This is a genomic window from Rhodococcus sp. PSi06 (assembly GCF_054960675.1).
This window is the reverse complement of sequence record NZ_JBHNYO010000015.1, coordinates 1-162,903: the sequence shown is the minus strand read 5'-3', so window position 1 is coordinate 162,903 and position 162,903 is coordinate 1. Positions and strand designations below refer to the sequence as shown.

The 162,903-nt window shown below is 64.5% G+C and carries 176 protein-coding genes and 1 pseudogene; 96 read left to right on the top strand and 81 right to left on the bottom strand.

Annotated features, from left to right (window positions below):
* Nucleotides 1–300: 300 nt before the first annotated feature.
* A complete protein-coding gene (locus tag ACFI9K_RS19920; RefSeq protein ID WP_462665103.1) occupies nucleotides 301–1,272 on the top strand; it encodes a hypothetical protein in 972 nt (323 codons plus the stop codon).
* A gap of 183 nt (nucleotides 1,273–1,455) precedes the next feature.
* Here the strand turns inward: ACFI9K_RS19920 and ACFI9K_RS19915 are convergent, their stop codons facing one another.
* The 16 genes from ACFI9K_RS19915 to cobM all read right to left on the bottom strand — a co-directional run bounded on the left by ACFI9K_RS19915 (nucleotide 1,456) and on the right by cobM (nucleotide 25,687).
* The gene (locus tag ACFI9K_RS19915) at nucleotides 1,456–3,000 is read right to left on the bottom strand and encodes an acyl-CoA carboxylase subunit beta (protein ID WP_462665102.1); all 1,545 of its coding nucleotides are present in this window, start codon (nucleotides 2,998–3,000) and stop codon (nucleotides 1,456–1,458) included.
* A 3-nt stretch (nucleotides 3,001–3,003) separates the two neighbouring features.
* Nucleotides 3,004–8,070: a polyketide synthase Pks13 gene (gene pks13, locus ACFI9K_RS19910; protein WP_462665101.1), complete on the bottom strand. Its 5,067-nt coding sequence runs from the start codon at nucleotides 8,068–8,070 to the stop codon at nucleotides 3,004–3,006.
* A 43-nt stretch (nucleotides 8,071–8,113) separates the two neighbouring features.
* A complete protein-coding gene (gene fadD32 / locus ACFI9K_RS19905; protein ID WP_462665100.1) occupies nucleotides 8,114–10,012 on the bottom strand; it encodes a long-chain-fatty-acid--AMP ligase FadD32 in 1,899 nt (632 codons plus the stop codon).
* A 180-nt stretch (nucleotides 10,013–10,192) separates the two neighbouring features.
* Nucleotides 10,193–11,191 carry an LLM class F420-dependent oxidoreductase gene (locus ACFI9K_RS19900; protein WP_462665099.1) on the bottom strand — a complete coding sequence of 333 codons (999 nt, stop codon included), beginning with the start codon at nucleotides 11,189–11,191 and terminating at the stop codon, nucleotides 10,193–10,195.
* Between the two features lie 218 nt (nucleotides 11,192–11,409).
* Nucleotides 11,410–12,366 (bottom strand): cutinase family protein, encoded by a 957-nt coding sequence (locus ACFI9K_RS19895; protein ID WP_462665098.1) that lies wholly within the window; start codon nucleotides 12,364–12,366, stop codon nucleotides 11,410–11,412.
* Nucleotides 12,367–12,376: 10 nt separating this feature from the next.
* The gene (locus ACFI9K_RS19890) at nucleotides 12,377–12,925 is read right to left on the bottom strand and encodes a DUF732 domain-containing protein (RefSeq protein WP_462665097.1); all 549 of its coding nucleotides are present in this window, start codon (nucleotides 12,923–12,925) and stop codon (nucleotides 12,377–12,379) included.
* Between the two features lie 96 nt (nucleotides 12,926–13,021).
* Complete coding sequence (locus tag ACFI9K_RS19885; RefSeq protein ID WP_462665096.1) at nucleotides 13,022–14,923, bottom strand: alpha/beta hydrolase-fold protein; 1,902 nt, start codon at nucleotides 14,921–14,923, stop codon at nucleotides 13,022–13,024.
* A gap of 218 nt (nucleotides 14,924–15,141) precedes the next feature.
* Nucleotides 15,142–16,155 carry an alpha/beta hydrolase gene (locus ACFI9K_RS19880; RefSeq protein ID WP_462665095.1) on the bottom strand — a complete coding sequence of 338 codons (1,014 nt, stop codon included), beginning with the start codon at nucleotides 16,153–16,155 and terminating at the stop codon, nucleotides 15,142–15,144.
* A gap of 346 nt (nucleotides 16,156–16,501) precedes the next feature.
* Nucleotides 16,502–17,527, bottom strand: a complete 1,026-nt coding sequence (locus ACFI9K_RS19875) for an alpha/beta hydrolase (RefSeq protein WP_462665094.1) — start codon at nucleotides 17,525–17,527, stop codon at nucleotides 16,502–16,504.
* A 219-nt stretch (nucleotides 17,528–17,746) separates the two neighbouring features.
* Nucleotides 17,747–19,612 (bottom strand): flagellar motor control protein ZomB, encoded by a 1,866-nt coding sequence (gene zomB, locus ACFI9K_RS19870; protein ID WP_462665093.1) that lies wholly within the window; start codon nucleotides 19,610–19,612, stop codon nucleotides 17,747–17,749.
* Entirely contained in the window at nucleotides 19,590–20,495 is a 906-nt protein-coding gene (locus ACFI9K_RS19865; RefSeq protein ID WP_462665092.1) for a decaprenyl-phosphate phosphoribosyltransferase, read from the bottom strand. Before ACFI9K_RS19865 ends, zomB begins: the two co-directional genes overlap by 23 nt.
* Complete coding sequence (locus tag ACFI9K_RS19860) at nucleotides 20,492–21,028, bottom strand: phosphatase PAP2 family protein (protein ID WP_462665091.1); 537 nt, start codon at nucleotides 21,026–21,028, stop codon at nucleotides 20,492–20,494. Before ACFI9K_RS19860 ends, ACFI9K_RS19865 begins: the two co-directional genes overlap by 4 nt.
* On the bottom strand, nucleotides 21,006–22,913 hold the full coding sequence (locus tag ACFI9K_RS19855) for a glycosyltransferase (protein WP_462665090.1): 1,908 nt from the start codon (nucleotides 22,911–22,913) through the stop codon (nucleotides 21,006–21,008). The genes ACFI9K_RS19860 and ACFI9K_RS19855 overlap by 23 nt, the downstream gene beginning before the upstream one ends.
* Complete coding sequence (gene glf, locus ACFI9K_RS19850; protein WP_462665089.1) at nucleotides 22,910–24,139, bottom strand: UDP-galactopyranose mutase; 1,230 nt, start codon at nucleotides 24,137–24,139, stop codon at nucleotides 22,910–22,912. The genes ACFI9K_RS19855 and glf overlap by 4 nt, the downstream gene beginning before the upstream one ends.
* A 58-nt stretch (nucleotides 24,140–24,197) precedes the next feature.
* Entirely contained in the window at nucleotides 24,198–24,947 is a 750-nt protein-coding gene (cobF, locus tag ACFI9K_RS19845) for a precorrin-6A synthase (deacetylating) (protein ID WP_462665088.1), read from the bottom strand.
* Nucleotides 24,944–25,687, bottom strand: coding sequence for a precorrin-4 C(11)-methyltransferase (gene cobM, locus ACFI9K_RS19840; protein ID WP_462665087.1), 744 nt, complete (start codon nucleotides 25,685–25,687; stop codon nucleotides 24,944–24,946). The genes cobF and cobM overlap by 4 nt, the downstream gene beginning before the upstream one ends.
* Nucleotides 25,688–25,900: 213 nt before the next feature.
* Between cobM and ACFI9K_RS19835 the strand changes: the two genes are divergently transcribed.
* Together ACFI9K_RS19835 and ACFI9K_RS19830 are read left to right on the top strand one after the other, a co-directional pair.
* On the top strand, nucleotides 25,901–28,111 hold the full coding sequence (locus ACFI9K_RS19835) for an N-acetylmuramoyl-L-alanine amidase (RefSeq protein WP_462665086.1): 2,211 nt from the start codon (nucleotides 25,901–25,903) through the stop codon (nucleotides 28,109–28,111).
* A 73-nt stretch (nucleotides 28,112–28,184) separates the two neighbouring features.
* Entirely contained in the window at nucleotides 28,185–29,081 is an 897-nt protein-coding gene (locus ACFI9K_RS19830; protein ID WP_462665085.1) for a M23 family metallopeptidase, read from the top strand.
* A gap of 15 nt (nucleotides 29,082–29,096) precedes the next feature.
* On the opposite strand, the gene ACFI9K_RS19825 is transcribed toward ACFI9K_RS19830, so the two are convergent.
* Nucleotides 29,097–29,933, bottom strand: coding sequence for an HAD family hydrolase (locus ACFI9K_RS19825; RefSeq protein WP_462665084.1), 837 nt, complete (start codon nucleotides 29,931–29,933; stop codon nucleotides 29,097–29,099).
* A 75-nt stretch (nucleotides 29,934–30,008) separates the two neighbouring features.
* Here ACFI9K_RS19825 and ACFI9K_RS19820 point away from each other — a divergent pair, with 75 nt between their 5' ends.
* Nucleotides 30,009–31,040, top strand: coding sequence for an NADP-dependent oxidoreductase (locus tag ACFI9K_RS19820; RefSeq protein ID WP_462665083.1), 1,032 nt, complete (start codon nucleotides 30,009–30,011; stop codon nucleotides 31,038–31,040).
* A gap of 55 nt (nucleotides 31,041–31,095) precedes the next feature.
* Entirely contained in the window at nucleotides 31,096–31,608 is a 513-nt protein-coding gene (gene msrA / locus ACFI9K_RS19815; RefSeq protein WP_283316441.1) for a peptide-methionine (S)-S-oxide reductase MsrA, read from the top strand.
* Nucleotides 31,609–31,669: 61 nt separating this feature from the next.
* Here the strand turns inward: msrA and ACFI9K_RS19810 are convergent, their stop codons facing one another.
* On the bottom strand, nucleotides 31,670–32,707 hold the full coding sequence (locus ACFI9K_RS19810; protein WP_462665082.1) for an NAD(P)-dependent alcohol dehydrogenase: 1,038 nt from the start codon (nucleotides 32,705–32,707) through the stop codon (nucleotides 31,670–31,672).
* 94 nt (nucleotides 32,708–32,801) lie between these two features.
* Here ACFI9K_RS19810 and ACFI9K_RS19805 point away from each other — a divergent pair, with 94 nt between their 5' ends.
* The 6 genes and pseudogenes from ACFI9K_RS19805 (at nucleotide 32,802) to ACFI9K_RS19780 (ending at nucleotide 37,771) form a co-directional block, all read left to right on the top strand.
* A complete protein-coding gene (locus tag ACFI9K_RS19805; protein WP_462665081.1) occupies nucleotides 32,802–33,377 on the top strand; it encodes a TetR family transcriptional regulator in 576 nt (191 codons plus the stop codon).
* An 86-nt stretch (nucleotides 33,378–33,463) separates the two neighbouring features.
* Nucleotides 33,464–34,735 (top strand): YhgE/Pip domain-containing protein, encoded by a 1,272-nt coding sequence (locus ACFI9K_RS19800; RefSeq protein ID WP_462665112.1) that lies wholly within the window; start codon nucleotides 33,464–33,466, stop codon nucleotides 34,733–34,735.
* A gap of 19 nt (nucleotides 34,736–34,754) precedes the next feature.
* Nucleotides 34,755–35,498, top strand: a complete 744-nt coding sequence (locus tag ACFI9K_RS19795) for a type II CAAX endopeptidase family protein (RefSeq protein WP_222095630.1) — start codon at nucleotides 34,755–34,757, stop codon at nucleotides 35,496–35,498.
* A pseudogene (locus tag ACFI9K_RS19790) lies at nucleotides 35,495–36,097 on the top strand (DinB family protein). Before ACFI9K_RS19795 ends, ACFI9K_RS19790 begins: the two are co-directional and overlap by 4 nt.
* The gene (locus ACFI9K_RS19785) at nucleotides 36,075–36,341 is read left to right on the top strand and encodes a hypothetical protein (RefSeq protein ID WP_462665080.1); all 267 of its coding nucleotides are present in this window, start codon (nucleotides 36,075–36,077) and stop codon (nucleotides 36,339–36,341) included. The pseudogene ACFI9K_RS19790 and the gene ACFI9K_RS19785 overlap by 23 nt, the downstream one beginning before the upstream one ends.
* Nucleotides 36,342–36,448: 107 nt before the next feature.
* Nucleotides 36,449–37,771, top strand: coding sequence for an HNH endonuclease signature motif containing protein (locus ACFI9K_RS19780; RefSeq protein ID WP_462665079.1), 1,323 nt, complete (start codon nucleotides 36,449–36,451; stop codon nucleotides 37,769–37,771).
* A gap of 63 nt (nucleotides 37,772–37,834) precedes the next feature.
* On the opposite strand, the gene ACFI9K_RS19775 is transcribed toward ACFI9K_RS19780, so the two are convergent.
* Nucleotides 37,835–38,515: a hypothetical protein gene (locus tag ACFI9K_RS19775; protein WP_462665078.1), complete on the bottom strand. Its 681-nt coding sequence runs from the start codon at nucleotides 38,513–38,515 to the stop codon at nucleotides 37,835–37,837.
* A 127-nt stretch (nucleotides 38,516–38,642) separates the two neighbouring features.
* On the opposite strand from ACFI9K_RS19775, the gene ACFI9K_RS19770 reads away from it, so the two are divergent.
* Nucleotides 38,643–39,326 (top strand): response regulator transcription factor, encoded by a 684-nt coding sequence (locus tag ACFI9K_RS19770; protein WP_462665077.1) that lies wholly within the window; start codon nucleotides 38,643–38,645, stop codon nucleotides 39,324–39,326.
* Entirely contained in the window at nucleotides 39,323–40,729 is a 1,407-nt protein-coding gene (locus ACFI9K_RS19765; RefSeq protein ID WP_462665076.1) for a HAMP domain-containing sensor histidine kinase, read from the top strand. The genes ACFI9K_RS19770 and ACFI9K_RS19765 overlap by 4 nt, the downstream gene beginning before the upstream one ends.
* A gap of 17 nt (nucleotides 40,730–40,746) precedes the next feature.
* On the opposite strand, the gene ACFI9K_RS19760 is transcribed toward ACFI9K_RS19765, so the two are convergent.
* Together ACFI9K_RS19760 and ACFI9K_RS19755 are read right to left on the bottom strand one after the other, a co-directional pair.
* Nucleotides 40,747–41,232, bottom strand: coding sequence for a GNAT family N-acetyltransferase (locus ACFI9K_RS19760; RefSeq protein ID WP_462665075.1), 486 nt, complete (start codon nucleotides 41,230–41,232; stop codon nucleotides 40,747–40,749).
* A 9-nt stretch (nucleotides 41,233–41,241) separates the two neighbouring features.
* Nucleotides 41,242–41,982 carry a lysophospholipid acyltransferase family protein gene (locus ACFI9K_RS19755; RefSeq protein WP_462665074.1) on the bottom strand — a complete coding sequence of 247 codons (741 nt, stop codon included), beginning with the start codon at nucleotides 41,980–41,982 and terminating at the stop codon, nucleotides 41,242–41,244.
* Between the two features lie 104 nt (nucleotides 41,983–42,086).
* On the opposite strand from ACFI9K_RS19755, the gene ACFI9K_RS19750 reads away from it, so the two are divergent.
* Nucleotides 42,087–42,971 (top strand): hypothetical protein, encoded by an 885-nt coding sequence (locus ACFI9K_RS19750; protein WP_462665073.1) that lies wholly within the window; start codon nucleotides 42,087–42,089, stop codon nucleotides 42,969–42,971.
* Nucleotides 42,972–43,014: 43 nt separating this feature from the next.
* Here the strand turns inward: ACFI9K_RS19750 and serS are convergent, their stop codons facing one another.
* Nucleotides 43,015–44,268 carry a serine--tRNA ligase gene (serS, locus tag ACFI9K_RS19745; protein WP_462665072.1) on the bottom strand — a complete coding sequence of 418 codons (1,254 nt, stop codon included), beginning with the start codon at nucleotides 44,266–44,268 and terminating at the stop codon, nucleotides 43,015–43,017.
* 11 nt (nucleotides 44,269–44,279) lie between these two features.
* Nucleotides 44,280–44,672: an ankyrin repeat domain-containing protein gene (locus ACFI9K_RS19740; protein WP_462665071.1), complete on the bottom strand. Its 393-nt coding sequence runs from the start codon at nucleotides 44,670–44,672 to the stop codon at nucleotides 44,280–44,282.
* A gap of 33 nt (nucleotides 44,673–44,705) precedes the next feature.
* Here ACFI9K_RS19740 and ACFI9K_RS19735 point away from each other — a divergent pair, with 33 nt between their 5' ends.
* Nucleotides 44,706–45,788, top strand: a complete 1,083-nt coding sequence (locus tag ACFI9K_RS19735; protein ID WP_462665070.1) for a septum formation family protein — start codon at nucleotides 44,706–44,708, stop codon at nucleotides 45,786–45,788.
* A gap of 2 nt (nucleotides 45,789–45,790) precedes the next feature.
* Nucleotides 45,791–46,135 carry a metallopeptidase family protein gene (locus tag ACFI9K_RS19730; RefSeq protein WP_462665111.1) on the top strand — a complete coding sequence of 115 codons (345 nt, stop codon included), beginning with the start codon at nucleotides 45,791–45,793 and terminating at the stop codon, nucleotides 46,133–46,135.
* A 108-nt stretch (nucleotides 46,136–46,243) separates the two neighbouring features.
* Here the strand turns inward: ACFI9K_RS19730 and ACFI9K_RS19725 are convergent, their stop codons facing one another.
* Nucleotides 46,244–47,041, bottom strand: a complete 798-nt coding sequence (locus tag ACFI9K_RS19725; protein ID WP_462665069.1) for a CbtA family protein — start codon at nucleotides 47,039–47,041, stop codon at nucleotides 46,244–46,246.
* Nucleotides 47,032–47,226: a CbtB domain-containing protein gene (locus tag ACFI9K_RS19720; protein ID WP_032381168.1), complete on the bottom strand. Its 195-nt coding sequence runs from the start codon at nucleotides 47,224–47,226 to the stop codon at nucleotides 47,032–47,034. The genes ACFI9K_RS19725 and ACFI9K_RS19720 overlap by 10 nt, the downstream gene beginning before the upstream one ends.
* A 245-nt stretch (nucleotides 47,227–47,471) precedes the next feature.
* Between ACFI9K_RS19720 and ACFI9K_RS19715 the strand changes: the two genes are divergently transcribed.
* The 4 genes from ACFI9K_RS19715 to ACFI9K_RS19700 all read left to right on the top strand — a co-directional run bounded on the left by ACFI9K_RS19715 (nucleotide 47,472) and on the right by ACFI9K_RS19700 (nucleotide 50,506).
* The gene (locus ACFI9K_RS19715) at nucleotides 47,472–48,038 is read left to right on the top strand and encodes a histidine phosphatase family protein (RefSeq protein WP_462665068.1); all 567 of its coding nucleotides are present in this window, start codon (nucleotides 47,472–47,474) and stop codon (nucleotides 48,036–48,038) included.
* An 87-nt stretch (nucleotides 48,039–48,125) separates the two neighbouring features.
* Nucleotides 48,126–48,428, top strand: a complete 303-nt coding sequence (locus ACFI9K_RS19710; protein ID WP_222095617.1) for a PE family protein — start codon at nucleotides 48,126–48,128, stop codon at nucleotides 48,426–48,428.
* A gap of 66 nt (nucleotides 48,429–48,494) precedes the next feature.
* Nucleotides 48,495–49,691 carry a PPE domain-containing protein gene (locus ACFI9K_RS19705; protein WP_462665067.1) on the top strand — a complete coding sequence of 399 codons (1,197 nt, stop codon included), beginning with the start codon at nucleotides 48,495–48,497 and terminating at the stop codon, nucleotides 49,689–49,691.
* Entirely contained in the window at nucleotides 49,688–50,506 is an 819-nt protein-coding gene (locus ACFI9K_RS19700; protein WP_462665066.1) for an ESX secretion-associated protein EspG, read from the top strand. The genes ACFI9K_RS19705 and ACFI9K_RS19700 overlap by 4 nt, the downstream gene beginning before the upstream one ends.
* 36 nt (nucleotides 50,507–50,542) lie before the next feature.
* Here ACFI9K_RS19700 and ACFI9K_RS19695 read toward each other — a convergent pair whose 3' ends face one another.
* The 3 genes from ACFI9K_RS19695 to ACFI9K_RS19685 are packed head-to-tail and all read right to left on the bottom strand — an operon-like array spanning nucleotide 50,543 to nucleotide 52,887.
* Nucleotides 50,543–51,208: a histidine phosphatase family protein gene (locus ACFI9K_RS19695; protein WP_462665110.1), complete on the bottom strand. Its 666-nt coding sequence runs from the start codon at nucleotides 51,206–51,208 to the stop codon at nucleotides 50,543–50,545.
* Complete coding sequence (gene pheA, locus ACFI9K_RS19690; RefSeq protein WP_462665065.1) at nucleotides 51,205–52,155, bottom strand: prephenate dehydratase; 951 nt, start codon at nucleotides 52,153–52,155, stop codon at nucleotides 51,205–51,207. Before pheA ends, ACFI9K_RS19695 begins: the two co-directional genes overlap by 4 nt.
* A gap of 9 nt (nucleotides 52,156–52,164) precedes the next feature.
* On the bottom strand, nucleotides 52,165–52,887 hold the full coding sequence (locus ACFI9K_RS19685; RefSeq protein ID WP_462665064.1) for a hypothetical protein: 723 nt from the start codon (nucleotides 52,885–52,887) through the stop codon (nucleotides 52,165–52,167).
* Nucleotides 52,888–53,001: 114 nt separating this feature from the next.
* Here ACFI9K_RS19685 and ACFI9K_RS19680 point away from each other — a divergent pair, with 114 nt between their 5' ends.
* The 5 genes from ACFI9K_RS19680 to ACFI9K_RS19660 all read left to right on the top strand — a co-directional run bounded on the left by ACFI9K_RS19680 (nucleotide 53,002) and on the right by ACFI9K_RS19660 (nucleotide 57,619).
* Nucleotides 53,002–53,769: a DUF2470 domain-containing protein gene (locus tag ACFI9K_RS19680; RefSeq protein ID WP_462665063.1), complete on the top strand. Its 768-nt coding sequence runs from the start codon at nucleotides 53,002–53,004 to the stop codon at nucleotides 53,767–53,769.
* A gap of 32 nt (nucleotides 53,770–53,801) precedes the next feature.
* Nucleotides 53,802–54,611, top strand: coding sequence for a CPBP family intramembrane glutamic endopeptidase (locus ACFI9K_RS19675; RefSeq protein ID WP_462665062.1), 810 nt, complete (start codon nucleotides 53,802–53,804; stop codon nucleotides 54,609–54,611).
* A gap of 506 nt (nucleotides 54,612–55,117) precedes the next feature.
* Nucleotides 55,118–56,374, top strand: coding sequence for an LCP family protein (locus ACFI9K_RS19670; RefSeq protein ID WP_462665109.1), 1,257 nt, complete (start codon nucleotides 55,118–55,120; stop codon nucleotides 56,372–56,374).
* 29 nt (nucleotides 56,375–56,403) lie between these two features.
* Nucleotides 56,404–56,952: a ferritin gene (locus tag ACFI9K_RS19665; RefSeq protein ID WP_462665061.1), complete on the top strand. Its 549-nt coding sequence runs from the start codon at nucleotides 56,404–56,406 to the stop codon at nucleotides 56,950–56,952.
* Between the two features lie 112 nt (nucleotides 56,953–57,064).
* On the top strand, nucleotides 57,065–57,619 hold the full coding sequence (locus tag ACFI9K_RS19660) for a ferritin (RefSeq protein WP_462665060.1): 555 nt from the start codon (nucleotides 57,065–57,067) through the stop codon (nucleotides 57,617–57,619).
* A 132-nt stretch (nucleotides 57,620–57,751) separates the two neighbouring features.
* On the opposite strand, the gene ACFI9K_RS19655 is transcribed toward ACFI9K_RS19660, so the two are convergent.
* Genes ACFI9K_RS19655 through ACFI9K_RS19640 form a run of 4 tightly spaced genes read right to left on the bottom strand, consistent with a single transcriptional unit; the run spans nucleotide 57,752 to nucleotide 60,862 of the window.
* A complete protein-coding gene (locus tag ACFI9K_RS19655) occupies nucleotides 57,752–58,663 on the bottom strand; it encodes a DUF5926 family protein (RefSeq protein WP_462665059.1) in 912 nt (303 codons plus the stop codon).
* A gap of 10 nt (nucleotides 58,664–58,673) precedes the next feature.
* Complete coding sequence (locus ACFI9K_RS19650; RefSeq protein ID WP_462665058.1) at nucleotides 58,674–59,447, bottom strand: glycerophosphodiester phosphodiesterase; 774 nt, start codon at nucleotides 59,445–59,447, stop codon at nucleotides 58,674–58,676.
* The gene (locus tag ACFI9K_RS19645) at nucleotides 59,444–60,511 is read right to left on the bottom strand and encodes a DUF4328 domain-containing protein (protein ID WP_462665057.1); all 1,068 of its coding nucleotides are present in this window, start codon (nucleotides 60,509–60,511) and stop codon (nucleotides 59,444–59,446) included. Before ACFI9K_RS19645 ends, ACFI9K_RS19650 begins: the two co-directional genes overlap by 4 nt.
* Nucleotides 60,512–60,862, bottom strand: a complete 351-nt coding sequence (locus ACFI9K_RS19640) for a rhodanese-like domain-containing protein (RefSeq protein WP_462665056.1) — start codon at nucleotides 60,860–60,862, stop codon at nucleotides 60,512–60,514. It abuts the gene before it with no gap.
* Nucleotides 60,863–61,139: 277 nt separating this feature from the next.
* On the opposite strand from ACFI9K_RS19640, the gene ACFI9K_RS19635 reads away from it, so the two are divergent.
* The gene (locus ACFI9K_RS19635; protein WP_462665055.1) at nucleotides 61,140–62,111 is read left to right on the top strand and encodes an LLM class F420-dependent oxidoreductase; all 972 of its coding nucleotides are present in this window, start codon (nucleotides 61,140–61,142) and stop codon (nucleotides 62,109–62,111) included.
* A 94-nt stretch (nucleotides 62,112–62,205) separates the two neighbouring features.
* Here the strand turns inward: ACFI9K_RS19635 and ACFI9K_RS19630 are convergent, their stop codons facing one another.
* The gene (locus tag ACFI9K_RS19630) at nucleotides 62,206–63,267 is read right to left on the bottom strand and encodes an acyltransferase family protein (protein WP_462665108.1); all 1,062 of its coding nucleotides are present in this window, start codon (nucleotides 63,265–63,267) and stop codon (nucleotides 62,206–62,208) included.
* 337 nt (nucleotides 63,268–63,604) lie between these two features.
* On the opposite strand from ACFI9K_RS19630, the gene ACFI9K_RS19625 reads away from it, so the two are divergent.
* From ACFI9K_RS19625 to ACFI9K_RS19585, 9 genes are all read left to right on the top strand, one after another.
* Nucleotides 63,605–64,228, top strand: coding sequence for a superoxide dismutase (locus tag ACFI9K_RS19625; RefSeq protein ID WP_222095605.1), 624 nt, complete (start codon nucleotides 63,605–63,607; stop codon nucleotides 64,226–64,228).
* Nucleotides 64,229–64,570: 342 nt separating this feature from the next.
* A complete protein-coding gene (locus ACFI9K_RS19620) occupies nucleotides 64,571–65,098 on the top strand; it encodes a peptidase (protein ID WP_222095604.1) in 528 nt (175 codons plus the stop codon).
* Between the two features lie 206 nt (nucleotides 65,099–65,304).
* Nucleotides 65,305–66,012 (top strand): TMEM165/GDT1 family protein, encoded by a 708-nt coding sequence (locus tag ACFI9K_RS19615; protein WP_462665054.1) that lies wholly within the window; start codon nucleotides 65,305–65,307, stop codon nucleotides 66,010–66,012.
* Between the two features lie 32 nt (nucleotides 66,013–66,044).
* Nucleotides 66,045–67,229, top strand: coding sequence for a sensor histidine kinase (locus ACFI9K_RS19610; protein WP_462665053.1), 1,185 nt, complete (start codon nucleotides 66,045–66,047; stop codon nucleotides 67,227–67,229).
* Complete coding sequence (locus ACFI9K_RS19605) at nucleotides 67,226–68,242, top strand: hypothetical protein (protein ID WP_462665052.1); 1,017 nt, start codon at nucleotides 67,226–67,228, stop codon at nucleotides 68,240–68,242. The genes ACFI9K_RS19610 and ACFI9K_RS19605 overlap by 4 nt, the downstream gene beginning before the upstream one ends.
* Before the next feature lie 94 nt (nucleotides 68,243–68,336).
* Nucleotides 68,337–69,632, top strand: coding sequence for an ABC transporter substrate-binding protein (locus tag ACFI9K_RS19600; protein ID WP_462665051.1), 1,296 nt, complete (start codon nucleotides 68,337–68,339; stop codon nucleotides 69,630–69,632).
* Entirely contained in the window at nucleotides 69,629–70,570 is a 942-nt protein-coding gene (locus ACFI9K_RS19595; protein ID WP_462665050.1) for a carbohydrate ABC transporter permease, read from the top strand. Before ACFI9K_RS19600 ends, ACFI9K_RS19595 begins: the two co-directional genes overlap by 4 nt.
* Nucleotides 70,567–71,406 (top strand): carbohydrate ABC transporter permease, encoded by an 840-nt coding sequence (locus ACFI9K_RS19590; protein ID WP_462665049.1) that lies wholly within the window; start codon nucleotides 70,567–70,569, stop codon nucleotides 71,404–71,406. The genes ACFI9K_RS19595 and ACFI9K_RS19590 overlap by 4 nt, the downstream gene beginning before the upstream one ends.
* Before the next feature lie 119 nt (nucleotides 71,407–71,525).
* A complete protein-coding gene (locus ACFI9K_RS19585) occupies nucleotides 71,526–72,293 on the top strand; it encodes an SDR family NAD(P)-dependent oxidoreductase (protein ID WP_222095597.1) in 768 nt (255 codons plus the stop codon).
* Between the two features lie 39 nt (nucleotides 72,294–72,332).
* On the opposite strand, the gene ACFI9K_RS19580 is transcribed toward ACFI9K_RS19585, so the two are convergent.
* On the bottom strand, nucleotides 72,333–73,940 hold the full coding sequence (locus ACFI9K_RS19580) for a TM0106 family RecB-like putative nuclease (protein WP_462665048.1): 1,608 nt from the start codon (nucleotides 73,938–73,940) through the stop codon (nucleotides 72,333–72,335).
* Nucleotides 73,941–74,048: 108 nt separating this feature from the next.
* Between ACFI9K_RS19580 and ACFI9K_RS19575 the strand changes: the two genes are divergently transcribed.
* From ACFI9K_RS19575 to ACFI9K_RS19535, 9 genes are all read left to right on the top strand, one after another.
* On the top strand, nucleotides 74,049–74,699 hold the full coding sequence (locus ACFI9K_RS19575; RefSeq protein WP_462665047.1) for a DUF6474 family protein: 651 nt from the start codon (nucleotides 74,049–74,051) through the stop codon (nucleotides 74,697–74,699).
* Nucleotides 74,700–74,715: 16 nt separating this feature from the next.
* Nucleotides 74,716–75,240, top strand: a complete 525-nt coding sequence (locus tag ACFI9K_RS19570) for a hypothetical protein (protein ID WP_462665046.1) — start codon at nucleotides 74,716–74,718, stop codon at nucleotides 75,238–75,240.
* A gap of 46 nt (nucleotides 75,241–75,286) precedes the next feature.
* Nucleotides 75,287–75,988, top strand: coding sequence for a YcnI family copper-binding membrane protein (locus ACFI9K_RS19565; protein WP_462665045.1), 702 nt, complete (start codon nucleotides 75,287–75,289; stop codon nucleotides 75,986–75,988).
* Nucleotides 75,985–76,548, top strand: a complete 564-nt coding sequence (locus tag ACFI9K_RS19560) for a copper resistance CopC family protein (RefSeq protein WP_462665044.1) — start codon at nucleotides 75,985–75,987, stop codon at nucleotides 76,546–76,548. The genes ACFI9K_RS19565 and ACFI9K_RS19560 overlap by 4 nt, the downstream gene beginning before the upstream one ends.
* A gap of 7 nt (nucleotides 76,549–76,555) precedes the next feature.
* Complete coding sequence (locus tag ACFI9K_RS19555) at nucleotides 76,556–77,509, top strand: CopD family protein (protein WP_462665043.1); 954 nt, start codon at nucleotides 76,556–76,558, stop codon at nucleotides 77,507–77,509.
* Between the two features lie 69 nt (nucleotides 77,510–77,578).
* Entirely contained in the window at nucleotides 77,579–78,763 is a 1,185-nt protein-coding gene (locus ACFI9K_RS19550) for a DNA cytosine methyltransferase (protein ID WP_462665042.1), read from the top strand.
* Nucleotides 78,747–79,604 (top strand): GIY-YIG nuclease family protein, encoded by an 858-nt coding sequence (locus ACFI9K_RS19545; protein WP_462665041.1) that lies wholly within the window; start codon nucleotides 78,747–78,749, stop codon nucleotides 79,602–79,604. Before ACFI9K_RS19550 ends, ACFI9K_RS19545 begins: the two co-directional genes overlap by 17 nt.
* 24 nt (nucleotides 79,605–79,628) lie before the next feature.
* Nucleotides 79,629–80,537, top strand: a complete 909-nt coding sequence (locus tag ACFI9K_RS19540) for a LysR family transcriptional regulator (protein WP_462665040.1) — start codon at nucleotides 79,629–79,631, stop codon at nucleotides 80,535–80,537.
* A gap of 68 nt (nucleotides 80,538–80,605) precedes the next feature.
* Nucleotides 80,606–81,736: a TDT family transporter gene (locus ACFI9K_RS19535; protein ID WP_462665039.1), complete on the top strand. Its 1,131-nt coding sequence runs from the start codon at nucleotides 80,606–80,608 to the stop codon at nucleotides 81,734–81,736.
* A 2-nt stretch (nucleotides 81,737–81,738) separates the two neighbouring features.
* On the opposite strand, the gene ACFI9K_RS19530 is transcribed toward ACFI9K_RS19535, so the two are convergent.
* Complete coding sequence (locus ACFI9K_RS19530) at nucleotides 81,739–82,089, bottom strand: VOC family protein (RefSeq protein WP_462665038.1); 351 nt, start codon at nucleotides 82,087–82,089, stop codon at nucleotides 81,739–81,741.
* A 296-nt stretch (nucleotides 82,090–82,385) separates the two neighbouring features.
* Between ACFI9K_RS19530 and ACFI9K_RS19525 the strand changes: the two genes are divergently transcribed.
* The 8 genes from ACFI9K_RS19525 (at nucleotide 82,386) to ACFI9K_RS19490 (ending at nucleotide 90,975) form a co-directional block, all read left to right on the top strand.
* Nucleotides 82,386–82,523: a hypothetical protein gene (locus ACFI9K_RS19525; protein ID WP_462665114.1), complete on the top strand. Its 138-nt coding sequence runs from the start codon at nucleotides 82,386–82,388 to the stop codon at nucleotides 82,521–82,523.
* Nucleotides 82,511–82,933 carry a PIN domain-containing protein gene (locus ACFI9K_RS19520; RefSeq protein ID WP_462665037.1) on the top strand — a complete coding sequence of 141 codons (423 nt, stop codon included), beginning with the start codon at nucleotides 82,511–82,513 and terminating at the stop codon, nucleotides 82,931–82,933. The genes ACFI9K_RS19525 and ACFI9K_RS19520 overlap by 13 nt, the downstream gene beginning before the upstream one ends.
* 125 nt (nucleotides 82,934–83,058) lie before the next feature.
* On the top strand, nucleotides 83,059–84,072 hold the full coding sequence (locus ACFI9K_RS19515; RefSeq protein WP_462665107.1) for an ABC transporter substrate-binding protein: 1,014 nt from the start codon (nucleotides 83,059–83,061) through the stop codon (nucleotides 84,070–84,072).
* Nucleotides 84,038–85,678, top strand: coding sequence for an ABC transporter permease (locus tag ACFI9K_RS19510; RefSeq protein ID WP_462665036.1), 1,641 nt, complete (start codon nucleotides 84,038–84,040; stop codon nucleotides 85,676–85,678). Before ACFI9K_RS19515 ends, ACFI9K_RS19510 begins: the two co-directional genes overlap by 35 nt.
* A 13-nt stretch (nucleotides 85,679–85,691) precedes the next feature.
* Nucleotides 85,692–86,726: an ABC transporter ATP-binding protein gene (locus ACFI9K_RS19505; protein WP_462665035.1), complete on the top strand. Its 1,035-nt coding sequence runs from the start codon at nucleotides 85,692–85,694 to the stop codon at nucleotides 86,724–86,726.
* Nucleotides 86,727–86,864: 138 nt separating this feature from the next.
* Nucleotides 86,865–87,350 (top strand): MarR family transcriptional regulator, encoded by a 486-nt coding sequence (locus tag ACFI9K_RS19500; RefSeq protein ID WP_222095585.1) that lies wholly within the window; start codon nucleotides 86,865–86,867, stop codon nucleotides 87,348–87,350.
* A gap of 4 nt (nucleotides 87,351–87,354) precedes the next feature.
* Nucleotides 87,355–89,436, top strand: a complete 2,082-nt coding sequence (locus ACFI9K_RS19495; RefSeq protein WP_462665034.1) for an MDR family MFS transporter — start codon at nucleotides 87,355–87,357, stop codon at nucleotides 89,434–89,436.
* A 105-nt stretch (nucleotides 89,437–89,541) separates the two neighbouring features.
* Nucleotides 89,542–90,975, top strand: a complete 1,434-nt coding sequence (locus ACFI9K_RS19490) for an outer membrane protein assembly factor BamB family protein (protein WP_462665033.1) — start codon at nucleotides 89,542–89,544, stop codon at nucleotides 90,973–90,975.
* A 31-nt stretch (nucleotides 90,976–91,006) separates the two neighbouring features.
* Here the strand turns inward: ACFI9K_RS19490 and ACFI9K_RS19485 are convergent, their stop codons facing one another.
* Entirely contained in the window at nucleotides 91,007–92,560 is a 1,554-nt protein-coding gene (locus ACFI9K_RS19485) for a succinic semialdehyde dehydrogenase (protein ID WP_462665032.1), read from the bottom strand.
* Between the two features lie 155 nt (nucleotides 92,561–92,715).
* Between ACFI9K_RS19485 and ACFI9K_RS19480 the strand changes: the two genes are divergently transcribed.
* Both ACFI9K_RS19480 and ACFI9K_RS19475 read left to right on the top strand, forming a co-directional pair.
* Nucleotides 92,716–93,921 (top strand): lipase family protein, encoded by a 1,206-nt coding sequence (locus tag ACFI9K_RS19480; RefSeq protein ID WP_462665031.1) that lies wholly within the window; start codon nucleotides 92,716–92,718, stop codon nucleotides 93,919–93,921.
* Between the two features lie 57 nt (nucleotides 93,922–93,978).
* Complete coding sequence (locus ACFI9K_RS19475) at nucleotides 93,979–94,785, top strand: MerR family transcriptional regulator (protein WP_462665030.1); 807 nt, start codon at nucleotides 93,979–93,981, stop codon at nucleotides 94,783–94,785.
* Here the strand turns inward: ACFI9K_RS19475 and ACFI9K_RS19470 are convergent.
* Nucleotides 94,754–94,999, bottom strand: a complete 246-nt coding sequence (locus tag ACFI9K_RS19470; RefSeq protein WP_462665106.1) for a WhiB family transcriptional regulator — start codon at nucleotides 94,997–94,999, stop codon at nucleotides 94,754–94,756. The genes ACFI9K_RS19475 and ACFI9K_RS19470 overlap by 32 nt on opposite strands.
* 71 nt (nucleotides 95,000–95,070) lie before the next feature.
* Nucleotides 95,071–96,111, bottom strand: coding sequence for an amidohydrolase family protein (locus ACFI9K_RS19465; RefSeq protein ID WP_462665029.1), 1,041 nt, complete (start codon nucleotides 96,109–96,111; stop codon nucleotides 95,071–95,073).
* A 107-nt stretch (nucleotides 96,112–96,218) separates the two neighbouring features.
* Here ACFI9K_RS19465 and ACFI9K_RS19460 point away from each other — a divergent pair, with 107 nt between their 5' ends.
* Nucleotides 96,219–96,602, top strand: coding sequence for a DUF5313 family protein (locus tag ACFI9K_RS19460; RefSeq protein WP_462665028.1), 384 nt, complete (start codon nucleotides 96,219–96,221; stop codon nucleotides 96,600–96,602).
* Nucleotides 96,603–96,626: 24 nt separating this feature from the next.
* Complete coding sequence (gene rraA, locus ACFI9K_RS19455; protein WP_462665027.1) at nucleotides 96,627–97,112, top strand: ribonuclease E activity regulator RraA; 486 nt, start codon at nucleotides 96,627–96,629, stop codon at nucleotides 97,110–97,112.
* 40 nt (nucleotides 97,113–97,152) lie between these two features.
* On the opposite strand, the gene ACFI9K_RS19450 is transcribed toward rraA, so the two are convergent.
* Entirely contained in the window at nucleotides 97,153–97,992 is an 840-nt protein-coding gene (locus ACFI9K_RS19450) for an alpha/beta fold hydrolase (protein ID WP_462665026.1), read from the bottom strand.
* A gap of 103 nt (nucleotides 97,993–98,095) precedes the next feature.
* Between ACFI9K_RS19450 and ACFI9K_RS19445 the strand changes: the two genes are divergently transcribed.
* From ACFI9K_RS19445 to ACFI9K_RS19430, 4 genes are all read left to right on the top strand, one after another.
* Nucleotides 98,096–98,659, top strand: a complete 564-nt coding sequence (locus ACFI9K_RS19445) for a TetR/AcrR family transcriptional regulator (protein WP_462665025.1) — start codon at nucleotides 98,096–98,098, stop codon at nucleotides 98,657–98,659.
* On the top strand, nucleotides 98,656–99,027 hold the full coding sequence (locus ACFI9K_RS19440; RefSeq protein WP_462665024.1) for a glyoxalase superfamily protein: 372 nt from the start codon (nucleotides 98,656–98,658) through the stop codon (nucleotides 99,025–99,027). The genes ACFI9K_RS19445 and ACFI9K_RS19440 overlap by 4 nt, the downstream gene beginning before the upstream one ends.
* 198 nt (nucleotides 99,028–99,225) lie before the next feature.
* Nucleotides 99,226–100,443: a threonine--tRNA ligase gene (gene thrS / locus ACFI9K_RS19435; RefSeq protein ID WP_462665023.1), complete on the top strand. Its 1,218-nt coding sequence runs from the start codon at nucleotides 99,226–99,228 to the stop codon at nucleotides 100,441–100,443.
* A gap of 46 nt (nucleotides 100,444–100,489) precedes the next feature.
* The gene (locus ACFI9K_RS19430; RefSeq protein ID WP_462665022.1) at nucleotides 100,490–101,638 is read left to right on the top strand and encodes a serine hydrolase domain-containing protein; all 1,149 of its coding nucleotides are present in this window, start codon (nucleotides 100,490–100,492) and stop codon (nucleotides 101,636–101,638) included.
* On the opposite strand, the gene ACFI9K_RS19425 is transcribed toward ACFI9K_RS19430, so the two are convergent.
* Entirely contained in the window at nucleotides 101,639–102,550 is a 912-nt protein-coding gene (locus ACFI9K_RS19425; RefSeq protein WP_462665021.1) for an aminotransferase class IV, read from the bottom strand.
* 64 nt (nucleotides 102,551–102,614) lie between these two features.
* On the opposite strand from ACFI9K_RS19425, the gene ACFI9K_RS19420 reads away from it, so the two are divergent.
* Entirely contained in the window at nucleotides 102,615–103,589 is a 975-nt protein-coding gene (locus ACFI9K_RS19420; RefSeq protein WP_462665020.1) for an aldo/keto reductase, read from the top strand.
* Between the two features lie 55 nt (nucleotides 103,590–103,644).
* Entirely contained in the window at nucleotides 103,645–104,028 is a 384-nt protein-coding gene (locus ACFI9K_RS19415) for a GNAT family N-acetyltransferase (protein ID WP_462665019.1), read from the top strand.
* Here ACFI9K_RS19415 and ACFI9K_RS19410 read toward each other — a convergent pair.
* From ACFI9K_RS19410 to ACFI9K_RS19395, 4 genes are all read right to left on the bottom strand, one after another.
* The gene (locus ACFI9K_RS19410) at nucleotides 104,010–104,249 is read right to left on the bottom strand and encodes a PLDc N-terminal domain-containing protein (RefSeq protein WP_462665018.1); all 240 of its coding nucleotides are present in this window, start codon (nucleotides 104,247–104,249) and stop codon (nucleotides 104,010–104,012) included. The genes ACFI9K_RS19415 and ACFI9K_RS19410 overlap by 19 nt on opposite strands.
* 302 nt (nucleotides 104,250–104,551) lie before the next feature.
* The gene (locus ACFI9K_RS19405; protein WP_462665017.1) at nucleotides 104,552–104,722 is read right to left on the bottom strand and encodes a hypothetical protein; all 171 of its coding nucleotides are present in this window, start codon (nucleotides 104,720–104,722) and stop codon (nucleotides 104,552–104,554) included.
* Nucleotides 104,719–105,051, bottom strand: a complete 333-nt coding sequence (locus tag ACFI9K_RS19400) for a hypothetical protein (protein ID WP_462665016.1) — start codon at nucleotides 105,049–105,051, stop codon at nucleotides 104,719–104,721. Before ACFI9K_RS19400 ends, ACFI9K_RS19405 begins: the two co-directional genes overlap by 4 nt.
* Nucleotides 105,052–105,211: 160 nt before the next feature.
* Nucleotides 105,212–107,218, bottom strand: a complete 2,007-nt coding sequence (locus ACFI9K_RS19395; protein ID WP_462665015.1) for an HNH endonuclease signature motif containing protein — start codon at nucleotides 107,216–107,218, stop codon at nucleotides 105,212–105,214.
* Between the two features lie 213 nt (nucleotides 107,219–107,431).
* On the opposite strand from ACFI9K_RS19395, the gene ACFI9K_RS19390 reads away from it, so the two are divergent.
* Entirely contained in the window at nucleotides 107,432–108,016 is a 585-nt protein-coding gene (locus ACFI9K_RS19390; RefSeq protein WP_462665014.1) for a hypothetical protein, read from the top strand.
* Nucleotides 108,013–108,585, top strand: coding sequence for a hypothetical protein (locus ACFI9K_RS19385; protein ID WP_462665013.1), 573 nt, complete (start codon nucleotides 108,013–108,015; stop codon nucleotides 108,583–108,585). Before ACFI9K_RS19390 ends, ACFI9K_RS19385 begins: the two co-directional genes overlap by 4 nt.
* Before the next feature lie 2 nt (nucleotides 108,586–108,587).
* On the opposite strand, the gene ACFI9K_RS19380 is transcribed toward ACFI9K_RS19385, so the two are convergent.
* Both ACFI9K_RS19380 and fmdA read right to left on the bottom strand, forming a co-directional pair.
* Nucleotides 108,588–109,058: a hypothetical protein gene (locus ACFI9K_RS19380; protein ID WP_462665012.1), complete on the bottom strand. Its 471-nt coding sequence runs from the start codon at nucleotides 109,056–109,058 to the stop codon at nucleotides 108,588–108,590.
* 42 nt (nucleotides 109,059–109,100) lie between these two features.
* Nucleotides 109,101–110,354, bottom strand: coding sequence for a formamidase (fmdA, locus tag ACFI9K_RS19375; RefSeq protein ID WP_462665011.1), 1,254 nt, complete (start codon nucleotides 110,352–110,354; stop codon nucleotides 109,101–109,103).
* 140 nt (nucleotides 110,355–110,494) lie between these two features.
* Between fmdA and ACFI9K_RS19370 the strand changes: the two genes are divergently transcribed.
* Both ACFI9K_RS19370 and ACFI9K_RS19365 read left to right on the top strand, forming a co-directional pair.
* Nucleotides 110,495–110,782: an FmdB family zinc ribbon protein gene (locus ACFI9K_RS19370; protein ID WP_462665010.1), complete on the top strand. Its 288-nt coding sequence runs from the start codon at nucleotides 110,495–110,497 to the stop codon at nucleotides 110,780–110,782.
* A gap of 42 nt (nucleotides 110,783–110,824) precedes the next feature.
* Entirely contained in the window at nucleotides 110,825–112,045 is a 1,221-nt protein-coding gene (locus tag ACFI9K_RS19365; protein ID WP_462665009.1) for an FAD-binding domain-containing protein, read from the top strand.
* Between the two features lie 4 nt (nucleotides 112,046–112,049).
* Here ACFI9K_RS19365 and ACFI9K_RS19360 read toward each other — a convergent pair whose 3' ends face one another.
* Genes ACFI9K_RS19360 through ACFI9K_RS19350 form a run of 3 tightly spaced genes read right to left on the bottom strand, consistent with a single transcriptional unit; the run spans nucleotide 112,050 to nucleotide 114,744 of the window.
* Complete coding sequence (locus ACFI9K_RS19360; protein WP_462665008.1) at nucleotides 112,050–112,826, bottom strand: DUF4097 family beta strand repeat-containing protein; 777 nt, start codon at nucleotides 112,824–112,826, stop codon at nucleotides 112,050–112,052.
* A complete protein-coding gene (locus ACFI9K_RS19355; RefSeq protein WP_462665007.1) occupies nucleotides 112,823–113,479 on the bottom strand; it encodes a response regulator transcription factor in 657 nt (218 codons plus the stop codon). Before ACFI9K_RS19355 ends, ACFI9K_RS19360 begins: the two co-directional genes overlap by 4 nt.
* Entirely contained in the window at nucleotides 113,470–114,744 is a 1,275-nt protein-coding gene (locus ACFI9K_RS19350) for a sensor histidine kinase (RefSeq protein WP_462665006.1), read from the bottom strand. The genes ACFI9K_RS19355 and ACFI9K_RS19350 overlap by 10 nt, the downstream gene beginning before the upstream one ends.
* A 187-nt stretch (nucleotides 114,745–114,931) precedes the next feature.
* On the opposite strand from ACFI9K_RS19350, the gene ACFI9K_RS19345 reads away from it, so the two are divergent.
* The gene (locus ACFI9K_RS19345; RefSeq protein ID WP_462665005.1) at nucleotides 114,932–115,114 is read left to right on the top strand and encodes a hypothetical protein; all 183 of its coding nucleotides are present in this window, start codon (nucleotides 114,932–114,934) and stop codon (nucleotides 115,112–115,114) included.
* On the opposite strand, the gene ACFI9K_RS19340 is transcribed toward ACFI9K_RS19345, so the two are convergent.
* The 4 genes from ACFI9K_RS19340 to ACFI9K_RS19325 form a co-directional block, all read right to left on the bottom strand.
* A complete protein-coding gene (locus ACFI9K_RS19340; protein ID WP_462665004.1) occupies nucleotides 115,102–115,935 on the bottom strand; it encodes a MerR family transcriptional regulator in 834 nt (277 codons plus the stop codon). The two genes, ACFI9K_RS19345 and ACFI9K_RS19340, sit on opposite strands and share 13 nt — an antisense overlap.
* A gap of 81 nt (nucleotides 115,936–116,016) precedes the next feature.
* Nucleotides 116,017–116,502 carry a GNAT family N-acetyltransferase gene (locus tag ACFI9K_RS19335; RefSeq protein WP_462665003.1) on the bottom strand — a complete coding sequence of 162 codons (486 nt, stop codon included), beginning with the start codon at nucleotides 116,500–116,502 and terminating at the stop codon, nucleotides 116,017–116,019.
* A gap of 21 nt (nucleotides 116,503–116,523) precedes the next feature.
* Nucleotides 116,524–117,615, bottom strand: coding sequence for an SMP-30/gluconolactonase/LRE family protein (locus ACFI9K_RS19330; protein WP_462665002.1), 1,092 nt, complete (start codon nucleotides 117,613–117,615; stop codon nucleotides 116,524–116,526).
* A complete protein-coding gene (locus ACFI9K_RS19325) occupies nucleotides 117,612–118,730 on the bottom strand; it encodes a hypothetical protein (protein WP_462665001.1) in 1,119 nt (372 codons plus the stop codon). The genes ACFI9K_RS19330 and ACFI9K_RS19325 overlap by 4 nt, the downstream gene beginning before the upstream one ends.
* A gap of 252 nt (nucleotides 118,731–118,982) precedes the next feature.
* Here ACFI9K_RS19325 and ACFI9K_RS19320 point away from each other — a divergent pair, with 252 nt between their 5' ends.
* Nucleotides 118,983–119,633 (top strand): cutinase family protein, encoded by a 651-nt coding sequence (locus tag ACFI9K_RS19320; protein ID WP_462665000.1) that lies wholly within the window; start codon nucleotides 118,983–118,985, stop codon nucleotides 119,631–119,633.
* Nucleotides 119,634–119,639: 6 nt separating this feature from the next.
* On the opposite strand, the gene galK is transcribed toward ACFI9K_RS19320, so the two are convergent.
* The 6 genes from galK to ACFI9K_RS19290 all read right to left on the bottom strand — a co-directional run bounded on the left by galK (nucleotide 119,640) and on the right by ACFI9K_RS19290 (nucleotide 125,270).
* Nucleotides 119,640–120,806 carry a galactokinase gene (galK, locus tag ACFI9K_RS19315; RefSeq protein WP_462664999.1) on the bottom strand — a complete coding sequence of 389 codons (1,167 nt, stop codon included), beginning with the start codon at nucleotides 120,804–120,806 and terminating at the stop codon, nucleotides 119,640–119,642.
* On the bottom strand, nucleotides 120,803–121,918 hold the full coding sequence (gene galT, locus ACFI9K_RS19310) for a galactose-1-phosphate uridylyltransferase (protein WP_462664998.1): 1,116 nt from the start codon (nucleotides 121,916–121,918) through the stop codon (nucleotides 120,803–120,805). The genes galK and galT overlap by 4 nt, the downstream gene beginning before the upstream one ends.
* A 23-nt stretch (nucleotides 121,919–121,941) precedes the next feature.
* Nucleotides 121,942–122,748 carry a DeoR/GlpR family DNA-binding transcription regulator gene (locus ACFI9K_RS19305; protein WP_462664997.1) on the bottom strand — a complete coding sequence of 269 codons (807 nt, stop codon included), beginning with the start codon at nucleotides 122,746–122,748 and terminating at the stop codon, nucleotides 121,942–121,944.
* A 107-nt stretch (nucleotides 122,749–122,855) separates the two neighbouring features.
* On the bottom strand, nucleotides 122,856–123,131 hold the full coding sequence (locus ACFI9K_RS19300; protein WP_462664996.1) for a YrhK family protein: 276 nt from the start codon (nucleotides 123,129–123,131) through the stop codon (nucleotides 122,856–122,858).
* Between the two features lie 49 nt (nucleotides 123,132–123,180).
* The gene (locus ACFI9K_RS19295) at nucleotides 123,181–124,443 is read right to left on the bottom strand and encodes a reverse transcriptase family protein (protein WP_462664995.1); all 1,263 of its coding nucleotides are present in this window, start codon (nucleotides 124,441–124,443) and stop codon (nucleotides 123,181–123,183) included.
* A 248-nt stretch (nucleotides 124,444–124,691) separates the two neighbouring features.
* On the bottom strand, nucleotides 124,692–125,270 hold the full coding sequence (locus ACFI9K_RS19290) for a hypothetical protein (RefSeq protein WP_462664994.1): 579 nt from the start codon (nucleotides 125,268–125,270) through the stop codon (nucleotides 124,692–124,694).
* Nucleotides 125,271–125,381: 111 nt separating this feature from the next.
* Here ACFI9K_RS19290 and ACFI9K_RS19285 point away from each other — a divergent pair, with 111 nt between their 5' ends.
* The gene (locus tag ACFI9K_RS19285; protein WP_462664993.1) at nucleotides 125,382–125,948 is read left to right on the top strand and encodes a DUF3558 domain-containing protein; all 567 of its coding nucleotides are present in this window, start codon (nucleotides 125,382–125,384) and stop codon (nucleotides 125,946–125,948) included.
* Between the two features lie 26 nt (nucleotides 125,949–125,974).
* Nucleotides 125,975–126,361 (top strand): hypothetical protein, encoded by a 387-nt coding sequence (locus ACFI9K_RS19280; protein WP_462664992.1) that lies wholly within the window; start codon nucleotides 125,975–125,977, stop codon nucleotides 126,359–126,361.
* Here the strand turns inward: ACFI9K_RS19280 and ACFI9K_RS19275 are convergent.
* Entirely contained in the window at nucleotides 126,336–126,875 is a 540-nt protein-coding gene (locus ACFI9K_RS19275; RefSeq protein ID WP_462664991.1) for a hypothetical protein, read from the bottom strand. The genes ACFI9K_RS19280 and ACFI9K_RS19275 overlap by 26 nt on opposite strands.
* Nucleotides 126,876–127,098: 223 nt before the next feature.
* On the opposite strand from ACFI9K_RS19275, the gene ACFI9K_RS19270 reads away from it, so the two are divergent.
* From ACFI9K_RS19270 to ACFI9K_RS19255, 4 genes are all read left to right on the top strand, one after another.
* Nucleotides 127,099–128,046: an ABC transporter ATP-binding protein gene (locus tag ACFI9K_RS19270; RefSeq protein ID WP_462664990.1), complete on the top strand. Its 948-nt coding sequence runs from the start codon at nucleotides 127,099–127,101 to the stop codon at nucleotides 128,044–128,046.
* A gap of 9 nt (nucleotides 128,047–128,055) precedes the next feature.
* A complete protein-coding gene (locus ACFI9K_RS19265) occupies nucleotides 128,056–128,838 on the top strand; it encodes an ABC transporter permease (RefSeq protein ID WP_462664989.1) in 783 nt (260 codons plus the stop codon).
* 72 nt (nucleotides 128,839–128,910) lie between these two features.
* Complete coding sequence (locus ACFI9K_RS19260) at nucleotides 128,911–130,056, top strand: sensor histidine kinase (RefSeq protein WP_462664988.1); 1,146 nt, start codon at nucleotides 128,911–128,913, stop codon at nucleotides 130,054–130,056.
* A complete protein-coding gene (locus tag ACFI9K_RS19255; protein WP_462664987.1) occupies nucleotides 130,053–130,661 on the top strand; it encodes a response regulator in 609 nt (202 codons plus the stop codon). Before ACFI9K_RS19260 ends, ACFI9K_RS19255 begins: the two co-directional genes overlap by 4 nt.
* A 74-nt stretch (nucleotides 130,662–130,735) precedes the next feature.
* On the opposite strand, the gene ACFI9K_RS19250 is transcribed toward ACFI9K_RS19255, so the two are convergent.
* Entirely contained in the window at nucleotides 130,736–131,563 is an 828-nt protein-coding gene (locus tag ACFI9K_RS19250) for an SDR family oxidoreductase (RefSeq protein ID WP_462664986.1), read from the bottom strand.
* Between the two features lie 205 nt (nucleotides 131,564–131,768).
* The gene (locus tag ACFI9K_RS19245; RefSeq protein ID WP_462664985.1) at nucleotides 131,769–132,326 is read right to left on the bottom strand and encodes a helix-turn-helix domain-containing protein; all 558 of its coding nucleotides are present in this window, start codon (nucleotides 132,324–132,326) and stop codon (nucleotides 131,769–131,771) included.
* A gap of 66 nt (nucleotides 132,327–132,392) precedes the next feature.
* On the opposite strand from ACFI9K_RS19245, the gene ACFI9K_RS19240 reads away from it, so the two are divergent.
* From ACFI9K_RS19240 to ACFI9K_RS19230, 3 genes are all read left to right on the top strand, one after another.
* Nucleotides 132,393–133,091: an AzlC family ABC transporter permease gene (locus ACFI9K_RS19240; protein ID WP_462664984.1), complete on the top strand. Its 699-nt coding sequence runs from the start codon at nucleotides 132,393–132,395 to the stop codon at nucleotides 133,089–133,091.
* A complete protein-coding gene (locus ACFI9K_RS19235; RefSeq protein ID WP_462664983.1) occupies nucleotides 133,088–133,399 on the top strand; it encodes an AzlD domain-containing protein in 312 nt (103 codons plus the stop codon). The genes ACFI9K_RS19240 and ACFI9K_RS19235 overlap by 4 nt, the downstream gene beginning before the upstream one ends.
* A 437-nt stretch (nucleotides 133,400–133,836) precedes the next feature.
* A complete protein-coding gene (locus ACFI9K_RS19230; RefSeq protein WP_462664982.1) occupies nucleotides 133,837–134,856 on the top strand; it encodes a DUF5914 domain-containing protein in 1,020 nt (339 codons plus the stop codon).
* Here the strand turns inward: ACFI9K_RS19230 and ACFI9K_RS19225 are convergent.
* On the bottom strand, nucleotides 134,826–135,320 hold the full coding sequence (locus ACFI9K_RS19225; RefSeq protein ID WP_462664981.1) for an SRPBCC family protein: 495 nt from the start codon (nucleotides 135,318–135,320) through the stop codon (nucleotides 134,826–134,828). The genes ACFI9K_RS19230 and ACFI9K_RS19225 overlap by 31 nt on opposite strands.
* Nucleotides 135,317–135,655 carry an ArsR/SmtB family transcription factor gene (locus ACFI9K_RS19220; protein ID WP_462664980.1) on the bottom strand — a complete coding sequence of 113 codons (339 nt, stop codon included), beginning with the start codon at nucleotides 135,653–135,655 and terminating at the stop codon, nucleotides 135,317–135,319. The genes ACFI9K_RS19225 and ACFI9K_RS19220 overlap by 4 nt, the downstream gene beginning before the upstream one ends.
* Nucleotides 135,656–135,881: 226 nt before the next feature.
* On the opposite strand from ACFI9K_RS19220, the gene ACFI9K_RS19215 reads away from it, so the two are divergent.
* Nucleotides 135,882–136,331, top strand: coding sequence for an Hsp20/alpha crystallin family protein (locus ACFI9K_RS19215; protein WP_462664979.1), 450 nt, complete (start codon nucleotides 135,882–135,884; stop codon nucleotides 136,329–136,331).
* 39 nt (nucleotides 136,332–136,370) lie between these two features.
* A complete protein-coding gene (locus ACFI9K_RS19210; protein ID WP_222091363.1) occupies nucleotides 136,371–136,553 on the top strand; it encodes a hypothetical protein in 183 nt (60 codons plus the stop codon).
* A 61-nt stretch (nucleotides 136,554–136,614) separates the two neighbouring features.
* Here the strand turns inward: ACFI9K_RS19210 and ACFI9K_RS19205 are convergent, their stop codons facing one another.
* From ACFI9K_RS19205 to ACFI9K_RS19180, 6 genes are read right to left on the bottom strand one after another with little or no spacing between them, the layout of a single operon-like run.
* Nucleotides 136,615–137,088, bottom strand: a complete 474-nt coding sequence (locus ACFI9K_RS19205) for a GNAT family N-acetyltransferase (RefSeq protein ID WP_462664978.1) — start codon at nucleotides 137,086–137,088, stop codon at nucleotides 136,615–136,617.
* Nucleotides 137,085–138,602, bottom strand: a complete 1,518-nt coding sequence (locus ACFI9K_RS19200; RefSeq protein WP_462664977.1) for an FAD-dependent oxidoreductase — start codon at nucleotides 138,600–138,602, stop codon at nucleotides 137,085–137,087. Before ACFI9K_RS19200 ends, ACFI9K_RS19205 begins: the two co-directional genes overlap by 4 nt.
* Nucleotides 138,599–139,336 carry a class I SAM-dependent methyltransferase gene (locus ACFI9K_RS19195; protein WP_222091365.1) on the bottom strand — a complete coding sequence of 246 codons (738 nt, stop codon included), beginning with the start codon at nucleotides 139,334–139,336 and terminating at the stop codon, nucleotides 138,599–138,601. Before ACFI9K_RS19195 ends, ACFI9K_RS19200 begins: the two co-directional genes overlap by 4 nt.
* Nucleotides 139,333–139,566: an RNA-binding S4 domain-containing protein gene (locus ACFI9K_RS19190; RefSeq protein ID WP_032401604.1), complete on the bottom strand. Its 234-nt coding sequence runs from the start codon at nucleotides 139,564–139,566 to the stop codon at nucleotides 139,333–139,335. The genes ACFI9K_RS19195 and ACFI9K_RS19190 overlap by 4 nt, the downstream gene beginning before the upstream one ends.
* A gap of 43 nt (nucleotides 139,567–139,609) precedes the next feature.
* Nucleotides 139,610–141,796 carry a heavy metal translocating P-type ATPase gene (locus tag ACFI9K_RS19185; protein WP_462664976.1) on the bottom strand — a complete coding sequence of 729 codons (2,187 nt, stop codon included), beginning with the start codon at nucleotides 141,794–141,796 and terminating at the stop codon, nucleotides 139,610–139,612.
* Nucleotides 141,793–142,680 (bottom strand): hypothetical protein, encoded by an 888-nt coding sequence (locus ACFI9K_RS19180; RefSeq protein WP_462664975.1) that lies wholly within the window; start codon nucleotides 142,678–142,680, stop codon nucleotides 141,793–141,795. Before ACFI9K_RS19180 ends, ACFI9K_RS19185 begins: the two co-directional genes overlap by 4 nt.
* Nucleotides 142,681–142,912: 232 nt before the next feature.
* Between ACFI9K_RS19180 and ACFI9K_RS19175 the strand changes: the two genes are divergently transcribed.
* The gene (locus tag ACFI9K_RS19175; RefSeq protein WP_462664974.1) at nucleotides 142,913–144,604 is read left to right on the top strand and encodes a cutinase family protein; all 1,692 of its coding nucleotides are present in this window, start codon (nucleotides 142,913–142,915) and stop codon (nucleotides 144,602–144,604) included.
* 109 nt (nucleotides 144,605–144,713) lie between these two features.
* Here ACFI9K_RS19175 and ACFI9K_RS19170 read toward each other — a convergent pair whose 3' ends face one another.
* Together ACFI9K_RS19170 and amaB are read right to left on the bottom strand one after the other, a co-directional pair.
* Nucleotides 144,714–146,012 carry a hypothetical protein gene (locus tag ACFI9K_RS19170; protein ID WP_462664973.1) on the bottom strand — a complete coding sequence of 433 codons (1,299 nt, stop codon included), beginning with the start codon at nucleotides 146,010–146,012 and terminating at the stop codon, nucleotides 144,714–144,716.
* Between the two features lie 16 nt (nucleotides 146,013–146,028).
* Nucleotides 146,029–147,564 carry an L-piperidine-6-carboxylate dehydrogenase gene (amaB, locus tag ACFI9K_RS19165; RefSeq protein WP_462664972.1) on the bottom strand — a complete coding sequence of 512 codons (1,536 nt, stop codon included), beginning with the start codon at nucleotides 147,562–147,564 and terminating at the stop codon, nucleotides 146,029–146,031.
* Nucleotides 147,565–147,688: 124 nt separating this feature from the next.
* Here amaB and lat point away from each other — a divergent pair, with 124 nt between their 5' ends.
* Complete coding sequence (gene lat, locus ACFI9K_RS19160; RefSeq protein ID WP_462664971.1) at nucleotides 147,689–149,032, top strand: L-lysine 6-transaminase; 1,344 nt, start codon at nucleotides 147,689–147,691, stop codon at nucleotides 149,030–149,032.
* Nucleotides 149,033–149,082: 50 nt separating this feature from the next.
* A complete protein-coding gene (locus ACFI9K_RS19155; RefSeq protein WP_462664970.1) occupies nucleotides 149,083–149,487 on the top strand; it encodes a hypothetical protein in 405 nt (134 codons plus the stop codon).
* Nucleotide 149,488: 1 nt separating this feature from the next.
* Here ACFI9K_RS19155 and ACFI9K_RS19150 read toward each other — a convergent pair whose 3' ends face one another.
* Nucleotides 149,489–150,358 (bottom strand): LysR family transcriptional regulator ArgP, encoded by an 870-nt coding sequence (locus ACFI9K_RS19150; protein ID WP_462664969.1) that lies wholly within the window; start codon nucleotides 150,356–150,358, stop codon nucleotides 149,489–149,491.
* Between the two features lie 60 nt (nucleotides 150,359–150,418).
* On the opposite strand from ACFI9K_RS19150, the gene ACFI9K_RS19145 reads away from it, so the two are divergent.
* The 3 genes from ACFI9K_RS19145 to ACFI9K_RS19135 all read left to right on the top strand — a co-directional run bounded on the left by ACFI9K_RS19145 (nucleotide 150,419) and on the right by ACFI9K_RS19135 (nucleotide 152,033).
* On the top strand, nucleotides 150,419–151,036 hold the full coding sequence (locus tag ACFI9K_RS19145) for a LysE/ArgO family amino acid transporter (protein ID WP_462664968.1): 618 nt from the start codon (nucleotides 150,419–150,421) through the stop codon (nucleotides 151,034–151,036).
* Nucleotides 151,037–151,122: 86 nt separating this feature from the next.
* A complete protein-coding gene (locus ACFI9K_RS19140; RefSeq protein ID WP_462664967.1) occupies nucleotides 151,123–151,644 on the top strand; it encodes a mycothiol transferase in 522 nt (173 codons plus the stop codon).
* Nucleotides 151,641–152,033 carry a VOC family protein gene (locus tag ACFI9K_RS19135; protein WP_462664966.1) on the top strand — a complete coding sequence of 131 codons (393 nt, stop codon included), beginning with the start codon at nucleotides 151,641–151,643 and terminating at the stop codon, nucleotides 152,031–152,033. The genes ACFI9K_RS19140 and ACFI9K_RS19135 overlap by 4 nt, the downstream gene beginning before the upstream one ends.
* Before the next feature lie 4 nt (nucleotides 152,034–152,037).
* Here ACFI9K_RS19135 and ACFI9K_RS19130 read toward each other — a convergent pair whose 3' ends face one another.
* A complete protein-coding gene (locus ACFI9K_RS19130; RefSeq protein WP_462664965.1) occupies nucleotides 152,038–152,424 on the bottom strand; it encodes a VOC family protein in 387 nt (128 codons plus the stop codon).
* Between the two features lie 20 nt (nucleotides 152,425–152,444).
* Nucleotides 152,445–152,822 (bottom strand): VOC family protein, encoded by a 378-nt coding sequence (locus tag ACFI9K_RS19125; RefSeq protein WP_462664964.1) that lies wholly within the window; start codon nucleotides 152,820–152,822, stop codon nucleotides 152,445–152,447.
* A gap of 66 nt (nucleotides 152,823–152,888) precedes the next feature.
* Here ACFI9K_RS19125 and ACFI9K_RS19120 point away from each other — a divergent pair, with 66 nt between their 5' ends.
* The 4 genes from ACFI9K_RS19120 to ACFI9K_RS19105 all read left to right on the top strand — a co-directional run bounded on the left by ACFI9K_RS19120 (nucleotide 152,889) and on the right by ACFI9K_RS19105 (nucleotide 155,627).
* Complete coding sequence (locus tag ACFI9K_RS19120) at nucleotides 152,889–153,713, top strand: DUF6597 domain-containing transcriptional factor (protein WP_462664963.1); 825 nt, start codon at nucleotides 152,889–152,891, stop codon at nucleotides 153,711–153,713.
* Between the two features lie 115 nt (nucleotides 153,714–153,828).
* The gene (gene mraY, locus ACFI9K_RS19115) at nucleotides 153,829–154,899 is read left to right on the top strand and encodes a phospho-N-acetylmuramoyl-pentapeptide-transferase (RefSeq protein ID WP_462664962.1); all 1,071 of its coding nucleotides are present in this window, start codon (nucleotides 153,829–153,831) and stop codon (nucleotides 154,897–154,899) included.
* 17 nt (nucleotides 154,900–154,916) lie between these two features.
* Complete coding sequence (locus ACFI9K_RS19110) at nucleotides 154,917–155,129, top strand: oxidoreductase (protein ID WP_222091378.1); 213 nt, start codon at nucleotides 154,917–154,919, stop codon at nucleotides 155,127–155,129.
* A gap of 48 nt (nucleotides 155,130–155,177) precedes the next feature.
* A complete protein-coding gene (locus ACFI9K_RS19105; RefSeq protein ID WP_462664961.1) occupies nucleotides 155,178–155,627 on the top strand; it encodes a MarR family winged helix-turn-helix transcriptional regulator in 450 nt (149 codons plus the stop codon).
* A gap of 16 nt (nucleotides 155,628–155,643) precedes the next feature.
* Here the strand turns inward: ACFI9K_RS19105 and ACFI9K_RS19100 are convergent, their stop codons facing one another.
* On the bottom strand, nucleotides 155,644–156,369 hold the full coding sequence (locus tag ACFI9K_RS19100) for a haloacid dehalogenase type II (RefSeq protein ID WP_462664960.1): 726 nt from the start codon (nucleotides 156,367–156,369) through the stop codon (nucleotides 155,644–155,646).
* A gap of 242 nt (nucleotides 156,370–156,611) precedes the next feature.
* On the opposite strand from ACFI9K_RS19100, the gene ACFI9K_RS19095 reads away from it, so the two are divergent.
* Nucleotides 156,612–157,091, top strand: coding sequence for a GNAT family N-acetyltransferase (locus ACFI9K_RS19095; protein WP_462664959.1), 480 nt, complete (start codon nucleotides 156,612–156,614; stop codon nucleotides 157,089–157,091).
* Nucleotides 157,092–157,148: 57 nt separating this feature from the next.
* Here the strand turns inward: ACFI9K_RS19095 and ACFI9K_RS19090 are convergent, their stop codons facing one another.
* Together ACFI9K_RS19090 and ACFI9K_RS19085 are read right to left on the bottom strand one after the other, a co-directional pair.
* Nucleotides 157,149–157,814 carry an aldo/keto reductase gene (locus ACFI9K_RS19090; RefSeq protein WP_462665105.1) on the bottom strand — a complete coding sequence of 222 codons (666 nt, stop codon included), beginning with the start codon at nucleotides 157,812–157,814 and terminating at the stop codon, nucleotides 157,149–157,151.
* A complete protein-coding gene (locus tag ACFI9K_RS19085) occupies nucleotides 157,720–158,154 on the bottom strand; it encodes an aldo/keto reductase (RefSeq protein ID WP_462664958.1) in 435 nt (144 codons plus the stop codon). Before ACFI9K_RS19085 ends, ACFI9K_RS19090 begins: the two co-directional genes overlap by 95 nt.
* 126 nt (nucleotides 158,155–158,280) lie before the next feature.
* Between ACFI9K_RS19085 and ACFI9K_RS19080 the strand changes: the two genes are divergently transcribed.
* The 4 genes from ACFI9K_RS19080 to ACFI9K_RS19065 all read left to right on the top strand — a co-directional run bounded on the left by ACFI9K_RS19080 (nucleotide 158,281) and on the right by ACFI9K_RS19065 (nucleotide 160,699).
* Entirely contained in the window at nucleotides 158,281–158,595 is a 315-nt protein-coding gene (locus ACFI9K_RS19080) for a helix-turn-helix domain-containing protein (RefSeq protein WP_462664957.1), read from the top strand.
* Nucleotides 158,568–159,140, top strand: a complete 573-nt coding sequence (locus tag ACFI9K_RS19075; protein ID WP_462664956.1) for an MmyB family transcriptional regulator — start codon at nucleotides 158,568–158,570, stop codon at nucleotides 159,138–159,140. Before ACFI9K_RS19080 ends, ACFI9K_RS19075 begins: the two co-directional genes overlap by 28 nt.
* An 89-nt stretch (nucleotides 159,141–159,229) precedes the next feature.
* Nucleotides 159,230–160,099: an AraC family transcriptional regulator gene (locus tag ACFI9K_RS19070; RefSeq protein WP_462664955.1), complete on the top strand. Its 870-nt coding sequence runs from the start codon at nucleotides 159,230–159,232 to the stop codon at nucleotides 160,097–160,099.
* Between the two features lie 108 nt (nucleotides 160,100–160,207).
* Nucleotides 160,208–160,699, top strand: coding sequence for a hypothetical protein (locus tag ACFI9K_RS19065; protein ID WP_462664954.1), 492 nt, complete (start codon nucleotides 160,208–160,210; stop codon nucleotides 160,697–160,699).
* Between the two features lie 92 nt (nucleotides 160,700–160,791).
* Here the strand turns inward: ACFI9K_RS19065 and ACFI9K_RS19060 are convergent, their stop codons facing one another.
* Both ACFI9K_RS19060 and ACFI9K_RS19055 read right to left on the bottom strand, forming a co-directional pair.
* Nucleotides 160,792–161,223 carry a PPOX class F420-dependent oxidoreductase gene (locus ACFI9K_RS19060; RefSeq protein ID WP_462664953.1) on the bottom strand — a complete coding sequence of 144 codons (432 nt, stop codon included), beginning with the start codon at nucleotides 161,221–161,223 and terminating at the stop codon, nucleotides 160,792–160,794.
* On the bottom strand, nucleotides 161,220–161,588 hold the full coding sequence (locus tag ACFI9K_RS19055; RefSeq protein ID WP_462665104.1) for a tetratricopeptide repeat protein: 369 nt from the start codon (nucleotides 161,586–161,588) through the stop codon (nucleotides 161,220–161,222). The genes ACFI9K_RS19060 and ACFI9K_RS19055 overlap by 4 nt, the downstream gene beginning before the upstream one ends.
* Between ACFI9K_RS19055 and ACFI9K_RS19050 the strand changes: the two genes are divergently transcribed.
* Nucleotides 161,469–161,879 (top strand): hypothetical protein, encoded by a 411-nt coding sequence (locus ACFI9K_RS19050; protein ID WP_462665113.1) that lies wholly within the window; start codon nucleotides 161,469–161,471, stop codon nucleotides 161,877–161,879. The two genes, ACFI9K_RS19055 and ACFI9K_RS19050, sit on opposite strands and share 120 nt — an antisense overlap.
* A gap of 75 nt (nucleotides 161,880–161,954) precedes the next feature.
* Here ACFI9K_RS19050 and ACFI9K_RS19045 read toward each other — a convergent pair whose 3' ends face one another.
* Nucleotides 161,955–162,299, bottom strand: coding sequence for a VOC family protein (locus tag ACFI9K_RS19045; RefSeq protein ID WP_462664952.1), 345 nt, complete (start codon nucleotides 162,297–162,299; stop codon nucleotides 161,955–161,957).
* A gap of 60 nt (nucleotides 162,300–162,359) precedes the next feature.
* On the opposite strand from ACFI9K_RS19045, the gene ACFI9K_RS19040 reads away from it, so the two are divergent.
* Complete coding sequence (locus tag ACFI9K_RS19040; protein WP_462664951.1) at nucleotides 162,360–162,830, top strand: nuclear transport factor 2 family protein; 471 nt, start codon at nucleotides 162,360–162,362, stop codon at nucleotides 162,828–162,830.
* Nucleotides 162,831–162,903 lie beyond the last annotated feature (73 nt).

The window sequence follows — 162,903 nt, the reverse complement described above, 5'->3', positions numbered from 1 at the left end:
CATCTCGCTACGCCTCGACGGCCTGAGCCCGGTGCGATACCGAGCCCAGGCCCTCGCGGCCTAGGATTTCCATTAACCAGTCCAACCCACGGGGTCCAGTGCAACTGAATGCCACATTCATTCGGAAGGGGGTGGGTGTGGTGCCCGCAGAATGGATGCCTAGCACTCATCCCCGACGATGTCCGGCGTGGACGCCACCGGTCGATGCACTTGTGCACAACTTCGGCGGTGATCCACAGGGCACCCGTGAACGACTCTTTCGGACGTCGGAGTGTCGGTGTCGCGTTCGACAGTCGAGGCATGAAACGGGGAGCTTGGGCCACAGACCTATCGATACTCGAGGACGTCGCCGATCACGGCGTCGTGACAAGGGCACAGCTACGCGCAGCTGGTGTCGCGGACGGAACTGTTACGGGCAGATGTGCGAACGGTGGGCCCTGGCAGCATTTGTTGCCGGGGGTGGTGCTGTTGTACAACGGCTATCCGTCTCACCAGCAGCGAATTGCTGCGGCATTGGCGTACGGCGGGCCACACAGCATCCTCACCGGGAATGCGGCGTTGAGCGTCCACGGCTTGGGCCCGAATCCACCCTCGAACGAAGTTCACATCCTTGTGCCGAACGAGATGCAACGGGCATCCCTGAAGTTCGTGCGATGCGAACGCACGTGGCGGATGCCCGAGGCCGCATTCGAGCACGGGCCACGATGCGCTCCCGTAACCCGGAGCGTCGTCGACGCCACTCGGGCGCTCCGCAAGCGGTCCCAGTGCACAGCCTTGATCGCCGAGATTCTCCGACGGGGCGCGGCGTCACTGGAAGATCTGGCTGCCGAGTTGGCGGAGGGACCAAGACGATACAGCGCATCGACACGGCTGGCGATCAGGGATTTGGGCGCAAACGCTCACTCCGTCGCCGAGGCGGACGCTCAACGCCTCTACCTGTCGAGCGGACTGCCACCGATGATTCACAACGCTCGCCTCTTCGCCGCCGACGGAACGTTTCTCGGCAGTCCCGACGGATTCGTGGACGCAATCTGCTTCGGGTGGGAGATAGACTCGCTCGCCCATCACCTCTCCCCGATCGACCATGCGAAAACCATGGCGCGCCGAGCTCTCATGCAGCGTCACGGTGCGATCGTGGTGTCACACCTGCCGCAGGACATCCGGGACAACCCTCAGCGCGTGCTCGCGGATCTTCGCGCCGGTTACCAACAGGCTCTGGCCCGACCCCGTCCGAACCTTGTTCTTCGCCTGAATGCGACGTCCATCGGATGAATGTCCCTTACAGGCGCTTCGACTGCAACAAAGTCACATTCATTCGCTTCTGGGTCATACAGCCCGATGAATGAATGCGACTTTGTTGCAATCTGAGCGACTGGGAGCCACATTGATCCCAAAAGGGAGCGGAGCGACCCCGACCACCGGCAGCCGGAGCTACCCGAGCCCATCTGGATCGGACTAGATCGGCAACAACGAGTGCTTGCGCGGACTCTTGATCACTTCTTTGTCCTTGAGAATGTGCAACGCCTTGCGGATTTCGAGGCGGGTCTGCGACGGCTCGATGACGGCGTCGATGTAACCACGCTCGGCCGCGATCCAGGGTGTTGCCACATGCTCGTTGTAGAAGTTGATCAGCTGCTTGCGCAGGGCCGGTGCGTTCTCGCCTGCCTCGGCGAGTTGCTTGCGACTCATGATGTTGATGGCACCCTCGGCGCCCATGACGGCGATGCGGGCCGTCGGCCAGGCGAGGTTGATGTCGGATCCGAGCTGCTTCGAGCCCATTACCGCGTATCCGCCGCCGTACGACTTACGAATCACCACAGTCAGTTTCGGCACCGTCGCTTCGACGAACGAGAAGATGAAGCGGCCACCGCGATGGATGACGCCGAGCGTTTCCTGGTCCACGCCGGGCAGGAATCCGGGTGTGTCGACGAGGAAGATGATCGGGATGTTGTACGCATCGCTGAGTCGAATGAATCGTGCAGCCTTGTCCGCTGCCTTGGCGTCGAGCGCTCCGGACAAGTGCATCGGCTGATTACCGACAATTCCCACCGGACGACCGTCGACGCGAGCGAAGCCGGTGATCACGTTCGGTGCAGTCTGACCCGAGAGTTCGTGAAATTCACCATCGTCGAAGATGCGCATGATGATGTCGCGCATGTCGTAACCGGCGTTGTCTGCGTCGGGCATGAACGAGTCGAGCTTGCGATCGGAGTCGGTGATCTCCGGCTCGAGTCCCGGATTGATCACCGGCGACTCTTCCTGGCAGCTCGACGGCATGTAGCTCAGGTAGTTGCGGATCCAGTCGAACGCGGCCTTCTCGTCCGCAGCCACATGGTGCACGTTGCCGTTGATGGCTTGGACGCGGGCGCTACCGAGGTCGTCGAGGCTGACATCCTCGCCGGTGACGGACTTGATGACGTCCGGACCGGTGACGAACATGTACGCCTCTTCGGTGGCGACGACGATGTCGGTGTTGATGGGCGCATAGACCGCCCCGCCGGCGCATTTACCGAGGATCAGCGAGATCTGCGGGCACAGACCGGAGAGTGCTTCGTGGCGTCGGCCCAGTTCGGCGTACCAGGCGAGCGAGGTGACGGCGTCCTGCACGCGAGCTCCACCGGAGTCGTTGATGCCGACGACCGGGCAACCCATCTTGATCGCGAAATCCATGATGCCGGCGACCTTACGGCCGAACATCTCGCCGACGGTTCCGCCGAACACGGTCTGATCATGCGAGAACACTGCGATGGGGCGGCCGTCGACGGTCCCGTGGCCGGTGACGACGCCGTCGCTGTAGAGAGCACCGGGATCGTTGGGGGCCTTCACCAATGCGCCGATCTCGACGAAGCTACCGGGATCGAGCAACGAGTTGACGCGGTCGCGGGCACTGGGGATGCCCTTCTTCGCGCGCTTCGCTATCCCGATCTCGCCGGCCGGTTCCTTGGCCAGTTCGAGCCTCGCTCGTAGTTCGGCCAGCTTCTCCGCAGTGGTACCACTCAAGATCTACGCTCCGGTTCTTGCAGACTCGATGTTCTCGAGCGTCTTCGACAGATGGGCCGCAATTTTTCCAATGTACGGCTCGTCGACGACCGCCAGGTGATCGCCTCCGACGTAGACGATCTCCAGGTCCTTCACCACTGGTCCCCAACCACCGTGCTCTTCGCGGGTGGCGTACGCGGGCTCGAGAGCGATCGCGTCGTCGTGGTACTTGTCGGCCAGGTACAGCGTCACGTGACCGCCGTACTCCTTCAGCTCGGCCGTCTGGATCGCACGATTGTCGAGCCAGGAGGTGCGCTGATGCTCGATGATTCCGCCGGGAATCTTTGCGCCACTGAGCTTGACCAGGTCGGTGATGATGCGAATCTGACCCTCGTCGTCGGAATCGACCAACTTGTCGTAGGGAATCGGGTAGTCGACGTTGTACGTCTTCTTCGCGAATGCGGCGTACCGCTCCCAGCGCTTGCGCACCTCGTCCTTGGTGTCCGGGATCGCGGTGCCCGGCATGACGGTGTCGAGCAGCCCGACGTAGGCGACCTCGATACCCTCCTCCTCCATCTGACGCGCGACCTCGTAGGCGAGGATGCCGCCGAGCGACCAACCGACGAACACGTACGGCCCCTCGGGCTGGATCGCCTTGATCAACGGCACGTACTCGGCCGCACGCGTGGCGATGGGTCCTTCGACGCGCTCGAGGCCGTACATCGGCGTGCCCGCAGGCAACTTCCGCAGCAGCGGCTCGTAGGCGACGGTGGAGCTACCGGCCGAGTGGAACGCGAACACCGGTGTGGCAGTGGAGCCTTGGGGGCGAGCACGCAGGTTGCGCACCACTCCGTCGATCTCACCGTCTTCGAGGTGCGGGCGAACCTTGTCTGCGAGCTGCTCGATGGTTTCGGAATCGAGGACGTCGTCGAAAGTGATCTCGCCGCCGGCCCGCTCGGTCAGACGCGCAGCCAACTTCTCGGCCGTCTCGTCGTCGAGAATCGGCAGCGTGTTGAAGATGCCCTTGGCCGATTCCTTGGTCACCACTGCCCAAGTCGCGAACGTCATCCGTTCGGCGTTGTCGCGCGGGGGCACGTCGGATCCGGCGGCTTCGGCGAACGCTTCCTTGCCACCGAGGTCGGTCTGCGCCGCAACCACCGGCGCGGGTTGGTATTCCGCACTCGGCACCGCGGTCTCCGGTGCGGCGACGGCCGTTTCCAGGGCTTCTTCGCGTGCAGTCGCGCCACTTTCGGCGGCCTGCTCGGCAGCCTTTTCGGCCGCCTGCTTGTCTGCCAGCGCCTGCACCTCGTCGCGGTTCTCGATCGCGTAGCGCAGGTACTTCTCCACCTCGCGCAGGTTCGCATCACGCACGGCCTGCAATTGCACTGTGGGAATGTCGAATTCGTACTCGACGCGGTTCTTGATGCGAACGGCGCTGAGCGAATCCAGACCGAGCTCGATCAGCGGAACCTCGGGCGGCAGATCCTCGGGCGCGTAGCCCATGGACTCTGCGACGATGATCGCCAATCGGTCTTCGAGCTTCTGGTTGCCGTTGGGATCCCAGCGATCACCGAACGTCTCGACGACCTCGGGCAGCTCTTCCATCGGAGAAGACGACGACGGCTGCTCCACCGCGACAACAGGTTCCGGACGCACATCACCGGAGGTGACGACGGCCTCGTGCAGCAACGTGAACGCCGAACCCTCATGGGCGTGCACCTGAACCGATGCGCCGCCGAGGTGCGAGGTCAACGTGGTGACGACCGTGCCCACCTTCGGCACCGCGGCATGGGACACCGAAACACCCAGGGCCACATCGGAGAACACCTGCGTCGCAGCAGCCGTGACGAGCGCGTCGAAGCCGGTGACGGCCGAGGCCTGAACTTCCCAGACGTGGCGGCCGTCGGGCAGCGCGACGCGTGCGCCCGGCACCCGCGCGTTGCCGCTGGAGCTGACCTGCGAGTTGAGCCAGAATTCCTTGCGCAGGTACGCAGTACGCGGGATGGCGGCGTAAGGACCGGACTCGAACAGTGTCGCCAATTCCAGCGCGTGTCCGTGCACGTAGAGCTGCGCGAGCGCGGCCAGGAACGTGTCGGCTTCGTCTTCCTTGCGCTTGAGTGTGGGGATCAGAGTCGAGTCCGCGACACCCGCAGCCCATGCCGTGGCCGCCACCGACATCAGCGCCACCGGATTGGGCGCGAGCTCGACGAACGTCGTGTGCCCGTCTCCCACAGCGACATTGACGGCCTGGGTGAACCAGACCGGGTGACGCATTCCCTTGGTCCAGTATTCGACGCCGTGGATCGCCGCATGCCCGACGCGATAGTGCGCCTCACGATCGACCGAGGAGTAGACCCCGGCGGTGAGCTTGGTCGGTTCGATTCCGGCGAGTTCTGCAGCCAGCTCGCCGAGCAGTACGTCGACTGCCGCTGTGTGGCCGGCACCCTTGACGTCGAGTAGGCGGGCCATCTTGCCTGCGGCCTCGGCCTTGGCGACGAGGGCTTCGACCTCGGCGCGTGGTCCACCGACGGTGGTGTGCGTCGGTGCGGCGTAGACGCAGGGCTCCACGTGCGGGAACTGATCGGTGAGGGTCTTGACCTCGTCGGGGGTGTACTCGACGAGCGCCATGGCACCCTGCGACGCTGCTCCGAGGCCGTCCTGGCCCTCGGCCAGCAGCCGTGAGCGGGCGTAGATGATGCGGACGGCGTCTTCGAGGTTCAGGCCGCCGGCGACGTATGCGGCCGCGACCTCACCCATCGAGTGGCCGATGACGGCGGCCGGCTCGGCACCGTGCGCGCGAAGTGTTGCGGCCAAGGCGATTTGGATGACGAAGATAGCGACCTGAGAGTTCTCGAACTCGTAGGTCTGCGAGTCGTCGAGGATGATCTCGCGGATGGAGTAGCCGGCCTCGTCGACGAGAAGCTCGTCCACCTTGTCCACCTCGGCGGCGAACACGGCGTTGGTCCGGTACAGCCGCGAGGCCATCTTGCGGTGCTGCGAGCCGAAGCCGGAGAACACCCACACCGCGCCGTTGGACGCGGGGGAATCGGCGGAGAACACGCCGGGGCCCGGCTTGCCTGCGGCGATGGCACGCAATCCGGCGATGGCCTCGGCGGTGGTGGATGCGAGAACCACTGCGCGCGAACGTCCGTGGTTGCGGCGAGCCAACGTGCGGCCCACGTCGACGAGAGGCGTCGTGCTGCCCACTTCGGTCTCGAGCCAGTCCGCCAGTTCGGATGCGGCCCGCTTACGGCGCGACGGCAACGCGGCAGAGACGGCGAGAATCACTGTCTCCGGGCCCGTTTCGGTATCGGGAGTACCGGATTCAGCAACAGGACCGACAGCAGCTACAGGCTCGGGATCCGCAACGATCGGCAGTTCCTCACCGGCCGAATCGGTGACACCCTCGACGAGAGCGGCCTCCGGATCCACGGCAGCAGGATCGAATTCGGCGGAGGCCTCACCCGGCACGTATTCGCGCACGACGACATGCGCATTGGTGCCGCCGAAGCCGAAGCCGGAGACGCCTGCGACGGCCTTGCCGGTGTAGCGCGGCCAGTCGGTCGCCTCCGGGATGACCTTCAGGTGCGCCTTGTCGAAGTCGATGTACGGGTTGGGGCCCACATAGTTCAGCGACGCGGGCAGCTTGTTCGCCTGCATCGCGAGGACGACCTTGATCAATCCTGCTGCGCCTGCGGCAGATTCGAGGTGTCCGAAGTTGGTCTTCGCCGAACCCAGCAGGGCCGGCTTGTCTGCGTCGCGCCCTCGGCCGACCACTCGTCCGAGTGCGTCCGCCTCGATGGGATCACCCAGGATGGTGCCGGTGCCGTGCGCTTCGATGTAGTCCACGCCCGACGGGTTGATGCCGGCGTCGCGGTATGCGAAACGCAGGGCGTCGGCCTGCGCGTCCGGGTTCGGGGCCAGCAGGCCGTTGGAGCGACCGTCCTGGTTGATGGCGGATCCAGCGATGACGGCGAGGACCTGATCACCGTCGCGCTCGGCGTCTTCGAGTCGCTTGAGCACCACCAGTCCGCCACCTTCGGAGCGGATCATGCCGTTCGCGTCGGAGGAGAAGGCCTTGATCCTGCCATCGGGTGCCAGCACGCCCGTCTGGCCGAATCCGACGGTGATCGGCGGCGCGAGCAGCATGTTGACGCCACCCGCCACGGCGAGATCGGATTCGCCGGTACGCAGGCTGCGCACCGCCTGGTGCACGGCAACCAGCGAGGACGAGCAGGCGGTGTCGACAGCGATCGACGGCCCGCGGAAGTCGTAGAAGTACGACACGCGGTTGGCGACGATGGCAGTGGACGTGCCGGTGAGCGCGTAGGGATGCACGGCCGGATCGCTGACGGCGATGAGCTGGTAGTCGTTGGACGAGCTACCGATGAAGACGCCCACCTGGCTGCCCTTGACCGAGCTGGCCGGAATGTGCGCGTGCTCCAACGCTTCCCACGTCAGTTCCAGCGCGAGCCGCTGCTGCGGGTCGACGTTGACGACCTCGTTGGGCGACATCGCGAAGAACTCGGCGTCGAAGGTCTTGACGTCGTCGAGGTAGCCACCCTTGGTGACCGTCGCGTCGACGGCTGCGGCGATGACGGGATCGGAGGTGAATTCCTTCCACCGCCCCTCGGGTAGATCGGTGATGCCGTCGCGGCCCTCGATGAGCAGAGACCACATCTCTTCCGGAGTGTGTCCGGTCCCGGGGAAGCGTGACGACAGGCCGACGATTGCGATGTCGTGGGCATCTCCCGACTGGACTCCGCTGGTGTAGAAGGCGTCGTCGACGGTGCCGACCGGCTCATCGGGTTCGCCTTCGATGATGATCTTGGCGAGCGAGGCGATGGTGGGGTGCTGATAGACGACGGTGGCGGTCAGCGTGACCCCCACCAGCTCTTCGATCTCCCCGCTCAGCGCGACGGCATCGCGGGAGGACAGACCGAATTCCTCCATCGGACGGTCGTCGGAGATGGCCGACGCCGGCTGCCCGGTCGCGTCCGCAACCCAGTTGCGTAGCCAATCCCGCAGCTGGGCGACCGTGAGGTCCGTCCCGTCCGCACTCTGGATCTTGTCTGTCTCTTGTTCAGCCATCACTCACCAAGCTATGTATCGAAGGAAACGGGAGGCCCAGAGATCAGTCGGGCAGTTCGGCGTCCGGGAACGCAGTCTGCTGGTAGCCACCGCGGAGCGTGCCCTCGATGTAGGCCGCCTTGCAGGCTCGACGGGCGATCTTGCCGCTCGACGTACGTGGGATGGAACCCGCGGGCACGAGAAGGACGTCGCGCACCGTGACGCCGTGACGCGCGGACACCGCTGCCCGTACCTCGTCGGCGATCGGTTGCGGGTCTGCCTTGCCGGAGCCGGGTGCGCGCTCGGCGACGATGACGAGCTGTTCGGAGCTGTCGTCGGAGTCCTTGGTCAGGGCGGCGCCGCTGAACTCGAACACGATGTCGGGGAGCTGGTTGAGCGGGACGGCGAACGCCGCGACGAATCCCGGACGCAGTGCCTTGCTGGCTTCCTGGGCCGAGAATTCGATGTCCTGCGGGTAGTGATTGCGGCCGTCGACGATGACGAGATCCTTGACGCGACCGGTGATGTAGAGCTCGCCGTCGTGGTAGACCCCGAAGTCGCCGGTGCGCATCCAGTTGCCACCCTCGGGAGCACCGTCCGCGTGCGAGCCCTCGGGGTTGCGATGAACGAGCTTGTTGTGGAAGGTCTCGGAGGTCTCGGTCTCACGACCCCAGTAGCCCTGACCGATGTTCTCGCCGTGCAGCCAGATCTCGCCGACGTGCTCGTCGGCGACCTCGGTGGCGGTGTCGGAATCGACGATCGCGGCCCACTGGCTGCGGGCGACGGTGCCGGTGGACACCTGCGGGATGGCGCCGGGCGCGTCGGGGGCGACCACCACGAAGTTGCCTGCATTGAGCTCGACGCGATCGACGTAGACGACCTTGGCCTCGTCGGCGTGGTTACTGGTCGAGACGAACAGTGTGGCCTCGGCCATGCCGTAGGACGGCTTGATGGCGGACTTCGGCAGGCCGTAGGGGCCGAAGGCGTCGTTGAACTTCTTCATCGACGACGTCGTCACGGGCTCACTGCCGTTGATCAGGCCGATGACGTTCGACAGGTCCAGGCTCTCGCCGTTCTTCGGCAGGCCACGTTGGGCGGCATGCTCGAATGCGAAGTTCGGTGCAGCCGCGAACGTGCCGGCACCGTCGGACACAGCAGCGAGTTCCTTGATCCAGCGCCATGGGCGCTGCACGAACGCGCGCGGGCTCATGATCGTGATGTATTTGCCGCCGAGCGCCGGGAGGATGACCGTCAGCAGACCCATGTCGTGGAACATCGGCAGCCAGGTGACGCCGCGCGAATCGTGGTTGATCTCCATGCTGTCGACCATCTGCAGCGCGTTGACGCCGACCGCGCGGTGGGTGATCTCGACGCCGGCCGGGGTTCGGGTGGAGCCGGAGGTGTACTGCAGATAGGCGATGTCGTCGAGCGTGGCCGTGGGCTCGACCCACGTCTCGCCCACGCTGTCCGGAACAGCGTCGACGGCGATGATCCGGGGACGCTCTGCGGCGGGCAGGGCACGGAAGAACGCACGCACTCCGGCCGCCGAGTTGCTCGCCGTGAGGATGGCGCTGGGCTTGCAGTCACCGAGGACTGCATGCAGGCGGTCGGTGTGGCCGGGCTCGTCCGGGTCGAACAGCGGCACAGCGATGGTGCCGGCGTAGATCGCACCGAAGAAGGCGATGACGTACTCGAGCCCCTGGGGGGCGAGGATCGCTACTCGATCACCGGGCTGGGTGACCTGCTGCAGGCGAGCCGCAACGGCCTTGAGGCGAATTCCGAATTCGGACCAGGTCAATTCGTGAGCTTCGCCGTCGCGCTCACGGGAGTAGTCGACGAACCGGTACGCGAGCGTGTCGGCGTTCTCTTGGACGTTCACCTCGACATGGCGGACGAGGGTCTGCCCTTCACCGATGGTGATGTGGCCGTTCTCATCGATGAAATCATCGAAACTATGGCTCATTACTTCAATCTCCTCCGACACGAATCCGCTGCCGTACAGCCTGCGTGACCTGGTCCAACACGCTCGGCTGAAAGAAAACAGACACCGAACAGCGATCAATGTTACTTAGTGGTAGCTCTGGCGGTGTCGGTTCGGCACCTGGCATCGAAACCAGCTACATGGTACCGACACGCACCAGCGTCACTCGCCTTTCAGCAAGTCGACAACCGGCGCGAATGCCTCCATTTGGGTGGGGAAAACCCCGACATAAGACATCGTCGTTCGCGCACGAACGTTACGGATCTGATCGGCGATCTCCTCGTATGTCCCGAATGCGAGGTATGGAGACGACAGAATGTCCTCGACAGTCAACTTGACGTCGACGTCCACATTCGGCGGGTAGCCGTTGTCGAGAGCGGCCAGAGCCATCTCGGCCATCTGCTCGCGATCGTCGGTCACGACGATGGTCGTGATCGCCCAGTTGAGTTCGATGTCGTCGAACCGGTCCCCGGCCGCGGCGCGAATCAGCTCGACCCGTTCGAGGGTCTTCTCGATGGTCATGCCCGACAGCAGCAGCTTGCCTTCCTTCGAGGTGCTCGGCACCACGGAGATGATGTCTGCGTACTTGGCCGCCAACGCGAGCATCTTCGGTCCGCCGCCACCGATACAGATCGGCGGACGTGGCCCCTGCCGCGGACGAGGGCTGCCCTTGAGACCGGTGATCGTGTAGTGCTTGCCCTCGAAATTGCACTCCTGCCCGCGCAGCAGAACGTCGAGTATTTCGAGGGTTTCCTCGAGCTTCTCGATACGTACTCCAGGACGGTCGTACGTGATGCCGGCCTTGTCGTACTCCTCGCGCATCCAGCCGGCACCGAGACCGAGTTCGAGTCGCCCACCCGAGAGCACATCGATGGTGGCCGCGTCCTTGGCGAGCACCGCGGGATGCCTGAAGCCGTTCGCCAACACTGCCGTGCCGAGCCGGATCTTGTCGGTGGCGACGGCGAGCGCACCGAGAGCTGCGATGGGACCGACCTGATTGCCGAGGTGGTCGGGAATCATGAAACTGTCGTAGCCCAGTTCCTCGGCCTGCTGCGCCAGCTTGATGAACTTCCGAGCCCCGCCCTCCTCGGCGTTTCCCTCTCCGCCTGCTGCGAATCGGAATTTACGCGGCCCGGCGATCGCGGCCTCGGCGGAACTCATCTAATGCTCTCCTCGGGGGTCTTCGAGCGTTCGGCTGTGTCGACAGCAACTGGTCGGTGGGCAGCCGGCCGGAGCCGATCTGCGCTGGTCCAAGGCGTCACTCTAGCCGCTCACCGGAATGGATCCCACCGGCTGGGGGTTGCCGGGCTCAGGTTTGTGGGCAGCAATAGTCAGCGACACGCCGTATTGTGATGTGTCCGTTATAAACCGACCGGCACTTACGAATGTGCGGGCGTCGGGGCACTCTCGATCAGCCCGGCAGCCCACGCAGCTGTCCACGCCGTTGCCGTCGTTCCGGAGCCGTCGACGACGAAGCTGTTGTACGACGCGTGCACGGGGTTACCGGCGGCACCGATCAGGATCTGGATGCTCTGCGGAATGTTGCGCAGCGACAACCCGTCCGACGGGGAAGCGCAGATCAAGTCTCCGGGTGCGCAGATCTGATTGGTCCGATCGTCGAGCGCACCGAACCCGCCGTCCCGACGCCCCGTCATGGTGATACCCGGTAGGTCGAGTCCCCCGAGGGCCACCTCGGCACCGACGCCGTCGAGCGGGGCCGGAACGTCGGTACCCGACACTCCGTCGCGTCGACCGTCGGCGATGAGAGTCACGCCGAGAACACGATCGGCGGAGATGGGGCCGTTGCCCGCACCGATGTCGGACGCGATATCGCCGGAGATGACGGCACCCTGGGAGAAGCCCGCGAGAACGAAATTGGTGAGCGGGCACCGCGCACTCACATCGGTGATCTTCTGCACGGCAACAGCTTTCCCCTCGGTGCGGCTGTTGTTGTAGGACTGCTGGCCGTCCGGTGGCAGAGCGATGGGATTCGAGAACTGAGCCACGTACGGCACGGTGTAGACGTCGGCGCGTGACCCGGGGAACTGCTCCTGCAGCGGACGCGTGACGTTCAGCATCAGCGACAGGGGGTTCGCCGTCGGGTTGTACGGATCGTCGGTGGACGAGGACTCCCACGTACCGGGAATCGCGATCACCTGCACGTCGGGACAATCCGCGGGCTGCGACGTGGGCTCTTCCGGCCCCGGCGGAGGCACCGGACTGTCCGGCCCCTTCGGCAACCGTCCGGCGAGCAGGTACCACAGTGCGACGATGATCAACCCGACGATCACCGCAGCGGCGATCACCGGGAGGATTCTGCGCTTACTTTTGGCCATCACCGTCGGACTACGGCTTGCAGTACGTCGCCTGCGCGGCGGCGATGTAGGTCTGGGCGGCCTGCTGGGCCTGCGTCTCGTTCATCTGTGTCCCGGCCGCACTGGCCTCGACGCCGACATTGGCGGTGACGAAGGTGGAGATTTCGTCCGCCGCCACACCCTGAGCCTGCGCCGCGCAGATGTAGTTGGCCGTCGACACCGCAATGTCGCCGTTGCCCGCCGGCGTGATGCCCTTGCTCTTCAGCTCGTTGAGGAAGCTCTCACCGCGATCGTCGATCTGGCTCTCGGTCGGGCCCGGGAAATCGTCCGGGACAGGTTGCGGCTGCTCCGGCGGCGCAGTGGCCGCCTCACCCGGGCTCGTGGTCGGAGCCGCGGTGGTGCTTTCGGCCGCCGATGTCGTCGAACTCGCCTCGGTCGTCGTCTCGGCAGCAGAGGTGGTGGTTGTGGTCGGGGCTCCGGTGGCCGTCGAGTCGTCACTTCCACAGGCCACCAGCATCGCGCTCGCCGCAGCGGCCATCACACCGAGAGACAGAGTTCTGGCCAGAGAGTTACGCGTCATCGATCGAAATCCTTCGGTCGTCGGGTCGCAGGCGAGCGTACAGCCACGCTCTGAGAGAACTCTGAAGCCGTGATCGGCTCCAGAGCACTCCCTCGGTCACGGAGCGATCGTGGCCACGCCGTCCTTGACGGTGATGATGCCGAACTGGAAGTTCTGCTGCTTGCCGCCACCGTCGATGTCGAACTGATCGCTGGTGGGGTAGCCCAGACGGCCTCCCTCGTAGCCGACCGATCCCCAGGCGTCGAAGATCGGACCGTACGGAGTGGACCAGGCACCGGTGACCGGGCTCCAGTAGATGTTGCCTGTCTCGAACTGGTTGAAGCGTCCGCCGTCCCGGATGGGGCCGATTTCGTTGGACTTGGGGAACCCGAGAGGTCCACTCTCCCAACCCAATTCACCGTACTTGCCGAGAATCATGCCCTGCACGGAATGCACTCCGGCGTCGGCCGAGGTGTAGATGGCACCGATCTCGAATCCCTGAACCGAGCCGGGCTTGTTCGGTGTGACGATCTCGTCGAGCACCGGGTAACCCAGCGGCCCGCCCTCGTAGCCCTGGGCTGCCCACTCGTCGAGCACAGGTCCCTTGACGACATGTGCGCCGGTCTGCGGCGTGAAGTAGACCATGCCGTTCTGGAAGGCGTTGAACCGTCCACGACCGTCGGGGGTACCGATCTCTCCGGTCTTCGGGAATCCGAGCGCGCCCTCGGGGCCCTTGTTGCCCTGGTAGATACCGCCGATTGCGCCGGCAACCACCTGCGCGCCGGTGTCCGGGGTGAAGAAGACGCGGCCGAACGTGAAGTCCTGAGCGCGTCCGCCTGCGACGTTGTACTCCTCGGTGAGGCAGGGGCCGAGCCACGAGTTGGCACCGCTCGCATTTCCGATCGCTCCGGCGACGGTGCATGCGGGCTTGTCGACCTCGACACCGAGGGCGGTGGCGAGCTGCGGCCACAGCTGGTGCAGCTCGAACTGCCAGTACGGCCACGAGTGCGTGCCCGACGGCCGGTAGTTGACCTGAGCCGGGATACCGAGCTGGTTGAGCTTGGTGGCGAAGGTCTGCGAGGTCAACCGCGAGAGGATCTCGAGGCCCATGCCGGCGTAGTTGGTGCTCACGCCCGGGATGGGCGACGGCTGATCGTAGGGCCCGGTGGAGCCGTTGCCGCTGGAGATGTAGAGGCTGACGCCCTTCAGCTTGTCGGCGAGCAGGTACGGATCATGCTGTGCCCACAGTGAATTGGACGGTGATCCCCACATCGCGCTGGAGTTGTACCCGCCGGCGTCGGTCATCGCGTACTGAATCGCCTGTGGCATGCCGAGCGAGGTGGTGGTCAGGATGCCCGAGAGCGAGCCGGCGAACGTGAAGAAGCCGGGGTTGCGCGCGGCGAGGAACATGGCCGAGGTGCCGCCCATCGACAGTCCGACGACTCCGCGGGTGTCGGTGCTGCGCCAGTCCTTGGCGAGGATGGGCGGGAGTTCCTTGGTCAGGAACGTCTCCCACTGGTAGTTCTTGCCGTTGTCCTGATCGACCCAGTCGGAGTAGAAGCTGGACTGGCCACCGATGGGGAGAACCACGTTGACGTTCTTGTCGGCGAAGTACGACTCGGCGTCGGTCTCGGCCGTCCAGCCGTTCTCCTGATCGGTCGCACGCAGGCCATCGAGCATGTACACCTGCGGGAACGTGGCCTGCGGGTTGATGTTCCAGTCACGCGCGAGGAGCAGCTGAACCTGGATGGGAGTGCCCATCGACGGCGACTGGATCCACAGTGCGACGCGACGATCGGACAGCCAGTCCACCGAGGTGACGGTCGCTCCACCGGTCTGGGTGTACGCGGGGCCGGTTTGCGCCACCGGGGCTGCGTGGGCAACCGGGGCTGCAGCGGCCACCGTGGTCGTCGCCAGAGGGATCGTCAGCGCGGATACGACGGCCACTACTGCTGCCGCTCGCCCGGCCCGTGAGCCGGCCGATGTGATCCGACCGAATCGAACAAGCCCAGTGCGCATGATGGTGACTCTCTTTCGACGTGAACTCTCGAAGGTCTCGTGAGGAGACATGCTTCGTATGTCTTTCTACACGTGCCGGGTGGCGACGGACAGCAGACGCGCTGTGACGGATGGTGCAATTGTGAACAGAGGTGGAGAAACCGATCGTACCGAAACCGGAAAATGCCGCCCGGCGCGTGAACGCAGGGCGGCATTTTCCGAGCATCGACTACCTGAGATCAGGCGTTGAGCGCGTCCAGGATCTGGGTGCGCGCCTTCCACAGCTCGGCTCCCCAGTACGGCCAGGCGTGGATGCCGTTGGCCGGGAAGCTGTAGGTGGCGGGGATACCCAGCGCGCCCATGCGGATCTGGAATGCACGGGTGTTGGCGAGGGAGATCGCTTCGAGCGCCATGCCGTTGGCCGTGTTGTAGAAATCGATCGGTGCGGCCGGGTGATCGAACTGGCCGGGCAGGCCACTGGCTGCGGAGATGTACAGCGACAGACCCTGCAGACGCGGAGCGAAGACGAACGGGTCGTTGCGCAGCCACGCCGGGTTCCACGGCGGTCCCCACATGGAGTCGACGTTGAAGCGGCCCGCATCGAGCATCGCAACGCGGATGGCCTCACGCATGCCGGGCGCGGAGATGTTGAGGTAGCCCGAGAGCGAGCCGGCGAACTTGAACTGATCGCGGTGGTACGCGGCGAGCGTCAGAGCGGCCGAACCACCCATCGACAGTCCGAGAACACCGTTGTTGCTGCGCGAGACACCGTAGTTCTCGAGGAACGCCGGGAGCTCCTCGGTCAGGAACGTCTCCCACTTGTAGGTGACTTCCTGGCCGTTGAAGTTCGACGAGGTGTACCAGTCGCTGTAGAAGCTGGACTGTCCACCGACAGGCATGACGAGGGTCACGTCGTCGTTGGCGAACTGGTCCTGCGCGTTGGTCTCGAACGTCCACGCGTTGCGGTCGTCACGGGCACGCAGGCCGTCGAGCAAGTAGAGAGCAGCGTTGCCGCCGCGCGCCGCCCACTGCACCTGAACCTTGATGGGTCCCATCTCGGACGGAACGATCAGGTCTTCGCGGCCACCGGCAGGAGTCTGGTGCACGACGGGCGCAGGTGCCGCGACTGCGACAGCCCCGCCGACGACACCGGCCGCGATGGGCAGAACGAGCGCTGCTGCGCCGACGCCGAGCAGGCGCTGACGCCAGCGTGACGAGGCCTTCGGTGTACTGCTGAGGCCGGCAAATCGCATGCGGTGGTGCTCTCTTTCATCTACGCGGTCTCCGCTGCGGTAGCGGCCCCCGGCAATCGAACAGGGCGAACTGGTGGCCCCGTGAGGCCGAGGTGAAGCTCTGAGTCGGACAGGACCTGAGCCCCGAGAAACTGAGGTTCTGCTGAGAACAGGAGAACCGCTCGATGGAGGTTATTCCATCGAGCGGTTCCAAGGCAAAACTGTGATCACCGTCGCAGTTTCATCTCGCCGTTTCCCCGAAACAGGAGACTATCCTGCGTCGTCCCTGCTGAACAGCCCTGAAAAGTCGTGAGTTATCACTAAGGGCAGAAAAACGGGCGAAACGACCGAAATGTTCTGCGGACGGTCAATTACCGATGTTGGCGCTGAGATCCGGTGCCATGACGCGAATCTGCTCGCCCCAGTAGCCCCACTGGTGGGTACCGACGGCCGGGAACGCATAGGTGACGTTGTTGGCACCGATGCTCGCCATGCGGATCTGGAAGGCGCGACTGTTCGCCAAAGCGATGGCCTCGAGGCCCATGCCGTTGGCGGTGTTGTAGTAGTCGATGAAGCTCTGCGGGCGATCGAGACCGCCGGGCAGACCGCTACCCGCGAAGACCCACACCCGCGTGCCGTTGTCGCGCAGGCGGGGCGCGAAGACGAACGGGTCGTTACGCAGCCACGCCGGATCCCACGGCGGTCCCCACATCGCGTCGATGTTGTAGCGACCGGAGTCCAGCAGCGCCAGACGCATCGCTTCGCGCATGCCCGGAGCAGAGATGTTCAGGTAGCCGGACAGCGAGCCCGCGTAGCTGAACTGATCGGGGTGGTAAGCAGCGAGCGTCAGAGCAGCGGAACCGCCCATGGAGATGCCGATGACACCGTTGCGGTTGGGATTGAAGCCCAGCTGTGCGGCCAGGTTCTGGCGAAGATTCTGCGTCAGGAAGGTTTCCCACTTGTAGGTGGTCTTCTGACCGTTGAAGTTCGACGGTGCGTACCAGTCGGAGTAGAAGCTCGACTGTCCGCCGACCGGCTCGACGACGTTGATGTTGTAGGCGGCCAGCACTGCTCCGGCGTCGGTCTCGTGCTCCCAGCCCGAGATGTCGGTCGTCGCGCGGAGGCCGTCGAGCAGGTAGACGACGCGGTTGGTGTTGCCGTCCGCTGCCTTCCACACCCGGCTCTTGATCGGGCCCATGCTCGAGTCCGTCCAGAAATCCATGGCGTTTTGGTCGAATGCTGCGTTGGCAGTTGCGCCACCGCCGGCGACAGCCAATCCCAGTGGGAGGACCACCGCCATCAGCATGGACGTGGCGGCGCGGCGTCCCCATGACCCCGTTCGCTCGTCGCCCCCACGCTTACCCGCGGACCGGCTCTTCCATCTACCCAGCATGCACTCGACCTCTCAGCTGCTTCATCGTCTCATCGGTTACGCAATCAACGCGTGATCTCGCATGTTCATCATGTCTGTCGATCGGCCCTACAGGTCGTTCGCATACATATCCTTCGCACATGTCGCGCGAAGTACGTCCTCCGTTACACAATTGAGATAGCTCATCTTGGCGTCGAGACCAACTCGGCGCAACCCGGTGACTCTTTCGTGTCCGGACATCTAATTATCGGCTTTCAGAATCGGAGCCGGAAGATCACATCTCTGTATTTCGTATTTCGGCACTCGGTCGAATCGATATCCGGCGTAGAAGAACGAGCGTTTGAGGTTGCGCACGAACAGATCTTTTGTCAACGGCGCTCGGTACGACGTCATCAATTCCTCGGTATCGGGGCAGGTCAGTGCCACCTGAGCCTCGGTGACCCAATCCTCGTCCATGTACCAGGGCAGGAACGGGTGAACCGCGACCAGTCCCAGATCTGCGACGACCCAGTCCGGATAGAGGTTCTTGTCGTGCCCGATCCGGCCGTTCTCGAGCCGCTCGGTGTGCGACGCCAGCGGGTACGCCAGCCCCATCTGGTCGATGACCCGCACGTCGAGGCCGACGTTCATGCTGGTCATTCCGAGGTTGAGGAAGTACACGGTGTGACCGAACCCACCCTCGGGGATGGGTAGCGGCGGCGGCACGACGTCCCAGTAGGTGAATTGCGCCGACGGCAACAGCAGGCCGCCGTCGGGGGTGTCGTCGATCGCCTCGACCATCGCACGCATCCGCGGGTAGTCGAGGTAGTCCGTGGCCAGGATCGGGTGAGCGTGCCCGGTGTTGAGCGAGTAGAAGGCTCGTTCGTCGACGATGCCGCTCCGGCCGACGATCGAGCCCGTCGGCATTCCCGTCGTGTTCGCGGCCGCGAAGGCCCACACGACGATGCCGACCCAGATGACCAGATCGGCGATGAATACCGCCGACGCGCGGTCTGCGGACCAGCGTTTCGGCAGGGCGACGGGCAACACCGATATCGGTAACAACAGCGTGAACAATGCCGGGAGCAGCGTCCGCCCGTGCATGAAATCGCCGCCCACTCGAATGGCGTACACGGCGAGAACGAATCCACTGATCAGAGCGAACACGACGACGGCAGTGGGCGTCCGCAGTGCTGCGAACCAGCCGCCGAGCGAGCGGGGTAACGACAGTCGAATTCGCGATAGCGACAGCACCGCTCCGACGACGAGAAGTGCGAGCGGCAACCACAGTAGGTACGGCCCCACCAGATTGGACAGGTACGTGAACCCCTGCGCCCACTTGGCTCCGCCGGCATCCTTCGACACCGCGGTGTTGGGGTACGGCAGACCGTAGTACCCCATGCGCCAGATCTGGTAAAGCACCGGAACCGCACCGGCGACGGCGAAGACTCGGAACCTGGACAACCAGCTCTGCGGAGCCAGAAAGATCATCGCCAGTGCGAACACGGCCACGATCGACAGTTCCGGACGCACCAGCGGGCCGAGACCGGCGAAGAAAGCCAGGAACAGCAGTTCGACGCCACCGCCGCGGCGCTGGCCCCAGCGGACCATCAGCAACCACAGCGTTGCCAACCAGAAGATGACCAGGCAGGTCTCGAGCCCCGACGTCGCGAAATCGCGGGCGGGCGGAACCGCGATGTAGACCAGGACGCCTGCGGGAAGGAACAGAGTCCGCTTCGCGGTGCGGCCGCGAAGAGAGAACGTGCCGATCATCGCGATGACGACGGCAGCGGTGGACAGTACGAGCGCGATCGTCAGCACCACGTACTCGAGGCGTCCCTCGCTCAGCCAGCTGCCTGCGTACACGAGGTAGGTCCAGATGGTGCTGGTGTTGGTCTCGACCCGCTCGCCCGCGTTGAACACGGGACCGTTTCCGGCCAGCAGGTTGCGGACGGTACGCAGGACGATCAGGCCGTCGTCGGCGATCCAGCGTCGCTCCCACGCACCCCACAGGAACAACACTCCGGTGACCGCGGCCCCGACCCAGAAGACCGGCCTGGTCAGCGAGCCCCTAGCGAGGGCTTCTTCCCGTGTATCTCGCTGGTCAGGCGAGGTAGACAGCGACACCAACCACTCCGATCCACGCTATGGCGAGTAGCTGCAGAACCCTGTCTCCCAACGCGATCTCTTCGGGTTCGCCTGCCTCGCCGCCGTCTACGTCCACTGCGTATCGCAGGATTGCGATGGTAAACGGAATCATCGAGATGGCGAACCAGTTGGAGTCCGTTTCGGCGTCCTGTTGGAAAGCCCACAATCCGTAGCAGATGACGACGGCCGTGGCGGACAGCGTCCACACGAAGCGCAGGTACGTCGTGGTGTAGTTCTCGAGCGACTTACGGATCTTGGCCCCGGTGCGTTCGGCCAGTTGCAGCTCGGCGTAGCGCTTGCCGGCCGCCATGAACAGCGATCCGAACGCCATGATCAGCAGGAACCACTGCGAGAGCGGGATGGAGGCTGCGACACCGCCGGCGATGGCACGCAGCAGGAATCCGGACGAGACGATGCAGATGTCGAGCACGGCCTGATGCTTGAGGCCGAAGCAGTACGCCAGCTGAATGGCGATGTAGACGCCGATGACCAGCGCCAGCTTCCAGTTCGCCAGGAACGACAGGCCGATGGCGAGACCGAGGGAGACCACAGCCATCGCGTAGGCGAGGTTGACGGGCAGCACACCCGCGGCGATCGGTCGGAACCGCTTGGTGGGATGCGCGCGGTCGGCCTCGACGTCCATGGCGTCGTTGACGAGGTAGACGCCGGACGCGGCGAAGCAGAACACGACGAACGCCAGCGCGACGGACAGCAGGACGTCCTGCTCGGTGACCGAGCCGGCCGCGAGTGGCGCGGCGAGGACGAGAACGTTCTTCACCCACTGACGCGGGCGCAGCGCCTTGACGATGCCGTCCGCCAGATTCTTCGGCGGTGCGCCTACGGGTGCGGCATCCTCGCTCATTTGTCTCCTTCGAACTTCACGACGGCCGCAGCCGTCAACGCGCCTAGTGCCGATCCGGCCAGCACATCGGTGGGGTAATGGACTCCGAGCACCAAGCGCGAGAGCAGCATGGGTGGGACGAGGACCGCCGGTAACGGTAGCCCGGTCACACGGCCGAGGAGAACCGCGGCCGCTGTGGTGGATGTCGCGTGCGACGACGGGAAGCTCAGCTTGCTGGGCGTCGAGACGTTGATGCGCACGGCCGGGTCGTGGGGACGGGGCCGTCGCACGATGCGCTTGATGACGATCGACGCCGCATGGGAGCCGACGGCACCCACGGCGACCGATGCCCACTGCCGTCGCCGCGGTGCGTCGAGTGCAGCGCCGACGCCGGCGACCGCAACCCAGCCGAGAGCGTGTTCACCGAAGTGCGACATCCCGCGCGCGACCGAGATCGCGCCGGGCGCGCTGCCTACGGTGCTCTGAACCTTTTCGAGGATCCGCACTTCGGTCGGCGACTCGGCCTGGCCTTTACGCCTGGTAACGAAAGACACGTTCCCACGTTTCCTTACTGGTCAGGTGTGGCACGGCGTCGCGGTAGCGGGCCTTGAGTGCAGGGAATTCCGCTGCCAACTGCTTGCGCAACGACAGTGCTTCCTTGAGCAACGCCGCGGCCTGCGCGCGGTCTCGCTTGCGGTAGACGACGCCCCGGCCGTCGGCAGTGGTGACGGTGACGCCGTCCACCTGAGAGAGCAGAAACCAGCGGGCGTCGAGCGTCGGAACGTTGAGCTGCGGTCGGTCGTGGTGCTGCTCGTGTGCGGGTTTGACGTTGTGCAGCAAGCCTTTTGCCAGGCGGCGAACCTTCGAGATCGGGTTGGTCGGCTCGCCGACGGCTCCCACTTCTTCGCCCGAGGCCAGGGGCAGTTCCGTGGAGCTGCCGACGACGACGGCGTCGGGGAATTCCTTGCGCAGTGCGTGCACCGTCGGCAACGCCGTGGGGAGGATCTCGAGAATGTGCTCGGGGCCGGCCAGGAAGTCTCGGATAGCGAGGTTCTGAATCGCCACCGTCGAGTACTCGAGGCACAGCAGGTGCTTGACGGTGGCCTTGATCGTGTCCAGTACCAGGCCTTTGCCGTCACCGGGCATGTGCAGTGATGCGACCACGAGGCGGTTGCGGAGGTGGAAGTACGCCTGCCAGTCGATGGCGTCGTCCTTGTCGCTCCACGCCATGTGCCAGATCGCGGCACCGGGCAGGGTCACCGTCGGGTAGCCCGCTTCCCGTGCCCGCAGGCCGTATTCGGCGTCGTCCCATTTGATGAACAGCGGCAGTGGCTGCCCCAGTTCCTCCGCGACGACCCGCGGGATCATGCACATCCACCAGCCGTTGTAGTCCACGTCGATGCGTCGGTGCAGCAGTTTGCTGGTGCGCAGCGGGTCCTCGGAGAAGTCGTGGTCGTACTCGACGTTCTGCGCGCCCGTCCACATGAAGTTGCTGCGGTCGATCACTTCGCCCATGACGTGCAGGTGACTGCGCGCCTGCAGGTTCAGCATCTGGCCGCCGACGAGCGTGGGAACCTTGGCGAAACGCGACATCGCCAGCGCCCGCAGGATCGAGTCGGGTTCGATCTCGATGTCGTCGTCCATGAACAGAATGTGTTGGCAGGCAGTGTTGTTCAGCGCCTCGTACATGATGCGGCTGTAGCCGCCGGATCCGCCGAGGTTGGCCTGATCGTGGATGGCGAGACGACCACCGAGGGCGGCTGCGGCCTCGTCGAAACCGGGCTCGTCCTTGGCCTTGCGAGTGCCCTGATCCGGCATGATGACGGCCTGGATCACGTCGAGAACCAGCGGGTCCGAGCCGAGCGCCACAAGCGCTTTGACGGCATCCGTCGGACGGTTGAACGTGGGGATGCCGACGGCGACGGTCGCCTCACCCGGGGCGTCGATGGGCGCGTACCACCCTGCGCTCTCGAGGACCACCTCGGAATCGGAGGTGATGTCGAACCAGATCCAGCCGCCGTCCTCGAAGGGACCGAGGTCGATCAGAAACTCTTGTGCCGCATCGCCGTCCACGGCCTCGCGGCCTTCGACGTGGATGCGGGAGCTGTCGGCCTTGGAGCGGTACACGTCGATTCGACAGTGCCCGGACACCTCGACGCGCAGCACCACGGACGTCAGGATGCTGTAGCGACGCCAGTAGCTCGCCGGGAATCCGTTGAAGTAGGTGCAGAACGACACCTCGGACTCGGCACCGATATTGAGCGAGGTACGCGAAAGCGAATGTGCGCGTTTGGCGTTGGTCGTCGCTTCTTCGAGGTACAACGTGCGCACGTCGAGCGGCTCACCCGAACGGGGTAGCAGCACACGCTGCAGCAGCGACTTCCCGAGCACCGGTGCCACGTCCGCCACTCCATCCTCGAGCAGGTGCTTGGCGGTCACTTGTCGCCTGCCAGCGGTGCGCCGGTCTCGAAGTGCGGAACCAGGGTGTTGTCGTACATGTTCAGCGCGCTTGCGATGGCCATGTGCATGTCGAGGTACTGGTAGGTGCCGAGCCTGCCACCGAACAGCACTCCGCTCGAGGCCGCTTCGGCTTTGGCTCGGTCGCGGTAGGCCTCGAGCTTGGCGCGGTCGTCGGGGGTGTTGATCGGGTAGTACGGCTCGTCGCCGCTCTTCGCGAACCGGGAGAACTCGCGCATGATGACGGTCTTGTCGGTCGGGTAGTCGCGTTCGGGGTGGAAGTGCCGGAACTCGTGGATACGGATGAACGGGACGTCGTCGTCGTTGTAGTTCATCACCGGCGTGCCCTGGAAATCACCGACCGGAAGCACCTCGGTCTCGAAATCGATCGTGCGCCAACCCAGTTCGCCTTCGGAGTAGTCGAAGTAGCGGTCCAGCGGCCCGGTGTAGACGATCGGGGCGTTCGGGCTCTCCGCGACCAGCTCGTCGCGAACATCGAACCAGTCGGTGTTCAGGCGGACGTCGATCTTTTCGTCGCGCGTCATGTTCTCGAGCCACGCGGTGTAACCGTCGACCGGCAGACCCTCGTAGGTGTCGTTGAAGTAGCGGTTGTCGAAGGTGTAGCGCACCGGCAACCGGGTGATGTTGCCCGCGGGCAGCGTCTTCGGATCGGTCTGCCACTGCTTGGCCGTGTAGTCCCGGATGAACGCCTCGTACAACGGACGGCCGATCAGCGAGATCGCCTTCTCCTCGAAGTTCTGCGCGTCCTTGGAGTCGAACTCACTGGACTGGTCCTCGATCAGCGCCCGCGCCTCGTCCGGGGAGAAGAACTTTCCGAAGAACTGTGAGATCAGCCCCAGGCCCATCGGGAACTGGTACGACTGACCCTTGTGCAGCGCGAAGACGCGGTGCTGGTAGCTCGTGAAGTCGGTGAACTGGTTGACGTAGTCCCACACCCGCTTGTTGGAGGTGTGGAACAGGTGCGCACCGTACTTGTGGATCTCGATACCCGTCTCGGGCTCGGCCTCGGAGTACGCGTTGCCGCCCAGGTGGTGCCGCCGGTCGAGAACCAGAACACGCTTACCCAGCTGGGACGCCGCCCGTTCAGCCACGGTCAGTCCGAAGAACCCGGATCCGACGACGATCAAGTCGTAGCGGCCGGTCGCGGAGGCGTCGGAAGAGGTGGTCTCGGAGCTCACAGCAGTCACGGGCAACCAGGGTATCCGACGATCGTGACGGCTCCACCCCACCAGGCACCGCCCGGCGTCATTCGGCCAGGCGTCGAAGCAGGTACGTGTCCATCACCCAGCCGTGCGCCGCCTTGACCTCGTCGCGGGCTCGGCGGATGTCGGCGAGCACGTCGTCGAGTGGTCCCGCCACCAGCCTCTCGTCGACTGTGCCGAGGTTGGCACCCCAGTGGATTCCCCACCCCGCGCCGGTCAGCGCACTGCAGGCCAGGTTGCCGTCGAGCATGACCACGAGGTTGTCCAGCCCGGCGGCGACGTCGGCCGCCAAGTTTCTGCCGGTGGTGATGACGATCGGGCCGCCGATGCGGTTGAGCACGAGGCGGTGACTCGCAGCCAGCATGGACACGCTGGAGATGCCCGGTGTGACATCGAACTCGATGTCGCCGCGCAGCTCGGCTACGCGCTCGACGACGCGGATCGTGCTGTCGTAGAGCGCCGGGTCGCCCCAGACGAGGAAACCGACGACGCTGCCCTCGTCCAGGCCGTCGAGTACCTCGGCGTAGGCACGGGCCCGGGCGTCGTGCCAATCGAGAACCGCGTTCTCGTACTGCCGGGGTGACCGGTCACGCGGGGGGTCGGGTACCTCGATCACCCGGTAGCTGCCGCCGTGGTGTCGCGCGAGCAACGCCTGCCTGGCGGCGCCCAGATCGCCGACGGACGCGCCCTTGTCGGCCACGATGAAGACGTCCACGGACCGCAATGTGTCAACGGCCTGGACCGTGACCTGGTCCGGGTGTCCACCGCCGATGCCGATCAGATGGATCTTCACGAGCGGTCCCGGCAGGCGTCGTACAGATGCGATTCGACGACGACGCGACGAGCCAGAGCGGGCCCGACGAGGATTACTGCGGCCTGCCGCAGACCGGCGGCCTCCACCTGGTCGGCGATGTCGGCCAGGGTGCCGCGCAGCACGATCTCGTCGGGCTTGCTGGCATGGAAGACGACGGCGGCCGGGCAGTCCGAACCGTAGAACTGCGCCAGCTCGTCGGCAATGATTCGAGTGCGAGTGATGGCCAGATGCAGCGCCAACGTCGCACGCGTGGCGGCGAAGTTGGCCAGCGCCTCGGTGTCCGGCATGGCCGTCGAGCGGGCCTGCGCGCGAGTGAGCACCACCGATTGCGTCACCTCGGGAACGGTCAGTTCGACGCCCAACGTGGCGGCAGCGGCCGCGTAGGCGGGCACTCCCGGGGTGATGTCCCAGGGCACGCCGACGGCGTCGAGCCGCGCGGACTGTTCGGCGATCGCGGAGTACAGGGATGGATCGCCCGAGCACAGGCGCGCAACATCTTCCCCGCGTTCATCAGCCGCGACGAGTTCGGCGGTGATGGCATCGAGATCGAGCGTCGCGGTGTCGACCAGACGGGTGCCGGGCGAGCAGTGCTCGAGGATGGCGTCGTCGATGTAGGTGCCGGCGTAGACGCACACCGGGCTGGATCGCAGGAACTCGACGGCCCGCAGTGTGAGCAGGTCTGCCGCTCCGGGTCCGGCTCCGATGAAGTGCACAGTCACGGCGTGAAGCCTAGGTGGGCAGGAGTGGAGCCTGCGTAATGACCTGGGTGACATGTCCGACGCGCCGCGTCACCGGAACTACCGGCGATGGCTAACTGTCAAGCTAAGGTTTAGCCTTGTGTCTGATGGGACTCATGTTGCTGATGTGATTGTTGTTGCTCAGCAGTGGGAGATCCTACGACGCGTACCTACCACCAACCAGGGAGTACCGCCTTGCCGAACCGTCGAACGAAGCCGTCGATCGTTCTCGGTGCTGTCGCATTGCTCGCCGTCGCGACCCCGTTTGCGGTCGCAGGGCTGACCGACAGCACGACCACCGGAGTTCGACCGGCCAACGAGACAACCCCGGTCACCGTGCCGACGAAGATCGTCGAGACCGCGCTCAGCGCGGCCCCGGACATCGTGATTCCGCTGCAGGAGCTCACCGGCCTGCCGTTGCCCGATCTTCGGCTCTCCGATCTGAAATACCTGCCGTTGCCGGATTCCATCGTGATTCCGCCGATCCAGATCCCGGACATCCCCGGCCTGACGACGCCGGCACCGGGCGGTGCCACCGCGCAGGCACCGATTCCCCGGGTCGACGCCTCGGCGCCGGTCAATCCTGAAGCTGCCGACCCCACCGGACCTCCGCTCGGTGCGGCAGTCAAGGAGATCTCGCAGGACACCCCGTTCAGCATGGTCGCGCTGACTTCCGAGCAGTTGGGCGGCGCGAGCGCGCAGGTTCGTCGTCAGCTCGAGGACGGATCCTGGGGTCCGTGGCTGCAGACCGCGCCGGTGGACAGCACTGCCGACGACTCCGCTCCCGCCCCGGGCAAGCAGGGCACCGAACCGATCTTCGTCGGCCTGACCAAGGCCGTGCAGGTACTGCTGACGCCGCTCACGAGCAGCGCCGCGCCCGAAAGCTTTGCCACGCCCCCGGTTCCGGAGGTTCCGGTAGTTCCACTGCCGTCCGATGCGCCTGCTCCCGCCGTCGCGGAGCAGCCTCTCGGTTACACCCCGGCATCGTCGAGCAAGCCACTGCGCCAGCAGGATCCGGCTCCGCTCGATCCGGCCGCAATGGATCCGGCTGCGGCCGAGCCTGCACCGGCAGATCCAGCAGCGGATCCGAACCAGGCGAATTCTGCCGAGCAGTTGGCGGCGGCGTTGAACGACATCAGTGCCGTCCTCATCACGCCCGGCACGTCCCCGGCCGACTCGGCCCTCAGTGACCTCGCCACGCCGGTAGCCGGCGACGCCGGCCCCAACGTGATCACTCGCGCCCAGTGGGGTGCCGACGAGTCGATTCGTTGCGCCACACCGACGATCGACGACTTCATCGGCGGTGCCACCGTGCACCACACCGCGGGAAGCAACGACTACTCCAAGTCCGAATCGGCCGAGATCGTTCGCGCCATCTACGCGTACCACGCGCAGACGCTCGGCTGGTGCGACATCGGCTACAACGCCCTCGTCGACAAGTACGGTCAGATCTTCGAGGGCCGCGCCGGCGGCTTGGACAAGCCGGTCCAGGGTGCCCACGCAGGTGGCTTCAACGAGAACACCGTCGGCGTGGCCATGATGGGCGACTACTCCACCCAGGATCCGTCGCAGGAGACCATCGATTCGGTGGGCAAGTTCCTCGGCTGGCGACTCGGCAAAGCGGGTCTCGATCCAGAGGGAAGGACGACGATGACCTCCGAGGGAACGGATTTCACGTTCATCGGTAAGGGCAAGACCGTCGACCTGCCGGTGATCTTCGGCCATCGCGATGTCGGAAACACCGAATGCCCCGGCGATGCGGGTTATGCCCGTCTCGGCGAGATCCGCGACATCGCAGCAGCCAACCTCGGCGGAGGCGGAGACGCTACGCCCGCAGCACCGGATGCGACCGACACCACCCCCGATACCGCGGTGACCGATCCGGCACCGTCACGTCCGGGAACGGATGTCAGTTCGACTCTGGGAGAGAACATCCCGGCCTTGGTTGCCGAGTTGCAGCGTCTGGCCTCGACGAGCCCCGTCGCGCAGAAGTGGTTGTCCTCGGGCGGCGAGACCGGTGCGCTCGGCGCACCGATCAGCGGTCTGGTTCAGGTCAGTGGTGGCCGCGAGAAGGCACAGTTCGCGAACGGCGAGATCATCACCAACATGGCAGGCCAGGCTGTGGCCGTCATCGGCAAGATCTTTCAGCAATACCTGCAGCAGGGTGGCGTCGACGGCGTGCTGGGTCTTCCGCTCACCGACGAGTTCAAGGTGCCGGAGGGCTTCCGGACGGACTTCGAGAACGGTTCGCTCATCTTCAACGAGCTCACCGGCATCGTGACCACGGTGATCAAGACGTACAACGACACGTACAACGCAGAAATGCAGAAGCCGGTCGCTGCGCCGGTGGAACCAGCACCTGTTGTCGAGCCGGCACCCGCGCCGGAGCCTGCACCGGCAGGCTGAGCGTTTCCTACGAAAGGGCCGAGTCACCACGGTGACTCGGCTTTTTCGCGTTTGTCGTGGGTAGCGTGAGTGCATGTCTACGCGGACGCGCCTGGTGTTGTTGTCCTCGATTCCCGCCGTGATGTGGCTCGTGGTCACCGTCGTGACCGTTGCCGGATGTTGGACAGCTCGGACCGGTGGTCAGTGGGCCGGATCGCTGCTGCTCATGTTCGCGACGTTGCTGTTCGTGTACGCCTTCGCGCTACCGTCCGCGACGACATTCGGCGTTCCCTACGTTCCGATCAGCGCGGTGCTGCTGGCGGTGGGTGCGGCGGCGGCGGCAGTGCGAATCGACGATTGGACCGGCGGATTCGACTTGCAGGAATTCTCGTACGGGGTGGTGCTCGCCGTCTGCGCAGTAGCGGCGTCGCTGGCGAGCCGCGTTCTCGCGGTGCGTGATTCGACGGCTCTGCGCTTGCGTTTTCCGGTAGGCGGCGGTCGGTGGGAGGCGGCCGCAGGCGAGGGCAGGTTCTTCAACCATCATTGGGTGGCACCACTGCAGCGCGCGGCGCTCGATTTCGTCGTGGTCGATCGCCGTGGGTCCTCACATCGCGGGATTGTTGCCCGATGCGACGAGGACTACTACGCGTTCGGCTCGCCGGTGCACTCCCCCGTCGACGCCGAGGTGGTCCGATGCGGCGACGGCCTGAACGACGGCGCACTCGACCCGGCGAAACCGGCGGGGAATCACGTGGTGCTGGGTGCCGGTTCGGAGGAGATTCTGATCGCGCACCTGAAGAAGGGCAGCGTCGCAGTCACCGCGGGGCAGACCGTGACGGCCGGCCAACTGCTGGGAATCGTCGGGAATTCCGGCAACTCCACCGAGCCACATCTACACATTCACGCGCAACGCGACGGCCGTCCGCTGCGGCTGGTGTTCAGCGACGTTCCCGGCCGGATGTGGCCGGGGCGACGCGTCAGCCGCCCATGATCCGGGCGCGACGCGTCACCACCAGCGCTCGAGGACCTGCGCCACTCCGTCTTCGGCGTTGGTGACGGTCACTTCGTTCGCCGCTGCCACGGCAGCCGGATGCGCGTTACCCATCGCGACCCCGAGGCCGACCATCGACAGCATCGGGACGTCATTGGGCATGTCGCCGAACGCAACGATGTCCGATGCGTCCACCGACAGCGTCTCGGCAACCTTGGCCAGGCCCGATGCCTTGGTGACCCCCGGTGCCGACAGCTCGATGAGCCCGTTGTCGGTGGAGAACGTCAGGTCGGCGCGTTCGGAGATCAGCGGCGAGAGAATGTTGGCCATGTGGCCGCTGGTGGATCCGGACAGCCGGATCAGCAACTTCACCGCGGGCACGTCGACTACGTCCTCCTCGGACATCTCGACGTTGTCGGGATTGAGCCACGCGTGCTCGTATCCGGGCGAGCTGACGAACTGCGGCGTGGCCGAGTCGTGCGCGGATCGGCCGACGCGCTCGGCCGCGAGACCACAACCGGGCAGGGCGCGGTAGGCGACGTCGGCCAGCCACTGCAGCGTCTCGACATCGAGGGTCTCGGCGCTGAGCACGCGATCGGTGGCTGCGTCGTAGATGACCGCACCGTTGGCGCACACCGACATCGGCGCATATCCGAGGCCGTCGACGACGGGGTGAATCCACCGCGGCGGCCTGCCGGTGGACAGCACGAACGGCACTCCGTCCGCGACGACGGCTGCGACCGCACGCTTGGTGCGTGCGCTGACTCGTTCGTGCTGGTCGAGCAGGGTCCCATCGACATCGCTGGCGACGAGTCGAGGGGCGAGGCGGGTGGTGTTCGGCGCGTTGGTCATTGTGAGGTCATTCTGCCCTAGTGTCGAAGCACCCTGTTTTCGACATGCACGTCTTCGATGTGGAAGGAACGGTAGATGACACCCGTGAACCGTCAGATCCGATTGGCTCAGCGCCCGGTGGGGCGGCCCGACGAGTCGACGTGGGATCTCACCGAGGAGCCGATTCCCACCCCGGGCGACGGCGAGTTCGTCGTCACCGTCGATTACGTCTCTCTCGATCCCGCCATGCGCGGCTGGCTCAACGATGCGCGCTCGTACGTGCCTCCCGTCGGTATCGGTGAGGTGATGCGTGCTCATGCCGTCGGCCGCGTCCTCGAGTCTCGGCATCCCGATTATGCTGTGGGCGAGGTCGTTTCGGGCTCGTTCGGCGTTACGGAGCATGCGGTCTCGGACGGGTCGGGTGTGCAGAGGGTCGACGAATCGATCGCGCCGGCACCCACGTGGCTCGGAGCCCTCGGTTTCCCGGGATTGACGGCGTATTTCGGCCTGATGGACGTCGGCAAGCTCACCGAGGGCGACACCGTCGTCATCTCGGGAGCCGCCGGAGCCGTCGGCAGCATTGCCGGCCAGATCGCGAAGGCCAAGGGGGCCAGGGTGATCGGGATCGCCGGTGGTCCGGAGAAGTGCGCATGGCTCACCGAGGAGCTGGGCTTCGACGCGGCGATCGACTACAAGAACGAGTCTGTCTACCAGGGGCTCAAGGCAGCCGCACCGAAGGGCATCGACGTCTATTTCGACAACGTCGGCGGTGAGATTCTCGACGCGGCGCTCTCGCGACTACGCAAGGGTGCGCGAGTGGTGTTGTGCGGGGCCATCTCCGGCTACAACGCCACCGAACCGCAGCCCGGCCCCGCGCACTACCTGTCGCTGCTGATCAATCGCGCGTCGATGACCGGGTTCATCATCTTCGATTACCTCGATCGCTTTCCGGAGGGCGTCGAGGCGCTGTCCGAGCTGCTCACCAGCGGCAAGATGACCGCGCGCGAGCAGATCGAGATCGGCGGGATCAGCGCCTTCGGATCCACGCTGAACCTGTTGTTCGACGGAGCCAACACCGGCAAACTCGTCCTCGAGGTCGGCGAACGCACCCACGATTCGGAATTATGAGGACGCCTCGTTCGTTGGACTCCACGTATCGACCGATAGAGAACTAGGAGAGCACATGTCTGCAGCCACCGAAACCGCCATTCTCGCCGGAGGATGCTTCTGGGGAGCCGAAGAGCTCGTCCGCAAGCTTCCGGGAGTGGTCTCCACCCGCGTCGGCTACACCGGCGGCGAGGTTCCCAACGCCACGTACCGCAACCACGGCAACCACGCCGAGGGGCTCGAGGTGGTCTACGACCCGACCAAGACGTCGTACCGCGATCTGCTGGAGTTCTTCTTCCAGATCCACGATCCGTCCACCAAGAACCGCCAGGGAAACGACATCGGTGCCAGCTACCGATCGGCGATCTTCTACCTGAACGACGAGCAGAAGCGCATCGCCGAGGACACCATCGCCGACGTCGACGCATCGGGCCTGTGGCCCGGCAAGGTCGTTACAGAGGTCACCCCGGCGGGCGACTTCTGGGAGGCCGAGCCCGAGCACCAGGACTACTTGCAGAAGTACCCCGAGGGCTACACCTGCCACTGGGTACGCCCGGACTGGAAGCTGCCGCGTCGCGCAACTGCTTGAGCGGCTCCGCCGCATGTGAGTGAGGAGCCTGCGGTCGTTCCGCAGGCTCCACTCACATAGGTCAGCCCGGCAAGTCCGACATGTCGAGTACGAATCTGTATCGAACATCGTTGGCCGCCAACCGGTCGAAGGCCTCGTTGACCTGAGCGGACGGCATCGTCTCCACCTCGGCGACGATGCCGTGCTCGCCGCAGAAGTCCAATAGTTCCTGGGTGTAGCGGCGTCCACCACTGCCCGCCGACGCCAGACTTTTCCGGCCTATCAGCAGGTCCAGGAAGTCGACGGTCGTGGAGCCGAGATAGCCCACGGTGCACAGGGTTCCATCGAGCGCGAGGGTGTTCAGGTAGGGCGCGAGATCGTGCTCGACGGGCACACAATCGATGATCAGATCCAGCGCGCCTCTCTGCTGAGCCATCTCGGCTTCGTCAGTGGACACGACGACGTGATGCGCTCCCAACGTCTTCGCATCGGCGGCTTTGGCTGCGCTGGTGGTGAATACGGTGACCTCGGCCCCGAGTGCGCGACCGAGCTTCACCGCCAGATGGCCGAGTCCGCCGATTCCGGCGACACCCAGCCGCACGCCCGGCCCGACCTTCCACCGGCGCAACGGTTCCCACACGGTGATGCCTGCACACATCAGGGGTGCAACAGCGGCGGGATCCAGGTTTTCGGGGCGATGGTAGACGAAGCGATCGCGTACCACGTATTCATCGGAATACGCACCGCGAGTGACAGTTCCATCGTGCCGGTCGTGTCCGCCGTAGGTCAGCGTCGGGAACTTTCGGCAGAAATTCTCCTGCCCGGCATTGCACATGTCGCATGTGCCGCACGAATCGACGATGTTTCCCACGGCCACCGCGTCGCCGACGGCGAATTCCGTGACACCGGATCCGACCTCGGTCACCTCACCGACGAACTCGTGCCCGGGCATCACCGGGAAGTCTCCCGGATTCCGCGTCGAGTGCAGATCTGTGTGGCACACCCCGCAGTACGTCACTCGCACGGCGACATCGTCGTCGCGCAGATCCCGTCGATCGAATGTCCACTGTTCGAGCGGCGAGGACTCGTCGACAGCCCGGTACCCAATAGTTGTTCGCACGTTCGCATCCCTTCAGAAGTAACCAACTGGTTGGAAACAGTAGCGGTTCATGAGACGCTTTTCAACCAACCAGTTGGAAATGTAGGGTTCTCGTATGGGAAATTCGACCGCCACCCGCGCACGGTTGCTGGCCGCAGCCACCGAGGAATTTGCGACGCACGGTATCGCCGGGGCACGGGTGGACCGAATCGCGGCGGCGGCCGCGTCGAACAAATCGTTGATCTACAGCTACTTCGGCAACAAGGACGCCCTGTTCGACATCGCCTTCGACACTCGAGTCGATGCCGACATCGCGAACATCGCGTTCACGCCCGAGGACCTGCCCGGCTACGCGGTCAAGCTGTACGACATGTACCTCGGCGACCCCATGCTGGTGCGCCTGTTGACGTGGGCCCGGCTGGAACGGACACCGGTCGGGCCACTGTTCGACCGCAGGCCCGACCACGACGACGTGAAATTCGCCGCGATCGCCGACGCCCAACGCGGCGGCCTGCTGGTCGACGACGTGGATGCCGCCGACATCTGGTCCATGCTCATCGCGCTGGCCGGAACGTGGGCTCAGGCGGCGATCATTCACACCGCCGACACCAGCGAACCCGTCGCCGATCACGACCGGCGGAGAGCGGCCCTTGCAGCCACCGTCCGGCGGGCGTTCTGCCGGCTCCACTGAATTCGTCACCGGGGTCGAACTACCGCGCAGATAGTGACGCAACTTGCGACACTGATTCGGTGATCTCCGACAGAACCCCTCGGTCGATGGCCGATGTCCTTCGTTCACCGCGTTTCTGGCTCGCGCCGATCCTCGTCGTCTCGGCTCTGATGTCGTTTCTCGCGGCCCTGTATCTGGGCGGTGTTCTCGATCCGCGGGGCAACCTGCACGATCTGCCCATCGCGATCGTCAATCAGGACGAGGGCGACACGCTCGCGGGCGAGCAGCGCAACATCGGCAACGACATCGTCGACGGACTGATCCAGAATGTGGACTCCGAGAAGGTCGACTTTCGCGAGGTCGGGCCCGCTCAGGCCGACTCGCTGTTGTCCACGGCCGAGGTCTACGGCTCCATCGTGATCCCCAGTGATTTCACCAAGAGAATGGGAATCCTGGCCGAGGGCAGCATCATTCCCGGCGACATCGAGAAGCCGATCATCACCGTCTACACCAACCCACGCGCAGGCAGTTTCGGCATGTCGCTGGTCACAGGAGTGGCCACTCCGGCCTTCGAGTCCGTCAACCAGACTGTGGGACAACAGATCTCCGACCAAGTTCGTCAACAACTCGGCGACACTCCCCTGGCCGGCGCGAGCGCACTGACGTTGGCACAGCCGATCAATGTGATTGTTGCCCAATACGATCCACTGCCCGACGGTACCGGCGGGGGCCTGTCCGCGTTCTACTACGCGCTACTGCTCGTCTTGGCAGGATTCACCGGCGCCACCATTGTCAGCACCCTCGTCGACGGCCTGTTGGGATTCACCCCCACCGAAATCGGACCGAAGTACATCCACCGCGGCCCCACCCGGATCAGCCGCTTCCAGACTTTGCTCGTCAAGTGGCTCGTGATGTTCGTTCTGGCCATGCTGGTGTCCGGCCTCTATCTGCTGATCAGCCATCTGCTCGGCATGCCCATCACGCACGCGTGGACACTGTGGCTGTACGGCGCTTTCGCGATTACCGCCGTCGGCATTACCGCTGTGGCGGTGATGTCCGCGTTCGGCACAGCCGGATTACTGATCAACCTGATCGTCTTCATCATTCTGGCGCTGCCGTCGTCCGGTGGCACGATTCCGCTCGAGGCCAGCCCGCCGGTCTTCACCTGGCTGGCGCAGTTCGAGCCGATGCATCAGATTTTCCTCGGCACCCGATCGATCCTGTATTTCAACGCCTCGCCCGACGCCGGCCTGCTGCATTCGGCGGGTATGACGTTGCTCGGGCTGGTCATCGGCCTGGTGTTCGGACTGGTGTTCACCCTTCTCTACGACCGCAAGGGCTTCGACAGAAGCCTCGATTCACCAGGTGCTATCAGCTGACGTCGGTACAGTGGGTCCAATGCTTGCTGTTGATCCGGCCGGGAGCGTGGCACCCCGACGTGCCTTCCACGCTTACCTCGACGTCGCCACCGTCGTCCTTGTGCTCGTGGGCACCAATCTCATCGCGCACTTCACCACGGCGTGGGCCAGTATCGCGACGGTTCCCATCGCGGCGGTACTGCTGGTGGTTCTCTCGAATCGACGTGGCTTGGGCTGGGCAGAACTGGGTCTGTCACCGAAGCAGTGGAAGACGGGCTCGCTGTACGCGCTGGGTGCGGTCGGAATAGTCCTGACGGTCGTGGCCATCGGCGCGTTGCTCCCGATGACTCGGCCGTTCTTCATGGCCGATCGGTATGCGACCGTCTCGGCCGCGGTGATCGCGTCGATGATCGTGATTCCACTGCAAACCGTCATTCCGGAGGAGCTCGCCTTCCGCGGGGTTCTGCACGGAACGCTCGGGCGCATCTACGGAGCACGAGGTGTCTTCGCCGCGGGATCGCTGCTCTTCGGACTGTGGCACATCGCGTCCTCGCTCGGTCTGACCGCCGGCAATGTCGGCCTCAGTGGGTTCCTCGGGGGCGGGCTGTTCGGACAGATCGTCGGCATCGGACTGGCCGTCATCGCCACCGCCGCGGCCGGGGTGGTCTTCACCTGGCTCCGCAGCCGCAGCGGAAGTCTCATCGCCCCCATTGCGCTGCACTGGTCGTTGAACGGACTCGGTGCATTGGCCGCCGCCCTGGTGTGGCACGCATCGATGAGCTGATCCAGGTGAAAGCGGATTTGCACGAGTATCTCCGCATCGCCCGCAAGAACATGCTGTGGAAACTCGACGGCCTCACCGAATACCAGAAGCGTCGGCCGATGACGCCGACCGGAACGAATCTCCTGGGTCTCGTAAAGCACTTGGCCCTCGTCGAGTACGGCTACTTCGGAATCACTTTCGGTCGTGAGTTTCCCGCTCGTTTCGCCGAGCTGGAGGCATCGGCCATAGCCCGGCTGAATTCCGACATGTGGGCCGCCGCTGAAGAATCGTCGGAATCGATTGTCGCCCTCTACCGGGAGGCATGGGAACATTAGGACAAGACCATCGCAGCCAACGAACTGGACACAGTAGGACGCGTCCTGCACTGGCCGGTGGAGAAGCAAGAAGTGACGTTGCATCGCGTGCTGGTGCACCTGTGCATCGAAACGAATCGACATGCCGGACACGCAGACATCCTGCGAGAACTGATCGACAGTTCCGTCGGGCTGCGCCTCGGCAACGAAAATATGGCCGACGGCGACGCAGCGTGGTGGGCACAGTACCGCGCCGAGCTGGAAACCGTTGCGCGAGAAGCTGATGAAGTTCATCCGACGACATGATGGATTGACCTACCAGTTCGTACGAGACGGATTCTGCTACGGATTCCAGTCGTACCGAAGAATCGACGCGGACATCTTCTGCCGACGGCTCCCCAGCTACGGCTGGGTGGTCTGTGATGCAGCAGAGTCAGAGATCTCGAGCAGACCGTTCGACGACGCAGGCTTCGGCGATCGACCGCCGGAAGGCGTGTGGGTGAGCCGCAAGGGCGATACGTCGCACGTATACGACTGCGTGGCGGATTGATGCCACAGGCCACCGACAGGTTTGTATTCACGAATCCTTATGCAGGACAATAGTTTTCAATTCGACTATCATTGCGTATCGAACTCATGTTCGATACACTTCTTCCTATGGCGACGGAGATCTGGCAACTGAGCGAGGCGCAACTCCTCGCCGACGCTGCCGCGGTCTCCCACCAGATTCAGTTGTTGGAAGCCCGGCGCATCGCCCTCGTCGCCGAGATCGACACCCGCGTTTCGCGGGAGAAACTCGGCTTTCCAGGACCCGCCGGCTGGCTGACCTCCACCACACTGCTCTCCCCGAGCAAGGCGAACAAGATCGTGGCCCTCGCCCGCGGACTGAAGAACTTCCCCGACATCGCCGACGCCGTGAACACCGGCAGCATCTCCATCGACCACGCCGCCCTGATCCTCGACTTCGCCGAAACACCACCGAAGGGTCTTGTGCAGGAAGGCCAGGACGACGCGAGAGCGGCACTGCTCACATCCGCGACCGGACCCGACGCCAGAACCGGACCACTGCGCGCAGCGATCACCCGCCTCCACGACAGCTTCGGCGGAAAGACCCCGCCGCCCGAAGACACCGACCGCAACGAACTCTTCGCCTCCACAACGTTGAACGGGCGCATGGTCCTCAAAGGGGACTTCGACGCCATCACCGGCGAAAAACTCCTCACGGCCCTCTCGCCGTTGACCGAACCTCGACCCGCAGTCGACGGCACCCAAGATGAACGCAGTCCCGCACGGCGACGAGCCGACGCCTTCGGGCACATCCTCGACCGCTACCTCGCCTCCAGTAACCGCCCCACCGAAGGCGGAGAGAAACCGCATGTCAACCTGCACATCAACCTGCGCGACCTCACTGACCTCCGCAACGCTGCCGCAGGCGCAAACAACGCAGACATCACCGACGACGAGAACACCCGCGCCGCAACCGAACCCGACAGCAAGATCGGCAGCGACCGTGGCGCATATCGCGATCTGTTCGGCGACGGCACCACCGTCGGCTGGCTGCCCTGGATGGGACCACTGTCCCGCAACAGCTCGCGTCAACTGGCCTGCGACTGCCTTCTCACGGCCATCGTCATGGATGAGAACGGCAACCCGCTCAACCTCGCGCGCACTGTTCGCACCGTCACCGCCAAACAGAAACGAGCGTTGACCGCCCGCGATCACGGGTGCGCGTTTCCCGGTTGCGGCAAACCCGCCGCCTGGACCGAAGGCCACCACATCTGGCACTGGACCGACGGCGGCCCCACCGACATGAACAACCTGGTCCTGCTCTGCGGATTCCACCACCGACTCATCCACCACTCAGACTGGGAAGTGTTCATCGCAGCCGATCAGCACCCCTGGTTCGTACCCCCGGCCACTGTCGACCCCACCCGACAACCGCGACGATCACACGCCCGAGCCGGCCCCCACATCGCCTGAGCTCCGGCAAAAACACTCCAGCCCCGCACCGAGAACACGGTGCGGGGCTGGAAGAGATTGGTCTCAGGAACCCGAGGGAGCTGCGGGAGCTGCGGGCGGTGCGGGAGGAGTCGCACCATCAGCCGGAGCGGGCGGTGCAGGCGGCGTGGCACCGTCACCCTCGGCACCCGGAGTCGGCGGTGCGGGAGGCGTCGCACCATCGGCAGGAGCCGGCGGTGCGGGAGGCGTAGCGCCATCACCCTCGGCGGGCGGTGCAGGCGGCGTCGCGCCGTCGCCCGGTGCACACACAGCACCACCAGGGCCACCTGCGCCCGGTCCACCCTTACCGGGACCACCATCGGCCGGTCCGCCCTTACCCGGACCACCAGCGGGCGGAGCAGGCGGCGTCGCACCGTCACCCGGTGCCGGTGGGGTAGGAACCGCGGGAACCGTCGATCCGTCGCCGGAATCCGGTGCCGCAGGAGCCGCCGGCACCTCGGACGCATCCGTTCCCCCACCACCGTCGGTTCGCTGACCGAGTGCGGACGACGACGCGACCGTGGACACGCCGGGAGACACATCGGGTCCGGTGGCGGCGAACACCGCGCCGGTCACCAGGGCTCCAACTGCCAGACCGGCTGCAGCGGTCGCCGCCAGCGGTATCCGTCCTCTCCACCGCTTGGGCTTGTTCTCCCGAGTCGCCGGGGCACTCGGGGTGGGCTCGGGGTTGGATGCGGCTGGGATCGGTTGAGTCTGATCGTTCACGTTCACTCCTTGTTGGGACTGTGTCGTTCGTTTCGGTCTGTCACCGACACTGCCGTCGCTAGCTGAAGTCACCCTGAAGCTGGGCGCATCTTCAGGATCACTTCAGGTGGTGGGTGACAATCGAGGCATGACATACAGTTCCGCTCCCCGGGTGATGGTGGTGGAGGACTCGCTGCCGATCCGGGAAGCGCTGATGGCCGCATTCGAGGACGCAGGTTTCACTGCCGCGTCCCTGCCCGACGGCGACGACTTCGAGACGACGATGGCAGGCTTCCGGCCCGACGTGGTGATCCTCGATGTCATGCTGCCCGGTGCGCGAGACGGTTTCGCTCTCATCGACGTCGTCCGGCAGAGCAGCGATGCCGGCATCATCATGGTCACCGCAAAAGATCAGTTGGCCGACCGACTGCGCGGACTGAGCGACGGTGCCGACGACTACGTGGTCAAACCATTTCAGCTCGACGAGGTGGTCGCCCGCGCAAAATCTGTGTTGCGCCGTCGCGGTCGGTCGTCCGACGCGGTCCAAGTAGGCGATCTACTGGTCGACGAGTCCGCCGGAGTGGTCACTCGCGCCGGTCAGGTTCTCGATCTGACTGCGACGGAACTCCGCCTGGCAACGTTCCTCGTTGCGCAGCGCGGACGCACCGTCTCCAAAACCTCTATCCTCGAGTCGGTCTGGGGCTACGGAGCGTATGACGGCAACCTGGTGGAAGTGCACATCAGTGCGTTGCGTCGCAAGATGGAAGCCCATGGGCCGCGGTTGATCCATACCGTCCGGGGCCTCGGTTATGCATTGCGGGCTCCGCAGTGAAGCGCACGCCCACGCCCTCGCTGCGAATGCGGGTGGTCGCCACCGTCGTCGTGTTGTTCGCTGTGCTACTGGTGATCGTCGGCTCGTCGGTGGATGTGGTTCTCGGTCAACAGCTTCGGCGTGATCTGGAAGCGAGGCTCTCGGATAGATCCACCCGCGCGGTCGAGCTGGTGGACAGTGGCGTCGGCAGCGAGGATCTGGTGCAGTCACTCCAGGGCGACGCCATCCGAGTTCGTATCACCGCAGCGGACGGAACCGTGTACGGCGCGCCTGCCAGCGGGCCGCCCGGGCCGAACGTCCGGCCGGCTACCCCAGCTCCGCCTGCCGGCCAGTCCAAGGCCCCTGGTCCCCCCGAACCTCCAGCGCCTCCGTCGGATTCACTCGCGATCACCGAGCCCTTGCCTGATGGTTCGACGCTCTCGCTCCTCGGCGATACCACCGCGATCGCCGATGTCCGGCGTCAACTTCGCATCCTGATGCTGGGGGCGGGTGCCGTCACTTTGTTGTTGGCGGCTGCTGCGCTGACCTTCGCTGTGCGACGAGCACTGTCCCCGCTGGACTCGATGACCACGGTGGCACGTCGAATTACCAACGGCGACAGGGGTAGACGGCTCTTGCCCACCAAACCGAACACGGACCTCGGCCGGACTGCCTCGGCTGTGGACGAGATGCTCGACGCCCTCGAAGACGCCGAGCGTCGGGAGGCAGCGGCCGCTCGCACGGCCCGCCTTGCCGAGGAGGACATGCGACGCTTCCTGGCCGATGCCGCGCACGAGCTCCGCACTCCGGTCGCCGGTATCTCGGCGCTCGCACAGTCGCTTCAGCGCGACGCAGAGCATCGCCCCGATCGGGTGTCCAGGTGGAGCGAGCTGTTGGTCGGCGAATCGGGCAGGGCGTCACGATTGGTGGGCGACATGCTCGATTCCGTTCGGGCAGACAACACATCGGATCTCGAGCTGGTCGACGCAGACCTCGCTGACGTCACCCGACGCACCGTCGAGCGCGCAGCCCTGCTGTCACCGCACATAGACTTCGACGTCGATGCGGCACAATCGGTTTCGGTTCGAGTGGACGTCGGTCGCATCGAGCAGATCTTGTCGAACGTACTCGACAATGCTGTTCGATTCACCCCGTCCGGCGGGACGATTCGGATAGCGGTCGGCGTGCATTCGCAGGCGATCGTCACCGTCGACGACGACGGGCCCGGGGTCGCAGAGGCGGACCGTGAGCGCATCTTCGAGCGGCTCGTCAGGCTGAATTCTGCCCGCGACCGCTCGTCCGGTGGCGTCGGACTCGGGCTCTCGATCGCCCGGACACTGGCGCGCGCACATGGCGGCGAACTCACCTGCCTCGCAGGGCCTACCGGCGCGAGATTCCGCCTGACCCTTCCCCTCGAACTCTGAAACCCTGAATACGCCTGCTACTCGACGATCAAATCCATCAGCAGGCTGTCGTGCCACCCGCTCGGGCCCTTCTCGTACTTGCGCATGATTCCCACCGGCTCGAAACCGACTGCGCTGTAACAGGCTATCGCTACTGCGTTGTCTGCGGCCGGGTCGATGACCAGGCGATGGTGACCCAGATCCACAGTCAGGTAGCGCACGAGTGTTCGCACGGCATCCTGTCCGACTCCGTGGCCGTGGACGGCCGGGTCGAGAAAGATGTCGATCGACGCGTGCCGGTACATCGGATCGGTCTCTTCGCCGTACTGAATCAAACCGACTGTTGCACTGTTCAATTCGACAATCAGACGGGTCTCGTCGGTGTTGTCGAACGGCCAGTTCTCGTCGGCGTCCTCGTCACCCCACCGGGCGTACACCTCGGGGGTGTGCAGTATTCGGCGTAGCTCCGGTACATCCTTCGCGGTGATGGGCCGCAACACGACCCGTTCCCCGTGAAGGTTCATACCGCCCGACTACTCGGCGCGCTTGGCCGCGCGTGCCGCGAGATCCTGGGCGTCGAGCTTGTCGGCTTCTTCCAGCGTCGGGGCACTGCCGCCGAGTCGGGCCGGAACCCAGTAGGCACCCGGCTCGTGGTGGTAGCCCTCCTGCAGCTCGAGCAGCATCTTCTGCATCACCGCGCGGAGCTTGTCGGTGAGCTCGTTCGGCGGTCCGACGGGTGCTATCGGCTCACCCACGGCGATGGAAATGGGAGTGTTGGTGCGGCCCAACCGCTTCGGGTAGCCCTTGGTCCACACTCGCTGCGCGCCCCAGATGACCGTCGGGATGATGGGGACGCCGGCCTCGATGGCCATGCGCGCTGCACCCGACTTGAATTCCTTGATCTCGAAGCTGCGACTGATGGTGGCCTCGGGATACACGCCCACCAGTTCGCCGTTGCGCAGACTCTGCACGGCCGACTTGTAGGACTCCGCACCTGCCCCACGATCGACGGGGATGTGCTTGAGCGCGCGCATGATGGGTCCGGAGATCTTGTTGTCGAAGACTTCCTTCTTGGCCATGAAGCGGATGTATCGCTTCACTCGTCGCGGCGGAAGCCCCGCGTAGGTGAAGTCCATGTATCCGGTGTGGTTGACGGCGACCACCGCTCCACCGGTGGCAGGGATGTGTTCCTCGCCCTCGACCTCGAACTTCAGGCCCTCGAACGCGAACACCGCACGAGCGATGCCGATGACTGATCGGTAGACGGGTTCCACAGTCGGTTAGCGTAGTCGGTGAACGAGGCCGGAGAAAAGGTCCGACGACGGTGTGGTCGGGTCTCGAGCGGTTCGGTCGAGAAGCTATGGGGGAGAGAAAACACGTGAAGAACAGAGCGGCACCACTGCGGCGCAGCCGAGTCGGCCGAACCGCGCTGCCGCTGATCGCGACGATTGCACTGGTCGGTGCCTGCGATTCCGCGGTCGGAATCCCTTCCGAGCAATCCGCCTCGTCGAGCAGCACGGTCGAGACCACAACGGCCCAGTCCCCTGCCGCCGGGTCGACCGCCCAGGAACCCTCGACCACGGCCCCGACGCCGCCGCCCATCCCACCGGGTCCACCCGTCGGCGAGGCACCCGGTAATCCGGCGGCAGCCGCGGCGCTGCGGCCGTTCGTCAACGATCTCACCAGCGGCGGCATAGGTGTCGTCACGGCCAAGTGCTGGACGGTCCCGCCCACCGACATCCCGACGATGTACTTCGACACCGACGCCGTACTCGCTGCAGTGGCTGCTCCGGCCGTCGACGGCCAGTACGCCGTGACGTGGACCGGGCCTACCGTGACGGTCGGTATCAAACGCAGCGAGATCGCGTCGGGCTACGCCTGCCCCACCGTCTACCCCACCGGCACCGCCCCCGTGTTCGACGCGGCAGATGCGGCCTACACCGTCGATCGCTATCTGGGCCGCATTGCCGGTATCCCGGTCAACCGGGACGACGTGGAGGAGCGCTACCCACTGGTGTGCGACGCCCGGCAAACATGGGATCCCAACGGCACCGGGTCACCCACGGCGCCGCCGCTGTCGCAGAACCCGGCAATTCTGCCGAGCATCACCTCGTTCGATCCCGACAGCGTGTTCGTCACGGCGCAGAACGGCCTCTACACGCAGGTCAATGCCGACATCATCGATGCCTCGGGGGCGTACCAGAACCGCACGTTCCTGTTGGCAATCGGCGGCGAGGGCTACTGCATCGGCGACATCGCCTGAGCATCAGTCCCTCAGGAATGGAGCCTGCGGAACGACCCGATCATTACCGCAGAACGTCGGTTCCGACGAAGGGCACGAGGGCTTCCGGGACCCGGACGGTGCCGTCGGCCTGCTGGTGGTTCTCCAGGATTGCGACGATCCACCGGGTGGTGGCGAGGGTGCCGTTGAGGGTGGCGGCGATCTGAGGCTTGCCGTTCTCGTCGCGGTACCGCACGCCGAGGCGTCGGGCCTGGAAGGTGGTGCAGTTCGAGGTCGAGGTCAGTTCGCGGTATGCCTTCTGGGTGGGGACCCATGCTTCGCAGTCGAACTTGCGTGCGGCAGACGAGCCGAGGTCTCCGCCGGCGGTGTCGATGACGCGGTACGGCAGCTCGACCGCGGCGAGCATGTCCTTCTCGTACTCGAGCAGCTTCTGATGCTCGGCGGCCGCGTCCTCGGGCTTGATGTACGAGAACATCTCGATCTTGTCGAACTGGTGGACGCGAATGATGCCGCGGGTGTCCTTGCCATAGCTGCCCGCTTCCCGGCGGAAGCACGAGGACCAGCCTGCGTAGCGCTTGGGGCCGTCGGCAAGGTCGATGATTTCGCCCGAGTGGTATCCCGCAAGAGCGACTTCCGACGTCCCGACGAGATAGAGGTCGTCGGCTTCGAGACGGTAGATTTCGTCGGCGTGCGCACCGAGGAAGCCGGTTCCCGCCATGATCTCCGGGCGCACCAGCACCGGGGGGATCATCATGGTGAAGCCGTTCTTGACGGCCTTCTGCGCCGCCAGCTGCAGCAGACCCTGCTGGAGCAGCGCGCCGTAGCCGGTCATGAAGTAGAAGCGTGAGCCCGAGACCTTCGCTCCGCGTTCCATGTCGATCAAGTTCAGCGATTCACCGAGCTCGAGGTGGTCCTTGGGCTCGAAATCGAACTCCGGGATGTCGCCGACCGTCTCGAGCAGCACGAAGTCGTCTTCGCCACCCGCCGGTGTGCCGTCCTGAACGATGTTGGAGATCGCTCGGTGCGCCGTGTCGAGGGCTGCGTCGGCCTCGGCTTCGGCGGCCTGGGCGGCCTTGACCTTCGCGGCCAGTTCCGACGCCCCGGCGAGCAGTGCTGGACGATCCTCGGCCGAGGCCTTACCGACCTGCTTGCCCAATGCCTTCTGCTCGGCACGCAGCTGATCGCCCGCCAACACCGCGGCTCGGCGGGACGCGTCGGCTTCCAGAAGTGCATCGACGAGAGCAGGGTCCTCGCCTCGGGTTCGCTGCGAGGCGCGTACGGCGTCGGGGTTTTCGCGAAGGAATTTCAGGTCGATCACGAGAGGGAACCTTACTTGCCGAGCAACCCCAGGTAGTCCTCGCGTCCGAACATCGTGGCGGCGTCGATGGCCGACGGGTGGCCCCCGTGCGGATCGGCTCCCCCGTCGACGAGAACCCGCACCACGTCGTCCTCCCCTTTGAAGACAGCGCCCGCGAGCGGTGTCTGCCCCTTGTCGTTGGGCTTGTTCACGTCGGCACCGCGCTCGACCAGCACCCGCACCGCATCGGCATGACCGTGGTAGGCCGCCAACATGACCAAGGTGTCCCCGGACTCGTTGTGCAGATTCACCGGAACACCCGCGTCCACATAGCTCGCCAGACCGGCCGAATCACCGGTGCGCGCCATCGTGAACAGTCGGCCGGCCAGCTCGCTGAGGTCGTCGTCACCTGTCGGGTCGCTCATGAGGACCGAACATACTCGGGCATGATGGAGGTGATGTCCGAGAACGAAACAGACCCCCCGGCGAGCCCGAACAGGCGAACTCTCTCCGCAACCACCGCCCGACGTGGGCTTGCCATGGTTGCGGTCGGTGCAGTGCTGGCCGCGGGTGCGACGGCGTTCTTGGCAGACGGTTTCTCGGCACCCGAGAAGATCACCACACACTCTGCGACCAGCGGTCCGGCCACCGACGGACCCGTGTCTGCGTCCTCCTTCGGTGCGGCCGATCCCGGTACGTGCCTGCAATGGACGCCCACCGACGATCCGGAGACGGACCGGCAGGATCTCGCCGAGGTGTCGTGCGCCGATCCACACCGCTTCGAGGTCGCTCGCGACATCGACATGAGCGTCTACCCCGGCGTCGAGTTCGGCCCCGGCTCGCAATATCCCGGATCCATTCGGTTCGGTCAGCTGCGTGACGAGCACTGCACGGCCGCCGTCGACGATTACGTCGGTGCCAAGTTCGATCCCCACGGTCTCTTCGGCGTCGGACTGATGTTCCCCAGCCAAGCCGGATGGGCCAAGGGCGAGCGGACCCTGCGCTGCGGCGTGCAGATGCCGTCGAACACCGGAGCGCTGCTGGAGATGACCGGTTCGATCCTCGACCAGGATCAGTCCAAGGTCTGGCCGACGGGCACCTGCATCGGCATCAATCAGAACGTGCCTGCCGATCCGGTGGACTGCTCGGCACCACACGCCTTCGAGGTGGCGTCGGTGATCAACCTGACGCAACAGTTCCCCGGCGGGCATCCGTCCGAGGGAGATCAGGACGCCTACCTGGAAGGCACCTGCACCGACGCCGTCAACGGGTACCTCGGCTCGGACACTGCGTTGCGCGACAAGACGCTGACCCTGTTCTGGGACACCATCGACGTCGCGAGCTGGCTCGCCGGAAGCCGTCAGGTGACGTGTTCGGTGGGCAAGGAACTCGAGTCCGGCGGCTTCGCGACCATCGTCGGCAGCGCCAAGGGCGACATCCTCATCAACGGCGCGGCGCCCGTCCCGCCGCCCTCGGCTCCCGACGGCCGCGCGCTGCCGACGCCGCTGCCGGGTGCCGCCCCGATCACCACCGGAGGGTAGACATCCCCGTCCACATGACGCGCGTCGACTTCGAGGAAGCCGTGTCCGACGCCCTCGACACCCTGCCGCGTGAGCTCACCGACTTCATGAACAACGTGGTCGTCCTCGTCGAGGAAGAGCACCCCACCGAGGACATCCTCGGGTTGTACGAGGGCATCGCACTCACCGAACGCTACGAATACAGCGGACACCTGCCCGACGTCATCACCATCTACCGCAAGCCGATCCTCGACATGGTCGACGACGAAACCGAAGCTCGACGTCAAATCGCCATCACCGTGGCACACGAAATCGGACATCACTTCGGCATCGACGACGAGCGCCTGCATCAACTCGGATTCGGCTGATCGCGCTCGCCCCGCCCGAACACCCACCCCAGGTTGGGATCAATGTGGGTTTCAGTCGGTCAGACTGCAACAAAGGCGCATTGATCCCAACAGGGGCGGACGCGGGGTTTACGCCGACACTGCCTCTCGGCGGACAGGTCGGACTGCGCGATCGGTGAGGAACGCGAAGCCCAATCCCAGGGCCAGCCACAGCGTGGCCTGGGTGGCCAACGACGACAGGCGGAATTCCCAGAGCAGGGTTGCGGGGAAGTCCGAGCCCACCTCGTTCACACCCGGGAGCAGTGCGTACCCGATGCCGACGATCACCAGGAACGCCACTGTCGGTGCGCCGACGCGGACTGCCACCGACTGCTGCGACGCGACGACCTTCGCCACGTAGATCGCAACTCCGACGGCCAACAGACCCAGAATCACCGACGCCAGCCACAGCCAGGTGCGCTGGGTGATGGTGTCCGGATCTCCGACGGCCGGCGGGTTCGCCGGGTACTTGAAGAACGGCACGGCTTCGATGGCCAACCAGCCGCCGACTGCCCCGACGAGCGCGAGGATCGAGCCCGGGAGGGTGCTGAAGCGTCGGGCATAGTGCAGTACCGACGCGAAGATCGCGCCGAGTGCCAGGCCGGCCAGTCCGGTGGCGAGAAACAGTCCGACGCGTTGGCCGTCCCGACTGACGAGAGCTTCCTCGTCGCCGTGGGAGTGCGCAGCGGGCGCGTCGGAGTCGACGTGATGTGCCTCGCCTGCCGACTCCTCGATGGAGATGGCCGAGTCGATGTGGGGTTCACCGACGACGAATGCGACGGCTCCGGCGAGCAGGCCGGCAACGAGTCCGGCGAGCAGACCTCGTAGCAACAACTGAACGAAGGTCCCCTGGAGCGTGGGACCGGATGCGGTGTCGGTCAGTGGCATGGCAGTCCCAGCAGGTGGCGGCCGTCGTGCATCAGTTCGTGCATGTACATGCCACTGCGGGAGATAGCGCCCTGATCGAATCCGACGAGATAGAGCACGACGAAGGCGAGCAGAATCGTTGCGGCGACGATGACGGCAAGCGCAGCCGACTCCGTCGTATTACTGGGGGAATGGGTAATTGCCATGGGTGTCCTCCTGGGATATGCGTCCCGTAGTCCCTTCCGAAAAGAAGAGACGGCCATGCGATGTACGAGTTTTCTGGCTTTCGAATTCGGACATATGCCCGACGTCGATCACAGTGGCGCAACCGTTCCGGATTTTCACCGGATTACCTGCATACATCGCGTCCAACCTGCGAACTGTGGCACCGAACGCGACGTTGTGTCAATCGCTGTCCGGCCCGACCCCAGCTCGATGCCAGAATGATCGAGTGCCTGCGCCCGTGACCCGCTTGATCCTGGTGAGTCACGGCAGAACCGCCGCGATGCGCACCGGCCGGTTTCCCGGCGACGAACCACTGGATGACGCTGGACTTCGAGACCTCGCCGCGGTGACCGACATTCCCCGAGCCGACCGCGTTCTGTCCGGCCCGGAATCACGATCGTCGGCCACGGCGCAGACCTTCGGCACCGACATCTCGATCGAACCCGCGTTGGCCGACATCGACTACGGCAGGTGGTCCGGCCTCGAGATGACCGATCTGCCCGACGCCGACGCGATGGCGTGGCTGACCGATCCGGCGTTCGTGCCGCCGGGCGGCGAATCTCTGGAGTCGTTGTTCTCTCGCGTACGGACGTGGCTCGACGATGTCGGTTCGACGCCCGGTCGCACGCTGGCGGTGACCTCCCCCGCAGTGATCCGGGCGGTGGTGGTGTCGGTGTTGGAGGCTCCGGTTCGGTCGTTCTGGCGGGTCGACGTGTCGCCGCTGAGCCGTACGTCCGTCAGTCGTCGCGGTGGCGCGTGGACGATCGGCGCGGTGGCCGAGAAGGCGATCTGAACAATTTTCGCGTCGGTGGAACCAAACCGAGCACGGTGGCGTCCTACCTACCGACAGTGGAAGTTCTTCGATCGGGGGGCGTGGCTGATGACGGTCATCAAGGTGGATCCGGTGGCATTGCAGCTCGCTGCGTCGGAGCTCGATGCGGTTGCCGCCAGGTTGCAGGCCGCCGTCGCCGCAACGGCGATCCCGGTTCGGCCACTTCCGCCGGGCACCGACGAGGTCTCCCTGCTCAACGAACGATTCTTCGGTACCGCGGCCGATACCTTCGGACCTGCTGCCGCACAGGGTATTTCAGAGCTACATCGCGCCGCCGAGGAACTCCGGAAGCAGGCCGCGGACTACGTGGCCACCGACGACGACACGGCAGGCGGCCTTCCCGGCTTCTGACGCTCGAACCGAATCGATCGCACCACAGCAAACGACGCAGTGCTCGAACATCATGGGGGCTAGAGGATGACGCTCGGAGTGACAGGTGTGGTGTGGCTACCACGCACGGCAACGGGAAATTCGGCGCGATTGCTCGGGCCGGGTCCGGTGCCGCTGCACGTGGCGGGCGGCGCGTGGGGTTCGCTCGCGGCGGCGTTCACGGAGGCGTCGGCGAGTATCGCCGCTGTCACTGCGGCGTTGACCGCCGGCTGGGAGGGCGAATCGGCTCTCCTCGCGCAGGCCGCGCTGGCACGTTTCGCAACCTGGACCGGTGCCACGGCACTGAAAGCGGCCGCACTGTCGGTCGAGGCCCCGGCCGCCGGGACCACTTACGGCGTCGCCCTCGCGACCATGCCGTCGCTGGTCGAAATCGGTGCCGTGCAGGCAGCGAAGGTCACCGCGGCCTCGACGGGCGGCGCGCTGAACGGCAGCTACGAGGCAGCCGAGGTCGCAGATCGATTGCTCGACATTCGCGCAGCCATGGTGATGGAGGGTTTCGAGCTGGTCTCCTCGCACCGCATCGTCAAGACCACGTTCGACCATCCCCCCGCGATCGTGTCCGATACCGGCAGTGGACTCGGCAAGTTCGCCAACGGTGCCCTGATGACCTCACCCGTTCAGGCTGCTCTCGGCGGCGTGATGGCGGCTGCACAGAACCCGGGCGTCGCCGCGGCGGCCGGCCAGATCGGTAGCGCTGCCACCTCCATCGCCAGTACCGGTGTTTCCACCGTGGCCACGGCCGCGTCCGGAATCGGGTCGACGGCACTGTCCGGCGGATCCGGAATGGGCGGCGGTGGTCACGCATTCGCACCCGGCGGTTCGGCATCTCCGGCGGTCGGCCCGGCCTCCACGCGTCCGGTCTCGTTCGGAGCCGGCGGCGGACTCGGGATCGTCGGCAGCGGCGGACTCTCCGGCTCGGCCTTGGGCCCGGCCGGAGGTGGTTCGGTCGGCGGAGGTTCGGCGCTCTCCGGTGCCGGTCAGAGCGGCCCCGCCAACGCGTACGGCCCATCCGCCGCAGCCGACGGGGGCCTGGCTCAGCGTGGGGCCGGCGGTGCCGGCGCTCCGGCGTCGGGCGCGCGCGGGCAGGCCGAGGACGACGAGCACGAGACCCCGGACTACCTCAAGCAGTTCGAGCATTTCGCGGACGGCCGTACCGTCGCACCGTCCGTTATCGGTGCAGATCCGGCCCTGCCTGTGGCCGATACCAGCGGGAACGGCCGTTGATCGACTTGGGAACCGTGCCGGTGGGCTACACACTGCCGAACGCCACGCTCGGCACCGACGAGATGGATTTCCTGGTCGACGAGCTGTCGATAGCCGAACTACCCGTCGTCCTCGACGTGTTTCCTCGCTTCGACGACGTCGCGGACCGCGATCGCGCCCTCGGCCGTGGCCGCGCCGCACTGGATAGCGTCGGCCTGATCACCGGCGGCCGCGTGCACGAGGATCTCGAGCAGTGGCTGCGGGTCCTCGAACAACCGCACTGGTACGTCTCGGCACGCGTATTCGACATCGATGAACCCGCGCCCACCACCCGTATCTGTGTTGCGTCCGACAACCGGATCACTGTTTCCGCGGTACGGCGCGATGACGTCGTCACCCTCCGCGTCGTCCACGGCGACCCGGCCCGAGACATGACTGCCACTCTCGGCTCCGCCACGCCGTTCGACCCGGGCATCATCAACGCACCCACCGCTTTGTTGGCCGAGGCCCTCGATGCTGCACCGAGCGATGTCGGGGCAACCGCGTCCCGCCTGATGCGTATCGGAATCGCCGACGACCGCGCCGTAGCCCTCGCCTCGGCCATGGCCACGTGCGCCGGCAGAACCGAGATCACGGCCGTGGCCCCCAGGCACGGCACTCGGCACCGGGCCGGTGGACCCGTTGCCCTGTTCGACGTTCGAGCCGGACGCATGGTCGCCACCTCGACCATTGCCGCTGACGGCACGCCCTGGAGCTCGTTGACCGGTGCGACGGACCGCAAGGTGGCGGCGGCGCTGACCGAGCTGATCGAGGCGGCTCGAGAACACGCGGTGTAGCAAGCTCAGCACTGACCAGCTCTCGTCCGTGCTGACTCAGCTGATCGGGTTGTCGGCCTTCTCGCTGCCCTTGCCCTCGAACGGCGGCTCGAATGTGCCCCATCTGCCGCAGGCCCAGCCCCCGCCCGGCAGTGGCAGCAGCTCGACGGTCTGGGTGTTGTCCAGATGGTTGTCGGCTGCGAATGTGCCGTCCACGCCTGCCAGTACCGCCGCCACCAGTCTGATCGCGGCACCGTGGCTCACGACGACGACATCGCCGGCCGTGTCGTCACCGAGGTACTGCGCGCGCAGAGTCTCGAGCACCGGCACGTAGCGCTCCAGCACAGAGTGCCCACTGTCTCCGCCCGGCACCGCCGCGCTCAGATCCCCGGTGTGCCAGCGATGGAAGATCTCGGTGAACTCCCGGTGCGCATCGGGGTCGTCTCGGTCTTCCAGGTCTCCGGCGAAGGTCTCCTGAAGACCTTCGGTCACGACGAGAGGAACACCGGTCGCACGCTCGATGTAGCCGGCAGTTTGCTTGGCGCGCAACGCAACCGAAGACACCAGGACGGCGGGCGGGTGCCCCACCCAGGTGTGGGCGTAGCTCTCTGCCTGTCGGTGACCCAGCTCGGTCAACTCGGCTCCGGGTGGTGCGGTGTCCAACACTTTCGCGACGTTCGCGACGGTCTGACCGTGCCGCACGAGGATCAACTTGCCCATCAGAGGTCACCTCGTCCGGCGCGGATGTCGCTGAGCCACTGCACGTGTTCGTCGATCGGCGGGGGCACCGAACCATTGGCTCCCGTCGAGACCGGCCACGATCCGAGGAAACGCAGCGGCATCTTGCGATGGAACGCCGTGAGCGCCTCGGCGACGAGTGGGTCCTCGACATGGCCCGCGCAGTCCACGAAGAATCTGTAGGTGCCGAATTCCGAACGGGTAGGACGAGATTCGATGAAGGTGAGGTCGATGTTGCGTATCCCGAACTCGGCCAACGCCGCCGGCAGGGTACCGGGATCGTTCGGCGGCTCGAGCACCACGGCGGTGCGGTCGGCACCGGTGCGGGGAGCCACCGGCCGAGGCGGTGTCACCAGCACGAAGCGGGTTCGCGCGCCCTTGACGTCGATGATGCCGTCGGCCAGCGTCGGCAGCGACAGTCGCTCGCCGGCCAACCGCGTGGACACCGCCGCGTCGGCGATTCCGGCGGCAACGTCTTCTGCTGCACCGGCATTCGACGATGCGGACTGGATCTCCGCATCGGGCATCGTGGCCTGCAACCACTGACGCACCTGGTTCAGTGCGATGGGGTAGGCGCTGATGGTGCGGGCCGAGTCGAGGGTGACGCCGGGTCGACCGAGGATCGTGAAGGCCACTTCGATTTCGGTCTCGGCGACGATCTGCAGCCGTCGCCCCTCGGACAACGCGTCGAGGGTCGGGGGCACCGCACCCTCGATGGAACTCTCGATGGGGACGACGGCCGCATCCGCGGCACCCGAGCGCACGGCCTCGAGTGCCGCGGGCGGGCTTGCTGCCGTCACCCGCTCGACGGCACCGTCCCACTCGACGGCACCGTCCGGCCCGACGGCGGCGATGGTTCCGAGCTTTTCGAACTGCGCCAGCGCCATCTCCGTGAACGTTCCGGACGGGCCGAAATAAGCGATGCGAGGCACGCCTCGAGGTTACGTTGTCGACGTCCCCGAAGCGATCAAACCGACCTCGACGAGCCGCGAACGAGCCGCGACCGCGTCGGCGATCTCGACTCCGAGCAGCACCTCACGCACCGCCTCGGCAGCCTCGGGGATCAGGGCACGCAGCGCGGGCACGTTCGGAGAGGCCAGAGCAGCTCCGATGTCGTCGCCGCGCAGTGATGCCACCGTTGCAGCGAGGATCGCCAGCACGTCGTCGCCGGTCTCTGCGCGGGCGATCAGGCCCACATCCGAATGGGAGACCACGGCGAGCACGTCGGCGATGCGTCGCGGGGTGTCGGCGACGCTGATGCCCGGAGTGCGATGGGCGAAGACGACGGTCTCCGCGGTCTCGGCCACGTCGATGGCGTCGAACACCGGGAAGACGACCACCGGCGAAGGCAACCTCAGCGCGAGCGCGTCGGCGAGATGCTCGGCGGGGGCGTCCACGTCGAAGCGAACCACCTCGTAGCCGCCGGTCCGCTGAGCACGGAGTTCGTCCGGATCGACGTCGAGGTGCACCACGATGCGCCCGAGATCGTCCGCGCCCGTCGAGGCGATCAGAGTCGATGCTCGGACGACGGGCGGGCCGTATTCGGCCCCTCGGGGGGCGGCGTTCAACTCGGCGACGTCGGAGCAGATCGGCAGCAGCAACCCGTGTACGAGTGCGTTCGGGTCGGGGCGGTGTGGCACACCGAGGGTCAACGGAATCGGCACACCTTCACCGTAGCCCCGGGACGCTCTTGCGATCCCCGCCACACCCGTATAACTTAGGTAGACATTACTTAGGTATGCCTCACCTATAGCCACCCGATCGCATCGGAGGAGCCCATGCTCGGCGCAACCACCACCGGACCGTCCACCGCCGAACGCGTACGCAGTGCCTGCATGCGTGCCGAGGGTGCCGCCCTGGCCATCGACGGCAGCGACCCGGTGATCACGTCCCTGCACCATCTGCGCCTCAACGGCGAGATGATCCTGGCCGTTCCCGCCGACACCATCGACGACTCCGCCACCTGGCAGTCCTCCCGGGCCGGCATTCCTGCCGTCCTCGAACTCACCGATCACGCGCCTCTCGCACTGCGCGAACCGGTGCGCTCGCTGGTGTGGCTTCGCGGCGATCTGCGTCCGGTCCCGCCATCACTGATGCGTCCCATGGCCGGCGCGGTGGCTGCGGAGCATCCCCATCCGGCTCTGCTCGACGTCGGCCACACCACCTCGCTGATGCGGCTGATCGTCGGTTCCGCGGTGGTCGCAGACAGTACCGGTGCCGAACCCGTCGACGTCGAATCGCTGCTGGCAGCCGACCCGGATCCGTTCTGGGAGATGGAAACCAGCTGGCTCGAGCACCTCGATTCCGACCATCCCGATCTGCTCGCTCAACTGTCCCGACGCCTCCCACCGTCGTTGCGACAGGGGCGGGTCCGTCCCCTCGGCATAGATCGCTACGGAATTCGGCTGCGCATCGAGGGCGAACACGGCGACAACGACGTTCGCTTGGGATTCGCCGAGCCCGTCGACGACATCGTCTCGCTCAGCCGTGCACTGCGCGTGCTGGCCGGCTGCCCGTTCCTCAACGGCTTGCGCGCCCGCGGCTGACCTAGCCTTACGAAAAAGGGCAGACTCGTGCGGTGATCGACTTCAAGAGCTGGTTGACGCCACCGCCGCCGGAGCCCACAGCTCCCCTCCCCGACGCCCGCGAGCGCACCACCATCAAGGTCGAGATCGCGATCGTCCTACTGGTGACGTTCGGTCTGAGCGGGATGAGCAGCATTCTGTCTCTGGTCGAAGACGCTCTGCAGAGCGCCGCCCTGTCCGATCAGACGGTGGCACTGAATTCGTCGCGATCGAGTTTCAGCCTGATCGACCTGCTGTTTCAGCTGCTGAGCATTCTGCGCCTGTGCGCGTGGGGCGGTCTGGGCCTGTACCTGCTATGGCGAGCCGATCTGGCACCGCGGGCGATCGGACTGGGCAGACCGCGCCTGAAGATCGACCTCGGTCACGGTGTCGGACTCGCGGCGCTGATCGGATTGCCCGGGCTGGCGTTGTATCTCGTGGGCAACGCTCTCGGCTTCAATCTCAACGTCGTTCCCAGCGCACTGGACGACCACTGGTGGCGGGTGCCCGCCCTGATTCTGTACGCGCTGGCCAACTCCGGTGCCGAGGAGATCATCGTCGTGGCGTACCTGATCTCGCGGCTGCGCAGACTCGGGCTCGGTGAGAACGCGTCCCTGCTGTGGTCGTCGCTGCTGCGCGGGAGCTACCACCTCTATCAGGGTGTAGGCGGCGGCGTCGGAAACTTCCTGATGGGCCTGGTGTTCGGCCGGTACTGGCAGCGCACCGGCAGACTGTGGCCACTGCTGATCGCCCACGCTCTCATCGATATCGTCGCCTTCGTCGGCTACGCCCTTCTACGCGAACATCTGTCGTGGCTGCCCTGAATCCGACCTGATCCATGCGCGAGGAACCATGGTGTTCCCGCGCCGACAGCTACAGTCGACCCGTGAACGACGACGATCGCTACGGACGGCACGGCGCGCCGGACCGGCGAACGCCGCCCTCCGGTCACGGCCGACCCGACCCAGCACCTCGGCCCGGTTCGGCAGATCGACCCAATCGAGTGCCCCCGCCTCCTGGTGCCGGGGGCCGGCCCCCGCAGCAACCACCCCGCCGACAGCCAACCGACCAACAGCCGCCCAACCGGTACCAACCGGGCCGGCAACAGCCGGGGCCGCAGCAACCGGGCCGCCAACATCCGGGACCGCAACAATCGGACGCGCAGCAACCCGGCCAGCGGCCGTACCGACAGCCGTCCGGCCAGCAGCCGCCTCCTCGCGGGTATCGACCCGGTCAGCCGCTGCCCAACCGCGACCCACGTCGTTACACCCCGCCACCGCCGCACCGTCCGGGACCACCGCCTGGGCAGGTTCCGGAGGGCACCGAGTTCATCCGACGCGACGGGCGACCGATCCCCGGACCGGCCCCCTCGGCAGCAGCGCAGCAGGCGTGGTCGCAAGCACCGGACGCCGGTTCGCCTTCAACGCCCGGTCCCTCGAATTCGACGCGTCAGTACTCACGAACGTCGGACGAGCAACCGGGCCGCACCGGGTATGCCCCGCGCCAGCAACCGGAGCCGTTCACCGACGAGAGCAGGCAACCCGCAGCGCCTGCGCAACGCCGACCGGAGCCCGCGCGGCCGCAACCTGCCCGACCACAACGAGATTCGCGTCCACCCAAGGCTGCGAAGCCACGCAAGCGCAGACGCTGGGGTCGGCGCTTTCTGATCGTGTTGCTCGTCCTCGTGCTCGGTATAGGCGGTGCCGTCTACTACGTCGACAGCTCGTTGACGCGTGTGGACGCACTCACCTCGTACCCCGGTCGCGTCGGCGACACCCCCGGCACCAATTGGCTTCTCGTCGGATCGGATTCACGGGCGGGCCTGACGCCGGAGCAGGAGGCTGCGTTGGCCACCGGCGGCGAGGTGGGTCCGAGCCGCACCGACACGATCATTCTGATCCACATCCCCGAGGGTGGCGGCGCGACGACGATGGTCAGTCTGCCGCGAGATTCCTACGTTCCGATTCCTGGCAACGGCGAGGACAAGCTCAACGCGGCCTTCGCATTCGGTGGACCGTCACTGCTCGTGCAGACGGTCGAGGGCGCGACCGGGGTTCACATCGACCACTACGCGGAGATTGGCTTCGGCGGCTTCGCCGGGATAGTCGACGCGGTCGGCGGGGTGAACGTGTGCGTGCAGAATGCGATCGACGATCCGTTGGCGGGCATCAACATTCCCGCAGGCTGCCAGGATCTCACCGGGTCCGAGGCGCTCGGCTTCGTGCGGTCTCGTGCGACTGCGCTGGCCGATCTGGACCGAATGAACAATCAACGTGCGTTCATGTCGGCCCTGCTCGAAAAGGCCACCAGCGCATCCACTTTTCTGAATCCACTGCGATTGTGGCCCCTGATTTCCGACACCGCGTCGTCGTTGAGTGTCGACGACGGAGACCACATCTGGAACCTGGCCGCCTTGGCCTGGGCGATGCGCGGCGGTCCGGTGACGACAACCGTGCCGGTTGGCGGATTCCAGGACTCCGATGTCGGAAACGTGCTGCTGTGGGACGACACTCGCGCGCCGGCATTCTTCGACGCCATCGCCCAGGATCGCGAAATCCCACCGGACCTGCTGACCGGCGGACCCTGATCCCCGAGTGCATGGGTAGGTTGTGAACCATGACATCGCCGTCTGCTCAGCCCGCCGCGTCGTTTCACGATCTTCTGCGCGCCCAGGTGCGGCACGAGTTCACCGCATCGCAGCAGTACGTCGCGATCGCGGTGTGGTTCGACCGAAACGACCTTCCGCAACTGGCCACGCGCTTCTACACCCAGTCCGCCGAAGAGCGTCGGCACGCGATGATGATGATTCGATTCCTCATCGACAATCGGCTCGACGTCGACGCATCGAGCATCGACGACGTGGTGACGGCGTTCGCGTCGGTGGTGGAGCCGGTCGAAATGGCACTGGCACAGGAGTCGACCGTGACCGAGCAGATCACCGCGCTCGCACGCGCTGCCCGGGCCGAGGGTGACTACATCGGCGAGCAGTTCACCCACTGGTTCCTCACCGAGCAGGTCGAGGAGGTGGCGGCGATGCAGAGTCTGCTCAACATCGTTCGGCGGGCCGGATCCAATCTGTTCGACATCGAGCAGTACGTCGCCCGCGAGATCGGCGCATCGGTGATCCGCGCCACCAACGCGCCGAAGGAGGCCGGGAGCGCGTAGCGTGCGCCCTGCTCAGAGCGGACATTTAGGATCCACTGTATTAGGCAACGTTCGCCTCAATAAGGTTCGACTTGGATGACAAGGCGCTCTGACCAGGCATATTGTCCTCGCCATGAGCGTAGACATCAGAGAAACCAGCCACACCAAGTTCCATGCACTTCTTCGCGACCAGATTCGCAACGAGTTCAACGCCTCGCAGCAGTACATCGCCACCGCTGTCTACTTCGCGAATGTCGATCTGCCGCAGCTGGCCAAGCACTTCTACGCGCAGTCGGTCGAAGAGCGCAACCACGCGATGATGATCGTGCAGTACTTCCTCGATCGCGACATCACCGTCGAGCTGACCGGCGTCGACGCGTCGAAGTCCGTCTTCACCGATCCTCGTGAGGCCATCGCCCTGGCGCTGGCGCAGGAAGAGACCGTCACCGAGCAGATCATCGCTCTGGCGAGCACCGCCCGCGAAGAAGGCGACTACCTCGGCGAGCAGTTCATGCAGTGGTTCCTCAAGGAGCAGGTCGAGGAGGTTGCCAGCATGAAGACGCTGCTGAACATCGCAGACCGCGCCGGCCACAACTTGTTCGATCTCGAGCAGTTCGTTGCCCGCGAGATGAACACCAGCGTGGTCGCAGACGCAGGCGCACCCACCGTCGCCGGCGGATCGCTGTAGATCCCGCTGTAACCGGGGGCGAATAGCACGCTCATACGGGTGGCCGAGTGAACAAGATTTCTTGTTCGCCCGGCCACCCGTTCTGCGTTGTCCGTACACATCTTTCCGGCCGTATGTCCCGCCCGGGATAGGTCAGCGCAGTGTGACCTGACGACCGCGCAGACCATCACGCGAGCGCAGCTGCGATCCGGTGAGCGGAGCGTCCACCGCCAGTGCGTCGTTGAGCTTGTCGCCGAATTCCTTTGTCGGCGCAGCCCATTCGGTGGGATGCATGTCGGGATCGAGATCGAATACCGGCACCAGCAACCCATGAGTGCGGAACGAACCCGCGTAACGCGATCCCTCGCCCAGGTTCAGATCGCCCGCTGCGTGCAGCCGAGCGAGAGCGAGCATCACGTCGTCCTCGCTCTCCGGCCGAACCCATCGGATATGCGCCTTGTCGCCGGCATCGACCCACCAGGCCGCAACGACCCCGTCCGCTTCGATCCGTGCCGACGGCATGATCGCCTGGTTCGCACGTTCCACGGTGGCGGCGACATCGGCTGCAGGAGTGGCACTTTCGGGAATCCACCAGTTGAAGTCCTGGTGGACGGTGATCTCGAGTAACGCGGACGCGTCGAGCACATCGGTCAACGCGGGAGTGTTCTCGTCCACCTTCGCGGCTTCCAGAGACTCACCCGCCGATGCAGTCGAAACCCAGCCCAGAGCGCTACTGATATCTGCTGCAACATCTTTCGACTGCGTCTGAACCTGCAGGCCGACGAATCCCTCGACGTTGCCCGCTTCTTCACGCACCAGGCCTGCCACTGCTCCGGGGAGCACGGTCGCCAACGTGATGGTCCGTCCATCCACGGTGATCGGCGCGGTGGCCGTCGCGGACGGGACGAACTCACGCAGTGCTACCAGATCGCATTCAGCGGCCAGGCCCTCGAACGGGCGAGTCGACGCCGAGTCGATGCTCGCGCGCTCGGCCTCACGCTGCGCCAGCTTCGCCGCTCGGTTGCTGTCCTGCTTCGGTCCGCTGTTTCTTTTGCTCTTACCCACGCTCGAAAACCTACACGTTCTTCGATTCGAGCCAGGCTCGCGTTCGGCCGGGGTGATTGGTGGCTATCCATCCGACACCGAGTTCGCGGCACAGGTCCACGTCCTCTTTCTCGTCGACGGTCCACACGTAGCTGGCCCGGCCGGACGCGGCAGCGCGGTCGATGATGCTCGGGTGCTCGCGCAGCGCACGGATGGACGGTCCGACCGCGGTGGCACCGACGGTCGTCGCCGCCCCTCCGCCGAGGTAGTGGGAGCTGTCGCCCAACAACACCGTCGGGAGCATCGGGGCAGAGCGCCGCACGCGCCAGACCGCCGAGGGCGCGAACGACATGATGACCGCACGCGAATGGTCGGCCGATGCAGGCGCACCGATACCGAACGTGTGCAGCTCCTCGAGCACTGCGCTCTCGATGGACGAGCCGAAGCGCACCGGATGCTTGGTCTCGATGAACAGCTTGACCGGCTTGCTGTTCCAGTCCAGCACGAGGGCGATGAGATCGTGCAGGGTCAGAAGTTCCGCTGGTTCGTCGGCATCGCCGTAGTCGAGCGCGGCGAGGTCGGCGAAATTCATCTCGCTGACGATTCCGGTGCCGTTCGAGGTTCGGTCGACGCGGCGGTCGTGCACGCACACGATCCGACCGTCCTTGGTCAGTCGGACATCGCACTCGACGCCGTCGGCTCCCTCCCGCAGTGCGAGGTCGTAGGCCGCGAGGGTGTGTTCCTTCTTCGCTGCCGATGCTCCTCGGTGCGCGACGACCAGAGGACCGCGGCGATCGGGACTCACGACGCCGTCACAGCCTCGGGCTCACGCTTTACGGGCTCGACCGGCGCGTCCTCGGGGCGCTCGGTGCCGTTGGGTTTGCTGTCGGCGGCCTTGCTGTCGGGAGCCTTGCCGGTCGCGATCACCCAGCGGGTCGGGCGCGCCAGAGCCGATCCACGCAGCGTGCGACCCTCGAACCGGCGCATCACCGCCAGGGTGAGCACCGCCGAACAGGTTGCCACCGCTGCGACGATTGCCGACAGGAGAACTCCGTCGGCCCTGGCTTGCAAGCTGCTCTGCAGATTCCACAGCAGTTGCACGACGACCAAGGCGTTGCTCGCGGCCCAGACACCCCACCAGATTCGTACCAGCAAAAGTTCGCGGTGCACGTCGGCCTCGGTGTCGCCTCGCAGGCGGGCCAGCTCGGTGAGGTAAACCCCAGGCAGGACGATGCGCACCAGCGGCAGCATCGACAACAGCAGCATCCATCGCACCGACCGCGGCTCGGTCGCACCTGCTGCAGTAAAAGCGAGTCGGCGTTGCCGGATCAGCCAGCACGACGAGCCGATGAGTGCGAACAGGCCGACGACGAGTGCACCCACCTGAGCGAAATACACCAACGCGTCGGATGTGGCCAGGGTGATCGGCGAGACCAACCGGGTGCGGTTGTACACCAGAATCGCGTACCGGAACGCTTCGGCGAACGCGGCGAGAGCGAGCAGCAGCGCGGTGACGACGACGAGCATCTGCGCGTTCGCGGAGTACTGCTCGACGCGGCCCACCGGTCGATTCGCAGCCGGGTCGCGCGGGATGTCACGCAAGCCCCAGGTAGGCGTCGAATCGTAGTGCGGCGTCGGGGTGGGGGCAGCGGCGACAGCCGGGCGGACGGCCTTGGAACTTCTGGTAGCAGGGCGAGCAACCCAACGGAAGTTTCGACGGCCTTGCGCGGGTGCCCTGGTCGATACCGGCGAGAGCAGGACGCCATGGCAGCGAGGGCACCAGGTGCCCGGCCGTGCACCCACCGTCCAGCGAGTGCTGCAGCGGGCACAGACCTGGAAAGCCTGTGCACGGCCCTGCGGTGCCGTCATCTAGATGATTCTCGGTTCGTGGGTGTCGTCGTCGCGCTGGATCGGTCGACCTGAGGCCTGCCAGGCGAGCATTCCGCCGTCGACGTTGATCGCCTCGAAGCCCACTCGGTTCAGGTACTCGACAACGCGTGCCGACCGACCACCGGCTTTGCAGACGACGTAGACCTCGGACTGATTGTCGATCTCACCGGCGTGAGACGGGATGTCGCCCATCGGGATGTGGACTGCATCGGGCGCGTGCCCGGCCTGCCACTCGTCGTCTTCACGTACGTCCAGCAGGATTGCCGTCTCGGGAAACGGCGACGGGAGTCGGTCGAGGGTGACGGCGGGCGGCTGCTCGGGGTGAGACACACCTCGATCTTGTCACGGCTTCGCGCGGGGCTGCCACCCGTGTCCCGGCCACCGGAGTCGCATCGAGCTATGACCTACGTCACTCACGTCACAGAAGTTATCCACAGTATCCACAGGTTGATGCACAGAATCGGGGCCCGTGCCGGTTTCTATCCACAGGTCAGGGCGTCGAGTTCGTCTCGCGGTGTACCGAGTACCAACGCGGGTTGTGGATCGATGGTGATTTGACACAGCGACCGTCTGCGGTCCTGTGGACCCACTGTTTACGCTGGCGAATATGACTCACCCACCGCAGGTCGCTCCGCAGGCTCCTATCCCGTCCGTAGAGTTACGCGTCTTCACCGAACCGCAACAGGGTGCCACGTACGACGATCTACTCCGCGTCGCGAAGGCAGCCGAGGAGTTCGGCTACGGCGCGTTCTTCCGATCCGACCACTACCTCGCGATGAGCGGCGACGGCGGTCCCGGACCCACGGACGCGTGGATCACGCTGGCCGGCTTGGCCCGTGAGACGTCGACCATCCGTCTGGGCACACTCGTCACCTCGGCCACATTCCGGTACCCGGGTCCGCTCGCCATCAGCGTCGCCCAGGTGGATGCCATGAGCGGTGGACGCGTCGACCTGGGCCTCGGAGCCGGCTGGTTCGAGGACGAGCACAAGGCCTACGGAATTCCGTTCCCGCCGCTCGGTGAGCGCTTCGACCGGCTCGAAGAACAGCTGGCCGTCATCACCGGACTCTGGGACACCCCCGTCGGCAGCACGTTCTCGTACGACGGCACGCACTACCCCGTCACGAACTCCCCTGCTCTCCCCAAGCCGGTGCAGACCCCGCATCCGCCCATCGTCATCGGCGGTGGCGGAAAGAAGCGCACTCCGGCACTCGCCGCGAAGTACGCCGACGAGTTCAACATCCCCTTCGCTTCGCTGGCCGACACCGAGACGCAGTTCGGTCGTGTCCGCGACGCCTGCACCGCCGCCGATCGCGACCCCGATTCCCTCGTCTACTCCAACGCCCTCGTCCTGTGCTGCGGCCGTACCGAAGAAGAGATCGCTCGACGCGCCGCCGCTATCGGCCGTGAGGTATCGGAGCTCCGGGAGAACGGCGCTGCGGGCAGCCCAGCCGAACTGGTCGACAAAATCGGCAGCTTCGGAGCCGTCGGGGCCACTCGGGTCTACCTGCAGACCATGGACCTCACCGATCTCGATCACCTCGAGCTCGTCGCCTCCGAGGTCCTCCCGCAGCTCTGACGCTCGCCGAGCCCACCCACCGAAGTGCACTAGATGTGACATCGACCGCCGAAAAGGCCACCGAATGTCACATTGAGTACCCAGGGGGTCTCGCTCAGGCGGCGGAGCGAGTGCGTAGGCGGGCGTATGTCGCGCTGATGTGTCGGGCCGCGGGCAGTTCGATCCAGCGGTAGATGATTTCGGCGAGTGCTGCCGTTCCGGCGAGGAAGGCCAGCACGGCGGCGCTGGGGCCCAGGTGCGGTTCGACGGTGGCGTAGATGCGGTAGAGCACCAGGGTGTGGATCAGGTAGATGGCGTAGCTGCGGGTGCCGATCCAGTGGACGACGGGCAAGCGGGTGATCGGTCCGTCGTATCGGGCGAGGGTCAGGACGCCGCCGGTGACGACGAGCAGGGTCCACAGGTAGGTGTCGCCCATCCAGAAGGTGTGGACGTCGATGGCGAGTCGGATCACTTCGATCTGCGCGATGACGCCGAGGACCACCCATCGCCAGTCGACCAGTTTCGCCCAGCCGAGGTAGATGATCTGGCCGAGGAACAGTGTCGGCAGTACGCCGGCGACCTTTGTCAGGAACGGGATCGTGTACGGCTGTGGCAGGTAGAGGTTGTAGGCGATGACCATTGCGCACAGTGCCGCTCCGACCAGCGGCACCACGATGGGCCTGGTCCGCAGCGCACCGCGCATGGTCACGCAGTAGAGGTAGAACACGATTTGTACGACGAGCGTCCAGGTGACGCCGAGGACGGCGACTTCGGGTGTCAGAAAGAAGCCGCCGAGGAAGAAGCTGAGCACGGCCTCGCCGTTGGTGATTCCGGGTTGTCCGCTGAACATTCCGTTGAGGCCGAGCTTGACGAGGACGACGGCCAGCGCAATGGCGAACCAGAGTGCGGGGACGAGGCGTGCGAGACGCGCGACCATGAAGTCTCGACGCGAGTGCCGCATCGCGGATCGGGTGATCAGCAGGCCGGTGAGCAGCATGAACATACTGACGCCGACGAAGGACAGATGCAGGTTGAGGCCCGCGTCCTGGATGAGGACCGTGTCCACCACGTCGATCACCCACCAGCCACCGCCGATGTCGTCGATCAGATAGAACGAAATATGTGAGTACAGGACGGCACACACGGCGATGACGCGGAGTAGGTCCGCACCGTTCATCTGAACTCGGGGTGCGACAACACGCTCTGCGACGGCGGAGTTCTCGACCGAATTTCGGCTCGGTCGGTCCCCTTCCACACCCTGGAGTTTAGGTTCCGTTCAACTTCAAGACCAATTCAGAGCCGGTCCGCAACTGTTTCGTGATATTCGGAGCGAATTCACAGCACGGGGTCCCACTGTCTTGTTCACGTGAATTTATTCCGAGAAAAGCATCTCGGTTACAACGGTTGCACAAGGGGTACGAATGAGATTGGGTTGAACCCTACGAAAGATCCGCAGTAGGACGAACGTGCCCGCATCACGCGATGGGTACGGCGTCGTTAGAGAAGGGAACCACGTGTCCGAGTACACCTTGCCCGACCTTGATTTCGATTACTCCGCCCTCGAGCCGCACATCTCGGGCGAGATCAACGAGTTGCACCACTCCAAGCACCACGCCACCTACGTCGCAGGCGCGAACACCGCCCTCGAAAAGCTCGCCGCAGCGCGCGAGAACGACGACCATGCATCCATCTTCTTGCACGAGAAGAACCTGGCGTTCCACCTCGGTGGCCACGTCAACCACTCCATCTGGTGGAAGAACCTTTCTCCCAACGGTGGCGACAAGCCCGAGGGTGACCTCGGTGCCGCGATCGACGACCAGTTCGGTTCGTTCGACAAGTTCCGCGCACAGTTCACCGCAGCCGCCAACGGCCTGCAGGGCTCGGGCTGGGCAGTGCTCGGCTACGACTCGCTGGGCAAGAAGCTGCTCACCTTCCAGCTCTACGATCAGCAGGCCAACGTGCCGCTGGGCATCATTCCGCTGCTGCAGGTCGACATGTGGGAGCACGCCTTCTACCTGCAGTACAAGAACGTCAAGGCCGACTACGTCAAGGCGTTCTGGAACGTCGTCAACTGGGCCGACGTCCAGGCTCGTTTCGAGGCCGCCACGTCGAAGACCCCGGGCCTGATCTTCCCGTAGGTTTCGAGATTGCCGCACGACGCGCAATCGCAGACAGGGCCACCGCGTTCGACGCGGTGGCCCTGTCTCGTTTCTCTCGGTCATAGCCTCCCGGCTGCGGGCACCGACCGGATCGACGTCACACCGTGGTCGGGCGTCGCGAGCTCCTCGGAGCGGCACGTCGTCCTGCGCGGGGTCTCGGGCTCCGATATCACGTGGACCTGTCTCGGTACACCGTGGGTGAGCCACGTTTTCGGCTGGCACTCTCCCTCTCTTGTGTGCCAGCCACTTTCGCGTCATCCTTCTCTTTACCCAACGTCGTGTACCCGGCTTCTGCCTCGTACCTGTCTGGGAGGATGCGCAATGGACGATCGAGATCTCATCGGTGTCTCGCCTTTTCACGCCGCCGGTCTGCTCCGCGGCTTCGTGATCTCGGGCCGCTGGCCGGACACCACGAAAGAATGGGCTCAATTTCTCGCCCTGGCCGTGCGGGTTGCCTCGATGCCAGGACTGTTGGCGACGTCGACGGTGTTCGGCGTGCGTGAGGAGTTGCCCGAGGATCCGGAGCCGGGAACGATCGGGCTGGTTGTCGCCGAGGGTCCGGTGATCGGCGATTTCGCGTTGTCTCCCGGTCGCTTCGCAGATCGTCAACCTGCTGCTCTGCTGATGCTGCATCCGCCGTCGGAGACGACGCCCTCGCTTCCGGAATGTGCCGGTGCGGCGTCCGGTTGCGTGCTACTGCCCGGCCTGCCCCACCTCGGCCTCGACCATCGCGCGGCATGGGTCGAAGCAGAATCCGACGGCACGGTGACCTCGATGGTCAGTCGGGTCGGCCTCGATCCGATCAGCGATCCCGACACCGCAGTTTTGGCCATGCTTCTCGCGTCCTGACCGCTGCCCGTACAGAATTTTTCGGGTTCCCAAACTTATTGCCGCATTGGACAATTCGCGACGCGGTACCTAAAGTTGCTGCAGCGAAGGGGAGTAGCCCCCAATCATCGTGTCGACATACTGGTCGCTTCAGTGCGACCCGGCACCTGAACCGGTTCTTCCGGTGGGCGAGACCTTCGGTCCGTTCGACGACCGAGGAGTCTGCTGTGCTGTCCGCATTGTTGCTGAGTTTCGCTGTGATCTTCGTGGCCGAGTTGGGTGACAAATCCCAGCTCATGGCCATGACATTCGCACTGCGCTACAAGTGGTACGTCGTCATCGGCGGTATCACGGTCGCCACCACGGTGGTCCACCTCGTGTCGGTCGCCGTCGGTCACTTCCTCGGCGTATCGATCCCCACCGAGGCGATTTCGATCGTCGGTGGCATCGCATTCGTCGTGTTCGGACTCTGGACGCTGCGTGGCGATTCCCTGTCCGACGACGAAGGCGCAAAGGCCTCTCGCGTCACCAAATCTGCCTTCCTGGCCATCGCGTCCGCGTTCTTCCTCGCCGAGCTGGGCGACAAGACGATGCTGGCGACCGTCACTCTCGCGGCCGACAACGACTGGGTCGGCGTGTGGATCGGCTCGACGATCGGCATGGTCGCGGCCGATGCGCTCGCCATCGTGGTCGGTGCCGTTCTCGGAAAACATCTGCCGGAGCGCACGATTCAGTACGGCGCAGCAATCCTGTTCTTCGTCTTCGGTGCCGTCCTGTTCTTCGAGGGCCTGATGCCCGGAACGTCGGCGCCGTACATCGCGGCCGCAGTGGTCGTCGTGCTCTCCGCCCTCGTCGTGGGTTCCGTGTTCCTTCGACGAACCCGCCGCAGCGCACCGCAGGAATTGGAAAAGCACAGCACCACCGAAACCGCCTGACCTTGGTTTACACTCCTGCATCGGAGGGGTGAATGGACGACGAGCAGCTGGTGGCCGGTGCTGATGCAGCCCACCGTTCCACGGATCGACTCATCAGGATTTTCGGCCGCTTCGTCGGTACCGGCTATCTCATCTATCTGCTGCTGTTGATACCGGACATCGGACGCAGTAGCGAAACAGTTCCCGGTTGGTGGACTCCGGTGACCGTGGTGGTCGTCTTCGGCAGCGGTATCGCTTTCGGAGTGTCCACCTTCCATCCGAGCATCACTGCCATCCGGATCGCCGGTTCGATTGCGGCGTCGGCATTCCCGATCATGGCTCTCCTGTGGTGGGTGGCCTGGGACGGCTCCGTCTTCGATCAGGCCGGGATATTTCTCGCGGCGTTTCCCGGCCTTGCCGCGCTCGCGGCTGCGACGGTATGGAACCCCGTCCCGGCGTTCGTCCATATGACCGTCAGTGTTGTTATCGTCCAGTACGCCAATCAGGCTGTGCGCGAACCATTTCCCCGCAGCAACATCGTCGCGGAGATCTTCTTCGCACTGATGTTCTGCACGGTATTCGTGGCCGCCACGCTCGCCGCGGTGCGTACCGGGCGCATCCTCGACGCCACCATCTCCTCAGCTCATGACGACGCCGCCAGAGCCGCGGCAGCATCCGCGCGCGAGGTCGAGCGTGAGCGGTTCGACGCGTTGATCCACGACGAGGTCATGTCCTCGCTCCTCGCAGTGGCGCGCCATGGGCGCACCCCGAGTCTGGCGCGGCAGGCCAGGTCGGCGCTCGCGCACCTCGACGATCTGACCACCGGTACCGTCTCGGACCGGTTTTCGGCGGATGAAGCTCTCGCTCAGCTTCGTTCGGCCGCAATGACAGTCGACGAGTCGATCGAATTCACCGTGAACGACGGCGCGCTCGAACTCACGGAGGCCTATCCCGCCGATACGGTACGAGCCATCGCTGGTGCACTGGCAGAAGCGCTTCGCAACAGTCTGATTCATGCCAGAGCAACGCAGCGGTCGGTCACCGCCGTACTGGCTCCATCGACGGTGCAGATCACCGTGCGCGACGACGGTATCGGCTTCGATCGGCGTTCGGTGCCTCCCCACCGACTCGGCCTCGCCGTCAGCATCGAAGGCAGGATGCGTCAGCTCGACGGCGGATCAGCCGAGATCGATTCCTCCGGCACCGGCACCATCGTGACATTGGGATGGAAACGATGAACGGCCAGGACATCCGCGACCTGCTGTCGATGAAGTCGACCGCCGCGTATGCCGTCGCGGTGTTCTACGTTCTGGCGTGTGCGGTGTGCGCGAGCGCGACGCTCGACGGGGTATCAGCAGTATGGCCACCGTATGCGGCGGTCCTCGTGTTCTCCGCAGCCGTCACCGTGTTGCTCGGCGCACCGGGCGATCCGCTGGGGTCACTTTCGACGGCCTTTCTGACGGCGTCGGGTCCAGTTGCCGCGGCCCTCGTCTTCGCCGTGCTGCCTGTGCCCCTCAACGGAAGCCTGCAGACCTGGCCCCTGGGGATGTCCGTGGTGATCTACACCTTCATGTGTGTACGCGGGCGCACCCTGGCCGCGTGGCTCGGGCTGGCGCTCACGATGTCGGTGGCCATCGGGTGGGCGGTCGCGACGGGCCAGGGTTTCCTCTACGGATTGTCCTTCAGCGCCATCAACATCGCGCCCCTGTTGATGGCGACGTTCTTCGCATTCACCATTCGACCCCTGGCCGCAGCCATCTTCGAGTTGCGAACGCAGTCCACGGTGCGCATCGCCTCCCAGGCCGGAGCCGCCGCCGTCCTCGAAGAACGAGACGCGCGTCTGGCCAGTCTCGACGCGTTGGCCCGCCCGTTACTTCAGCGCATAGCCGACGGCCCCGATCCCACCGACGAGGAAGTCCTCGCGTGTGTGTTGCTCGAAGCGGAGCTGCGCGATTCCCTCCGCGCTCGCGGTCTCGTGAGACCGGAACTCGCTCGGGCAGCGAGATCGGCCCGAGCCCGCGGGGTCGAGGTCATGATGCTCGACGACCGCGCCCCGGCTGTGCTCGACGACGCCGCACGCGATCGCATCGTGGCTGCCGCGTCGAACAGCCTCGATGCGGCCGAGGCCGGGTCGGTGACGGTCCGGCTCCTGCCTCCCGGACGCGATGTCGCGGCGACCCTTCTGCTCGACGACCTCGGCGACAACGCGCAGCGCATCGAGTACGACGACACCGGTCGCATCAGGCTCTGACTGCCGGGTTTGGGCTGGTGTCGTCGTGGTTACCCTTCGCCGGACCACTAAGGACCAGTAGGTCTGTACTGCCGCCGGTGAATGGAGCCACGCCATGCCTCTCGATCGTCGATCGTTTCTGATCGGATCCGGTGCCGCCGCGGTGCCCCTGTTGTTGGCCGGATGCGGCTTCGTCAAGTCCAGCCCGTCGCAGCAGGCCGAAGGCACACTGACATTCACCACGTGGGGCACCGACGCCGAGCTGGCCGGCTTCCGCGACTCCATCAGCGCCTTCGAGGCAGCCAATCCCGGGTCGACGATCACCCTCAACGCGGTGCCGTACGAGCAGATGTTCACCAACATCGACGCTCAGCTCCAGGCGGGCAATCCACCCGACATCTTCCGCGTTCCGTATTACACGTTCGGCGCATATGCCGGCCGCGGACAGCTACTGGATCTGTCGCCGCTGTTGGCGTCGGACACCCGGGATCAATTCACGCCGACGGCGTGGGCCGCGGTGCAGAACGGCGGAATCCCGTACGGCCTGCCGCACCACACCGATACGTCCGCGATTCTGGTGAACCGAAACCTGTTGTCGCAGGCCGGTATCGACTCCGTCCCGACAACCCTGGAGGACGCCTGGACGTGGGAGGAGCTGACGTCGATCGGCGATCGACTGCGTTCCTCGCTTCCGGCCGACAAGTATCCGTGGGCCTACAACTGGCAGGGCAACGGTGTCACTCGCTGGCTCAGCCTGCTGTTCCAGGCCGGCGGATCCTTCCTGGCCGAGGACCAGAAGACTCCGCTGATCGACTCCGACGAGGCTCGCCGGGCCGTCGAATTCTCGTCGTCCTTCTTCTCCAAGGGTTACGGGCCGGCCAACAACACCATCGCCTCGTCGAGCTACGCCAGCGAGGCGTGGTTCTCGCAGTCGGTGGCCATGGTGTGGTCGGGTGCATTCCAGTTGCCCGACGCCGATGCGACGGCCAGTTTCGACTGGACGGCCACCTACGCACCGCGCGATCGCCGGGGCGGCGGCGATTTCGGCGGCAACGCACTGGTGGCGACGTCGCAGACCTCGCAGCCGGAGTTGGCGGCGTCGTTCCTCGAATTCGTCACCCAACAGGAACAGATGCGTAATTTCTGCAGAGCCGCGTCGTTGCTGCCCACGCGCACGGACCTGCTCAATTCGGACCTCGAATTCGACATCCGCTCGGAACTGGCTCCGATCTTTGCCGCCCAGGCAACCACAGTGCAGCCGCAGGACGCAGCCCAGGTGGCGTCGCCGTCGATGTCGGGGATCATCCCGGTTCTCAAGGAGCAGCTCGATCTCGCGTTCGCGGGTTCGCAGGACGCCGCTGCCACCGTGTCGGCACTGCAGAGTGGAATCGCCGGGGTCACCGGAGCATGACGGCCACACCGAGCACCGAGGCCCAGCAGAAGCCCGTGGCCGAGCAGAAGACCGTCACCAAGCGCGCCGGAGCCAGGAAAGAAGCGTTCGCGGCCGCCGGATTCCTCGCTCCCAGTTACGCCCTGTTGGCCGTATTCGTCCTCGTTCCTCTGGTCGCCGCGTTCGTCGTCAGCCTGCAGCAGACGGACGGATTCGGTGCCGGCGAATTCGTCGGAGCGGCCAATTACGCACGCCTGGTGGAGGATCCGCTGTTCTGGCGGGCGCTGATCAACACCCTGGTGTTCACTGCGTTGGTCACTCCGCTGTCGATGCTGTTCGGTCTGATCGCTGCGGTGCTGCTCAACTCTGCGTTGCCCGCGCGGCCGTTGTGGCGCTCGCTGGTGATCCTGCCGATGGCCGTCTCGGGCGTGGCTACCGGTCTGATCGGCATTCTCGTGTTCGACCAGAACTCGGGCGTGCTCAACAACCTGATGAGCTTCCTCGGACTGCCTGCCATCGATTGGCAGTCCTCCCCCGGACCGGCGTTCGCATCGATCGTGATCGCCACGGTGTGGTGGCGCACCGGGTTGAACATGCTGATCTATCTGGCCGGGCTCCAAGGCCTCGGTCCCGATCTGTACGAGGCAGCGCGACTCGACGGCGCGAACGCATTTCAACGCTTCCGCAACGTGACGGTTCCGCTGCTGGGCCCCACCTCGTTCTTCCTGCTGGTGCTCAACGTCATCTACTCGTTCCAAGTATTCGATCTGGTCTTCGTACTCACCGGTGGAGGACCGGGCGGTGCCACATCCGTGCTGGTCACGTACGCCTACGAGACGGGCTTCGTCACCCGCGATCAGGGTTACGCCGCGTCGATCGGCATGGTGCTGTTCCTGTTCGCCCTCACCTTCGCCGCAGCGCAGTGGCGCGCGAGCCGAACGAAGGATCTGGTCGAATGAGCGGGCCGAGAAACGCGTCCGCGCGCCGAGCCCTGGTGCTGCGCACCGTCATCATCGCCGTCATCGGGCTGGTCACCATAGCGCCGCTGTATTGGATGCTCGCCGTGGCATTTTCGACTCGCGGCGAGTTGTTGGGCGGCGGCGAGCTGCGACTGTGGCCGCGTCAGGTGACGTGGGAGAACGTCACCCGCGTGTTCGATTCGTTCCCGGTCGCGACGTGGCTCGGCAACTCGATCGCCATTGCCGTCGTCGTCACGATCATCACCGTGGTGACGAGTCTGCTCGCGGGATACGCGTTCGCGCACTTGAAGTTCCGCTTCTCCACACCGCTGTTCTTCATCGCCCTGGCCACGCTGGTGCTGCCCGTGCAGGTGATCATGGTGGCCCTGTTCCGGATTGTCGTCGGGCTCGGCCTGTACGGCACCTACTGGGCGGTGATTTTGCCGAGTTCCGCGTCGGCGTTCGGGCTGTTCCTCGCACGCCAGTTCATGCTCGGCATACCTCGTGAGCTGCTCGAGGCGGCTCGACTCGACGGCGCCGGGCACTGGCAGATCTTTCGTCGCGTCGTGCTGCCCCTGTCCGGTCCCCTGATCGCCGTCCTCGCCTTCATGAGCCTGCTGCAATCGTGGAACGATTTCGCGTGGCCGCTGATCGCTTTGCGGGAGAACGAGCTGTTCACGCTGCCGATCGGCCTGCTGTACCTGCAGGGCCAGGCGAACAGCGACTACGGCGCAACCATGGCGTTCGCGCTGATCAACGTGGTACCGATGGCGCTGCTGTTCCTGTTCTTCCAGAAGTACTTCATCGCCGGATTCGCGCGCAGCGGAATCAAGTAGGCCTGCGCTCCGGGGTGCCTGAGGGGTCGGTGAGGTGTCCCGCCGGTTATGGTGCAAGCGACTACGAGGTCGCAGCCTGTACCGCGGCCCGCCACCGTGAGCGAAGGGGATCGTACGACGTGGAGATTTCAGGAACAGCAGCACTTGTCACCGGTGGGGCGTCGGGCCTCGGTGCCGCAACGGCCGCACGTCTGGCCGCAGCAGGCGTCACCGTCTTCGGCCTCGACCTGCCCCAGTCCATCGAGCGGGCCGGCGACAGCGTCCCGGACGGAGTGACACTGCTGCCCGCAGACGTCACCAGTGAGGCCGAGGTCGAGGCGGCACTGGACACCATCGTCGAATCCGGTGTGCCTCTGCGCATCGTCGTCAACTGCGCGGGCGTCGGCTGGGCAGGGCGCATCCTGTCCAAGAAGGGACCGCACGATCTCGAGCTGTTCCGCACCGTCATCACCATCAACCTGCTCGGCACGTTCAACGTGATGCGGTTGGCCGCGAACCGAATGCAGTCGCAGTCGACCGTGGACGACGCAGGCCAGCGCGGCGTTGTCATCAACACCGCGTCGGTCGCGGCGTTCGAGGGCCAGATCGGCCAGATCGCCTACACCGCCTCCAAGGGCGGCGTGCACGCGATGACCATCACCGCCGCTCGTGACCTGGCTCAGGTGGGCATTCGCGTCAACACCATCGCCCCCGGCATCGTCGACACCCCGATGCTCGCTGGTGTCACCGAGGAATACCGCCAGGGTCTCGAGGCGTCGGTGCCGTTCCCGTCTCGTCTGGCTCAGCCCGGCGAATACGCCCAGTTGGTGCAGATGATCGCCGAGCACGACTACCTCAACGGCGAAACGATCCGCATGGACGGCGCGATCCGGATGGCACCGCGCTAGAGCTCCCCTCGCGCGTGACCCCGGCTTCTCGACGCGGGGTCACGCCCGAGCGCGCAAGTCCGCCACCGTTGGGATCTCATTCTCGGCGCGGTCGGTCATCCACTCGCGCAACACTTTCGTCGCCAGCACGTCGTCCTCGTTGTAGACCAGCAACCGTTCGCGCTGGGTGTGATCGGGCTCCGCGTCGTACCCGACGGCCTCGCGGTACCAGCCCATCGACGCCTCGCCGCCTGCCTCGTCGTCGCGCCAGGCGAAACCCGCGACGGGCGCAATCTTCTTGAGCCCCTTGCCGTTCGGGCAGATGAATTGATCGCTGACGGCCTGGTAGACGTCCACCCACTGCTCACTGTCGATGAATTCGCGTATCTGCGCCTCGGTGGGAACCCCGGGGACGTCCGCGAACCGGCGGGCCGAGTCCAGCAACCACTTGTCCTCGGCCTGACGCGAATAGCAGTATGCCGCAAAGGTTTTGCCGCGTGCTGCTGCATCGTCTCGGGTATCCATCAACCAGTTCCAGAACACTGCGAACGAACGCCCCTCGTCCACGGTGGGCAGTGGATCCCAGGTGACGAACCCCCGGTACGTCGGCGGCGGACCGCCTGCCTCGGTGAGCAGTGTGCCCCACAGGTATGCGCCGTGTTCCTGGTAGCTCTCCATGTCGACGTCCACTTCCACGTCGGCTCGGTGAACCGAGACGGTCTCCGAACGCCGCAAGAGGGGAACGTCGGCGCGCCAGGCCAGGGCCGCGGACACCGCGTCGTCGAAGTTTCCGAAAGGCCACTCATCCGGGGCCGGACCGGTCCATTGCGCCAACTCGTCGATGGTGCGCACACCCGCAGAGCGCAGCACGTCCGCCCGAGATCCGGACGCGACCAGCGAGACGTCACGGACGGCGACCAACTGCGGCTTGCAATCGAACCACCAAGCACACGAACGACATTCGCTCACCTGCGAGGGAACGGTGAACGCACTGCCGTCGGCTACGGCGAGCCGATCCGCAAAGCGTGTGTCGTATTCGCCGAGCACCGTCGTCAGATCATGGACCAGCATGCAGTCGCCGCGATAACCCACTGCGCCGCCGACGGGCGTGGTCGTTGCCAATCCCTCGTGGGCCAGCATGCGGTACAGGTGAGCGAGCCGAAGCTGGTCGCGTAACTGACTGCGCACCTTCCGAGTCTCGTCGACGGCCGGGGCCCACTGCGTCAGCGATGTGGTTCGAGCGCCGCGCCCCGGATCGGTGACCTTGTGGTTGACGACGATCACCGGGATGTATCCGCCCGACGCGTCGCGCACCAGAAGTTCGCTACGCCCGCGCCGGCCGGTATCGCGCTCGAGCGGCAGCACTGCGTTCCATATCCGCTCGACTCCGGCCCGGCAGGCCGCGACTGTGGCCGCGGCTGCGGCACGGGCGGTCGGCTCGTCGATTTCGGTCCACTTCATCGGATCGTCCACGGCCAACTGCAGGCGGATGTTCTCGCGATGCGCCTGCGCTGCTTCCCGGCGTTGACGAACTCCCGGATTCTCGGGTTCGCCGCGCAGCAACGATCCGTAGGCGGTATCGAGATAGAGCCGATGACGGCAGCGCGTCAACGATCCGGCGTCGAGCAGCACGGGAGATGAGCCTGGCGCACCTCGTTGACCGTTCACACTTCAAGACACTAGGTCAGCCCTCCGACAGCCTGCACGCGTCAGCGCCCGATAAGGTGTGAGAAACGCACCGTTTCCGCCGAGCAGTACATGTCAGGAGCCTTGTCGATGGGTTTGTTCCGTAAGCGTAAGGGCCGTGCCACTCGCAAGGCAGAGGCCAAGGCTCTCAAGCACAAGGCCACGCTGGAGGCGAAGCTCGGCGCGAAAAACGAGCGCAAGCAGCTGAAGTCGATCGCCAAGGCGCAGCGCAAGCTCAGTGCAGTGGAGGCGAAGTCGCAGAAGAACGTCGAAAAGGCGCAGGTCTCGGCTCTGCGGGCGCAGCAGAAGGCTGCCGCAGCGGGCACGCTCAACGTGGCGCAGATCCGCAAGTACCTCGGGATCGCGCGCTTGCTGCTGCCGGTGTTGGCACCCATCGCCTACCGCGCGGCCACGGTGGTTCGCGGGCAGCTGGACAGCCGCAAGGCGCAGCAGCTCGGTGTCGCACCGGATCAGCTCAGCGAGTACACCGGACACGGCGGCAAGCTCAGTGCCCGCATCGCCGGGGCCGAGAAGTCGTTGAGCACCATCGGTGCGCGCCACTCCGATCCCGAGACCAAGAGTTTCGGTGCCGCCATCAGCGAGCGCCTGGACGATCTCACCACCGCGGTGCGCGCGTCCGAGCAGATGCCGCCCACTCGTCGCAAGACCGCCCACGCAGCCATCTCCGCAGAACTCGACGGCATCGAAGCCGATCTGCTGGCCCGCCTCGGCGTGCGCTGATTGCACTGCTCCTACGATGACCGACGCCTCCGCCGCACCGCTGCGCGGCGGAGCTGTCGGCAGCGTCACTGCCGCGCTTGCGGTGGCCGCGCACGGTATTGCCGGCGGCGGCTATCCCGACGGTTCTGCGCTGGCTCTTCTGCTGGTCGTCAGCATCGGTATCGGTGCCATGACTGCCGTCCCGAGACGGTCGACACTCCTGCTGCCCGCCCTGATGGCCGGCCAACTTCTCGCCCACATCGCGCTGAGCATGGGCGGCATGGCCGACTCGATGCACGAGCACCACACGCTGCTGCCCAGCACAGCGATGATGGCCTTCCACGCCGCCGCGTCGGTGATCGCCGCACTGCTGATCGCCACCGCCGAACGCCTCTACGGCCCGATCACGTCGATCATCCGTGCCGTTCTCGCGCTCCTCACTCCCCTGCCCGACGGTTCCGCCGTCGGTCGCGTCCGGTTCTCCGTCGCGATGCCGTCGGTGCACGGTATCGCTGCGGACTGGGCCATTTCTCGTCGTGGACCACCGATGTCTCGGTACTGACCCGACATCCTGTTCCACATCTCTGCACAGAAATGACCCAACACTCATGAAGAGTTCTCTTTCCCGTGCCCTGTTCGTCTCCGGCGCCACCGTCGGCGCACTGCTGATCGGCGCAGGCGCTGCATCGGCACACGTCGTCGTCTCTGCTCCCGACGCCGAACAGGGTGGCTACTCGGTCCTGACGTTCCGCGTACCCACCGAATCCGACACCGCCTCGACCAGCTCGGTCAAGGTCACCCTGCCCGGCCTCAATTCTGCTCGCACACAGCCCATTCCGGGGTGGACGTCCACCGTCGAAAAGGACTCGTCCGATCTCGCAGTATCGGTGACGTGGACAGCGAATCCCGGATCCGAGGTCGGTCCCGGCCAGTTCCAGCAGTTCCTGCTCTCGGCGGGTCCGCTGCCCGCGGAGGAGACCGTCTCGTTCCCGGCGACGCAGACCTACACCGACGGTGAGGTCGTGAACTGGAACGAGCCGATGGCCGAAGACGGCAGCGAGCCCGAATTACCAGCTCCCACCTTGACTCTCGCCGCAGCAAGCGGTGAAGCGCACGGCGGAACGCACGGTGGAGTACCGACAGACTCGGCCGACGCGTCGGTGTCGAGCCAGTCGTCCTCCGACACCACTGCTTCGGACACCACGGCTTCGGACAACACTGCCCGCTGGATCGCTGGTGCCGGTCTCGTTCTCGGTGCCATCGGTGCCGGCCTCGGCATCGGGGCAACCGTCCGGAGCCGGCGCTCATGAGGGTGCTGGCTTCCACTACGAAGGCACTGGTCGTCGCGGCCGTAGCATTGCTGTCTCTGCTGATCGCAGCACCGATCGCGTCGGCGCACTCCCAGGTCACCGGCTACAGCCCGGCCGACGGCTCCTCGCTCGACGCGTCTCCGGGCACGGCCTCGGTGTCGTTCAACGAGGTGCCGCAGTCGCAGTTCGCCACCCTCAACGTCGTCGGGCCCGACGGCAACATCTGGTCGAAGGGCGATGCCCGCATCGAGGGCCAGAGCGTGGTCGTCGACGTCGGTGATCTAGGCCCTGTCGGCGATTACACCCTGGCGTACCGCATCACCTCGGCCGACGGTCATCCGGTGAGCGGCACAGCGACATTCACGCTCACTCAGGAAGGATCGGGCACGCCCGGGGCACCGGCCGATGCGTCGGGCACCTCGGAAGAATCAGGGGACGGGTTCCTCGGCGGCTACGGGCACATCGTGCTGATCGTGGTTGCGGTTCTGGCTTTCGCCGGCGCGTTAACTTTCGCGCTGCGGAAGCCAAAGGACCTGCGTAAGCCGAAGAGCCAGAAGTAGCACCGACGTGGCTGCAGTGAGCGAGAGAAGCGTTCGGCTCGTGCTCGCCGCTGCGGCCGCGTCGATGCTGGGGGTGGCGGCAGCGTTCGCTCTGGCGTACCCCACATTTCCCGGCGGGTCGTCGTGGTTGCGTGTGATCGCGGTGTCGGTGGGTTCGGTGGTGTTGGGATTCGGCGTGCTCGCCGTGATGGACGCCAGTTCCGATTCGCGACGGCCCGCCGTCGACCCGCAGGTGATGTGGCGCGCGATCGGATTTCTGTCGGGTCTGTGGGCGGTCGCCGAGTTCGTGTTGCTCGCAGCGGCCGCGGCGGACTCCGCCGGCCGATCACCGTTCACGCTGTCGCCCAGTGCATTCGCGACGTTCGCCGCAGACATCTCCGTCGGCCGGCTGGGGACGGCGACCGTTGTTCTGGCGCTCGCCCTGTGCGTCGTCGGAGTGTTCGGGTACCGACGCGAGTCGGACCTGTCTCCGGTTCCGGTGATCGTCCTCGCCTCGCTCGCCCTGGTCGCGCGGCCCATCACCGGCCACATGTCGCAGTTCATGTTCGGCTCCATCGCCGTTGCGGTGCATGTGGTCTGCGCGGCAGTGTGGCTCGGCGTTCTCGGTGCGATGGCGCTGAGCCTGCGCAGCAAGTCTGCGTGGGCGACGCTGCTGCCGGTCTACTCCACCGTGGCCTTCTGGTGCGTGATCGGAGTCGCCGGTACCGGGGTGTTGGACGCGGTGCTCAAGTTGGACAGCATCGCTGACGTGGCCGAGACCGGTTACGGCCGAATCGTTCTCGCCAAGGTTTTGATCACCGTGCTCCTGGTAGCAGCAGCCCACCGAATCCGTCGGACGTGGTTGCCCAGCGTCGTCGGGCATCGGTCCACCGCGGAGTACTCGCTGGGCCGCGCCGCGTCGCACGTCTGCCTGCTGGCGGTGGCATTCGGCCTGGCCGCGGCGCTGGCAACCACTGCCTGACCGCGGGAGTGGAGCCTGCGGAATGACCGGACAAGCGAGCCTGTCGGGGTTCTGTACTAGCCTGATTGCATGCCGAAGTTGACTGTGGTGCCAGGTGGTTCTTCGGCGTCCTCGGTGAACGGTATCCCCACGGTCGCGGAGTTCTTCGCCGGCATAGGCCTGGTGCGAATGGGCTTGGAGCAGGCCGGTTTCGAGGTGCGCTGGGCCAACGACATCGAGCGTGACAAGCATCAGATGTATCGCCAGCACTTCGGTGACGATGCCGGTCATTTTCAGCTCGGTGATGTCGCTTCTACTCGGGGTCATGATCTGCCCGAGGATTTGGCGCTGGCGTGGGCGTCGTTTCCGTGTACGGATCTGTCGTTGGCCGGCGGCCGAGCCGGTCTCGCGGGCAAGAATTCGTCGACGTTCCGGCATTTCACGCGGGTGCTGGGTGAGCTCGGAGCTGCACGCCCCGAGGTGGTCGCGCTCGAGAACGTCGTCGGCTTGGCCACCAGTCACGGCGGAGATGATCTGGCCGCAGCGGTCCGCGAGCTCAACGAGCTCGGCTACTCGGTGGATGTCCTCACCATCGATGCTCGACGCTTCGTTCCGCAGTCACGTCCCCGCCTGTTCTTGATCGGTGCGCAGAATCCCCCCGAGGATGCCCGCGATCCCAACAGTGAGCTTCGGCCCGATTGGTTGCAGGCGGTGTACGGCGATTCGACGTTGCTGACGCACCGGGCACCACTGCCGAGTCCACCGATTCCGTTGACCAGCGGCCTGGGCAACCTGGTCGAGCGTATGGACTACCGCGACGAGCGGTGGTGGGATGCGGCCCGTACCGCGGCGTTCGTGCAGTCGTTGTCGCCGATTCAGCTGCAGCGCATCGATATTCTGAAGAAGGCCCGCAAGGTCAGCTACCGCACCGCATACCGTCGCACTCGCAACGGTGTCGCCGTCTGGGAGGCTCGGCCCGACGACATTTCGGGCTGCTTGCGTACGGCGCGGGGCGGATCGTCGAAGCAGGCGGTCGTCAAGATGGGCAACGGTCGATTGCAGGTGCGGTGGATGACTCCGGTGGAGTACGCCCGCCTGATGGGTGCCGGCGACTACACCCTCGACGGCCTGCGAAACAATCAGGCGCTCTTCGGTTTCGGTGACGCCGTCTGCGTTCCCGTGGTCGCGTGGCTCGCCGAGCACTACCTGATGCCGCTCGTCACCGGGACACTGAGCGCAACGAATACAACCGCGGCACATGTCCAGTCACGGTAAGTCCTCGCTGCGGTCGTCGGCCGTCGCGCCGCGCAAGAGCACCCTGCCGGCGGACGACGTGCAGTCCTTTCGGTCCGCACTGCGAGAAGTGTTGAACGAGAAGGACGATCAGGGCCGGGTGTGGTCGGCAGCCAAGTGGGGCGTGTACGCGTTCTACGATTACGACGGCGAGCCGATCTATGTGGGACAGACCAAGGAAAAGCTCAGCGTCCGGGTGCAGCGACATCTGACCAACCAGCGGACCGACGCCGTGGCGATGCGAGTGCTCGATGTGTTCGAGGTCGCGGAGATCGAGATCTGGCCGCTGTGGAAGTACGAGGACCTCAAGAAGTCAGATGGGGCAGAGCATTTCCGCGCTGCCGAGCGAGACCTCAACGCCCACGAGTACACGGCCTACCTCGAAGCCATCGACAAGTCGCGACACAAGGCGATCCTCAACGAGAAGATCCCGCCGGTCTCGGAACCCATCGCGCTCCCCGCGTCGCTCCGTCGGTCGCTGATCTCCGAACAGACCCGCCGAGAGCGCGGCCACCCCGACATCCGCATCGCACGCCGAGCCGAAACCATCTCACGGCTCGCTGCAGTCACTCGCGAACGCGGCGAGGTGTCCGAGGGACTACGACGCGTCCTCGTGGTGCAAGCGGTGCGTCTGGCCTATCTGTCGGCCGAGCGACTCGCCTTCGTCGAGGGCCATCCGATCCCCGATCCCGCCGCCATCGACGTCACCGCGCTGGTCGGCTCGGTGCTGCACGAGCGCGCACCGGACTCGGATGACGAGACCGACGACATCGACGATGCCGCCGAACCCGAAGGCGAGTTGGACCTGTTCAGCGAGTACTGACTCGTCTCGCCGTAGGCTCGCATCGTGCCGCTTCCCCCTCACGTCGCCGATCTCACCAGCATGGACCTGCTGTTGTCGGTGGCGGAGCTCGGCAGTATCGGGCGAGCGGGCCGGGCGCACGGCATGTCGCAACCGGCGGCCAGTTCCCGCATTCGGGCACTCGAGCGTCGCGTGGGCGCTCCCCTGTTGAAGCGGGGTGCCCGCGGCACGGTGCTGACCGAGTTCGGTGAGCTAGTCGCCAGCTGGGCCGCCCCGGTTCTCCGATCGGCAGAAGGCTTGGCGACGGCGCTCGCCACTCTGCACGCCGAGCGCATCGGCCACCTGCAGATCTCTGCGAGTCAGACCGTCGCTGAATATCTTCTGCCGCGCTGGTTGGTCACGCTCCACACGAATGCCGCGCACATCGTGCCGACGTTGAGTTCGGGCAACTCAGCCGATGTCGCGGACAAGGTACTGGCTGGGGATTCCGATATCGGTTTCGTCGAAAGCCCCAGTGTGCCAGCATCTTTGGACCATCGAACCGTGGCCACCGACGAATTGGTACTCGTGGTGGCACCGGGGCACGAGTGGATCAGCGCTCCGCCGTCGGCCACCGACATCGTCGCCACCGCATTGGTCACCCGAGAGCCCGGTTCGGGGACGCGCTCGGCGTACGAAACCGCAGTGGCGGCAGCAGGTCTGGGGCAACCCGCGTCAGCCCTACTCGAAGTCTCGTCGACCACGGCGATCAAGTCCGCCGTCGGCGCGGGCATCGGCGGTGCGGTTCTGAGCTCGTTGGCCGTCGCCTCGGAGTTGGCTGCCGGCACTCTGATGCGGGTGCCGATCCCCGGACTGACCCTGCGCCGTGAACTGCGGGCGATCTGGCCGTCCGGACGTGTCCCGTCCGGACCGGCCGCAGAACTGCTGGCAGTAGCAGCGAGAACTCAGCCATAACCCAGGGTTATGAGTGAGCAATAATTCGCTACCTACCGGGGACGATCCACGACGCGCACGCTGAGGACATGACCGTGACCGCCGCCGCCACGACCTCGACGTCTACCGAGACCGAGACCGAGACGCACCGCCGCACCTTCGAGCACATCACTCCCAACTGGTTTGCCGCAGTGATGGGGACCGGCATCGTCGCCACAGCGGCGGCCACATTGCCCGTGCAGTTCCCCGCCCTCCACGTCTTTGCCGTGGCGGTGTGGGTCATCGCGGCTACAGCGCTGGTCGTGGTCGGTGGCGCGTTCGTTCAGCATTGGATCGGGCACCGCGACCGAGCCGTCGCCTATGCCCGGCACCCGGTGATGGTGCAGTTCTACGGAGCCCCGCCCATGGCCCTGCTCACCGTCGGTGCAGGTGCTGGCCTGGTTGGCGCGGACCTGATCGGACCCGCCGCGTCGACTGCGCTGTTCGCCATTCTGTGGATAGCGGGGACGCTCACAGGTCTGTTCACCAGCGTCGCCGTTCCGTATCGGATGATCACTACATCCGATCATGACGCGGTGACGGCACTGCCGGCGTGGCTGATGCCCGTCGTCCCGCCGATGGTGTCGGCGTCCACCGGAGCGTTGCTGCTCCCCCATGTACCCGACGGCCAGTGGCGGCTGGCCCTGTTGTGCGCGTGCTACGCGATGTTCGGTCTGTCGTTGATCGTCGGAATGCTCACCATGACGTTGATCTACGGACGCCTACTGCACGGCGGCATGCCACCCGTCGACGCAGCGCCCACCGTGTGGATCACACTGGGATTGATCGGTCAGTCGATCACCGCGGCGAACCTGCTCGGCACCGATGCGTCGATGGTGTTCACCGGTACACAGAGCTCGATCGCCGTCGGATTACACATCTTCGGCCTCGGTTACGGGTTGATCATGGGCGGCTTCGGCGCTCTGATGTTCACGCTCGCGACGGCTCTGACCGTGCATGCGGTGCGCCGGAACATGGGTTTCTCGCTGACGTGGTGGTCCTTCACGTTCCCCGTCGGCACCTGCGTCACCGGAGCAGCCGCACTGGGACGTGCGCTGGACTTCGGCGCAATACAGGCCCTGTCCGTTGCCCTCTACGTCCTACTCCTTACAGCATGGATCACCGTTGCCACCCGCACCGTTCGAGGTGTCCTCCGAGGGAACCTGCTGCACCCCAATTGAACTCACATGTGCGCGAGCACATTCACCACGTTGCCGCCCGCATCGCGGAAGAAGAAGCGACGCACGCCCCACTCCTCGTTGGTGATCTCGTAGACGATTTCGAGGTCGGCATCCACCGCAGCGCGATAGGCCGAGTCCACGTCGTCCACCTCGATCGACGCCGACGGGTTCACCGGCCCGGTGGGGTCGGTGGTGATCAGACTCAGCTGCGCCGAACTGTCACCCGCCGGAGCGAGTGTGGCAATCCAACCGTGGTTCATGACGACCTCCATGCCGGTGACCTGGACGTACGCGTCCAGCGTCGCATCGAGATCGGTCACCGTGAGCAGGGGCATCGCGCGCTCAACGTCCATGTTCGGACTGTATCGCTCCGAAAGCGTCCCCGCGGGGACGTTCTCGAACGAGCATCTCGCACATGGGGACGATGTTTCGATGCTGCTGTTCTCGATCCTCCAATCGGAGAATTGGAGTAGGACAGTCGGCCAGAAAAGGGCTTCCCTTTCACGCGGAGCCTGTACGTAGGACTCGCGACTGTTCTTTCTCCTGCGCGATCTGCGGTTGCTCATGATGTCCCCCCGGATGTGTGGTCGAGAGAGTAGGCGAGGGGTACGATAAACTGCTGATCACGGTCGCAGGACGACCGAGCGCGTTGTTGGGTCCGGCAGAGCGAAAGCAATGGAACACGTTCGACGACGTAGCCGATGTCTTCGACTCGGAACACGACCCGACCCTTGCGGGCGATCTGGTCGACATCGACGACTCGATGCAGGACCCATGGCAGCGATGAGGACGGTGCTCGACACCAGCGTCCTCATAGGAGACTCACTCGATCGCATCGAGGGAGAAGTTGCGATCAGTGCGATCAGCCTGGCGGAACTTCACTTCGGAGTGTTGGTTGCTCACACGTCCGAACAGCGAGCGATGAGACTTCAGCGATTGGTTGCGGTCGAGCGCCGTTTCGAACCACTTGCAGTGGATGCCAACGTTGCCCGAAGCTATGGTCGGCTGGCCGCAGCAGTTCGAGAAAGCGGCCGCCGCCCACAGGCGAGAGCTCTGCGCGCGTCCTGGGTCGTTCCGCAGGCTCCACTCCTGCTGATGATCGCGGCAACCGCACACGCCCACGGTGCTCGACTGATGACCCGCAATGCCGAGGATCTTCGAGGCATCGAAGAACTGGTCCAGATCGACACCCCCTGAAGTCATCGATTCGTTCACCCCTACGACACGTGCCATTCTCACAACACACGTCGGCGCGTCGGTTACGGTCGGAACCATGAGGAACTTCCGTGTTCGATATTTCTCAGGAGAACTCTGAAGTGAACATTGCTCGTCGCGCCATCACTGGTGGAATCGTCGGTCTCGCAGCCGCTCTGACCCTGGCCTCGTGCTCCGAACCAGCAGCCCCCGACAGCAGCGGCGGTACGAGCGGGACCCTGACGGTCTACACCTCGGAGCCGCAGGCCAAGATCGATGCGCTCAACGCAGAGTTCACCGCCGAGAACCCTGGCATAGACGTGCAGGTTTTCCGTGCAGGAACCGGCGATCTCAACGCCCGCATCGCCTCCGAGCGGCAGACCGGAGCAATCGGTGCCGACGTCCTCCTGGCCGCCGACGCGCCGACATTCGAGAAGTACAAGGCCGACGATCTGCTGCTGCAGTACACCCCGGCCGACGTCGACGCACTCGATCAGAACGTCGTCGATCCGGATGGTTACTACGTCGGCACCCGCATCATCCCGACGGTCATCGCGTACAACACCGGGACGATCTCGCAGCCTCCGACGTCGTGGAAGGATCTGGCCGATCCCCAGTACAAGGGCAAGATCACGCTGCCCAATCCCGATGTCTCCGGCGCGGCCGCCTTCAACACCGCGGTCTGGCTCGGCCAGCCGGACCTCGGACTGCCGTGGCTGACCAACCTCGTCGCCAACGAACCTGTGGTCGCCGAGAGCAACGGCCCCGTCGCCCAGGCCGTTGCCGCCGGCACGCAGCCGATCGGCATCGTCGTCGATTATCTGGTGCGCGAACTGGCCGACAAGGGCTCGCCCATCGCCGCGTCGTACCCCACCGACGGTGTCCCGTACATCTCCGAGCCGGCCGGCATCTTCAAGGACTCGGCCAACCAGGAGGCTGCGCAGAAGTACGTGGACTTCCTGGTCAGCAAGCGCGGTCAGGAAATCGCCGTCGAACAGCAGTACCTACCCGTTCGATCAGATGTGGGCACGCCTGAGGGTGCACCCGCTCTGAGCGACATTGCCCTGCTGAACCCGGATCTCGACACGATCACCTCGTCGCAGCCCGATGCCGTTGCCACGTTCAACGATCTTCTTGGCTGACCGCGTCACCTGGGTACGCGTCGGCCTGTGGCTGGCCGTCCTGGCCCTGATCGGTGCACCGCTGGCCGCTGTCGTCTCGATCGGGTTGGGCGGCAATCACATACAGGAACTGCTCGACGGCGGTATTGCGTCGGCAGCCGCCAACAGCGTCGTGTCCGCCGGCGCATCGGCCGTGGCAGCGGTGGCGCTCGCGACCATCATGGCGCTCGTTCTGGACCGCACCGACCTGCCGGGGCGGTCGGTGCTCAGGCTGATCCTGCTGAGCCCGTTGCTGATTCCACCGTTCGTCGGCGCGATCGCCTGGACGGGACTGCTGGGACCGAGCGGACTGCTCAACACGTATTGGAACGACGCGTTCGGTAGCGGACCTCTGTGGAACATCTACGGCGGAGACGGCGTGATCTTTCTGCTCACCGTGCACTCGTATCCGCTTGCCTACCTGATCATCTCGGCGGCGTTGCGGCGGGTTCCGGGCGATCTGGAGCAGGCGGCTCGGATCGCGGGGGCATCGGCCTGGCATGCCATGCGCGACGTGACGCTGCCGCTGCTCCGGCCGGCTCTGTTGGCGTCGCTCACGCTGACTGCGGTGTCCAATCTCGCCGACTTCGGCATCCCCGCGCTCATCGGGCTGCCGGAACGCTATGTCACCCTCTCCACCATGGTGTACCGATACATTCAGTCGGGCACCGTGGATCGACCGCTCGAGGTCGTCTCCACCATCGGCATCGGGCTCCTCGGCGTGGCCGTGGTCGCGGTCGCACTCGATCGCATACTCGGGCGTCGCTCTGTTCAGCTCGATGGCGCGGTCACTGCGCCGCAACTACTTCCGTTGGGACGCAGTCGGATTCCAGCGGGCATCGCCGCGTGGATCATCGGCCTCGCCCTCACCGTTCTGCCGATCCTGGCACTGGCAACGCAAGCACTGCTTCCGGCCCCCGGCGTTCCGCTCACGTGGGACAACCTCACCCTGCAGAGCATCGAGAATGCCGTCACTGCACCGGGAACCCTGGTGGGCATTCAGAATTCGGTGACCCTGGCGCTCGGAGCTGCGCTCGTGTGCGGATTCCTCGGCCTGGCCATCGGCGTGTTGACCACGCGCACCCGATCCCGCGACAACGTCGGCCTCGATCTGGCAGCAATGCTGCCGCAGGCGATCCCCGGTCTGGTCATCGCAGTCGGGTGGCTGATCATCGGCCGCTACACCGGTCTGTTCGATACGAAGTGGGTGATCCTGTGCGCGTACGTGATGGCGTTCCTGGCGATCGTCGTGCAAGCCGTGCGAGCACCATTGAGCTCCACCCCCGCAGCGTTGGAGGAAGTCGCCAGATCCTCCGGTGCCTCCCATCTTCGATCGTTGTGGGACGTGCCGTGGAAGATGGCAATACCCGCCGCCGTCACCGGCGCGGTGCTCGTCGCCCTCACTGCGGTGCGTGAGCTGACGATGTCGGTCCTGCTCGTCGCGCCTGGAACTCAAACCCTCGGCGTCTCGATCTTCAACCTGCAGCAGGCCGGCGACTACAACGCTGCCTCTGCCCTGTCCCTACTCGTCGCGCTCGTCGGATTCGCGGGCCTCGGCCTCGTGGCGTCCACCCGAGTCGGACGCTGAGAAAAGGTAATCGATGTCTGCCATCACGATCGAGCATCTCGGCCTCCGATATCCCGACGGCACAATCGGATTGGACGGTATAGACCTCGCCGTCGCCGACGGTGAGTTCGTCGCCCTCGTCGGTCCGTCGGGATCGGGTAAGACCACGCTGTTGCGGACCGTTGCCGGCTTCTTGACGCCTACTTCCGGGTCCATCGCACTCGGCTCCGATGTCGTTGCCAGCGAAAATCTTTCGACTCCACCCGAGTCACGCAAGCTCGGGATGGTGTTCCAACAACACGCGCTGTGGCCGCACCGCAGTGTCGGCCGCAACGTGTCGTACCCGCTGGAGTTGGCAGGGGTCGGGAAAGCCGAACGGGCGAAGAAGGTGGCCGAGGTACTCGAGCTCGTCGGCCTGCCCGGTCTCGAGAAACGTGATCCGGCCACATTGTCGGGCGGCCAGCGCCAACGCGTCGCACTCGCTCGTGCGCTCGTCTCCTCGCCGCGGGCGCTACTGCTCGACGAAGCACTGTCCGCGTTGGACGAGCCCTTGCGAGATCGCCTTCGCCTCGAGCTCCGGGCATTGACGCAGGCAGCGGGATTGACCGTCGTGCACGTCACGCACGACCGCACCGAGGCACTCGCCCTCGCAGACCGCGTGGTGGTCCTCGATCAGGGGACCATCGCGCAGATCGGTACCCCGGAAGACGTGGTGCGTGCTCCCGAGTCGGCGTTCGTCGCGCGTTTCCTGTCCGACGCCACCCTGGTCGACGGCACCGTCGCACACGGCACGTTCACCTCGGGCTCCCTCACCCTCGAGGCGGAGGGCTCCGGACCCGGGATGCTCGCGATACTGCCGACCGACATCGACATCGTGCCCGACGACGAGACGGGCACCGACGGGCACATCCGGGGAACCGTCACCTCGTCGCTGTTCGGCCGCGACGCCAGTGATGTCACGGTGCGTAGTAATGATGTCGACTTCCGCTGCTCGGTTCGGGGAACGCGTCCCCAGGTGGGCGATGCTGTCACCCTGACCGTGCGCCGGTCGTTCTTCTACGCGCACTAGCGTCACCAGCCCGAGGGATCAGGTCATCCCCCGCTACGACACTGTGACCCATGAGACAGGAATATTGTTTGCTTAGCGCATGTATGTATATATATGGTTGCAGACAGCAAGTAATCGAATCTCAGCGTTGGAGTACTCATGGCAGTTCGATCCACGACAGCGGAGTCGCTCGTCGAAGAGGTCTTCCTCTTCGGGCGCACGCTGAAGCGGGCCGTGACCACCGGAGTCGAGGATTCACCGCTACCGCAGGCACTGACCGGAGTTCTGGCCATCCTCGCTACCGAAGGTGAATGCAGACAGACCGACCTCGCCAGCAGGCTTTGCGTCAGCCAGTCCGCCCTCAGCCGGCAGATCGCGGACCTCGTCGACCTCGGCTACATCGATCGGCATCCCGATCCGGACGACAGAAGAGCGTCTCGGGTCTGTGTGTCGGACGAAGGCCAGGCTCGACTCAAACAGATTTGGGACAGGCGAGCACGACGCCTTGCAGAGATGTTGAGCGAATGGAGCGAGACGGAGGCACTCGATGCCCTCGATTCGATTCGCAAGCTCAACGACACGTTCACCGAAGACGCCCACGCCCAGCACCAGGACGTGGCCCGCATTGAATTGATTGCGAGATAAAGACATGACCGAAACTCCGCCGAATCAGGCAGTCGCAGATCCCGATGCGATGTCGCATCGTCAGATCCTCGAAGCCCTCACCGGACTGCTGGCCGCGCTGTTCACCGCGCTGCTGAGCACCACCATCGTCTCGACGGCCCTGCCGACCATCATCGGTGACCTGAAAGGCTCGCAGACCGCGTACGCCTGGGTCATCACCACCGCGCTGCTGGCCAACGCCGCGTCGACGCCCATCTGGGGCAAGCTCGCCGACCTGTTCAACAAGAAGGTCCTCGTTCAGAGCGCGATCGTCATCTTCGTCGCCGGCTCACTGATCGCCGGCTTCGCGCACAACGTTCCGCTGCTGCTCGCCGCACGTGTGGTGCAGGGCATCGGCATGGGTGGTCTGACGGCACTCGTCATCGCCATCATCGGCACCATCGTCTCCCCGCGTGATCGCGGTCGCTACTCCGGCTACACCGGCGCTGTCATGGCCGTGTCGATGTCCGGTGGCCCCATCCTGGGCGGCGTCATCGTGGACAGCCCCCTCGGCTGGCGCTGGTGCTTCTTCGTCTGCGTGCCGTTGGCAGTCATCGCCCTCGGCCTGCTGCAGAAGACGCTGCACATCAAGACCGTCCGCAAGGACAACGTTTCCATCGACTGGCTCGGCGCGCTTCTGCTCACCGCAGGCGTTTCCGTTCTCCTCGTGTGGGTTTCGTTCGCCGGCAAGGCCGACTACTACGACTGGATCTCCCGCGAAACCGCCTACCTCGTCGGCGGCGGCGTCGCTCTGCTCATCCTGACGGTCATCGTCGAGGCTCGGCACAAGTCGCCGATCATCCCGCTCAAGATCGTCACCGAGCGCACCACCGGCCTCGCCATCATCGCGTCCATCGCCGTCGGTGTCGGCCTCTTCGGAGCTACCACCTTCCTCGGCCAGTACTTCCAGACCGCTCGCGGCTACACCCCCACCGAAGCCGGATTGCTCTCCATCCCATTGGTGTTCGGCATGCTCGTCGCCTCCGTGGGCTCCGGTCAGCTCATCACCAAGTTCGGTAAGTGGAAGCCGTTCATCGTCACCGGTTCCGTTCTGCTGGTCGTCGGGTTCCTGCTCCTGGGCACCATCGATCACGCCACCAGCCTGGTCACGGTCGGCATCTTCATCACCATCGTCGGCCTCGGTACCGGCATGCTGATGCAGAACCTCGTTCTCGCAGTACAGAACACGGTCAGCGTTCAGAATGTCGGCGCGGCATCGTCCACCGTTGCCTTCTTCCGTACCTTCGGCGGCGCGATCGGCGTCTCTGTTCTCGGCTCGCTGCTCGCAACCCGGGTCGCCGAGAAGTCGGCATCGGGCTTGGCTCAGCTCGGAGTGGACAGCTCGGCCGGCGGCGGTGGATCGCTCGACCTCACCTCGTTGCCCGCACCGATCGTCAGCGTCATCCGCACCGCCTACGGTGACGCAACCGGACGCATCTTCATGATCGCCGGCTTCGTCGCGATCGTCACCCTGATCGCAGTGATCTTCATTCCCAATCGCCCTCTGCGCCAGACGATCGACATCGCCTCGACCCCCGCAACGGGTCCGGTGGACCAGTCGCACGATCAGCTCGCCGAGATCCCGTCCCTCGGTGCAACTCAGGAGTACGTCTCGGCGGACTACCACACCGACCGCGGCACCACCTCTGATCGCAGCCTCGCCAACGATCGCGGCATCGCCGACGATCTCAGCTTCGACAACGATCCCAGGGTCGACAGCAGCCGCATCGGTGGTCGGCACATCGAGGGTCGCCACGAGGCCCAGCCAGGGCAGCGACCCTTCGAGGGCCTGAGCACCGACGCACGTGATCGGCTGCTCACCCTGCTGCTGCCCGAGCCCAAGGACACGTTGGCCGCACTCGACGAGGCCGAGGCCATCCGCGCCGAAGTTGTCGAACTGCAGCAAGAACTCGATGCGAAGATGATCGACTTCGACGCAGTGTGCGAGCGGCTTCGCCGCCTCGGACTCAGCGAGGAGCAGGTCGCTCGGGTGCTGGGAGACAACCACATTCCCGACAGTCGCAATCACTACGCACCCGCCGGACTGAACGGCCACAGCGTCAACTGAGCGCAGCACGATGAAGATTCCCCGCACCCCATTCGGAGTGCGGGGAATTTTCGTTCTCTATGCTGACAGAACAGACCGCCCACCTCTTTCCCGGGAGCACCTTCCATGACACGTCGCTCCCGGTTGTCCGTCGCAGCGGTGGTCCTGGCAACGACCATCGCCTGCGGGGCGTGCGCAGCCGAGAAGCAGCCGCCTCCGGCCGGCACCCCGATCGACGGCGCCACGGGAGCGGCACCCGGTCTGGCATGGACTCTCGCGCCCTCGGACCTCGACGTCGAGGACGGGCAGTTCCGCGATCCGGTGCACGGCACCGATACCGACTCGGCGGAGTCGGGTTCCATCACCGACGGGTCGACGGTCGCCACCCTCGTCGGCCGTCCGGACGGGCGAGAGTTCGTCGATGCCACTCTGGTGGGTTTCGATATCGCCGACGGGTCGGTGCGCTGGCGAGTTCCCGCAGACGACATCGCCGGTTGCGGCGAGGAATTCGTCGACGGACAGATCGTCTGCTATCGCGGCAACAGTGGCTCGAGATCCGAAATCTTCACTGTCGACGGCGAATCCGGGGAGTCACGCACCCACGAAGCGGCATTTCCCATCGACAAGCTGACCACGTCCGACGGCCATGTGTTCAGCCTCAGGGCAACGGACGAAGGTGGTGAGCCGACGATAGCGCGCGGTACCGCAGACACCCTCGACGCAGACTGGTCGGTGCAGGTCGACTCTGTGCAGGTCAACTCAGCGCAGGTTCATTCGATGCAGTCTCGGTTCGCTCCCGAGCTACGCACGGAGAACGGGATCGGGCTGTTGAACGGCGATCAAGGTCTGTTCGCCTTCGACCTCGATACCGGCGACAACTTGTGGTCGAGAACAGCTCCCGACTGCGCACGCTCCGGCATTGCCGCACTCGACGGCTCGGTGCGAGTGATACGAACGGACTGCTCCGATCCCAGCGCGGTCACGGGTTCCGAGATCGTCGGCACCGATGGATCCGTGCTCGCGGCAACGGATTCCGTCACCGTGCAGCAGCCCTCGTTCGATTCACCGTCCGAAGCCGGACCCCGGCTGCTCGGTACCGGCGGCTACCGGCCGTCGAACCCAGATCCGGTGTGGACCAACGACAGTCTCCTGTGGACAGTCCCGGAGGGCATCTCGGATACTGCCGCGCGGTTCCTGTCGACCAACGGACTCGCCTATGCCGTCACCGGGTCGGTGGCTCTGCTCCGCAACAACGACACCGCCACCGAATCCGCCGTCGACCTCGACACCGGAGCTACGTTGTGGAGCCACGGGTCGGTCGCGTTCGCCGAGGTCGGCGCGCTGGACGGCGACGTCGCCACCTTGTTCGGCCCGGAGACCTTGCACGGTATCGACGTCAGGACCGGAAACACCGTGTGGGACATACCAACAACGGCATTCGACGACGAGAACATCGATGTTCGGTCGTGGCCGACGTTCGATCGAGTCGATGCCGATTCCATCGACACCGACTCGATCTACAGCAGGGCATCGAGCATCTCGGTCCTGCGAAAGACCTAGAACTCACTCGTCGACGCCGTCACACCCTGTTCTACCGGCCGGGGACGTACTTGAGCGCCTTGACGAAGGGGGGCATGATCTTTGCCCACAGCTTCGGCGGAAGTCCGCGCGGCCCACCGAGATTGAGCAGACGGGTCGTCGCGATGGTCTGCGGCTCGGTGTACTTGAGCAAGCCCTCGGTGCCGTGCCTGCGGCCCATACCCGACACGCCCATACCGCCCATCGGCGCACCTGTGGTGCCCCATGTCGGCGCGTAGCCCTCATCGACGTTCACAGTGCCGGCATGCAGCCGTGCTGCAATGGCCTCGCCCTGGGCCTTCGTCTTGGCCCACACACTGGCGTTCAATCCATAATCGGTGTCGTTCGCCTTCGCGATGGCCTCGTCCACATCGGCGACAGGGTAGATCGACACCAGCGGCCCGAAGGTCTCCGTCGCCGCGCACTCCATGTCCTCGGTAACGTTGGCCAACAGCGTCGGCTCGTAGAACAGCGGGCCGATGTCCGGGCGAGCCTTGCCGCCTGCGATCACGGTCGCACCCTTGACCTTCGCGTCGTCGACATGAGCCGAGACGGTCTTGATCTGGTCCTCGGAGATGAGGCTGCCCATCTCGATGCCGAATTCGTAGTCGGCTCCGAGGGTCATCTTGCGCACCCGCTCGCCGAATTTCTCGGTGAACTCTGCGGCAATCGACTTCTCGACGTAGATGCGTTCGATGGAGATGCAGAGCTGGCCGGAGTTCGAGAAGCAGGCCCGCACGGCCGCGTCGGACACTTCCCGCAGGTTGGCACCCTTGGCGACGATCATGGCGTTCTTGCCACCGAGCTCGGCGGAGAACCCGATGAGTCGACGCCCCGCCTGCTCCGCCAGGAGCTGGCCGGTGGCCGTGGAGCCGGTGAACATGACGTACTCGGTGTTCTCGACGATCGCCGTGCCCACCACCGAGCCGGGTCCGGGAACGACGGCGAAGATGTCTCGGGGCAAGCCTGCCTTGTAGAGCAGCTCGACACAGGCCAATGCGCAGTACGGCGTCTGGCTGTCCGGCTTGAGGACGACTCCGTTGCCGGCGAGCAGCGCCGGGATGGCGTCGGACACTGCGAGGGTCATCGGGTAGTTCCACGGCGAGATGATCCCGACGACGCCCTTGGGCTGGTACCGGACCCGGGTCTTGGTCAGCACGGGCAGCATGCCGGTGACCTTCTTGGGGGCCAACAGCTTCGCCGCGGTGCGCGCGTAGTGCCGAGCGGTCATCGAGATGTCGAGGACCTCCTCGAGGGCCGCGGCGCGCGACTTCCCGGTCTCGGCCTGGGCCATGTCCATCAGCTCCTCGCGGTGAGCGAGTACCAGGTCTCGGTAGCGGTGGAAGATTTCCGCACGCTCGGATACCGGACGCTTGGCCCAGGCGACCTGAGCGGTGCGGACGCGCGCGATGGCGGCCAGTGCATCTGCAGCCGTGCCGACCGGGATGGTCGCCAGCTCCTTACCGGTGAACACCTCGGTGATCGTCTTGGTCGGCCGCGATTCGGCGTCGGGAATGGCGATGAGATCAGCGAGCCGGTAGAAGGTCGCAGTGGACGGAGCAGGCATTTTGGCATCCCTACTGAAGAGTAATGTTTGAAGTAACAGACAACCTACCTGGTCTTGGGCTCACTTCACAGGGCCGAATTCGCCGGCCCCTGTGGCACGATGGACTGTGGTCTACCGGACGTCGGGGCGTACGGAGCTACTGGGGTGGGAAATACATGCGCAAGGCATTCGTTTTGGCCGGAGCTGCAGCGTTGATGCTGTCGTTCGCAGGGTCGGCCCAGGCCGATCCGCTACAGGATTTCGTCTCGCCGCCGAGCGATCCGGCTGCGTATCTCCCCACCTCACTCGGTGATCCTTGGTTCGATCCGCCCGCCGGATTCGAGAATCTGCAGCCGGGCACGGTCCTGAACCGTCGTGATGTCGCGGTGACGCCGGGGGCGTCGTCGGTGCAGTTGCTCTTCCGCTCGACCGACTCCAAGAACCAGCCCATCGCAGCGGCAACAACGGTTCTGACGCCCACCGCGCCGTGGACCGGCGGCGGCGATCGGCCCGTCATCGCCTACAACGAGGCGACGGACTCACTCGGCAACAAGTGCGCGCCGTCGTACACGCTTCCGCGGGGCAACAACAAGGAAATCGATCAGGTACGCATTCTGCTCGATCGCGGCTATGCCGTGGTCGTCACCGATTATCAGGGCCCTCGGCAGGCCTACTCGGCCGGGCTCGTTTCCGGACACACCGTGCTCGACGGTCTCCGCGCCTCTCGGAGCGCAGGCGTGAGTGCAGACGCGCCGATCGGCATCACCGGCTATTCCGGCGGTGCGATTGCCTCGGGCTGGGCCGCGCAATTGGCCCCCGCGTACGCACCCGAGCTGAATATCGCAGGCGTTGCATTCGGCGGCCCGCCGACCGACTACAAGATTCTGCAGACGTCGTTGAACGGCCAGATCGGCTCGGGCCTGTTCACTGCGGCGACGATCGGATTGTCTCGGGAGTACCCCGAGATGCGGCAGCTCGCCAACGACAACGGCAAGCGGCTCGCTCTCGCACAGAAGGATCAGTGCGTGGACGTGTTGTCCTACACCGGACTATTGCTGCTGGACCAGCGAAACCTCTCCAGCGTTCCCAATGTCTTCGAGCACCCGATCACCAAAGCCATCGTCGAGGAAAACCGGATGGGCCAGACCAAGCCGGAGGCACCGGTGTACATCTACCAGGGCCTGCAGGACTTCCTCATCCCCAAGGAAGGTGCCGAGGCCGTGCAGGATCAGTGGTGCGCCGCCGGCGCTTCGGTCCATCTCGAAGAGGTTCCCGGAGACCACACACTCGCTCAGTCCAACGGCCGTCCCGGAGCATACGATTGGCTCGCGCAGCGTCTCGCAGGAGTACCCACCTCGGGCTGCGAACGCGTGATTCGCTAGAGGTTCGGTAGCGAATCTCTTTTTCGCCTTGACCCTCACGCCACGGGAGGCAGCACAGTGTCCTTCGTGAGTGATTCGTCCGCGAGTAGTTCTGTCGACGTTCGGGCCGACCTACAGGTCGGCGCGGTCTCGAAGTTGGTCGGTGTCAGCGTCAGGACGTTGCATCATTACGACGAGATCGCGTTGGTGGTGCCGTCGGGCAGAACCCCGAAGGGCTATCGGACGTATTCGTCGGCCGATGTCGAGCGGCTGCATCAGGTGCTGACCTACCGCGAGCTCGGGTTCTCGCTGGACGCCATTGCTGCGTTGCTCGACGACCCGGCGGTCGACGCGATGGCGCATCTACGGCGGCAGCGAGAGTTGTTGAACGAGCGGATCGATCACTTGCACGCAATGGCTGCGGCCGTGGACAAGATGATGGAGGCGAAGAAGATGGGTATGCAACTGACCCCCGAGGAGCAGCGCGAGATTTTCGGCGACAACTGGCCCGGCGAGGAGTACGCCGAGGAAGCCGAGCAACGCTGGGGCGAGACCGACGCGTGGAAGCAATCGCAGCAGCGAACGGCGACGTTCACCAAGGACGACTGGAAGGCCGTCAAGGAAGAGACGGACCTGTTCGAGGCGGATCTGGCTGCCGCGATGCAGCGTGGCGTGTCGCCGGATTCCGCCGAGGCCGGGCTGTTGGCCGAACGTCATCGGGCATCGATCGAGCGGTACTACGACTGCGGTTACGAGATGCAGGTCAACCTGGCGGAGATGTACATCGCCGACGAGCGATTTGCCAAGCACTACAACGACATTGCCGACGGCTTGGCGCAGTACCTCCGTGACGTCATCGTTGCGAACGCTGCTCGTCAGCGCTGACGCGAGCCATCGCAGACCGCTCGTGTGCGGTCGATCCGCCCCAGACGCCGTGCCTTTCGTTCGTGTCGAGTGCGTGTTGCAGGCAGCGCATGATCACGGGGCATCGGCTGCACACGAGCTTGGCCTGTCGCTCGAGGCTTCTCAGCGAGTATCCCCGCAACCCCAGAGGTGGGTAGAACATCGAGACCGGCATCGAGCGGCAGGCCGCATCCATCTGCCAATCCCAGTGATCCGAGTGTGGTTGCAGCGCTTGCGCTTTCATTGTCATTGCTCGCTTCTTTCGGATCAGAGATCGAGCAGTCGGCGGGCATTGACGGAGGTGGCCGCGCGCCAGTTCTCGAGGCCACCGACACCGGCACCGGCGTCGAGTGATCGCAGTTGCTCTTGTACGCCGGTGATCGGCGTGAAGCAGTAGTCACTGCCGTACACCAATCGATCAGGGCCGACGGTGGACAGCAATGCAGGTAGTTGCCGCGGAACCGGGGTCCCGGCAAGGTCGAACCACAAGCGCTGCAGCACATCCGGAGTCGTCGGCGTTCCCAGACCCACCTGGGTCCGGAAGAAGTCGACACGATCCGCCAACAGTGGCAATACTCCGCCGCCGTGCGTGAACACCCAGCGAATGTTCGGGAATCGATCGACCACGCCCAACAGAATCAGGTCGACGACGGTTCGTGCTGTGTCGAAGAGGAATTCGATCATCGGAGCCGGCCGCCCGAGTGTGACGGCGGGCGCGTTCGGCGGCGAGGTGGGATGCACGAACACGACTGCCGAACGCGCATTCAAAGCTGCGAGCAGTGGCGTCAGTACGGCGTTGCCCAAGTACATTCCGCCCGCGTTGGACATCACCGTGACTCCGTCGGCACCGAGTTGATCGAGCGCGCGAATTGCCTCGACAGTCGAGTCGACGACGTTCGGCAGCGGGAGCGAGGCGAAGAAACCCAGGCGGGGCTGATCCCGAACCATCCCGGAAGCAAAGTCGTTGACGCGCCGGGCCAGATCGGCCGCCTTTCGGTCGTCGCCGAAATGCACGCCGGGTGACGAGACGGACAGGATCGCGGAGTCGATGCCACAGCCGTCCATCATCTGCAGGTGTTCGCCGACCGACCAACTCGGCCACTTCGGCATGCCGTCGGGAAACACGATGCCCGACGCGAGGGCCTCCCGAAGGTAGAAGTCCGGAACCATATGTGAATGAACGTCGATCACTCCGCCGGAGGCCGAGGTGGGCGTTGCCGATGCCCGTGCGGAGGTGGCCGCCGACAGCGCGGCACCGGAGATCGTCGCGGCACCGAGCGCGCCGAGCAGAGTTCTGCGATCGATCACAGTCGAAGTCCTTCAGTCGGCATCCGTAACTGACGCTATCGTCACATATGAGATAAACCGCAGTCAACGGTGACTTGTACCAACTCTCGTGGGACTAGCATTGCGCGATGACGACCGAACGTACGACGCCCACCCCGCTGCAGTTTCTGGGCTATTCGTTCGGACGAACCCTGCCCGAGTCGATGCAGGATTGGGTTCGTAAGGATCTCGTGGGCAACGGTGCCCAGGTCCGCTACATTGCCCGTTTCATCGTGCCGATCATTCCGCTACTGCTGTTGTTCCTGCTGATTCCGGGTCCGCTGTGGATGTCGCTCGCAATGATGTCGTTGTTGTTCATCCCGCTGGTGTACTTCTCGATTGCGCTGATGAACGTCTACCGGCGGCACCGCTTGCTGATTCACGGACTCGACCCACAACTGATCAATGCCAGGGCGCAGAGCCGAGCCGACCGCACTCGCGACGACTACGAACGGCGTCACGGCCGCGGTTGACGCTCGGACGATAGTCTTCTGCGCATGACTTCACCTGTGGAATTCAAGGCAACCGCTGATCTGGCCGACGAGATCGGTCCCGACATCCGCAGCTGCGATACCCAGTTCATCCAATTCGGCAAGAACACCGAATTCGCGGGCCCCATCACCACTATCCGTTGCTTCCAGGACAACCTGCTGGTCAAGCAGACGCTCAGCGAACCCGGCAACGGCGGCGTACTGGTGGTCGACGGCGATGCCAGCGTGCACACCGCATTGGTCGGCGACATCATCGCCGGACGAGGCGTCGACAACGGTTGGACCGGTGTCATCGTCAACGGCGCGGTGCGCGACTCGGCGATTCTGCGCACGCTCGACATCGGCGTCAAAGCACTGGGAACCAACCCGCGTAAGAGCACGCAGACCGGCTCAGGCGAGAAGAACGTGCCGGTCAGCTTCGGCGGCGTCACCTTCAACCCGGGAGAGATCGTCTACAGCGACCACGACGGAGTCGTCGCAGTCCAGCTGTGACAACTCGGGCGGCAGGCATGGTGCCTGCCGCCCGTGATCACTACTTCACGAACGCGAGCAGCGCGTCGTTGACTTCTTGGAAGTGCGTCCACAGCAGGCCGTGCGGTGCGCCCTCGACCTTGACGTACGTCGCCTCCGGGAACGCCTCGTGGAACGGACGGCCCGTCGAGTCGATCGGCAGGATGTTGTCTGCGGTTCCGTGCAGGATCAGCGTCGGCTTGCCGGATTCACGAACCTTCGCGACATCTCCGCGGAAGTCCTCGAGCCACGTCGGTACGACGGCATAGGCCGCAACCGGTGCGCTGGTGGTGGCGGTGTTCCAGCTCGCGCGGACCGTCGCCTCGCTGATGCGGGTGCCGAGATTCTCGTCGAGGTTGTAGAAGTCCTTGTAGAAGTTCTCGAACCAGGTGAACCTGTCTTCGCGGGCAGCGGTCTCGATGCCGTCGAACACCGACTGCGGGACACCGGTCGGGTTGTCGTCGGTCTGTAGCAGGAACGGCTCGAGGGAGGCGAGAAACGCGAACTTGGCGACGCGATCGGTGCCGTACTTCGCTGCATATCGCGCCAATTCGCCTGTGCCCATCGAGAATCCGACCAAGATGACGTCACGCAGGTCCAGCTCGGTGATCACCTTGTCCAGGTCTGCGGCGAAGGTGTCGTAGTCGTAGCCGACGGTGGGCTTGCTCGACTGCCCGAACCCGCGACGGTCGTAGGTGATGACGCGATACCCGGCGTCGAGCAGGGCGCGTGACTGGCGTTCCCAGGAGTTGCCGTCGAGCGGGTAGCCGTGGATGAGCACGACGGGTTGGCCGGTGCCGTGATCCTCGTAGTAGACCTCGACGGGGGTGGAGTTCTCGGTTCCGACGTTGATGTGCGCCATGATCCTGCCTTCCTGTGTCCTGGACATCGAGCGGGAGAACGGTCGTTCTCTCCGCGTATCGATTACCATAGAGAACGTTGGTTCTCTCGGCAAGGGGTGAGCGATGACCAGTACGGAAATCGGACGGGCACAGGTGGTGAACGCCGCGGACGAACTGTTCTATGCGCGCGGCATTCAGGCGGTGGGTATGGACGAATTGCGCGCCAAGGCCGGCATTTCCCTCAAACGCCTCTACACGCTCTTTCCCTCGAAAACCGCCATCGTCGCCGAGGTTCTTCGCGGTCGCACCCAGCAGTGGAACGACGGCATCCACGCCGAGGCCGACCTACACCAATCCCCTCGCGAGAAACTGCTGTCGATCTTCGATTTCCTGGACCACTGGTTTCGCCAGGACGACTTCCGCGGGTGCGCCTTCATCAACTCGTTCGGCGAACTGGGCGCAACCATGCCCGAGGTCGCCGACGCCGCACACCAACACAAGAAGAGTTTCATCGAGTACGTCACCGCACTGGCCGTCGAAGCCGGATGCCAGCCGTCCGTCGGGCTGCAGATCGCGCTGCTCGCCGAGGGCGCTCAAACCACCGCAGCCATCACCGAATTGGCCGAATCCGCTACTGCAGCAAAGACTGCAGCCGAGGTCCTGTTGAATTCGGACGCACGGCGATGAGCTCGACTTTCGGCCCGGCCGTCCCCATTCTGCGCATTTTCGACGACGCCGAAGCGCGTGCGTTCTACCTGGACTACCTCGGCTTCGCGGTCGAATGGGAACATCGATTCGAGCCGGATCTGCCGCTCTACATTCGCATTTCACGCGGAGAATGCATCCTCGATCTGTCCCAGCACTACGGCGACGGCACCCCGGGAACGTCGGTGTGGATACCTATTGCAGACGTAGTGTCCTTCAATGCCGAACTGCTGCAGAAGAACCACCCTCGCAGCCGGCCAGGCATCGATCGGAATGCACCGGGCGGGCCGACCATGACGGTGATCGACCCGTTCTCGAATCACCTTCGCTTCTGCCAGGTAGATCGCTGAAGGCTCTTGCCAACCTTCGATGACGCGTTGTACCGTCGTCGACATGATCCAATCGCAGTCTCTGACGACGACGCCGGCTTCCTTCCGGCGTCCGACCTAGGCCTGCACCGACCCAGATTCGACGAACCCCGGGAGTTGTTCCCGGGGTTTTTGCATTTCTGGGCACTTCTCCTGGACCACAGCAGAAGTGGAGTACCCATGAAGTCCGACCACAGCCAGCTCGGTCGCGAGTTGGAGTTGTTTGCAACCAGCCCGGCCATCGGTGCCGGCCTTCCCGTCTGGCTCCCCGACGGCGCAGTAATCCGCGGGGAATTGGAGAAGCTTGCTTCGGAGGAAGCCGCGCGCTCGGGTTGCCTCGGCGTGTACACCCCGGTACTGGCCAAACGTTCACTTTTCGAGAGATCTGGTCACTGGGACAAATTCTCGGCTGACATGTTCCCGCCGATGCGGATAGGTACCGAGGAATTCGTTCTGCGACCGGCCAATTGCCCACACCACACCCAGGTGTTCGGTGCCCGCGGACGCAGCATTCGCGACCTTCCGTTTCGCGTATCGGAGCTCGGTTCGATGTTCCGAAGCGAACTGTCCGGCGTGCTGGGCGGATTGACCCGAGTTCGGCAGATATCCCTCGACGACGCCCACGTGTTCTGCACCCCGGATCAAGTCGAAGAAGAAGTCCGACTGGCCCTCGTATCCATCGAAAGATGTTATGCAATATTGGGACTCGCACCGTCGTTCGCACTGTCGGTCCGGGGCGGGAGCGGTAGATACTTGGGTGACACCGCGCAGTGGAGTGCCGCCCAGAGTCGGCTACGCGCGGCACTGGGAGATCGTCAGTTCACAGTCGGCGAAGGAGATGCCGCCTTCTACGGACCGAAGATCGATGTGCAGGTCGCAGGCCATCCAGACACTGTGTCGACCGTGCAGATCGACTTCAATCAGCCGGAGCGGTTCGGCCTCGAGTACACCGGATCCGACGGTCAGAAGCACCGACCTGTGATGATTCACCGCGGCATACTCGGATCGATGGAACGCCTGACCGCCATGCTCATCGAACGCCACGGTGGTCGAATGCCGCCGTGGCTCGCTCCGCGGCAGGTGGCCGTCATCTCGGTGAGTAGTGCTCACGTGCAGGCGGCGCAGGCTTTGGTCGCCCGTCTGCGTGATGCATCGGTTCGCGCCCACGTGCTCGAGGAGGGTTCGCTAGGTGCACGTATTCGGTCTGCGCGACTTCACCGCGACCCGTACATCGCGGTCATCGGTGATCGCGAGCGAGATACCGATTCTGTTGCAGTGTCCTATCCTGCGCTGAACGCGAAGGCAGTGCTGGCCACTGATTTGTTCATCGAAGCGGTGCAACGCGACATACGCACCCGCGCTCTGCTTCCCGCTGTCCCCGACAGTGGAAATCACTGACATTTGACACTGAAATTCCCGGTTGCACGGCGATAGCGTCGAAGACATGAGCACGCTACGAGTCCTAGCCGCCCTCACTGTCTCGACGTCCCTGCTGGTCAGCGGATGCACGTCCTCCGACGAGCCGTCAGCCGTCGAACCGACCACCACGACGCCCTCTAGCGGGAACATCAAGACCGACGACGTCCAGGCAGCCTTGGACGCCCTGGTCGACGCCGGGTCCGTCGCCGCTGTCGCGCAGGTACGCGACGGCGAGGCTTCCTGGTCGGGGGCGGCCGGTCTGGTCGAGCGCAATGGCACCGAGCCTGCGTCCGCCGAGGACCCCGTCCGCATCGCCAGCGTCACCAAGGCGATGGTGGCCGCCGTGGTGCTGCAGCTCGTCGACGAGGGGAAGCTGCAGCTCGACCAGCAAGTCGGTGAGCTGCTTCCAGGTCTGGTTCCCAAGCCGGTCACCGTTCGTCAGCTGCTCGACCACACCAGTGGGATACCCGATTACCTCGTGGGGTTCGATACTGCCCAGCAGATCGTTTCCCGGGCAGGTGATTCCGTTACCGACGATGAGCTGATCTCTCAGGCCTTGGCTATGCCGTGGACAAGTGAACCCGGTCAGGAGTTCAGCTACTCGAACACCAATTACGTCCTGTTGGGAAAGATGGTGGCGGATCTCGATGAAAAGTCGATCGGACAGTCGTTGCAGGACAGGATTTTCCAGCCGTTGCAGATGACCGACACCATCTACCCCACCGATGCGTCCATCGCGGACGATGCACTGCACGGGTACGTGCTGGAGAACGGAACCTACACAGTTGTCACCGACTACGACGCCAGCATCTGGTCTTCGGGTGCCGCGGTGGTCTCCACCGTGGCCGATATGAACACGTTCTTCCGTGGCTTGTTCGACGGCACCTTGCTCCCGCAGAACCTGATCGACGAGATGCAGGTGGTCAGCCCCTCCGGTTACGGCCTCGGATTGCTACTCGGCGGTGACGCATGCAATCCAGGGTCGGGCGAGCTGGTGTTCGGCAACCGCGGCAACGGTTTCGGATACCGCACCTTCCAGTTCTCCAGCCCCGACGGAGGCCGTCAGGTATCGCTGGCCTGGACCACGGCCGCGCCGAATCCCGCCACCGACCCACTCGAGCAGCCGGCCACCGAGGCGCTGATCGCCGGCCTCGCGTCTACGTGCCCGGCGTAGCTAGAGGGTCGTCACCCAGCCGTGTACCTCGTCGCTGGCGAGCGCGGCCTGGTGACGCTTACGCAGTATAAGGGTCACCGGGCCGGTATCCTTCGATCCGATTGCACGACCATCGATTTCGTACACCGGGGCAACCCCGGCCGACGTCCCGCACACGAAGACCTCGTCGGCGATGTACAGCTCGGTGAGATCGACGGTGCGCTCGTGAACCGTCAGACCTTCCTCGCGCGCGAGCGTCAGGAGCGTTCGACGATTGATGCCGTCGAGAATGTCACTGGTGACGTCGGGCGTGACGAGCACTCCGTTGCGGACGAGGAAGATGTTCGCGGCGCTGAGCTCACAGACGTGGCCGTTGATGTCGAGGAAGATGCAGTCGTCGAACCCACTGTCGATCGCATCCTGTTTCGCCAGAACCGAATTGACGTAAGCACCGTTCACCTTTGCCCGGGACGGAATGGCGTTGTCCGGGATGCGCCGCCATACGCTCGTCTTCAGCCGCATGCCATTCTGCGGGACAATGGGATTCGCGTCGTACAGGAAGATCGACACCGTGGTGTGCAGACCGCGAACCCGCGTTCCGGGTATGGACTCGTCGACGTGCACCGTCGCTCGCACGTACACCTCGTCGGTAGGAGCATTGGCCGCGACAACATCGCGCGTCACCTGTACGAATCGGTCGAAGCTCCACTCCGTCGCGAAGGTGTCGATGCCGATGATCTTGCAGGACTCGACGAGTCGCCGGTAGTGATCGAGTAACCGAAATGCAGTACGCCGATCACCGTCCACCTGGACGGGAAACACGGTGTACACGCTCAGTCCGTACAGAACGGCCGAGGTCGCGACTCCGAGCGTCGCGTCCTGCGCGTCGACCAATCTGTCGCCGAAATACACCTTCGAGTGCGGGAGTGCCATGCGGCGATGCTAGCCGCACTGCAAGTCCGAGCGACAACGCATTTACTTCTCTAGGGTCGAGGGTATGAGCGCACCGACCACACCTACCCGCACCCTGTGGAACGACGGCCCCGAGGTGGGTGCCATCGGACTCGGTTGCATGGGAATGACCTGGGCATACAAGGACGACGGTCGGACCGAGGCCCCCGACCGCGTCATCGGACACGCCCTCGATATCGGCGTCAATTTCATCGATACGGCCGACGTGTACGGACCCTTCACCAACGAGGAGGTTGTCGGCAAGGCCATCGGTACCCGACGCGACGAGGTGATCCTCGCGACCAAAGGCGGTCTCCTTTCCCACGTCGGCGACGCCGGAGAAGCGGTCATTTCAGGCCCCAACGGCAAGCCCGAGCATCTGCGTTCGGCAATCGACGACTCGCTACGCCGCCTGGGCGTCGACCACATCGATCTGTACTACCTGCACCGTCCCGATCCCGAGGTGGACGTAGAAGACAGCATCGGCGCGATGGCCGAGGCCGTGCAGGCCGGAAAGGTTAGGGCGTTGGGTGTTTCGGAATTCACCGTTGAGCAGCTCGATCGGGCCCAGCAGGTGCATCCGATTTCTGCTGTGCAGTCGGAGCTGTCGTTGTGGACGCGGGATCATCTCGCCACGTCGCTGAAGTGGACTCGAGACAACGGCGCAGCGTTCGTGCCGTTCTCGCCGTTGGGCCGCGGTTTCTTGACCGGAAACTTTCGCGGAACAGCCCCTGCTGCAGATGATTTCCGAGCTCGGCTGCCGCGTTTCAACCAGGACAATCTCGATGCGAACCTCGTGATCGTCGACGCCATCGCAGCAGTCGCCGACGAGCTCGGTGCGACGCCGGCGCAGGTGGCTCTGGCGTGGGTTCTGGCGCAGGGTGAGCATGTGGTGCCGATTCCCGGCACTCGCCGCACTTCACGTTTGGACGAGAACGCGGGTGCAGCCTCGCTGACCTTGAGTTCCCAGCACCTCACCACACTCGATTCCCTGCCGGCACCCGCCGGGGGCCGGTATTGAGATCGTTCGCGTCGACCCCGGCGCAGACCGAGCCCTTGCGGAGCAGATTCTCGTAGTGCAGAAGCGGTCGTATGCAGTCGAAGCGAGACTGATCGGCGACGACCGTATCCCGCTACTTCACGAGTCGGTGAATGATCTGTGTGCTGCACAGGTCCACTGGATCGTTGCGCGTGATCGCGGCGAAATCCTGGGCGCTGCAGCGTGGTCCGGGTCCGAGATCGACCGGCTGGTGGTGTCGCCGGACGTTCATCGCCAGGGAATCGGGCGGGCGTTGGTCGAGGTTACGATCGATTCGTGTGTGGGACAACGTATACAGGTGGCCACCGGTCGAGACAACGCACCGGCGCGACGGCTGTACGAGTCGGTCGGCTTCGTTCACACAGAGAATCAGCAGGTCTTGCCGGGGCTGTGGCTGGCCTGCTACGAGCTCGTAGGCTGATCGATGTCGGAGTTACGCGGACGAGCGACGAACCAGATCAGCGCGCCGGTGAACGGCATGAGCAGTACGAGCAGACACCACCAGAATGCAGATCCCCGACGGGCCTGGTTGCTACGAAGAATCGACACCCAGGCGACGGCCACCAAGCTGAGCCACAGCACGATCACAGCCGCCCACGCGAGATCGAACCCGAGTGGCACTGTGGGATTACTGCCGTCCATGGTCGTGTGTCCCTTCGCCTCGAATAGCCAGCCTATCGATCGGGGTAGGTGTTGGGCTGCGGTCCTTGAATCCGATCTCGCTGCACTGACCGGACATGTCGCTAGCCTCAACTGCTTGCCTGATCTGATCGCTGCGATCAGCTACCGACGGGGTGCTGAGCAGCTGACTTGGATTCGGCGGGTGCCTACAGGTCGCCCGGTCCTACGCGTGCCGCTGGTCCACCCCTGGGCTACAGAAAAGACCCGCCCCGGTGTACCGGGATGCGGGCCTTGACGGGTTCTACGGACTGTGAGCCTTTGCGTCAGGTCAGCTCGGCCGGTGGAGAGGTTGGGCGTCCTTCGGCGGTGTCACGGAGCCATTGCGGTACCTCGCGGCCGCTGCGCTCGCGGAGAGCGATCGAGGCGCGGGCTGCTGCGGCGGCGACTCGGGGACGCTCGGCGGGGCGGTCGGTGCGCTTTTCGGTCGTGTTCATCGTGGGTCCTCCAGCTCGTTCTGGGTTTCAGTGTCCTCGGTTTGCTCCTGGTCCGCCAGCGCGCGTCGGGCTGCAGCTCGATCGGAAATTGCGACCAGGACATCCTGCTCGGTTCGGGTGATCAAGGCGGAGTCGGTGACAGTGGCGTAGATGTCCCATCCGAGTTCGGCTTCGGTGTCATTGTCACTGGTGGTGCGTTCCAAGCACCAGGTGATCCGTTGCCAGGCTTGGGCGCGTTTGTCGGCCACGGTGCGTTGGCGGACGGTCAGGGCGACGCCGACGACGGCGAGGACGCCGACGATCAGGGTGATCCATGCTTGCGCGGGCATCAGGAGCGTTCCTTCAGGTCGTAAGGGATGGTGTCTCGTCAGGGGTGTTGTACGAGTGCCGGTTCGGGACACTGGATCTGGTGGCTATCGGCATGAGGTGCGGAGCGGCCGCCCTGTACCGACAACAGGCAGAGCTGAGCCCTGACGCTGGTGTTGGTCGTCATGCGGGTTGTCGTGGTTCTTCGTCGCCGGTGTCGCCGGTGTCGTCTGTGTCGTGGTGGTGGTCGGGTGGGTAGAGGACTTCTTCGGGGTGGTGTGCGTGATTGATCAGGCCGCGCCTGCGTGGGTCCATTGCGGTGGGTGGGTGCCAGAGGGTGCGGCCTGGATATCTGTGTGTTGCTGCGGTTGTGGTGGTGGCCCACTTGCCGGGGCCGGTGCCGACGAGTGCGTGGTGCATGTCGCAGGCGAAGGTGAGTGAGTCGATGTCGGTGGGTCCGCCGTCGGTCCAGTCGTCGAGGTGGTGGGTTTGGCACCAGGTGGAGGGGCGGGTACAGGAGGGGAAGCTGCAGCCGCGGTCGCGGGCAATGAGGACGATGCGTTGGTCGGCGGAGGCGATGCGTTTGGATCGGCCGAGGTAGAGGGCTCTTCCGTTGTCGTCGAAGAGGGTGAGGTAGTGGTGGGCGTGGGAGGCCATGCGGATGGCGTCTCGGATGGAGACGCGGGATCCGGTGGCGGTCTTGGCGTATCCGCAGCCTGCTTCGAGGTCGTTGAGGGTCATGGTGACGATGGCGGTGACGGGTAGTCCGCGGTGGGTGCCGAGGGTTCCGGAGGCGAGGGTGTGACGGAGTGCCATCTTCAGCGCGTCGTGGTGGCGTTCGCGTTGACTGCGGGTATCGCGGGCGGCGGCAGCAGCCCTCACTGCGCTATCCGGGGCAGCGGGATCCGGTGACGCGGGATCCGGGGGAACGTCATCGGTTGTGTCGTCGGCGTCAGCACTGCGGTCGAGTCCTGTTGGGTCGTCGAGTCCGGCTGGGTCGTTGGGTGTTGTGCCGCAAGCACAGTCGGCACCGCACTGGCCGCAGTTGCCTGTACCGCATTCGCATTCGCGTTTGCCGGCCTCGTTGCTGTTGCTCCCACCGCTGGCGTCGTCACCGCACTTGCGGTCGCCGCAGTTGCAGTCGCCGCAGTCGTGGTCACTGTCGCAGTTACTGTCATGCCACAGTCCGGCAGCACTGGATTCGGCATCGCGCAGAGTGGGTTCCGGTTTCGGCACCCTGTCGCCGCCGTTCCCACGGCTCGTGCTTCCACGGCTCGTGCTCCCGTGGCTCTGATTCCCGGCCTCGTCGTCGCTGCTGGACTTGTCGCTGCGCGTCTTGTCGAGGCCGTCCTTGTTGTCGCGGCTGGCCTCGTTGTGGACCACCGACGTCGGGTCGGCAGGATTGTTCACTCCCGGCTTCGCAGCTTTGGAGAACAATGCTTCGAGGTAGGCCCGTAGTTCGGAGTCGACGCAGAAGTTGCCTTCCGACATCCCGTCGGCGCCCTGCTCACCGAGGTAGAAGAACGCATCCCGACGCTTCCGCGGCCTGGGCTTCCCGTCCTCGTCTTCGTCCTCGTCGAAGTCGCCGTCGGGGTTCAAGATCGCATCCAGGTTCGCCACCAACGGCGCGAAGTCGTCGGGCCGCCGGGTGCAGGCGTACCCGACCAACTGCTGCTCGGCGAGATCGCGGGTTTGCGGATCGACACTGGCCGGTAGATGCTTGAAGAATTCGCGGATCATTTGCACATGCTTGGTATCGAGCAATCCCGCCCGCACCGCGTCCGCGGTGTGCGGCAGCAACGGCGGCAGGTGTTCACCGGACAAGGCGGTGCGGTCCCCCAGCTCCGCCGCCAGACGCACCCGAGCACCGCCGGCGCGTGGGGTGATGCGCAGCATCCATGCCACCGAGCACGGCACCGAGCCCGGGTACACATCGAGACCGTGCTGAGCGATCAACTCGTTGAGCCAGGTGTGCGAGTGCGCCGGCAGCGACCGCGACACGGACTCCATGCGTTGGATGACTGCACGGCGATCGGCGTTGCTCCATGCCGCCGATGCCTGGCCGGCCAACGCGGCGACCGCAGACTCGACCGCATCGACCAACACCGCCAAGTCCGGATCGGACACGTCGGGGGCGGGCGGCACCGTCTCGATGCCGTCCACCCCTGATCCGCCGTCCCCCGAAAGCATGACCGAAATCTACCGCGACCCACCGACAAGTATTCGAACGTACGTTCCCGTCTAATCAACCCCGCCTTAGATCACAGACTCGATGAGCGCTCGCCTAATCCGCCAGAAAATAGGTAGTCGAATCGTCCTCGTGCCGAGGTAGCGTCAGCTTCGGAATCACATCGGTTGCAGGCGCAACGACTCGGTGCTGACCGAACCCAGGAAGGAGACGCCATGACCGTGCGACCGTCCGGCGATGCAACTGCCGCCGACTGGCTCGTCCACGCCGATCGTGATTGGTGGGACCTCGTCACCAGAGGTCCACTGGGGTTCGAGAGCTACGCGCGCCTCCGATTCATTCCGGATCCGACGCACACGGATCAGAGTGAAGGCGAGGCCGACGTTCCATATGACGAGCGTTCGGAGACAGACCAATTGGCGATAGTCGTCGCGACGCTGGCTCAACACACAACGACCCCGCAGGACTGTTACTTCTGCGTGTGGGAGGGATGGGGAGGCTTCGAGGCTCGAGGTGCCGCGCGCGTCAAGCTGCCGGAACGCGAAGCATTCCTGTTTCGAGGACCTGCCCTGGACCTGCTGAACTGGGAGCAGGCGCTCGATCCCCCAGGTCTCGAGGGATTGCCGATTCCGTCTTTCGTCTGGCCCGCCGACCGAGCCTGGTGCATCGCCAACGACATCGACCCCCACTTCGCCACCGTCGGTGCCAGTTCAGCGGCGATCGAGGACGTTCTCGCCGACCGCCGAGTCGACACGGTCATCGACGACCCTGCCAGCCCACAACCCTGGTACAGCCATTGAGTACCCGCAGCGCAGAATGGTCGAACGGCGATCTGCAACAAAACGTCTCGGAAGCAGGCTGGGTTGACGACAACCTGAAGGTCGTCCCCGAAACCACGGTGGGCTCGCTCGTTCCCATCGTGTTCGACGCCTATGCCCGCATCCAATATCCCACTGCCGGCACCACGTCGGCTCGTTCGAAGTCTGCGAAATCCGTTGCAGGCGTGGTCGATCTACTCGCTCGAAGCACGAACACACCGGACGAATGCTGGTTCGCCATCTGGGAAGGAAACACCGCACTCGACGACATCCGCGAATCGGCACCGACCGCGGACATCGCCGGCTACAACTATTTCCTGCTGCGGGGGTCGGTCTCACGAGCCGCAGACACATTGAACGGACTATCGCCGAATCTGTGGTGGCCCACCGACCATGCATGGTGCGTGGCTCAGCATTTCGACTTCCCTTGTGCATATCTCGGCGGCAGCACGAAAACCGTGGCGGACCTGCTCGCGCTCAGTGAGGTCGAATCACGCCCGGTACGCATCGACCAGATCGTCACCGCGAACTACGAGCGACACAATGACTGAGCTCAGCCGTCAGACGCAACAGTCTCGACGACTGATGCCCTCCAACGGATACCGAATTCGTCGGGCACCACAAGTTCTCGCCGAAATTCCACGGCACCGCTGTACGTCACACTGAACGCGCCAGGATGTCGCGTCGCGATCAATTCCCGGCGTTGCACCAGAAGGCCTGCCCGCTCGAGCACACGGACACTACCCTGCGGTTTGGCGCGAAAGTCCAACCACAGGTATCTGTCCCACACCAGGCAGCCGTTCAGAACCACATCACCGACCAGGCCACCGTCGCCCATCATCGTGGTGAAACCGTTCCCGAGGTGCGCTACCCACTCCGTTCGGCCGTCGGTGGTGGCAGCCTCGACGCGAGCCGGCACCTCGGAACACACCTCGGCGGGGAGGTCCATCCGGTCGGGTGACGCCCAGAAGGTCGTCGGCGCACACTCCGCACCTACGCCGGGTTCGTCAGGCCACGGTTCCATGTCCTCGAGCATCCACAGTGTCGACATATCAAGCGAAGTCGATCAGAATTGCGCTCTCGGAGCACCCATTCCCGGGTCGATCTGGAACGGTCCACTGGCCGACGGCGCTATCGGGAAATCGAAGATCGCAGTGGGGATGTAGACCGTGGCACAGGAGTTCGGGATGTCCACGACTCCGGACAGGCGTCCTTCGATCGGGGCCGACCCCAAGAGCAGGTAAGCCTGCTCGGGGCTGTAGCCGAACTTGGTCAGGTAGTCGATCGCGTGCATGCATGCGTTCTGGTAGGACAGGTCCGAGTCCAGATACTTCTGCTCACCGTCGGCAGTCACCGAAATACCCGAAAAGGCAATCCATTCCGAGTACTGCGGTGCGGTATTGCCGGGCATGAAGATCGCATTCTCGCTCACCCCGTACGTTTCCATGCCGCCCTTGATCAGGTCGACGTGGAGGTCCATGAATCCACCCATTTCGATGGCACCGCAGAACGTGATCTCCCCGTCACCCTGGGAAAAGTGCAAGTCTCCGAACGACAACTTCGCCCCCGGCACGAACACCGGATAGAACACACGCGTGCCCTTGGTGAGGTTCTTGATGTCCTGATTGCCGCCATTCTCCCGCGGCGGTGCCGTGCGTGCAGCTTCGCCCGCGACACGGGAGAATTCGTCGCCCTCCAGAGATCCGAGGATCGCACCGTCCAGCTCGGGTGCAAGAGCCAGTGGCGGAACGCTATTGGGATCCGTGGCGATCAGCGCGCCTTCTCGTGCGTTCCACTTGGACAGCAGAGCAGCCGACGGCGCGGTGCCCATCAGCCCCGGGTGGGTGATCCCGGTGTACTTCACGTGCGGCACGTGACGAGAAGTGGTGGTTTGCCCGGAGAAATCCCAGATGGCCTTGTACGCGTCGGGGAATCGATCGGTGAGGAACCCGCCGCCGTTCTGTTTGGCGAAGATGCCCGTGTAGCCCCAGCCCTGTCCGGCCAGAGGGCCCGAATCTTCCTGTGGGATGGGACCGACGTCGAGGATGTCGACGATCAGCAGATCACCGGGCTCGGCTCCTTCGATGTGGAACGGTCCGGACAGGGTGTGCACGTTGTTGAGCGGCGCATTCAGAATGTCCTCGGCCGAGTCGTCGTTACGGATGGCCCCGTCGAACCATTCGCGACAATGCGCCCGAAAGGACGTGCCTGGTTTGACCGTCACCGCCGCAGGGATATCAGGATGCCATCGGTTGTGGCCGACGATCTCCTGTTCGGTGAAACTCTTCGTCGAGTCGAGCGGAAACAGTAGTTCGGGCACTGAGCACCTCCGGTTGGGCGAATTCCCCGTCACCGATCATTGCACCGTCCTCGCGTATACGGGCCGGATCTGCGATGTAAATCTTGTATGACGTTGTGCCGGAACGTGGCTGATGACTGGCTGGGACTAGTCTCGGAAGCGTGCCTACTTACAGCTTCCGCTGCGCACAGCGTTGCGAGCCCGTCGAGCAGCGGTTTTCCATGGCCGACGTTCCCGGCGAGGTGTCGTGCCCGGAATGCGGGAGGCCCGCTGTACGACAGATCTCTTCTCCTGCCCTCGGCAGAGGAAACAGCGCCGCGATGAAGGCACACGACGCCTCCCGAGCGACTGCCGACACACCGACGGTGGTCTCTTCCATCCCAACGCAGGGTCGGGCCTCGAGCCCCACCACATCGAACCCACTCCACCGTCGCCTGCCCCGCCCCTGACAGTCGCGTTTCTCTTTTGTCCCGCCGGGGAAGTCCGACGGCATGCCCGAGCTACCCTCTCCCCCGTCCATTGCCGACGGCGCCGCCACCGATGATGTTGTCGCGTGGGTCGCCGAGCATCTGGGCGACCTGACGCGCGAGGGGCCGGGCGGCATCACCCCAGGCGGCATTCGCGGCGGGCAGTCGGCTGCCGACATGGCCCTGGCCGGGCTGGACATCACCGGTTACGCCCGCGACAGGAGCACCGTTCTCCCGGTGAATCGCCGCGGCGCAAGCCGCATGTCGCCCTACATTCGCCACGGATTGCTGACGCTACGAGAAGTCTGGGACGCGGTCTCCGACGCTCCCGCACGCGACCGTTCCCGATATCGCGACGAGCTGATGTGGCAGGAATACGCCCGACATCTCTACGCCCGAGTCGGCTCGGATCTCGGTCGCTCGCTGCGACGTGAACAACCACGACCACAGAACTGGACGACGCAGCCCTGGGCCGAGGACATGAACTGCATGTCTACCGTGACGAGCGAATTGCACGACGACGGTTGGCTGGTCAACCAGACTCGGATGTGGCTCGCCTCCCAGTGGGCGGTGCGTGCCGGCGCTACGTGGCGCGACGGCGAGGACGAGATGTTTGCGCACCTGCTCGACGGCTCCCGCGCCGCCAATCGTCTCGGTTGGCAGTGGACCGTCGGCACCGGGAGCGGGAAGGTCTACGGGTTCAGCCGATGGCAGGTGACCAAACGCGCGCCATCCCTGTGCCGAAACTGTGCCTTGAAAGACGCGTGCCCCATCGAGACTTGGCCGGATGACGATCTCGGACCGGCGGTCGACGGTCCGGACCTCAACAAAGGTGCGATTCCCGCCGGACCCGCCGACGTGGAAGGCACTGGTGCAGAACAGGTCTGGTTGACCGCCGAGTCCCTCGGCACGTCGGACCCCGCCCTGGCTGCCGATGCCGATCGGCCCGCAGTCTTCGTGTTCGACGAACCACTCCTGCGAAAATTGGCACTCTCCGGCAAGCGGTTGGTCTTTCTCGCCGAGGCGCTTGGCGAGATCGCGTCGACCCGCCCCTTGGAAGTGCGCCGAGGTCGAGTGGCCGATGAGCTCTCCGGTCGGTCGATGGCCGCCACGTGGGCACCCGTGCCCGGCTTTTCCCGCATCGCCGACGCCATCGCCCCGGTCGAGTTGCATCCGTGGCCTTGGCTGACGCGTCCCACGACGTCCTCGGTCCGTTCGTTCAGTGCGTGGCGGCGCAGTCACTGAAGTACTACCGAGCTCGCACCTCTACCTGTCCTTCCTCCGTGGCGGCGGACACCGACTTCGGTGATCGCGGGTCGTTGATCACGTCGACCATCACTTCGCCCTTCTCGGATGCGGCGTCGACGGCGTAGGACTCGGCCGGTGGAAGACCGATCGTGATGTCTCCGATCACGTTGCGCGCCTTCATCGATTCCGGCGCAGTTCGCGACTCGACGGAGATCTCGCCGAAGGTCGTGTTCACGTCGACCGCCGTCGCCGTAGCATCGCTGATCTCCACGTCTCCGAAACGCGTGTCGACGCGCAGAATGCCTGCCGACCCACGAGCGAACACCGACCCGGACGCTGTCGACACGGTCACGTTCGCGTCGACATCGGACAGGACCACATCTCCGTTCGCGCCGTCTACCGTGAGGGTCAGATCGGCCGGTATCTGCACTTCGACGTCGGCGTCGCACGATCCGTATGTGTCGTACGTGCATTCCACCGCCAGGGTCGATCCGTCTGCGCCGATATCGACTGTGGGACTGTCTCCTCGGTAGATACCGTGAGCTCGAACATGCAGAGAATCATCGGGACTGGGTACGAATGTCAGGTGGGCGAATCCGGTGGTCACGGCCAATTGCGGGCCGTCGATCACGTGGTCCACCGAATAGTCGTAGTTCTGCGTCTTGGGAACGGAGAAGCCGAGGGCGATCGCAGCAGTCGTACCGGCTCCGGCCGCACCGAGCACAACCACCGCCGTGGTGACCGCCAAAGAGTAGCGCAACAATGTAATTCGGTTCATCGAATAGCTCCCAGGTATCGTAGGACGGCCATGACTCGGCGGTGATCAGCACTGTCGCCGAGCAGACCGAGTTTGGCGAAGATGTTTCCGATGTGCTTCTCGACGGCCGCTTGGCCGACGACGAGAGCGGCTGCGATGCCGGCGTTGGACTTGCCTTCGGCCATGGCCGTCAACACTTCTCGCTCTCGCGGTGTCAGAGAATCCAGTGGATCCGATCGTGGTGCACGCGCCAAAATCTGTTGGACCACTTCGGGATCGATGACTGTTCCACCGTCGGCGACCGTCTTCACCGCGTCGGAAAACTCATCCACATCGGCAACCCGATCTTTCAGCAGATATCCGACGCCGTCCGTGCTCTGCCGGATCAGTTCGGCCGCATACCTTTCCTCCACGTACTGCGAGAGCACCAGTACTCCGACAGCGGGCCAGCGCTCGCGAATGACGAGTGCCGCTCGCAGGCCTTCGTCGAGAAAGGTCGGAGGCATCCGAACATCGATGACACAGACGTCGGGCAAGGGTTCGGTAGCCGACATCAGCGTAAGGAGCTGCGCCGCATCGCCTACTTTGCCGATCACGTCTGCTCCGGTGTCGACCAACAGTCGCGCAACTCCCTCGCGTAGCAGTACCGAGTCGTCCGCAATGATCACTCGCACGGGATGGTCACCTCCACTCGTGTGGGCCCACCGGACGGCGAGGTCAGCGTCAGGGTTCCGTCGATTCCGCTGAGCCTGTCCGCCAGTCCGGCCAGCCCGCCTCCGGGTTCGAGATGTGCACCGCCACAACCGTCGTCGAGGACTGTTACTACGATCGACGAGTCTCCGCGCACCACGTTCACCCGCACGGTGCTCGCGCCGGCGTGCTTGCCGACGTTCGTCAGGGCCTCGGATACCACGAAGTACACAGTCGATTCGGCGGTGGCATTGAGACGTCGTTCGCCGGTGAGAGCCGGGTCGATCTCGATGGTCACCGGAACCGTGGACAACGCCGCGACCGACGACAGTGCCGCGTCGAGCCCACGGTCGGTCAGGATCGGGGGATGCAGTCCGCGCGTCAAGGTCCGTATCTCCCCGATCGCGTTCTTCGCCTCCCGATGCGCATCGTCGAGCAGGCCCTTCAACACCACGTCATCGGTAGCTGCCACACGAGACTTGGCCTGGCCCAGTGACATTGCCACCGACACCAAGCGCTGCTGCGCTCCGTCGTGCAGGTTTCGTTCGATGCGTCGCCGCTCGGCATCGGCCGCATCGACGACGCGAGCGCGGCTCACCGTCAACTCGTCCACCCGCTTGCTCGACTCGGATTGACCGAGAAGCGCTGCGGCGCTCCACCAATCGAGCTTGGCAAGCAGAGTCGTCAAAGGAGGAACACCAGCCACGAACACCGACAGAGCTGCTACACCTACCAACGCAACCAGCGGGAAATCCACCCGTTCGGCGATCTCCAGTCCGGTGCCCTCCGGGTCGGTCACCAGCCACGCGACCGGGGCCGCAGCAAGAATGGGAAGGGCGAGGAACAACGCCGGCAGCAAGAACAGCAGAGCAGCCGAGATCGGGATGCGAGTGGCCCAGTAGAGAAGCGACTTCCACAACCCGATGTCGCGGACGCACCACACCAGCTTCTGCCAGTTGGTCGGATAGACGATGACTGCAGGCTTCGTGATCTCGAGGCCACTGGTGACGCCGATGCCCGCCCGCGCCGCGATGTCCAACCAGCGCAGGACCACGATCGTGAACACGAAGACGAGCACACCACTGAGAGCGAACGGCAATGCGAACACCGCGAAAGCGACCAGACCGACGATCAGCCAACCGCCGAGGCCGGCAAACGTCGTCGCCAACAGCGAAGCCATGGCCAGCCACCACTGTTGGGAAATCCAGGCTCTGAGCGGATTCAGGGGAATCGGTAAGGGCTGGTTCATGCGGATGAGCCTAAGTGGGGCGTTCACGGTCCGTCTGCACTGTGAACCCACGAGGCGAGGTAGGGCCAGCCCTACCGTGAAGGCCGGCTGACCCCAGCTCAGGCGTCGAACACGCTGGTCTTCTCCCTAACTTGTCGGAGCCCGGTGATATCAAGGAGAGAAGAGAAACGACAGAAAGGAAATGCGCGTGTCCACCAGCTTCGATACCTGCCAAGGAACACTCGTGATCCACGCAGTCGGTGATGCGGAGTGCACGGAGCCCGATTGCGTGGATCTCGAGTATGTTCGCCACTTCCTGGTCCTCGAGTGCGAGGAAATCACCGGCGGCTGCCAGTGCACGGCGCTGGTGGAGCTCGCTCAGGCGTCCTGACGCCGAACCACCGGCTGCTGAAGTTCGGTGACCCAGTTCTCCTGCGGCTGCGGCTCGGACACCAGGTAGTACTCACGGCAGACGCCCGAAAGCTCGTAGCCGTTCGTCTCGATCCACGACATGAACTGCCCCCAGGTTTCGCCGATCGTGACCACCGATCCGTGATGCACGGTCGTCACAGCCAAATCCACCGCTGGTAGCTCCCGAACCTCGTATCCCTCGGCCGATGTGACCGTCGGTCCCACCTCGAATGCGGCGTGCACGGTGATGCCGGTGCCCTCTGCGTCGTCGACGGCCTCGTACATCGCAATCGACGACGGTCCGAAATCGACCCCGTCGCGGGCCAGACACCCTGCCAGCCGGGCGTACATCGGGCCGATGATCGGCCCGATGTTCTCCGGACCGAAACCGGCCGCCTTCTCGGTGACGGCCGCAATGCGAGTGGGGGGCAACGACTTGGTATCCACGGTGATCATCGAACTATCTCCCTCGGTGTAGTGGAGGCGCGCATCGAGTCGGCGGAGACGGGCGGCGTCGAGATCGAGTCGACGGGCGACGTCATCGCGTTTGGCGGCAAGCATCTGGTGCAACCGATCTTCGCTGACCTGCGAATGCACGATCTGCTTCACCTCGTCGAGCCGAAAACCGAGGTCCTTGAACACCAGGATGCGGCCCAGAACCTCGAACTGTTGGCCGTCGTACGAGCGATACCCGGTGAACGGATCCACTCGTGCGGGCGTCAACAACCCGATCTCGTCGTAGTGCCGAAGCATACGAATCGAGACCCGGCCGATGGATGCGAACTCTCCGATACTGAACATGTTCGTTCGAGACTCCCGTCTCACACTGTGTGAGGGTCAAGCGTCGCGCGCAATGCGCTTCACCGCAGCCGATTCGGCGGTCTATGCCCGCCGCGCGACACTGATCCGGTACCTGGCAGTCTGCCCCCGGCGCTCGAGCAGCTCACCGCCCGCCCGTTCGATCGTTGCGATCGACGCTCTGTTGTCCACCTCGCACACTGCCGTGATGTCCGAGAGCCCCAACTCAGCGACAACGTCCAGCATCTCTGCGAGCGCCCGCGTGGCAACTCCTCGGCCACGGTCGGACGGTCTCACCCCATAACCGAGGTGACCCAACCGCTCGATCTCTGCACCGCCCCCATGCCGCACAGCGATCCCGCCGACGACTCGACGACCCTCCACCATCCACCGGTACGTGCACAGCCTGTCGTTCCGAAGCCGATCGACCCAATCCGAAAAACCCTGCTCGGAATCGACATCGTCGTCCGCGGTCAACCCGAAACCGTCCTCGTGAAACCCCGGACCCCACTCGGTGTGCGCATCGCGCCACGCGGCGGCGAGATCGACGGACGGAACGACGAGATCCACCGGCCGACGGTAACACTGACGTCAGGCAATTCCCGTCGGATAGTGCAGCGGCAATCCCGTCTCTCCGACACCGAGTTCGAGTAGTGCCCATTGACGTGGATCGATGGCGAGCAGACCGTGATTGGAGACGATCAACGAGGTTCCGCGGAATGCGACCGACGCGGGAGTCGAGTACGGAATGGAACGGGTCACCCGATCCACCAGGGTCGGCAGCTCGGCCACCATGGACCCGTTGTTCGGGTCGACCACCTGGATCGAATTGATGAACGGATTCGAGATGGGCAAATAGATGCGCCCGCTCGTTCCGATCGCGAGGCCATCGCCCTGCGCGATGACCGCCACCGTTTCCAGAGCGCCCGGCGCACCGCCGGCCGTCACGGGAAGTCGATAGACGACACCACGACCGAACGATTCGGCCCGCGGCACCAAGGACGCCGTGACGACAAAGTTCAGTCGGCCGGCAGCGTCGAACTGCATACCGTTGACGCTGTAGATCGACGCGAAATCTTGATTCTGATACCAGATCTCGGCAGCTCCACCGCCCGCAGGCACCTTCCAGATGGTGGCCTGGTTCAGGTCGCTGACGTACATGGTTCCGTCGGGGGCGAAGGTGGCCCAGTTAGGCCAGGCGGGCCGGTCGATGGGCGACGGTTCGCAGGGCTCACCCGCCGCCCCGGCGCAGGCCGGCAAATTCGCAAATGTCGCGTAGACCGATTGCGTACCGTTCGCCGGATCGATCCTCACTGCCCGTGCACCCGAGTAGTCGAGCGCGTACACCCGGCCGTCCCCGTCGAGAGTGATGCCGTTGACGCCGTGCTCGGCAGGTTCGTGATCCATCAAGGAGTACGTCTCGAGCAGATGGCCGTCCGCATCCCAATGCCACACGTCCGCAGCCGAATACGGTCGATTCGACCCCGACCAGATGCTGCCGTCGGCGGGATCGATTGCCATCCCCTCGGGCTGTCCGGGCAACGGCACGACGGCGATGTCCCTGGTCTGCCCGTACCCGAGGGGCTCCGGCGTGGGAGCAGGCTCGGCCACTGCTTCGGGTACGCCCACGATGCAGATCGCCAGCGCCGAGAGAACGACCGTCCAGGTTCGACGCAGATTCATCGCGGAGTGATGGAACCGAGGAAGGACGTGGTCCAGATTGCCGAATTGGCCGATCCCGCTGCATCCTTGGTGGGAACCAGGCCGTTCAGCGTCACCTGTCCACCGGTGAGGCCGCGATCGAACTGCGGTGGCAACGTGAAGCCGCAGGACTGCTGCACGGTATCTGCTCCGACAGCCAGATCGGTACGACGGCATTGCCCGGTCGAGGTTGCCGTGAGTGCGGGTGTGACGCCGAAACTCGTGATACTCAGCGACGCGCCGAAGTCCGGAGACGACGGGTTCTGATAGCAGATCGACGCGGTAGCGGCGACGTCCGCGGAGGGCTCGGTCGATGCAGCACCGGTGGCCGGATCGACCGAGACGGAATGGATCTCCGTAGTGCGCACTCCACCCGGACACGCAGGGGTAGAACCGGTCGAGACCGAATTCACCTCGCGGCCGACGCTGTACTTCACCGAACCCGTCGGCTGCGGAATACCTGGCACGGGCTCAGCCACTGGAGCCGTACCCTCGCCCAGGGTATACAGAGTCCACAGCGACCCGGTCCGACCGTCCGGCAACCGAAGCGGATTGGCGACCGAGTTGCTGGTCGCGACACCGTCGGTGACCCCGGAGTCGTTGGGCTGCACTCGCAGAACACAATCGACGGCAGCTCGCCCTGGCGAGCCGATCATGAACTCGAGTCCACAAGGCCCGTTCATCGACAACCTGCCCAGACCCGGAGCGGTCAACACGCCCCACTGGTCGAGGAATGCCTGGCCGTCGACGGTCGGGCCATCGCACACGTAGATCGGTCCGACGTTCTGGGCGGTCGGATCGAGCAGGAAACCCGTCGACGGATCGTTGGTGAAGGTGTACATCCGCGCGTCGAGCCGCTCGACCACGGTCAGCGAGCGCGGGGATCCGAAGTAGTCGTTGCACGCGGCATTGTCTGCTGCTGCGGGTCGTTGGCCGCTGTCGACGGTGCGAAATACGCTGAAAGTACCGGGGCCGTCCTCGATCGAGCCGAGGATCGTGGCCGGCGCTGGGCCGGGCGACGCGTTAGCCGACATCGTCGGACAGAGGGCCACCATTGTCGCCGCCACTACAGCGACCTGTACACCACGACTCTTCATGTCTTATCCCCCGAAAATTCGGACCAGGCCATTCGCCAGGTCTACTGCACCCCAGCGGTCACCGTAGTGCAACAGGCGTTGAGAAACCAGGCTCGGCATTGAATCATCGACCTTTCCCGAGACCCCCTCCCGTACGCGCCCTGGTAACCGGCTGCACGTAGGTAATCAACTTTTGAATGACCCTGTGAATACAACGTCGCAGCGGTTATTGTTCGTTTCGATACTCCTCCTCCGAACCCACAAGGACTCGCCATGAAGAGACGTCTCATCGCCTATTCCATTGCAGCACTGGCTATCTCCGCTACCGCGGTGGCCCTTCCCACCGGGGTGGCATCGGCCGCACCATGTTCGGACGTCGACGTCTCGTTCGCCCGCGGCACCGGAGAACTCCCCGGCCTCGGCATCACCGGGACTCCCTTCGTCAACAGCGTCAAAGCGCAACTCTCGGACCGTTCCGTCAGCACGTACGCCGTCAACTACGCCGCGGACTTCACCCAGGCCAGCGCGGGACCCGGATCTCGCGACCTCGTCGCGCACCTCAACTCCGTTGCTGCGTCCTGCCCGTCGACGAAATTCGTAATCGGCGGCTACTCACAAGGGGCCACCGTGGTGACCAATGCCGTCGGTCTGCGCACCCCGAGCAGCTTCACCGGTGCTGTCATTCCCGCCGCCCTGGCCTCCCGGGTCGAGGCCGTTGTGGTGTTCGGTAACCCACTCGGGCTGACCGGCAGGAAGATCGAAACAGCAAGCAGTACATACGGTTCACGCGCCAACAGCTTCTGCAACTTCGGCGACCCGGTGTGCCAGATCGGTGGCTTCAACGGCTTCGCCCACCTGACATACGGGACCAACGGTTCGACGACGCAGGGTGCCTCGTTCGCAGCAGCTCAGGTACGCAGCTGATTCGACTCACCGAAATCGGTGCGCGGACCCCGATGGTTCTGCGGTGAGAAAAGTCGGTTCCGGTAGCCCGGATCGCCCTGCGCTCGTGTAGATTTCCTGCGCGATTGCATCGACCTGCGCTGCCGGAACCAACGCAATCGCCGAGCCGCCGAAACCTCCACCCGTCATCCGTGCCCCGAACGCCCCGGCTCGCAGCGCAGCATCGACGGCGCTGTCCAGCTCGCGGGAACTAACCTCGTAGTCGTCTCGCAACGACAGATGCGACGCCGTCATCAACTCGCCGAGCTCAGCGCCTGCGGAACCGCGGTCGAGTAGCTCTGCCGCCTGCTCCACCCGACCGATCTCAGTGATGACGTGGCGAACTCGCGAGATCAGAATGTCGTCGTGCAGGCGCGAGAGGGTGTGCCCGAGATCCAGACCGCGCAGCGTCGTAACGCCCAATTCGGCGTACGCCGTGTCGAGCGCCTTTCGACGCGCTCCGTATTGGCCGTCCACCAGCCGATGCGGGGCGTTGGTGTCGATCACCAGCAGCCTGGCTCCCGACGCATCGAGGTCGAGCGGGATCTGACGCGTCGACCCGTCGAGGCAATCGAGCAACAGCGCATGTCCCGCCTCCGCCGACATTGCAATGTTCTGATCCATGCCGCCCGTCGACGCACCGGCGATCTCGTTCTCGGCTCGAATACTGGCGTCTATCAATACTTCACGATCGACCCGAAGGCCGAACAGATCGCTCGATGCCAGGGCGAACGAGCACTCGAGGGCTGCAGAGCTCGACAGGCCCGAGCCCACCGGTACCGAGGAGTGCACGGCCACATCGACTCCGCCGATCCCGTGCTCCTGCAGCGCCCACGCGACGCCCGCCACGTACGCCGACCAGCCTGCGGGTGCACCCGGGCCGATCTCGGCGAGTTCACCCGTCCACGTCTCGTCGGTGTGTGTGGACACTGCGTGCATCATCGCGTCGTCGCGACGACGTACAGCGACCGCCGTGGCGTACGGCAAAGCGAACGGCAGTACGAGACCGCCTGCGTAGTCGATGTGTTCACCGATCAGGTTGACTCGACCAGGAGCGATCCACACGCCGTCCGGTTCACCGTCGAACGTGCTGCGAAACAGCGCTGCGGCGCCGTCGGCGAGGTCTTCCTCGGCGACGACGTCGAGCCACTTCATCGGAGAACCTCGCGCAGTCGATCGGCGATTCGCTCCGGCGTGGTGTCGTTGACCCACGCACCCATCGCAGATTCGGATCCGGCCAAGAACTTCATTCGCCCCGGCGATCGCATCATCGAAAACAGTTGCAGGTGCAGCCTTCCCAGCTCGCGTCCCGCTCCAACGGGTGCCTGGTGCCACGCCGAGATGTACGGCACCTCGTCGACGCCGTCGAAAAACGCATCGACTGCGCGCAGCAGCTGTCGGTAGACCACGGCAAGTTCGTCGCGCTCGGCATCGTTCAACTCGGCGAGGTCCGCCACATCGCGGCGCGGGGCCAGGTGTACCTCGACCGGCCACCGCGAAGCCGCCGGAACGTAAGCAATCCAGTGCTCGGCGTCGACGACGATCCGTCGACCCGACCGCAGTTCGGCAGTGAGCACGTCGGCCAGGAGCACTCGTCCCGTGCTCTCGAAGTGCCTGCGAGACTGTCGCATCAGAGCGTCGGTGCGGGGCGGGAGGTAGGGGTAGGCGTAGATCTGACCGTGCGGGTGTGTCAGCGTGACACCGATTTCCTTGCCGCGGTTCTCGAAGCAGAACACCTGCTGCACGCCGGGGATTGCCGAGAGCGCTGCGGTGCGATCGGCCCAGACGTCGATGATGGTGCGCACACGCGGCAACTCCAAGGACACGAAGGACGTATCCGGATCACTGGCGAAGCAGATCACCTCGCAGCGTCCGGTGCCGGGCGCGAGCGGCCACAGTGGCTCACCGTCCACTTCTGCTGGAAGTGTCTGTTGGGCGGCAGTTTCGGACAGGGATGGGAATCGGTTCTCGAACACCACCACGTCGTAGTCCGCCGCCGGAATTTCTGTCGCCGGTCGATCGGGACGACTCGGTGCCAAGGGCGACGCGTCGGCCGGCGGCAAGAACGTCCGGTCCATCCGCTGCGCGGCGATGACGATCCATTCGCCGGTGAGAACGTCGAATCGCATCTGCGACTGCGACATCGACGGCGAGAGAGCCCGGGTATCGACCAGGTCGCGGGTGGCTCCACCCGAGACGTAAGGCTCGGTGTCGTCGTAGTAGATCAGTTCGCGGCCGTCGGCCAGAGTGGTCGAGGTCTTGCGCATAGCGTGGCTCGTATCGTGCATCGTCATCGCCTGTTCGCTTCCTGGGTGGACGGCCGGGATTCGGCTGCGACGACCACGTCGTCGACGATGTCGGGCAGCTCGTCGCGAATACGTTCGGGCACAGCGATATCGGTGACGATCACATCCACCGCCGACAGCCCAACGGTGGTTGCGAGGGCGCGAACACCCCACTTGGTGTGATCGGCGAGGACCACAACGCGACGAGCCGAGGTTACGAACGCCTGATTGGTCTGCGCTTCCAGCAGATTGGGGCACGTCAGACCCGCGTCGATGTCCACGCCATGCGTGCCGAGGAACAGTAGGTCGACGTGAAGCGTCTGCAGCGTGCCGACCGCCACCGGTCCGACGAGTGCGTACGACGGAGTGCGCTGGCCCCCGGTGAGCAACACGGTGCGGTCCGCTCTGCCGTCGGCATGAAGGACGTCGGCGACCGGCAAGGAGTTGGTGACCACGGTGATATCAGGTATTCGGAGCATTTCTCGCGCCAACGCGTGCGTCGTCGTACCGCCGGAAATGCCGATCGTCGTACCCGGGCGGATGTATCGCACGGCAGCTCGGGCAATGGCAGTCTTGGCGTCGCGACCCTGTTCGGACTTCACTGTGAAGCCCGGCTCGAATGCACTCGCGGAACTCGGCGCTGTGATGCCGCCATGCACTCGCTCGACCAGGCCCTGGGCGACCAGTTCGTTCACGTCACGTCGAATGGTCATGTCGGACACCGACAAGGCACTACCCAGCTCGGCCACCGTGACAGCCCCGTCGGACAGCACACGATTCAGGATTCTCTGCTGTCGTTGATGCGCGAGCATCACTGCGTCACCGACTGCTCTCTGCGACTGTACGTGGCTTTCACCTTCACAATATCGACCATGTAGCCACAATTGTCAACAAAAGCAAACAGGGCGCGGTGCTGTGTTCAGAAGTCGTCGTCGCTCTCGGAAGCCGTCGGCGCACGACCGATCCGCTGCAGATGCACACGTCGCGCCAGGCGGATCACGGGACGAATAAGCAGTTCGATACTGCCCAGCAGGAAGAACCACGTACCGATCACCGTCGTACTCTCCTGAAAGAACAGGATGCTGCCGGCGATGAACCAGACCGCGACGAAAATGTCGTTGATGATGCTGACGACTTCCCACCGCTGGCGAATCACCAGTTCCTCGTGTCCGATGGTGAAGGTCAGGTCGTTCATAGCGGCTCCTCGGAGGAATCAGTGGTTCAGGTCGCCTACCCCGATCGAGCTACTCGAACCATTCGACCCGGGACGCCATGGACAGTAGCTTTGCGCGACGCGTCTCGTTCGTCTCGCCTATCCGGGCGATACGCCCGTAGACGTGAGCTCGAAAATCGTTGTGGTTCTGCCGATTCTGCCCTACTGCGCCGGAGTTGATGCAGTTGTGCAGAAGCGCCCTGAGATTGTCGTACTCCTCCCGGGGCACAGCCGGCCAGGAGTTGACGACGAGGCCAGTGAGCTGTTGCCGCTGATGAGCGCGTCGCACCCGGGTCTTGTCGGGGTGAATCGTGAAGCCTTCGTCGTGGGCGATCTGGGAAATCAACCACAGCAGTCTGTCGACATCGATGTCTGCATCACCGGAGAACGCCAGATCGTCGGCGTATCGGGTGTAACGGGCACCCATGGATCGGGCCAGGCCGGCGGCGCGGATATCGATTTGTCGCGCAGCCAGATTCGCCAGGGCCGGTGATGTGGGCGCACCCTGCGGGAGATGTGTAGTGCGCAGCCGCGCCGCGGTCGGACGGTCCATCCCGACCAATTCGCCTGCCGGAGTGACCGTCGTGCACAGCGCGGCAAGGTTCGCCGCGACCTTCCTGGGGTAGCCGACCGCCTCGAAAATGGCGACCACTCGATCGAACCCGATAGACGGAAAGAAGCGCCGAAGATCGACCGAGATCACCACGTCGCGTTCGGAATGCGGCATCGCGAAGGTACGGGGACTGCGGGCCTTCCGAAAACCGTGTACGGCTGGGTGGGCTGGAATCCGATCGAGTATGCGGCGCAATATCTTTCGCTGAATCTCACGCAGGCGTGGTTTCGGTACCTCCAGCAAACGCATGCCTCGGCGCTTGTCGAGTCGTGCAGATCGATAGTGCTGCAGCGGGAACGGTGCCGTGTGCAGCCTGCCCTGAAGGTCGGCAAACCATTCGATTTCGGAGATTGTCAGGTCGAGCGATTGCGCGAGCCGGCCCGTCGTCTCATACCGTGGTACCTCGAATCGCCAGGACTTTCGGTCGACACTCGTCTCGGGCCGCTGCGAGGACGCCGAGGGCTCCGGGATGAACGGGAGATCGCGTAGCAGAACGAAAATGGATGCTTCGTCGAACGGCGGGCTCGGATACAAATTGATGATGCGGTCTGCGAGCCACGACGCTTTTTCCGGCATCAGCCGCTCGAACGCCACCTCGAGCCCCGAACGTGTCCACTCGGCATCGGCGGCCAACCGTGCCAGGGTCGCGGCGGCCCGTGGCGTCAATTCGCGTTCGGTCACAGGCGGCTACCGATGGAGGGCTGCGCTGTGAGATGCAGCGGCACGGGGCGACCGAAATCTTTCGTCCTCGGAGCAGGCAAGCACGCGTAGCGTGCGGAGCTGCTTCGGACGCAGTGATCGATTCTCGTGATGTACCCAGGGGTTGCCCCTGAGACCGGTCCCATGGACCAACTCTCGCCCACGTGCCGCTGCATCCCTCCACCTTGCCAAATCGACACCGATCTGTCAGCGCGTTCCCCGCGGGACCGTCAGGGAAGGATCGAGTCGAGTGCGCCCATCACGATCGTGGTCAACGACAGCCCGCCGGTCCCGAACGCCGCGGCCACGACGATGCCGACCAGAGCATCTTCACGGGACGGCGTCGGCGGTTCGATCGTTCTGTTCATCGCCGTGAACGGCAGCGACCACAACACCTCGACACCTCCACCGAAGACGCGAGTCAACACTCCGAATTCGTTGTCGCCCCGATCCGACGAACCATCGAGCAGCACACAGTCTTCCAAATTCTTCGCACGCAGCGACAGAGTGCGTTCCCCGTACTGAATGCCGACGCGGTAGGACCGTTTGACGAGCCTCGCACGGCCGGGAGTGAGAACGATCTCGCGACCGTCGATGCTCGCCCTCAGGTGTGCGGAAGTGCGCGTCCCGATCGGAACTGTCGCCGATGTGCGAGCTCCTATGCGAGCGATCGTGGCGGTCATCGGTGCGCCCTCGCGATACGAGCCGCAGATTTCGTCGTCCCGATAGATCAGATTCAGTTCCCCGTAAATGCCTGTCTCGACCAGCACGGTGGTGGAATCTCCGACACTGTCCGGGTCAACCTCCACGCTCGTCACCCTGTCATAGGTCTGCTACTCCCCTCTTACAGGCACGCGGGAACCGATGACTGTCGGGCTGCGTCCAAGGACTTAGGTGTTCTCGAGGAACGGACAAGACCAATGCGCAGGGCACGTCGATGGATCCCCGTTGTATCTGCTTTTGCGCTGCTCGCTGGCTGCTCCAGCGAGACCGAGGGTGCCGCGACGCCGGGTATCGAGACGGGGGCAATAGGGACCAGCACCACCGTCGCGCCACCCACTACGCCATGGGATCCCTGCACCATCCCCGACGAAGCCATCGAGCGAGCGGGATTGAACGTGGACACCAAGGAATCGGGGGTATTCGGGCGGGATCAATACGGATTCAAGATCTGTGGTTGGGAGAGCCAGGCATCGGATAGCAAGTACTACTTTACGATATTTGTCGGATTGGAAGGTATCGACTACATCGACGATCCGACCAAGTTCGACCGACTCCAGTCCATTCGAGTGGGAACACGCGACGCCACTCAATATCAGCAGGTCGGTGCCGATGCGTCACTCAATTGTGGCACTGCCTTCACTGCTGGGGCTCAACTGATCATGGCGACACTGAACACGAGCGCACTGGTCGATCTCCTACCGTACGACCCGTGCGCTGAACTCAGCAAACTCACCGCCGGCCTCGATTCCGAGCTACCCGACTAGACCTGCGATCCGAGGATGTTCAGACTATGACCGGCACCAATCCGAACCTCATTGCCCACTGGCAGGACCTCAACGCCCAAGCGGAAGCCGGCATGATCACCATTCCGGCCGATGTGGCCGCGAAATGCGACGCCGCTTGCGTCACCTACCTCGCACATCTCGACAAGATGAAGATCGACGCGACAAAGCTGGCCGTGGTCACTTCTTGGGGTGACTTGCCCTCCGCACAGGCGCTGCGCGACAAGTTCCTCGCGAAAGCCACCGGCACCGATCGGTCGCTCGACGTCATTCTGCAGCAGCACATCGAGGTAGTCGAATCCATGCGCATGCTCTTTCGTCGCTACTTCGACGAGACGGCCGCTACCGATGATGTAACGTCGTCGAACATCACTGCGCTCGCTCCGGAGAATTGATAGACCGCAGCGCTTTTCGATGAACCTCGACTTCGCGTTTGTCGTTGTCCAGTCGCCGCTCGATCGGTAGGTAACCGCGAGAACGCCACCATCCGATGCTCTCGACCATGCTCACCATCGGACCCACGAACACATGGGTCCACCCCTGCGCCGCAAGGATTCGCTCGATCTCCCCCAGCACCGGATTCGCCACTCGTTCATGCTCGAGTTTCCCGTCGACTATCAGACTCCCCACCCACGGCTGACCTTCGCGGGGATGCGGAACCAGCAGCGTCATCACGCCCACGATTCGGTCTGCCAACCGAATCACCAAGCAGTGCGAGTTCTCCATCACCGTGTTGTGCCAGAGAAATTTCTCGACATCCTCCCCGGTGAAGGCCGTAACTCCGGTGTGCAACGTACTTGCATCCACAAACTCTGGATTGCTGTTGAACACCGCCAAAAAGTCGTCAGGCCTGTCACTGCCGTCGACCTCACGGACCGCATACGAACCCGCGTCGAATCCGAATTCCATCCCGCCACGATAGGTGCACCGCTCGGTCCGCGACCCTGCATCCGGACGTTTTCGTGACACCTGGTCCGTACTTGCACATGACAGTTGTCAACAGTTCCTCATGACGGCGGAAACGACCTTCCAATTGGCGTTGACCTGCGCTTTCTCCGAGGTGGAGAGTCTGATGTGTCGCCGAGGAACACGGCCGAAGATGCACTGATGTACAGACCGAAGGGAATTGCAGATGATCACGCAGAGTTCAACTCGCACCGAGGCGGTGGGGACCGCCTCCGGCTTCGCGATCCACGCGACCGGTGTGCACAAGTCGTTCGGGGACTCGATTGGTGCGCAGGTTCGCGCCGTTCGCAATGTGAACCTCTCGATTCCGCGCGGACAGGTTGTGGCGTTTCTCGGTCCGAACGGTGCGGGCAAGAGCACGACGATCGACATGATCCTCGGACTCACCGAACCGGACGGCGGCACCATCGAGGTGCTCGGCACCGATCCGCTGACCGCCGCCTCGACCGGACGCAGCGCCGCAGTGCTGCAGTCGGGCGGTTTGCTGCCGGACGTCACCGTCGGCGCATTGGTTGCCATGATGGGCTCGCTGTACGTCGGATCCGATCCCGCCGCGGCGATCACCCGCGCCGGACTGGGCGATCTGGTGAATCGACGCGTATCGAAGTGCTCGGGCGGCGAACAGCAGAAGGTTCGGTTCGCCCTCGCGCTGCTGTCCGATCCCGAACTGCTGCTGCTCGACGAGCCGACCGCGGGCATGGATGTCACTGCGCGCAAGCACTTTTGGCAGGCTATGCGTGCACAGGCAGCCCACGGCACGACGGTCATGTTCGCCACCCACTACCTCGAAGAGGCTCAGGATTTCGCCGATCGAATCGTCGTCATCGTCGACGGCGTCATCGTCGCCGACGGCACCGTGGCCCAGATCAAGGCCACCGTCTCCAATCGGACGGTCGACGCCACCCTGCCGCGCCAGGAGGCCGAAGCAGTTGCAGCACAGACCGGCTCGCGATTGCAGGAACTCGCCAACGGCCGGTTCCGGTTCGTCTGCAGCGACACCGACCTTGTGGTGCGGGCACTGAGCACCTCGACCTCCGCAACCGATATCGCGATCGTGTCGGCCTCGCTCGACGAAGCATTCTCCGCGTTGACCGACCGCGCCAACCAGAACTGAGGACATCCGATGACCACCACAACCTCGCTGCGCCCCCGCCGCGGACTGCACCCCACATTCGTACTGCACGACATCCGCCGGCAGATCACCCCACAGAATCTGATCTTCACCGTCGCGCTACCCGCTGTGCTCTACCTCGCACTCTTTCGAGTCGTCGAGCCCAGCGCCGGAGTCGACCTGCCGCACGGTAACTTTGAGGCCTGGATGATGATCGGCATCGCCGTCTACGGTGCGTCGATCGGCACCATCTCTCGCGCCGCGGGCATCTCCAACGAGAAAGCCAACGGCTGGCTGCGGACAATTCGCCTGTCGCCCTTGGGTGCCGGCGGCTACGTCGCATCGCGCATCATCGCGTGCCAGGTGTACGCGGCCATCCCGGTGATCGTCGTCGGCATCCTGGGAGCATTCACCGGAGCCCGCGCCGACGCGATCGTCTGGATCACCGGGCTCGTCGTGGCCTGGATCGGCTCTGCGATCTTCTCGGCTCTCGGCCTCGTGCTGGGCATGCTGCTGCCACCCGAGGTGGTCACCCACGTTCCCGGCGTAGTCATGACCGGCCTCGCCTTCCTGGGCAACATCTTCATCCCGCTCTCGGGCGGCATGCTCGCGGTCGCACAGGTAACCCCGCTCTACGGTGTGGCTACGTTGGCCCGCTACGCGCTCACCGACGGCTACAACCTCGACGGATCTCACGCCTCGCTCGCGGGCGCGCTCATCAACGTCGCAGCCTGGTTCGTCGGATTCTCCTTCGCAGCCGTCCGCCGATTCGCTGGAGCAACCGGCCGGCAGTGACATACAGGTCACGGTTGCCCTGCGCGGAGGCGTCGTCGATAGTGTGGGTTCCTCACCGGAGAAAGTGGCGCAGTGACAACGCAAAAAACCGATGCCCGACGCGACGAGCGGTTCCCCAGCGCGTTGGTCGCGTTCGTTGCGAGTTGGTTCGTAGTCGCGCTGTTCACGTTCTTCGCTCTCACCACGGTGTTCGATCATCGGGATATCATCGGACACGGGCTTGCCGCACTGTCGGCTTTGATCGTCGTCTTCGTCGCTGGCGTCATGGTCCTGGCGCAGCGCATGTTCGTTCACGGACGCGTCGATCTGCGGCTGACTGTCGCGGCCTGGATCGCGATTCCGTTGGGCATGGTCGTGGTCCCGCTTTCCGAGGTGTGGGAAATGTGCGGCATGTCGGTGGCGATTTCGTCGACGCTGGTGCGTGGGCGCTGGGCGCCAGCGGTCGTCGGCGGAGTATTCGTTATCGCGACGGTCGTCACCGTCGACGTGGACCGGGCTGACCCTCTGGAAGCATTCATCATCACGCTGTTCACCCTCGGTGTGACCATTGTGCTGATCGCACTCACCGAACTTGCTCGCGCACTCGACGCGCTGCGTGCATCACGTGAACAGGTCGCCCGGCTGCTCGTAGATGCTGAGCGACACAGAATTTCGCGGGATCTGCATGACGTCATCGGCCGCACTCTGGTGACCGCGCAGCTACGCAATCAGGCTGCACTGCAGATGTTCGAGAATCAGCCGGAGAAGGCCCGCGAGCAGCTGGGGCATGTGCACGAGGTCCTCAATAGTGGTCAGGCCGATCTGCGGAGGATTACCAGCGGACCCATCCTCGACGACTTCGTGTCGGAGCTGGCAGCCGTCGAAGCGATGTGTGCTCGGCTGGGCATCGACTGCGTCACCTCCGTCGAAGCCCTGCCGGACGACGACGTGGATCGTGTCTTTGCCGCCGTCGTACGCGAGTCGTCCACCAATATGCTCAAGCACGCTCATCCCCGACGGTGCACCGTCCGCGTTTCCGTCGACGCAGAGTGCATTGCCTTGACGTTCGAGAACGACGGCGTTTCTCAGGGCAACACCGACGCCGGTACCGGCACCGGGGTCGCCTCGATGACTCGCCAGTTGGAGGAGGTCGGGGGGCACTTGAATGCAGGAGGAACATTAGGGGCCAACATGTTTCGCGTCGAGGCGACGGTCCCGCAGAAGGGAGCCGATGCATGACCATCACTGTGTTGCTGGCCGAGGACGTCTCTCTACTGGCAGAAGCATTCGAGGTGTTGCTCTCCACCGACCCGGAGATCGAGGTAGTCGGCCGAGTCTCCCGGGGCGACGAGGTGTGCGACGCCGCCGCTCGGCTCCGCCCCGACATCATTTTGATGGATATCGACATGCCCGGGATGACGGGTATTCAGGCGACAGCGGCCCTTCGTGCTGCGGACGACCGAACGCCGGTGTTGTTGCTGACCGCGTTACCCGGCAGCGGCCATGTGCACGACGCATTGGCCGCAGGAGCGAACGGATACCTGCTCAAGAGCTCAGACGCGGTGCACCTCTTCGCCGGCATCAAAGCCGTGCACTCCAAGCACACTGTCATCGACCCCGCACTTGCCGCCGAAGCACTACGCGCCGGACCGAATCCCTTGCGTGATCGCGAACTCGACGTCCTCAGGCTCGTCGATGAAGGGTTGTCCACCAAGCAGATCGGCGAACGCCTGTTCCTCAGCCCCGGAACTGTGCGCAATTATCTTTCGGGCATTATCACCAAGTTGGACGCAAGCAGCAGACTCGAAGCGATAAAGTCCGCCCGCCAAAACGGGTGGCTGTAGCGGCACCTGGTGGTTCACGCTCGTTTTTCTTGCGCGGGAACCTGCGATCGTGAACCCTCGAGTCCGGTGAAGACTCAGCCTCCGTGTGCCTCGACGGCAACGGGCTGCCATTCGCGCCAGTTGGCCAGGCGTGATTCGTAGTCCTTCGTCGCGATCTCCAGCGGAGCGTCGCCGAAAAAGACTCGCAGCGGCGGCTTTTCGGCGTCGACGACCTTCAGTAGCGCCGAACGTGTGGCTACCGGATCCCCTGGCGTCGCCTGCCGAGCACTTCGGAGCTTCGCGGCCTTCTCCCGAATCGGGTCGTACGCGGCGATGTCGGTGGACTTCTTTGCGGACGGACCGGACCAGTCGGTGGAGAACCCACCCGGCTCGATCAGCGTCACATGGATGCCGAAGTCCTCGACCTCCTGCGCGAGAGCCTGACTGAATCCTTCGAGGGCCCACTTGGACGCGTGGTACGCACCGACATTCGGGAACGCGGAAATGCCGCCGATCGACGACACCTGCAGAATGTGCCCGCTGCCCTGCTCACGCATGAACGGTAGCGCCGCCTGCGTCACCCACAGCGCTCCGAAGACGTTGGTCTCGATCTGCGCGCGGGCGTCCTCCTCTGACAGCTCCTCGATCATGCCGAACTGGCCGTAGCCTGCATTGTTGACGACGATGTCGAGGGAGCCGAAGGTCTTGTGTGCCAGAGCGACTGCCGCGAAGTCGGCAGCTCGATCGTTCACGTCCAGCTCGATCGGCAGAATTGCGTCGCCGTACCTTTTCACGAGGTCGTGCAAGGTTGCCGTGTTGCGAGCAGTGGCGGCGACACGATCGCCGCGTTCGAGGGCTGCAATCGCCCATTCACGTCCGAATCCCTTGGAGGTACCGGTGATGAACCACGTCTTTGCTGCCATCGATCTCGTCCCTTCGCTACACGGACAGAAGTGGGGACGACGTCCGCTGCAAACGCCTCTCGGCGAGTGGTCGCTCGTAGCGACAAATGGGGTGAGGCCCGGGGCTTGCCAAGCGAACGCCGTCGAAGAGTCCAACGAGGTGCCTGTGCGGACTATTCCCCGCCTTGGAATCGATTTTGCTGGGGTTCGGTTCGGCTGGGTTCGGTCAGCTGTGCTCGGTGATCATCACCGCCATGGTGTTCGCCTCCATTGCCTCGAAGATGTGCAGCACGTCGCCGGGGTAAGCGACGTAATCGCCGGGGAACAGTTCGACTGCTTCGCCCACCGGCCCCACCAGGGCTCGGCCGGCGCTGAGGACCACATGCTCGACCACACCGGGTGAGTGCGGATCCGAGCGCCTCGGTTCGCCGACGTCCGCGGCGACCAAATAGATGTCGCGTCGCGCGTTCGGCGGGGACGACGCCAGCAGCGTCGCGGAGTAGTCCGCCCTGTCCGATGCGAATCTCGGACCCTCTCCCGCACGGATGAGCCGGACCGATTGCTTCGCGGGCTCGACCAGTCTGGAAAACGGCACGTCCAGGGTGACGCTGAGTGCCCAGAGGGTCTCGAGACTCGGGTTCCCCGTTCCTGATTCCAGCTGTGACAGAGTCGACTTCGCGATTCCTGCGCGGCGCGATACTTCTGCGAGAGAGAGGCCGACACGTCGTCGCTCCTGCTGGAGAGCCGCAGCAATGGCCGCTATCGGTGGACCGGTATCCGCCATTCGTTCACTCCATCGGTACGTACGTTTGATTTGACGAACAGCTTAACATCGTCCACTATAACGACCATGCGTTCGACATGGCGAACCCTCCAGGGTGTGAACATCCGCGACATCGCGTTGGTCTGCTTGGCCGATGCCCTCGTAGGAGCCTCGTTCGGAGCAATCTCCGTGGCCGCCGACCTCCCGCTGTGGCTACCGGTGGTGATGTCGCTGGTGGTGTTCGCCGGGTCCTCGCAATTCGTTTTCGTGGGCATCCTGGCTGCGGGAGGCAATCCTGTCGCCGCTGTGGCGAGCGCGTTGCTCGCCAACACCCGTCTGATCCCGCTCGGCTTCTCCATCGGATCCGTGTTCGAGAACGTCTCTCCACTGAAGCGCCTTCTCGGCACCCACCTCATCACCGACGAAGCGGTCGCCTTCAGCGTCGCCGAGAAGGACGAAGGAAGCCGTCGAACGGCGTTCTGGCTGTGCGGAATCGGACTGTTCGTCACCTGGAACATCGGAGTCGTCATCGGCACCCTCGGTGGCGGCGCGATCACCGATACCGCCGCACTTGGACTCGACGCCGCATTCCCGGCCATCCTGCTGGGATTGATCATGCCTGCGCTTCGAGATCGGGGCACTCGCAATGCTGCCCTCGGGGGCGCAGCGATCGCCCTCACCGCGTCGATGTTCCTACCCAGTGGACTGCCGGTGCTTCTCTCGCTGATCGCCGTCGTGCCGGCTGTGTTCTCCACAGCTCCTGCGACAAGTAAGGAAGCGGCATGAACCTCACGATCCCGCTGATCGCATTGGTCGTCGGCACCTACGCACTGCGCATCACAGGGCCGGCATTGCGCTCGCGCATCACCATCTCGCCGCGCATCGACAGGATCATGAGTACCTCGGTCGCCGTTGTGTTCGTGGCCCTGATCGCAACCTCCACCCTGCTCGTGGGCAAGGACTTCGCAGGATTCGCTGCCCCCACCGGCGTCACCGTCGCCGGCATCCTCGCCTGGCGCAAAGCACCCTTCGTGGTCATCGTGATCGCGGCCGCCGCGACCACCGCTGCCCTCCGCTGGTTAGGTCTCCCCTGACCCTGCGCCGACATACAAGTGCACTAGATGTGACATTGACCGCCGAAAGGGCCACCGAATGTCACATCGAGTGCATCGGATGGGAACACCACCGACGGCCAGCAAACACTCGCGGACTGCTGACCCGGCTCAGCCGATTGGGAACCAGTCGAACTCGCCTATTGATCTGAGCGCCCACTATTTCCCTACAGCCACGGGAATCCGCTTTCCAAGCCGAATAGTGGGCGCTGACATCAGTTCACTGGCTGGCACAGCTGGAGACCACCGGCTCCCACTGAACCCACCTTGCCTCGCGCACCGATTTACTCCACGTTCACCGACGACCCACGTCCACTAGATGTGACATTGACCCACGAAAAGGCCACCAGATGTCACATCGAGTACCCAGGAACGGGAACAATGGACCAGGAACACGATTGTCGACTTTGGGAGCAGCAATGACCGCGCTGGATGCAGTACGACGACGGTGGCCGAAGACGATGCCTCTGCAGCCGTTGCCGTCGGAGTCGTGGGCCAAGCAGGAGCCCACGTGGAAGGGTGCGAATCCCCAGGTCATCGAGTCTGCTCTCAAGCGGGCGAAGACGCGGACCTCCGGCAACTGGTTCGTGTTCGCCGCCAGTCGCGACGTCAAGGCCGACAAGCCGTTCGGACGTTATGTGGGCACCACCGAGCTCGTTGCTTGGCGCGACTCGGCAGGCAAAGTACACATCGGTCCGGGCGCGTGTCCGCATCTCGGCGCTGCGCTGGACACCGCGAAGATCGAGTGCGACGCGCTGGTCTGTCGCTGGCACGGTCTGGCGCTCGGCCCGAAGGGCAAGGCGGGGTGGCGTCCGGTTCCCGCATTCGACGATGGAGTTCTGGTGTGGGTGCGGCTCGACGAGCTCGGCGGGGAGGAGCCGACGCCCGTCCCCGTGGTCCCGATCCGCCCGCCCGCCTCGACCGCAATCGCCGGCGTGGTCACCCTTGTCGGCAAGTGCGAGCCCGACGACATCATCGCCAATCGCCTCGACCCGTGGCACGGTGCGTGGTTCCACCCGTACTCGTTCGCGAGATTGAAGGTCGTCAGCGCACCCACCGAAATCGACGTGCCCGACGAGGACGATCGCTTCCTGGTCGACGTGACCTTCCGAGTCAGTCGGGGCGTCGGTGTTCCGGTGCGGGCCGAGTTCGTCTGCCCCGGCCCCCGCACCATCGTCATGCGCATCCTCGACGGTGAAGGTGCGGGCAGCGTCGTCGAAACGCATGCGACGCCACTGGCCCCAGCAGCCGACGGCACGCCGCGTACCGCAGTCATCGAGGCGACCATCGCCAGCTCGGATCGACCGGGATTTCAGATGGCCCGCAAGGCATCCGGGCTGCTGCGGCCAGCGATGAACTTCACGGCTGCACGGTTGTGGAAGGACGACCTCGACTACGCCGAACGCCGCTACGAATTGCGCTCGACGGGCCGTGCCTGATTCTCGACAAGATCGGCCAACTGGCCGATGACGGTGCCCCATCCGTCGTAGAAGCCGTAGTCCTCGTGCATCTTTCGATCCTCTTCGTTGCGGTGCATCACGTGGGCGCGGTAGTCCGTTCCGTCGGGGTGATCGGTGAACGTGATCACCGCGGTCATGAACAACTGCGGCGCGGGTCGCCATCCTTCGACGAGTGAGTTCGTGAAGACGATGCGCTCACCGTCGTCGACGGCGAGAAAACAACCGTCGATGTGCGGCTCGTAGGGGCCACCGGACTCACTCATCAGTGTGCGGAATGCGCCACCGGGCTTCGGATCCCAGGCGGCGACTCGGCATTGCGCCGGCGCGGGTATCCACCACTTCTCGAACTGAGCCGGATCGGTCCAGGCACTCCAGACTGCAGCACATGGTGCCCTGATGACGCGGGAGATGGTCAGGTCGAGAGCGGGATCGATCGATGTCATTGCGCTTCACTTTCTTTCGAGGTGACGAAACTTTCGAGCCGATCGGTGCGAGATTCCCAGATGGCCCGCTGTTGCTGCAGCCACTGCCCGGCCGCATCCAGGTTGGATCGTTCGATCGTGCATGCGCGCACTCGTCCGACCTTGCGCGTGCTTATCCAACCACTGCGTTCGAGCAGGCGGATGTGCTTCATGAACGACGGCAACGTCATGTCGAACGGTTCGGCGAGCTCGCCCACGGTTGCCGGGCCCGTTCCGAGCCGACCCAGGACTGCGCGTCGCGTCGGATCGGCCAAAGCTTGGAACACGTCGTCGAGGACTTCCGAATGCTGAGCCATAAGGCACACTATCCGCCAGGCCATACTTTACGCAAGGGCAAAGTATCAGCACATGGCCAAAAGCTCGACACCTTCTGCACCGCAGCATCATTGGTGCTGAAGTTCTCTGAGAAATTTAAAAAAACCTCTTGGCACTCGCCACATGAGAGTGCTAATTTTTGTTCTGCACAGTTGAGGAGCGACTCACCACAGGGGTGAGCGCATCTGAGTACAGGAGGTGGTTGCTGTGCTTCGATTCGATCCGTTCCGTGACGTCGATTCACTGGCCTCGGCAATGCTGGGTGTATCTTCCGGTTCGGACCGCGCCCCACGATTCATGCCGATGGATCTCTACAAGGTCGACGATCACTACGTACTCAGTGCCGATCTGCCGGGCATCGACCCCGGATCCATCGATGTCGATGTCGACCGCGGCACCTTGACACTCACAGCGCATCGCTCGGTTCCGGAAAGCTCGGGCGTGCAGTGGATCTCGTCGGAGCGCTTCGCCGGAACCTATCGTCGTCAGGTCTCGCTCGGGGACGGCGTCGACACCGAGCGCATCGCTGCGTCCTACGACAACGGCGTGCTCTCGGTGACGATTCCACTTGCAGAGCGTGCGAAACCTCGAAAGATCGATATCGCTCGCACCGAGTCGTCCCGCGAGCAGAAGTCCATCGAACAAGAGCCGGCCTGAACGGGACCGACTACGAGACGGCACTTGGGGTGATGCGCAATGGAATCCGATGCAGTGGTGTGGACGGAATCGAGTGACCGTGAGCATTGGTGGCGCACGGTGATCGGCGTGGAGACAGGCATGAGGGAATGCTCGACAGCGGACGCACTCGATCAAGATCGAGTCGTGCCCATCGACGACGACCTCTACCCGCACGCACAGCGAGAACCCGTCGCAGCCTGACGGCGACCACATCGAACATGACGAGACCGGCACCGAACACTCGGTGCCGGTCTGTCTGCGCCTAACCCCTGAGAGTCAGCGAATGGAACGTGCTCGACGGATCTGCCACATAGTCTCCGAACGGCGGGCACTCGACGAATCCGTGGCGCACGTACAACCTCCGGGCAGCGGCGAAGTAGTCCTGACTTCCTGTTTCCAGGCTCACTCGCCGATACCCCCGTCGACGAGCAGCGTCGAGTACGTGATCGAGCATGCTCGACGCCACCCCGCGGCCCCGTGCCGCGGTGGACGTGCGCATCGACTTCACTTCACCGTGGTCGGGTGAAAGCTCTTTCAGCGCAGCGGTACCCAACAGCGAGTCTGCTTCCCACGCAGTCCACACGCTGACATAGGGACCCCGCAGACCCGACAGATCGAGGGCATGCACACTCTCGGCAGGCGATGTTGCGTACATGTCGGCGAGATGCTCGGTGAGCAACGCCCGCACCGCGGGTCGAACCAGGTCGTCGATCTCGATCCGGATATCCGAACTCACCTGTTGACGAGTTTTTCGATCGCGTCGAACATCTTGAACCGACCGCTTGTCGGAACCGTTTCGATGTCATGTCCGGCAATGCCCCAGCTGGACAACAATATGTTCGCTGCCTGCAGGCCGGTGGTCGCCGCGCGTTCCATCAGGGCGACCGGCAGATCGATCCGGATGCCGTCGCCCGCGAGGACCAGACCGGGATCGGGCGTGCGCACCGTGGGCCGCTCGGCGAACGCGCCGAGTCCGAACATGGGGCAATCGTCTCGCCACTCGGACCGCTCCGCGATCACCTCTGCCGCAGCGGTTTCCGGATAGATCTCGTGCATCCGATCCATCAGTTGCGCACGGGTGACCTCCTCGGATTCCTCGGCGGCATAGGCGTGCAGTTCGACGACGGAGCCGCCGGTGCGGGCCGCCCACTCCGCAGCCTCGTCCTCGAAACGTTCGAGGACACTGATGTTGTCGATCGGCGGCATTCCGCCGGTGCCGATGAAGGCGGGTCGGTCCGCATTGACCGGCTTGCTCAGCCACACGCGGTGTACCAGGAACGGCGGTGTGTTCTGCAGCGCGGCAATCTGTTCGCGCCACGCAGACGTCCCCAGTTCTGGTGACTGCTCGAGTACGCGTTGCAGCCCGGCAATGTCGGTGGCGAGGACCACGGCGTCGGCATCGATGATTCCGCCGGCGTCCACGCGGAACTTGCGCAGGCCTCCGCGGGTGATCTCGCCGCACGGCGTGGAGGTTCTGATGTCCACACCGAGCTCGGTCAGGTACTCACCCAACGGATTCCACAGCGCCTGTGGGTACGCGTCGCGTGGGACATCGAAGATCAGCCCTTCGGACGAACCCAGGAAGTAGATGTGAAACATCATCGCCAGCTCCGCAGCCGACATCTTCTCGGGATCGGCGAAGAAGCTACGCGAGAACACACCGAACGCCAGATGGCGCGCAGCCTCGGGAAAGTTGATGTTGCGCAGGAACTCCGCGGCCGGGGTGGTGTCCAGCTCGTCGAAGGTCTTGGGCACACTCACCGTCATCAGCGGCAGTGCCGCGATGCCGTTGAGGTCGGTGAGGTCCTTCCACCGGAACGTGGGACTGCGCTTGACGAATGCGAACGCATTGAGCGGCGGAGTATCCGGCAGCCCTTTGAATCCGTCGATGCGGCCGTCGCCGTCGATCAGCGGGTAATCGTCGACCGGACGCAGGCGCGCCAAACCCGGATCCGTGCGGCGCAACAGGTTTCGCAAGTTGTAGTACTGCCGGAAGAACGCGTGGAAGCCGCGGCTCATGGTCGCGGGCGAGCCGTCCTCCAGCGTCGTGTCCCACCCACCGACGCGGCCACCGAGATAGCTCTCACGCTCGACCACGTGCACCTTGACGCCGCGCTCGGCCAGCGCGGTCGCGGCGCTCAGTCCGGCGATACCACCGCCGACCACCACTACGTGGGGAACATCAGCCAGCTGTCCGGCATCGGAGTATCCCTGCGGCGCAGCGTGGGTGACCTTCTTGGAGTCGGTCAACGCTCTTCCTCCGCGGGACGAGAGCCGAGGAACGTGTGCACCACGCCGTTCTGCCATCCGGTCATCGTCTCTCGGGCGACACCGGTGTAACCGGCGCGCTGCATACGACGCATGAAGGCAGAGGCACCGTCGAAGGTCACGACGCTGCGCCACAGGTGCCGGTACAGGGTGGCGTCGCGTGTCGCCAGCCAGCCGAGCGGAATGATGATGCCCCAGCTCACCACGTTCCAGGAGATCCTGGCCCGGAGCGAATCGTGTACCGAGTACTCGTGGAACGCGATCGTCGAGCCCGGACGGAGCAGCGCGAGAAGAGATTTCAGCTCGGTATCGGGTTCGTCGACATTTCTGATGAGATATGCGGCCAGGATTGCGTCGAACGGGCCGTCGACCCCGTTGACCGCCAAATCCTCGACACGCGAGTGCACGAACGTGACGTTCGACGGCCAGTCCTTGCTACGGGCCACCTCGAGCATTTCGGCAGACGCGTCGGCGGCGACGATCTCGGCGTGCGGTGCAGCTTCGAGCAATGCAGCAGTGGATGCACCCGTGCCGCAACCGATATCGAGCAGACGCAGACCGGCACCGAGGTCGGGGATGCGCAGGCGCTGAGCCGACTTGAGCAGATGATCGTGATAGCCGGGATTTGCACCGACGAGTCGGTCGTACGCCTTCGCGCCGACGTCGAATGCTCCGGGTACTTCGTTTCGCGGCAGTCCGCTCTTACCGACCTTCACAGTGCCTCTTCCTTGCTCACGCGGGCAGAGGGCCCACCCTGGACCGTAACGACATCACCGTGCTGCAACTGCCGTCCGCGCCGCACATCGACGTCCCCGTTGACGCTCACCAAACCGTCGGCGATGACGCCCTTCGCTTCCGCACCGGATTCGATGAGGTTGGCGAGCTTGAGGAATTGACCCAATCTGATCGATTCGTCTCGAATGGGGACATCATGTGCGTCGGACATGCCTCCATCCTGTACTAGCGCGCCGTTCGCTGCTACCAACGAGTCACATCGACGAACGAAACCTGCGTAGTCGCAGACTGTTGCTCACCACGAACACCGAGGACAGCGCCATAGCGGCACCGGCGAGCATGGGGTTGAGCAGGCCCGCAGCGGCCAGGGGAACGGCAGCGACGTTGTAGGCGAAGGCCCAGAACAGGTTGCCCTTGATGGTGCTCAGCGTGCGCCGCGAGAGCCGGATGGCGTCGCCGACGGCGCGCAGGTCTCCTCGCACCAACGTGAGGTCACTGGCCTCGATCGCCACGTCGGTGCCGGTCCCCATGGCAAGGCCCAGATCGGCCGTGGCCAGTGCGGCCGCGTCGTTGATACCGTCACCGACCATCGCCACGACCTTGCCCGATGCCTGCAGTTCGCGGACGGCATCGACCTTGCCCGACGGCAGCACCCCCGCGATGACCTGGTCGATTCCCACCTCATCGGCGATGGTCCTGGCAGCGGCCTCGTTGTCACCGGTCAACATCACCGGCGTCAATCCCAGCGCGCGCAATTCCGCGACGGCCTGCTTCGACGACGGCTTGACCGCGTCGGATACCACCAGCACCCCGCGTGCCCTGCCGTCCCACCCGATCGCGACGGCGGTGCGTCCCTGCCGTTCGGCAGCCTCGAAAGCGTCGGCCAACTCGGCCGGCAGGGGCATCGACCAATCGGCAAGCAGCGCGCGACGGCCGATGACCGCAGCGCGCCCTTCCACGACGCCCTGCACTCCGAGACCCTCGAGACTGGTGAACTCCTCGACCGGTAGCGACGACGCCTGCCCTGCGATGGCTCGGGCGATGGGATGCTCGGAACCCGATTCCAGGGCCGCCGCGACGTCGCGCACCGTGCTCTCACTCTCACCCTCGGCCACGTGCACCGAGTGCAGGGTCATCTCGCCGGTGGTGACGGTGCCGGTCTTGTCCAGTACGACGGTGTCCACGCGGCGGGTGGACTCGAGAATCTCGGGACCCTTGATCAAAATCCCGAGTTGTGCGGCCCGGCCGGTGCCGACCATCAGCGCGGTGGGAGTGGCCAATCCGAGTGCGCAGGGGCACGCAATGATGAGCACCGCCACCGCAGCGGTGAACGCGCCAGCTGCGGAACTGCCTGCACCGAGCCAGAACCCGAGCGTGGCGACGGAGATCGCGATGACGATGGGCACGAATATCCCGGAGATCCGATCGGCCAGGCGCTGAGCCTGTGCCTTGCCCGTCTGTGCGTCCTCGACCGCCTTCGCCATCTGTGCCAGCTGAGTATCGGATCCGATTCGGCTTGCTCGCACCACGATTCGGCCACCGACATTGACCGTCGCACCAACCACGGAGTCTCCGACGCCCACTTCCTCGGGCACGGATTCACCCGTCAGCATCGACCGGTCGACGGCCGAGGAGCCGCTCTCGACGGTGCCGTCCGTGGCGATCTTCTCACCGGGACGAACGACGAACAGATCGCCGACGGCCAATTGCTCGATCGGAATCTGCTGTTCTTCATCTCCTTTCAGTACGGCGACGGTCTTGGCACCGAGGTCCATCAGGGCGCGCAGTGCCGAGCCGGCCTGCCGCTTGGATCGACTCTCGAACCAGCGACCCGCAAGAATGAAAGTGGTCACGCCCGCCGCGGCCTCGAGGTAGATGTTGCTCGCCCCGTCCGTCCGCGCGATCGTGAACTCGAACGGATGCGTCATACCCGGCGTACCGGCGGTGCCGAAGAAGAGTGCGTACAGCGACCAACCCAGCGCTGCAAGGGTTCCCATGCTGACGAGAGTGTCCATGGTCGAGGTGCCGTGCCGCAGGTTGGTCCACGCAGCGCGGTGGAACGGTAGAGCTCCCCATACGACGACCGGAGCGGCGAGCGTCAGCGAGAGCCACTGCCAGTTGGTGAACTGCAGTGCCGGAATCATCGCCATCGCGATCACCGGAATGCTCAGCACCGCCGAGACGATCAACCGTTGTTTCAGCGGATCGGTGGGGAGCTCTTCCACGGGTTCGGCGGCAGGCAGCGTGGCGGTGTAGCCGGCAGCTTCGACGGCGGCAATCAGGTCCTCGGTGGCCACGCCGTCACTGGTGACGCGCGCTTTCTCGGTGGCGTAGTTGACCGTCGCGGACACTCCGTCGAGTTTGTTGAGTTTGCGTTCGATGCGGTTGGCGCACGAAGCGCAGGTCATGCCGCCCAGAATCAGTTCGGTGTTCGTTCTCATCCCTGATTCCCTTCTGCCTCGATGACGAATGTGGCCGTGTGGACGACGCCCTGGTGCTGGAAGTCCAAATAGAGCGCATATGTTCCCGGGGTCGGTGCGTCGACGACGAAGTTCACCGTGGGTCCAGCCGGACCGTCCTCGGGGTGGACGTGCAGGTAAGCGAGGTCGTCGGCTCTCAGCGCCACCAAGTGCCCGTAGGCACCGAGGTAGGGCTCGAGATCGGTGACCTCGCGACCGTCCTGCTCGATGGTCAGTGCAACCGTCGATTCCTCCCCTGCGGCCACGGCACCGGCGAGCGTCACGGTGTACCCGTCGACACTCGATGTCACATTCGGTGTACTCCGGGGCTGCGGGCGATAGTCGCCGGGAACGGTCAGCTCGGCTCCCAGGGTGATGTTCTCCCCACCGGCCGGGGTGAAATCCGCGAACAGACGGTACGGGCCGGGCGACGTGAGATCGAGAGCCGTCGACCACGTCCCTGGCGCGTCGCGCACCGGATGCACGTGTTGGAAGTCCGTCAGATCGCGCCGCACGGCGGCGAGGTGCAGTTCCTTGGTGTGCATGACGTCGTACCCCGCCAGCGGTGTCCCATCCGGTCCACTGATCGTGAACGCGACCGGTACGGCCGGGCCGGACTCGACGACGGATCGATCGAGCTCGAGCGTGTAGCCATCCTGGGTGGCTTGCAGCCCTGCCGGAATCGACGCCTCCGCGTCGTGCATGTCGTGCATGTCGTGAGTGCCGTGTGGCGCGGCCGCGGTGGCCGGGGCAGCTGGTCCGATCGTGTCGCCGACGAACAGTGCCGCGAGAAACAGAAACGCAATCCCCACGACGAATCCGACGAGCTTGGTGGGGGCGTCGAGTTCCGGTCGTCCTGAGCGCATGGCCCTACCCTACCCCCCCAGGGTATCCACCGGTAGTCCGAGGGCCCACGCGCGTCGAGTCGCGTTCCCGCACGAATTACACGGATGTGGTTCACGATCGAATGATCGCGGCACGACGCCGAACCGTCCGCTTTGTAACGCGAACGATCCTGAGGACGAAATGCCGGGTAACCCACTGGCAACTGCAGTCGGGAAAATCGGCGTCGGGCCGTGAGCGATGGGGACCTGAAACATGATTGTTGGAAAGTCGAAGCGAGTGCGCGTTGCGTTGAGCGCGTTCGCAATCGGAGCACTCGGTGCCGGAGTGGTCATTGCCGCACCGTGGTCCACGTCGCCGACGGATACCGAAGCGTCCATCGAACTGGTTTCGACGGCAACCTGCTACGACATGGTCAGCATCGCGATCGGCGGCCGCAGCGACACACCCCGCGATGGCGTCAAATGGCTCACCAAGCCCGATGGCACTCGGTTGCCCGCAGCGATGTCCGGGGACTACACCAGCGACTGGATCGACCAGGCTGTCCGCGCGCCGATCGGAAAGGTGGACGCCGATTCCTACGCGGCGGTCTACGTGGAGTACCCCGCCAACATGGCGAGCTACGAGAACGCCGTACAGACGGGCGTCACCAACTCGCAGACCATCATGAAAGAGATCACCGCGTCCTGCCCCCAGACTCGCTTCGCCATCGTCGGCTACAGCGAGGGTGCAGACGTTGCGCGACGCACCGCAATGGAGATCGGTAACCAGACAGTTCCAGAGGATGGCAAGTACGGCATCATCGACCCCTCGCAGGTCGTCGGGGTCGTCATCCTTGCCGATGCCGGCCGCGAAGCGGGAGACGGCCCGTTCCCCGGCTCCGACAACCCGTTCAGCAACCCCGACGGTTTCGACACCAAGTACCAGAACGGCAACACCGCAATTCCCGGACAGGGTGCACTGCCCGGCACCTCCGGCGGCTTCGGTGCACTCGATGGCCGCGTCGCATCCTTCTGCTCCGACGGCGACCTCACCTGCGCTCTGCCGAAGAACACGTCGCTGATCCACCTCGCTGCGAACGTCGGTCGCCAGGTCAACGCCGACGCGCTGCAGAATGAGCAGCTCACCCCCGCCACCGGTGCAGATCTGGCATTGGCCATGGGCCGCATCGCCATCAATGCCTTCAACGACATTGCTTCGCAGCCCAACTGGATGCAGAGCGACGAGACATTCCTCGACGTGCTGATCAAGGTATCCGAGCCGGACTACAAGCCCGGTAAGGCGACCACGCCCGTCTCGGCCAAGGTGGACGGCGAACAAGAGCCGATCGAGACCGGTCAGATGATCGATTTGGTGTACCTGCCGCAAAAGATCTTCAAGGAGATCACCGGGTTCATCTCCTCCAACCAGAACACCATCCCGGTCGTGATGAACGATCCGTACGGATTGACCCTTGCACCAGGAACAGGCCACCACTTCGACTACTGGCGCGACGCGGATGCGGCCAACGGCAAGCCACTGACCTCGGTCCAGTACGCCGCAGCCTGGCTTACACAGCTCGCACAGCAGGCCAACCGCGGCGAACCGGTGAAGACCAAGGACGTACAGGAGAAGGCGGGCCGCGCAGCAATCGAGGCGATCGTCGCGACACCCGCGACCACCTCGGCAACGCCGACTCCGACGGCCACCACGACCGCACCAGTCGCCACCAGTCCCGTGGTGACCACCACGGTTCCGATTGCGCCTGCACCCGCGGCAGAAGCACCGGCACAGGCACCGGCACCGGCGTCCGAACCGGTCACAACCCCCGAGTGCACGGTCCCCGTCGAGGGTCAGACCCCGGCCGAAGGCGCGCCGCCGGTCTGCGTGACCCCCACCGAGACGGCTGCTCCGGCAGCAACCGACACCGTCGTCCCCACGACCACCGAGGCTGTGCCCGCGTCGTAGCCCGCTGCACCGAAGACACTCACGAGCCCGTCCACCGCGTCATCCGGTGGGCGGGCTCCGGTGTTTCATTCCGTGCCGCGTAGCTTCCCCCGCACGACAATGCCCACGCTCAGAAGCGCTGTGGCGACGAACACCACCATCGAAGGGCCGCCGCGGTCGAGACCGGTCCTTCCCTCGTTCCGAACGTGCACTGTCTGCGCCGCAGCAACCACACCCCGGCCGCGCAGACCGAAACCACCACAAGGCCGCCGATGGACAGAGCGGTTGCGGACGGCCGAGAACCGCCGAAAATGTCGTCGCCGGCCCACGACGTCAGCGATCCGGAGCTCACCATGAACACCGTTACCGTCAGCACCATGGTGAACGGGACGGTCATGCCGATGGCCAGCGAGCTCGGAGCCGTCGGCAGGGCGGAGACCACGACGTAACCGGCGACTACCGGCACCACCCACTGGGCCAGTGAGACAGGGAGTTCACCGAGATAGCTCTGCGCGAGATTCGCGGCCGCAAGTGCCAGTAGCGCGAGGAGCCCGACATAGATCTGCGGGAAGCGGTAGGCGATCAGCCCACCGGCTACCAGCAGCACCACCATGATTCCGAGTGAGGCATAGGTCCTGTCGACCACATCGAGGCTGCCCACCCCGGCGGCCCACGAGGCGAACAACACCAGAATCAGAGAGCCGTCACGTTGGGGTAGGAGCCAGGCGGCAACGAGGGCCGATGCTGTCAGCCCGGCCAGGGCGAGAAACCACACGAGGGTGCTGTCGCGGTATTCGGTTGTCCACCAGGCGAACCCACCAGCCACGATCGGCAATGCGACACCGACGGCGAGCATTCGAATGCTGACCTGCGACGCCGCCGGTGACGACGACGATCGATACCCGGCCACGAGAAAGATTGCAGCCAGAACCGCCAGAGCCACCGCGATGGCAGCCCGCTCCGGCACCACCGCATCCTCGGGGCCGGCGACCACCCACGCGAATTGCGGGCCGTCCGAGCTCGTCAGCAACGTTCCGAGCTCGGCCCCCACCCGCCCGGCGGCGAGGATTCCGAGCGCCAGAGCGGCCTGCGCCCCGCGATGAGATGCGGTCAGGATCGCCGACGCACCGAGCAGCACTCCGCCACCGATCGACGCTGCCCAATCGCCCAGCAATCCCGAGGCCATGCCGAGAGATTCGAAGACAATGACCAGCAGCGCCGCCACCGCGATCCAGAGGGTGGCCCGCCCTCCCGAGCGGGCCAGCACCACTGCACTGACGGCCGCCGCAATCGCCAGTACCACCACACCGTCGACGATTGCCGCCGCAGCACTACCGAAGCTGTTGTACAGCAGCGGCTCTCGCAGTGCCATCACACTGATCGAATAGCCGACGGTGAGACCGGCCAGGAGCATCGACAGAACTTTCATACTGCCGATCATGCCGTCAGCCGAACTTCACTCCCTGGGCGAGGGGCAGTTCGTTCGAGTAGTTGACCGTGTTGGTCGCGCGCCGCATGTAGGCCTTCCATGCGTCGGAACCGGATTCGCGGCCGCCGCCGGTGTCCTTCTCGCCGCCGAATGCCCCGCCGATCTCCGCCCCGGAGGGTCCGATGTTGACGTTGGCGATGCCGCAGTCCGAGCCGGCGGCGGAGAGGAAGCGTTCCGCTTCGCGCAGGTCGGTGGTGAAGATGGACGACGAAAGCCCCTGCGGTACATCGTTGTGCAGAGCGATCGCCTCGTCGAGGGTCTCGTACGTCAGTACGTACATGATGGGCGCGAACGTCTCGTGCTTGACGATCTCGGTCTGCGCGGGCATCGTCACGATCGCGGGCTGCACGTAGAACGAGTACTCGTCGACCACGGTCACCCGCTCGCCGCCGACCACGACGGTTCCGCCGTCGGATACCGCGGTCTCGAGCGCTTCCCGATAACCCGAGTAGGCACCCGCGTCGATGAGCGGGCCCACCAAAGTGTCACTGGCCAAGGGAGACCCGATAGACAGGGTCTCGTACGCCGCAACCAGCTTGCCGACCAGTTCGTCCGCAACGGACGAATGCACGATGACGCGTCGCAACGAGGTGCAGCGCTGGCCGGCGGTTCCGGCGGCGGAGAACACCAGGCCACGCGTCGTCAGATCGAGATCGGCCGACGGAGTCACGATCGCCGCGTTGTTGCCGCCGAGCTCGAGCAGCACCCGACCGAATCGCTGCGCAACCCGCGGTGCCACGGCCCGGCCCATCCTCGTCGAGCCGGTAGCCGACACCAGTGCAACGCGTGAATCGTCCACCAGCGCTTCGCCGGACGCGCGGTCGCCGATCACCAACTGAGCAATCTTGGGGTCCACTCCCGCTGCTGCGGCAGCCCGCTCGAACAGTGCCTGCACTCCGACGGCAGTCAACGGAGTCTTCTCCGACGGCTTCCAGATGACGGTGTCGCCGGCGACGAGCGCCAGCGCGGTATTCCAACTCCACACGGCAACAGGGAAATTGAAGGCCGTGATGACGCCGACGACACCCAGTGGATGCCACTGCTCCATCATGCGATGCCCGGGCCGCTCGGTGGCGATCGTGTTGCCGTAGAGCTGACGGGAGAGTCCGACGGCGAAATCGCAGATGTCGATCATCTCCTGCACTTCACCGAGCCCCTCCGAGACGATCTTTCCGGCCTCGATGGACACCAGTGCGCCCAGGTCCTCCTTGTGTAGGCGCAGCAGCTCACCCAGTTCACGGATCACCTGTCCCCGCACCGGGGCGGGCACCTGCGACCACGACACGAACGCGCTGTGGGCATCGGCGATGACGCTGTCGACGTCGGCAGTCGACGCAGATGCCAGCGACGCCAAGTTCCCCCCGGTGATGGGCGAGCGCGCGACGATCGCGTCGGGTCCGGCGGGAACGTCGAGCGCGATCGTCGCACCCAGCCGGTCGAGGATGGCGCGAGTGCGCACACTCAACTCGTCGTGGGTGATGGATGCAGACATGCGCGTACACCTTCCGTGGAGAGAACCGAACCGTCGGACATCAGCCTACCGATGAGGGTCACAACCGTATAATTTCCTGCTTTATGGGCTTGCTTACGGAATATTAACGCGTATCTTCGACTTCATGACGCAAGTATTACAGCGCACCGGAGTGACGATCGACGCCTCCAACGTTCGCGAAAAGATCGGCGAACACCTCCTGGCCGACGGTTTCGAGCTGGTCCTCGACCTCGATGCCTCGACCGGTTCCACTCTGGTCGACGCCAGGGACGGCACCCGCTACCTGGACCTGTTCACCTTCTTCGCGTCCAATGCGCTGGGCATGAACCATCCGGCCCTGATCGACGACCCCGAGTTCCGGGCGGACCTGATGCAGGCGGCGATGAACAAGCCCAGCAACTCCGACATCTACACCGTCCCCATGGCCCGGTTCGTCGACACCTTCGCCCGGGTTCTCGGAGACGACCGACTCCCCCACCTGTTCTTCGTCGAAGGCGGCGCACTCGCGGTGGAGAACGCGTTGAAAGTGGCGTTCGACTGGAAGTCGCGGTGGAACGAGCGCAACGGAATCGATTCGTCTCTGGGCTCACAGGTGATGCACTTCGAGCACGCATTCCATGGGCGGTCGGGCTACACGATGTCGTTGACGAACACCGATCCGAACAAGGTTGCGCGATTCCCGAAGTTCGACTGGCCGCGAATCCCGTCCCCGTTCATCAGATCCGACGCGAACATGGACGAACTCGAGGACGCCTCGTTGGCGGCAGCCCGCCTGGCATTCGAGGCCAACCCACACGACATCGCCTGCGCCATCATCGAACCCATCCAGGGTGAGGGTGGGGATCACCATTTCCGGCCATGCTTCCTGCAGAAACTGCGCGAGCTCTGCCACGAGTTCGACGCGTTGTTCGTCATGGACGAGGTGCAGACCGGAGCCGGAATGACCGGCACCGCTTGGGCGTTCCAACAGCTCGACGTCGTTCCCGATGTCGTCGCTTTCGGCAAGAAGGTCCAGGTCTGCGGCGTCATGGCCGGCGGACGAGTCGACGACATCGACGACAACGTCTTCGCCGTCAGTTCTCGCATCAACTCCACGTGGGGCGGCAACCTCACCGACATGGTGCGGTCGCGTCGGATATTGGAAGTGGTCGAATCGGAGAAGCTCATCGAGCGCGCGGGCGAACTAGGGGCCGTGCTGCTGAAGCAGTTGCAGGAACTGGCAACTCGACATCCGATGGTCACCGAGGTTCGCGGACGCGGTCTGATGTGCGCCTTCTCCCTGCCCGACGCCACTACCCGCGACCGGGTGATCGAGCTGTTACGTACCGAAGAACACGTGTTGGCCCTCGGCTGCGGCGATGCGGCCGTGCGATTCAGGCCGGCACTGACCGTCACCGAAGCCGAACTGAGTCAGGCCGTCGAGTCGATCGATCGGGTGCTGGGCATGATCGTGTCAAGCCAACCTTGACAACTATCAAACCTTCCCTGTCAGGCTTGTCCTGACACAGGAGGTCGGACATGGATCCCATCACCCTCGCCACCGAGGCGAGCATCGATGCCGCAGCCGTAGCGGTGAAGAACGCCGCTGCCACAGAGGCCGGCCGGATTGCCGACGAGATCATCGGCACCGGACCCCTGCCGGGCACCGAGGAATGGGAGGCCGAGCAGTCGACCGACCTGCCCGCACGACGCAGTCTCGCGTGGCATTTGTTGAGCCTTCGGGTGCAACTGGCCGCCGGGCTCGACGGCCTCGAAACCGTTGTCGTGCTGAGAGTTCAAGGTGCAACCTGGGCGATGATCGGGTCCACCGTCGGCATCTCGAGGCAGTCTGCGCACGAGCGGTGGGGTGTTCGATCGGCGGCGATTCTCGATCCCGTCGGCGACGGACTGCCCGAGATCGTGCCGAACGACAGCCCGGCCTGAGCTACAGCAGCATCCTCGCGGCACCGGCTGCGACGGCGTCTGCGGCCCGCTGGAGTGCGGGAGAGGACAGCGACCACTGCTGCCAATACAGCAGCACGTCGTCGATTCCATTGTCGTCGAAGCACTTCAGCGAGTCACGGGCCTGGAGGTCGGGGATCATGCCCCACCCGAAGCCCAGATCGACAGCCCGCGCATAGTCCGCGGACGCAGGCACCAGATGTCGGGGCGGCTCGTGTGGGTAGACGCCGAATCGCTGTAAGTACTTGTCCTGCAACCGGTCGTCGGCATCGAAGACCACCACGGGGGCGGCTCGCAATGCCGCGTCCGTGATCCCTGCACTGAACCATCGTTCGATGAAGTCGGGCGTCGCCGACGGCCGGTAGCGCATCGCACCGAGTCGTCGAACGGTGCACCCACGAACCGGAGTCGACACCGAAGTGATTGCTGCGGAGACGATCCCGTCGTGCAGCAGTTGTGCGGTGCGGTCCTGATCCTGCCGATGCAGGTCGAAGGTAGTGTGAGACGCCAGCGGCGCGAGCACCGGCAGTACCCAGGTAGCCATCGAGTCCGCATTCACAGCAAGGGAGACGGGAGCGGCACTTCCGTCGTCGTTCAGTTCGGCCCGAGCCTGGTCGGTCAAGGTATCGATCTGGCGCGCCAGACGCAGCACCGCGATACCCGATTGGGTCGCCACCACCGGTTTGCTTCGCTGGACCAGCGTTCGTCCCAACGACTGCTCGAGCGACTTGATGCGCTGACTCACCGCCGACGGCGTGACGTGCAACGCCCGAGCTGCGGACTCGAACGTTCCGCCGTCGACGACTGCCCGCAAGGCTCTGAGCTGCTCGATCTCCATAATCTGAAGGTACACTTATTGATACTGAAAAACATTCGCTGGACCTAACCTAGAGGCTCTCCTAGCGTTTCCACCATGACATCGCTTGCTGCCGCGCAATCGGCCCTCACCGGGTTGGGCGTCGGGCTCTCTCTCATCGTCGCCATCGGAGCGCAGAACGCATTCGTGCTGCGCAAGGGCCTGCAACGCACCCATGTGTTGTCGATCGTGGCGGTATGCGCGCTGTCCGACGCGATACTGATACTCGCCGGGGTCGCCGGCATCGGTGCAATCGTCGACCGCTTCCCCCTCGCCCTACGCGTCGTTACCGTCCTCGGAGCCCTGTTCCTCTTCGTCTACGGACTGATGGCGCTGAACCGCGCTCGCACGCCGTCGAGGATGACGACCGAGACGGCAGGCGGTGGTTCGCTGATCGCGGCCGTCGCCACCTGCCTGGCACTGACTTGGCTCAACCCGCACGTCTACCTGGACACCGTGGTGTTTCTCGGCTCGATCGGAAACCGTCAGCCGGGAGGCCTGCGCTGGTGGTTCGCCGTCGGAGCAATGCTGGGCAGCGTTGTGTGGTTCACCGCGCTCGGCTACGGCTCGCGAGTGCTCGGTCCGCTGTTCGCACGGCCGGTCGCCTGGCGAGTCCTCGACATCGGAATCGGCATCATGATGCTGACCTTGGCGGCCCTGCTGGTGTTCGGCTGAGCGTCCACAATTCTCGATTGCCACCCTCATCCCGATTTCGGAGGCACAGAATGGACACTCAGCTCGCTACCCGATACGAAGGACCGATGGCACAGCTGACGACGTTTCCCGAACCGAGTTTCGCCCTCTCCGATCCCGCCGAGCTGTTTCGCGAATACCTACGCTTCTATCGCGGCGAGCTGGTGCGGCGCATCACTGCGCTCAGCGACCAATCCCTGACCACCAGAACCGTTCCGTCCGAGTGGACCCCGCTGCAGATGCTGACCCATCTGGTGCACATGGAACAGCGCTGGTTCGTCTGGGGATTTCTCGGCAGGGCCGTCGACGCGCCCTTCGGTGACGAGAAGGACGGCACCTGGCACGTGGGTGCCGACGTGGACGCGGAGAGGTTACTGACCAGGCTCGACGCCGGTGCCCGGCTCACCGAGGACGTGCTGAGCTCACATCGGATGGACGAATTGGCCACTCTCGGCGGACGATTCACCGAGGAGCGTCCGACGCTGATCTGGATCTGCTTTCATGTACTCCAGGAATACGCCCGACACCTCGGCCATCTCGACGTCGCTGTCGAACTGGCCGGCGGGCCGACAGGTGAGGGACCGGCATGAGAATCAACATCACCAGCGTCTTCGTCGACGATCAGAGCACGGCGCTGACGTTCTACACAGACGTACTGGGCTTCGTCGTCAAACACGACATTCCCATGGGCGGAACCGATCGCTGGCTCACCGTCGTCTCACCGCAGGATCCGGAGGGCACCGAGTTGCTGCTCGAGCCCAGCGGTCATCCCGCCACCGCGCCGTTCAAGAACGCCCTCTTCGCGGACGGCATTCCGTTCACGCAGTTCGCCGTGGATAATGTTGCGGCCGAATACGATCGGCTCATCGGCCTCGGGGTTCGGTTCACCCAGCAGCCCACCGAGATGGGTCCGGTGATCACGGCCGTGTTCGACGACACCTGCGGCAACCTGATTCAGATCATCGCTCCGTCGAGCTGACCGGTCACAGGTTTGCGTACAGATCGACGGTAGTGCCGTCGGGATCGTGCACCACGGCGTACCGCTGCCCCCAGAACGCATCCCACGGCGGCAGGTGACCGGTGTAGCCCGCGTCGGTCACCGCCGCCCACGCCTCGTCGACTCCCGCAGCAGAACCACAGTCGAAGGCGAGCGCAACGCGATGACCGCCGCTGGGCGGCGTCCACGTCGGGTCGAAGGAACTGATAGTGGAGGGCAGATCGAACAAGAGTCGGACCCCACCCAGGTCGACCTCCACGTGTTGCTCGGCATCGGCGTCGGCCGGAATGTCCAGTCCCAGAACGCGGTAGAACGCCAACGCAACTGCCATATCGGCGACGACGATTTCGATTCCTGCCAGACGTGGTGTCACGACGGCAAAGGCTAGCCGCGTCAACCCCAGTTCGCGGCATTTGTCAGGCAGAACGGATGCCCGGCCGGATCCAGCAGCACACGCCAGGTCTCGCCCGGTTGCTCGTCGGGCAGAGTCGCGCCCAACTGCACTGCAGCGGTGGCGGCCGCGTCCAGATCGTCCACCGCGAGATCGAAGTGAAACTGCTTGCTGCCCTCGGTGTTCGGCCACGTCGGCGGCTGATAGTCCTCCACGCGGCCGAATCCGAGCGCACTGCTCGGACCCTGCAGCATCGCGTACTCCTTCTCGGAATGTACGACCCCCCAGCCGAGCAGCGCCGACCAGAATGCCGCGCTGACTTCGGGATCTGCGCAGTCCAGCGTGACCATCTTCAGTGTTGCCACGGGTGCGTCGTTCATCGCGTTCCTCCTCGACAGGATCGTCTATTTCTCGGGGTGTCGGACCAGACTCCTACACTGACGGCCGTGCCGGATAGGAAAAATGCGACAGCTACGCACGCCGGCGTCCTGCGGCCGGATCAGCTGGCGCAGTACGTGGACTTGGTCCGGCTGCCGTGTGCGGCGTCGTTGGCACCGTGGGTCGAGAACTACTGGCAGCTTCGGTGGGATCTGCCGTCGGGTATCTCGTATCGCAGCTCGACCCTGCCCCACCCGGCGTGCACACTCAGCGTCGAGCACGGCTGGACGAGGGAGGGCGTTGTCGACCCGGTGGTGGTGACGGGAGTGCTCACCCGCCGATTCGACGTGGTCCTCGCCGAATCCGGTTGGGTGTTCGGCGTCAAGTTCCGACCCGGCGGCTATGCAGCGTTCACCGGGACAGTTGCGCGGACACTGCGCGACGTCCACGTGACTCCGCCGACGTCCTTACGAGCAGACACCGTGCACGCACTCGCCGAACTGGGCCCGCACGTGGACGCCGACCACTGCCGAACCGTCGTCGACGCGGTTCTGGAGCCCTACGCCCGGGAGGTGGAACCCGAGTACGAGACCGTCCTGAATGTCATCGACACCATGCTCCCGGATCGAACGCTGATACGCGTCGGCCAGGTGGAGGAGAGATGCGGCATCGGGACTCGTCGGCTGCAGCGGTTGTTCGAGCGCTACGTCGGCGCGACGCCCAAGTGGGTCCTGGGTCGGTATCGGATCCACGACGCCCTCACCGAACTCGACAACGGCTACTCCGGTCCCCTGGCAGACCTCGCGGCGCGCTACGGCTGGTTCGACCAGGCACACTTCACCCGCGAGTTCACCGAACTGGTGGGAGTGCCGCCGAGTTCCTATCAACTGTGAGTAACGCCTTCGTCACGCATTGGGACTTTTGCCGATTCGTTTGGCACAGTAACCCGCGGTGCTCGGTAGCACCGGGTGGGGAAGCGCAGCACAGAGGAAGAGTGGGCTCCAACGCATGATCAACATTCTCGTTGCCGGTGGTATCGCATTGGCGGTCTCGATTTTGTTGACGCCGTTTCTCATCGCGCTGTTCACCCGTCAGGGCTTCGGCCAGGAGATTCGCGTCGAGGGGCCCGTCAGCCACTACGCCAAACGAGGAACGCCGACGATGGGCGGCGTCGCGATCATCGTCGGTCTCTGGGCCGGTTACCTCGGCTCTCACCTGGTGGCGATGGGTGGAGACGGACCGTCGGCGTCCGCCCTGTTGATCCTCGGTCTCGCGACTGCTCTCGGCGTTGTCGGTTTTCTCGACGACTACATCAAGGTCCGTATGAAACGGAGCCTCGGCCTCAAGGCAACCGGCAAGTACGTCGGGCAGATCAGTTCAGCGGTGATCTTCGCAGTGCTTGCACTGCAATTCAGGAACGGGAACGGGCTCACTCCCGGCAACGTCGAACTCTCACTCGTGCGTCAATCGACGTTCTTCACGATGGCCCCGATCGTCTTCGTGCTGTTCTGTATCTTCCTCATCGTCGCGTGGTCCAACGCGGTCAACCTCACCGACGGGCTCGACGGTTTGGCGGCGGGCTCGATGACCCTCGTCCTCGGCGCGTACACGGTGATGACGTTCTGGCAGTACCGACAGTCGTGCGCGACCAATTCGGTCGCCGGGTGCTACCAGGTACGTGATCCACTCGACCTCGCAGTCGTCTGCGCGGCCGCCGCGGGTGCCTGCATCGGGTTCCTCTGGTGGAATGCCGCCCCGGCCAAGATATTCATGGGCGACACCGGGTCGCTCGCACTCGGCGGACTGCTCGCAGGGCTGTCGATCGTGAGCAAGACCGAGCTGATCGCCGTGGTGTTCGGCGCTCTCTTCGTGACCGAAGTGGCGTCGGTCGTCATTCAGGTCGCCTCGTTCAAGACCACCGGCAAGCGGCCCTTCCGGATTGCACCGATCCACCACCACTTCGAGTTGGGCGGTTGGGCGGAAACAACGGTCATCATCCGGCTGTGGCTGTTCGCCGCGATCGCGTCGGCGCTGGGGCTCGGGTTGTTCTACAGCGAATTCCTCGCTGCGGTCGGCTGACCTCTACGCTTGCCGATATGACCGACGAAATGTCTCCGGTGGCCAAGGTCGATGCTCTCGCAGCCGAACTCGAACGACTCGATGCTCGACGCATCGCCATCGGAGTCGAACTCGTCAATCTTCAATTCGGCCTCGACGGTGACGCCAAGATCCGTGCGACAGAGGTGTTTCACAGCGACTACCTCGAGCGACTGTTCACCTTGGTCGACGAACTGCGCACGGACGAGTAGCTTTCTCCTGTTGACCTGAAGCAAGGTCGAGGTTTTACTGTCGCTTTCATGAACAACCGAGTACCCATGCAGCCACCCGAGCGACAGCCGATCGGATTCTGGACGGTCCGCGCCGGTGAGGCCATTCGAGCGCGCACCCGCGGCGCCCTCCGCGACATCGGTCTCACCCAGCCCGAATGGTGGCTCCTGCACCAGATTTCGCTGCATCCAGCAGGAGTCGACGCGGAAGCAACGATCGAAAAAATCGGACACAACGACACCCCCGAGGCAATCGTCGAGGCACTGGACTCGGCACATGCGAAGGGCTGGATCACGAAGTCGACGTCACGTGTGACGTTCACCCCCGCCGGTGAAGCGCAATTCCGGCGGGCTTCAGACGTTCAGCAGATGCTGCAGGACGAACGGATGCAGGGCATAGCTCAGGACGAGTTCATCACGGCAATTCGTGTGTTGCAGAGGACAATCCAGAACGTCGGGGGTGACGCCTGGCATTGGTGAGATCGGCGTCGAGCACTTACCCACCGTTGAACGCCTGGCCGGCAGCCGCCGCAAAGGCAGCCATGCTCGGGAATTTCAGGTCGACGCTGTAAGCCTCCGTGGGCTCCGGCGTCGCACCCCAACCGGGTCGATCGTGACGCCGGTCGATCCACACCGACGCGATGCCGTGACGCGTGGCCGGAACATGGTCGTGAAACAGACTCTGTGCGACGTGGAGCAGACGCGACCGGGGCACGCCGAGGCGGTCGAGGACTCCGTCGATTGCGTCGAAGTGATTGTCGGCCGGCTTGTATGCCCCTACGTCCTCCGCGGTGACGATGGCGTCGAACTGGACGCCGAGCCGGCGATTGCTGCCCGCGAAGCCGTCGCGGTGGACATTGGACACGATGACCAGCTTGTAGTTCTCGGCAAGATCGGCCAATGCCTCGGCGGAGTCGGGGAAGGCGGGCCAGTCGGGAACGGACGCCCCGAGCCGGTTCGCCCAGTCCGCTGACACCGTCATGTTCAGCGTGTCGCCGGTACGTACGAACGCTTCGGCAAGTATCTCGGGGTACAGCATCGTGGGTGAATGCTGTTGCATTCTGGCTTCGTTGACGGCGTAGGCAGTGAGTAGCTCTTCCCCTGACAGTCCAGCACCGGACTGTTCCGCCCACGGACCGAGAACGTTCAGTATCCCTGTCTCCCAATCGATCAACGTCCCGTAGCAATCGAAACTCAATACGTCGAAGTCGGCGAGATTCATTCGGCAGGCACTCCTCGAGAGAATTCGGTGTCGATACCGTCCACCCGAATCGTATGCGATCGGGAGGGCCTCCCCAGTGCCTGCCCTGAACGCTGGGTAGGGTCTCGGGCGACAGCAGATCGGCCGCGACGAAGGGCGGATCCCATGACCCCACGCAGTGGCGGCACGGTATCGGTTCTCCTGTCCGAACGATCGGGAACCGCGGATGCGGGCGACAACGTGACCGCGCGGGCCACCGAGTGGTGACGGCAGTTCTGCTACGGCCGGCTGTGAGGTCCGACGCCGAGTTCCTGTTCTCCATGGCGTCGGATATCGAAGTGGTCCGATGGATCGGAGACGGGAAACCCTGGACTGCAGAGTATTTCGATCGCCGATTCGAGAGGGCACTGAGCGCGACCAATAGCCACGAGCCGGACGCACAGAGATGGTTCGTCGGAACCACCGACAGGCAGGTGCGCGTCGGGTTGCTCAGTACCGTTCGGCGATCCGACCACCTCGAGGTCGGCTATTGGGTACACCCGGACCATTGGGGTCGCGGTTACGCGGGTCAGTTCCTCGTTCACGCGCAGGAACTCGCCGCCGGTCTGCCGTTGACTGCGCAGGTGTACAGCGACAACGGTGCCTCGCGGCGGGTACTCGAGCGTGCCGGATTCACACTCGTCGACGACGGAGATCTCCTCACGTATCGGCGTCGTCCGACGCCTGGACTCACCACGTCCTGATCGGCCGGGGACGAACGGTGGTGCGGCCGGTCGTGACACCACGCACCATGGGACGCATCAGAAAATCGTGGGGAAACCCGGCGTCGACGGCACTGACTGCATGCAATCTGTCGAGCTGCGTTTTTCGTCGAACACGACATCGAGAGCAGAGGTGTTCTGCTGCAACTGTTCCACCGTCCGCGCCCCGATCAGCGAGCTGACGACCGAGGGATGCCGAAGGGTCCACGCCAACGCCACCTGGGCGGCGGTCACACCGAGCTCGCGGGCGACGTCGACGACAATGTCCGCGATCTCGAGCCCGCGTGCGGTCAGAGTTCCGTTGGCCCTTGCTTGATCGCGACGCGTCCCTGCTGGACTGCGGGAAGCGACCGTCGCGAGATCCGCGGACGTGTATTTGCCCGCCAACACTCCACCGCCCAGCGGTGCCCACGCGACGACGCCGATACCCAGATTCGCTGCCATGGGCAGCAATTCGCGCTCGGTTGTCCTTTCGATCAAGCTGTACTCCACCTGCAGTGCCGCAACACACGGCCAGCCGCGCAGCTCCGCTGTGGTCTGCATCCGCGCTACTTCCCACGCCGGTGTATCGGAAATGCCGATGTAGAGCACCTTTCCCGCACGGACCAGCTCACCGAGCGAGGCAATGATCTCGTCGCTCGGTGTCAATCCGTCCCATGCGTGCAGATACAGCAGGTCTATGTGGTCCGTGCCGAGATTTCGCAGGCTTGCTTCGACGGAGCCACGCAGACTCTTTCGGCCGCCCCCCACCTGCGTTCGGATCCGACGGATCACGCGTCGCCGCGTATTTCGTTGCCACCACCACCGAGTCGCGGCGGTTACGGAGAAAGCGGCCCAGATACTGCTCCGACTGGCCGTCGGTGTAGATGTTGGCGGTGTCGACCATGTTCCCGCCGGAGTCGAGATAGGCGTCGAATATTCGTCTTGCGTCGGCCTCATCGGCACCCCAGCCCCAGGCGGTTCCGAATGTCATGGCTCCCAATGAAAGTGGTGACACTCGAAGGCCGGTGCGGCCCAGCAATCGATACTCGTCCATGCGTGTCATAGCCGTGTTTCCTTCCGTTTCGATTGTGTTCAGCGTCCCGGTTCCGTTGCACAGCGAGAAGGCAGAGATCATCCTGGGATTCTCGATACCAGGCTGATCGTGCCGACGTGGCCTACCGTGGATCGGGTGAGTACGCAGTTGGGTCGAGACGAGCTGGCAGCGTTTCTGCGTGCCCGACGCGAGGCGCTCGTCCCGTCGGATGTCGGTCTGCCGCCGCGGATAGGGGCCTCGCGAACACCCGGGCTTCGGCGTGAGGAAGTCGCTGCATTGGCAGGGGTGAGTGTCGACTATCTCGTCCGGCTCGAGCAGGCACGAGATGTTCGGCCGTCGGCACAGGTGGTGCAGTCACTGTCGAGCGCGTTGAAATTGTCCACCGATCAGGCGAAGTATCTGTTCACGCTGGCCGGCCATCCGTGCCCGAGCAGCCCGCCGCGCAACTAGTGCCCGCAGGCATTCGGCAGTTGATCGAGGACGTCGCCCCGCTGCCTGCGATGGTGCTCGATCACCGACTCGACATCCTGGCCACGAACGACATGATGGCCGCCCTGCTCCTCGACATCGACCGCCAACCCGTCGCGAACCGCAACGTTCTTCGAATGTGTTTCCTGGACAGTCGGTTCGACGGATTCTACGAGGCGCGTGACGACGTCGTCAGAGGTGCAGTGGCGGACCTTCGCGCTGCCTGGGTGAACCACTCTCACGACGAGAAGTTGGCCGCGTTGATCGAAGAACTGGAACGCGGAAGTGCGGAGTTCTCCCGCTACTGGCGGTCTCGCGACGTGTCCGTGCGAAACCGAGGCGACAAACCGATGCGGCATCCGCTCGTCGGGCAGATCACCGTGACATTCGATGTACTCAAGCCACTCGGAGACCCGGACCTGCGGCTCATCGTCTACCGTCCGGCCGATGCACGATCCCGCTCTGCGTTGGACGACCTCGAGCGTGTGTGCTCGCAGCGCCGACAGCGGCACCTGCGCACCATCTGAATCCGACTTCTCGCGGCAGGAGAAGTCGAGACTTCATCCATGCAGTACTCCTATCGTTTCGGGCAGAACGAAGGAAAGGTCACCGGCACATGCTCGACAAGTGGAACTCGGCGCTGGACTACATCGAGGACAATCTCGACCGCGAAATCGACCCGATGGAGCTCGCACGGCTCACGCTGACATCGGAATACCACTTTCGACGTGTGTTCTCGGCGCTCGCAGGATTGCCACTGTCCCACTACATCCGGCAGCGCCGAATGACACTGGCGGCAGCAGACATCCTCGGCGGCATGGGCGTGCTGGACGTTGCGACCAAGTACGGCTACACCGCAGACGCATTCACCCGAGCCTTCCGAGACCTGCACGGCATCAAACCATCTCAGGCCCGACGTCCGGGAGCCGTCCTTCGTTCCAGACCACCGGTGACATTTCACCTCACCATCGAAGGACGGAGCACCATGCGATACCGCATCACCGAACTGCCTGCATTCCACATCGTCGGCAAATCCACCCGAATCCCACTCCGGTTTCACGGCGAAAACACCGCAATGACCGACTTCCACCGAAGCCTGGCACCGGGAACCGGCGATCGACTGCGTCAACTCGCCGACCTGCCCGACCTCCCCGAAATCCTGTTCGTCAGCGACGGCTTCGAGCCCGAACGCGAAGACGGCAGCCTCTTCGACTACTACTTCGCCGTCGCCACCACCTCCCCCGCACCCCCCGAATGGAACACCCTCGCCGTACCGGCATCGACCTGGGCAGTATTCGAGGCGCACAGCAACACCGCACTGGCGCCCGCACTCCAACAACTCTGGGCCGACGCCTTCAGCGAATGGTTCCCCTCCAACCCATACGAAACAATCCCGGGACCGGAAATCCTCACCGTCACCGAAAACACCCCCGACTGGTCCTCGGGAACCGGTGAATTGTGGCTCCCGATTCGGCGAACCCACTAGCCCCCCGCCCACTCAATGTGACCTTTGGTGGCCTTTTGGGGGGTCAATGTCACATTCGGTGGACTGCGCGAGGGGTCGGAGACATCCAGTGCTCGATAATCTGATGGCATGGGCACAAGCCGACGGCAAGCACTGCGTCGTCGATATCTGTCCCTGGGATCGGGCGAGTTGGCTGCGGCCGCGGTGTTCCTGACGATCGCACTCGCAATGGGGGTGCCGAGGCTCGACAAGGACAGCCGTCTGGCGATGTGGTTCGCGCTGGTCCCATTGCTGCTAGTGCTGGTGCAGGCGGGAATCTATTGGCTGCTGGCCCGCTCCTGGGTCGAGCACCATCCGATGCCGCCTTCGATACGCAGGACATACCGCAGCTTTCGCGTGGTGAATGTCGCGGTGCTGTTGGGCGGCCTGTGTGGACTGATCACCTTCCTGCCCGACGGACTCGCTTCCAGTTTCGGATTCATTGCCATCTGGATGTTCGGGGTCGTCGAATACGTCAACTACTTCGTGATTCGACTGGCCTATCCCCCGCGTCTCTGGCTGTCGACAGTCGGACAGTTGCGCACACCCCGCCTGGTCCAGGATCTGAACTCCGGTAGCTGACCTTTGTGAATCACGGACACACAATGCACTCGATGTGACATGTGGTGGCCTTTTCGAGGGTCAATGTCACATCGAGTGGCCTCGAGGAGCAGTCAGGTGAGGGATTGGCCGTAGACGTGGGTCACGGCGATGGTCACCAACACCCGTCGGTCGGCGACCATGGTCGCTCGGTATTCGCTCCAGTCCGGGTGTTCACCGGCCGCAGCGCGGTAGTACTCGACCAGGGCGTCGATTTCCGGGCCGTCCGGTGACGTTCCCGGGCCGGTGAGGGTGACAGTTCCTTCTGCCGTCGCCCATGCGGTGCCGTCGGCGTTGGTCACTTCGAGGGCGGCACGTGGATCTCGGCGCAGATTGGCCGTCTTCGCTCGTCCTTCGGTCACCGAGATTCGGATGGTGTCGGTGGCGTGATCGTAGAACGGCGTCACCGGCGACAGTTGCGGAAGTCCGCTGGATTTGATGGTCGCCAGTACGCCGATTCGGCTCTGCGCGAGTAGGTCGTGCGGATCGAATGCGCTGTCGGTCATAACTTCTCCTGAGGTCGTGGGGACAACTCGGCCGCGTAGGCACCGACGGCTCGCCTGTATTTTCCCAGCGCCGGGCCGGCTGCTCGAAGTGCACTCCGCAGAGCCTGCTCCGCGTCCCCGATATCCCACAGGGTCAGCGCCACGAAAGCGTCACGTGCGGAGGCGTATTCGTTCGTAAACTCGAAATCCTGCAGCACGCGCAGCGCTTCTGTCGGTCGCCCGAGGTTACGCAACGAACTCGCCAATTGAATGCGGGCTCGATATTCTCGGTCATCATCGCGCCCACCGGACAAGGACGCTTCGTACAATGGAACCGCAGCCGCTGGATCGTCGAGAAAGTCTTCGAGCGACGCACGCTCGAACAGCGCACAGGCTTCGGTAAGCGCTGCAGCAGTGAGCAAGTGTTCCAACTCGACTCGCATCCGAACGGGGTCAGTGTCGTCCGCGTCGCGCCAAAATGCAGCTACCGTATCCACGACGCCTCCGCCTGTCGTAGCCCGATCGTCGAGCTTAATGATGTCAGTCGCTCGGGAGATGCCATCACGCGCTCCATCGTCGCAGACACGTCTTGGTTTCGACAGTTGGATGTTGAGCTGACCCTGGTCGAGCTGTTGCCGTCGGCCCCGCTGGGGGTCAGGGACTGGCCGCATCACTGATGTACATCGCATTCGCGATACTGACCGGAGCCATCTCGGCTGGCCGGTAAACTACTGTGCTGCAAGAAATTCGATTCAATTACCCACTCCGTCGCGACTGTGGAACCGTCGTCGCCCCGGGATTTCCTCCGGGTCGGCCCAGTCGACCTGATAACCGGCGGACGTCAACGCTGCAGCAGTTGCATCGACGTCCACGACGAAAGCCGGATGAGCCTTTCGGGCGGGTCGGAAGTCGTCCTCGATGCCGATATGTATCTCACCATCGGGTCCGCCCACCCCCGGCACGCGAAACCAACATCCTCCGCGAGCAGCCAGCAGCGGAGGTTTCACGATCTCGTGCCAACCCAACGCACCCGCGTAGAACTCACGCTCGCGTTCTACGCCGCTGACCGGACATGCGACCTGCACGTGGTGAATCATCGAACGAACGTACCTCCACCTCGATTGACACGCCGGTGAACGGTAGGCAACCGTATGGGTATGCAACTGAGATTTCTGGCCGGCGTCTCGACGGCCTTCGCAGTCAAGCTCCTGGTGATGCGAGCGCTGACACTCAAACTGCAGCGAGATATCGAGGCACTCAACAACGGCGACTACCGCCCCCTACTGTCGGCGTTCCACCGAGACGCCGTGCTCAAATTCGCCGACGGTGACAGCCGCTGGTCCGGTACCCACCGCGGCCGCCCGGCCATCGAAAAATTCTTTCAGGACTTCGTCGCTGCCGGAATCAAGGGACAGATCACAGAAATCTACAGCGGCGGCGCTCCCTGGCGAATGACCCTACTTGTCCGCTTCGACGACCACGCCCACGCGGCCGACGGCACCGAACTCTACAACAACCGAACCGTGCTCCTCGTCCGCACGAGCTGGGGAAAAATCGTCTCGCAGGAAGACTTCTTCGAAGACACCACACGCATCGACGCATTCGAGAAGAAGCTGCGCAAACTCTGAAATCGCCCGCCCGCTCCTTCCGCGCACGACTCGGCCGGTACTCGATGTGACATTCGGTGGCCTTTTCGGGGGT

Coding starts and splice junctions, on each gene's coding strand:
- ACFI9K_RS19920 (WP_462665103.1), top strand. CDS start 301: ATGAAACGGGGAGCTTGGGCCACAGACCTATCGATACTCGAGGACGTC.
- pks13 (WP_462665101.1), bottom strand. CDS start 8,070: ATGGCTGAACAAGAGACAGACAAGATCCAGAGTGCGGACGGGACGGAC.
- fadD32 (WP_462665100.1), bottom strand. CDS start 10,012: ATGAGCCATAGTTTCGATGATTTCATCGATGAGAACGGCCACATCACC.
- ACFI9K_RS19900 (WP_462665099.1), bottom strand. CDS start 11,191: ATGAGTTCCGCCGAGGCCGCGATCGCCGGGCCGCGTAAATTCCGATTC.
- ACFI9K_RS19895 (WP_462665098.1), bottom strand. CDS start 12,366: ATGGCCAAAAGTAAGCGCAGAATCCTCCCGGTGATCGCCGCTGCGGTG.
- ACFI9K_RS19890 (WP_462665097.1), bottom strand. CDS start 12,925: ATGACGCGTAACTCTCTGGCCAGAACTCTGTCTCTCGGTGTGATGGCC.
- ACFI9K_RS19885 (WP_462665096.1), bottom strand. CDS start 14,923: ATGCGCACTGGGCTTGTTCGATTCGGTCGGATCACATCGGCCGGCTCA.
- ACFI9K_RS19880 (WP_462665095.1), bottom strand. CDS start 16,155: ATGCGATTTGCCGGCCTCAGCAGTACACCGAAGGCCTCGTCACGCTGG.
- ACFI9K_RS19875 (WP_462665094.1), bottom strand. CDS start 17,527: ATGCTGGGTAGATGGAAGAGCCGGTCCGCGGGTAAGCGTGGGGGCGAC.
- ACFI9K_RS19865 (WP_462665092.1), bottom strand. CDS start 20,495: ATGAGCGAGGATGCCGCACCCGTAGGCGCACCGCCGAAGAATCTGGCG.
- ACFI9K_RS19830 (WP_462665085.1), top strand. CDS start 28,185: ATGTCTACGCGGACGCGCCTGGTGTTGTTGTCCTCGATTCCCGCCGTG.
- ACFI9K_RS19825 (WP_462665084.1), bottom strand. CDS start 29,933: ATGACCAACGCGCCGAACACCACCCGCCTCGCCCCTCGACTCGTCGCC.
- ACFI9K_RS19820 (WP_462665083.1), top strand. CDS start 30,009: ATGACACCCGTGAACCGTCAGATCCGATTGGCTCAGCGCCCGGTGGGG.
- msrA (WP_283316441.1), top strand. CDS start 31,096: ATGTCTGCAGCCACCGAAACCGCCATTCTCGCCGGAGGATGCTTCTGG.
- ACFI9K_RS19805 (WP_462665081.1), top strand. CDS start 32,802: ATGGGAAATTCGACCGCCACCCGCGCACGGTTGCTGGCCGCAGCCACC.
- ACFI9K_RS19800 (WP_462665112.1), top strand. CDS start 33,464: ATGGCCGATGTCCTTCGTTCACCGCGTTTCTGGCTCGCGCCGATCCTC.
- ACFI9K_RS19795 (WP_222095630.1), top strand. CDS start 34,755: ATGCTTGCTGTTGATCCGGCCGGGAGCGTGGCACCCCGACGTGCCTTC.
- ACFI9K_RS19785 (WP_462665080.1), top strand. CDS start 36,075: ATGAAGTTCATCCGACGACATGATGGATTGACCTACCAGTTCGTACGA.
- ACFI9K_RS19780 (WP_462665079.1), top strand. CDS start 36,449: ATGGCGACGGAGATCTGGCAACTGAGCGAGGCGCAACTCCTCGCCGAC.
- ACFI9K_RS19770 (WP_462665077.1), top strand. CDS start 38,643: ATGACATACAGTTCCGCTCCCCGGGTGATGGTGGTGGAGGACTCGCTG.
- ACFI9K_RS19760 (WP_462665075.1), bottom strand. CDS start 41,232: ATGAACCTTCACGGGGAACGGGTCGTGTTGCGGCCCATCACCGCGAAG.
- ACFI9K_RS19740 (WP_462665071.1), bottom strand. CDS start 44,672: ATGAGCGACCCGACAGGTGACGACGACCTCAGCGAGCTGGCCGGCCGA.
- ACFI9K_RS19735 (WP_462665070.1), top strand. CDS start 44,706: ATGTCCGAGAACGAAACAGACCCCCCGGCGAGCCCGAACAGGCGAACT.
- ACFI9K_RS19725 (WP_462665069.1), bottom strand. CDS start 47,041: ATGCCACTGACCGACACCGCATCCGGTCCCACGCTCCAGGGGACCTTC.
- ACFI9K_RS19720 (WP_032381168.1), bottom strand. CDS start 47,226: ATGGCAATTACCCATTCCCCCAGTAATACGACGGAGTCGGCTGCGCTT.
- ACFI9K_RS19710 (WP_222095617.1), top strand. CDS start 48,126: ATGACGGTCATCAAGGTGGATCCGGTGGCATTGCAGCTCGCTGCGTCG.
- ACFI9K_RS19705 (WP_462665067.1), top strand. CDS start 48,495: ATGACGCTCGGAGTGACAGGTGTGGTGTGGCTACCACGCACGGCAACG.
- ACFI9K_RS19680 (WP_462665063.1), top strand. CDS start 53,002: ATGCTCGGCGCAACCACCACCGGACCGTCCACCGCCGAACGCGTACGC.
- ACFI9K_RS19665 (WP_462665061.1), top strand. CDS start 56,404: ATGACATCGCCGTCTGCTCAGCCCGCCGCGTCGTTTCACGATCTTCTG.
- ACFI9K_RS19660 (WP_462665060.1), top strand. CDS start 57,065: ATGAGCGTAGACATCAGAGAAACCAGCCACACCAAGTTCCATGCACTT.
- ACFI9K_RS19645 (WP_462665057.1), bottom strand. CDS start 60,511: ATGACGGCACCGCAGGGCCGTGCACAGGCTTTCCAGGTCTGTGCCCGC.
- ACFI9K_RS19635 (WP_462665055.1), top strand. CDS start 61,140: ATGACTCACCCACCGCAGGTCGCTCCGCAGGCTCCTATCCCGTCCGTA.
- ACFI9K_RS19630 (WP_462665108.1), bottom strand. CDS start 63,267: ATGAACGGTGCGGACCTACTCCGCGTCATCGCCGTGTGTGCCGTCCTG.
- ACFI9K_RS19620 (WP_222095604.1), top strand. CDS start 64,571: ATGGACGATCGAGATCTCATCGGTGTCTCGCCTTTTCACGCCGCCGGT.
- ACFI9K_RS19610 (WP_462665053.1), top strand. CDS start 66,045: ATGGACGACGAGCAGCTGGTGGCCGGTGCTGATGCAGCCCACCGTTCC.
- ACFI9K_RS19605 (WP_462665052.1), top strand. CDS start 67,226: ATGAACGGCCAGGACATCCGCGACCTGCTGTCGATGAAGTCGACCGCC.
- ACFI9K_RS19600 (WP_462665051.1), top strand. CDS start 68,337: ATGCCTCTCGATCGTCGATCGTTTCTGATCGGATCCGGTGCCGCCGCG.
- ACFI9K_RS19595 (WP_462665050.1), top strand. CDS start 69,629: ATGACGGCCACACCGAGCACCGAGGCCCAGCAGAAGCCCGTGGCCGAG.
- ACFI9K_RS19590 (WP_462665049.1), top strand. CDS start 70,567: ATGAGCGGGCCGAGAAACGCGTCCGCGCGCCGAGCCCTGGTGCTGCGC.
- ACFI9K_RS19575 (WP_462665047.1), top strand. CDS start 74,049: ATGGGTTTGTTCCGTAAGCGTAAGGGCCGTGCCACTCGCAAGGCAGAG.
- ACFI9K_RS19570 (WP_462665046.1), top strand. CDS start 74,716: ATGACCGACGCCTCCGCCGCACCGCTGCGCGGCGGAGCTGTCGGCAGC.
- ACFI9K_RS19565 (WP_462665045.1), top strand. CDS start 75,287: ATGAAGAGTTCTCTTTCCCGTGCCCTGTTCGTCTCCGGCGCCACCGTC.
- ACFI9K_RS19560 (WP_462665044.1), top strand. CDS start 75,985: ATGAGGGTGCTGGCTTCCACTACGAAGGCACTGGTCGTCGCGGCCGTA.
- ACFI9K_RS19550 (WP_462665042.1), top strand. CDS start 77,579: ATGCCGAAGTTGACTGTGGTGCCAGGTGGTTCTTCGGCGTCCTCGGTG.
- ACFI9K_RS19545 (WP_462665041.1), top strand. CDS start 78,747: ATGTCCAGTCACGGTAAGTCCTCGCTGCGGTCGTCGGCCGTCGCGCCG.
- ACFI9K_RS19535 (WP_462665039.1), top strand. CDS start 80,606: ATGACCGTGACCGCCGCCGCCACGACCTCGACGTCTACCGAGACCGAG.
- ACFI9K_RS19530 (WP_462665038.1), bottom strand. CDS start 82,089: ATGGACGTTGAGCGCGCGATGCCCCTGCTCACGGTGACCGATCTCGAT.
- ACFI9K_RS19520 (WP_462665037.1), top strand. CDS start 82,511: ATGGCAGCGATGAGGACGGTGCTCGACACCAGCGTCCTCATAGGAGAC.
- ACFI9K_RS19510 (WP_462665036.1), top strand. CDS start 84,038: ATGCCGTTGCCACGTTCAACGATCTTCTTGGCTGACCGCGTCACCTGG.
- ACFI9K_RS19505 (WP_462665035.1), top strand. CDS start 85,692: ATGTCTGCCATCACGATCGAGCATCTCGGCCTCCGATATCCCGACGGC.
- ACFI9K_RS19500 (WP_222095585.1), top strand. CDS start 86,865: ATGGCAGTTCGATCCACGACAGCGGAGTCGCTCGTCGAAGAGGTCTTC.
- ACFI9K_RS19495 (WP_462665034.1), top strand. CDS start 87,355: ATGACCGAAACTCCGCCGAATCAGGCAGTCGCAGATCCCGATGCGATG.
- ACFI9K_RS19490 (WP_462665033.1), top strand. CDS start 89,542: ATGACACGTCGCTCCCGGTTGTCCGTCGCAGCGGTGGTCCTGGCAACG.
- ACFI9K_RS19485 (WP_462665032.1), bottom strand. CDS start 92,560: ATGCCTGCTCCGTCCACTGCGACCTTCTACCGGCTCGCTGATCTCATC.
- ACFI9K_RS19480 (WP_462665031.1), top strand. CDS start 92,716: ATGCGCAAGGCATTCGTTTTGGCCGGAGCTGCAGCGTTGATGCTGTCG.
- ACFI9K_RS19470 (WP_462665106.1), bottom strand. CDS start 94,999: ATGGATGCGGCCTGCCGCTCGATGCCGGTCTCGATGTTCTACCCACCT.
- ACFI9K_RS19460 (WP_462665028.1), top strand. CDS start 96,219: ATGACGACCGAACGTACGACGCCCACCCCGCTGCAGTTTCTGGGCTAT.
- rraA (WP_462665027.1), top strand. CDS start 96,627: ATGACTTCACCTGTGGAATTCAAGGCAACCGCTGATCTGGCCGACGAG.
- ACFI9K_RS19450 (WP_462665026.1), bottom strand. CDS start 97,992: ATGGCGCACATCAACGTCGGAACCGAGAACTCCACCCCCGTCGAGGTC.
- ACFI9K_RS19445 (WP_462665025.1), top strand. CDS start 98,096: ATGACCAGTACGGAAATCGGACGGGCACAGGTGGTGAACGCCGCGGAC.
- ACFI9K_RS19440 (WP_462665024.1), top strand. CDS start 98,656: ATGAGCTCGACTTTCGGCCCGGCCGTCCCCATTCTGCGCATTTTCGAC.
- thrS (WP_462665023.1), top strand. CDS start 99,226: ATGAAGTCCGACCACAGCCAGCTCGGTCGCGAGTTGGAGTTGTTTGCA.
- ACFI9K_RS19430 (WP_462665022.1), top strand. CDS start 100,490: ATGAGCACGCTACGAGTCCTAGCCGCCCTCACTGTCTCGACGTCCCTG.
- ACFI9K_RS19425 (WP_462665021.1), bottom strand. CDS start 102,550: ATGGCACTCCCGCACTCGAAGGTGTATTTCGGCGACAGATTGGTCGAC.
- ACFI9K_RS19420 (WP_462665020.1), top strand. CDS start 102,615: ATGAGCGCACCGACCACACCTACCCGCACCCTGTGGAACGACGGCCCC.
- ACFI9K_RS19410 (WP_462665018.1), bottom strand. CDS start 104,249: ATGGACGGCAGTAATCCCACAGTGCCACTCGGGTTCGATCTCGCGTGG.
- ACFI9K_RS19405 (WP_462665017.1), bottom strand. CDS start 104,722: ATGAACACGACCGAAAAGCGCACCGACCGCCCCGCCGAGCGTCCCCGA.
- ACFI9K_RS19400 (WP_462665016.1), bottom strand. CDS start 105,051: ATGCCCGCGCAAGCATGGATCACCCTGATCGTCGGCGTCCTCGCCGTC.
- ACFI9K_RS19395 (WP_462665015.1), bottom strand. CDS start 107,218: ATGCTTTCGGGGGACGGCGGATCAGGGGTGGACGGCATCGAGACGGTG.
- ACFI9K_RS19390 (WP_462665014.1), top strand. CDS start 107,432: ATGACCGTGCGACCGTCCGGCGATGCAACTGCCGCCGACTGGCTCGTC.
- ACFI9K_RS19380 (WP_462665012.1), bottom strand. CDS start 109,058: ATGGAACCGTGGCCTGACGAACCCGGCGTAGGTGCGGAGTGTGCGCCG.
- ACFI9K_RS19365 (WP_462665009.1), top strand. CDS start 110,825: ATGCCCGAGCTACCCTCTCCCCCGTCCATTGCCGACGGCGCCGCCACC.
- ACFI9K_RS19360 (WP_462665008.1), bottom strand. CDS start 112,826: ATGAACCGAATTACATTGTTGCGCTACTCTTTGGCGGTCACCACGGCG.
- ACFI9K_RS19350 (WP_462665006.1), bottom strand. CDS start 114,744: ATGAACCAGCCCTTACCGATTCCCCTGAATCCGCTCAGAGCCTGGATT.
- ACFI9K_RS19340 (WP_462665004.1), bottom strand. CDS start 115,935: ATGTTCAGTATCGGAGAGTTCGCATCCATCGGCCGGGTCTCGATTCGT.
- ACFI9K_RS19330 (WP_462665002.1), bottom strand. CDS start 117,615: ATGAATCTGCGTCGAACCTGGACGGTCGTTCTCTCGGCGCTGGCGATC.
- ACFI9K_RS19325 (WP_462665001.1), bottom strand. CDS start 118,730: ATGAAGAGTCGTGGTGTACAGGTCGCTGTAGTGGCGGCGACAATGGTG.
- ACFI9K_RS19320 (WP_462665000.1), top strand. CDS start 118,983: ATGAAGAGACGTCTCATCGCCTATTCCATTGCAGCACTGGCTATCTCC.
- galK (WP_462664999.1), bottom strand. CDS start 120,806: ATGAAGTGGCTCGACGTCGTCGCCGAGGAAGACCTCGCCGACGGCGCC.
- galT (WP_462664998.1), bottom strand. CDS start 121,918: ATGCGCAAGACCTCGACCACTCTGGCCGACGGCCGCGAACTGATCTAC.
- ACFI9K_RS19305 (WP_462664997.1), bottom strand. CDS start 122,748: ATGCTCGCGCATCAACGACAGCAGAGAATCCTGAATCGTGTGCTGTCC.
- ACFI9K_RS19300 (WP_462664996.1), bottom strand. CDS start 123,131: ATGAACGACCTGACCTTCACCATCGGACACGAGGAACTGGTGATTCGC.
- ACFI9K_RS19285 (WP_462664993.1), top strand. CDS start 125,382: ATGCGCAGGGCACGTCGATGGATCCCCGTTGTATCTGCTTTTGCGCTG.
- ACFI9K_RS19280 (WP_462664992.1), top strand. CDS start 125,975: ATGACCGGCACCAATCCGAACCTCATTGCCCACTGGCAGGACCTCAAC.
- ACFI9K_RS19275 (WP_462664991.1), bottom strand. CDS start 126,875: ATGGAATTCGGATTCGACGCGGGTTCGTATGCGGTCCGTGAGGTCGAC.
- ACFI9K_RS19270 (WP_462664990.1), top strand. CDS start 127,099: ATGATCACGCAGAGTTCAACTCGCACCGAGGCGGTGGGGACCGCCTCC.
- ACFI9K_RS19265 (WP_462664989.1), top strand. CDS start 128,056: ATGACCACCACAACCTCGCTGCGCCCCCGCCGCGGACTGCACCCCACA.
- ACFI9K_RS19255 (WP_462664987.1), top strand. CDS start 130,053: ATGACCATCACTGTGTTGCTGGCCGAGGACGTCTCTCTACTGGCAGAA.
- ACFI9K_RS19250 (WP_462664986.1), bottom strand. CDS start 131,563: ATGGCAGCAAAGACGTGGTTCATCACCGGTACCTCCAAGGGATTCGGA.
- ACFI9K_RS19245 (WP_462664985.1), bottom strand. CDS start 132,326: ATGGCGGATACCGGTCCACCGATAGCGGCCATTGCTGCGGCTCTCCAG.
- ACFI9K_RS19240 (WP_462664984.1), top strand. CDS start 132,393: ATGCGTTCGACATGGCGAACCCTCCAGGGTGTGAACATCCGCGACATC.
- ACFI9K_RS19235 (WP_462664983.1), top strand. CDS start 133,088: ATGAACCTCACGATCCCGCTGATCGCATTGGTCGTCGGCACCTACGCA.
- ACFI9K_RS19230 (WP_462664982.1), top strand. CDS start 133,837: ATGACCGCGCTGGATGCAGTACGACGACGGTGGCCGAAGACGATGCCT.
- ACFI9K_RS19225 (WP_462664981.1), bottom strand. CDS start 135,320: ATGACATCGATCGATCCCGCTCTCGACCTGACCATCTCCCGCGTCATC.
- ACFI9K_RS19220 (WP_462664980.1), bottom strand. CDS start 135,655: ATGGCTCAGCATTCGGAAGTCCTCGACGACGTGTTCCAAGCTTTGGCC.
- ACFI9K_RS19210 (WP_222091363.1), top strand. CDS start 136,371: ATGGAATCCGATGCAGTGGTGTGGACGGAATCGAGTGACCGTGAGCAT.
- ACFI9K_RS19190 (WP_032401604.1), bottom strand. CDS start 139,566: ATGTCCGACGCACATGATGTCCCCATTCGAGACGAATCGATCAGATTG.
- ACFI9K_RS19185 (WP_462664976.1), bottom strand. CDS start 141,796: ATGAGAACGAACACCGAACTGATTCTGGGCGGCATGACCTGCGCTTCG.
- ACFI9K_RS19180 (WP_462664975.1), bottom strand. CDS start 142,680: ATGCGCTCAGGACGACCGGAACTCGACGCCCCCACCAAGCTCGTCGGA.
- ACFI9K_RS19175 (WP_462664974.1), top strand. CDS start 142,913: ATGATTGTTGGAAAGTCGAAGCGAGTGCGCGTTGCGTTGAGCGCGTTC.
- ACFI9K_RS19170 (WP_462664973.1), bottom strand. CDS start 146,012: ATGAAAGTTCTGTCGATGCTCCTGGCCGGTCTCACCGTCGGCTATTCG.
- amaB (WP_462664972.1), bottom strand. CDS start 147,564: ATGTCTGCATCCATCACCCACGACGAGTTGAGTGTGCGCACTCGCGCC.
- lat (WP_462664971.1), top strand. CDS start 147,689: ATGACGCAAGTATTACAGCGCACCGGAGTGACGATCGACGCCTCCAAC.
- ACFI9K_RS19155 (WP_462664970.1), top strand. CDS start 149,083: ATGGATCCCATCACCCTCGCCACCGAGGCGAGCATCGATGCCGCAGCC.
- ACFI9K_RS19145 (WP_462664968.1), top strand. CDS start 150,419: ATGACATCGCTTGCTGCCGCGCAATCGGCCCTCACCGGGTTGGGCGTC.
- ACFI9K_RS19140 (WP_462664967.1), top strand. CDS start 151,123: ATGGCACAGCTGACGACGTTTCCCGAACCGAGTTTCGCCCTCTCCGAT.
- ACFI9K_RS19135 (WP_462664966.1), top strand. CDS start 151,641: ATGAGAATCAACATCACCAGCGTCTTCGTCGACGATCAGAGCACGGCG.
- ACFI9K_RS19125 (WP_462664964.1), bottom strand. CDS start 152,822: ATGAACGACGCACCCGTGGCAACACTGAAGATGGTCACGCTGGACTGC.
- mraY (WP_462664962.1), top strand. CDS start 153,829: ATGATCAACATTCTCGTTGCCGGTGGTATCGCATTGGCGGTCTCGATT.
- ACFI9K_RS19110 (WP_222091378.1), top strand. CDS start 154,917: ATGACCGACGAAATGTCTCCGGTGGCCAAGGTCGATGCTCTCGCAGCC.
- ACFI9K_RS19105 (WP_462664961.1), top strand. CDS start 155,178: ATGAACAACCGAGTACCCATGCAGCCACCCGAGCGACAGCCGATCGGA.
- ACFI9K_RS19100 (WP_462664960.1), bottom strand. CDS start 156,369: ATGAATCTCGCCGACTTCGACGTATTGAGTTTCGATTGCTACGGGACG.
- ACFI9K_RS19085 (WP_462664958.1), bottom strand. CDS start 158,154: ATGACACGCATGGACGAGTATCGATTGCTGGGCCGCACCGGCCTTCGA.
- ACFI9K_RS19070 (WP_462664955.1), top strand. CDS start 159,230: ATGCTCGACAAGTGGAACTCGGCGCTGGACTACATCGAGGACAATCTC.
- ACFI9K_RS19065 (WP_462664954.1), top strand. CDS start 160,208: ATGGGCACAAGCCGACGGCAAGCACTGCGTCGTCGATATCTGTCCCTG.
- ACFI9K_RS19060 (WP_462664953.1), bottom strand. CDS start 161,223: ATGACCGACAGCGCATTCGATCCGCACGACCTACTCGCGCAGAGCCGA.
- ACFI9K_RS19045 (WP_462664952.1), bottom strand. CDS start 162,299: ATGATTCACCACGTGCAGGTCGCATGTCCGGTCAGCGGCGTAGAACGC.
- ACFI9K_RS19040 (WP_462664951.1), top strand. CDS start 162,360: ATGCAACTGAGATTTCTGGCCGGCGTCTCGACGGCCTTCGCAGTCAAG.